Source organism: Amycolatopsis sp. NPDC088138, assembly GCF_044741685.1.
GTDB lineage: Bacteria > Actinomycetota > Actinomycetes > Mycobacteriales > Pseudonocardiaceae > Amycolatopsis.
On the sequence record NZ_JBIUTB010000004.1, the window covers coordinates 96,957 to 322,339 of the forward strand.

At 70.9% G+C, this 225,383-nt stretch carries 217 protein-coding genes, 1 tRNA gene and 1 pseudogene (2 of these 219 cut by a window edge); 119 read left to right on the top strand and 100 right to left on the bottom strand.

Translation table 11 applies throughout. The features are described 5' to 3' along the window. Positions 1-155, bottom strand: partial view of a hypothetical protein gene (locus tag ACIOD2_RS21805; RefSeq protein WP_400540684.1) — the beginning only. 4,198 nt of this gene lie to the left of the window's left edge; 155 of the gene's 4,353 nt are visible here — the first part of the coding sequence; it begins with the start codon at positions 153-155; its stop codon lies beyond the left edge, outside the window. Positions 156-272: 117 nt separating this feature from the next. Between ACIOD2_RS21805 and ACIOD2_RS21810 the strand changes: the two genes are divergently transcribed. Then, positions 273-599 carry a hypothetical protein gene (locus tag ACIOD2_RS21810; protein ID WP_400540687.1) on the top strand — a complete coding sequence of 109 codons (327 nt, stop codon included), beginning with the start codon at positions 273-275 and terminating at the stop codon, positions 597-599. A 52-nt stretch (positions 600-651) separates the two neighbouring features. Here the strand turns inward: ACIOD2_RS21810 and ACIOD2_RS21815 are convergent, their stop codons facing one another. From ACIOD2_RS21815 to ACIOD2_RS21825, 3 genes are all read right to left on the bottom strand, one after another. Then, positions 652-4,350 (bottom strand): DNA topoisomerase (ATP-hydrolyzing), encoded by a 3,699-nt coding sequence (locus ACIOD2_RS21815; RefSeq protein ID WP_400540690.1) that lies wholly within the window; start codon positions 4,348-4,350, stop codon positions 652-654. A 29-nt stretch (positions 4,351-4,379) separates the two neighbouring features. Beyond that, positions 4,380-6,431 carry a type IIA DNA topoisomerase subunit B gene (locus ACIOD2_RS21820; RefSeq protein WP_400540693.1) on the bottom strand — a complete coding sequence of 684 codons (2,052 nt, stop codon included), beginning with the start codon at positions 6,429-6,431 and terminating at the stop codon, positions 4,380-4,382. A gap of 132 nt (positions 6,432-6,563) precedes the next feature. After that, entirely contained in the window at positions 6,564-7,898 is a 1,335-nt protein-coding gene (locus ACIOD2_RS21825) for a hypothetical protein (protein WP_400540696.1), read from the bottom strand. Positions 7,899-8,013: 115 nt separating this feature from the next. On the opposite strand from ACIOD2_RS21825, the gene ACIOD2_RS21830 reads away from it, so the two are divergent. Both ACIOD2_RS21830 and ACIOD2_RS21835 read left to right on the top strand, forming a co-directional pair. Then, positions 8,014-9,102 carry an LLM class flavin-dependent oxidoreductase gene (locus ACIOD2_RS21830; protein ID WP_400540699.1) on the top strand — a complete coding sequence of 363 codons (1,089 nt, stop codon included), beginning with the start codon at positions 8,014-8,016 and terminating at the stop codon, positions 9,100-9,102. After that, complete coding sequence (locus ACIOD2_RS21835) at positions 9,099-9,695, top strand: FMN reductase (protein ID WP_400540702.1); 597 nt, start codon at positions 9,099-9,101, stop codon at positions 9,693-9,695. Before ACIOD2_RS21830 ends, ACIOD2_RS21835 begins: the two co-directional genes overlap by 4 nt. Here the strand turns inward: ACIOD2_RS21835 and ACIOD2_RS21840 are convergent. From ACIOD2_RS21840 to ACIOD2_RS21850, 3 genes are read right to left on the bottom strand one after another with little or no spacing between them, the layout of a single operon-like run. Then, on the bottom strand, positions 9,683-10,282 hold the full coding sequence (locus ACIOD2_RS21840; protein ID WP_400540705.1) for a dihydrofolate reductase family protein: 600 nt from the start codon (positions 10,280-10,282) through the stop codon (positions 9,683-9,685). The genes ACIOD2_RS21835 and ACIOD2_RS21840 overlap by 13 nt on opposite strands. A gap of 1 nt (position 10,283) precedes the next feature. After that, a complete protein-coding gene (locus tag ACIOD2_RS21845) occupies positions 10,284-10,754 on the bottom strand; it encodes an SRPBCC family protein (protein WP_400540708.1) in 471 nt (156 codons plus the stop codon). Further along, positions 10,751-11,086, bottom strand: coding sequence for an ArsR/SmtB family transcription factor (locus ACIOD2_RS21850; RefSeq protein WP_400540711.1), 336 nt, complete (start codon positions 11,084-11,086; stop codon positions 10,751-10,753). The genes ACIOD2_RS21845 and ACIOD2_RS21850 overlap by 4 nt, the downstream gene beginning before the upstream one ends. A gap of 142 nt (positions 11,087-11,228) precedes the next feature. Between ACIOD2_RS21850 and ACIOD2_RS21855 the strand changes: the two genes are divergently transcribed. Continuing rightward, on the top strand, positions 11,229-12,689 hold the full coding sequence (locus ACIOD2_RS21855) for a serine hydrolase domain-containing protein (protein ID WP_400540714.1): 1,461 nt from the start codon (positions 11,229-11,231) through the stop codon (positions 12,687-12,689). Further along, positions 12,656-13,072 carry a PGPGW domain-containing protein gene (locus tag ACIOD2_RS21860; protein ID WP_400540717.1) on the top strand — a complete coding sequence of 139 codons (417 nt, stop codon included), beginning with the start codon at positions 12,656-12,658 and terminating at the stop codon, positions 13,070-13,072. Before ACIOD2_RS21855 ends, ACIOD2_RS21860 begins: the two co-directional genes overlap by 34 nt. Here the strand turns inward: ACIOD2_RS21860 and ACIOD2_RS21865 are convergent. Beyond that, entirely contained in the window at positions 13,065-13,628 is a 564-nt protein-coding gene (locus tag ACIOD2_RS21865; RefSeq protein ID WP_400540720.1) for a TetR family transcriptional regulator, read from the bottom strand. The two genes, ACIOD2_RS21860 and ACIOD2_RS21865, sit on opposite strands and share 8 nt — an antisense overlap. A 61-nt stretch (positions 13,629-13,689) precedes the next feature. Between ACIOD2_RS21865 and ACIOD2_RS21870 the strand changes: the two genes are divergently transcribed. Further along, positions 13,690-14,361, top strand: coding sequence for a TetR family transcriptional regulator (locus tag ACIOD2_RS21870; RefSeq protein WP_400540723.1), 672 nt, complete (start codon positions 13,690-13,692; stop codon positions 14,359-14,361). Positions 14,362-14,365: 4 nt separating this feature from the next. Here the strand turns inward: ACIOD2_RS21870 and ACIOD2_RS21875 are convergent, their stop codons facing one another. From ACIOD2_RS21875 to ACIOD2_RS21910, 8 genes are all read right to left on the bottom strand, one after another. Then, the gene (locus ACIOD2_RS21875; RefSeq protein WP_400540726.1) at positions 14,366-15,010 is read right to left on the bottom strand and encodes an epimerase; all 645 of its coding nucleotides are present in this window, start codon (positions 15,008-15,010) and stop codon (positions 14,366-14,368) included. Between the two features lie 10 nt (positions 15,011-15,020). After that, the gene (locus ACIOD2_RS21880) at positions 15,021-15,416 is read right to left on the bottom strand and encodes a carboxymuconolactone decarboxylase family protein (protein ID WP_400540729.1); all 396 of its coding nucleotides are present in this window, start codon (positions 15,414-15,416) and stop codon (positions 15,021-15,023) included. Positions 15,417-15,524: 108 nt separating this feature from the next. Then, entirely contained in the window at positions 15,525-17,864 is a 2,340-nt protein-coding gene (locus tag ACIOD2_RS21885; RefSeq protein WP_400540732.1) for a hypothetical protein, read from the bottom strand. A 77-nt stretch (positions 17,865-17,941) separates the two neighbouring features. Next, a complete protein-coding gene (locus tag ACIOD2_RS21890; protein ID WP_400540735.1) occupies positions 17,942-20,437 on the bottom strand; it encodes a LamG-like jellyroll fold domain-containing protein in 2,496 nt (831 codons plus the stop codon). Between the two features lie 31 nt (positions 20,438-20,468). After that, complete coding sequence (locus ACIOD2_RS21895) at positions 20,469-21,443, bottom strand: ABC transporter permease (protein WP_400540738.1); 975 nt, start codon at positions 21,441-21,443, stop codon at positions 20,469-20,471. Beyond that, entirely contained in the window at positions 21,440-22,402 is a 963-nt protein-coding gene (locus ACIOD2_RS21900; RefSeq protein ID WP_400540741.1) for an ABC transporter permease, read from the bottom strand. The genes ACIOD2_RS21895 and ACIOD2_RS21900 overlap by 4 nt, the downstream gene beginning before the upstream one ends. Continuing rightward, the gene (locus tag ACIOD2_RS21905) at positions 22,395-23,951 is read right to left on the bottom strand and encodes a sugar ABC transporter ATP-binding protein (protein ID WP_400540744.1); all 1,557 of its coding nucleotides are present in this window, start codon (positions 23,949-23,951) and stop codon (positions 22,395-22,397) included. Before ACIOD2_RS21905 ends, ACIOD2_RS21900 begins: the two co-directional genes overlap by 8 nt. Next, positions 23,951-25,027: an ABC transporter substrate-binding protein gene (locus tag ACIOD2_RS21910; RefSeq protein ID WP_400540747.1), complete on the bottom strand. Its 1,077-nt coding sequence runs from the start codon at positions 25,025-25,027 to the stop codon at positions 23,951-23,953. Before ACIOD2_RS21910 ends, ACIOD2_RS21905 begins: the two co-directional genes overlap by 1 nt. Positions 25,028-25,183: 156 nt before the next feature. Here ACIOD2_RS21910 and ACIOD2_RS21915 point away from each other — a divergent pair, with 156 nt between their 5' ends. Beyond that, positions 25,184-26,188, top strand: a complete 1,005-nt coding sequence (locus ACIOD2_RS21915) for a LacI family DNA-binding transcriptional regulator (RefSeq protein WP_400540750.1) — start codon at positions 25,184-25,186, stop codon at positions 26,186-26,188. A gap of 4 nt (positions 26,189-26,192) precedes the next feature. Here the strand turns inward: ACIOD2_RS21915 and ACIOD2_RS21920 are convergent, their stop codons facing one another. Both ACIOD2_RS21920 and ACIOD2_RS21925 read right to left on the bottom strand, forming a co-directional pair. Continuing rightward, a complete protein-coding gene (locus tag ACIOD2_RS21920) occupies positions 26,193-26,546 on the bottom strand; it encodes a hypothetical protein (RefSeq protein WP_400540753.1) in 354 nt (117 codons plus the stop codon). 256 nt (positions 26,547-26,802) lie between these two features. Next, entirely contained in the window at positions 26,803-27,966 is a 1,164-nt protein-coding gene (locus tag ACIOD2_RS21925) for an AAA family ATPase (RefSeq protein ID WP_400540756.1), read from the bottom strand. 192 nt (positions 27,967-28,158) lie between these two features. On the opposite strand from ACIOD2_RS21925, the gene ACIOD2_RS21930 reads away from it, so the two are divergent. From ACIOD2_RS21930 to ACIOD2_RS21960, 7 genes are read left to right on the top strand one after another with little or no spacing between them, the layout of a single operon-like run. Beyond that, positions 28,159-30,153, top strand: a complete 1,995-nt coding sequence (locus ACIOD2_RS21930) for a fibronectin type III domain-containing protein (RefSeq protein WP_400540759.1) — start codon at positions 28,159-28,161, stop codon at positions 30,151-30,153. Beyond that, the gene (locus ACIOD2_RS21935) at positions 30,128-31,018 is read left to right on the top strand and encodes a carbohydrate ABC transporter permease (protein WP_400540762.1); all 891 of its coding nucleotides are present in this window, start codon (positions 30,128-30,130) and stop codon (positions 31,016-31,018) included. Before ACIOD2_RS21930 ends, ACIOD2_RS21935 begins: the two co-directional genes overlap by 26 nt. Positions 31,019-31,026: 8 nt before the next feature. Continuing rightward, positions 31,027-31,908, top strand: coding sequence for a carbohydrate ABC transporter permease (locus tag ACIOD2_RS21940; RefSeq protein WP_400540765.1), 882 nt, complete (start codon positions 31,027-31,029; stop codon positions 31,906-31,908). Continuing rightward, positions 31,905-34,190, top strand: a complete 2,286-nt coding sequence (locus ACIOD2_RS21945) for a glycosyl hydrolase family 95 catalytic domain-containing protein (RefSeq protein WP_400540768.1) — start codon at positions 31,905-31,907, stop codon at positions 34,188-34,190. Before ACIOD2_RS21940 ends, ACIOD2_RS21945 begins: the two co-directional genes overlap by 4 nt. Next, entirely contained in the window at positions 34,190-35,140 is a 951-nt protein-coding gene (locus ACIOD2_RS21950; RefSeq protein WP_400540771.1) for an acetylxylan esterase, read from the top strand. Before ACIOD2_RS21945 ends, ACIOD2_RS21950 begins: the two co-directional genes overlap by 1 nt. Before the next feature lie 22 nt (positions 35,141-35,162). Continuing rightward, on the top strand, positions 35,163-36,509 hold the full coding sequence (locus ACIOD2_RS21955; protein WP_400540774.1) for an ABC transporter substrate-binding protein: 1,347 nt from the start codon (positions 35,163-35,165) through the stop codon (positions 36,507-36,509). A gap of 30 nt (positions 36,510-36,539) precedes the next feature. Beyond that, the gene (locus ACIOD2_RS21960) at positions 36,540-37,211 is read left to right on the top strand and encodes a GntR family transcriptional regulator (RefSeq protein WP_392763762.1); all 672 of its coding nucleotides are present in this window, start codon (positions 36,540-36,542) and stop codon (positions 37,209-37,211) included. A gap of 60 nt (positions 37,212-37,271) precedes the next feature. On the opposite strand, the gene ACIOD2_RS21965 is transcribed toward ACIOD2_RS21960, so the two are convergent. Together ACIOD2_RS21965 and ACIOD2_RS21970 are read right to left on the bottom strand one after the other, a co-directional pair. Further along, positions 37,272-37,835 (bottom strand): snapalysin family zinc-dependent metalloprotease, encoded by a 564-nt coding sequence (locus tag ACIOD2_RS21965; RefSeq protein WP_400540778.1) that lies wholly within the window; start codon positions 37,833-37,835, stop codon positions 37,272-37,274. A gap of 186 nt (positions 37,836-38,021) precedes the next feature. Continuing rightward, complete coding sequence (locus ACIOD2_RS21970) at positions 38,022-38,513, bottom strand: winged helix-turn-helix transcriptional regulator (protein WP_400540781.1); 492 nt, start codon at positions 38,511-38,513, stop codon at positions 38,022-38,024. Between the two features lie 100 nt (positions 38,514-38,613). Here ACIOD2_RS21970 and ACIOD2_RS21975 point away from each other — a divergent pair, with 100 nt between their 5' ends. The 3 genes from ACIOD2_RS21975 to ACIOD2_RS21985 all read left to right on the top strand — a co-directional run bounded on the left by ACIOD2_RS21975 (position 38,614) and on the right by ACIOD2_RS21985 (position 41,324). Further along, positions 38,614-39,318, top strand: coding sequence for an SDR family oxidoreductase (locus ACIOD2_RS21975; protein WP_400543159.1), 705 nt, complete (start codon positions 38,614-38,616; stop codon positions 39,316-39,318). Positions 39,319-39,462: 144 nt separating this feature from the next. After that, a complete protein-coding gene (locus ACIOD2_RS21980) occupies positions 39,463-40,026 on the top strand; it encodes a TetR/AcrR family transcriptional regulator (RefSeq protein WP_400543162.1) in 564 nt (187 codons plus the stop codon). A gap of 104 nt (positions 40,027-40,130) precedes the next feature. Continuing rightward, on the top strand, positions 40,131-41,324 hold the full coding sequence (locus ACIOD2_RS21985; RefSeq protein ID WP_400540784.1) for a cytochrome P450: 1,194 nt from the start codon (positions 40,131-40,133) through the stop codon (positions 41,322-41,324). A gap of 214 nt (positions 41,325-41,538) precedes the next feature. Here ACIOD2_RS21985 and ACIOD2_RS21990 read toward each other — a convergent pair whose 3' ends face one another. The 3 genes from ACIOD2_RS21990 to ACIOD2_RS22000 all read right to left on the bottom strand — a co-directional run bounded on the left by ACIOD2_RS21990 (position 41,539) and on the right by ACIOD2_RS22000 (position 45,902). Continuing rightward, positions 41,539-42,435 (bottom strand): phosphotransferase, encoded by an 897-nt coding sequence (locus ACIOD2_RS21990; RefSeq protein ID WP_400540787.1) that lies wholly within the window; start codon positions 42,433-42,435, stop codon positions 41,539-41,541. 399 nt (positions 42,436-42,834) lie between these two features. Next, positions 42,835-43,632, bottom strand: coding sequence for a siderophore-interacting protein (locus ACIOD2_RS21995; protein WP_400540790.1), 798 nt, complete (start codon positions 43,630-43,632; stop codon positions 42,835-42,837). Further along, positions 43,629-45,902, bottom strand: coding sequence for an ATP-binding cassette domain-containing protein (locus tag ACIOD2_RS22000; protein WP_400540793.1), 2,274 nt, complete (start codon positions 45,900-45,902; stop codon positions 43,629-43,631). Before ACIOD2_RS22000 ends, ACIOD2_RS21995 begins: the two co-directional genes overlap by 4 nt. A 76-nt stretch (positions 45,903-45,978) precedes the next feature. On the opposite strand from ACIOD2_RS22000, the gene ACIOD2_RS22005 reads away from it, so the two are divergent. Beyond that, positions 45,979-46,764 carry a TetR/AcrR family transcriptional regulator C-terminal domain-containing protein gene (locus ACIOD2_RS22005; protein ID WP_400540796.1) on the top strand — a complete coding sequence of 262 codons (786 nt, stop codon included), beginning with the start codon at positions 45,979-45,981 and terminating at the stop codon, positions 46,762-46,764. On the opposite strand, the gene ACIOD2_RS22010 is transcribed toward ACIOD2_RS22005, so the two are convergent. From ACIOD2_RS22010 to ACIOD2_RS22045, 8 genes are all read right to left on the bottom strand, one after another. After that, complete coding sequence (locus ACIOD2_RS22010; protein ID WP_400540799.1) at positions 46,751-47,506, bottom strand: methyltransferase domain-containing protein; 756 nt, start codon at positions 47,504-47,506, stop codon at positions 46,751-46,753. The genes ACIOD2_RS22005 and ACIOD2_RS22010 overlap by 14 nt on opposite strands. A gap of 10 nt (positions 47,507-47,516) precedes the next feature. After that, the gene (locus ACIOD2_RS22015) at positions 47,517-47,747 is read right to left on the bottom strand and encodes a ferrous iron transport protein A (protein WP_400540802.1); all 231 of its coding nucleotides are present in this window, start codon (positions 47,745-47,747) and stop codon (positions 47,517-47,519) included. Continuing rightward, positions 47,744-47,974, bottom strand: a complete 231-nt coding sequence (locus ACIOD2_RS22020) for a glutaredoxin domain-containing protein (RefSeq protein WP_400540805.1) — start codon at positions 47,972-47,974, stop codon at positions 47,744-47,746. Before ACIOD2_RS22020 ends, ACIOD2_RS22015 begins: the two co-directional genes overlap by 4 nt. Then, positions 47,971-50,091, bottom strand: coding sequence for a phage holin family protein (locus ACIOD2_RS22025; RefSeq protein WP_400540808.1), 2,121 nt, complete (start codon positions 50,089-50,091; stop codon positions 47,971-47,973). The genes ACIOD2_RS22020 and ACIOD2_RS22025 overlap by 4 nt, the downstream gene beginning before the upstream one ends. Next, positions 50,088-50,690, bottom strand: a complete 603-nt coding sequence (locus ACIOD2_RS22030) for a DedA family protein (protein WP_400540811.1) — start codon at positions 50,688-50,690, stop codon at positions 50,088-50,090. The genes ACIOD2_RS22025 and ACIOD2_RS22030 overlap by 4 nt, the downstream gene beginning before the upstream one ends. Next, the gene (locus tag ACIOD2_RS22035; RefSeq protein ID WP_400540814.1) at positions 50,687-51,481 is read right to left on the bottom strand and encodes an MBL fold metallo-hydrolase; all 795 of its coding nucleotides are present in this window, start codon (positions 51,479-51,481) and stop codon (positions 50,687-50,689) included. Before ACIOD2_RS22035 ends, ACIOD2_RS22030 begins: the two co-directional genes overlap by 4 nt. 269 nt (positions 51,482-51,750) lie before the next feature. After that, on the bottom strand, positions 51,751-51,936 hold the full coding sequence (locus tag ACIOD2_RS22040) for a hypothetical protein (RefSeq protein ID WP_400540817.1): 186 nt from the start codon (positions 51,934-51,936) through the stop codon (positions 51,751-51,753). Between the two features lies 1 nt (position 51,937). Beyond that, the gene (locus ACIOD2_RS22045; protein ID WP_400543165.1) at positions 51,938-54,115 is read right to left on the bottom strand and encodes a germacradienol/geosmin synthase; all 2,178 of its coding nucleotides are present in this window, start codon (positions 54,113-54,115) and stop codon (positions 51,938-51,940) included. 258 nt (positions 54,116-54,373) lie between these two features. Between ACIOD2_RS22045 and ACIOD2_RS22050 the strand changes: the two genes are divergently transcribed. Both ACIOD2_RS22050 and ACIOD2_RS22055 read left to right on the top strand, forming a co-directional pair. Further along, on the top strand, positions 54,374-54,664 hold the full coding sequence (locus ACIOD2_RS22050; protein WP_400540820.1) for a GNAT family N-acetyltransferase: 291 nt from the start codon (positions 54,374-54,376) through the stop codon (positions 54,662-54,664). A 311-nt stretch (positions 54,665-54,975) separates the two neighbouring features. Beyond that, complete coding sequence (locus ACIOD2_RS22055) at positions 54,976-55,992, top strand: S1 family peptidase (protein ID WP_400540823.1); 1,017 nt, start codon at positions 54,976-54,978, stop codon at positions 55,990-55,992. Between the two features lie 122 nt (positions 55,993-56,114). On the opposite strand, the gene ACIOD2_RS22060 is transcribed toward ACIOD2_RS22055, so the two are convergent. After that, entirely contained in the window at positions 56,115-56,744 is a 630-nt protein-coding gene (locus ACIOD2_RS22060; protein WP_400540826.1) for an SAM-dependent methyltransferase, read from the bottom strand. Between the two features lie 77 nt (positions 56,745-56,821). Further along, positions 56,822-58,402, bottom strand: a complete 1,581-nt coding sequence (locus tag ACIOD2_RS22065; RefSeq protein ID WP_400540829.1) for a discoidin domain-containing protein — start codon at positions 58,400-58,402, stop codon at positions 56,822-56,824. A 214-nt stretch (positions 58,403-58,616) separates the two neighbouring features. Between ACIOD2_RS22065 and ACIOD2_RS22070 the strand changes: the two genes are divergently transcribed. Both ACIOD2_RS22070 and ACIOD2_RS22075 read left to right on the top strand, forming a co-directional pair. After that, positions 58,617-59,822 (top strand): cytochrome P450, encoded by a 1,206-nt coding sequence (locus tag ACIOD2_RS22070; RefSeq protein WP_400540832.1) that lies wholly within the window; start codon positions 58,617-58,619, stop codon positions 59,820-59,822. A 135-nt stretch (positions 59,823-59,957) separates the two neighbouring features. Beyond that, positions 59,958-61,553 carry a cellulose binding domain-containing protein gene (locus ACIOD2_RS22075; RefSeq protein ID WP_400540835.1) on the top strand — a complete coding sequence of 532 codons (1,596 nt, stop codon included), beginning with the start codon at positions 59,958-59,960 and terminating at the stop codon, positions 61,551-61,553. Here ACIOD2_RS22075 and ACIOD2_RS22080 read toward each other — a convergent pair. Further along, a complete protein-coding gene (locus tag ACIOD2_RS22080) occupies positions 61,550-62,413 on the bottom strand; it encodes an SDR family NAD(P)-dependent oxidoreductase (RefSeq protein ID WP_400540838.1) in 864 nt (287 codons plus the stop codon). The genes ACIOD2_RS22075 and ACIOD2_RS22080 overlap by 4 nt on opposite strands. A 400-nt stretch (positions 62,414-62,813) precedes the next feature. On the opposite strand from ACIOD2_RS22080, the gene aspS reads away from it, so the two are divergent. The 3 genes from aspS to ACIOD2_RS22095 all read left to right on the top strand — a co-directional run bounded on the left by aspS (position 62,814) and on the right by ACIOD2_RS22095 (position 65,713). Next, a complete protein-coding gene (aspS, locus tag ACIOD2_RS22085; RefSeq protein WP_400540841.1) occupies positions 62,814-64,049 on the top strand; it encodes an aspartate--tRNA(Asn) ligase in 1,236 nt (411 codons plus the stop codon). Between the two features lie 10 nt (positions 64,050-64,059). Beyond that, the gene (locus ACIOD2_RS22090) at positions 64,060-64,893 is read left to right on the top strand and encodes a hypothetical protein (RefSeq protein WP_400540844.1); all 834 of its coding nucleotides are present in this window, start codon (positions 64,060-64,062) and stop codon (positions 64,891-64,893) included. Positions 64,894-64,957: 64 nt separating this feature from the next. Beyond that, positions 64,958-65,713 (top strand): SDR family NAD(P)-dependent oxidoreductase, encoded by a 756-nt coding sequence (locus tag ACIOD2_RS22095; RefSeq protein WP_400540847.1) that lies wholly within the window; start codon positions 64,958-64,960, stop codon positions 65,711-65,713. On the opposite strand, the gene ACIOD2_RS22100 is transcribed toward ACIOD2_RS22095, so the two are convergent. Beyond that, entirely contained in the window at positions 65,710-66,117 is a 408-nt protein-coding gene (locus tag ACIOD2_RS22100; RefSeq protein WP_400540850.1) for a VOC family protein, read from the bottom strand. The genes ACIOD2_RS22095 and ACIOD2_RS22100 overlap by 4 nt on opposite strands. Positions 66,118-66,140: 23 nt before the next feature. Then, positions 66,141-66,677, bottom strand: a complete 537-nt coding sequence (locus ACIOD2_RS22105; RefSeq protein WP_400540853.1) for a CGNR zinc finger domain-containing protein — start codon at positions 66,675-66,677, stop codon at positions 66,141-66,143. A 104-nt stretch (positions 66,678-66,781) separates the two neighbouring features. Between ACIOD2_RS22105 and ACIOD2_RS22110 the strand changes: the two genes are divergently transcribed. Next, on the top strand, positions 66,782-67,633 hold the full coding sequence (locus tag ACIOD2_RS22110) for an alpha/beta fold hydrolase (protein ID WP_400540856.1): 852 nt from the start codon (positions 66,782-66,784) through the stop codon (positions 67,631-67,633). A 45-nt stretch (positions 67,634-67,678) separates the two neighbouring features. Here the strand turns inward: ACIOD2_RS22110 and galE are convergent, their stop codons facing one another. From galE to ACIOD2_RS22145, 7 genes are all read right to left on the bottom strand, one after another. After that, the gene (gene galE, locus ACIOD2_RS22115) at positions 67,679-68,638 is read right to left on the bottom strand and encodes a UDP-glucose 4-epimerase GalE (protein ID WP_400540859.1); all 960 of its coding nucleotides are present in this window, start codon (positions 68,636-68,638) and stop codon (positions 67,679-67,681) included. 69 nt (positions 68,639-68,707) lie between these two features. Beyond that, the gene (locus ACIOD2_RS22120; protein WP_400540862.1) at positions 68,708-69,112 is read right to left on the bottom strand and encodes a hypothetical protein; all 405 of its coding nucleotides are present in this window, start codon (positions 69,110-69,112) and stop codon (positions 68,708-68,710) included. After that, positions 69,112-69,930, bottom strand: a complete 819-nt coding sequence (locus ACIOD2_RS22125) for a heavy metal-binding domain-containing protein (protein WP_400540865.1) — start codon at positions 69,928-69,930, stop codon at positions 69,112-69,114. Before ACIOD2_RS22125 ends, ACIOD2_RS22120 begins: the two co-directional genes overlap by 1 nt. Positions 69,931-69,939: 9 nt before the next feature. After that, complete coding sequence (locus ACIOD2_RS22130; RefSeq protein ID WP_400540868.1) at positions 69,940-70,737, bottom strand: heavy metal-binding domain-containing protein; 798 nt, start codon at positions 70,735-70,737, stop codon at positions 69,940-69,942. A gap of 73 nt (positions 70,738-70,810) precedes the next feature. Further along, entirely contained in the window at positions 70,811-71,629 is an 819-nt protein-coding gene (locus tag ACIOD2_RS22135; protein ID WP_400540871.1) for a heavy metal-binding domain-containing protein, read from the bottom strand. Between the two features lie 49 nt (positions 71,630-71,678). Continuing rightward, positions 71,679-72,392 (bottom strand): heavy metal-binding domain-containing protein, encoded by a 714-nt coding sequence (locus ACIOD2_RS22140; RefSeq protein WP_400540874.1) that lies wholly within the window; start codon positions 72,390-72,392, stop codon positions 71,679-71,681. A 2-nt stretch (positions 72,393-72,394) separates the two neighbouring features. Continuing rightward, entirely contained in the window at positions 72,395-73,420 is a 1,026-nt protein-coding gene (locus ACIOD2_RS22145; RefSeq protein WP_400540877.1) for a carbohydrate kinase family protein, read from the bottom strand. Positions 73,421-73,537: 117 nt separating this feature from the next. Between ACIOD2_RS22145 and ACIOD2_RS22150 the strand changes: the two genes are divergently transcribed. Both ACIOD2_RS22150 and ACIOD2_RS22155 read left to right on the top strand, forming a co-directional pair. Beyond that, positions 73,538-74,287 carry a DeoR/GlpR family DNA-binding transcription regulator gene (locus ACIOD2_RS22150; protein ID WP_400540880.1) on the top strand — a complete coding sequence of 250 codons (750 nt, stop codon included), beginning with the start codon at positions 73,538-73,540 and terminating at the stop codon, positions 74,285-74,287. Then, positions 74,284-75,576: a 6-phospho-beta-glucosidase gene (locus tag ACIOD2_RS22155; RefSeq protein WP_400540883.1), complete on the top strand. Its 1,293-nt coding sequence runs from the start codon at positions 74,284-74,286 to the stop codon at positions 75,574-75,576. Before ACIOD2_RS22150 ends, ACIOD2_RS22155 begins: the two co-directional genes overlap by 4 nt. Here ACIOD2_RS22155 and ACIOD2_RS22160 read toward each other — a convergent pair. Both ACIOD2_RS22160 and ACIOD2_RS22165 read right to left on the bottom strand, forming a co-directional pair. Further along, positions 75,556-76,281, bottom strand: coding sequence for a nucleotidyltransferase domain-containing protein (locus ACIOD2_RS22160; RefSeq protein ID WP_400540886.1), 726 nt, complete (start codon positions 76,279-76,281; stop codon positions 75,556-75,558). The two genes, ACIOD2_RS22155 and ACIOD2_RS22160, sit on opposite strands and share 21 nt — an antisense overlap. A gap of 10 nt (positions 76,282-76,291) precedes the next feature. Further along, entirely contained in the window at positions 76,292-76,999 is a 708-nt protein-coding gene (locus ACIOD2_RS22165) for an SDR family NAD(P)-dependent oxidoreductase (RefSeq protein ID WP_400543168.1), read from the bottom strand. 226 nt (positions 77,000-77,225) lie between these two features. Between ACIOD2_RS22165 and kstD the strand changes: the two genes are divergently transcribed. Then, positions 77,226-78,959: a 3-oxosteroid 1-dehydrogenase gene (gene kstD, locus ACIOD2_RS22170; protein WP_400540889.1), complete on the top strand. Its 1,734-nt coding sequence runs from the start codon at positions 77,226-77,228 to the stop codon at positions 78,957-78,959. Here the strand turns inward: kstD and ACIOD2_RS22175 are convergent. The 5 genes from ACIOD2_RS22175 to ACIOD2_RS22195 all read right to left on the bottom strand — a co-directional run bounded on the left by ACIOD2_RS22175 (position 78,956) and on the right by ACIOD2_RS22195 (position 85,384). Beyond that, the gene (locus ACIOD2_RS22175; protein WP_400540892.1) at positions 78,956-79,984 is read right to left on the bottom strand and encodes an LLM class flavin-dependent oxidoreductase; all 1,029 of its coding nucleotides are present in this window, start codon (positions 79,982-79,984) and stop codon (positions 78,956-78,958) included. The genes kstD and ACIOD2_RS22175 overlap by 4 nt on opposite strands. 37 nt (positions 79,985-80,021) lie before the next feature. Next, the gene (locus tag ACIOD2_RS22180; RefSeq protein WP_400540895.1) at positions 80,022-81,191 is read right to left on the bottom strand and encodes a Glu/Leu/Phe/Val dehydrogenase dimerization domain-containing protein; all 1,170 of its coding nucleotides are present in this window, start codon (positions 81,189-81,191) and stop codon (positions 80,022-80,024) included. A gap of 20 nt (positions 81,192-81,211) precedes the next feature. After that, complete coding sequence (locus tag ACIOD2_RS22185) at positions 81,212-81,799, bottom strand: TetR/AcrR family transcriptional regulator (RefSeq protein ID WP_400540898.1); 588 nt, start codon at positions 81,797-81,799, stop codon at positions 81,212-81,214. A gap of 32 nt (positions 81,800-81,831) precedes the next feature. Further along, the gene (locus tag ACIOD2_RS22190) at positions 81,832-82,659 is read right to left on the bottom strand and encodes a hypothetical protein (RefSeq protein WP_400540901.1); all 828 of its coding nucleotides are present in this window, start codon (positions 82,657-82,659) and stop codon (positions 81,832-81,834) included. A 1,024-nt stretch (positions 82,660-83,683) separates the two neighbouring features. Further along, positions 83,684-85,384, bottom strand: coding sequence for a TIGR03086 family metal-binding protein (locus ACIOD2_RS22195; protein WP_400540904.1), 1,701 nt, complete (start codon positions 85,382-85,384; stop codon positions 83,684-83,686). Between the two features lie 87 nt (positions 85,385-85,471). On the opposite strand from ACIOD2_RS22195, the gene ACIOD2_RS22200 reads away from it, so the two are divergent. Next, complete coding sequence (locus ACIOD2_RS22200; protein WP_400540907.1) at positions 85,472-86,101, top strand: TetR/AcrR family transcriptional regulator; 630 nt, start codon at positions 85,472-85,474, stop codon at positions 86,099-86,101. Between the two features lie 149 nt (positions 86,102-86,250). Beyond that, entirely contained in the window at positions 86,251-87,078 is an 828-nt protein-coding gene (locus ACIOD2_RS22205; protein WP_400540910.1) for a hypothetical protein, read from the top strand. A 62-nt stretch (positions 87,079-87,140) separates the two neighbouring features. Here ACIOD2_RS22205 and ACIOD2_RS22210 read toward each other — a convergent pair whose 3' ends face one another. Beyond that, positions 87,141-87,902, bottom strand: coding sequence for a trypsin-like serine peptidase (locus tag ACIOD2_RS22210; protein ID WP_400540913.1), 762 nt, complete (start codon positions 87,900-87,902; stop codon positions 87,141-87,143). A 129-nt stretch (positions 87,903-88,031) separates the two neighbouring features. Beyond that, positions 88,032-90,749 carry an ATP-binding protein gene (locus ACIOD2_RS22215; protein ID WP_400540916.1) on the bottom strand — a complete coding sequence of 906 codons (2,718 nt, stop codon included), beginning with the start codon at positions 90,747-90,749 and terminating at the stop codon, positions 88,032-88,034. 119 nt (positions 90,750-90,868) lie between these two features. Here ACIOD2_RS22215 and ACIOD2_RS22220 point away from each other — a divergent pair, with 119 nt between their 5' ends. Together ACIOD2_RS22220 and ACIOD2_RS22225 are read left to right on the top strand one after the other, a co-directional pair. Then, complete coding sequence (locus tag ACIOD2_RS22220) at positions 90,869-91,414, top strand: hypothetical protein (protein ID WP_400540919.1); 546 nt, start codon at positions 90,869-90,871, stop codon at positions 91,412-91,414. Then, on the top strand, positions 91,411-91,926 hold the full coding sequence (locus ACIOD2_RS22225; RefSeq protein ID WP_400540922.1) for a YceI family protein: 516 nt from the start codon (positions 91,411-91,413) through the stop codon (positions 91,924-91,926). Before ACIOD2_RS22220 ends, ACIOD2_RS22225 begins: the two co-directional genes overlap by 4 nt. Here the strand turns inward: ACIOD2_RS22225 and ACIOD2_RS22230 are convergent. Beyond that, positions 91,919-92,539 (bottom strand): rhomboid family intramembrane serine protease, encoded by a 621-nt coding sequence (locus ACIOD2_RS22230; RefSeq protein ID WP_400543171.1) that lies wholly within the window; start codon positions 92,537-92,539, stop codon positions 91,919-91,921. The genes ACIOD2_RS22225 and ACIOD2_RS22230 overlap by 8 nt on opposite strands. A gap of 137 nt (positions 92,540-92,676) precedes the next feature. Then, positions 92,677-93,747 (bottom strand): methyltransferase, encoded by a 1,071-nt coding sequence (locus ACIOD2_RS22235; RefSeq protein WP_400540925.1) that lies wholly within the window; start codon positions 93,745-93,747, stop codon positions 92,677-92,679. Between the two features lie 202 nt (positions 93,748-93,949). Between ACIOD2_RS22235 and ACIOD2_RS22240 the strand changes: the two genes are divergently transcribed. The 3 genes from ACIOD2_RS22240 to ACIOD2_RS22250 are packed head-to-tail and all read left to right on the top strand — an operon-like array spanning position 93,950 to position 96,827. After that, positions 93,950-95,077 carry a hypothetical protein gene (locus ACIOD2_RS22240; protein WP_400540928.1) on the top strand — a complete coding sequence of 376 codons (1,128 nt, stop codon included), beginning with the start codon at positions 93,950-93,952 and terminating at the stop codon, positions 95,075-95,077. After that, positions 95,074-95,988 (top strand): ABC transporter ATP-binding protein, encoded by a 915-nt coding sequence (locus ACIOD2_RS22245; protein WP_400540931.1) that lies wholly within the window; start codon positions 95,074-95,076, stop codon positions 95,986-95,988. The genes ACIOD2_RS22240 and ACIOD2_RS22245 overlap by 4 nt, the downstream gene beginning before the upstream one ends. Next, entirely contained in the window at positions 95,985-96,827 is an 843-nt protein-coding gene (locus tag ACIOD2_RS22250; protein WP_400540934.1) for an ABC transporter permease, read from the top strand. Before ACIOD2_RS22245 ends, ACIOD2_RS22250 begins: the two co-directional genes overlap by 4 nt. Here the strand turns inward: ACIOD2_RS22250 and ACIOD2_RS22255 are convergent. Further along, positions 96,817-97,623: an esterase/lipase family protein gene (locus tag ACIOD2_RS22255; protein ID WP_400540937.1), complete on the bottom strand. Its 807-nt coding sequence runs from the start codon at positions 97,621-97,623 to the stop codon at positions 96,817-96,819. The genes ACIOD2_RS22250 and ACIOD2_RS22255 overlap by 11 nt on opposite strands. Before the next feature lie 107 nt (positions 97,624-97,730). Between ACIOD2_RS22255 and ACIOD2_RS22260 the strand changes: the two genes are divergently transcribed. The 3 genes from ACIOD2_RS22260 (at position 97,731) to ACIOD2_RS22270 (ending at position 100,757) form a co-directional block, all read left to right on the top strand. Beyond that, positions 97,731-98,075, top strand: coding sequence for a VOC family protein (locus tag ACIOD2_RS22260; RefSeq protein WP_400540940.1), 345 nt, complete (start codon positions 97,731-97,733; stop codon positions 98,073-98,075). 47 nt (positions 98,076-98,122) lie between these two features. Continuing rightward, positions 98,123-100,486, top strand: a complete 2,364-nt coding sequence (locus ACIOD2_RS22265) for an ATP-binding cassette domain-containing protein (protein WP_400540943.1) — start codon at positions 98,123-98,125, stop codon at positions 100,484-100,486. A gap of 70 nt (positions 100,487-100,556) precedes the next feature. After that, on the top strand, positions 100,557-100,757 hold the full coding sequence (locus tag ACIOD2_RS22270; RefSeq protein WP_400540946.1) for a hypothetical protein: 201 nt from the start codon (positions 100,557-100,559) through the stop codon (positions 100,755-100,757). On the opposite strand, the gene ACIOD2_RS22275 is transcribed toward ACIOD2_RS22270, so the two are convergent. The 3 genes from ACIOD2_RS22275 to ACIOD2_RS22285 form a co-directional block, all read right to left on the bottom strand. Continuing rightward, positions 100,750-101,946 (bottom strand): glycoside hydrolase family 64 protein, encoded by a 1,197-nt coding sequence (locus tag ACIOD2_RS22275; protein WP_400540949.1) that lies wholly within the window; start codon positions 101,944-101,946, stop codon positions 100,750-100,752. The genes ACIOD2_RS22270 and ACIOD2_RS22275 overlap by 8 nt on opposite strands. Before the next feature lie 145 nt (positions 101,947-102,091). Then, positions 102,092-103,042 carry an MBL fold metallo-hydrolase gene (locus ACIOD2_RS22280; RefSeq protein ID WP_400540952.1) on the bottom strand — a complete coding sequence of 317 codons (951 nt, stop codon included), beginning with the start codon at positions 103,040-103,042 and terminating at the stop codon, positions 102,092-102,094. Positions 103,043-103,295: 253 nt separating this feature from the next. Continuing rightward, on the bottom strand, positions 103,296-104,561 hold the full coding sequence (locus ACIOD2_RS22285; RefSeq protein WP_400540955.1) for a ricin-type beta-trefoil lectin domain protein: 1,266 nt from the start codon (positions 104,559-104,561) through the stop codon (positions 103,296-103,298). 412 nt (positions 104,562-104,973) lie between these two features. Here ACIOD2_RS22285 and ACIOD2_RS22290 point away from each other — a divergent pair, with 412 nt between their 5' ends. From ACIOD2_RS22290 to ACIOD2_RS22305, 4 genes are read left to right on the top strand one after another with little or no spacing between them, the layout of a single operon-like run. Beyond that, entirely contained in the window at positions 104,974-105,450 is a 477-nt protein-coding gene (locus ACIOD2_RS22290) for a PTS system mannose/fructose/N-acetylgalactosamine-transporter subunit IIB (protein WP_400540958.1), read from the top strand. 7 nt (positions 105,451-105,457) lie between these two features. Beyond that, positions 105,458-107,080 carry a PTS system mannose/fructose/sorbose family transporter subunit IID gene (locus ACIOD2_RS22295; RefSeq protein WP_400540961.1) on the top strand — a complete coding sequence of 541 codons (1,623 nt, stop codon included), beginning with the start codon at positions 105,458-105,460 and terminating at the stop codon, positions 107,078-107,080. A gap of 9 nt (positions 107,081-107,089) precedes the next feature. Further along, on the top strand, positions 107,090-107,482 hold the full coding sequence (locus ACIOD2_RS22300) for a PTS sugar transporter subunit IIA (RefSeq protein ID WP_400540964.1): 393 nt from the start codon (positions 107,090-107,092) through the stop codon (positions 107,480-107,482). Beyond that, a complete protein-coding gene (locus ACIOD2_RS22305; protein ID WP_400540967.1) occupies positions 107,479-108,777 on the top strand; it encodes a hypothetical protein in 1,299 nt (432 codons plus the stop codon). Before ACIOD2_RS22300 ends, ACIOD2_RS22305 begins: the two co-directional genes overlap by 4 nt. On the opposite strand, the gene ACIOD2_RS22310 is transcribed toward ACIOD2_RS22305, so the two are convergent. Then, positions 108,774-109,040: a hypothetical protein gene (locus tag ACIOD2_RS22310; protein ID WP_400540970.1), complete on the bottom strand. Its 267-nt coding sequence runs from the start codon at positions 109,038-109,040 to the stop codon at positions 108,774-108,776. The genes ACIOD2_RS22305 and ACIOD2_RS22310 overlap by 4 nt on opposite strands. Before the next feature lie 5 nt (positions 109,041-109,045). Beyond that, complete coding sequence (locus tag ACIOD2_RS22315; RefSeq protein WP_400540973.1) at positions 109,046-109,813, bottom strand: GntR family transcriptional regulator; 768 nt, start codon at positions 109,811-109,813, stop codon at positions 109,046-109,048. A gap of 321 nt (positions 109,814-110,134) precedes the next feature. On the opposite strand from ACIOD2_RS22315, the gene ACIOD2_RS22320 reads away from it, so the two are divergent. Both ACIOD2_RS22320 and ACIOD2_RS22325 read left to right on the top strand, forming a co-directional pair. Then, entirely contained in the window at positions 110,135-110,482 is a 348-nt protein-coding gene (locus ACIOD2_RS22320; protein WP_400540976.1) for a hypothetical protein, read from the top strand. Positions 110,483-110,494: 12 nt separating this feature from the next. After that, positions 110,495-110,764: a hypothetical protein gene (locus ACIOD2_RS22325; protein WP_400540979.1), complete on the top strand. Its 270-nt coding sequence runs from the start codon at positions 110,495-110,497 to the stop codon at positions 110,762-110,764. Between the two features lies 1 nt (position 110,765). On the opposite strand, the gene ACIOD2_RS22330 is transcribed toward ACIOD2_RS22325, so the two are convergent. The 4 genes from ACIOD2_RS22330 to ACIOD2_RS22345 form a co-directional block, all read right to left on the bottom strand. After that, positions 110,766-111,662, bottom strand: coding sequence for a Kelch repeat-containing protein (locus ACIOD2_RS22330; protein ID WP_400540982.1), 897 nt, complete (start codon positions 111,660-111,662; stop codon positions 110,766-110,768). 62 nt (positions 111,663-111,724) lie between these two features. Continuing rightward, on the bottom strand, positions 111,725-112,951 hold the full coding sequence (locus ACIOD2_RS22335; protein ID WP_400540985.1) for an RNA polymerase sigma factor: 1,227 nt from the start codon (positions 112,949-112,951) through the stop codon (positions 111,725-111,727). After that, the gene (locus ACIOD2_RS22340; protein WP_400540988.1) at positions 112,942-113,256 is read right to left on the bottom strand and encodes a YciI family protein; all 315 of its coding nucleotides are present in this window, start codon (positions 113,254-113,256) and stop codon (positions 112,942-112,944) included. Before ACIOD2_RS22340 ends, ACIOD2_RS22335 begins: the two co-directional genes overlap by 10 nt. Further along, entirely contained in the window at positions 113,253-113,588 is a 336-nt protein-coding gene (locus tag ACIOD2_RS22345; RefSeq protein WP_400543174.1) for a YciI family protein, read from the bottom strand. The genes ACIOD2_RS22340 and ACIOD2_RS22345 overlap by 4 nt, the downstream gene beginning before the upstream one ends. Positions 113,589-113,766: 178 nt before the next feature. Between ACIOD2_RS22345 and ACIOD2_RS22350 the strand changes: the two genes are divergently transcribed. From ACIOD2_RS22350 to ACIOD2_RS22395, 10 genes are all read left to right on the top strand, one after another. Beyond that, on the top strand, positions 113,767-113,898 hold the full coding sequence (locus tag ACIOD2_RS22350; protein ID WP_400540991.1) for a hypothetical protein: 132 nt from the start codon (positions 113,767-113,769) through the stop codon (positions 113,896-113,898). Positions 113,899-114,157: 259 nt separating this feature from the next. After that, a complete protein-coding gene (locus tag ACIOD2_RS22355) occupies positions 114,158-115,135 on the top strand; it encodes an ABC transporter substrate-binding protein (RefSeq protein WP_400540994.1) in 978 nt (325 codons plus the stop codon). Between the two features lie 235 nt (positions 115,136-115,370). After that, positions 115,371-116,162 carry an ABC transporter ATP-binding protein gene (locus tag ACIOD2_RS22360; RefSeq protein WP_323332187.1) on the top strand — a complete coding sequence of 264 codons (792 nt, stop codon included), beginning with the start codon at positions 115,371-115,373 and terminating at the stop codon, positions 116,160-116,162. Positions 116,163-116,178: 16 nt separating this feature from the next. Then, complete coding sequence (locus ACIOD2_RS22365; protein WP_400540997.1) at positions 116,179-116,355, top strand: hypothetical protein; 177 nt, start codon at positions 116,179-116,181, stop codon at positions 116,353-116,355. After that, positions 116,348-117,055 (top strand): ABC transporter ATP-binding protein, encoded by a 708-nt coding sequence (locus ACIOD2_RS22370; RefSeq protein ID WP_400541000.1) that lies wholly within the window; start codon positions 116,348-116,350, stop codon positions 117,053-117,055. Before ACIOD2_RS22365 ends, ACIOD2_RS22370 begins: the two co-directional genes overlap by 8 nt. A 34-nt stretch (positions 117,056-117,089) precedes the next feature. After that, the gene (locus ACIOD2_RS22375) at positions 117,090-117,941 is read left to right on the top strand and encodes a branched-chain amino acid ABC transporter permease (RefSeq protein WP_323332191.1); all 852 of its coding nucleotides are present in this window, start codon (positions 117,090-117,092) and stop codon (positions 117,939-117,941) included. Positions 117,942-117,943: 2 nt separating this feature from the next. Next, complete coding sequence (locus ACIOD2_RS22380) at positions 117,944-119,020, top strand: branched-chain amino acid ABC transporter permease (protein WP_400541003.1); 1,077 nt, start codon at positions 117,944-117,946, stop codon at positions 119,018-119,020. Next, the gene (locus ACIOD2_RS22385) at positions 119,007-120,320 is read left to right on the top strand and encodes an ABC transporter substrate-binding protein (protein ID WP_400541006.1); all 1,314 of its coding nucleotides are present in this window, start codon (positions 119,007-119,009) and stop codon (positions 120,318-120,320) included. The genes ACIOD2_RS22380 and ACIOD2_RS22385 overlap by 14 nt, the downstream gene beginning before the upstream one ends. A 62-nt stretch (positions 120,321-120,382) precedes the next feature. Then, positions 120,383-120,967, top strand: a complete 585-nt coding sequence (locus ACIOD2_RS22390) for a TetR/AcrR family transcriptional regulator (protein WP_400541009.1) — start codon at positions 120,383-120,385, stop codon at positions 120,965-120,967. A gap of 20 nt (positions 120,968-120,987) precedes the next feature. Further along, positions 120,988-121,929: a GlxA family transcriptional regulator gene (locus ACIOD2_RS22395; protein ID WP_400541012.1), complete on the top strand. Its 942-nt coding sequence runs from the start codon at positions 120,988-120,990 to the stop codon at positions 121,927-121,929. 26 nt (positions 121,930-121,955) lie between these two features. On the opposite strand, the gene ACIOD2_RS22400 is transcribed toward ACIOD2_RS22395, so the two are convergent. Continuing rightward, positions 121,956-122,396, bottom strand: a complete 441-nt coding sequence (locus ACIOD2_RS22400; RefSeq protein ID WP_400541015.1) for a hypothetical protein — start codon at positions 122,394-122,396, stop codon at positions 121,956-121,958. 159 nt (positions 122,397-122,555) lie between these two features. On the opposite strand from ACIOD2_RS22400, the gene ACIOD2_RS22405 reads away from it, so the two are divergent. Further along, the gene (locus tag ACIOD2_RS22405; protein ID WP_400541018.1) at positions 122,556-123,635 is read left to right on the top strand and encodes a Cmx/CmrA family chloramphenicol efflux MFS transporter; all 1,080 of its coding nucleotides are present in this window, start codon (positions 122,556-122,558) and stop codon (positions 123,633-123,635) included. Between the two features lie 310 nt (positions 123,636-123,945). Continuing rightward, the gene (locus ACIOD2_RS22410) at positions 123,946-124,122 is read left to right on the top strand and encodes a hypothetical protein (protein WP_400541021.1); all 177 of its coding nucleotides are present in this window, start codon (positions 123,946-123,948) and stop codon (positions 124,120-124,122) included. A gap of 36 nt (positions 124,123-124,158) precedes the next feature. On the opposite strand, the gene ACIOD2_RS22415 is transcribed toward ACIOD2_RS22410, so the two are convergent. Then, positions 124,159-125,274 (bottom strand): erythromycin esterase family protein, encoded by a 1,116-nt coding sequence (locus ACIOD2_RS22415; protein WP_400541024.1) that lies wholly within the window; start codon positions 125,272-125,274, stop codon positions 124,159-124,161. Between the two features lie 71 nt (positions 125,275-125,345). Between ACIOD2_RS22415 and ACIOD2_RS22420 the strand changes: the two genes are divergently transcribed. Further along, positions 125,346-126,020 carry a TioE family transcriptional regulator gene (locus ACIOD2_RS22420; RefSeq protein ID WP_400541026.1) on the top strand — a complete coding sequence of 225 codons (675 nt, stop codon included), beginning with the start codon at positions 125,346-125,348 and terminating at the stop codon, positions 126,018-126,020. Here ACIOD2_RS22420 and ACIOD2_RS22425 read toward each other — a convergent pair. The 3 genes from ACIOD2_RS22425 to ACIOD2_RS22435 all read right to left on the bottom strand — a co-directional run bounded on the left by ACIOD2_RS22425 (position 125,993) and on the right by ACIOD2_RS22435 (position 128,115). Then, on the bottom strand, positions 125,993-126,190 hold the full coding sequence (locus tag ACIOD2_RS22425; RefSeq protein WP_400541029.1) for a hypothetical protein: 198 nt from the start codon (positions 126,188-126,190) through the stop codon (positions 125,993-125,995). The two genes, ACIOD2_RS22420 and ACIOD2_RS22425, sit on opposite strands and share 28 nt — an antisense overlap. Positions 126,191-126,274: 84 nt before the next feature. Then, positions 126,275-126,925 carry a response regulator gene (locus ACIOD2_RS22430; protein ID WP_400541032.1) on the bottom strand — a complete coding sequence of 217 codons (651 nt, stop codon included), beginning with the start codon at positions 126,923-126,925 and terminating at the stop codon, positions 126,275-126,277. Next, the gene (locus tag ACIOD2_RS22435) at positions 126,913-128,115 is read right to left on the bottom strand and encodes a sensor histidine kinase (RefSeq protein ID WP_400541035.1); all 1,203 of its coding nucleotides are present in this window, start codon (positions 128,113-128,115) and stop codon (positions 126,913-126,915) included. Before ACIOD2_RS22435 ends, ACIOD2_RS22430 begins: the two co-directional genes overlap by 13 nt. A gap of 133 nt (positions 128,116-128,248) precedes the next feature. Here ACIOD2_RS22435 and ACIOD2_RS22440 point away from each other — a divergent pair, with 133 nt between their 5' ends. Then, a complete protein-coding gene (locus ACIOD2_RS22440; RefSeq protein WP_400541038.1) occupies positions 128,249-128,983 on the top strand; it encodes an ABC transporter ATP-binding protein in 735 nt (244 codons plus the stop codon). 2 nt (positions 128,984-128,985) lie between these two features. After that, positions 128,986-131,535 carry an ABC transporter permease gene (locus tag ACIOD2_RS22445; protein WP_400541041.1) on the top strand — a complete coding sequence of 850 codons (2,550 nt, stop codon included), beginning with the start codon at positions 128,986-128,988 and terminating at the stop codon, positions 131,533-131,535. A gap of 5 nt (positions 131,536-131,540) precedes the next feature. On the opposite strand, the gene ACIOD2_RS22450 is transcribed toward ACIOD2_RS22445, so the two are convergent. Further along, on the bottom strand, positions 131,541-132,458 hold the full coding sequence (locus ACIOD2_RS22450) for a hypothetical protein (RefSeq protein WP_400541044.1): 918 nt from the start codon (positions 132,456-132,458) through the stop codon (positions 131,541-131,543). A gap of 18 nt (positions 132,459-132,476) precedes the next feature. Here ACIOD2_RS22450 and ACIOD2_RS22455 point away from each other — a divergent pair, with 18 nt between their 5' ends. Both ACIOD2_RS22455 and ACIOD2_RS22460 read left to right on the top strand, forming a co-directional pair. Beyond that, on the top strand, positions 132,477-133,136 hold the full coding sequence (locus tag ACIOD2_RS22455) for a glycoside hydrolase family 11 protein (RefSeq protein ID WP_400541047.1): 660 nt from the start codon (positions 132,477-132,479) through the stop codon (positions 133,134-133,136). A 3-nt stretch (positions 133,137-133,139) separates the two neighbouring features. Further along, entirely contained in the window at positions 133,140-133,799 is a 660-nt protein-coding gene (locus ACIOD2_RS22460) for a polysaccharide deacetylase family protein (protein ID WP_400541050.1), read from the top strand. 27 nt (positions 133,800-133,826) lie between these two features. Here ACIOD2_RS22460 and ACIOD2_RS22465 read toward each other — a convergent pair whose 3' ends face one another. Next, positions 133,827-134,504 carry a hypothetical protein gene (locus ACIOD2_RS22465; protein ID WP_400541053.1) on the bottom strand — a complete coding sequence of 226 codons (678 nt, stop codon included), beginning with the start codon at positions 134,502-134,504 and terminating at the stop codon, positions 133,827-133,829. Between the two features lie 75 nt (positions 134,505-134,579). Here ACIOD2_RS22465 and ACIOD2_RS22470 point away from each other — a divergent pair, with 75 nt between their 5' ends. Further along, positions 134,580-135,428, top strand: coding sequence for an alpha/beta fold hydrolase (locus tag ACIOD2_RS22470; protein ID WP_400541056.1), 849 nt, complete (start codon positions 134,580-134,582; stop codon positions 135,426-135,428). On the opposite strand, the gene ACIOD2_RS22475 is transcribed toward ACIOD2_RS22470, so the two are convergent. Together ACIOD2_RS22475 and ACIOD2_RS22480 are read right to left on the bottom strand one after the other, a co-directional pair. Next, complete coding sequence (locus ACIOD2_RS22475) at positions 135,425-136,027, bottom strand: response regulator (protein ID WP_400541059.1); 603 nt, start codon at positions 136,025-136,027, stop codon at positions 135,425-135,427. The genes ACIOD2_RS22470 and ACIOD2_RS22475 overlap by 4 nt on opposite strands. After that, complete coding sequence (locus tag ACIOD2_RS22480; protein ID WP_400541062.1) at positions 136,024-137,166, bottom strand: sensor histidine kinase; 1,143 nt, start codon at positions 137,164-137,166, stop codon at positions 136,024-136,026. The genes ACIOD2_RS22475 and ACIOD2_RS22480 overlap by 4 nt, the downstream gene beginning before the upstream one ends. Before the next feature lie 108 nt (positions 137,167-137,274). Between ACIOD2_RS22480 and ACIOD2_RS22485 the strand changes: the two genes are divergently transcribed. From ACIOD2_RS22485 to ACIOD2_RS22515, 7 genes are all read left to right on the top strand, one after another. Beyond that, the gene (locus ACIOD2_RS22485) at positions 137,275-138,159 is read left to right on the top strand and encodes an ABC transporter ATP-binding protein (protein WP_400541065.1); all 885 of its coding nucleotides are present in this window, start codon (positions 137,275-137,277) and stop codon (positions 138,157-138,159) included. A gap of 13 nt (positions 138,160-138,172) precedes the next feature. Continuing rightward, positions 138,173-138,892 (top strand): ABC transporter permease, encoded by a 720-nt coding sequence (locus tag ACIOD2_RS22490; protein ID WP_400541068.1) that lies wholly within the window; start codon positions 138,173-138,175, stop codon positions 138,890-138,892. 336 nt (positions 138,893-139,228) lie between these two features. Then, a complete protein-coding gene (locus ACIOD2_RS22495) occupies positions 139,229-140,059 on the top strand; it encodes a hypothetical protein (RefSeq protein WP_400543177.1) in 831 nt (276 codons plus the stop codon). A 51-nt stretch (positions 140,060-140,110) separates the two neighbouring features. Next, positions 140,111-140,272 (top strand): CopG family transcriptional regulator, encoded by a 162-nt coding sequence (locus ACIOD2_RS22500; protein ID WP_400541071.1) that lies wholly within the window; start codon positions 140,111-140,113, stop codon positions 140,270-140,272. Beyond that, complete coding sequence (locus ACIOD2_RS22505; RefSeq protein ID WP_400541074.1) at positions 140,272-140,619, top strand: VOC family protein; 348 nt, start codon at positions 140,272-140,274, stop codon at positions 140,617-140,619. Before ACIOD2_RS22500 ends, ACIOD2_RS22505 begins: the two co-directional genes overlap by 1 nt. After that, entirely contained in the window at positions 140,616-141,899 is a 1,284-nt protein-coding gene (locus ACIOD2_RS22510; protein ID WP_400541077.1) for an MFS transporter, read from the top strand. Before ACIOD2_RS22505 ends, ACIOD2_RS22510 begins: the two co-directional genes overlap by 4 nt. A gap of 13 nt (positions 141,900-141,912) precedes the next feature. Further along, on the top strand, positions 141,913-145,023 hold the full coding sequence (locus ACIOD2_RS22515; RefSeq protein WP_400541080.1) for a BTAD domain-containing putative transcriptional regulator: 3,111 nt from the start codon (positions 141,913-141,915) through the stop codon (positions 145,021-145,023). Here ACIOD2_RS22515 and ACIOD2_RS22520 read toward each other — a convergent pair. The 4 genes from ACIOD2_RS22520 to ACIOD2_RS22535 form a co-directional block, all read right to left on the bottom strand. Further along, the gene (locus tag ACIOD2_RS22520) at positions 145,007-145,750 is read right to left on the bottom strand and encodes an ABC transporter permease (protein WP_400541083.1); all 744 of its coding nucleotides are present in this window, start codon (positions 145,748-145,750) and stop codon (positions 145,007-145,009) included. The genes ACIOD2_RS22515 and ACIOD2_RS22520 overlap by 17 nt on opposite strands. Next, on the bottom strand, positions 145,747-146,670 hold the full coding sequence (locus ACIOD2_RS22525; protein WP_400541086.1) for an ATP-binding cassette domain-containing protein: 924 nt from the start codon (positions 146,668-146,670) through the stop codon (positions 145,747-145,749). The genes ACIOD2_RS22520 and ACIOD2_RS22525 overlap by 4 nt, the downstream gene beginning before the upstream one ends. Next, positions 146,667-147,893, bottom strand: a complete 1,227-nt coding sequence (locus ACIOD2_RS22530) for a cytochrome P450 (RefSeq protein ID WP_400541089.1) — start codon at positions 147,891-147,893, stop codon at positions 146,667-146,669. Before ACIOD2_RS22530 ends, ACIOD2_RS22525 begins: the two co-directional genes overlap by 4 nt. A gap of 82 nt (positions 147,894-147,975) precedes the next feature. Beyond that, entirely contained in the window at positions 147,976-149,412 is a 1,437-nt protein-coding gene (locus tag ACIOD2_RS22535) for an MFS transporter (RefSeq protein ID WP_400541092.1), read from the bottom strand. Between the two features lie 49 nt (positions 149,413-149,461). Between ACIOD2_RS22535 and ACIOD2_RS22540 the strand changes: the two genes are divergently transcribed. Then, positions 149,462-150,070: a TetR/AcrR family transcriptional regulator gene (locus tag ACIOD2_RS22540; protein WP_400541095.1), complete on the top strand. Its 609-nt coding sequence runs from the start codon at positions 149,462-149,464 to the stop codon at positions 150,068-150,070. A gap of 13 nt (positions 150,071-150,083) precedes the next feature. Next, the gene (locus tag ACIOD2_RS22545) at positions 150,084-150,824 is read left to right on the top strand and encodes a dienelactone hydrolase family protein (protein WP_400541098.1); all 741 of its coding nucleotides are present in this window, start codon (positions 150,084-150,086) and stop codon (positions 150,822-150,824) included. 42 nt (positions 150,825-150,866) lie between these two features. Here the strand turns inward: ACIOD2_RS22545 and ACIOD2_RS22550 are convergent, their stop codons facing one another. From ACIOD2_RS22550 to ACIOD2_RS22575, 6 genes are all read right to left on the bottom strand, one after another. Further along, positions 150,867-151,760 (bottom strand): TIGR03619 family F420-dependent LLM class oxidoreductase, encoded by an 894-nt coding sequence (locus ACIOD2_RS22550; RefSeq protein ID WP_400541101.1) that lies wholly within the window; start codon positions 151,758-151,760, stop codon positions 150,867-150,869. Between the two features lie 100 nt (positions 151,761-151,860). Next, entirely contained in the window at positions 151,861-152,547 is a 687-nt protein-coding gene (locus ACIOD2_RS22555; protein ID WP_400541104.1) for an SDR family NAD(P)-dependent oxidoreductase, read from the bottom strand. Next, complete coding sequence (locus ACIOD2_RS22560; protein ID WP_400541107.1) at positions 152,544-152,948, bottom strand: ester cyclase; 405 nt, start codon at positions 152,946-152,948, stop codon at positions 152,544-152,546. The genes ACIOD2_RS22555 and ACIOD2_RS22560 overlap by 4 nt, the downstream gene beginning before the upstream one ends. A gap of 72 nt (positions 152,949-153,020) precedes the next feature. After that, positions 153,021-153,629 carry a TetR/AcrR family transcriptional regulator gene (locus tag ACIOD2_RS22565; protein WP_400541110.1) on the bottom strand — a complete coding sequence of 203 codons (609 nt, stop codon included), beginning with the start codon at positions 153,627-153,629 and terminating at the stop codon, positions 153,021-153,023. A 44-nt stretch (positions 153,630-153,673) separates the two neighbouring features. Continuing rightward, the gene (locus tag ACIOD2_RS22570) at positions 153,674-155,323 is read right to left on the bottom strand and encodes a methyltransferase (RefSeq protein ID WP_400541113.1); all 1,650 of its coding nucleotides are present in this window, start codon (positions 155,321-155,323) and stop codon (positions 153,674-153,676) included. Between the two features lie 15 nt (positions 155,324-155,338). After that, positions 155,339-156,499, bottom strand: coding sequence for a 4-hydroxybenzoate 3-monooxygenase (locus ACIOD2_RS22575; protein WP_400541116.1), 1,161 nt, complete (start codon positions 156,497-156,499; stop codon positions 155,339-155,341). 234 nt (positions 156,500-156,733) lie between these two features. Here ACIOD2_RS22575 and ACIOD2_RS22580 point away from each other — a divergent pair, with 234 nt between their 5' ends. Continuing rightward, positions 156,734-157,642 carry a hypothetical protein gene (locus ACIOD2_RS22580; RefSeq protein ID WP_400541119.1) on the top strand — a complete coding sequence of 303 codons (909 nt, stop codon included), beginning with the start codon at positions 156,734-156,736 and terminating at the stop codon, positions 157,640-157,642. Positions 157,643-157,645: 3 nt separating this feature from the next. Here ACIOD2_RS22580 and ACIOD2_RS22585 read toward each other — a convergent pair whose 3' ends face one another. Further along, entirely contained in the window at positions 157,646-158,863 is a 1,218-nt protein-coding gene (locus tag ACIOD2_RS22585; RefSeq protein ID WP_400541122.1) for an RNA polymerase sigma factor, read from the bottom strand. Further along, positions 158,863-159,237, bottom strand: a complete 375-nt coding sequence (locus ACIOD2_RS22590) for a YciI family protein (protein ID WP_400541125.1) — start codon at positions 159,235-159,237, stop codon at positions 158,863-158,865. The genes ACIOD2_RS22585 and ACIOD2_RS22590 overlap by 1 nt, the downstream gene beginning before the upstream one ends. A 214-nt stretch (positions 159,238-159,451) precedes the next feature. Here ACIOD2_RS22590 and ACIOD2_RS22595 point away from each other — a divergent pair, with 214 nt between their 5' ends. Both ACIOD2_RS22595 and ACIOD2_RS22600 read left to right on the top strand, forming a co-directional pair. Beyond that, positions 159,452-160,300, top strand: coding sequence for a hypothetical protein (locus ACIOD2_RS22595; protein ID WP_400541128.1), 849 nt, complete (start codon positions 159,452-159,454; stop codon positions 160,298-160,300). 170 nt (positions 160,301-160,470) lie between these two features. Next, complete coding sequence (locus ACIOD2_RS22600) at positions 160,471-161,976, top strand: alpha/beta fold hydrolase (protein ID WP_400543180.1); 1,506 nt, start codon at positions 160,471-160,473, stop codon at positions 161,974-161,976. Positions 161,977-161,988: 12 nt separating this feature from the next. Here ACIOD2_RS22600 and ACIOD2_RS22605 read toward each other — a convergent pair whose 3' ends face one another. Then, positions 161,989-162,621: a TetR/AcrR family transcriptional regulator C-terminal domain-containing protein gene (locus ACIOD2_RS22605; RefSeq protein WP_400541130.1), complete on the bottom strand. Its 633-nt coding sequence runs from the start codon at positions 162,619-162,621 to the stop codon at positions 161,989-161,991. A gap of 73 nt (positions 162,622-162,694) precedes the next feature. Here ACIOD2_RS22605 and ACIOD2_RS22610 point away from each other — a divergent pair, with 73 nt between their 5' ends. Together ACIOD2_RS22610 and ACIOD2_RS22615 are read left to right on the top strand one after the other, a co-directional pair. Continuing rightward, positions 162,695-162,886, top strand: a complete 192-nt coding sequence (locus ACIOD2_RS22610) for a hypothetical protein (RefSeq protein WP_400541132.1) — start codon at positions 162,695-162,697, stop codon at positions 162,884-162,886. Further along, positions 162,883-163,842 carry a zinc-binding alcohol dehydrogenase family protein gene (locus ACIOD2_RS22615; protein ID WP_400541135.1) on the top strand — a complete coding sequence of 320 codons (960 nt, stop codon included), beginning with the start codon at positions 162,883-162,885 and terminating at the stop codon, positions 163,840-163,842. The genes ACIOD2_RS22610 and ACIOD2_RS22615 overlap by 4 nt, the downstream gene beginning before the upstream one ends. Positions 163,843-163,872: 30 nt before the next feature. Here the strand turns inward: ACIOD2_RS22615 and ACIOD2_RS22620 are convergent, their stop codons facing one another. Beyond that, complete coding sequence (locus ACIOD2_RS22620; protein WP_400541138.1) at positions 163,873-164,916, bottom strand: hypothetical protein; 1,044 nt, start codon at positions 164,914-164,916, stop codon at positions 163,873-163,875. A gap of 68 nt (positions 164,917-164,984) precedes the next feature. Continuing rightward, entirely contained in the window at positions 164,985-166,406 is a 1,422-nt protein-coding gene (locus ACIOD2_RS22625) for a M1 family metallopeptidase (protein ID WP_400541141.1), read from the bottom strand. A 196-nt stretch (positions 166,407-166,602) separates the two neighbouring features. Here ACIOD2_RS22625 and ACIOD2_RS22630 point away from each other — a divergent pair, with 196 nt between their 5' ends. The 4 genes and pseudogenes from ACIOD2_RS22630 (at position 166,603) to ACIOD2_RS22645 (ending at position 170,812) form a co-directional block, all read left to right on the top strand. After that, positions 166,603-167,649, top strand: coding sequence for an EcsC family protein (locus ACIOD2_RS22630; protein ID WP_400541144.1), 1,047 nt, complete (start codon positions 166,603-166,605; stop codon positions 167,647-167,649). Positions 167,650-167,685: 36 nt separating this feature from the next. Then, entirely contained in the window at positions 167,686-167,979 is a 294-nt protein-coding gene (locus tag ACIOD2_RS22635) for a VOC family protein (protein ID WP_400541147.1), read from the top strand. A 559-nt stretch (positions 167,980-168,538) separates the two neighbouring features. Continuing rightward, positions 168,539-168,760 (top strand): annotated as a pseudogene (locus ACIOD2_RS22640) (site-specific DNA-methyltransferase); the annotation flags it as partial. A 1,212-nt stretch (positions 168,761-169,972) separates the two neighbouring features. Beyond that, positions 169,973-170,812, top strand: a complete 840-nt coding sequence (locus ACIOD2_RS22645; protein ID WP_400541150.1) for a hypothetical protein — start codon at positions 169,973-169,975, stop codon at positions 170,810-170,812. Between the two features lie 250 nt (positions 170,813-171,062). Here ACIOD2_RS22645 and ACIOD2_RS22650 read toward each other — a convergent pair whose 3' ends face one another. Continuing rightward, positions 171,063-171,266 (bottom strand): hypothetical protein, encoded by a 204-nt coding sequence (locus ACIOD2_RS22650; RefSeq protein ID WP_400541153.1) that lies wholly within the window; start codon positions 171,264-171,266, stop codon positions 171,063-171,065. Positions 171,267-171,765: 499 nt separating this feature from the next. Here ACIOD2_RS22650 and ACIOD2_RS22655 point away from each other — a divergent pair, with 499 nt between their 5' ends. Both ACIOD2_RS22655 and ACIOD2_RS22660 read left to right on the top strand, forming a co-directional pair. Next, the gene (locus tag ACIOD2_RS22655; protein WP_400541156.1) at positions 171,766-172,236 is read left to right on the top strand and encodes a hypothetical protein; all 471 of its coding nucleotides are present in this window, start codon (positions 171,766-171,768) and stop codon (positions 172,234-172,236) included. Next, positions 172,226-172,603 (top strand): hypothetical protein, encoded by a 378-nt coding sequence (locus tag ACIOD2_RS22660; protein WP_400541159.1) that lies wholly within the window; start codon positions 172,226-172,228, stop codon positions 172,601-172,603. The genes ACIOD2_RS22655 and ACIOD2_RS22660 overlap by 11 nt, the downstream gene beginning before the upstream one ends. A gap of 982 nt (positions 172,604-173,585) precedes the next feature. Here ACIOD2_RS22660 and ACIOD2_RS22665 read toward each other — a convergent pair. Next, positions 173,586-174,086 (bottom strand): hypothetical protein, encoded by a 501-nt coding sequence (locus ACIOD2_RS22665; protein ID WP_400541162.1) that lies wholly within the window; start codon positions 174,084-174,086, stop codon positions 173,586-173,588. A 571-nt stretch (positions 174,087-174,657) separates the two neighbouring features. Continuing rightward, positions 174,658-174,730 (bottom strand) — tRNA-Ala (locus ACIOD2_RS22670). Between the two features lie 287 nt (positions 174,731-175,017). Between ACIOD2_RS22670 and ACIOD2_RS22675 the strand changes: the two genes are divergently transcribed. From ACIOD2_RS22675 to ACIOD2_RS22740, 14 genes are all read left to right on the top strand, one after another. Further along, on the top strand, positions 175,018-177,219 hold the full coding sequence (locus ACIOD2_RS22675) for an RICIN domain-containing protein (RefSeq protein WP_400541165.1): 2,202 nt from the start codon (positions 175,018-175,020) through the stop codon (positions 177,217-177,219). A 228-nt stretch (positions 177,220-177,447) separates the two neighbouring features. Continuing rightward, positions 177,448-178,581 carry an ABC transporter substrate-binding protein gene (locus ACIOD2_RS22680; protein WP_400541168.1) on the top strand — a complete coding sequence of 378 codons (1,134 nt, stop codon included), beginning with the start codon at positions 177,448-177,450 and terminating at the stop codon, positions 178,579-178,581. A gap of 52 nt (positions 178,582-178,633) precedes the next feature. Further along, a complete protein-coding gene (locus ACIOD2_RS22685) occupies positions 178,634-179,512 on the top strand; it encodes an ABC transporter permease (protein ID WP_400541171.1) in 879 nt (292 codons plus the stop codon). Next, positions 179,509-180,279 (top strand): ABC transporter permease, encoded by a 771-nt coding sequence (locus tag ACIOD2_RS22690; protein ID WP_400541174.1) that lies wholly within the window; start codon positions 179,509-179,511, stop codon positions 180,277-180,279. The genes ACIOD2_RS22685 and ACIOD2_RS22690 overlap by 4 nt, the downstream gene beginning before the upstream one ends. After that, positions 180,279-181,337, top strand: coding sequence for an ABC transporter ATP-binding protein (locus tag ACIOD2_RS22695; protein WP_400541177.1), 1,059 nt, complete (start codon positions 180,279-180,281; stop codon positions 181,335-181,337). The genes ACIOD2_RS22690 and ACIOD2_RS22695 overlap by 1 nt, the downstream gene beginning before the upstream one ends. Positions 181,338-181,440: 103 nt before the next feature. Beyond that, entirely contained in the window at positions 181,441-182,004 is a 564-nt protein-coding gene (locus tag ACIOD2_RS22700; protein ID WP_400541180.1) for an HdeD family acid-resistance protein, read from the top strand. Between the two features lie 15 nt (positions 182,005-182,019). Further along, a complete protein-coding gene (locus ACIOD2_RS22705) occupies positions 182,020-182,946 on the top strand; it encodes a ribonuclease Z (protein ID WP_400541183.1) in 927 nt (308 codons plus the stop codon). Between the two features lie 10 nt (positions 182,947-182,956). Next, positions 182,957-184,609 carry an FAD-dependent oxidoreductase gene (locus ACIOD2_RS22710; RefSeq protein ID WP_400541186.1) on the top strand — a complete coding sequence of 551 codons (1,653 nt, stop codon included), beginning with the start codon at positions 182,957-182,959 and terminating at the stop codon, positions 184,607-184,609. After that, complete coding sequence (locus ACIOD2_RS22715; protein ID WP_400541189.1) at positions 184,606-186,027, top strand: ATP-binding protein; 1,422 nt, start codon at positions 184,606-184,608, stop codon at positions 186,025-186,027. The genes ACIOD2_RS22710 and ACIOD2_RS22715 overlap by 4 nt, the downstream gene beginning before the upstream one ends. Beyond that, positions 186,027-187,520, top strand: a complete 1,494-nt coding sequence (locus tag ACIOD2_RS22720) for a carboxylesterase/lipase family protein (protein ID WP_400541192.1) — start codon at positions 186,027-186,029, stop codon at positions 187,518-187,520. Before ACIOD2_RS22715 ends, ACIOD2_RS22720 begins: the two co-directional genes overlap by 1 nt. 93 nt (positions 187,521-187,613) lie before the next feature. Then, positions 187,614-188,693: a hypothetical protein gene (locus ACIOD2_RS22725; protein WP_400541195.1), complete on the top strand. Its 1,080-nt coding sequence runs from the start codon at positions 187,614-187,616 to the stop codon at positions 188,691-188,693. A gap of 1 nt (position 188,694) precedes the next feature. After that, a complete protein-coding gene (locus ACIOD2_RS22730) occupies positions 188,695-189,828 on the top strand; it encodes a toxic anion resistance protein (protein WP_400541198.1) in 1,134 nt (377 codons plus the stop codon). Next, positions 189,825-191,438, top strand: a complete 1,614-nt coding sequence (locus ACIOD2_RS22735; protein ID WP_400541201.1) for a substrate-binding domain-containing protein — start codon at positions 189,825-189,827, stop codon at positions 191,436-191,438. Before ACIOD2_RS22730 ends, ACIOD2_RS22735 begins: the two co-directional genes overlap by 4 nt. Beyond that, positions 191,435-192,001 carry a hypothetical protein gene (locus tag ACIOD2_RS22740; protein ID WP_400541204.1) on the top strand — a complete coding sequence of 189 codons (567 nt, stop codon included), beginning with the start codon at positions 191,435-191,437 and terminating at the stop codon, positions 191,999-192,001. The genes ACIOD2_RS22735 and ACIOD2_RS22740 overlap by 4 nt, the downstream gene beginning before the upstream one ends. A 106-nt stretch (positions 192,002-192,107) precedes the next feature. Here ACIOD2_RS22740 and ACIOD2_RS22745 read toward each other — a convergent pair whose 3' ends face one another. The 4 genes from ACIOD2_RS22745 to ACIOD2_RS22760 form a co-directional block, all read right to left on the bottom strand. Then, on the bottom strand, positions 192,108-192,908 hold the full coding sequence (locus ACIOD2_RS22745; protein WP_400541207.1) for a hypothetical protein: 801 nt from the start codon (positions 192,906-192,908) through the stop codon (positions 192,108-192,110). Next, a complete protein-coding gene (locus ACIOD2_RS22750) occupies positions 192,905-193,141 on the bottom strand; it encodes a hypothetical protein (protein ID WP_400541210.1) in 237 nt (78 codons plus the stop codon). The genes ACIOD2_RS22745 and ACIOD2_RS22750 overlap by 4 nt, the downstream gene beginning before the upstream one ends. A gap of 249 nt (positions 193,142-193,390) precedes the next feature. After that, positions 193,391-193,645, bottom strand: a complete 255-nt coding sequence (locus ACIOD2_RS22755; RefSeq protein ID WP_247061574.1) for a hypothetical protein — start codon at positions 193,643-193,645, stop codon at positions 193,391-193,393. A 153-nt stretch (positions 193,646-193,798) separates the two neighbouring features. Then, positions 193,799-194,695, bottom strand: coding sequence for an ornithine cyclodeaminase family protein (locus ACIOD2_RS22760; RefSeq protein ID WP_400541213.1), 897 nt, complete (start codon positions 194,693-194,695; stop codon positions 193,799-193,801). Between the two features lie 41 nt (positions 194,696-194,736). Between ACIOD2_RS22760 and ACIOD2_RS22765 the strand changes: the two genes are divergently transcribed. Genes ACIOD2_RS22765 through ACIOD2_RS22775 form a run of 3 tightly spaced genes read left to right on the top strand, consistent with a single transcriptional unit; the run spans position 194,737 to position 196,689 of the window. Beyond that, complete coding sequence (locus ACIOD2_RS22765; protein ID WP_400541216.1) at positions 194,737-195,348, top strand: pentapeptide repeat-containing protein; 612 nt, start codon at positions 194,737-194,739, stop codon at positions 195,346-195,348. A 28-nt stretch (positions 195,349-195,376) separates the two neighbouring features. After that, the gene (locus ACIOD2_RS22770) at positions 195,377-195,976 is read left to right on the top strand and encodes a sulfite oxidase-like oxidoreductase (RefSeq protein WP_400541219.1); all 600 of its coding nucleotides are present in this window, start codon (positions 195,377-195,379) and stop codon (positions 195,974-195,976) included. Further along, positions 195,946-196,689 (top strand): ferredoxin reductase, encoded by a 744-nt coding sequence (locus tag ACIOD2_RS22775; RefSeq protein ID WP_400541222.1) that lies wholly within the window; start codon positions 195,946-195,948, stop codon positions 196,687-196,689. Before ACIOD2_RS22770 ends, ACIOD2_RS22775 begins: the two co-directional genes overlap by 31 nt. Positions 196,690-197,408: 719 nt before the next feature. On the opposite strand, the gene ACIOD2_RS22780 is transcribed toward ACIOD2_RS22775, so the two are convergent. Continuing rightward, complete coding sequence (locus ACIOD2_RS22780; RefSeq protein ID WP_400541225.1) at positions 197,409-199,817, bottom strand: LuxR C-terminal-related transcriptional regulator; 2,409 nt, start codon at positions 199,815-199,817, stop codon at positions 197,409-197,411. Further along, positions 199,814-200,959 (bottom strand): molecular chaperone DnaK, encoded by a 1,146-nt coding sequence (locus tag ACIOD2_RS22785; protein WP_400541228.1) that lies wholly within the window; start codon positions 200,957-200,959, stop codon positions 199,814-199,816. The genes ACIOD2_RS22780 and ACIOD2_RS22785 overlap by 4 nt, the downstream gene beginning before the upstream one ends. A gap of 299 nt (positions 200,960-201,258) precedes the next feature. On the opposite strand from ACIOD2_RS22785, the gene ACIOD2_RS22790 reads away from it, so the two are divergent. From ACIOD2_RS22790 to ACIOD2_RS22810, 5 genes are all read left to right on the top strand, one after another. Next, positions 201,259-202,257 carry an IniB N-terminal domain-containing protein gene (locus tag ACIOD2_RS22790; protein WP_400541231.1) on the top strand — a complete coding sequence of 333 codons (999 nt, stop codon included), beginning with the start codon at positions 201,259-201,261 and terminating at the stop codon, positions 202,255-202,257. 101 nt (positions 202,258-202,358) lie between these two features. Further along, positions 202,359-204,143 (top strand): dynamin family protein, encoded by a 1,785-nt coding sequence (locus ACIOD2_RS22795; RefSeq protein ID WP_400541234.1) that lies wholly within the window; start codon positions 202,359-202,361, stop codon positions 204,141-204,143. Beyond that, positions 204,140-205,342 (top strand): GTPase, encoded by a 1,203-nt coding sequence (locus ACIOD2_RS22800; RefSeq protein ID WP_400541237.1) that lies wholly within the window; start codon positions 204,140-204,142, stop codon positions 205,340-205,342. Before ACIOD2_RS22795 ends, ACIOD2_RS22800 begins: the two co-directional genes overlap by 4 nt. Before the next feature lie 835 nt (positions 205,343-206,177). Then, positions 206,178-207,710 carry a long-chain-fatty-acid--CoA ligase gene (locus ACIOD2_RS22805; protein WP_400541240.1) on the top strand — a complete coding sequence of 511 codons (1,533 nt, stop codon included), beginning with the start codon at positions 206,178-206,180 and terminating at the stop codon, positions 207,708-207,710. Continuing rightward, positions 207,710-208,252 (top strand): TetR/AcrR family transcriptional regulator, encoded by a 543-nt coding sequence (locus ACIOD2_RS22810; protein WP_400541243.1) that lies wholly within the window; start codon positions 207,710-207,712, stop codon positions 208,250-208,252. Before ACIOD2_RS22805 ends, ACIOD2_RS22810 begins: the two co-directional genes overlap by 1 nt. Here ACIOD2_RS22810 and ACIOD2_RS22815 read toward each other — a convergent pair. Next, on the bottom strand, positions 208,249-208,644 hold the full coding sequence (locus tag ACIOD2_RS22815) for a TIGR03618 family F420-dependent PPOX class oxidoreductase (RefSeq protein ID WP_400541246.1): 396 nt from the start codon (positions 208,642-208,644) through the stop codon (positions 208,249-208,251). The genes ACIOD2_RS22810 and ACIOD2_RS22815 overlap by 4 nt on opposite strands. Before the next feature lie 151 nt (positions 208,645-208,795). Between ACIOD2_RS22815 and ACIOD2_RS22820 the strand changes: the two genes are divergently transcribed. Together ACIOD2_RS22820 and ACIOD2_RS22825 are read left to right on the top strand one after the other, a co-directional pair. Then, positions 208,796-210,001: a glycosyl hydrolase family 8 gene (locus ACIOD2_RS22820; RefSeq protein WP_400541249.1), complete on the top strand. Its 1,206-nt coding sequence runs from the start codon at positions 208,796-208,798 to the stop codon at positions 209,999-210,001. Between the two features lie 67 nt (positions 210,002-210,068). After that, complete coding sequence (locus tag ACIOD2_RS22825; protein ID WP_400541252.1) at positions 210,069-210,650, top strand: NADAR family protein; 582 nt, start codon at positions 210,069-210,071, stop codon at positions 210,648-210,650. Here the strand turns inward: ACIOD2_RS22825 and ACIOD2_RS22830 are convergent. Then, the gene (locus ACIOD2_RS22830) at positions 210,611-211,597 is read right to left on the bottom strand and encodes a Gfo/Idh/MocA family protein (protein WP_400541255.1); all 987 of its coding nucleotides are present in this window, start codon (positions 211,595-211,597) and stop codon (positions 210,611-210,613) included. The two genes, ACIOD2_RS22825 and ACIOD2_RS22830, sit on opposite strands and share 40 nt — an antisense overlap. A gap of 734 nt (positions 211,598-212,331) precedes the next feature. Between ACIOD2_RS22830 and ACIOD2_RS22835 the strand changes: the two genes are divergently transcribed. The 6 genes from ACIOD2_RS22835 to ACIOD2_RS22860 are packed head-to-tail and all read left to right on the top strand — an operon-like array spanning position 212,332 to position 218,854. Continuing rightward, positions 212,332-213,282, top strand: coding sequence for an ABC transporter substrate-binding protein (locus ACIOD2_RS22835; protein WP_400541258.1), 951 nt, complete (start codon positions 212,332-212,334; stop codon positions 213,280-213,282). A 1-nt stretch (position 213,283) separates the two neighbouring features. Beyond that, a complete protein-coding gene (locus tag ACIOD2_RS22840) occupies positions 213,284-214,162 on the top strand; it encodes an amino acid ABC transporter permease (protein ID WP_400543183.1) in 879 nt (292 codons plus the stop codon). Next, positions 214,155-214,922: an amino acid ABC transporter ATP-binding protein gene (locus ACIOD2_RS22845; protein ID WP_323332356.1), complete on the top strand. Its 768-nt coding sequence runs from the start codon at positions 214,155-214,157 to the stop codon at positions 214,920-214,922. The genes ACIOD2_RS22840 and ACIOD2_RS22845 overlap by 8 nt, the downstream gene beginning before the upstream one ends. Beyond that, positions 214,919-216,637: an aminotransferase class V-fold PLP-dependent enzyme gene (locus ACIOD2_RS22850; protein ID WP_400541263.1), complete on the top strand. Its 1,719-nt coding sequence runs from the start codon at positions 214,919-214,921 to the stop codon at positions 216,635-216,637. The genes ACIOD2_RS22845 and ACIOD2_RS22850 overlap by 4 nt, the downstream gene beginning before the upstream one ends. 52 nt (positions 216,638-216,689) lie before the next feature. Then, positions 216,690-217,073 (top strand): hypothetical protein, encoded by a 384-nt coding sequence (locus ACIOD2_RS22855; protein WP_400541266.1) that lies wholly within the window; start codon positions 216,690-216,692, stop codon positions 217,071-217,073. 2 nt (positions 217,074-217,075) lie between these two features. Next, positions 217,076-218,854: a caspase family protein gene (locus ACIOD2_RS22860; RefSeq protein WP_400541269.1), complete on the top strand. Its 1,779-nt coding sequence runs from the start codon at positions 217,076-217,078 to the stop codon at positions 218,852-218,854. Here the strand turns inward: ACIOD2_RS22860 and ACIOD2_RS22865 are convergent. Then, a complete protein-coding gene (locus tag ACIOD2_RS22865) occupies positions 218,842-220,014 on the bottom strand; it encodes a macrolide family glycosyltransferase (RefSeq protein ID WP_400541271.1) in 1,173 nt (390 codons plus the stop codon). The two genes, ACIOD2_RS22860 and ACIOD2_RS22865, sit on opposite strands and share 13 nt — an antisense overlap. A gap of 310 nt (positions 220,015-220,324) precedes the next feature. Between ACIOD2_RS22865 and ACIOD2_RS22870 the strand changes: the two genes are divergently transcribed. The 6 genes from ACIOD2_RS22870 to ACIOD2_RS22895 form a co-directional block, all read left to right on the top strand. Then, positions 220,325-221,878, top strand: a complete 1,554-nt coding sequence (locus ACIOD2_RS22870; RefSeq protein ID WP_400543186.1) for an alpha/beta hydrolase — start codon at positions 220,325-220,327, stop codon at positions 221,876-221,878. 158 nt (positions 221,879-222,036) lie between these two features. Next, positions 222,037-222,945 (top strand): ABC transporter ATP-binding protein, encoded by a 909-nt coding sequence (locus tag ACIOD2_RS22875; RefSeq protein WP_400541274.1) that lies wholly within the window; start codon positions 222,037-222,039, stop codon positions 222,943-222,945. After that, entirely contained in the window at positions 222,942-223,673 is a 732-nt protein-coding gene (locus tag ACIOD2_RS22880; RefSeq protein WP_400541277.1) for an ABC transporter permease, read from the top strand. The genes ACIOD2_RS22875 and ACIOD2_RS22880 overlap by 4 nt, the downstream gene beginning before the upstream one ends. Positions 223,674-223,730: 57 nt before the next feature. Continuing rightward, entirely contained in the window at positions 223,731-224,351 is a 621-nt protein-coding gene (locus ACIOD2_RS22885; protein WP_400541280.1) for a hypothetical protein, read from the top strand. Then, positions 224,348-224,662, top strand: a complete 315-nt coding sequence (locus ACIOD2_RS22890; RefSeq protein WP_400541283.1) for a transcriptional regulator — start codon at positions 224,348-224,350, stop codon at positions 224,660-224,662. The genes ACIOD2_RS22885 and ACIOD2_RS22890 overlap by 4 nt, the downstream gene beginning before the upstream one ends. A 1-nt stretch (position 224,663) precedes the next feature. Next, on the top strand, positions 224,664-225,383 hold the 5' portion of the coding sequence (locus ACIOD2_RS22895; protein WP_400541286.1) for a DNA polymerase IV. Its footprint extends 588 nt past the window's final position; 720 of the gene's 1,308 nt are visible here — the first part of the coding sequence; it begins with the start codon at positions 224,664-224,666; its stop codon lies beyond the right edge, outside the window.

Consider the following 225,383-nt stretch of genomic DNA (forward strand, 5'->3'; position numbering starts at 1 on the left):
CGGCCGCCCTCGATCAGGCGGGTGATCTCGATGGTCTCGACCGGCCCCTGCCAGCCCTTTTCGGAGTCGCTGATCCGTTGCAGCGCGTGCCGGACCATACCGTTCCACTCGGGCGGTACTTCACCGTCGCGCGTGAGGATCTCGACGTGGGCCACCTGAACCTCCCCGGCGAGGCGTCCATGCGTAGGCTGACACCCTACCGAGGTCCTGTCACCGGCGGAAACACCGGAGGTCGTATGTCGGACGAGGCGCGCCGTACCAGGTGGACCGGCTTGTGCACCCGGTTGCGGCGTATCGCCGGCGACGCGAACTGGTTCGGGCTGCGCCGGGATTTCGACACGCTGCTCGAGCAGACGCGCGCGGGAAAGGACACCCTCGACGGCTGGCAGGCGTTCGAGGCGGAAGTCGCCCGGCTCACCGCCGCGGAGGAGAACCAGACGATCCGCCACAGCGACATCGACGGCGACCTGCTCGTGGCGTACGGCCTCGCGAAGGCACATCGGTGTCCTCGCGCGCTCTGTGATCGGGTCGTGCGGGCGGCGCCGGGAGAGCAGCCGGGCTGTCAGCTGTTCGGCGTGCCCATGCCGGAGGAGACCTGAGTGGCGACGACCGGCCCCGGCTGCGGAGGGTGCTCCGCAGCCGAGCCGACCGTCAGTCTCGCTCGATGAGGTGACCCACCACGTCCGGGCCCGGGTGGGCGTGGCCTGATCCGTCGCGGCGGACGTCCACCTCCGGTAGCTCCACCGGGTCGCCGTTGCGGGCCGAACCTGCCGGGCGCGGGCCGATCCAGGCGACCCTCAGCTCTGTCTCGCCCTTCAAGAACCGCTGGGCCCTGACCCCGCCTGTTGCTCGGCCCTTGGCCGGGTACTCGCTGAACGGCGTCACCTTCACGCTCACGCCCGTCGCCGTGATGACCATCGGCTCGCCGTGCTCGTCGTCGTCCGTGCGGACCGCTCCGAAGAAGACCGCCGCGCCCGCGCCGACGTTGATGCCCGCCATGCCGCCGCCCTTCAGGCCCTGGGGGCGGACCAGCGACGCCGCGTATTTCAGCAGTGACGCCTCCGACGTCAGGAACGCCAGCGTCTCCGTGCCGTCCCGGAGCCACGTCGCGCCGACTACCTCGTCGCCGTCCTTCAGGCTGATCACTTCGAACTCGTCCGAACGCACCGGCCACTCCGGCGAGCACACCTTCACGACGCCGGCTCGCGTGCCCAGCGCCAGGCCGGGGGAGCCCGCTGCCTGCTCGCCCAGTGGCGCGATGCCGACGACCGTCTCGCCCTTCTCCAGCGGGATCAGCTCGCGCGCTGCCATGCCGCCGCGCAAGGAGACCGTGCCCGCCTGCTCCGGGAGGACCGGCAACGGCAGGACGTCCGTCTTGAACGCCCGGCCGCGGCTCGTCACCAGCAGGATCTGACCGCGGGCCGTGGTGTGGACCACCGCCGACACCGCGTCGTGCTTCACGCGGCCGTTGCGCCGGCGCGTCTCCGTCGACTCCTCGGACTCCGCCGCCGTGCGCGCGACCAGACCGGTCGCCGACAGGATCACCTGGCACGGGTCGTCCTCGACCTCCAGCGGCCCGGACGGCTTCGACGCGGCCAGGACCTCCTTCAGGTCGCCGTCGATCAGGGCGGTCCGGCGCTCGGTCGGGAAGTCCTTCGCGATCTTCGCCAGCTCCGACGAGACGAGCTTCTTCAGCACCGACTCGTCGTCGAGGATCTTGCTCAGCTCCGCGATCTCCTCGCGCAGCCGCTCCTGCTCCGACTCCAGCTCGATCCGGTCGTACTTGGTCAGCCGGCGCAGCGGGGTGTCGAGGATGTAGGTCGCCTGGATCTCCGACAGCTTGAACCGCGTCATCAAGCCGTCCTTCGCGGCCTGCGCGTTCTCGCTTTCGCGGATGAGCTTGATGACCTTGTCGATGTTCAGCAGGGCGATCAGCAGGCCGTCGACCAGGTGCAGCCGCTCTTCACGCTTGCGGCGCCGGTACTTCGTGCGCCGCGTGACGACCTCGTAGCGGTGCCGGAGGAAGACCTCCAGCAGCTCCTTGAGGCCCAGCGTCTGCGGCTGGCCGTCGACGAGGACGAGGTTGTTGATGCCGAACGACTGCTCCAGCGGCGTCAGCCGGTAGAGGTCGGCCAGCAGGGCCTGCGGGTTGACGCCGACCTTGCACTCGATGACCAGCCGCGTGCCGTTCTCGCGGTCGGTGAGGTCCTTGACGTCGGCGATGCCGGTCAGCCGCTTGGACTTGTTGACCTCGTCGGTGATCTTCTCGATCACCTTCTCCGGGCCGACGCCGTAGGGCAGCTCGGTGACGGTGATCGCCTGCCGCCCGCGGCTGCCCTCGAGCGGCCCGGTCGCGACGTTCGCGCGCATCCGGACGACGCCGCGGCCGGTCTCGTACGCGCGGCGGACCTCGTCGAGGCCCAGCAGCTTGCCGCCGGTGGGCAGGTCGGGGCCGGGGACGAACTCCATCAGCTTGTCGAGCGTCGCGGTCGGGTGCGTGATCAGCCACCGCGCCGCGGCGACGACCTCGCCGAGGTTGTGCGGGATCATGTTGGTCGCCATCCCGACCGCGATCCCGGACGTGCCGTTGACCAGCAGGTTCGGGAACGCCGCGGGCAGCACGGTCGGCTCCTCGAGCGAGCCGTCGTAGTTCGGCCGGAAGTCGACGGTGTCCTCGCCGAGCTCACCGACCAGCTGCATGGCCTCGGGGGACATGCGGGCTTCGGTGTATCGCGAAGCGGCCGGGCCGTCGTCCGGGCTACCGAAGTTTCCGTGCCCGTCGATGAGCGGCGCGTTCAGCGAGAAGTCCTGCGCGAGGCGGACCATCGCGTCGTAGATCGCGGTGTCACCGTGCGGGTGGTACTTGCCCATGCAGTTGTGGACGACAAAACCCTCGGCTGTGAACTCGTGATCGTCGGTACCGACCTGGATGTCGTAGGTGACGTCCGGCTCGACCGGCTCGACCGAAACGACTTCGAGGAACGAGAACCCTTTCAGCGCGTCGAGGTTGTCGGCGAGCGGGGAGCCGATCCGGCGCAGCTTGTCGATCCAGCCGTCCTGGCCGGCCTGCGGAAGGGGAAATGCGCGATCGGCCAGAGCGATGCCGCCGCCGGTGTGGGCGGCCGAGAACTCGGCCATGACCGCCTTGGCGGGCAGCCGGTCGTTGCCCTGCTTGCCGCCGTAGCCGTAGGCGATTTCCGTGAGGTTTTCCAGTGCGCTCTTCTTGTAGCCGATCTTGATCCACGGCGTCAGGACGCGGGCCAGCACCGCGGCGTCGGATCCGGTGACGGACAGGCCCAGCAGGGTCTTGTGGCCGTCAGCCTTCGGGTTGCTCCAGTGGTGACCGTGGATGCCCAGATCCGCGAGCATCGCGTAGACCTGCCGGATGAGCGTTTCGCTCGTGCTGACGTAGACGATCTCGCGGTGGTTCTTGCGGATGTAGCCGTCGCCGTCGAAGATTCCGGCGAGGAAAGGCGCCCATGAAGACCGGTCGGTGAGGACTTCCGCCGGAACGGCCTTCGCGTCGCTGAGGGGGCTCCCGGCCGCGAGCAGGCCATCGTGGCGGGAGAAGGTGAGGATGTGCTGGTCGCGCCATTCCGGCTTCGCCGCGGTGCGAGTTCCGCGGGACACGCCGAGCCCGTTGGCCGTTGCCCAGTCGTACACCGCGTCGAGCGGTTCGACGTCGCACATGTGGATCCGGACCCGGCCGTCCGCGTCGCGGTTGCGGTCGACCGCGAAGCCCTCGGCGGTGATCAAGCCGAGGAGGTAGGCGTAGCGGTCGCCGCCCGCCGGCCGCTCGTCCCGGCGGGCGTTCCCGTAGGCGACGGTCAGCCGTCCGGTGAGGTCGCGGGCGTCCGTCCAGGTCAGCGTCGAGTCTTCGGCCACGGTCCGGAACCGCTGTCCCGGCGTCACGAGCATCGTGTGCCCGTTCGACCACTTGACTCGCACGAGTTCGGACACCGGGTTCTCGTAGACCTCGGTGACGGGTACCGCCCGGCCCCGGCTGTCGAGGACCTGCTCGCCGATCCCGATCTCTTCGATCGGCCGTAGTCCGTCCGGGGTCGACACCAGCGCGCCGCGGACGAAGCAGTCACCGACGACGCGGGACGACTTCACATACGCGTGCGTGGGCCGGTAACCCTGCTCGTGCATGGAAAAGAGGATCCGGCGGTGCACCGGCTTCAGGCCGTCCCGCGCGTCCGGGAGGGCGCGTGAGTGGATGACCGAATACGCGTACTCCAGGTACGAGTCCTCGATCTCGGTCTTCAGCGAGTTGTCGAAGACGTTCGCACCGGCGGAGTCGAACGCGCTGGGATCGACCTTGGTGGTGGTGCCCTTGCGGCGTGCCACGGCAGAACTCCTTGGTAGCTACGAAAATATCAAGCGTCGATGGCGTCGCGGTCGATGCGGTCCGAGGAGGCGACCAGCCAGTTGCGCCGGGGCTCGACCTTCTCGCCCATCAGCAGCTCCAGCGCGGTCTCGGCGGCCTCGGCGTCGTCCATCGTGATCCGGCGGACCGAGCGGCTGGCCGGGTTCATCGTGGTGTCCCACAGCTCGTCGGCGTCCATCTCGCCGAGGCCCTTGAACCGCGGCACCGGCGTGACGATGCTCTTGCCCGACCGCTCCAGCTCCGCGTACTTGGACTCCATCTCCTGCTGCGTGTACGTGAAGTGCGTCTCGGGGTTGCGGCCCTTCGTGACGAGCTTGTGCAGCGGCGGCATCGCCGCGTACAGCCGGCCGTCCTCGATCACCGGGCGCATGTACTTGGCGAACAGGGTGATCAGCAGGGTCCGGATGTGCGAGCCGTCGACGTCGGCGTCGGCCATCAGGATCACCCGGCCGTAGCGCATGGTCGTCAGGTCGAACGTGCGGCCGGTGCCCGCGCCGAGGACCTGCACGATCGACGCGATCTCCGCGTTCTTCAGCGTGTCGCCCAGCGACGCCTTCTGGACGTTCAGGATCTTGCCCCGCAGCGGCAGCAGTGCCTGGTACTCCGACACGCGCGCCATGCGCGCCGACCCGAGCGCGCTGTCACCCTCCACCAGGAACAGCTCGCTGCGCGCGACGCCGGTGGTGCGGCAGTCGACCAGCTTCGGCGGCATCGCCGCGCCCTCCAGCGCGGTCTTGCGCCTCGCGGCGTCCTTCTGCTGCTTCTGGGTGAGCCGGACGCGGGAGGCGTCGACCACCTTCTGCAGCACGACCTTCGCTTCGGACTTGGTCCGGCGGTCCTCGGTCCAGGCCTTGACCTGCTTGTCGACGATGCCCTGGATGACGCGGGTGATGCCGGCGGTGGACAGCTCGTCCTTGGTCTGCGACGTGAACTGCGGCTCCGGCAGCCGGACGTGGATCACGGCGGTCATGCCCTCGAGGACGTCCTCGATGGTCGGCATGTCCTCCTTGGGCTTGAGCAGCCCGCGGGTCTTGGAGATGGCGTCCTGCAACGCCTTCGCCATCGCGCGGTCGAAGCCGCGGCGGTGCGTGCCGCCGTGGACGTTGCGGATCGTGTTGGTGAAGTACTCGACCGTGCGCTCGTAGCCGGTGCCCCAGCGCAGCGCCACCTCGATCTCGGCGCGGCGCTCCACATTGGACTGCATGACGCCCGCCGCGTCGGCCGCGTTCTCCTTGTACGTGCCCTCGCCGGTGATCATCAGCGTGCCGCAGACCGGCTTCTCGCCCGAGGGCGTGAGGAAGTCGACCATGTCCACCAGCCCGTTCGGGAAGTGGAAGGTCTCCTCGTTGATCGTGTCCTCGATGGCCGTGCGCAGGACGTACGTAACGCCCGGGACGAGGAACGCGGTGTTGCGCAGCTTCGCGCGCACGCCCTCGACGTCCAGCGCCGCGCCGGACTCGAAGTAGCGGGAGTCGTACCAGTAGCGGATCGAGGTGCCGCTGCGCTCGCCGCGCTTCATCTTGCCGACGAGGTTCAGGCCGGAGTGGCGGGTGAACTTCGCCTTCGGGCCGGGCGCGTCGAAGATGCCGGGGACGCCGTGCTTGAACGACATCTGGTGGACCTTGCCGTCCTGCTTCACGGTGACGTCGAAGCGGTGCGACAGCGCGTTGACCGCCGACGCGCCGACGCCGTGCAGGCCGCCGGAGGTCTTGTAACCGGAGCCGCCGAACTTGCCGCCGGCGTGCAGCCGGGTCAGGACCAGTTCGACGCCGGACAAACCGGACTTGGCGTGGGTTCCGGTGGGGATGCCGCGGCCGTCGTCGTCGACCTGGACGCTGCTGTCGGCGTGCAGCGTGACGACGATGCGCGCGGCGTGGCCGGCCACACCTTCGTCCGTGGAGTTGTCCACCACCTCGGAGAAGAGGTGGTTGATGCCACGGCTGTCGGTGGAGCCGATGTACATCCCGGGGCGTTTGCGGACGGCCTCGAGCCCCTCGAGGTGCGTCAGGTCGTCGGCCCCGTACAAGGTCTCGGCAGTCACAGGGTCGTTCTCCCGGATCGTGGCTCGCGAAGGTTCGGTGAGGTGCGGACTCGGCCTGCACCGTACTGCAGGATATCCGCCTGCCCTGACAACTTCCGCGCGTCCGTCCCCCGGTGTGGCGTGAACCGCCCCCTAGCGAGGGTCGAATTCGAGGTCGGGCCACAGTGCGAGCAGGGCTTCGATCTTCCGCGGGACCTGGAAGCTGTTCCGGAAGTTCGGCTTCTCGCCGATCGTGGCGAGGCCCTTGCGCAGGTCCCCGAACGCCGGTTTCGCCTCGGTCTCGCGCGTCAGGAGGTAGCAGTACGTGCGGCGCGGGTAGGCGAACTCGTCGGTGTAGGCCTGCAGTACGAGACCGGGGGCCTCGGCCCGCGACCCGACCAGCGCCCGCCCCTGCTTCTGGCTGTAGACGCGGATCACGTGCACGCCGCCGCGCAGGGTGCGCGGCGGGTCCTGGCCCTGGCCGTCGTCGGCCCAGAACAGTTCGACACGGAAGGGTGCTTCGCCGTTTTCGCCGGGGTGCGAGTACTCGCGGGACAGCTCTTCCAGCCGGTACTCGGCCTCGGCCGACGGCTCGCCGCCCTCGACGAGGCTGACCAGGTACAGCTCGGCCGGGCGCGGCCACGACGGCCGGGGGACGTCGGTGGCTTCGGCCGGTTCCGTTTCGGCCGCTGCCGCAACCGGTTCCGGGGCCTCGGAAACCGCCGCGGGGACCTCGGCGGGCGCGGGGCTCTCGGTCCGCTCCGGCTCGACCGGGGTCTCGGCGACCGCCGGGCGGACCGGCGACGGGGCGGGCGGGGCCGGGCGCACCGGCGAAGGAGCGGGCGCGGCCGGGCGGACCGGCGACGGCGGCGGGGTCGCGGCCGCGGGCCGGACCGGGGTGGCCGGGCGGGTGGTCACCACGGGCCGCGCGGTCGCGCGGGGCGTCGAGGTGGCCGGGCGCGCCGGGGTGACCAGCTTGCCGGCGCCGTACTGCTCCAGGAGCGGTTCCAGGTCACCGGCGGTCAGGGAGGGCCCGGCGAGGTCGGCCCACTCGAGCCAGGCCTCCTGGGCCTCTTCGACGGTGTGCTTCTCGGTCGAGACGGTGACCGCCTCGAACAGCTGCCGCGGGCCGGCGGCCGTGACGTCGGCCGAGCCGACCACGACGAACGCCGGGTCGTCCTCGGCGATCACCAGCTTCGCGTTCAGCCCGCGCAGCGAGTGCACGGCCACGCCGGCCTTCACCCAGTGCAGCAGGGCGTGCGGGCTCGTCGTGCCGGCCAGCACCGAGTCGAGACCCGCGTCGGTGATCAGCGTGTCGCCCGGCTGCAACGGCAGCAGGGCGGCCGCGCCGGGACCGACGTGACCGAAGGCGGCCACCAGGTTCCGGCGCGGGCTGAGCAGTGGGGTGATCGAGGCCCAGATGTCGCGGCCGGTGAGAAGTCGTACCGAACGTTCTGCCAAACCCAGCCGAGCGAACTCCGCGTCCATGCCTTTGACCTTAGCTGGTGGCCCCTCACGGGTTGACGGCCGGAATATCTCTTGCTTGGAAGTAGTTGAACGCGCATGTAAGATGGGCGGTGCGCCTTCGGAAAGGGAGCAGGTCATGCAGTTCGGAATCTTCACGGTGGGCGACGTCACGGCGGACCCCACGACCGGCACCACGCCGAGCGAGCACGAGCGGATCAAGGCGATGGTCCGCATCGCGCTCAAGGCCGAAGAGGTCGGTCTCGACGTCTTCGCGACGGGTGAGCACCACAACCCGCCTTTCGTGCCTTCGTCGCCCACGACGATGCTCGGCCACATCGCCGCGCAGACGTCGAAGCTGATCCTCTCGACGTCGACGACGCTGATCACCACGAACGACCCGGTGAAGATCGCCGAGGACTTCGCGATGCTGCAGCACCTCGCCGACGGCCGCGTCGACCTCATGATGGGCCGCGGCAACACCGGCCCGGTCTACCCGTGGTTCGGCGAGGACATCCGCCAGGGCATCCCGCTGGCCATCGAGAAGTACGCGCTGCTGCGCCGGCTCTGGCGCGAGGACGTGGTCGACTGGGAGGGCAAGTTCCGCACTCCGCTGCAGGGCTTCACGTCCACGCCGCGCCCGCTCGACGACGTCCCGCCGTTCGTCTGGCACGGTTCCATCCGCAGCCCGGAGATCGCCGAGCAGGCCGCCTTCTACGGTGACGGCTTCTTCGCCAACCACATCTTCTGGCCGAAGGAGCACTTCCAGCAGCTCATCGCCTTCTACCGCCAGCGGTTCGAGCACTACGGCCACGGCCGGGCCGACCAGGCGATCGTCGGTCTCGGCGGCCAGGCGTTCATCCGGCCGAAGTCGCAGGACGCGTGGAACGAGTTCCGGCCGTACTTCGACAACGCGCCGGTCTACGGGCACGGCCCGACGCTGGAGGAGTTCACCGACCAGACGCCGCTGACCGTCGGCAGCCCGCAGGAGGTCATCGACAAGACGCTGACCTTCCGCGAGCACTTCGGCGACTACCAGCGCCAGCTGTTCCTGATGGACCACGCCGGCCTGCCGCTGAAGGTCGTCCTCGAGCAGCTCGACCTGCTCGGTGAGCACGTGGTCCCGGTGCTGCGCAAGGAACTCGACGCGATGCGCCCGGCGCACGTGCCGGACGCGCCGACGCACGAATCCCTGAAGGCCGCGACGTTGGTGGGGAGCCAGGCATGAAGCTCGCGGTGGTGACGGCCGGGCTGTCCATGCCGTCCTCGACCCGGCTGCTGGCCGACCGGCTGGCCGCGGCGACGGTCGCCGCGGCCGGGTCCCCGGTCTCCGTCGAGGTGGTGGAGCTGCGCGACATCGCGCTCGACGTCACGAAGAACCTGCTCACCGGCTTCCCGAGCCCGGACCTGCGCAAGGCCATCGAGACCGTGACCGGTGCGGACGCGCTGATCGTCGTCACGCCGGTGTTCACCGCCGGCTACAGCGGCCTGTTCAAGTCGTTCTTCGACGTCCTGGACGCGGAATCGCTGGTCGGCAAGCCGGTGCTGCTCGGCGCGACCGGCGGCACCGAGCGGCACTCGCTGGTGCTCGACTACCAGCTGCGGCCGCTGTTCGGGTACCTGAAGGCGGACCCGGTCGCGACGGGCGTGTACGCGGCTTCGTCGGACTGGGGCAGTGGTGAAGGTGCGCTGCAACGGCGGATCGAGCGGGCGGGCGCCGAGCTGGCGTCGCTGGCCGCGGGCCGTCCCGCGGTGGCCGCGGCGCCGTCGTTCGTCCCGTTCGACCAGCTGCTGGCGGAGGTGTCCGCTCAGGACCGGTAGTGCACCCGGTAGCTCAGGTGCGTGACGCCGTCGCCCGCGACGACCTCGACCCGCTCCAGCTCGGCTTTGCCGGTGCCGAGGTCTTCGAAGTAGCGGACGCCCTCGCCGAGGAAGACGGGCACGAGGTCGATCTTCAGCTCGTCGAGCAGGCCGAGGTTCAGGCACTGCCGGGCGATGCTGGGCCCGGAGACGCCGACGTTGCCGTCCCCGGCCTCCTTCGCCCGTTCGATCGCGGTCGCGACGTCCGGGCAGAAGGTGAACGGCGCCAGGTGCTCTTCCGGCCAGTCCGCGGGCGGCGGGCGATGCGTCACGACGAACGCCCGGCCGCCGCCGGGCGGGTTGCCGCCCCAGCCGTGCGTGTAGTCGAACACCGTGCGGCCGCAGACGAACGCGCTGTGCGCGGCCTGCGCCAGGTGCCGCCGGAGGTAGCCGGCACTCGCTTCGGAGACGTGGAACGCGATCGGGTAACCGACCATCGGCACTGCGACGTCGCCACCCTCGTACCAGTCGAAGAGCGGCCCGACGCTGTTGTCCGGGCGCGCCACGAAACCGTCGAGGGACATGCAGAAGCTCGCCGTCACCGCCATGTCAGCTCTCCTTTTCGAGGAGGGTGTCGAGCCGCTCGTACGACTCGGTGATGCCCCGGCTCATGTTGTTCGCCAGGGCCGTGTCCCGCGCTTCGACGGACGGGAACACCGACCGGGTCTGCATCCGCGTCCGGCCGTCGCCGAGGCCGGTGAAGGTCGTGGTGTCCAGGCTGACCTCGCCCGGCAGACCTTCGAACTCGAAGGTCTGCACGATCCGGGTGTCGTTCTCGACGCTGTGGAACACGCCGCGGAAGAAGAACTCGCCGCGCTCGGCGCGGTGCGCGTACCGGTAGCTCCCGCCGGACCGGACGTCGTACTCGAAGATCTCCATCTCCAGGTCGGCCGGGCCGAGCCACTGCTTGACCAGGTCCGGCTCCCGGTGCGCGCGGAACACGGCGGCCGGCGGCGCGGCGAACTCGCGGGTGACCTCGATGAACGGGGTGCCGGGCTGCGCGGTGATCGTGGTGCTCATTCGGTTTCCTCCAGGGTCTCCAGGACGGCGTCGAGGCGCCGGTAGGTGCGCTCGGTGGCCAGCCGGTAGGTGTCGATCCAGCCCGTGAGGGCTTCGAGTGCGGACGGCACGAGGTGGCACGGCCGGCGCTGGCCGTCACGGCTTCGCGTGATCAGCCCGGCCTGTTCGAGCACCTGGATGTGCCGGGAGACCGCCTGCTTCGTGATCGCGAAGGGCTCGGCCAGCTCGTTGACCGTCGCCTCGCCGCGGGAGAGCCGGGCGACCAGCGCGCGGCGCACCGGGTCGCCGAGGGCGGTGAACGCCCGGTCCAGCGCCTCCTCGTCAACCGTCATCTTTATCAACCAATCTGTTTATCAACCGATGTGTTGAATGTAAGCCCGGCTCGGAACGGCGTCAAGGAGGTGTCGAAGGTAGGGGGTGGCTCGGGTCGTCCGGCAGCCGACAGTGGGTGGGCCCGCTGCCTACTTTTGCGCCATGACCAGGCTGTTCGCGCTGCTCGGCGCGCTTCTCGTGCTGCTGGTGACCCCGGCTTCCGCCGCTCCCGCGGGTAACGGGATCGACGACTACGTCCGCGCCTACCTCGACCACACCGGCCTGCCCGGGGCCGCGGTCGCCGTCACGCACGGCGCCGACGTCGTGCGTGTCGCCGGGTACGGCCACGACGCGGCGGGCGCGCCGATCACCGCGTCCACCCGGCTGCCGATCGCGTCGCTGAGCAAGTCGATGACGGCGTTCGCCGTGCTCCAGCTCGTCGACGCCGGCCGTGTCGGGCTCGACGAGCCGGTGACGCGGTACCTGCCGGAGTTCCGGCTCGCCGACCCGCGCGGCGCGCGGATCACCGTGCGGATGCTGCTGGACCAGACGTCCGGGATGGCCGACTCGGCGTTCCCCGACCTGAAGCTGCCGCAGCCGCACACCCTCGCCGAAGCCGTCTCGCGGCTGCGGGACGCTGGCCTGGCGGACGAGCCGGGCACGACGTTCCACTACCACAACCCGAACTACGAGGTGGCCGCCCGGATCGTCGAGGTCGTGGCCGGGCAGCCGTTCCCCGAATACCTGCGGACCCGGCTGTTCGTGCCACTCGGCATGACGTCCAGTTCCACTGTGGACAGTCCGCCCGCGGACCTCTCGCCGGGGTACGTGCGGGCGTTCGGCTTCGCCGTCCCGGTGTCCGAGCCGGACTGGTTCACCGGCGGCAGCCACGGTGTGCTGAGCACCGCGACCGACCTGACCCGCTGGCTGATCGCCCAGCGCGACGGCGGCGGGGTGCTGTCGCCGGCGTCGGCCGCGCTGGCGCACACGCCGGCGCCCGGGCACGACTACGCGTTCGGCTGGGGCGCCTACCGGCCCGGGCAGCTGTCGCACAACGGCGAGTGGTTCAGCCACACCGCCGCGCAGATCCTGCTGCCCGGCGGTTACGGCGTCACGGTGCTCGCCACGACCGGGCTGGCCCTGGACAACGACGCCGAGTCGCTGGCGCAGGGCCTTGCGACGCTCGTCCAGGGCGGGGCGCCGGAGCTCGCGCTGCCCGCCGGGGTGGTCGCGGACCGGGTGCTGGCCGGGCTGATCCTGCTCTCGGTGGTGCTCGCTGTGCTCGGCGTCGTCCACGCGCGACGGTGGGCGGCACGCCGGACGTCGTGGTGGCGGGCCGGGCTGCGGTCGGTGCCGTGCCTGCTGCCGGCGCTGGTCCTGGTGCTGCTGCCGGAGCTGATGAGCGCCGTGTTCGCCGGGCGTCAGGGCACGTTCGGGCAGATCCTGTACGTCTGGCCGGGCGTCGTGGTCTGGCTGGGCGTGGCCACGCTCGGCGGGCTCGTGGTGTCCGCGGCGCGGATCCGGGTACTCGCGAGTGGCACGCGGGGGCACAACCGGGAAGAATCGGACGGAACGAGGGGAGTGGCCGAGTGGGGATCGGTAAACAGGCCAAGCGCATCATGATCACGGTGGCGGGCGGGATCCTGCTGGTGGTCGGCGTGCTGCTGCTGGTCCTGCCGGGGCCCGGCCTGCTGCTGGTGCTCGCCGGGCTGCTGCTGCTCGCGTCGGAGTTCCCGAAGCTGGAGCGGTACGTCGACCCGGTCCGCGACCGCGCGATGAAGGCGGCCGAGGAGAGCGTCTCGTCACCCCTGCGGATCGCCGGCTCGGTGCTGGCCGGGCTCGCGCTGCTGGCCGCGGGCATCGTCTGGGGCACGGTGAAGTCGCTGCCGTTCAGCGGCTGGAGCACCGGATCGAGCCTGATCCTGTCGTCGGCGATCCTGTTCGCGCTGTTGATCTGGAGCTACCGCCGGGTCAAGGCCCGCCGGGAGGAGAAGGCGGTCAGCTGACCAGCTTGCGGACCGCTTCGGTGACTGTCGCGCGGCGGTAGGCCTGGTCCTCGGGAGCCACGGCGATCATCTCCACGGTCTGGGCCGACCACATCGACGCCAGGCTGACCACCATCATCAGCAGCTGCTCCGGCTCGAAGCGGTCCGAGACCGTGCCGGCCTCCTGAGCTGCGCGGATGGCGTCGACCTTGCCCTTGGCCGAGTCCGTGATCGCCTGGATCGTGCGGCCGGTGCCGGCGCGTTCGAGCCGGTACCAGGCGGAGATCCGGGGCACCTCGGGGTAGGCGACGTAGCCGTCGAACAGCCGGCCGGCGTACCCGGGCAGGTCGTCGGCGGTGATCGGCGTCTCGGTGAGGGTGCGCTCCACGATCGTGTCGAAGACCGCGTCGAACAGGTCGTCCTTGCTGCCGAAGTACGTGTAGACGAGGCCCGCGCTGCACTGCGCGCGCGTCGCGATCCGGTCCATCCGGGCCCCGGCGATGCCGTGCGCGGCGAACTCCGCCAGCGCGGCGTCGAGCAGCTGGCGGCGCTTCGCGGCGGGATCCCGGGTGGCCATGGCCCCGATTCTAGTTGAACGAACGTTCAGCGCGGTCCGGCCGAGCGGTAACCTCGGCCTCATGAGCGGCGGATTCCAGCGCGCCCGGCGGCCGGAGCAGATCGAGGCACGCCGTGCGGCGATCCTCGCCGCCGCGCGCGAGCTGCTCGCCGAGCGGCCGGTCGCCGAGATCAGCCTGCGGGAGCTCAGCTGCCGGGTCGGGCTGGCGAAGTCGAACGTGCTCCGCTACTTCGACAGCCGCGAGGCGATCTTCCTCGAGGTCCTGGACGTCACCTGGACGGACTGGCTCGACGACCTGGAAGAGACCCTCGCCGACCCCGGGCCGGCCGAACCCGGCTTCGCCCGCGAAGAACGTCTCGCCGGGACGCTCGCGACGTCGCTGGCCGGGCGTCCGCTGCTGTGCGACCTGGTCAGCTCGATGGGCTCGGTGCTGGAGCGCAACATCTCCCTCGAGTTCGCCCGGAGCTTCAAGCGCCGCGCGGCCGCGAACACCGAACGGCTCGGCACGCTGGTCCGCAAGCGGATCCCGGAGCTGTCGGCGGAGGGCGCGGCGCACTTCGCGAGCGCGGTGGTCGTGGTGGTGTCGGGCCTGTGGCCGTACGCCAACCCGACCGAGGCCGTCGCCGCCGCGTCCGCCGAACTGGGCGGCCCGCCGGTGGACGAGCTGTTCACGACGGCGCTGGCCGAGGGGCTGGCGAACCTGCTCGCGGGGTTGGTCGCGCGCGGCCGGTGACGCCTCAGCGCTGCGCGGCCGCCGTGATGTCGGCGTTCTCCAGGATCTGGCGCTCGTAACCGTGCGCCGCGACCTCCAGCATCGCGCGGCCGATCTCCTCCGTGGTCGTCACCGCCCGCGGCGCCAGCCGCCGGAGCACCGGGTACAGCGGCGCGACGACGCGGTAGATCGTCCGGTACAACGGCGTCTTCGACGTGATCCCGTGAAGCGGCTGGATGTAGCCGGGGCGGAAGAAGAACGTCCGCAGCGGCAGCTTCGCCAGCGCGTTCTCCGTCGCGCCCTTGACCCGCGCCCAGCGCACCCGGCCGCGTTCGGTGCTGTCGGTGCTCGCGCCCGAGACGTACAGGAACGTGGTGTTCTCCGGCAGCTTCGCGGCGACCGAAAGCGTGAGCTGGTAGGTGATCCGCTCGTACTCGTCGGCCGCCACCCCGACCGAAGACAGGCCGAGACAGAAGAAACACGTGTCGTACCCGGTGATCGGCTCGAGGGCGAACAGGTCCTCGCGCACCAGCTCGGTCAGCTTCGGGTGGGTGGTGCCGACCGGCGCCCGGCCCACGGCCAGCACCGCCTCGACCCGCTCGTCCAGCAGGCACTCCCGCAGCACGCCTTGCCCGACCATCCCGGTCGCGCCGAACAGGACCACCCGCACGAGCCCACCCCTATTCCGCGGTCACCGGCAGCAAGCCGCGCTCGCCGAAGACCTTCTTGGCCGCGAAGGTCGCGTTCAGCGCCTTCGGAAATCCACAGTAGACGGCCGAGTGCAGGAGCGCTTCGACGATCTCGGCCGGCGTCAGGCCGACGTTGAGCGCCGCGTTGACGTGTACGTCCAGCTGCGGTTCGCACCCACCGAGGGCGGTGAGCATGCCGAGGGTGACGAGCTGCCGGTCGCGCGGCGCCAGCCCGGGCCGCGAGTAGATCTCCCCGAACCCCCACGACACGACGGCCTCGCCCAGCGCGGGGGCGACGTCGGCGAGCGCGTCGAGCACCCGCTGCCCGGCCTCGCCGTCGATCTCGGTCAGGGTCTTCAGGCCACGCTCGAAGCGCTCGTCAGTCATGTCGGTTCCTTTCCCCAGTGGTCGTTGTCCCGATCGACGCTAGGGGCTGGAGCGCGCTCCAGGGCAACCGTGACGGCCACCACGAAAGGGTGGCCGTCACGGGGTGGATCAGACCGCCCGGACCGTCCGGGCGCCCGCGCCGGGGTCGACCGAGAAGCCGGTGCTCAGCTCGTCCGAGGACAGCCCGAGCGCGTTGACGCTCCACACCGACAAGAAGATCTCCGACGTCTGGTCGGCAGGCACGGTGAAGGTCATCGCGCCGTTCGCGGGCACGGTGGCTTCCGGCTGCCCGTCCAGCGAATAGCGGAACGACACCGCGTCCGGCTGCGGGGTCGTGAACGTGCAGTGCACCTCCTGGCCCGGTCGCACGGCACCGGTGGTGTCACAGGACACCTGCGGTGTGATCCGGTTGGCGTAGAAGTCGTACCGCCGCGTCTCCGACTGCGAGCCGTCGCCGAACGTGCCGCTCACCAGCAGCGTCTGCGAGTTGGCGTGCAACGGGGTCAGGGTGACCGCGGCGGTGCCGTCCGCCCCGGCCGGAACCGTGACCGCGGGCTGGTCGTTGAACGTGTACGTGTAGCTCACGGCGCCGGGCGTCGAGAACGTGAAGGAACCCGGGATCGTGGTGCCGCCGCCGAAGCCGTTCTCCGGGTAGACCGCGCTGGTCACCACGGGCTGGTCCGAAGCCGCCTCGACGTAGGTGTCGGTGGTTCCGGACCGCTGCCCGGACGCCGTGGTGCTGAACACGCTCAGGATGTGCCAGCCCGACTCGGCCGGGACGATCGTGGCTTTCCCGACGCCGGCGGTGGACGTGCCGGCCGGCACCGTCACGATCGGGCCCTCGTCCCAGCTGTAGCCGAAGCTCACAGAGCCCGGGAGCACGGCGTGGAACGTGAACTCGGCGGGCTTGCCGACCGCCACGCCGGCGGGCACGTCCACCGTCGGCTCGCCGAGGCGGATGCCCGGGTTGTGGTTCGTGGCCGCGGTGAGGTTGCCGTTCGTGAGCCGCGTCCGGACCGACAGCGTCTGGAACTGGTCCGGCGTGGACGGGGTGATCGTGGCCGTGGCCGTGCCGTCCGCTCCCGCCGCCACCGTGGTTTCGGGATCCTGGTTGAACTTGTAGACGTACGCGGTCGCGCCGCCGTTGCCGCGCGGGCTGAACGTGCACTGCCGGGGGACGCCGACGTAGTCCGACGCCGGGGTGCAGGCGACCGTGGGCTCGTTGGAGGCCACCCAGTACCGGTAGCCGCCCGACGGCGAGGTGTTCCCGGCCGCGTCGACGCTCTGCGCGTAGATGTCCTGCGGCCCGCTGGAGGCCGGCGTGTACCGCACGGTCGCCTTGCCGCCCGGGTGGTCGGCGGCGACGTACCCGCCGCTCCAGGTGAAGCCGATGGCGTCCGGGTCGCCCTGCGCGTCGAAGGTGAACGCGCCGGGGATGCCCGTGCCGCCGTGGCCGGGGAACTCGTAGTCGTAGTCCGCCGACGTGATCACCGGCGCCGCGGCGGGCGCGGTGAAGTCGGTGGTGAACCGGCAGGTCACGCTCCACGGGCTGGTGGCCAGGCTGTCCTTCGCGCGGACCTGCCAGGCGTAGGTAACGCCGTCGGCGAGCCGCGCGTCGGGGTCGTAGTAGGTCTCGAGAGACCCGTAGATGTCATCGGTCCCGGTTGCGCGCTGGTCCGGGTGGTCCACCGGCCACCAGGCGAACTCGGCCGAGATGTTCATGTCGTCCGGGTCGCGTACGGCCGCCGACAGTCCGGCGCCGCCCCGCCGGACCAGGGGATTGTCCGCGCACGGGTGCGCGCCGGTCTTGAGCGCGGTCGGCGTGGCCGGCGGCTGGTTCTCCTCCAGGCTCACCGACAGCGTCGGCCGGTAGGTGCGCGCGAACCGCGGGTTGTACTGCTGGCCCTCGGGCAGGCGCAGGGCCAGGGTCAGTGACGTGCGGCCGGCGTCGATCGCCTGCTGCAGCTCGGGTCCGGCGTCCCAGCCGACGAACTCGGAGGGGCATTCGGCGGGGTCGCTCCGGCCGGACAGCTTGCCCAGCTCCTTGGGCTGGTCGGCCCAGGTCGGCGCCTTCTTCGCGGGCGCGGTCACCCAGAGCTCGGTGCCGCGGGCCGCGGTGCAGTCGGCGACCGTGGTCTCCCCGGTGGTCAGCCGCGCGTAGAGCACCTTGGCGCCACCCAGTCCGGAGAGGTCGAAGGTGAAGTAGGACTTCGAAACGTGCTTCGTCCCGTGGTCGGTCTTCGCGCCGACCGGCGCGTCCCCGGCCGGGTTGACGAAGCTCGTCTTCGGCTTGGCCGAGTCGATGTACGACCACGACGACGACCGGAGCGTCGTGGACGTCGTCGCGCTCGCCGGCAGCGCCGTGCCGGTCATGAGCAGTGCCGCGGTGGTGACGAGGATGCCCGCTCTCGCGGGTAGGGCGGATCTTCTGGAGCCCAACGGGCTCACCCCCTGAAACGTGTCGACCCGGGGACCGCGATCACGGTCCCCGGGCCGAACACGCGCCACTGGCGCTTGCGGTTGCCCTACTTGCCGCTCGAATACAACGCGCTCACGTCCGCGTCGGACAGCGCCCGGTCGTAGACGTGCACCTGGTCGACCGCGCCGTCCAGGTAGTCCACCGGGCCGCCGCCGTACTTGCCGCGGCCGATCACCGTGTGGCCCGTCGACGGGTCGCCGAGGCAGACGCTCTTCGTGGCCGCCAGCTGGCCGTCCACGTACAGCTTCAGCGTGCCCGAAGCCGCGTCGCGGACGCCGACGACGTGGTACCAGCGGTTCGCCTCCGGTGCGGCGGGCGCCAGGGCCCGCGTGCCCACGAAGCTGAACGCCAGCCTGTGGTCGGCGCCCGAGTACTGCAGGAAGAACGCGCTGGTGCTGTCGCCGTCCTGGCTGACCACCGTCTGGAAGCCGTCGCCGACCTGGTTGAACTTGACCCACGCGGCCGCGCTGTAGCTGCCTTCGGTGTTGACGAGTGACGCGCCGGTGTCGGCGTACTGGCCGGAACCGTTGGTGGCCAACGCCGAACCGCTCTTGCCCGCGGTCCAGGACGCGCCGCCGACGAGCGTCGCGTCGTGGTCGCCGACCGCGTCCGCGGCCACCGTGCCGGTGTTCTCGTCGAACGGGTAGGCGGCGATGCCGTCGATCCCCGGGGTGCCCGCGGGCACCGAAGGCCCGGCCACCGGCCTGCCGGTAGCGCCCTTGATGACCGCCTCGTTGGCCGCGCGGACCGCCGCGAAGTCCATCTTCTTCACCTGCCGGTCGTAGGTGAAGAAGCCGTTGACCTCCTTCTCGACGTCGGTGGTCTGCGTGTAGACGCCGGCCGAGACACCGCACCGCTGGGCGACCAGCAGCAGGCGCTGCTGGAGCTCGCCGTAGCGCCGGGTCAGCGTCGCGCTGTCCGGCTCCATCTCGTAGGCGAAGCTGCCGGCCGGGTCGAACTCGTGCCCGGCGACCTTGAGGCCGAGACCGCCGTACTCACCGTCGACCGCGGCGCGGGTGCCGGTCTGCAGCGGCGTTCCCGGTCCGGTGTAGGTGTGGTCGTCGTAGATGTCCCCGGCCCCGCTGTCCGGTTCGGACCGGCAGCAGTTGACGCCGGACTCGGCGTTGACCAGCCGCGAAGGATCCCACGACTTGACCTCGTCGGCGATCCGGCCGACCTCGTAGTCGCCCCAGCCCTCGTTGAACGGCACCCACGTGACGATCGACGGGAAGCTGCGGTGCTGGTCGATCATCCGGTGCATCTCGGACTCGTAGTTGACGCGCGACGCGGGCGTCGGCTCGACGTCGTCCTTCATCGCCGGCATGTCCTGCCACACCATCAGGCCCAGCTTGTCGGCGTAGTAGTACCAGCGGTCCGGCTCGACCTTGATGTGCTTGCGCACCATGTTGAAGCCGAGCGCCTTCTCCTGCTGCAGGTCGAACTTCAGGGCCGCGTCGGTCGGCGCGGTGTAGATGCCGTCCGGCCAGAAACCCTGGTCCAGCGGGCCGACCTGCATGACGAACTTGCCGTTGAGCAGCATCCGCTGCTTGCCGTCGGCGGTCTTGCCGACGCTGATCGTCCGGATGCCGAAGTACGAGCCGACTTCGTCCCCTGTGGACAGTTTGACGCGCAGGTCGTAGAGGAACGGGTCGTCCGGCGTCCACAGGTGCGGCCGGTCCACCTTGAGCTTCAACGGCTTGTTCGCGTCGCCGGTGACGTGCCCGACCGGACGGCCGTGGTCGTAGGCGGTCGCGTCGACCCGCTGCTTGACCGGCCCGCCGACCACGGCGTTGATCGTGACCGTCCCGGTCGCGGCGTCCGGGGTGGTGTCGAGGCGGTCGATGTGCGCCGAGGCGACCGGCTCCATCCAGACGGTCTGCCAGATGCCGGAGGACGGTGTGTAGAAGATGCCGTCGCCGGGCTGGCGCTGCTTGCCGATCGGCTGCCCGCCCTGGTCGTTCGGGTCGGCGACGCCGACGACGATCTCCTGGGTCTTGGCGGTGGTCAGCGCGTCGGTGACGTCGACGGACCACGCGTCGTACCCGCCGGTGTGGCGGCCGACGGTCTTGCCGTTGACGATGACCGTGGCGTCGTAGTCGACGGCCTGGAAGTGCAGCTGCAGCCGCTGTCCCTTGCCGATCTGCCAGTTCTTGGGCACCTCGAACGTGCGGCGGTACCACATGTTCGTTTCGTGGCGCATGATCCCGGACAGCGCGGACTCGACCGGGTACGGCACGAGGATCCGCTCGCCGAGCGTCTTCCCGACCGGCGCGGCCTCACCCGGGGTCGCCTTGGCGAACTCCCAGACGCCGTTGAGGTTCTGCCACTTGTCGCGGGTCAGCTGCGGCCGCGGGTAGTCGGGGAGGGCGTTCGCGGGCGAGACGTCCTTCGTCCACGGGGTCGACAGCGGCGGAGTCAGGCGTTGCCACTGGGGGGTGGCCGCGGCGCTCGCCGCGGGTACGGTGCCGAGGCCGGCGACCGCGACGGCGAACGCGGCGGTGGCGGTGAGCCACCGGCGGGTTCTGCGGGCAGGACGAAACATCGTTGAGACCTCCTGTTGGGGGGAAAGGAGCTCAGCGGGTTCGGGACCGCGCCAGCAGACGCTGGATCACCACGACGATGAGCAGGAAGGCCCCGCTCACCACCGTCTGGTAGTTGGAGTCGAGCGTGCCGACCTGGTTGATGACGTTCTGGATCAGCACCCGCAGCAGCACGCCGACGAGCGTGCCGACGATCGTCCCGGCACCGCCGGTGAGCAGCGTGCCGCCGATGACGACGACCGAGATCGCGTCCAGTTCGGTGCCGACGCCGATCACGGTGACGCCGGACTGCAGGTACGCGGCGGTGAGGATGCCGGCGAAACCGGCGAGCGCGCCGCTCAGCGTGTAGAGCGTGATCTTCGTGCGGACGACCGGCAGGCCCATCAGCAGGGCCGACTGCTCGGCGCCGCCGATGGCGAACACCGACTGGCCGAACCCGGTGCGCCGCAACAGGACGCCGCCGAGCGCGAACAGCACGAGCGTCAGGTACACCGGCACGCCGACGCCGAAGATCGTGCCCTGCCCGAGCCAGAGGATCGCCGAGCCGGGCTCGATCTTGAACGTCGTCGCGCCTTCGGAGGTGATGGCGAGCAGCAGGCCGCGGGCGAACAGCAGCGTCGCCAGCGTCACGATGAACGGCGCCATCCCGGTGCGGGCGATGAGCAGGCCGTTGATCAGCCCGATCGCCGAACAGACGACCAGCGGAAGCAGGATCGCCACGAAGAAGCCGTACTGCGAGCCGTATGCGGCGAGCACGCCGCCGAGCGCGTAGTTCGAGCCGACCGACAGGTCGATGCCGCCGGAGATGATCACGAACGTCATGCCGAGCGCGATCACCGCGAGGAACGAGCCCTGCAACGCGAGGTCGCGCAGGTTGTCCGCGGAGCCGAAGCGCGGGAACGCGAACCACGCGACGATGAGGCCGAGCACGAGCACGACGGCCGCGCCCTGCCGCTGCAGGACCCCGGCGAACGCCGCGTTGCGCGCGGTGGTCTGGGTCGCGGTCATTTGCGGCTCCGCTCACGAGCGACGTACACGGCGACGACGATGATGGCCGCCTGGACCATCTGCGCGGTCGAGTCCGGCAGGTTGTGCTTGATCAGGGTGGCGTGCACCAGCTGCATCAGCAGCGCGCCGAACACGGTGCCGAGCACGCGGACCCGGCCGCCGGTCAGCGGCGTGCCGCCGACGACGACCGCGGTGATCGCGGACAGCTCCATCAGCAGACCCAGGTCGTTCGGGTCGCTGGCGCCCAGCCGTGACGTCGCGAGCACGCCGGCCACCGCGGCCAGCGCCCCGGAGATGACGTAGACGCCGACGAGCACGCGTTTCACCGGGAGCCCGGCCAGCGAGCTGGCGGCCCGGTTGCCGCCGACGGCGACCAGCTGCCGCCCGAACGTCGTGCGCTGCACCACCAGCCCGGCCAGCACCGCGAGCACCCCGGCGACGATGACCATGATCGGCACGCCGAGGACGTCACCCGTGCCCAGCTCCAGGAAGTCCTGGTTGTGCAGCTGGACGAGCTGGCCGTGGGCGATGACGAGCGCGAGCCCGCGGCCGCCGACGAGCAACGCGAGTGTCGCGATGATCGGCTGGATCCCGAGGTAGGCCACCAGGTAGCCGCTGAAGAGGCCGGACAGGATGCCCGCGATCACCGCGACGATGACGGCCGTCATCGGCCCGGCGCCCAGGTAGAGCGGGATGAGCGCGGCGGCGATCGACATCACCGAGCCGACCGACAGGTCGATGCCCTCGGTGCCGATCACCAGCGCCATGCCGAGCGCGACGATGCAGACCGGCGCGGCCTGCACCAGCTGGGTGCGGAAGTTGGCCGCGGACAGGAAGTTCTCGGTGAAGAAGACGTTGAACAGCAGCAAAACCACGACGGCCAGGTAGACGCCGTAGTTCTGCAGCCACGCGGTGACCGTGGCCCGGTCGGGCGATCGGGTCAGGGTGGCGCTAGACATCGTTGTCACCTTCCGCTGCGATCGCGGCCAGGACGTTTTCCTCGGTGATGGCGTCACCCGTCAGCTCGCCGACGGCCGAACCGTCGCGGAGCACGATGACCCGGTCCGAGCCGTCGATCAGCTCCTCCAGCTCGGACGAGATGAGCAGCACGCCGAGGCCTTCCTTCGCGAGTTCGTCGATCAGTGCCTGGACTTCGGCCTTGGCGCCGACGTCGATGCCGCGGGTCGGCTCGTCGAGCAGCAGGATCTTCGGGCCGGTGGCCAGCCAGCGGGCGAGCAGCACCTTCTGCTGGTTGCCGCCGGACAGCTCGGACACCTTCTGCTCGGGGCTCGAGGCCTTGATCCGCAGGCGTTCCATGAAGATCTTCACGACCTTGTCCTGCTTGGCCTTGCTGACCAGGCCGAGCGGCGAGAGCGTCGGCAGCGCGGCGAGCACGATGTTCTCGCGCACCGACAGGTTCGGGATGATCCCGTCGGTTTTGCGGTCCTCGGCCAGCAGCGCGATCCCCGCGCGCATGGCGGCGGCGATCTTGCCCTTCTTCAGCGGTTTTCCGGCCAGCAGCACGGATCCACCGTCGAGCGGGAACGCGCCGACGATGGCCCGCGCGGTCTCACTGCGCCCGGAGCCGAGCAGCCCGGCCAGGCCGACGACCTCGCCGGGCCGGATGCTCACCGAGACGTCGTGCAGCCGCCGCATCCCGGCCAGGTGCTCGGCCTTGAGCAGCGGTTCGCGGTCGACGTCGTGTTCCTCGCCGAACGCCGTGACGCCCTCTTCGCGGATCTGGCGGATCTCACGGCCGAGCATCAGCGACACCAGCTCGATGCGCGGGAGCTTGGCCAGCGGTCCACTGTGGACGACCCGGCCGTCGCGCAGCACGGTGACGCTGTCGCAGACCCGGTACAGCTCGTCCATCCGGTGGCTGACGTAGACGATCGCGATGCCTTCGGCGTGCAACCGGTTCAGCACCTCGAAGAGCGTCTCGACCTCACGCGGCTCGAGCGACGACGTCGGCTCGTCCATGATGACGACCTTCGCGTCGGTCGAGACCGCGCGGGCGAGGGCGACCATCTGCTGCGCGCCGACACCCAGGGTGTGCAGCGGGCGCTTGACGTCGTCGTGGATGCCGTAACCCTTGAGCAGCTCGCGGGCGTCGGCGTACATCTTGGACCAGTCCACGAGTCCCGCGCGGGTGCGCGGCTCGCGGCCGAGGAAGACGTTGCTGGCGATGCTCATCAGCGGGACGAGGTTGACCTCCTGGTAGATCGTGGAGATCCCCGCCCGCTGCGCCTCGATCGGCTGCTTGAACGTCACCGGCTCGCCGAGGTGGCGCACCTCGCCCTCGTCGGGCTGGTAGACGCCGGTGATGACCTTGATCAGCGTCGACTTGCCGGCGCCGTTCTCCCCGACGAGGGCGTGCACCTCGCCGGGGGCGAGCCGGAAGCTGACGTCGTCGAGCGCGAGGGTGCCGGGGAACCGTTTGGTCACCCCGGCCACCTCGAGCACCGGTGCGGTCGTCATCGCGACGTCCTCTTCGGTGGCTGCGGTCATCAGTACGCGTTCCCGACCTTCTGCGCCGCGTTGGTCTCGTCGTACTGGTCGTCGGTGATCACGATGCTGGCCGGGATCGGCTGGCCGTCGGCGAACTTCTGGAGCGTGTCGAAGGCGAGCTGGCCGAAGCGCGGGTTGGACTCGATGACGGCGTTGTAGCTGCCGTCGGCGATCAGCTGCACGGCGTTGCGCGTGCCGTCGACCGAGACGACCTTGACGTCCTTGCCCGGCGTCTTGCCCGCGGTCTTCAGCGCGTTGACCGCGCCGATGCCCATCTCGTCGTTCTCGGCGTAGACGGCGGTGAGGTCGGGGTGGCTCTGGATCAGCTGCTCCATCACGGCCTGGCCCTTGGACCGGTCGAACTCGCCGGTCTGCTCGGCGACCACGGACAGGCCCGGCGTCTTGGCCAGCTCGTCCTTGAAGCCCGAGGTGCGGTCGGTCGTCACGTTGTTGCCGGACGCGCCGAGGAGGATTGCAACCTTGCCGTTACCTCCGGTCGACTTCACCATCGCGTCGGCCGCGCGCTTGCCCTGCTCGATGAAGTTGGAGCCGATGAAGGTCAGGTAGTCGGTGCACGGCGCCGACGTCACCTTGCGGTCGATGGTGACGACCGGGACCTTCTTGGCCTTCGCGGCGTCGAGCGCCGGCTGGAGGCCGTCGGAGTTCAGCGGCGCGACGATCAGCAGCTGGGCACCCCGGTCGAGCAGCGACTTGATGTCGCTGATCTGCCGGTTGAGGTCGCTCTGGGCGTTGGTGACGAGCAGCTTGTCGGCCGGGATGCCGAGCTTCGACGCCTGGTCGCGAATGGACTGCGTCTCGGCGATCCGGAAGGGGTTGGCCTCCTTTTCGGACTGCGAGAAGCCGATCACCGCAGTCTTCGGGTCGATCTTGGGGTAGCCGGTCTTCGCCAGCGTGCAGCCGTCGGCGGACGGCGCGGCGGAGGAGGCGGAAGCGGCCGGTCCACCGCCGCTCGACGGCGCGGCCGGCGTCTCCTCCCGGGCGGTGCAGGAGGTGAGGGTGAGCGCGGCGGCGGCCGCGGTGACCAGGACCAGGCGGGGACGGGTGGACAGCGGCACAGCGACTCCTCGGGCAGCGACGGTGGTGGCCCGCTCACCGGGGTGATCGGAGTCACCGCGGGAGCCTTGAGGTACTTTTTACATCGTTGGAACAACGTTGTAAACCGGCAAATTGTCGCTATGCTTCTGGCTCACGCCGATGTGAAGGGATCGCCCGTGACCGTGACGCTCAAGGACGTCGCCACGCTCGCCGGAGTATCGGTGAAGACGGTGTCGAACGTCGTGAACGGCTATGCCTTCGTCAAGCCGGAAAACCGCCGCCGCGTCGAAGAAGCGCTGGCCGCGACCGGTTACCGCCCGAACGTCGGCGCCCGCAACCTCCGCCGCGGCCGCACCGGTTTCCTGGCGCTGATGGTGCCGGAGCTGTCGATCCCGTACTTCGGCGAGCTGGCCGGCCTGGTCATCACGGCGGCCCAGAAGCGCGGCTGGAGTGTCTTGATCGAACAGACACAGGGGACACGCGAGCGCGAGCGCAAGACGCTGTCCTCGCTGGGCCCCCACCTGGTCGACGGCGCGCTGGTCCACCCGGAAGCGCTGGAGGCCGCGGACTTTCCGGACGAACCGGGCGGAATCCCCCTGGTGATGCTGGGCGAGCACGCGGTCGACGTCCCGATCGATCATGTAGCGATCGACAACGTCCTGGCCGCGCACGTGGCGGTGTCCCACCTGGCGTCCTTGGGCCGCACGCGCATCGCGGCGATCGGCCGCAACCCGGCCCGTGGGACGTCGTCCCAGCGCCTGGCCGGCTACCGCTCGGCCCTGGTGGAGGCCGGTCTGTCCTATTCGGACTCCCTGGTCGCCCCGGCCGAGAAGTGGCACCGCGGTTACGGCGCGGCGGCGATGAAGTCGTTGCTGGCGTTGCCTTCCCCGCCTGATGCGGTCTTTTGTTTCAACGACCTGCTGGCGATCGGCGCTTTGCGTGCCGTCGCCGAGCTGGGCCTGCGGGTGCCGGAGGACGTGGCGATCGTGGGGTTCGACAACAACGAAGAGAGCGCCTTCTCGCTACCGGCGTTGACGACGATCGCCCCGGACAAGACCGCGCTGGCGGAAGCGGCGATCGACCTGGTGAGCCGTCGCATCACGGGGGAGAAGTCGGCTCCGCCGCAGGACGTCCAGACGCCGTTCGCGCTGGAGATCCGCGAAAGCACCAAGGGCCGCTGACGGCTCAGCAGGGCGCGACGGCGCCGGTGGTGCCGACCGCGCACCAGCCGGGGTGCTTCGCGAGCCAGGCGTCGGTTTCTCGTTTGACGTCCGACTGGGACAGGCCGCGGGCCGCGTCCAGGCAGCCGCCGGTCGCACAGTCCTCGGCCTTGGGGCGAGTGGTCGCGGCTTTTCGCGCGGGGGCGGTTGTGGTCACCGTGGTGACGACGGTGGTGGGCGCGGTCTCCGTGACGGTCACCGGCTCGGCGGTGACGGTGGTCGGCACCGGCTGAGGCGGTTGCGCGGCCGGAGTCGGCGAGCAAGCGGCCGCCAGCACGGCGACGGCCAACACTCCGGCGGCGAAAACCAACTGGCGCATGATCAGGATCTTTCGGATACGGCTCACGATCCACCCACACTGCGCGCAGCTCGCCCGGAGGACCAGGGCCATAGGACCCGTACCCTCTGAGTACGCGTGTCGTCCAGCCGGGTACGCGTGTCGTCCAGCCGGGTACGCGTGTCGTCCGGCTGGGTACGCCGCGGCCTGCTGGGCGGATCTCGCGAGCGGACCGCGATGGACGACACGCGTACCTGAACGGACGACACGCGTACCCAGCTGGACGACGCGGCCTCCGTCAGCGGGCGGGCCAGTGCCACGAAGGGCGGTCCAACCTCCCTTGCCCCACCAGCTTGGTCTCCCCGTACTCCTTCTCCAGCTCCACCTCGCCCACCTCCGCGATCTCCGACAGCGCCCTGATCAGCGGCTGCGCGTGTGAGACCACCACCACTTGGGTCTCCTTCGCCGCGACCGCGATCAGCGAAGCCAACGCCGGCAACAGATCCGGGTGCAGGCTGGTCTCCGGCTCGTTCAGCACCAGCAGTTCCGGCGGCCGCGGGGTCAGCAGCGCCGCCACCCACAGGATGAACCGCAGCGTGCCGTCCGACAGCTCCGCGGCTTCCAATGGCCGCAGCAGGCCGTGCTGGTGGAAGCGGACCGTGAAACGGCTTTCCGGGGCCACCACCTCCAGGCGTGACCCGGGAAAGGCCTGGTCGACGATCGACTCCAGTTCCGCGGCCCGGCCGATTTCGATGATCGTGCGCAGGGCCGCCGCCAGGTCGGCGCCGTCGTGGGACAGGACCGGGGTGCGCGTGCCGATCTGGGACTGGCGGGCCGGCGCGCGGGCGTCCGTGCGGAAGTGGTCGTAGAACCGCCAGCCGCGGATGCGCTCGCGGACCAGCAGCAGCTCCGGGCACGCCCTCGGGTCGGCGAACTCGCTCAGCATGCTGTCGGTCAGCCGGATCTTGTGGACGTCGGAACCCCACCCGCCCGACTCGACCCGGGTGCGAACCGCCGGGCCCGAGCGCTCGGCCAGCAGCGCCGACGGACGAAGGACCGGGCCCGACCACACCGCCTCGCGCTTGAACTCCGGGTCGCGGTTGAACATCGTGTCCAGCGGCTGCGGTATGCCCAGGTCCAGCGCGTAGCCGTACTCGTCACCCGCGAACCCCAGCTTCAGCCCGAGCGCCTTCGTCCGGACCGTGCCCTGCACCGGCGTGCGCCCCTCGCGCACCGACCGGCCGATCGTCTCCGGGCCGGCCCACAGCGTCGACGGCAGCCCGCCCTCGTGGGCCAGCGCCGCCACCGCGCCGTTGCGGGACGCGTCCGCCAGCAGCCGCAGCGCCCGGTACAGGCTCGACTTGCCGCTGCCGTTCGGCCCGGTGACGACGGTCAGCCCGGACAGCGGCAGCACCAGGTCGCGCAGGGAGCGGTAGTTCTCGACGGCGAGCGTGGTCAACATCCTTCGAACCTAACCGCCACCCCCGACAGTCCGAGATTCGTCTGATCTTTGTCCGCGTGCAGGCGTTGACACCGGACGGCCTGCGCAGTCAGAATCTCCAGTCGTCGATCCTATAGGATCTATGGTTCGCCGGAATCGGGCCGTGGTCCTCGGATGTCTGACGTAGTCCCCACCGACCTCGAAGGAGTGGTCATGGCAGCCTCCCGTGTCAGACGGGCCCTGGGTGTCCTCGGCGGCTTGACGGTGCTCGCGGGCCTCCTCACAGCGCCCGCGGCGACAGCGGCGCCGGAGGCCCAGCAGAAGCCCGTGGCGCAGAAGCCCTACTTGGGCTGGAGCAGCTGGAGCCTCGAGTCGACGAACTACCCGGGCGTCAACCCGACCGGCTCGGCCAGCTGGCTCACCGAGAAGCACGTCCTGCAGCAGGCGGACGTCCTCGCGGCGAAGTTCAAGCAGCACGGCTACGAGTACGTCAACATCGACGCCGGCTGGTCGAACTCCTTCGACCAGTACGCCCGTCCCGTCGTCAACCCGGCGACCTTCCCGGACGGCATGAAGTACGTCGCCGACTACGTCCACAAGAAGGGCCTCAAACTGGGCTCCTACCTGGCGGTCGGCCTGGACCTCAAGGCCTACAACGACGGCAGTTCCCCGATCGCCGGCAACACGAACTGCCACACCAAGGACCTCGTCTACCCCGACCTGCGCAAGACCAACGGCTGGGACTCCGCCTACAAGATCGACTTCACGAACCCGTGCGCCCAGTCCTACGTGGACTCCGTGGCGCAGCTGCTGGCCGGCTGGGGCGTCGACTTCCTCAAGCTCGACGGCGTCGGCCCCGGCTCCTTCAAGGGCGGCCCGAACTACACCAACACCACCGACGTCGAGGCCTGGCACAAGGCCATCACCAAGACCGGCCGCCCGATGGAGTTCGTCGTCTCCTGGGCGCTGAGCCACCGCCAGTCCGGCGTCTGGAAGGCCAACACGAACGGCTGGCGCGTCGACACGGACGTCGAGTGCTACTGCGACACCCTCGTGACCTGGAACAACTCGGTCAAGCAGCGCTGGAACGACGTCGTGCAGTGGATCCCCGACGCCGGCCCCGGCCACTGGAACAACCTCGACTCGCTCGACGTCGGCAGCGGCAAGATGGACGGCCTCACCGAGGCCGAGCGCCAGAGCTACATGACGCTCTGGGCGATCGAAGCCGCGCCGCTCTACATCGGCGACGACCTGACCCAGCTCGACGACTACGGCGTCAAGCTGCTGACCAACGACGAGGTCATCGCCGTCAACCAGGCCGGCATCCCGGCCAAGCCGGTGAGCCAGACGAGCGACCAGCAGGTCTGGTCGAACCGCAACGCCGACGGCAGCTACACGGTCGCGCTGTTCAACCTCGCCGCGACGCCCGCCCGTGTCACCGCGGACCTCGCGCAGCTCGGCATCACCGGCCCCGCGGAGATCCGCGACCTCTGGTCGCACAAGGAAAGCACCGCGTCCGCGGACCTCCCGGTGCACGGTTCGCGGCTGCTGAAGGTCACCCCGCGCGACCGCAACGCGCTGCCGGCGCCGGGTGTCGTGCACGCCACCGGCGTCACCGGCGCCAGCGTCTCGCTGGCCTGGGACGCGTCGAAGGGCGCGCAGAGCTACGACGTCTTCGCAGGGAACAAGAAAGTCGCCACGACGAACACCGCGAACGTCACGGTCAGCGCCCTCAAGCCGTCGACGTCGTACGACTTCACGGTGGTCGCGAACCAGCGCTACGGGAAACCGTCCGCACCGAGCAAGAAGATCAGCGTGACGACCCCCGCGGCCGGCGGACCCACGGCGTACGAGGCGGAGAACGGCACCCCGCAGGGTGGCGCGACCGTCTACGACTGCGCGTGCTCGGGCGGCAAGAAGGTCGGTTACCTCGGCGGCAGCGGGTACGTCGTCCTGCCGACGGTCACCACGGCCAAGGCCGGGACCTACCTGATGCAGCTGTCCTACGTGGACGGCGACTCGAGCCGCACCGGCATCGTCACGATCAACGGGACCTCGTTCCCGCTCCCGGTGGCCGGGAGCAACGACGACGACTGGAACACCCCGCAGACCGTGACCGTGCCGGTGTACCTGCAGGCCGGAGCCAACACCATCCAGATCGGCAACCAGGCCGGTTATGTCTATGACGTCGACAAGATCACCGTCTAGGGGCCGGGACGCGCCGATCGCGTGGCTGCTCATCAGTCCCGCGCTCGCCGGTTTCGCCGTGTTCTTCGCCTACCCGACCCTGCGCGGTCTCTACCTGAGCTTCACCGAGTTCCACGTCCTGTCCGAACCGCGCTGGATCGGCCTGGGCAACTTCCAGGAGCTCTTCGGGGACGCCACGTTCTGGCACTCGCTGTTCGTCACGATCTACTTCGTGGCGCTCTCGGTGGTGCTCGGCATCCTGGTTTCCCTGGTGACGGCGGTGATCCTGCACCGGCTCGCGGTGTCGGCCACCGTCCGCGGGCTGATGATCCTGCCGTTCCTCATCTCCGGCGTGGTCACCGCGCTGGTCTGGTCGTGGATGCTCGACCCGCAGCTCGGCATCGTCAACGTCCTGATCACGAAGCTCACCGGCGAGCCGGTGCTGTTCTTCGGCTCGGGCGGCTGGGCGGTGCCGACGCTGGCCGGGCTCAACGTCTGGAAGACCATGGGCTACAACGCGGTCCTGATCTTCGCCGGGCTGCAGACGATCCCGGCCACCGTCTACGAGGCCGGCCGGATCGACGGCGCGAGCGAGCTGCAGATGTTCCGCCGGCTCACCGTGCCGCTGCTGCGGCCGATCCTGGTGATGGTCGTGGTGCTGACGGTGATCAGCTCGTTCCAGATCTTCGACATCGTGCAGGTGACGACCAAGGGCGGTCCGGCGGACGCGTCGAAGGTGCTGCAGATGTACATCTACGACAAGGCGTTCGGCCAGTTCGACTTCGGTTACGCCGCGACCATGTCGCTGGCCCTGTTCGTGCTGCTGGCCGCCGTCACCTTCGCCCAGCTCCGGATGGCTCGCGCGGGCGAGTCCGACACCAACTAGGAGGGGTCGTGCGCAGACGGTTCACCCCGGGCCGGGTCGTCGCCTGGGCCTACCTCGTGATCGTGCTCGTGGTGACGATCTTCCCGTTCTACTGGATCGTCCGGACCGCGCTGTCGAACAACTACGCGATGGCGACGGACCCGTCTTCGCTGGTCCCGGTCGACTTCACGGTGGGCGCGTTCAAACGCGCGCTGGGTCTCGCGTCCCCGGCCGAGGCCGCGGCGCAGGGCGGGTCCGCCGCGTCGATCGACCTGCTGTCGGCACTGCGGAACTCGATCGTCTACGCGGTGCTGCTCACCGTCTGCACGGTGTTCTTCTCCGCGCTGGCCGCGTTCGCGTTCTCGCGGCTGCGGTGGAAGGGCCGCGACGCGCTGTTCGCGGTGCTGCTGACCGCGCTGATGGTGCCGCAAGTCCTGACGTTGCTGCCGAACTTCGTGCTGATCAAGGACCTCGGGCTGCTCAACAGCTTCGGCGGGATGATCCTGCCGACGGCGTTCTTCTCGGCGTTCAACATCTTCTTCCTGCGCCAGTTCATGCTCGGCCTCAGCAATGAGATCGAAGAGGCCGCGATCATCGACGGCGCCGGGCCGCTGCGCGTCTGCTTCCGGATCGTGCTGCCGATGAGCGCCGCCCCGATCGCGACGCTCGCCCTGCTGACGTTCATCAACACCTGGAACGACTACCTGTGGCCGTTGCTGGTCACCAACGACGACACCGTCCGCCCGCTGACCCTGGCGCTCGCGGTGTTCAAGCAGTCGTCGCCGCAGGCGGCGCTGGACTGGGCCGGCCTGATGGCCGCCACGCTCGTCGCCGCGCTCCCGATGCTGCTGCTGTTCGTCGCGTTCGGGCGCCGGCTCGTCAATTCCATCGGCTTCACGGGGTTGAAATGACGGATCTCCTGCTCTCCTGGCCGCACCCGGCCGCGGAATGGACCGAGGCCATGCCGATCGGCAACGGCCGGCTCGGCGCGATGGTCTTCGGCGGCGCCGGGCGCACGCGGATACAGGTCAACGACGCCACCGTCTGGTCCGGCGCTCCGAATGGTCCCGCGTCTGCGTTGAAGGACATCGACGCCGGGCCGGAACGGCTCGACCAGGTGCGCGAAGCCGTGTTCGCGAAGGACTTCCGGCGCGCCGAAGACCTGCTGATGGCGTTCGAAGGGCCGTACAGCCAGGAGTTCCTGCCCTATGTGGACCTCTGGCTGACGCTCCCCGAAGGCACCTCGCATGGCCGGACGCTCAACCTCGACAACGGCGTCGCCACCGAACGGCTCACCATCGGCGGTCACGACGTCGAACGCACGACCTGGGTGAGCCGTCCCGCGCAGGTGCTGTGCATCGCGCTGTCCGGCTCGATCGAGGTCGACGTCGACGTGTCGACACCGTTGCGAGAGGTCTCGCGAGACGGTCTCGACCTGGGCATCGAGATCCCGGTCGACGGCGCACCCCGGCACGAACCACAAGTGGAAGAGCCACTGCGGTACGGGACCGTCGAGGGGTACGACCCGTTCGCCGCGGTTGCCGTCCGGGTCGCCCGGACGGCAACCGGCGTCCTGATCGTCCTGGCCAGCTCGACCAGTGCGTACGACGCCTGGATCGGCGACCGCCAGCACACCCGTGACGAACACCGGCGACGCGCGGCCGTGCTGGCCGAGCAGGCGATCGCGACCGGGATGGCGGAGTTGCGTCGCGCGCACGAGGCCGACCTTCGTCCGCTGCTGAGCGCGTCTTCACTGAGGATCGGCGAACGCCGTGGCGGCACCCACGACGTCGCCGAACTGCTGTCCGGAAAGGACGAGCAGCTCGCCGCGACCGTTCTGTTCCAGTACGGCCGCTACCTGCTGGCCAGCGCCTCTCGGCCCGGCGCGCCGCCCGCGAACCTGCAGGGCATCTGGAACGACGACCTCCGCCCGGCCTGGTCGTCCAACTACACGATCAACATCAACACCCAGATGAACTACTGGGCCGCCGAGACGACCGGGCTCGGCGAGTGCCACCTCCCGCTGTTCGAGCTGCTCGGCAAGCTCGCGGTCACCGGCGCCGACGTCGCGCGCGAGCTGTACGGCGCGCGCGGCTGGGTCACCCACCACAACACCGACCCGTGGGGCTGGGCGCTGCCGGCCGGGATGGGGCACGGCAACCCGTCGTGGGCGCTCTGGCAGCTGGGCGGTGCGTGGCTGGTCCAGCACGCCTGGGAGCACTGGGATTTCACCCGCGACCGCGCGTTCCTGGCCTCGACGGCCTGGCCGTTGCTGCGTGGCTGCGCCGAGTTCTGCCTCGACTGGCTCGTCGAAAAGGACGGTTTCCTCGAGACGTGCCCGTCGACGTCCCCGGAGAACCTCTTCCTCTCCGACGCCGGGACGAAGGAGTCGCTGACGTACTCGGTGACGATGGACATCGCGCTGATCCGGGCGGTGTTCGAGCGCAGCCTGGCCGCGGCCGACGCGCTCGGCGTCCACGATCCGCTGTGCGCCGAGATCGCGCTGGCGCTGCCCAGGCTGCGTCCGCTCGCCGTCACCGAAGGCGGCTGGCTGCAGGAGTGGGCCGAGGACCTCCCGGAGGATGATCCGGCGCACCGGCACATGTCGCAGATGGTGGCGCTCTACCCGCTCGGGCAGATCGACGCCGTCGCGACGCCAGGCCTCGCCGAAGCGGCGCGGGTGCTGCTCGAACGTCGTGGACCAGGGGCGATGGGCTGGTCGTGGGCCTGGAAGATCGCCCTGCGCGCGCGGCTCGGCGACGGCGAGACCGCCCGGAAGCTCCTGAGCGAGGCGTCGCAGCCGTTCACCGGCGACCGCCACCGCGACGCCCCGGTCGACGGCTCCGAGTGGGGCGGGCTGCTGCCCAACCTGTTCAGCACGCACCCGCCGTTCCAGATCGACGGCAACTACGGCTTCCCGGCCGGGCTCGCCGAACTGGTGCTGCAGAGCCACAACGACGTCGTGACGCTGCTTCCGGCATTGCCCGCGGAATGGTCGTCCGGCGAGGCCCGCGGGCTGCGGTGCCGCGGTGGGCTCGCGGCCGACCTCGAATGGCGCGAAGGTGAGCTGGCCTACGCCGTGCTGCGGCGGCTGTCCGGCGACCCGGCCGACGTGGTGCGCGTGCGCTACCGCGGCCGGGAGACCGGGGTGCGGCTGCGGACCGGCGAGTCCACCGTCCTGAAAGGACTCTGATGCTCACCGACCTCGGTATCGCCGCGCTGTGGGAGTACCGCAGCGACTACGCCGCCCCCGCCGACTTCGACGAGTTCTGGACGTCGACCCTCGACGACGCCCGCGACCACGACCTGGCCCTGCACGTCACGGCGGTCGAGACGCCGTTGCGGACCCTCGACGTCTTCGACGTGACGTTCGCCGGGTTCGGTGGCCACCCGGTCCGCGCCTGGCTGCGGCTGCCTCGCGGCATCGAAGGACCGCGGCCCGCGATCATCCAGTTCCACGGGTACGGCGGCAGCCGCGGGAGCGCGCTGCAGGAGCTGACCTGGGCGTCCGCCGGGTACGCGCACCTGCAGATCGACGTCCGCGGCCAGGGCGGCGTGACACCCGACCCGGTCGGCAGCGGACCGGCGTACCCCGGTCACCTCACCCGCGGCATCGACAGCCGCGAAACCTACGTCTACCGGCGGATCTTCACCGACGCGGCCCGCGCGGTGGACGCCGTGCGCGCGCTGGAGGCCGTCGATCCGGCGCGGGTCGCGGTGCTCGGCAACAGCCAGGGTGGTGGCATCGCGCTCGCCACAGCGGCCTTGGTCCCGGACGTCGCCGCGCTGCACGCCCAGGCGCCGTTCCTCTGCGACTTCCGGCGCGCCAGCCTGATCGCGGGGGAGCGGCCGTACCTCGAGCTGACGCGGTACCTCGCCGACAAGCGGGACGCCGTGGCCCGGACGTTCGAGGTGCTGTCCTACTTCGACGGCGTCGGGTTCGCGGCCCGCGCCACCGCGCCCGCCTGGTTCTCCGCCGGGCTGATGGACGGGATCGTGCCGCCGTCCACGGTGTTCGGCGCCTACCACGCCTACAAGGGCCCGAAGCAGATCGGCGTCTGGGAATACAACGGCCACGACGCCGGTGGCGCGGACGACGTGCAAGCGGTGCTCGAAGGGTTCCGGCCGATCCTGCGGCCATGACCATCCACAATGGAGTGAAACGATGAGAGTTTTGGCGATCGGCCTGGTGGCGACGCTGGGAGCGCTGGTGGCCGCCTGCGGCGGCGGCTCGGCCAGCGGCAACGGGAACACGGTCAACTGGTGGACCTGGGACGACAAGCAGGCGGCGGCCTACCAGACCTGCGCGTCGGCGTTCGAGAAGGCCAACCCGGGCACCACGGTGAAGATCACGCAGTACAACGTGGACGACTACTTCACCAAGCTGACCGCCGGGTTCGTCGCGGGCACCGCGCCCGACGCGTTCCAGAACAGCGTCCAGTACTTCCAGGCCTACGCCTCGCAGCACCAGCTGCTGCCGCTGGACGACCTCATCACCCGCGACAAGTTCGACCTGAAGCGGTTCTCGGTCGGCGTCGACGCGTGGAAGTTCACCGACGGCAAGCAGTACGCGCTGCCGCTCGACTGGTCCGCCACCGGGCTGTACTACAACGTCGACACCATCACGAAGGCCGGCTACACCCCCGCGGACCTGGCGAACCTGACCTGGAACCCGGACGACGGCGGCACGTTCGAGAAGGTCGCGGCGCACCTGAGCGTCGACCAGAACGGCGTCCGCGGTGACCAGCCCGGCTTCGACAAGGACCACGTCACGACTTTCGGCACCGGCCAGCTCGCCTCGCGGGACTTCATCGGTGAGTCGACGTGGAGCTCGTTCGCCATGACCACCGGCTGGCGCCTGGCCGACAAGCAGTCCTGGCCGACGAAGTTCGGTTACGACGACCCGGTGTTCGCCAAGACGATGCGCTGGGTGCGCTCGCTGACCGACCGCGGGTTCGCGCCGAAGATCGGCACGTTCACCACCGGCGGCCAGGCGACGATCAGCGACACCGACCTGATCGGCTCGGGCAAGGTGGCGATGGAGACGGCGGGCTCGTGGACGGCGGGCACGTTCGCGAAGCTGCCGGGCGTCAAGGTGGGCATCGCGCCGACCGTGCTCGGGCCGTCCGGGAAGCGCGCGCTGCTGTCCAATTCGAACGGGAACAACGTCTGGGCCGGCACCAAGAACCCGGACCTGACCTGGAAGTGGGTCTCGTACATGGGTTCGCCGGACTGCCAGTCGGCCGCCGGCGCGAGCGGCACGTTCTTCCCGTCGATCCCGGCGTCGATGGACGCGGCGACGACTGCGATGAAGGGCCAGGGTGTCGACCTGTCGGTGTTCACCACGATGATGAAGGACGGCTCGCTCGTCCCGGCCGTCGTCTACGGCAACGGCGCGGCCCTGCAGGACGCGGAACGGCCGCTGTTCGAGGCGTACTTCGCGCACCAGCGCGACGACGACGTCTTCGCGGAGATGGCGCGGAAGAGCGCCCAGGTCCTGGGCAAGCAGTAGCCTGTAGTCACCAACGGTGAGGGAGTCATGGTGAGTTCCGGACGACGGCTCGAAGCGCTGCCGAGCAGGCAGGTGCTGGCGGACGGCGTCTACGAGCAGATCCGGGCGCTGATCATGAACGACGGCATCGAGCCGGGCGCGCGGGTGAACATCGACGAGATCGCCCGCGAGCTCGGCGTCTCCGGCACACCGGTGCGTGAAGCACTGGCGCGGCTGGAGTCCGAGGAGCTGGTCAGCCGGCTGCCGTTGCGCGGTTACCGCGTCACGGAGTTGCTGAACCGCAAGGAAGTCGACGACATGTACGCGCTGCGGCTGCTGCTGGAGCCGCCGTCCGCGGCGCTGGCGGCGGCGGCGATGTCGGACGAGAGCGTCGCCGCGCTGGAGGCCGAGCTGGCGACGTGCCCGGCGGCCCCGGTCCACGACGCGTACAGCGACTACAAGGCCCTGACCGCGCACGACGCCCGGTTGCACGAGCTGATCCTGCACCTGGCCGGCAACGTCGCGGTCGAGCAGGCGTTCGCGCGCACCCACTGCCACCTGCACTTCTTCCGGCTGAACTACAACCAGCCGTTCGGCGAGCAGACGATCGCCGAGCACCGGACGATCGTGGACGCCCTGGTGGCGGGCAGCGCGGCGGGCGCCCGCAAGGCGATGACGGCCCACCTGGAAGTGGCCCGGGACCGCCTGGTCTCGAGGCTCTGACGTGCGAAGGCCGCACCGGGCGTACCCGGTGCGGCCTCCCCCGACGACGTCAGATGCGGGTCACTTGACCGGCATGGTCACTTCGTAGATGCGGGTCGGCGTGGTGGCCGCCGCGCGGAAACCACTGGCCCACAGCGATTCCACCTGAGCAGACTCGTCGGCGTTCGGGTTCGCGTTGGTGCACGACGGGCCGGGGCCACCACCCGACATCAGCTCGGAGCACGGGCCTTCGTAGTGGTCCGGCAGGCCCAGCGCGTGCCCGGTCTCGTGGGCCGTGATGCGGGTCTGGTTGTACTGCTCGGCCTGCGTGTAGTCGATGAAGATCGTGCCGCTGCCGTGGCCGTCGGTCTGGGCGTACGAGCCCTGCGGGTCGTTGCCTTCGGTGTAGTGCAGCGTGGCGCCCGAGGAGCTTTCTTCGAGCTTGACGTTCGACACCGCCGCGTTCCAGTTCGCCGCGCCGGCGTTGATCTGGGCGCGGAAGGTGGGGGCGTCCGAGGTGTCGTAGTAGACGACCGTGGCCGCTTCGGCCTGGGCCGGGGCCGCGAAGGCCGGCGCGGCGGTCATCGGGGTGGCGATCATCGCCAGTGCGACAGCGGCTCCGGGCAGCAGGTACTTCCTGGACATCGGGACGGCTCCTCGCGGTAGGGCAGCTGTGGGGAATTTGCCGGGTTTGCGTGTGCTGTGGTCCGAATTTACGGATCCGGACGCGGCTTGTGACCCGACTTTCGTACTGCGTATTTAGTGGTGATTTACCAACCATTTCGCAGTGTTGACATGCGCCACAGTGCATACGAGGATGCGCCGTCCGGGTCAGGCGACCGGGTCGGCCAGCGGGATCTCGCCCTCGGACAGCCACGACCCGCGCCACGCCAGATCGTCCCTGACTAGCGGTTTTCCGCAGTTGTCACAGGTCTGGCCCGGCCGTGTCAGCTGTCCGCAGCCGACGTGGACGAGCTGCATCGGGCCGTACGCGCTCGCCGAATCCGTGTGGGCGTCACCCCAGGCGCCGAGGGCGTGGAGCACCGGCAACGCGTCCGATCCGGCCTGCGTGAGCCGGTATTCGTGCCGGGTGCGGCCGCCGTCGCGGTAGGGGAGCTTCGTCAGCAGCCCGCGGTCGACCAGCTTGCCCAGCCGGGTCGTCAGCACGTTGTCGGCGATGCCGAGCTCGCTGCGGAAGTCCTCGAACCGGGTCGTGCCCGCGGTGGCGTTGCGCAGGATCAGCAGCGTCCACGGCTCGGCCAGGACGTCGGCGGCGCGGGCGATCGGGCAGGAGGCGTCCTCCCAGGTGATGCGGCGGCTCATGTGTGATCCCTTCGAGCTGGCTTGCTTGGAGCAAGTTTACGCCGTACTGTCGGCCGTAGCTAGCTTGCAACGAGCAAGTCAGATGCGAGAGGAGCTCGACATGGAGATCAAGGGTGCGGTGGCACTGGTCACCGGGGCGAACCGCGGGCTCGGCCGTCAGTTCGCGGCCGCCCTCGTCGAACGGGGAGCGGCGAAGGTCTACGCGGCCGCGCGCAACCCGGAGTCGGTGGACCTGCCGGGAGTGATCCCGCTGCGGCTCGACGTCACGGACCCCGAGTCGATCCGCGCCGCCGCCGCGGCCGCCGGGGACGTCACGCTGCTGGTCAACAACGCCGGTTCGTCCACCGGGGCGTCGGCGCTCGGCGGCTCGCTCGAGGACATCCGGCTGGAGATGGACACGCACTACTTCGGCACCCTGGCCGTGACCCGTGAGTTCGCGCCGATCCTGGAGCGCAACGGCGGCGGTGCCGTGCTCAACGTCCTTTCGGTGCTGTCGTGGTTCACCTCGCCGCAGGTCGCGGCCTACTCCGCGGCGAAGTCGGCGGCCTGGTCCCTGACCAACGCGCTGCGCCTGGAACTGGCGCCGCAGAAGACGAACGTGACCGCGCTGCACGTCGGGTACATGGACACCGACATGGCCAAGCACGTCGACGGCCCGAAGGTCGACCCGGCGTTCGCGGCCGGCCTCGGAATCGATGGTGTCGAACAAGGTCTCTTCGAAGTGCTCGTCGACGACCTCAGCCGCAACGTCCGCGCGGGGCTGGCCGGCGACCTGACCGGGCTGTACCCGAGCCTGACCGCCTGAGTCCACTTAGGACGATAATGGGCCGCCATGGTCATTTCGGGACCCCCGGAATACACCCGTGGCGGCCCCGGGCGTATGAATACCCGGGTGGCTGACAATGCCGGTACCGGCCGCACCAGGAATCGTTGGGGTGAAGGCGAACGGCTGCGCGGGGAGATCCTGGCGGCCGCCGCCCGGCTGCTCGCCGAACTCGGCGGCGAAGACGGGCTGACGATCCGCGGCGTCGCGCGCGCGGTCGGCATCGCCCCGGCGAGCATCTACCAGCACTTCGCCGACCGCGCGGAGCTCGTGCAGGGACTGCTGGACCACGAATACGGGCGGCTGCGGGAATCCATGCGCGCCGCGGAGGAGTCGTACGGCGAGGCCGACGTCGTCGGCCGGATCCGGGCGCAGATCCACGCGTACTGCGCGTTCGCCATGGGCAATCCCGGACATTACCGGCTGATGCTCGCGAACGGCGCGTCCAAGCCCGATCCGGACGCGCGGGCGGAGGGGCCGCTGCTGGACGTGATCGACAGCCTGACCGCGGGGTTCGAGCGGTGCGTCGAAGCCGGCCACCCGCTGCGGGTTTCGCCCGGCCGGGCGGCCGCCGTGGTGTTCGTCGGCGCGCACGGGCGGGTCGCCCTGTTCCACAGCGTGCTGCACCGGACCGGTGCCGAGCTGGTCGAACCGTTTGTCGACGAGCTGTTGTCGCTGGTATTCGAGTGATCTTGTGATCGTCGCCTGAACGGAGTGTGGCGGAGTCGCGGCAAGATGCTTAGCATAGCTATGTAATTCCTTGTCGAACTGTGCGGCGACTTCGGGAGGTCCTCATGACGGACGGTGTGCCGGCGTTTCCGATGACCCGGCGGTGTCCCTTCGACCCGCCGGCCGAGCTCGGGGAACTGCAGCGTGACGAGCCGGTTTCCCGCGTCAAGCTGTGGAACGGCAGCACGCCGTGGCTGGTGACGCGCTTCGAAGACGTGCGCACGATCCTGCGCGACCCGCGGGTGAGCGCCGACTCCGACCGGCCCGGTTACCCGCACCAGAGCGCGGCTTCGGCCGCCCGCCGCAACCGCGTGAAGTCGTTCATCAACATGGACGGCGCGGAGCACGCGGCCCAGCGCAAGCTGCTGACCGGCGACTTCCTGGTCAAGAAGATGGAGGCGCTGCGCCCGGCCATCCAGAAGATCGTCGACGACCTGATCGACGACCTGCTGGCGGGCCCCAACCCGGCCGACCTCGTGACGTCGTTCGCGCTGCCGGTGCCGTCACTGGTGATCTGCGAGCTGCTCGGGGTGCCGTACGAGGACCGCGCGTTCTTCCAGGACATCACGAAGGTGATGATCGCGATGGACGCGACGCCCGAGGAAGCGGTGAAGGCCACCGACGAGCTGCTGGCCTACCTTTCTCGCTTGGTAGAGCGGAAGGCGGTCGCGCCGGGTGACGACGTCCTGAGCCGCCTGGCGGTTTCGCAGCTGGGCACGATGACGGCGGAGCAGATCGCCGGGATGGGCCAGCTGCTCCTGGTGGCGGGCCACGAAACGACGGCGAACATGATCGCGCTCGGCACGGTGGCGCTGCTGGAGAACCCTTCGCAGCTGGACTTGGTCCGTCACGGTGACTCCGAGCTGCTGCGCAGTGCGGTCGAAGAGTTGTTGCGGTACTTGAACATCACGCACTCCGGCCGCCGACGGGTCGCCGTCGAAGACTTCGAACTCGCCGGCCAGACCATTCACGCGGGCGACGGCATCATCGGCGCCTCGGACGTCGCGAACCGGGACGACTCGGTGTTCGAGTCGCCGGACGAGCTGGACGTGACGCGCGGAGCCCGCCACCACGTGGCGTTCGGCTACGGCGTGCACCAGTGCCTCGGCCAGACGCTGGCCCGGGTCGAGCTGCAGGTGGTCTACGGCACGCTGTACCGCCGGATCCCCTCGCTGCGGCTGGCGGTTCCGGTGGAGGAGCTGGAGTTCAAGCACGACATGCTGGTCTACGGCGTCCACTCGCTGCCGGTCGCGTGGTGACGATTCCCGGTTTTGTCGGTGCTCACCGGTAGCCTGGAATTCGGGGGCGTCTCGTCGCGCTTGCGCTCCTGATTCGCTTGCGCCGCAACGGAAATCGCGCTTCTCGCGGTGCTTGTGTGGATCACCCGATTTAGCGATGGTGTTCGCACACGTGTTCGGTAACGTGGAATGCGTGACGACAACTCGTGTGTTCCGGTTCCTGCGCCGCGCCTGGTCAGAGCGCTCGCTGCGCCGCGTCGAGGTCCGCGGCCAGGTGGCCGGTGAGGAACTCGGCGCGGCCCGCGTCGGTGTCCTGCCGTGGCACCATTTCCACGAGCATGATCAGGTCCAGGTAGACGCGGTACAACGTGAGCCGTCGCGCGGCGGGTGGATCGAACTTTGCCGGTCCGCCCGCGTTGCTGTAGCCGTCGACCAGTTCTTGGTCCAAGTCGCGGAACAACGTCAGCGAAACGAACTCGGCCACCGGGTCGCCCCAGAACGCGCGCTCGGCGTCGATGATGCCGCTGACGTGCCCGCCGTCGACGAGGATGTTGCCCGGCCACAGGTCGAAGTGCACCAGCACCGGCGTCGTCACCAGGCCCAGGAGCGGCCCGTGGCGGCGGACCAGGTGCGCGATCTCGGCGGCCGGGCGCGGCAACCGGATCTTGTGGTGCAGGGCGTCCGCGAGCATCGCGTCCGTCATGGCCGTGAACGCCGAGGTCCACGTCCGGTGCGGCGGATCCTGCGGGTAGCCGAACGTCTCGCCCGTCGTGTCGTGCAGCCGCGCGACGATCGCGCCCAGCTCGCCTCGCAGCCGCGGCCGGTCGGCGTCGGCGACGTCCCAGGTCGTGCCGGGCAGCTCCGTCATCAGCAGAAACCCCGGCCCGGCACCGGCCACCGACGGCAGCGGCCCCGAGGCGAGGCGGTAGTACTCGGCCTCGGTCGCGAGCAGGTCGTGCTCGTAGGCCAGCCCGGCGGCGCGCGGCGCGATCTTGAGCACGAGCCGTCTGCCGTCGGCGAGCGTCAGCCGCGTGGCGGTGTTGTAGGTACCCCCGCCGACGTCTTCGGCGGACACGACCGACGCCGGGTCGATGCCCGACGAGGCCAGCGCCGCCGCGGTTTCCGTACGCACGAGGTTGAGTCTGCCTCAGCCGTCGGCGAGTTTGCCGCCCCGCGGCTGCTCCGGCTCGGTTCGCCGGTCGATGGCCGAGGATGGCGGGTTCCTGCACGGCGCGGCGGACTTCGATCCGGCGTTCTTCGGCATCAGCCCGCGGGAAGCAGCGCGGAAGGTGCTGGCCGGGTCCCCGTCGATTTCGGTCGCCGGCTGTGGCCACGGCTGTCCGGGTCCGTCGAGCGCAGCTGCCGCCTGGCGGGCAACGCCGCCGCAAGGCGGCTCGGCTCGGGCCGTTTTCCCGTGCAGCGGCCGCGCGGCCACTCGATCGCGGCCGTGGCTACCGGCCGGCGGCCACGGCTGTGCGGGAACTGCGGAGCACCTCTGCCGATCGGTGGGCACTCCGGCACGTGTTCCCGCTCAGCCGCCGCCGAGTTTCTCCGCGGCGTCCGCCAGATCCTCGGGCGTGGGCGCATCGTCCTGGGTGAGCTTGCGCCGCCAGTAGCCGGTGAACTCGATGGCTCCCTTGCCGACGCCGCGCTCGCTCACCAGGTGACGGCGCAGCGCCCGGACCATGCCCGCTTCCCCGGCCAGCCAGGCGGCGACCGAGCCATCGACCTTCGCCGAGCGGACAGCCTCGAGCAGCTTCGTCCCGTGCGGAGCGCCGTCCCGGTGCAGCCAATGAACCTCACCGGGAAGAGGCTGTTCCTCCGCCGCGTCCGGGACCTCGAGGAACACCACGGCATTGTCCACTTCGGACAACAGCGACCAGACCGCGGGGATCGCCGTCTCGTCCCCGGCCAGCAGTACCGTGCCGGCGGCGGGAACCGGGCGGCGGTAGGCGGCGTCCGGCCCGTACCGGGCGATCACCAGACCGGGGGCCGCCGTGCGGGCCCAGCTGGTGGCCGGGCCCGCGGTTTCCCCGTGCAGCACGAAGTCGACGTCGATTTCGGCGAGAGCCGGGCGCCGGTCGCGCACGGTGTAGCTGCGCATCACCGGCCGCTCCTCCGAAGGGATCGCGAGGTACGCCTCGTACCAGCGCATGACGTCGCCGTCGGCGGACGGCAGCCGCACTGGGCGGCCCGGCGGCGGGAACATCAGCTTCAGCTGCTGGTCCGGCCACGCCTCCAAAACTTCCAAGCCCTCGCCGGTGAAGGTGACGCGCACGGTCCGCGGGGTCACCCGACGGACCGCCGTGACCTCGAGCAGGCCGGTCATCGCTTCTCCAGGTACTCGCGCAGGTGGCGGGCGGTCAGGGTGGAGGCGTCGGCGACCAGCGACGCCGGCGTGCCTTCGAAGACCACCCGGCCGCCGTCGTGGCCGGCGCCGGGGCCGAGGTCGATCAGCCAGTCGGCGTGGGCCATCACGGCCTGGTGGTGCTCGATGACGATCACCGTGTTGCCCGCGTCGACGATCCGGTCCAGCAGCGCGAGCAGCTGGTCGACGTCGGCCAGGTGCAGGCCGGTCGTCGGCTCGTCGAGGACGTACGTCGAACCGTGCTCGGCCATCCGGATCGCCAGCTTCAGCCGCTGCCGCTCACCGCCGGACAGGGTGGTCAGCGGCTGCCCGAGCGTCAGGTAGCCGAGGCCGACGTCGGCGAGGCGGTTCAGCACCGCCCGTGCGTTGCCGGACGGGAAGAACTCGCGTGCCTCGGTGACCGGCATCGCCAGGACCTCGCTGATGTTCTTGCCCCGCAAGGTGTACGTCAGGACGTCCGGGGTGAACCGCTTGCCTTCGCACTCCTCGCAGACCGACGCGACGCCGGCCATCATCGCCAGGTCCGTGTAGACGAGGCCGAGGCCCTTGCACTTCGGGCACGCGCCTTCGGAGTTGGCGCTGAACAGGCTCGCCTTGACCCCGTTGGCCTTGGCGAACGCCGTCCGGATCGGGTCGAGCACACCGGTGTAGGTGGCCGGGTTCGAGCGCCGGGAACCGCGGATCGCCGACTGGTCGACCACCACGACACCGTCGCGGTGGGTCAGCGAGCCGTGGATCAGTGACGACTTCCCGGACCCGGCGACACCGGTGACCACGGTCAGCACGCCGAGCGGGACGTCGACACTGACGTCACGCAGGTTGTGCAGGCTGGCGCCGGTGATCCGGAGCTGCCCGGCGGGCGTACGGACCTCCGGGCGCAGCGTGACGCGGTGGTCGAGGTGGCGGCCGGTGAGCGTGCCGGACGCGCGGAGGCCGTCGAGGTCGCCGGTGTAGCAGAGCCGGCCACCGGCCTTGCCGGCGCCGGGGCCGAGGTCGACGACGTGGTCGGCGATCCGGATCGTCTCCGGCTTGTGCTCGACGACCAGGATCGTGTTCCCCTTGTCCCGCAAGCAGAGAAGGAGGTTGTTCATCCGCTCGATGTCGTGCGGGTGCAGGCCGACGGTCGGCTCGTCGAAGACGTACGTGACGTCGGTGAGGCTCGAACCCAGGTGCCGCACCATCTTCACCCGCTGCGCCTCGCCACCGGACAGCGTGCCCGACTCGCGGTCCAGCGAGAGGTAACCGAGGCCGATCTCGACCAGCGAGTCGAGCGTGTCGCGCAGGTTGCCCAGCAGGGGCGCGATCGACGGCTCGTCGAGCTTGCGGACGAACTCGGCGAGGTCGCTGATCTGCATGGCCGAGCAGTCGGCGATGTTGCGCCCGTCGATCTTCGCCGACAGCGCGGCCTGGTTGAGCCGGGCGCCACCGCACGCGGCGCAGGTGCTGAACGTGGCCGCCTTGTCGACGAACGCGCGCAGGCGCGGCTGCAGCGACTCCTTGTCCTTGTGGAGGTAGAGCCGCTTGACCTTCACCGCGAGGCCTTCGTAGGTGACGTTGGTCTTGCCGAGCTTCACCTTGCAGGAGTCCTTGTGGAGCAGGTCGTCGAGCTGCTGCGGGGTGTAGTCGCGGATCTTGGCGTCCGGGTCGAAGAAGCCGGACACGAGGTAGGTCTGCACGTACCAGTTGTCCGGCGTGAAGCCGGGCACGAGGATCGCGCCGTCGTTCAAGGACCTGTCGAAGTCGAGGAGGGCGGTGACGTCGAGGTCGGACACCCGGCCGAGGCCCTCGCAGGCCGGGCACATGCCCTCGGGCAGGTTGAAGCTGAACGCGCCGGACGTGCCGACGTGCGGTTCGCCGAGCCGGGAGAAGGCGATGCGCAGCATCGTGTGCGCGTCCGTCGCGGTGCCGACGGTCGAGCGGGAGTTGGCCCCCATCCGCTCCTGGTCGACGACGATGGCGGCGCTGAGGTTCTCGAGCAGGTCGACGTCCGGGCGCGAGAGGTTCGGCATGAACGATTGGAGGAAGGCGCTGTAGGTCTCGTTGATCATCCGCTGGGACTCGGCCGCGATGGTGCCGAAGACGAGGGACGACTTGCCGGAGCCGGACACGCCCGTGAACACCGTCAGCCGGCGTTTCGGGATGTCCAGGTCGATGCCGGTGAGGTTGTTCTCCCGGGCGCCCCGGACCTCGATCACGTCGTGGGTGTCGGCGGCCCGCCTGGGTGAGGTCATACCGTCCTTCTTGATAGTTTAGGCTGTAAAGTGATTGTCCAGGTTACATTACTTTAGGCTGTAAGGAGTCGGCAAGGTGGTCGTCTTCGCCGGTCAGGGCGACGCCCGGCGGTCCATGGAGCTGCTGTGGGGCCCGCGCGTCGGCGCCCCGCGCACCGGTCCCGGGCCCAAGCCGGGCCTGTCGGTCGAGGCGATCGTCGGCGCGGCGATCGAGATCGCGGACGCCGACGGCATGGGGGCGCTGTCCATGCGCTCGGTCGGCGAACGGCTCGGCCGTACGGCGATGGCGCTCTACACGTACGTGCCGGGCAAGACCGAGCTCGTCGACCTGATGTACGACCGGACGCTCGGCGAGCTGCCCGCCGACCAGGACCTGGCGGCCGGCTGGCGAACGGCGGCACTGGCGCTGGCCGACGAGCTGTGGGACCTGCACCTGCGGCACCCGTGGCTGCTGCAGGTCTCCCCGGCGCGCCCGGTGCTCGGGCCGGGGGAGTTCCACGTGCAGGAGACGCTGCTGCGCGTCCTGGCGGAGACGGGCCTGTCGCTGCCGCGCGTGCGCTGGGTGGTGTCGGCGCTGTTCAACGTCGTCCGCGGCTCGGTCCAGTCGGCGGCGGAGTCCCGGCAGGCGTCGCGCGAGACGGGGCAGTCCGAAGAGGACTGGTGGTACGCCCGGTCGGCTCTGCTCGGCGAGCTGGTCCCGGACCTCCCGGCCCGCTTCCCGACGGTGTCGGCCCTCGGCGCGGACATGGCCGCGGTCCCGGACGGCGAGCCCTACCTGGAACGCGAGGCGCGGCTGTCGTTCGAGGCCGGGCTGGAGCTGCTGCTGGACGGCGTCGAGGCGGCGATCGTCAGGGCTTCCTAGCCTCGATCAGGAACCGGGTGGTGTGGGCGAGGAAGGGGCCGTCGCGCTCGATCAGGTCGTGCAGTTCCCGCAGCCGCGGCCGGTACTGCTCGACCGTGAAGCCCGGGACCATCCAGATCACCTTGCGCAGGAAGTAGACCACCGCGCCGACGTCGCGGAACTCGGTGCGCAGCGACTCCGACCGCAGGTCGACGACCTCGAGACCTGCCTCCTTCGCCGCCGCGACGGCGTGGTCCGGGTGACGGCCTTCGCGTGACGACGCCGGCTGCGGGCCCAGGAAGAACTCGACCAGCTCGAACACGCTCGCCGGGCCGACCTGCTGGGAGAAGTACGACCCGCCCGGGCGCAGGACGCGGGCGATCTCGGCCCACCACGTCCGCACCGGGTGGCGGCTGGAGACGAGGTCGAACAGGCCGTCCGCGAACGGCAGCGGCGGCTCGTCCGCACTCGCCACCACCACGACTCCTCGCGGCCGCAGCAACTCCGACGCGACGGCGACGTTCGGCGGCCAGGACTCCGTCGCGGCCATCAGCGGCGGCAGGGACGGGCAGCCGTTGAGCACCTCGCCGCCGCCGGTTTCCAGGTCGAGGGCCGCGTGGACGCCGCCGAGGCGTTCGCCCAGCAGCCGCTGGTAACCCCACGACGGCCGCTGCTCCGAAGCCCGGCCGTCGAGCCACGAGAAGTCCCAGCCGTCGACCGACACCGCGTCGGCCTCGGCCACCAGGTCGTCGAAGCTCGTCATGGCTTGATCGTCACAAAGCCGGGGGCGCGCCGCCAGCCGATTTCCGGACCGGCGCGGGCGGTACCGGCTTGGCCAGGGCGACCGTGTCGAAGTCCACCACGACCGGGCCGCGCCGGGTCTCCACCGTGCACGTCGATGCGTCGCGCGCGACCAGTGGGCCGAGTGCGTCGGTGAACCCACCTTCGATCCGATACCGGACTACTACGCGCGTCCCGATCGGCAGTTCTCGCAGCAGTTTCATAACCGCGAGCTCAGCTCCGCGTCCGACGGCTCGACCAGGAAGGTGCCGTCGTCCCACACGATCGTGGGAATCCGGCGCTCGCCGTCCTGCAACGCGCGGACCCGCTGTTCGGCCTCCGCGTCCTCTTCGACGTCCACATAGGAGTATTCGACGCCTTCGCTGTCGAGCAGAGCGCGGCTGCGCTTCACGTCCGGGCACCAGCTCGCGCCGTAGACCGTCAACTTCACGAAACAACCTCCGAAACGGCGGATTCCACGGGAGGGGCAGCGGGCGAGGGGTGGCCCAGGTGCGTGAGCCAGCCGCGGAACACCCGGTGCAGGGCTTCCGCGCCGACGACGTCGCCGGGCGGCGGGAACTCCCGCGGGTGCACGACGAACCCGCGCTGCTGCGGGCCGCCGAGACCACCGTGCGAGCCGACGTGCGTCTCGAACGGCGACGACTGGTCCGTCTCCGGGTCGTAGTTGCTGTTGATCATCACGTCGGCGCAGTGCGGGAACGTGTCGACGCGGCGGACCAGGTCCGCGGCGTGCGGGCCGTAGCGCAGCAGCGGGTCCTCGCCGATGACGACGCCGGTGGCGAGCCGGTGCAGGCCGTCGCGGCCCAGCACCACCGGGCCGAACTCGCGGCTGCGCACCAGCAGGAACCCGACGCCCGGGTGGTCCACCAGCGACGGCAGCAGGTCGGGGAACTCGCGCTCGATCGTCTCCAGCTCGACGCGGCCTTCGTGCTCGGTGAACGACACCATCGCGGTGTGCCCGGAGACGACCGCCACCACGCCCGGCGCCACCCGCGTGACCGCACCGGGCGAGCCGGACTCGGTGCGCGGCCGGTCGCCCCCGGACTCGGCGTTCTCGACGCGGCCCCGCAGCCGTCGGGCGATCAGGCCGCCGCCTTGGGTGGCCTCGGCCAGCGCGGCGTTGATCTGCCAGCTTTCGGCCTGCCGGCGCTTGCCACTGGCCGGCGACGGCGAGCCGCCGCACAGCCGGCCGACGTAGGCCTCGATCGTCTCGCCGAACCGCTGCGAGAACGCCTGGCCCTGGGTCTGGCCGTGGTCCGACAGCGCGACGACGTGGTACCGGCGCGGCGCCAGCCGGCTCGCCCGGTGCAGCCGCGCGATCTGCTGGTCGATCGAGCGCAGCACCGACAGCGTGTCGAAGCGCTCGATGCCGGAGTGGTGGGCGACCTCGTCGTAGCCGAGGAAGTCCGCGTAGACGACCGGGCGTCCGGCCAGCATGTCGCCGAGGATGGCGGACACGACGACGTCGCGCGCGATCACCGTCGTGCCCGGCCGGGCCAGGGGGTACCAGCCGCCGCGCGGGATCCGCGGGACGACACCGGCGCGGCGCTGGCGGACCGAGGCGTTGATCTCGCGGAAGACGTCGGCCAGCGCGACGACGAGCGTCCGCAGCGCGTTGACCGGGTTCGCGAAGTAGGCGTAGTAACCCGCGCCGAGGCGGTCGCGGTGGCGGTGGCGCAGGCCCTTCGGCACCAGCACGGGGATCGAGCTCATGGTGAGGCTGACGTGGTCGGCGTCGCCGGAGAAGAGGTTGCCGCGGCTCGCGCCGTCACCCGAGAGGAGGCCTTGCCCGTCGGAGTGGCGGCGTTCGATCTCGGCCGCGTCGGTCGGGTGCGCGCACGCCATCACGTGGTCGCGGTCCTTTTCGTACCAGCGGAACCCGAGGATGTCGTGGTTGGAGCCGTGCAGGATGCCGCAGACGCTCGCGCCGGTCTGGGAGCTCCAGTCGGTGTGCCACTGCGTCAGCGCGTGGCTGTCCTCGGCGAGCCACGCGGCGAACGTGGGCATGTCGCCGTCCCGGATCGCGCGGCGGACGGTGTCGTACCCGAGGCCGTCGATCTGCAGGAACACCACACCGGGCGGCTGTTCGGCGTCGCCGGGCGCGGCGGCGTGCCGGCGGCGACGGCGGTTGGCGCGGCGGAAGAAGATCTCGTCCTCGTCGATCGCGAGCAGGCTGGAGATGAGGGCGCCGACCCCGGCCATGGCGACGGTGACGATCACCGCCGTCCGGAAGCCGACGATCTCGACGCCGGGCACGGTCTTGAACACCGCGAGTGTGCCCGCGCCGAGCAGCAGGAACCCGAAGAGGCCGAAGGTGACGAACGCCAGCGGGTAGGCGATCCGCATGACCAGCGGCCAGACGAACGCCACCAGCAGCCCGAGCAGCAGCGCGCACACCGTCGGCTGCCACCAGTGCGTCATCCGGAACTCCGGCAGCATCATGTCGAGCAGCCGCAGTGCGCCGGTCACCGCCGCCCACACCAGCAGGACGCGGGCGACGACCCGGCCGCCCCGCAGCAGCCGGCCCTTCGGCGCGGTCGTCGTCAAGCCCGGTCTCCCGTCTTTTCTTTCGCTTCGGCCTTGTTACGGCGCCAGCGGGCGATCAGGTTCAGCAGCACGGTGACCAGCAGGACCAGCACCGTCGCCAGCAGCGTCGCGATGAGCGGTGAGTCGAAGATGCCCCCGCTGACGATGCCGAGCAAGCTGTAGGCCACGGCCCAGAGCACACACGCGATGAGGGCAGCGGGCAGCAGCCGCCGCCACGGGTAGCTCAGCGCGGCGGCCGCGAGCAGCACCGGGATCCGGCCGGCCGGGACGAGCCGGCCGATCACCACGATCTGCCAGCCTCGGCGGGTGAACTGGTCGCGCGCCTTCTCGAGGCGTTCGGCGGGCTGGCGCCGGCTGATCCAGCGGAACGCGGCCTCGCTGCCCAGGCGCGGGACGCCGAACGTCACGACGTCGCCGACGTACGCGCCGAGCGTGGCCACGACGATCACCAGCGGCAGCGACAGGTGGTCGGTCGTGGTGGCGACGGCGGCCGCCGCGCCGACCACCGCGCCGGTGGGCACGATCGGGATGATCGAGCCGAGCAGCACGCCGCCGAACAGCACCGGGTACCCGATGGCGGCCGGGTCGGTCCAGTTCACGCCCGGTCCGTGGAGGCGGGGAGCACGACGTCGGCGCCGGGCTCGGTGAACAGGACCTCGGTGGCGATCTTCGCGGCGGCCACGTGGGCGGCGAACTCCCGCGGTGGGTCGGCGAGCAGCCGCCGCATCCGCGCGGTGCGCTTCAGCCCGGGGACGGCGAGCGTGCCCCAGTGCACCGGCACGACCGCGCGGGCCTGCAGCAGCCCGGCGGCCTCGGCGGCGCGAGCCGGGTTCAGGTGGCCGGGCCCGAGGTTCGGGCCCCAGCCCCAGACGGGCAGCAGGGCGACGTCGACCGGGCCGAACGCGGCCATCCCGTCGAAGAGGTCGGTGTCGCCGGCGTTGTAGACGCTCGTGCCGTGGTCGCTCCTGACGAGGTGGCCGATGGCCGGGCTCTGCGGTCCGTGGGTGAGGCGCGGGCCCCACCGGTGTCCGGAGTGGACGGCCTCGGTCGCGGTGATGGTCAGCCCGCCATCGGTGAACGTCTCGCCGGGCGCGATCTCCTCGACGCGCTCGAAGCCCTTCTTCGCGAGCCAGCTCCCGGCCCCGCGCGGCACGACGATCCGGGTGCGCCGGCCGACGAGCTTCAGCGACGGCACGTGCAGGTGGTCACCGTGCAGGTGCGACAGCAGCACCAGATCAACGCCGCCGTAGGCGTGGGGTTCGGGTGGTGGCACGACCCGGGTCAGCCCGCCGACCCGGGCGGTGAGCACCGGATCGGTGAGGACGACCCGGTCACCGAGCTCGAGCCGGACCGTCGAATGGCCGAGGAAACGCAGGTTGAAGCCGCTCACGCCCTTGAGTATCACCTTCTCGCCGGGCAAATGCCCGGCGGAGTGGCACGAACGACGCCACCGGCGTGATCGAGAAGCCGACACCCGTGATCAGGAAGCCGACACGCGTGATCAGAGGGTCGACACGCGTGTCTGGAGGGTCGACACGGCGGCGCGGAGCCTGCGCCGCCGTGTCGACCTTTCAATCACGCGTGTCGACCTTTCAATCACGCGAGTCGACCTTTCAATCACGCGAGTTGACCCGGGAATCACGCGAGTCGGCGGTTCCGTCACACCCGGACTCGGCGCCGGAGTCTTCGGGACGAGCGGATCAGGCGGACTTTGAGGCGGCGGCGGCCGCGGCGCAGGCGGGCCCGGAGGTCCGTGCGCAGCGCCTGTTCGGCTTCGTGGTGCATGCCGACCGCGCGGAGCAGCCGGGCGATTTCGCGTTGTTTGGTCGTCGGGGAGGCCGGCACGTCACCGCCCGGTCGGCAGGAGGTCGGAGATGCGCAGGGACGACGTGCCGATGCCCGTCGGGCCGCGCAGGGCCGTGGCCGCCATCGGGTGGTAGTTCAGCTCGCGCTCGGTGTAGCGGCCGACGTTCTCGTGCCAGTTGACGATGCCCGCCATCCAGTCGCGGAACTCCTCGACGTACTCCAGCAGCATCTCCTGGACGTCCGGGTCGACCCCGTAGTCGCGGAACAGCGCCGGCAGCTCGATCGCCGCCGCGTGCTTGAACTCCGCCAGGCGGGCCTTCATCAGGTCCTCGACCACGCCGAACGCGCGTTCCTCGGAGCAGTCGAGGAAGTTCTGCACGACCAGGACCGCGTTGTGCAGCTCGCCCTCGTACTCGATCTCCTTGCGGTAGGAGAACACGTCGTTGACCAGGCACGCGAAGTCCGTCGCCGCGTGCTCGATCGCCTGCACCGGCCGCGTGCGGTACAGCTCGGGCGGCACCGCGCGGCCGTGCGAGAAGCGGGACAGGCTCATCGTCAGGTCCGAGCCGAACGTCCGGCGCCGCATCTCGACGTAGTCGATCGGGTCCGGGATGCGGTTCTGGGCCTGGTTGACCAGCTCCCACAGCCAGCTCGACGTCATCGTGTCGACGGCTTTCCGCACCGCGCGGCGGTTTTCGGGCGCCATCCCGGCGGTGGTGCGCAGCCAGACGTCGACCAGGCCCACCTCGAGCGCGTTCGTCGGCGCCGGCGTGGGTTCGCCGTCCACCGGCATGAACAGCGACAGCCGCGCGTTGCAGGCCTTCGCCCCGGCGAGGTCGCGGGTCGCGCCGAACACGATCGGGTAGTAGTCGTCGGCGAACGTGCCCCAGGTCAGCCAGTCGCTGGTGACGTCGAGCTGGTCGGGGTCGGCGTCCGGGTGGATGCCGGCCGCGCACAGCGGGAGGTCGGTGGCGCGCAGCTTCCGCTCGTCCCACACGACGCCGTCGAGGAAGCCCATCCGCCGCGCCCAGTCGACGTTGCGGACGCGGCACGCGTCCAGGTGCGGGCTCAGCCGCAGCGGGAACGGCAGCTCGACCGGCGGCCGCTCGACCTGCACCGTGCGGAACGGCGTGCTCGAGTACGACCGCAGCCGCTGCGGCGCGGTCGCGAGCACCGACGAGAAGATGCGCGCGGCCGACGTCCCGAGCCCGGTCGCCGTGCCCAGTTCCGGGCCGCCGCGGGATTCCAAGGCGCCTTCGTTCATGTACCGGCTCGAGCGCAGGTGCCACTCGTGCCCGCCGGACTGCCAGTCCTGCAGGCCCTTGACGTAGGCGAACGTCGCCAGCCGCGCGGCCGGGTCGACGGCGTGCTCGTCGAACAGCCCCGGGACCTCGGTCAGCGCGGTGTGCTCGAACTGGTGCAGCCGGGAGGTGATCAGGTCGTTGACGGCGTCGGCCGCCTCCTGCGTCGTCAGGTCCAGGAACTTCTCGAACACGAGGACGCCGTTGGACAGCTCGCCTTCGTCCTCGACCTCGCGCTGGTAGGAGAACAGGTCGTTGCGCAGGTGGACGCTGTCGGCGAAGCAGTCGCGCAGCACCTCCATCGGCCGGGCCGCGGCGATCTCGTCCGGCACCTCGGCGTGCACCGAGTGCTCGACGAGGTTCGCCGACCACGGCGCGCCGCCGACCTTCCGGCGCATCTCGATGTACTCGATCGGGTTGGAAAGCCGGCCTTCGTTGATGTTGGCGAGCTCCCAGAGCGACTCTTCGAGCAGCGCCTTCGTGCTTTCGATGAAGCGGCGCCGCCAGCCGTCGGAGCGGTGCGGGATCGTGCGGTTCCAGAGGTCGGTCAGGCCGCGTTCGACCGGGTTCTCCGGGGTGCCGGTGATCGCGCCTTCGCGCGGCATGAACAGGTCGAGCCGGTCGAGGTACGTGCGCGCGCTGTCGATGTCGCCGGTGCGCTTGTAGAGCTCGAGGAAGTGGTCGTCGAAGTAGAAGACCCAGACGTACCAGTCGGTGATCAGGTCGAGCTCTTCGGCGCCGGCGTCCGGGTGGGTGTAGGCGCAGAGCAGCGCGTAGTCGTGGGAGTCGAGGTCGTGCTCGTCCCAGATCACCGTGCCGTGCTGCGGGACGTCGATCATGTCCATCGCGTACGCCCAGGCCTTGCTGTGCTCGCGGGCGCCCTCCAGGTGCGGGTTCAGCCGCGCCGGGTAGGGCATGTAGAACTCGGGGAGGACGAACGGCTGCTGCGGCACGCGGGTGAGGCCTTTCCGTTGCGGCTACGGCGGTTTCCGACACGATGAGGCAACCAAAAGCAGCGGGGCGAGCCAAGGGATGCGGCCGGGTTGCACACGAACGAGCAGGGCACGTCCCCCGGGCGGCCCAGTGCGCCTTCACGGCCCGGGTCCGCCCGTCGCTCGATGGGGGAAGGTCCGGCGGCCGTCCGGCGTTCCACCGCACACACAGAAGGAGTGCGCATGACCAAGGTGATCGACAACCCGGCGGAAAGCCGTTACGAAGTGTGGTCGGACGAGAAGCTGGCGGGCTTCGCGGCGTACGACCAGCGCGGTGAGCTGACCGTGTTCACCCACACGGAGATCGACGACGCCTTCGCCGGGCAGGGCCTGGGCAAGGTGCTGGCGGCGGGCGCGCTGGACGACGTCGTCGCGAAGGGCCGGACGATCGTGCCGGTGTGCCCGTTCATCGCCGGGTACCTCCGGAAGCACCCGGACTACGAAGAGCACGTCCGCTGGCCGTCCGGGTCCTGAGCGCCGCGGCGGGGTGCGCCAGAACTGTGCGGAAGTGACAACAGCCCCCGAACGCGACCCCGGGCCGTTCGGGTCCGGTGCCTAAGTCGGCCGCGGCCCGCTGCGCCGAACGCCACAACCCCTCGGACGGCGGCTGACTACACCAGGCGTTTGTTACGCCGAACGCAGCAGTGGCACTGAGCCTTTCGGTCTGGAGTGCGAGGTATGTCCGATTCCGCTGGTTATTAACCAACCTTAGTCGGTGGTGCGTTGGTTGCTCGGCAACGAAAGTGACCGGCGCAGGCTTCGAACCGGCTAACTGGAGGAAGTTGATGACTCCCCGGAAGACCGCCCTCAAGACCTTCGCCGTCTTGTCGGCCGCCGCGCTGACGTCCGGCGTGTGCGCGTCGGCGGCCACTGCGTCCCCACTGGCCTTCGCCGACATGCAGGCCAACGCCGTCAGCAACGCCACCCAGGTGGCGAGCTCCCTCGGTGCCACCTCCGGTGGCATCTACCTGGAGAACGGCAAGGCGATCGTGAACGTCACCGACGACGCGTCGGCGCAGAAGGTCGAGGCCGCCGGCCTCACCGCGAAGAAGGTCAAGCACACCTTCGCCGCGCTCACCGGTGTCAAGAACTCGCTGGACGCCGTGAAGAACGTCCCGCAGACCGCGTGGGGCATCGACACCAAGACCAACCAGGTCGTGGTGAAGGTCTACGACGCGGCCAGCAAGGCCACCTCCGACAAGGTCGCCGCGGCCGCCGCGCAGTACGGCGACAGCGTCCGGGTCGAGCACCGCACCGGCAAGCTGGAGCTCTACATCTCTGACGGCGACGCGATCCAGAACGACCAGGGCCGCTGCTCGCTCGGCTTCAACGTGACGCGCGACGGGTCGCCGTTCCTGCTCACCGCGGGCCACTGCACCAACCTCGGCGGCACCTGGGCCGGCGGCGACGTCTCCGGCGCGCAGGTCGTCGAGAGCGACTGCCCGGGAGCCGACTCCGGCCTGCTGACCCGCCCGAACGGCACCGGCCCGAGCGAGATCAACACCGGCCAGGCGATCACCAGCGCGGCGGCGCCGACGGTCGGTGAGCAGATGGAGAAGCAGGGCTCGACCACCGGTGGCGGCAGCGGCGAGGTCACCTCGGTCGACGAGTCGGTCAACTTCGACGTCGGCGTCCTGAACCACGAGTTCGGCACCACCGCACACACCGACCACGGTGACTCGGGCGGCCCGGCCTACGACGGTTCCAAGGGCCTCGGCACGCTGTCCGGTGGCGACACCGTGACCAGCTACTTCTACCCGCTCACCCTCGAGCTCCAGTCCTACGGCCTCGAGCTCGCCTGATCCAACTCCGGTGGGAAACCCGCGAGGGCCTCTTCACACGCGTCGAGGGCGCGTGAAGAGGCCCTTGCGGCATTTCGGGAAGCGGCACTTTCACGTGAAAGTGCCGCTTTCGGGAGTCGCTGTCAGGATTCGAGCCGCTTCGCGCGGAAGACGGTGTCCGTGTGGTGGCCCTCGCCGCGGGTGGTGGCCGTCTCGACGGCCCACTCCGACGCGTCGCCGAGGTAGGCCGGGATCTCCTCCGGCTCGAAGTACAGCTCCTGCGGCGGCGTCTGGCCGTCGAACTCCCGCATGGCCTTCGGCGAGTGCCCGACGATCAGCAGCGAGCCGCCCGGCCGGATCGCCGCCGCGGCCGCGGTGAACACGTTCTTGCGCAGCTCCGGCGGCAGGTGCATGTACTGCGCGGAGATCAGGTCGTAGGTCTCCTCGGGCTGCCAGCCGAGGATGTCGCGGTGCAGCCAGCGGACCTCGACGCCGCGCTCCTTGGCCGCGGCTTCGGCGCGGGCCAGCGCGAGGGTCGAGATGTCGGCGCCGTCGACCGTCCAGCCCTGCTGGGCCAGCCAGATCGCGTCACCACCCTCGCCGCAGCCGAGGTCGAGGGCGTGCCCGGGTTTCAGCCCGGTCACCTCGTCGCGCAGGTTGCGGTTCACGTTCCCGCTCCAGATCTGGTGCTCGTCACGCTGGTAGAGCGCTTCCCAGAACTCCTGCTTGAGCATGTTCTCGACGGTCATCGGCCCGTCGTGCGTGTGCGCCATGGTTCCTCCTCGGGGACGTCCTCCCACCATGCGGAGAACGTCCCCGGGAAGGCAAATCCAGTTGCCGGTTCAGCAACTCAGGCGGTGCCGTACACCTGCATTTCGTACAGCGAGTAACCGTACGCCGTGCCGCGCGTGACGCCGTTCATCCGCACGTACCGGCCGGTGCCGGACAGGCCGGTCAGGTCGTCCGTGGCGCCGTTGCCGGTGGTCGTGCTGTAGATCGTCGTCCACGTCGTGCCGTCCGGCGAGGTCTGGATGCTGTACGCCTTCCCGTACGCGGCCTCCCAGGTCAGCTTGACGTGCGAGACGGACTTGGCCGCGCCGAGGTCGACACGCAGCCACTCGGACGCGGTCTCCTTGCTGGCCCAGCGGGTGCCGGTCAGGTTGCCGTCGAAGGCCGCGCTCGCCGGGTAGGACGACGACTCGGTCGACGACGCCGTCGCCGTCTTGCCCTGCGAGAGCAACGTCTCGGTGCCGCCACCACCGCCGGTCACGGTGACGCCCACTGAAGCGGTCTTCGTCCCGCCGGTGATGGTGACCGTCGCCGAGCCGGGGGCGGCGTTCGCGGCGGCGGTGACCGTGGCGGTCGAGGTGCCGCCGGCCGGTACCGACGTCGGCGAGAAGGAGACGGTGACGCCCGCGGGAGCGCCGCTCGCGGACAACGTGACCGCGTCCGTGGACGTGACGGTGGCCGTCGCCGCACTACCCGCCGCGACCGAGACCGACGACGGCGTCACGCTGAGGCCGGACGGGGTGCCGGCCGCGGTGAACGTCCAGCGGGCCTGGTCGCCGGAGCAGCTGCCGGCGGTCAGTGTCGTGCTCGAAGCGCGGAAGCACTTCTTGCTCGTCTGGATGTCGGAGATGGTGCCGTCGGGGTTGATCGACCACTGCTGGGCCGGTCCGCCGGTGCAGGTCTGCAGCACGATCGAGCTGCCGGAGATGCCCGCGCACTTGTCGTTGTTCACCAGGAACGCGCCGTGGAAGGTGAACCGCTGCGCGTCACTTCCGGTGCAGGCGGCGACCTTCAGCGTGGTTCCGCTGCTCGGCGCCTCCAGGCACGTGCTGGTGGAGTTGTTGCGGTACTGGCCGACCGTGGTGTTCGGCTGCGCGCCGCCGTAACACGCGCCGGTGCTGGTGTTGAAGATCGGCGTCGAGTCGTACGGCTCGGTCGACGGCGGGTCGACCACCACCGGCTCCAGCACCGGCGTGTTGTCGGCGTTGTAGTGCGTCAGCGCGTCTTCGCAGTCGATCGCGTCGAAGGCGCTGCCGCCCTGGCCGCCGAGCCAGAGGTCGATGTGCCGCAGGTTGGGGCCGCCGTTGGGGCCTTCGCCGTTCCAGTCGTCGGAGCACTCGTCGCAGCCGTCCTCCATGATGAAGTACTTCTTCACCCGGGGGACCCAGACCTTGGTGCCGGCCTTGAGCTCGGACGTGCTGGTGGCGAACGTGATCGGGTCGGTGTAGGTGCCCTTGCCGCCGGCCGTGTCGTGGATCTGCGGGTAGGCGATGTCGCCGCCGGGCGGGGTGTTGTCCCACCAGCCGTAGAAGGTGAGGAAGGTCGGCTGCGTGGTCTCCGCGTTCGCCGGCGTGCCACCGGCGAGAGCGCCGGCCAGGGCGAGGAAAAGGGTCACGACGAGCACAAAAGCGCGCCGGGTCATGCTGCCTCCGGGAGGACTGGACGGACGATGACTGCGGCGTGGGTCCAGGTTCGCGGTGCGGGAGCGGCACGTCAAGACCTATTCGTAAAGTTCTCTAACGAACGCCGTCCGGACTGGGCCATCCGGGTCGGATGTGGGTCGGGCGTCCCACGACGGCGCCGGACGTCTCCATGGTGGAAGTGTCCAGACCACCGGTAGAGAGGCGTGATCCGCTGTGACGGCAGCATCCGAGACCCCGGCCCTCCCGACGACGCGACCGGCCGGATGCCCGTACGACCCACCCGAGAACTACGCGACGTTGCGCGAAACCGAGCCGACGTCGCAGGTGCGCTGCCCGGCGGGCATGGACGCCTGGCTGGTCACGCGCTACAGCGACGTGCGCGCGGTGCTCGCCGACCGCACGATGAGCTCGCGCGGCGCGTCTTCGGTGCACGTGAACGCCGACGCCGACCTCGACCAGGAGGTCAGCCCGGGCTCGATCATCCAGCTCGACGGGCAGGACCACTCGCGGCTGCGCAAGATGGTGCTCGCGGAGTTCACCGTGCGGCGCGTCGAGGCGATGCGCACCTACGTCCAGGACCTGGTCGAGAGCCACCTCGACGCGATGCTCGCGAAGCCCGGCGAGGCCGATCTGGTGCGGGACTTCGCCTTGCCGATCCCGTCGCTGGTGATCTGCGAGCTGCTCGGCGTCCCGTACGCCGACCGCGAGCGGTTCCAGCACCAGAGCTCGACGCTGGTCAGCACCGACACCACCCGTGAACAGGGACAGCAGGCCTACGAGGAGCTTTCCGGGTTCCTGGCCGCGCTCTTCGTCGACAAGCGGGAGAACCCGCGGGACGACCTGTTCAGCCGGCTGATCGCGCGCGGTGCGGCGACCGGTGACGCGCTCGACATGGAAGAGCTGGTCATGCTCGGGCTCAGCCTGCTGGTGGCCGGGCACGAGACGACGGCCAACATGATCGCGCTCAGCACGCTGGTGCTGCTGGACCACCCGCAGCAGCGCGAAGTCGTGCTGGCGGCGCCGGAACGTGCCGTCGAGGAGCTGCTGCGGTACCTGTCGGTCGTGCAGTTCGGGGTACTGCGCTACGCCACCGAAGACGTCCAGGTCGGGGCCCGTGCGGTGAAGGCGGGGGAGTGGCTGGTCGCCGCGCTGAACTCGGCCAACCGCGACGAGGAGCTGTTCCCGGCCGCCGACAAGCTCGACTTCCACCGCGAGTCGCCGCGCACGCACGTCGCCTTCGGGTTCGGCGCGCACCAGTGCATCGGCCAGCAGCTGGCGCGCGTCGAACTGCAGGAGGCGTTGACGCGGTTGTTCCGCCGGGTGCCGGACCTGCGCCTCGCGGTGCCGCGGGAGTCGTTGGCGTACAAGCACAACACGCTCGTCTACGGCGTTCGCGAGCTGCCGGTCGCCTGGGGCTGATTCATATCCCTGAATCCGAAACTTTCGAAATTGCCTCCCCTTTCGAAAGTTTCGCTTTCCTGCCCTTCTTGACGGTGTCCGGGAAACGCGCCTAACGTTTCCCGGGCACCATTCCTCCGGAAGGGAGAAAATTCCGTGCGCCGCTCCCGGATTCGTTCCTCGGTTGTCCTGCTGGTCGCCACCGTGCTCGCGTCGGCGGCCGTGATCACGAACGCGTCCGGGGCCGCCGCCGCGGTCGAGGACGAGGGGGCCGACTGCGCGGTCTCGATACCGAGCTCATGGCCGTCCAGTGCCAAACTTCCCGATCCCTTCAAGCGGATCGACGGCACGCGCATCAGCACCACGAGCGACTGGCGGTGCCGGCGCGAGGAGATCAAGAAGCTCGCCGAGCGCACGGTCTACGGCGAGAAGCCCGCGAAACCGGCGAGTGTCACCGGCACGGTTTCGAGCACGAACATCACCGTGAACGTCACGCAGAACGGCCGGAGCGCGAGTTTCTCCGCGGGCGTCCAGCTGCCCAGTGGCACCGGTCCGTTCCCCGCCGTTTTTGTCGTCGGCGGATTCGGCGCGGACACCGCCACCATCAAAGCCGCCGGGGCCGCCGTCATCACCTACGACCCGCTCGCCGTCGGCAAGGAAGGCACGGCCCGGAACAACAAACAGGGCGCGTTCTACAGCCTCTACGGCGCGACGAGCAGCACCGGGCTGCTGGCGGCCTGGGCGTGGGGCGTGAGCCGGCTCATCGACGTCGTCGAGCAGTCCGGCGGCTCGGTCCTCAAGGCGGACGCGCTCGGTGTCACCGGCTGTTCGCGGTACGGGAAGAGCGCGTTCGCGATCGGCGCGTTCGACCAGCGGATCGCGCTGACCATGCCGATCGAGTCGGGCACCGCCGGTGTGCCGATCCTGCGCGGGATTCCCGGCGAAAGCGGCTCGCAGCCGCTGTCCAACGCCTACGGCGAGCAGCCGTGGTTCGGCGACGCGTTCAGCGCGTACACCGGAAACCCGGCCGCGCTGCCGGTGGACACGCACGAACTCGTCGCGATGGTCGCGCCGCGCGGGCTGTTCGTCATGGAGAACCCGCACATCGACTGGCTGGGCGCACGGTCCGGCAGTGTGGCCGCGCTGGCCGGCGCGGAGGTCTACAAGGCGCTCGGCGCGGGGAGCAACATCAGCTACTGGTCCGACGTCTCGGACGGCACGCACTGCGCGTCCCGGTCCGAGTGGAAGACGCCGCTGCAGCAGAACATCCAGAAGTTCCTGCTCAAGACGGGTAATGCGGCCGGTACGTTCCGGATCTCCAGCCAGAAGGCCGGGAACCTGGCCGACTGGCGCGACTGGACCACGCCCACCCTGACCGACTCGGGGACCACGACGCCGACCACGCCCACCACACCGACGACCCCCACCACGCCCACGACCCCGACGACGCCGACGACGCCCGGGGGTGCCGGGTGCACGGCGACGACGTCGATCAACCAGTGGACGGGCGGGTTCGTCACGACGGTGCGTGTCACGGCCGGCGCCGCCGCGATCACCGGCTGGACGGTCACCGCCGGCCTGCCCGCCGGCGCGGTGATCACGTCCGGGTGGAACGCCGGGCGCAGCGGGAACAGCGGCACGGTCCGGTTCACGAACGTCGACTTCAACGGTGCCGTGGCACCCGGGCAGTCGATCGAGTTCGGCTACCAGGGCACCGGAACCGGGACGGGCACGACCGTGTCCTGCGCCTAGTTGCGCGCGAGGCTGCTGAAGTCCCGCTGCTCGGCGTCGTCGGCGTCGGTGCGGCGGGACGTCTCGGCCCACGCGTCGATCTCGGCGATCTTGGCCTCGTCGGTGGCGCGGATCAGCATGACGGCGTCGGAACCCAGCGGCAGCCGCAGCGGCGGCTCGGCCAGGTCGGCGAGCTCGGTGATCACGCGGCCGGCCTTGGCGGGGTCGCCGGTGGCGAGCTGCTCGGGGCCGCGGATGTGCTCGATCATCGGGTTCAGCACGGGCTGGTAGGCCTCGCTCGGCTCGATGAACGACATCGACGACCCGGCCCAGTCGGTGCGGAACCCGCCCGGTTCGACGATGGTCACCTTGACCCCGAACGGCTTCATTTCGTTGGCCAGCACCCCGGAAAAGCCTTCGACGCCGTGCTTCGCTGCCGAGTACGCGGCCAGGCCGACCCCCGGCGCGATCCGGCCGCCGACGGTGGAGATCTGGATGATGTGCCCGTGGCCCTGCTCGCGCAGCACCGGGATCGCCGCGCGGGTCACCGTCACCACGCCCATCAGGTTCGTCTCGATCTGGGCGCGGAACTGCGCCGCCGGAGTGTCCTCGATGGACCCGAAGTCGGCGTAACCCGCGTTGTTGACCAGGACGTCGATGCGCCCGAACCGTTCGACGGCGGCTTGGACGGCCCGGTCGGCCGCGGCTTCGTCGGTGACGTCGAGCGCGACGGCCAGCGCGCGGTCCGCGGGCAGGTCGCCGAGGCTGCGCGGGTCGCGGGCGGTGGCCACGACGGAGTCACCCCGCTCCAGGGCGGCGTTGACGATCTCCCGGCCGAGGCCACGCGACGAGCCGGTGACGAACCAGACTTTGCCGGTCATGAGAAGTCCTCTCTTAACTGAGTACTCATTCAACAGCGACGGTAGGCCCGCCCTCGGGCACTGTCAACTGAACGTTCATTCAACAGTGGCGTGACGTCGGCCACGCCCGAAAATGCCGCGCGCCCTTCGCCGCGAGCGGGCTAACCTCCCGCCAACGCGCTGATGGAGCCGAGTAGCCCCGGGAGCGCACGGGTCCAGAGAGCCGCCGGCAGCTGGGAAGGCGGTCCCGTGCCCCGCGGTGAAGACCCTCCGGAGTGCGGGGAGGAAATGCCCCGCCGGCCGGCCCCCGTGATCGGGCCGCGAAGAGGCCGCCCCTCAGGACGGTGAAAGTGCGGTGGCACCGCGAGTTCCCTTATCGCCCGCACTCCCAAGGGGTCACGTCGCCTGCGAGGGGCCCACGATGATCTCCCGAACCTTGACCGCCGACCTGCCCCGGCACGTCGGCGCCCACGTCCGCGTCGCCGGCTGGGTACACCGCCGTCGCCGCCTGAAATCCGTCACGTTCCTCGTGCTGCGGGACCGCTCCGGTACCGCGCAGGTCGTGCTGCGCTCCGGCGCCGTGCCACCGCCGGAGGAGACCGTGGTCGAGGTGCACGCGACCGTGACGGCGAACCCGCGCGCGCCCGGCGGCGTCGAGCTGACCTCGGCGTCGCTGGTGGAGCTGTCAGAGCCGGCGTCACCACCGCCGTTCGACCTCTACCGGCCCGCGGTGTCCGCGTCGCTGCCGACGATCCTCGACCACGCCCCGGTCGCGCTGCGGCATCCGCTGCTGAAGGCGCGGTTCGCGGTGTCCGCGGCCGCCGTCGCCGGGTTCCGGTCCACTTTGGACGGCCTGGGGTTCACCGAGACGCACACGCCGAAGATCGTCTCGTCGGCCACCGAGTCCGGTGCGAACGTCTTCGGCATCGACTACTTCGGCCGCCAGGCCTACCTCGCGCAGTCGCCGCAGTTCTACAAGCAGGCACTGGCCGGGGTGTTCGAGCGGGTGTACGAGGTCGGCCCGGTGTTCCGCGCCGAGCCGCACGACACCGCGCGCCACCTGGCGCAGTACACCAGCCTCGACGCCGAGCTCGGGTTCATCGAGGACCACCACGACGTCATGGCCGTGCTGCGGGAGGTGCTCGCCGGGATGGCCGGGGCGGTCGCGACGCTCGGCGTCGCCGTCCCCGAGGTGCCCGCCGCGATCCCGGAGCTGCATTTCGCCGACGCCCAGGAGATGCTGGGGAAGGACGAGCCCGACCTGGCCCCCGCCGACGAGCGGTGGCTGTCGGACTGGGCGGTGCGCGAGCACGGGTCGGAGTTCCTGTTCGTCACCGGCTACCCGATGGCGAAACGGCCGTTCTATACCCACCCGGACCCGGCGCGGCCCGCGTACTCGAACAGCTTCGACCTGCTGTTCCGTGGTCTTGAGCTGGTGACCGGCGGTCAGCGGCTGCACCGGCACGCGGACTACGTCGCGGCGCTGGGTGGCGAGGTCGCCGCTTATGACGACTACCTGGCGGTGTTCGCGCACGGCATGCCGCCCCACGGCGGTTTCGCGCTGGGCCTGGAAAGGTGGACGGCGCGGCTGCTCGGAGTCGCGAACGTCCGGGAGGTCACGCTGTTCCCGCGCGACCTGCACCGGCTGACCCCGTGAGGAGCACACGATGACGTTGCCCCGCCGGCTCTGGGCCGCGGTCGAGCCGCTGCACGCCGTGATGTACTTCGCGCCGGAGACGGCGGCCGCGGCGAAGGCGGTCGGCCTGCGGGGCTACTGGATGGGCTACTTCGCCGGACGTCTCGCGCCGCTGGGCCCGATCGGCCCGGCGGCGGCGACGTCGATGCTGTTCGGCTTCGCCCCCGCGATGGTCGCGCGGGCCCTGCCGGACGCGTGGTCGTTCGCCGCCCCGTCCGACGTCCTCGATACGCGGCTTGCCGCCGTCGAAGAGGCGTTGGGCCGGGTGGCGCCCGACGCCGCGGAGCTGGCTTCGTTGCTGGAGCGGGCGGCGGACGCGTGCCGGTTCGACGGCCGTCCGCTGGCCGCGGCGTGGTCGGCCGTGCCTCGCCCGTCCGGTGTGCTCGGCCGGCTCTGGCTGGCCGCGACGATCCTGCGCGAGCACCGCGGTGACGGCCACGTCCTGGCGGCGGTGCACGCGGGGCTCTCCGGCCTGGAGACCACGCTCACCCATATCGGAGACGGCGTCATCGGCCGCGACGACGTCCAGCCCCACCGTGGCTGGTCCGACGAGGACTGGACGCAGGCGGTCGACGGCCTGCGGGACCGGGGCGTGCTCGACGCCGGCGGCCGGTTGACCGACGCCGGCCTGGCGCTGCGCCGCGGCGTCGAGGACGACACGGATCGCCTGGCCGCGGCCCCGGTCGAGGCCCTCGGCGAGGCGGGGGTGGCGCGGGTAGTGGAGCTGGCGGTCCCGCTGAGCCGCGCGGTCGTCGACACGGGCCTGGTCCCGGTACCGAACCCGATGGGCGTCCCGCGGCCGTGAGCTGTCGAATCCGGCCCGGCTCGTTCGACGCAGGGGTGAACGCACCCGAACCCTGGAGGTACTCATGACCTTGCTCGCCGGCAAGAACGCCATCGTCTACGGCGGAGGCGGCCGGATCGGCAGTGCCGTGGCCAGTGCTTTCGCCGAGGAAGGCGCCCACGTTTTCCTGGCCGGGCGGTCGCTCGGCCGTCTCGAGCCGGTCGCCGAGCGGATCAGGGCGGCCGGTGGGTCGGCCGAGACCGCGTCGGTCGACGCGCTGGACGAGCGGGCCGTCGACGAGCACGCCGACGCCGTCGCCGCCCGGGGCGGGATCGACGTCTCCTTCAACCTCATCAACCACGGTGACGTGCAGGGCACGCCGCTGGTCGACATGTCGCTCGCCGACTACGAGCAGCCCGTGGTGACCGCCGTGCGGACGAACTTCCTCACCGCACGCGCCGCCGCGCGGCACATGATCAAGCAGCGGTCGGGGGTCGTGCTGTTCTTCGGCGGCGCGGGTGATCCCGTGCGCGAGTTCTCCGTCGGCGGGCTGCAGGTCGCCTTCCACGCCCTCGAGGCCATGCGCCGCCAGCTCGCCGCCGAGCTGGGTCCGCACGGCGTGCGCGCGGTGACGCTGCGGACCGGCGGCATCCCGGAGACGCTTCCCGCGGACTTCGACGCCCGCCAGGTGGTCGAAGACAGCATCAACGGCCAGACGATGCTGGGCCGCGCGGCCACACTGGCCGACGTCGGCGCGGTCGCGGCCTTCGTCGCGTCCGACCGGGCCCGCTCGATGACGGCGTCCACGGTCAACATCAGCTGCGGCGCCCTCGTCGACTAGCCGCGCGCGGTGATCTGCTGGATCGTCCAGGTGTTGCCGTCGGGGTCGGCGAAGTGCACAAAACCCACGTTGTTCAAGTCCGCTTCGCCGTCCCAGGTGCCCATGCCGTGGACCTGGATCCCGCTGACCGCGACGCCGCGTTCGGTGAGGATCGCGTGGGCCTTCGGCAGGTCGTTGACCACCAGCTGCAGCCCCTTGAGTGAGCCCGGCGGCATGTCCGGCACCGCGCCTCGGCCGAAGACGATCGAGCAGCCCGAGCCCGGCGGGGTCAGCTGGACGATCCGGACGCCGTCGGCCGGCGCCGTGTCGTGGTCGAGGGCAAAACCCAGCTGGTCGGCGTAGAACGCCTTCGCGCGGTCCACATCGGACACCGGCACGATGACCACTTCGAGCGTCCAGTCCATCGGGCGTCCCTTCGTCGGCGGGCTCACACCGTACGCCGCTCGACCACCAGACGCTGGTGCCGCGCGGCGCGGACCCGGTCGCCGCACGTCGTGGAGCACCAGCGGCGGCGGGCGTGCTCGCGGAGGAAGAACCGGACGCAGCCGTGCGCCTCGCAGGGGTGCACCAGCTGCCCGAGGTCGCCGCCGACGACGTCGATCGCGTCCCGGGCCAGTGCGGCCACGGCCTCGTCGAGGCTGCCCGGCCGGGTGCTGCGCCACCCGCGCCGCGGGCCGCCGTCCCAGGTGAGCTGGGGTGCGGCGGAGTCGGCGCGGGCGGCCGCGTTCACCGTGCCGACGGCGTCCGCCGCCGGGGCCCGGTCCTCGGCCAGGGCGGCCAGCAGCTCGCGGACCGCGGCCCGCAGGTCCGTCAACGACGTGACGTCGTCCACCGCCGTCACCCGGAACCCGTGCGCGTGGAGCCAGGTGCCGGGGTCGTCGAGGTCGTCGGCGTCGCCGACCCGCCGGGTGTTGACCAGTGCCAGCGCGAGTGAGCGTTCCTCGCCGGGTGCCGCAATGACCACGTTCGCCTCCCGAGTCCGGCCTCCAGTTTCCCCGACCCGTTGACAGCGTACCTCGTCTCATGGATAAATAGGAAGGTATCCATGAGACGTTCGAGGGAGTGACCATGGTCGCCGTGCACCACCGCTACGCCACCGTCAACGGGCACCGGCTCTTCTACCGGGAGGCCGGACCCGCCGACGCACCCACGATCGTGCTGCTCCACGGGTTCCCGACGAGCTCGCACATGTACCGGCACCTCATCCCGGCCCTGGCCGACCGCTACCACGTCGTCGCCCCGGACTACCTGGGCGCGGGCGCCTCCGACGCGCCGCCGGTCGGCGAGTTCAGCTACACCTTCGACGCGCTGGCCGAGCTCACCCTCGGCCTGCTCGACCAGCTGGGCCTGACGGAGTTCGCGCTCTACATCCAGGACTTCGGCTCACCGGTGGGCCTGCGGATCGCGACCGCGAACCCCGGCCGCGTCACGGCGATCGTCACCCAGAACGGCAACGCCTACGTCGAGGGTCTCGGCGCCGGCCTGCCGCAGAAGCTCGCCGCCGGCACCCTGACCGAGGACGACCTGCGCGCGATGGTCACCCTCGAGGCCACGAAGGGGCAGTACCTCGACGGCTCGCCCGACCCGGAGCTGGTCAGCCCGGACGTCTGGATCCACGACCAGGCGCTGCTCGACCGGCCGGGCGCGGCGGAGATCCAGATGGCGCTGCTCGCGGACTACCACCACAACATCGGGCTGTACCCGAAGTTCCACGAGTACTTCCGCACCAGCCAGGTGCCGGTGCTGGCGGTCTGGGGCGGCAACGACGGGATCTTCATCGCCGACGGCGCCCGTGCGTACGCCCGCGACCTGCCCGACGCGGAGATCCACCTGCTAGACGCGGGCCACTTCGCGCTGGAGACCCACCTGGACGCCATCGCCGGCTACATCCGCGGCTTCCTGGGCCGGGTGCTGAGCTGACGGAAAGCCTTGGGGGGCAAGGTGTCCGGGCCTTGCCCCTCCACGTCAGTGGTGCTGGGTGTGGAAGGTCCAGGCGTCGGCGACGATGTCGTGCAGCTCGGGACGGGCGGGCTGCCAGCCCAGGTCCTTCCGGGCCTTCTCGCTGCTCGCGACGGTGCTCACCGCGTCGCCTTCGCGCCGCGGGGCGAGCACCACCGGGATGGGGTGCCCGGTGACCTCGCGAGCCGCGTCGACGACCTGCATGTTGGTGTAGCCGTTGCCGTTGCCCAGGTTGTAGATCTCGTGCCGGCCGGGCTCGATCGCTTCCAGCGCGAGAACGTGCGCCGTGGCCAGGTCCGCGACGTGGATGTAGTCCCGCACGCAGGTGCCGTCCGGGGTCGGGTAGTCGTTGCCGTACATCTGCAGCCGCTCGCGCTTGCCGGCCGCGACCTGCAGCACGATGGGGATGAGGTGGCTCTCCGGGTCGTGCCGTTCACCGAGCTCGCCGACCGCGCCCGCCGCGTTGAAATAGCGCAGGCTCGTCGCGCCGAGGCCGAACGCCGCGGCTTCCGCGGACAACATCAGGTCGACCATGAGCTTGCTGGCCGCGTAGGGATTGCGCGGTTCCACCCGGGCGGTCTCGGCGAGCTTCTCGTCGCCCTCACCCCGGTACATCGAACCGGTCGACGAAAAGATCAGGCGCCGGACGCCCGCCGCGCGAGCGGCCTCCAGCAGCGCGAGGGAGCCGCGCACGTTGACGTCCCAGTAGAGGTCCGGCCGGGCCACGGACTCCGCGACCTCGATCCGCCCCGCGAAGTGGAGCACGCCTTCGAAGCCCGCTTCGGGAGTCAGCACCGAAGCCACGTCGTGCACGGACAGCTGGTGGAACACCACGCCGTCCGGCACGCTCGCGCGGTGCCCGGTCGACAGGTCGTCCAGCACCTCCACCTCGTGCCCGGACGCCAGGAGCGCGCGGGTGACGACGCTCCCGATGTAGCCCGCACCGCCCGTGACCAGCAGCTTCACCGTGAGACCCTCCTCGCTGAATGGTCCCGGCAGCCTAGCGACACGGGCGGCCCGGCCAGACGGCGAGGCTCAGCCGCCGAGGAGGCGCGAGAGGGCGTCCCGTGCTTTCGCGTCCTTCTCGGCCAGCGTGGTCAGCTCCTGGGCCAGGGCCGCCAGCCAGTCGTCCACCGCGGCTTCCTTGCGGCTGATCACCACGCCGCGCACGACCTGGCGGATCTCCGCCGTCACACCGCCGTGCTTACCCGCGCTCAGCACCAGAACCCGGTCCGGCGTGCTCACCTGGACCGAAACCACCTGTCCGTCGCGGCCCGCCACCCGGTCGGCGAACGTCTTGTGCCGCGACACCTCGACCATGCCCGGCGGAAGCGCGTCACCCAGGGTTTCCGACAGGACCCGGTGGTACGACTCGACGTCCGCCCGGTCGGTGCGCAGTGCCGCGACCAGCAGGTGGAACTCCAGCTCCGCGCCGGCCATCAGTCGGTGAGCGGCAGCACGAGCTGCGGCTTGGCGATGTGGTGGTCCTCCCGCAACGGTTTCACCGCGGTGCCGATGGCGAAGAACTCCGTCGTGTGCCCGCCCCAGCGGTGCGGCAGCGACAGCAGCTGGACGCCGACGATCCCTTCCGCCTCGAGCTGTTCCGCCTCGGTCTGCATCCGCGACATCGCGAGCTCGCGCGCGTCGTAGAGCGCCTCGGTGTACTGCGGGATCTCGACGTTCTGCCCGATGTTGCCCATCATCTGCCGGAACCGCTGGTGCGCGATGTGGTAGACGCAGGTGCCCATCACCATGCCCAGGGGCGCGTACCCGGCCTGCACGAGCGTCCAGAAGTCCTGCCCGGACAGGTCGGAGGTGAACGGCTTCCCGGTGTTGTTGCGCCATTCCCCGGGTTCGTCGGCCTTCACCGCGGTGCCGATCGCGATGAACTCGGCGAGGTCGCTGCCGAACTCCTTGAACTCGATCTCGAGCCGGACCGCGACGATGCCGTCCGCGCCCAGCACGTCCGCCTCCGCCTCCATCCGGGACATCGCGAGCTCGCGGGCGTGGTACATCGCCTGCGAAAGCCGGTCCAGCTCCTGGTTCTTGTTCCACCGGCCCATCTGGAAACCGACGTGGTAGATGCTCGACCCGAGCACGAGCCCGAGCGGCCGGAACCCGGCTTCGCGCACGAGCAGGAACTCGTTGACGCTCAGGTCCGAGGTGAAGAGGCTGGTCTTCTGGCCGGGGCGCATCTCGGCGAGCCGGCGCATCGCATCCTCGGGGATGTGCTGCTCGGCGGGGTCCGCGGTGGTCACGAAGCCTCCTCAGGAACGGTTCAACGGCAGGATCTTGAGCGCGCTGGTCGGGGCGGCGCGCCCGGTGTGGAAGCGGGCGATCGCGGTGCCGACGACGGACGCGAGCCCGACCACCCCGATCTCCTGGACCGGCCACGCCCGCAGCCGCATGTCCGAGACGATGCCGCCGTCGGCGCCGCTGTCCCGGATCGCGCGCCCGAACTCGGCGCGGGCCGCGGCGCGGACCTCGGTGACGACCCTCGTCGGCGCGTCCACCTCGGTGTTCCCGGCCCAGGTGTTGGTCTGGTTCTGCATGTTGTAGTCGAAGTGCGCGCGCCCGGCGACGCCGACCGCGACGCGCACCGGCACCCAGCCGGCCTGCATCAGCTTGGCGACGTCCTGGCCGGGCAGGTCGGTGGTGAACAGCCGCCGCGGCCGCTGCTTCGTCTCGGCGCGCACGGCGGTGCCGAGGGCGACGAACTCCTGGTTCGACTCGTCGAGCGCGGTGATGGTGACGGTGATGCCGAGCACGCCGTCGGCCCCGATCGCGGTCGCCTCCTGCGCGAGCCGGTCGAGCGCGGTGGCGTACCCCTGCCGCAGCATCCCGGACAGCAGGTTGACCTGGTCGGCGGCCCAGGTGCCGGGCCCGACCCAGCCGGCTTGCTGCACAACGCAGCCCATGACCTCGCCGACGGGCGTGAAGCCGACGACCTCCGCGCCGACGGCTCCGGGCACGCTCAGCAAGGACGTCTTCAGCCCGGAGGCGGCGAACCGGTCGACCCGGGCCTGCGCCACGGGCGGCAGGCCACGACCGTCCCAATCGGGCACTGCGACCTCCTTCGCCGGTCTCTCTCCGCCATCGTGGCACGGATCCGCGCGCGGGGCGGCGGGCTCGGGGTGATCAGTCCGGAAGGTCCCGGTTCAGCGGCAGGAACGTGAGCGCGCCCACCTGAGCGGGGCCTTCGCGGAAGCGGGCGATCGCCGTGCCGGTGACGGTGGCGATGGCCGCCGCCGCGACGTCCTCCACCGGCCACAGGTCGAAGGTCATGCCGGAGACGATGCCGCCGTCGGCACCGCACTCGCCGATCTCGCGGGCGAACTCCGCCCGCGCCGCGGCCCGGACCTTCGTGGCGAGCGCGGTGGGCAGATCGATCTCGGCGTTGTTGTAGATTCCGGCGAGCATGCTCCGCGCGTAGCCGAATCCGAAGTCGGCGTTGGCCATCGCCTGGCCGTCGACGCCGATCGCGACGCGGACCGGCACCCAGCCCGCCTGCATCAGCTTGGCGACGTCCTGGCCGGGCAGGACGGTGGTGAACGGCCGCCGCAGCCGTTGTTTCGTCCCGGCGCGGACCGCGGTGCCGAGGGCGACGTACTCCTGCGCTTCGCCGTCGAACGAGGTGCTCGTGAGCCGGATGTCGAGCACGCCGTCGGCGCCGAGCCCGGCCGCTTCCTCCTCGAGCCGGTCGAGCGCGGTTTCGTACCCCTGGCGCAGCAGATCCGCCAGCACCCGGATCCGGTCGGCGGCCCAGCGGCTCGGGCCGGTCCAGCCGACCTGGTGCACCACGGCACCCATGACGTCGCCGACCGGCGTGAAGCCCGCCGACTCGGCGCCGACCGCACCGGCCACGCTCAGCAGCGACGTCCTGGCCCGGCCCGGGCGGTGGCGAGGCGCCGGGTCGCGGGCGAGCGGCGGCCGGTCGGGACCGTCCCACTCACGCACCTCGGACCTCCTCCGGAAGAGGGCGTCCCATCGTGGCACGGTTCCGGCGTCAGGGACGGCGATCCAGCGGTACGACGGCGAGGGCGTCCCGGGGCGCGGGACCGTCGTGGCAGCGCGCGATCGCCGTGCCGAACACACCGGCCACCGCCCCCGCGCCCGTCGGGCCGAGGGCCCAGGCGCTCAGCGTCGTCGCGGACACCAGGCCGCCGTCGGCCCCGGAAGCACGCACCACCTCCAGGAACTCCGCGCGGGCCGCGGCCCGGACCCGGGTCACCAGTTCCGTCGGGGCCACGAGCTCCCGGGCCGGGTGGGCCGGCATGGCGATGTCGTGCACCGTGCCGCCGTCGACGCCGATCGCCAGCGTCACCGGCACCCAGCCCGCGGGCAGGAGCTTCGCCACGTCCGGCCCGGACAGGCTCGTGGTGAAGACCCGGCCGGCCCGCTTGCCGCCGGTCGCGCGGACGGCCGTGCCCAGCACGACGAACTCCCGCAGCGTCCGGGTGGCGCGGGTCACCGTGCACCGGATGCCGAGGACACCGTCCGCGCCGAGGGCCCGGGCCTCCGCGCGCAGCCGGTCCATCGCGGTGGCGTAACCGCGGCGCAGGGTCGACGCCGGATCGTCGGCGCCGGCGTGCTCGACGACGCAGCCCATCACCTCGCCGATCGGCCGCAGCCCCACCGCCTCGGCCCCGACCGCGCCCGGCACCGAGAGCAGCGACGTCCGCAGCCCGGATGCCGTGTAGCGCGCGGTCCGATCCGTCACGGCTACCCCCAGCCGTCCTCGGTGCCGAAGCCGAGCGTCACGGGGCCGCGGCGGGAGGTGCCGGTCTCGGTGTCGGCGGGCAGGACCTCGTCGAGGAACGCGTAGTCGGGGCGCCGGGTGCGCGCGTGCCACTGGGCGATCTCGTGCCAGCCGGGCGCGGCGAGCGCGCCGCCGAAGTGCTGCACCGACAGGCTCGCGGTCAGGCTGGCGAACCGCAGCCGGTCCGCCAGCGGCCAGCCGGTCAGCGTCGCGGCGACGAACCCGGCGCCGAAGACGTCGCCCGCGCCGGTGGCGTCGAGGACGTCGACCGGCAGCGCGGGCACGTCCGCCGTCTCGCCGGTGGTGCTGTCGACGGCCAGCACACCCGCGCCGCCGCGGGTGATCACGGCGATCGGCACGAGGTCGGCGAGCGTCGACAACGCCGCTTCGGGGGTGTCCGTGCGGGTGTAGCGCATGGCTTCGATCTCGTTCGGCAGGAACGCGTGGCAGCACGCGAGCTGGTCGAGCAGGGCGGGCGACCAGGCTTCCGACGGGTCCCAGCCGACGTCGGCGAACACCAGGCTGCCGGACTGGTGTGCCGTGTGGACCCACTCGGCGGTGTCGAGCCCGATGTGCGCGACGGTCGCGCGGCTCGACGGCGGCGAGCCGGCCAGCTCCGCGACGGGCACCGGCGGCGGGTGGCCGTGGGTGATCATCGCGCGGTCGCCGGCGTAGGCGAGCGAGACGGTGACGGGGGAGTGCCACCGCGGGAACTGCTGTGAGTGCGAAAGGTCGATGTGCTCCTGCCGCGAAAGCACGTCCCAGCAGTAGCGGCCGTAGACGTCGGTGCCGAACGCGGCCGCCAGCGACGTCCGCAGTCCGAGGCGGCTGAGCGCGACGGCGAAGTTCGCGATCCCGCCCGGCCCCGAGCCCATGCCGCCCGTCCACACCTCTTCACCCGGCGCGGGCGGCTTTTCCAGCCCCGTGAAGACGAGGTCGAAGAACAGCAGACCGGACAGGAAGACGTCGACGTCGGGTTCAGCCGGCACGGGCGCCTCCCAGCACTGCGCAAGGTTGCGCACGACACTGCTTGAGTCGCGCAGATTTTGCAAGAGCCGCTCAAACTCGTCCGTGTGATGAGCGAGTTTGACTGCTATCGTCGCCGGATGCTGCCCCAGCGCCGGCACGACCTGATCCTGCGGACCCTGCGTGCGGAGGGGCCGGCGCCGGTCGGCGTGCTGGCCGAGCGGCTCGGCGTCAGCCCGGCGACGGTGCGGCGTGACCTGGGGCAACTCGATCGCGAAGGCCGGCTGACCCGCGTCTACGGCGGCGCGGTCGCGTGCGCGGAGGACGACGAGCCGTTCGCGCAGGTCGCCGCCGAACGCGCCGACGCCAAGGACGCCGTCGCCCGGCGCGCGGCCGAACTGGTCGCCGACGGTGACACCGTCCTGCTCGACATCGGCACCACCGCGCACCGGCTGGCCCGGCACCTGCGCGACCGCGCGCTGACCGTGATCACCAGCAGCCTCGCCGTCTACGAGGAGCTGAAGGACGCCGAAGACGTCCAGCTCGTGCTGCTCGGCGGGGTGGTGCGCCGCAGTTATCACTCGATGGTCGGGTTCCTCACCGAGGACGCGCTGCGCCAGGTGCGCGCCGGCACCGTCTTCCTCGGCACGAGCGGGGTCCGGTGTGACGGCCAGGTGATGGACTCGACCGTGGTCGAGGTGCCGGTGAAGCGGGCGATGGTCGCCGCGGCCGACCGCGTGGTGCTGCTCGCCGACGCGGGCAAGTTCCCCGGCACCGGGCTGGCGAAGGTGTGCGGGCCGGACGCCCTCGACGTCGTCGTGACCAGCGCCGGAGCCGACGAACCCACCTGTGCGGCCCTGGGTGAAGCCGGCGTCGAGGTGCTGCGGTGAGGCTGGCGCTGCTCGGCGGCGGCGGGTTCCGCGTGCCGCTGGTGCACGGCGCCCTGCTGGCCGGGGGCGACGTCACCGAGCTGGTCCTGCACGACGTCGACGCCGGGCGCCTCGCCGCGATCGAACGGGTCCTCGCCGAGCAGGCCCGGGGTGTGGCCGGAGCGCCACGGGTGCGGACGACGGCCGACCTGCGCGACGCACTGTCCGATGTGGACTTCGTGTTCTCCGCGATCCGGGTCGGCGGGCTGCGCGGGCGCCGGTTCGACGAGCAGGTCGCGGCCGCGGAAGGCGTGCTGGGGCAGGAAACCGTGGGCGCGGGCGGAATCGCGTACGGGCTGCGGACGGTCCCCGTCGCCGTCGCGCTCGCCCGGACGATCGCCGAGGTGGCGCCGCGGGCCTGGGTCATCAACTTCACCAACCCGGCCGGGATGGTCACCGAGGCGATGGCCGGGGTGCTCGGCGAGCGCGTGATCGGCATCTGCGACTCGCCGGTCGGGCTCTGCCGCCGGGTGGCGCGCGCCCTCGGCGTCGACCCGGTGGACGCGCGGTTCGATTACGCGGGGCTGAACCACCTCGGCTGGCTGCGGGCCGTGCACGTTGGTGGCGAGGACGTCCTGCCGCGCCTGCTGTCCGATGTGGACGGACTGGAGTCGTTCGAGGAGGGCAAGCTCTTCGGCGCGGACTGGCTGCGCGCGCTGGGCGCCGTGCCGAACGAGTACCTGCACTATTACTACTTCGCGCGGGAGGCCGTCGGCACGGATTCCCGCGGAGCGTTCCTGCTGGAGCAGCAACGCTCGTTCTACGCGGAACCGTCACTGGCGTCGTGGGATCGCACGCGTCTGGAGCGCGAAGCGACGTACATGGCCGAGACGCGCGAAGGCGAGCGCGAGGATCTCGAAGGTGGCGGCTACGAGAAGGTCGCGCTGGCGTTGATGCGGGCTCTCGCCCGCGGCGAGCGGACCACGCTGATCCTCAACGTCCGCAACGGATCCGCGCTCCCGGGCGTCCCGGCGGACGCGGTCGTCGAGGTGCCGTGCGCGGTCGACGCCGGCGGCGCGCGCCCGCTCGGCGCCGGGCCGCTCCCGGACCACGCGCTGGGCCTGGTGACGTCGGTGAAGGCCGTCGAGCGGGCGGCGATCGAAGGGGCGACGACGGGTTCGCGGGAGGCGGCGCTGCGGGCGTTCGCCCTGCACCCGCTGGTCGACTCAGTATCCGTGGCGCGCCGGTTGCTCGACGGGTACGTCGCCGCGCACCCGGAACTCGCGTACCTAGGACGACAACGCGCGTAGCAGTGGCGCCAGCCGTCCGGCCAGTTCGGCGTCGACCTGTTCGGTCTCGGCGATCAGGAGTTCGATGACGGCGCGGAAAGCCTGCGCGAGGTCGTCGAGTCCGCGCGGGAGGGTCGTCTCGAACTCCGCCAGGACCGCCGCGGGCAGCTGGTCGAGGCCGCGTCCCTCGCCCGCGGGCAGGTCGTGCCGCACGCAGGCCAGGGCGAGGGCGTGGTCGCGAACCCGGCCGACCATGTACTCGGCCTGCCAGGCGCGGCCGCGGTGGAGGCTCGACCGCGCGTGCAGTGCGTGCAGCCACGCCAGGTCGACCAGTCGCCGCGCGTCCGCCGGCGGGGACTGTTCGCGCTCGTTCGCGGTGCCGAAGAGCAGCCGGAACTTCGGTGAGGTCGCGCCGAAGTCCGCCGCGGGCCAGAAGGACAGGTCGACCTGGAGGGTGTTCTCCAGCAGGAACACGCGGTACACCGTCCGTTCGAAGACGACGTCCATGTGGTGCCGCGCACCGTGTTCGCGGTACATCAGCGCGGTGAAGTCCGCGAGCACCGGCTCGGGCGCGGTCGTCTTGAAGGCGAGGTCGATGTCCGACCAGGCGTCTTCGGCGTCGAGCGCGGCCGAACCGGTGAGCGCGGCCCCGGTGACACGCTCATCCGCGCGGGCGGCCTCGATCAGGTTGTCCCGCAAGCGGTTCCGTTCCCCAGGTGTGTACATGATCGCCAGATTAGGCGACCAGCGCGTTGAACTCCGCTTCGGCCTCGTCGCGCTTGGCGTACAGGTTCCACGCGCGCTCGGCGATGTCGTCGGGGTCCAGTGTGCCCGGCATGGACTCGGGGGCCTGCTCGGCGAACATGCGGTGGATGTCGCCGCGCTCGATGACGCCGCCGATGGTGAGCGTGCCGGCGTAGACACCCTTGTCGCGCAGGGCCGCGTTGAGCGTCAGGACGTACATGCGCAGCGCCGCGGCCGCCGGGGCGAAGCTGCCGAGCAGCGGGATCGGGTACTTGCCGCTGATGCCGCCGGCGAACAGCAGCGATCCCGTGCCGCGCTCCAGCATCCGCGGCAGCACCGCCTGGGTCAGCTGCGCGGCCGGGAGCACGATCGACTCGAACGGCACACGCAGGTTCTCGGCCCCGGCTTCGGTCAGCGGGGCGATCGCCGCGCCGACGCCGAGATCGGCCGGGCCGAAGTACACGGTGTCGATCTCGCCCGCTTCGGCCGTGATGCGCGCGAGGACGGCGCGGACCTGGGCTTCGTCGGTGACGTCGGCGGTGTACGTGTGCGCGGTGACGCCGGCTTCGGCGAGCGACGCGCGGTAGGCCGCGTGCCGCGTGCCGGAGCGCGAGACCAGCGCCGTCGTGAAGCCTTCGCGGCCGAACCGGTGCGCGATCGACAGGCCGAGCCCGGGACCGGCACCCAGGACGGCGAGCACTTTCGACAAGAGAACCTCCTCGAAGAGAAACTTGAGACTGATCTCAAGTTAGCCAGAAGATGAGGGTGCCGTCAACTTAGGTGTCCGTGCGCCGAATGTCGTCACCGGTTGGCGCCACCGGTCCATTCGAGCGGTTCGAGGCTGCTCCAAGCGGGTAGAACATGTTTCAGTTTTCCGCCGGTGCCGACACCATGACCTTCGCCGTTCCGCGAGCGAGGAGTGCGCCATGGATGCCGACCTGACCCGCCGCCAGATCCTGCGCGGCACCGCGGCGGGCGTGGGCTTCGCCGTCACGTCCGGGCTCGCGGCGACGTCTTCCGCAAGCGCGGCAACGCTGGTGGGGGAGTACGACGTCGTCGTGGTCGGCTCCGGCGCGGCCGGGATGACCGCCGCGCTGACGGCGGCCAAGCGCGGGCTGAGTGTCGTCGTGGTCGAGAAGGCACCGACGTTCGGCGGGTCCGCCGCCCGCTCCGGCGCGGGCATCTGGATCCCGAACAACCCCGTGCTGCTCGCCGCCGGCGTGCCGGACACCCCGGCGAAGGCCGCGCAGTACCTCGCCGCCGTCGTCGGCCCGGACGTCCCGGCCGCGCGCCAGGAAGCGTTCCTGCGTTACGGACCCGCGATGATCGCGTCGGTCATGGCCAACAGCCCGCTGCGGTTCCGCTGGATGGAGGGCTACAGCGACTACTACCCGGAGCTGCCGGGCGGCCTGCCCAACGGGCGGTCCATCGAGCCCGACCAGTTCGACGGGAACCTGCTCGGCGCCGAGCTGGCGAACCTGAACCCGGCGTACCTCGCGACACCGCCGGGGCTCGTCGTGTTCAGTGCGGACTACAAGTGGCTGAACCTCGCCGCGGTGAACGCCAAGGGCGCCGCCGTCGCCGCCACCTGTCTCGCGCGGGGGACGGCCGCCGCGCTCGCCGGGCAGAAGCCGCTCACCATGGGACAGGCGCTCGCCGCCGGGCTCCGGGCGGGGTTGCTCGCCGCGAACGTCCCGGTCCTGCTGAACACCCCGCTCACCGACCTGAACGTCGAAAACGGTGCGGTCACCGGGGTTCTGGTGCCGCAGGGGCTGATCCGGGCGCGCCGCGGCGTGATCGTCGGCTCGGGCGGGTTCGAGCACAACGCGGCCATGCGCGCGCAGTACCAGCGGCAGCCGATCGGGACGGCGTGGACGGTCGGTGCGAAGGAGAACACCGGCGACGGCCACCGCGCGGGGCAGCGCGCCGGCGCCGCGCTCGACCTGATGGACGACGCCTGGTGGGGCCCGGCCATCCCGACCCCGGGCGACCCGTACTTCTGCCTGGCCGAGCGGACCCTGCCGGGCGGCCTGATCGTCAACCAGGCCGGGCAGCGGTTCGTCAACGAGGCCGCGCCCTACAGCGACGTCGTGCACACGATGTACGACAAGAACCCGTCGGCGCCGGACATCCCCGCGTGGCTCGTCGTCGACCAGAGCTACCGGAACAAGTACCTGTTCCGCGACATCCTGCCGCTGCTCCCGTTCCCGGACGCCTGGTACAGCGCGGGTGCGGTCTTCAAGGCGTCGAGCATCCCGGCGCTCGGTTCGGCGATCGGCGTGCCGCCGGCCGCGCTGACGTCCACGGTGAACCGGTTCAACGGCTTCGCGTTCGCCGGGGTCGACCGCGACTTCCGACGCGGCGCCAGCGCGTACGACCACTACTACACGGATCCGCTGGTGCTGCCCAACTCCTGCCTCGCGCCGCTGTGGGCGCCGCCGTTCTACGCGCTCAAGCTCGTCCCCGGCGACCTCGGCACGAAGGGCGGCATGCGCACGGACGCCCGGGCGCGTGTGCTCCGCCCGGACGGCTCGGTCATCCCCGGTCTCTACGCCGCGGGCAACGCCAGCGCGGCCGTGATGGGGCACAGCTACGCGGGCGCGGGCTCGACCATCGGGCCGGCGATGACGTTCGGCTACATCGCCGCGAACGACGTCTAGAACTCCTTTTCCACCAACGGTTTGACTTCGGTGCCGAGCAGTTCGATGGCCTTCATGACGTCCTGGTGCGGCACGCCGGACCAGTCCATCTGCAGGGCGTACCGGTCGGCGCCGGTGAGCAGGCCGACGGAGATCAGCCGATCGGCGATCTCCTGCGGGCTGCCGACGAACAACGCCTGCGCGTCGTGGGTGTAGGAGTCGTACTCGGCGCGGGTCGGGACGGCCCAGCCGCGGGCCTTCGCGCCGTACTTCATCGTCTCGAGCCAGTACGGGTAGAACGTCTCCTTGGCGTCCTGCGAGTTCGGCGCGATGAGGCCGATGGCGCTCATCGTGACGTGCAGGTCTTCGGGCTGGTGCTCGCCCGCTTCGCCGGCCCGGCGGTACAGGTCGACCAGCGGCGCGAACCGCTCCGGGCGGCCGCCGATCACGGCGTAGACCACGGGCAGGCCGAGCAGGCCCGCGCGGATCGACGACTCGGGGTTGCCGCCGGTGCCGACCGAGATCCGCAGCCGCCTGCCGTACGGGCGGGGGAAGATCCGCACGTTGTCGAGCGGCGGCCGGAACTTGCCGGACCAGGTGAGCGGGTCCTCGCGGTCGATCCGCAGGAGCAGCGCGAGCTTTTCCTCGAAGAGGTCGTCGTAGTCGCCGAGGTCGTTGCCGAACAGCGGGAACGACTCGGTGAACGACCCGCGCCCGGCGAGCAGCTCGGCGCGGCCGTGGCTGAGCTGGTCGAGCGTCGTGAACTGCTGGTAGACGCGGACGGGGTCCTCGGTGCTCAGCACGGTGACGGCGGAGCTGAGGGTGATCTGGTCCGTGACGCTCGCGGCCGCGGCCAGCACCGTGCCGGGGCTGGAGATGGCGTACTGCTCGAGGTGGTGTTCGCCGAGGCCGTAGAAGGACAGGCCCAGCTCGTCGGCCAGCTTGATCCGCTCGAGGGTGTTGGCCAGCTGCTGGGCCACGGAGAGCTGCTCACCGGTGCGGGGGTCCGGCGGCCGGTCGCCGAAGCTGTAGATGCCGAGTTTCATAGAGCGTTCAACTATCTTCGGAGCCGATTCGTTCCCGTCACCCGAACCGGGCCTGGATGGCCTCGAGGTTCTTCTCCGACAGGGCCAGCGCGGCGGCACGCAGGCCGAGGTCGTCGAGCGCCGCCCGGTCGAACATGCCGGTCACCAGCTCGCGCATGCGGGTGCGGACCTTCCCGAAGGCCTCGTCGGCGCTCGCGTCGACGTCGCCGAAAAGCGTCCACCACCACCAGGAGTTGGTCGCCGAGTTGGCCACGAAGTCCGGGACGACGCGGATGCCGCGCGCGGCGAGCAGCTCCTCGGCGTCCGCGGTCACCGGCATGTTCGCCGCCTCGACGACGAGCTTCGCGCCGATCCGGACCTGGTTGTCGGCGTCGACGCAGTAGGAGACGGCCGCGGGCACCAGCACCTCGGCCGGCACGTCCAGCCACGCTTCCGGCGGCAGCAGTTCGTCACCCGGTTTCAGGTGGTCGCGGTCAATGCCGCCGAAGCGGTCGCGGTGCCGGAGCAGGTGCTCGACGTCCAGGCCGCCAGGGTTTGTGACGACACCACGGACGTCCGAGACCCCGACCACCCGGAGCCCGGCCTCGGCGAGGAACCGCGCGGTGGCGCCGCCCATCGAGCCGAACCCCTGCACGACGACCCGGTTCGGCCCGTCGAGTCCCAGCAGCTCCAGGGCGGTGAGCGCGGCCTGCGCGACGCCGAGCCCGCCGACCAGCTCGTCGAGCCCCAGGCCGCCGACCTCGATCCGGAACGCGTCGGCGAGCCGCGCGGTCGCCGCCTCCCGGTCTTCGAGCAGCGGGTAGACCGCCTGCACCGAGCTGAGCAGGCCGATCTCGGTGAGCACGCCGTCGATGACGTCCTGCCGCAGCCCCAGGTCTTCGCCCATGGTCCAGTAGCGTTCGATCAGCGGCCGCATGGCGTGCAGGTAGCGCGCGACGACGTCGCGGGCGCGGTCGTCGTACGGGTCGAAGTCGATGCCGCCCTTGGCGCCGCCGAGCGGGACGTACCGGCCGTCCGGGTCGTAGTTCAGGCCCTCCTTGAGGGTCATGCCCCGGGCCAGGCCGCGGACCTCGAAGAGCGTGCAGCCGCGGCGCATCCGCAGCCCGCCGCTGGCCACGCCGCGGACGAGGCGGTCGATCACCAGGTAACCCCGGCACCCGGTGACGGGGTCGGTCCACGCCACCTCGAGCAAGCCCGGCTCGGTCATCGCACCTCCTGATCGGTGGGTCAGTAGCAGCCCAGCTCGTGCGTCATCGCCTGCTCGACCCAGCCGGCGCAGTCCGCCGCGCTGACGGTGCCCTCACGCGCGACTACCTGCACCGCGAGCCCGTCGAGCAGCGCGGTCAGCCGCCAGGCGGCGCCGTGCGGGTCCGGGCACCGGAACTCGCCGGCCCCGACCCCCTCGGCGATCAGCGCGACGACGGCGTCCCGCCACCGCAGGTCCAGCCGCTGCAGGACGGCACGCAACTGGGTGTCGCGCATCGCCGCGGCGCTCGCCTCGATCCACAGTTTCCAGCCGTGGGCGGGTTCGCTGGGGCCGTAAAGCGCCAGGACGGCCCGCAGCCGTTCACCGACCGGGCCGCCACGGTCGAGCTCGCCGCGCAGGACCGCGAGGTTGTTCTCGGCGGCCTGCCGGAACGCCTCGATGATGAGGGTTTCGAGCGTGCCGAAGTGGTAGAAGATCAAGGCCGTGCTGACGTCGAGCGCCTTGGCGACGTCGGCCGCTCGCACCCCGGCGATGCCCCGCGCCCGGACCTGTTCGAGCGCGGCGAGGACGATTTCCTCCCGCCGCACCGACACCGCCTTCCGCGCCATGCGGCTCACCGTACCGCCTGCTGACCCGCCGGTCAGTAGTGCAGTTCGGTGACCAGCGTGCGCAGCCACGACTCGGCCATCGCGGGCTCTCGCGTCATGGTCCGGACGAGCTGCTCCCGCGTCCGGGCCGCCCGCCCGGCGTCGACCAGCGCGAACGCCTCGGCCAGGGCGCTCCGGGTGGCCTTCCCGCGGTCGGGAGTCCGGACGCTCTCGTCGGTCCACCGCTGCCGCGGGAACGACGGCGTGAGCTTCGGCTGGTGGTCGCCGAAGTAGTACCAGACGTCGCGGTCGAGGGAAACGTTCCGGACCGCGGCCGCCGGCAGCTCGGCCGGCCAGCCCGCGTCGTCCCGCCACCGCCAGGACAGCCGGCGGGGTGTGACGCCGAGGAACCGCAGCTTCCGCCGGATCACCGGCCAGGCCTCCCGGTCCTCGACGATCCACCGGCGCAGCTGCCGGTACAGCTCGGTGAAGGTTTCGCCTTCGTGCACAAGGTCGACGAACACGGTGGGCCGCGTCCCCCGAGCCAGCCGGTGCGGCGTGATCCCGGCGGCCGCGAGGTGCTCCCGCAGCAGTGCGGTGTCGTGGGTCGTGAAGTCCCGCCGGGGTTTCAGGGACATCGGCAGCTGGTGGACGCGGTCGTGCCAGGAGGTGCGTTCCAGGGCCCCGCCGAGCAGGTCGTGCATGCTGTCGAGCGAGCGGCCGACGAAGTGCAGCTCGCCGTTTCCGGAGCGGGCCAGGACTTTGGCGGTGGCATCGGTGAGCGCGGGCAGGAACCAGAGGCGGGGTTCTTGGGTGTCGTCGAGGAGCGTCCCGACCTGGTCGGGACGCACGAGGTCCCAACGGAAGGGCCGGTTCGTCATGAATCGAGGTTAGGATCGCGGTTCCTTGCGGGGCAACGGGTTTTCGGCGGTTGCTCGGGGGTGTTGTCTCGGCACGGGGCATCCTGGGTGAGTCCATTGTGGATGGGGCTTGGGTGACGGGCGCGTTTGTCGCGAAATGGTCTGGATTGGTCTCGCCGCCAGGGGAGGTCTCGGCTCGGGGCTGTTTGGCGGGTCGAGGTCGAAATCCGGCGCCGGGGTGAGGTTGGTTCTCGGTGAGGGGGCGGGTCGCACGGTTGTGGAGTTCGTTGCGGTGAGGTGGTTTCGGCTGCGCGCTGCGGTGAGGGGTTGAGGCTGGTTGGACCGGTTGCGGGTTGGTGCCGATCTTGGGTGCATCCGGCGCTGGGTGAGGGCCGGTCGTGGAGTTCGCTGTGGTGAGGCGGTTTCGGCCGCGCGCCGCGGTGAGGGGTGGGCTTGAGGCTGCTTGGGCTGGTCGCCGTTCGGTGTCGACTGCGGGTACCCTCGGCGCCGGGGTGAGGCCGGTTTCTCCGTGAGGGAGCGGGGCCGCGGTTGCGGAGTCGCCGCGGTGAGGTGGTTTCGGCCGCGGGCTACGGCGAGCGGCGGGGTTGAGACGGATCGGTCTGCTCGCGGGGTGGTGCGGATCTCGTGCGTGCCCGGCGCCGGGCTTTTGGCGGTCGAAGTCGAATTCGTGTCAGCCCGGCGTGGGGAGGAGCCGGTCATCGGTGAAGGGAACGCGCCACCTGGGTGGGGAGGTTCACCGCGGTGGGAAGGTTCCCCGGCTTTGCCTCGGTGAGGAGCAGGGTCTCGTTCTGGTGCGGGTCGTGGTGGTGCGGGGATCGAGCTGGTCGGTGGGGGCGAGGTGGGCCTGTTTTGCTAAGCCTTGCAAGGACTCTGGAGGATCGCCGTGGTGGAGGGGTGGGCTTGGGCTGGCTGGTGCGGATTGTGGTCAGGGGTGAGCGGGGAACGACACCGGCCGGAGTGGGAGCATGGTGGGCCGGTTTGCCAAGCCTCACAAGGACTCCGGAGGGTCGGCGGCGTGGTGGGTTCAGGCTGTCCAGTGCGGGTCGCGGCCCAGGTAGCGCAGCAGCGTTGACACCGCGTCGTCGCCCGAGGCGGTGGGCAGTGCTGGGGCGTAGGCGAAGCCTCGCAGTGGTTCCGCCAGTTCCTGGGCCACCGGCAGCAACGCCGCCGCCAGGGCTGGGGTCAGGGGCGACCGCGCGCCCGTGGCCACTGCGATGTCCCATGCGTGGACTGCCGCGTCCAGGGCGGCCGCGCCTACCGCCACCTGGGCCGGCAGTGCGCCCTGGGGGAGGGGGGTCGGGACCGCGGTGGCGTCCGGGGTCACCGTGGCGAACGCGGCCTTGGCCGCCGCCAGCTTGGGTTCCAGGAAGTCGCTCGCCGGGACCGCGAGGGTGCCCGACGGGGCGAACGGGTTGAAGTCCGGGCCCGGCTCGCCCGTGATGGACGCCGCGTAGCCCAGCTGGTCGCCCGCCGCGTGCTGGAAGACCTGTGTGACGTTCCAGTCCGCGCACGGGGTCGGCGCAGACCAGTCGTCGATTCCGGCGACGGCCGTGCGCAGCGCGGCGTGGGCCTGCTCCAGGACGGGCCAGGTGCGGGACAGGCCGGCGAAGAACCGCCGGATGTCGGCCACCAGGACCTCGGGCGCCTCGTGCGCCGCGTAGTGCCCGGCCGCGTCACGCGGGCCGCCGCTGCCACTGCCGGCGTCGTAGGCGTTCCAGCTGACGATGTTCGCGTGGTCGCGCTCGGCGAACCGGCGGATCGACTGGAAGTCGCCCTTGAACATCGCCAGGGCGGTCGGGACCGTGGTCGGCTCCGAGGGGTGCGACGTCGTGTGCGCGTCTTCGTAGTAGAAGCGGATCGACGAGCCGCCCGTGCCCGTCAGCCAGTACAGCGCGACGTTCGCCAGGACGAAGTCCGCGTCGAGGTGTTCGCCGAACAGCTGCGCGTTCCACGCCAGCAGCCCCAGCGGTGAGTCGGCGAGCGCGAACGCCAGGGTGTGCGGCTGCTGGCTGTGCAGCTGGTTGAAGGAGAACATGTTCTCGTAGAACCACTGCAGGTGCGCCAGCCCGGCCTGGTCGGCTTCGCTCAGGTCCGCCATTTCCGCCGGGTCGCCCGACGGGAACGAGAACAGCTGCGTGACGTGCACGCCGACGACCTTCTCCGGCGCGAGCCTGCCGATCTCCGGCGAGATCATCGAGCCCGCGTCGTTGCCCGCCGCGCCGTACGACTCGTAACCCAGGCGCTCCATCAGCTCGGCCCACGCCGCCGCGGTGCGGTTCGTGCCCCAGCCCGCGGACTTGACCGGGCCCGAGAAACCGAAGCCCGGCAGCGACGGGACGACCAGGTGGAACGCCGGCGCCTCGGGTGACTCCGGCTCGGTCAGCGGCCCGATGACGTCGAGGTACTCGGCGACCGATCCCGGCCAGCCGTGGGTCAGCAGCAGCGGGGTCGCGTCCGCGCGGGACGAGCGGACGTGCAGGAAGTGGATCGTTTCGCCGTCGATCTCCGTGACGAACTGCGGGTACGCGTTGAGCCGCGCCTCGAAGGCCCGCCAGTCGAACTTCTCCAGCCAGTACTCGGCCAGTGCGCGGACCCGCTCGTTCGTGACGCCGTACTCGGCGGGCAGGTCGTCCGGCCAGAGGGCGCGCTGGAGCCGCGCCCGCAGGTCCTCCAGGGCGGACTGCGGGACTTCGGCGCGGAACGGGCGAAGGGCGGGGACCGTCATGGCTACTCCTCGAGAACGCTGGAACGGAATGCTTCGTTCCGTACGATAGCAGAGCGGAACGATCCGTTCCAGTGCTATCCTCGGTTCATGCCCGAGACCGCCCTGCCCGGCCGCCGTGGCCAGGCCGCCCGCAACGACGTCGTCATCCTCGACGCCGCCCGTGACGTCTTCCTGCTGGATCCGAAGGCCCCGATCTCGGCCGTCGCCGAGCGGGCCGGCGTCGGGATCAGCGCGCTCTACCGCCGCTACCCGAGCAAGGAGTTCCTGCTCTGCCGGCTCTGCCACGACGGTCTCCGCCGGTTCATCTCGGAAGCCGAGGCGTCGGAGGTGGAACCGGACGGCTGGGCGGCGCTCACCGGTTTCCTCGGCCGGGTCGTCGAGGCCGACGTGCATTCGCTGACCGTCCACCTCGCGGGCACGTTCACCCCGACGGACGAGATGGGGATGGACGCCCGCCGCGCGAACGAGCTCGCCGCGGGGCTCGTCGACCGCGCGCGCGAGAGCGGGCGCCTGCGCCGCGACGCCGTCACCGAGGACGTCGGCATGATCCTCGAGTGCTGCGCGGCGATCCGCGTCGAAGATCCGGTGCGGACCAGCGAGCTGCGGCGGCGGTACCTCGCCATGCTCGTCGAAGGGCTGGAGTCGGGTGACGGCCCGGATCTGCCGGGTCCACCGCCGCGCCCGGGTGAGATGAACGGCCGCTGGCGTCCGTCCTGACGGTGGTGCCGGGGCGCCGCCGGATGGCGGTAACGAATTCCGGGGACGCGACGACTGAACAGCAGCATTGTCAGAGCGGCATTCCCCGACTGAACGGCGAGAACACCACTATGCGAAGAAGCTGGCGACGGACAACGATTCTGTCTTCGGTGGCCGCACTGGCCACCGCGTTCATCGCGATGGCGCCCGCCGCGAACGCGGCCCCGCCCACCAGTTCTGTCGAAGTCAGCCCGACAACGGTGCTGCCGGGACAGACTTTCACTGTCTCGGAAACGGTTTACAACCCCCAAGATTTCACGGTGACATTCGCGAAGGCGGCCATTTACGGCACGCCCACGCCGATCACCGACGTCGCGGACGTCGTGGGCTGCGCCGGCACGACCGAGGTCGGCTGCTTCCGGGAAGGCAGCAGCTACCGCGCGGCGTTCGGCGACCTCGCCGCGGGCGGCACCAAGACCGCGACGTTCACGTTGCGCGTCAAGGACACCGCCGCGCCGGGCTCGTTCACGCTGCAGCACCAGTTCGTCGGCGACAACTACGCGTTCGAGACCCTCGACGGCCCGGTCATCACGATCGGCAACCCGTCGACCATCGCCGACGTCAAGGTCGCGCTCGCCGCGACCGGCCACGGCGGGCTCAACGCGCGCATCGACTACACCCTGACCGTGACGAACACCGGCCCGTCGGCCGCGTCCGGGATCCGGGTCGTCGCAACGTATGCGCCGGGCCTCTCGTACGGCAGCTCGACCGGGTGTGCCCACGTCGGCACCACCCGGACGCTGAACTGTGACGTCGCGTCGCTGGCTTCCGGCGCGTCGGCCACGGCGAAGTTCTCGGTCAACGGCGGCCTGCTCGCCCTCGGCTCGTACACCACGTCGGTGCAGAAGACCACCAGCTCGCCGGCGGATCCGACCAGTGCCAACGACAGCGCGTCGAAGACGTGCTCGGCGCTCACCGGGCTCATCGTGACCTGCTGAGGGTTCACGAGGGGTCGACCCGGGCTCGCGTCCTCCGCCAGGGACGCGGGCCCGGTTCGCGTTCAGCCGTTGGCCGACGCGTAAAGCTTCTGGACGTCGTCGTCGAAATAGGCGCTGTAGGAGACGTCCGGGGTGTCGCCGCCGAGCTGGTAACCGCCGATCACGCCGATGACTACGCCATTCGTGACCCACGGCCCGCCACTGGTGCCGTCCGGGAAACCGGGGCACGCGACGCGTTGCTGATAAGTGTCCGAACGGGTTGTCCGACCGGTGCAGACGACCGGGGAATCGGTCGTGTCGGGGTAGCCCGTAAGAGTGATTTCGTGGTCGAATCCCTGAGCGATTCCCAGGGTGTCGGCGCCGGCCAGGCTTTCCACCGACGCCGTGTTTCCCGGTTGCGAAACGGTGAGGAACGCGAAGTCGAGATCAGGATCGGCGGACGACTTCCAGCCGTCCGCGACGGCCACGTCCGTCACGGTCCACATTCCGAGCGGCGCGACACCGTCGTGGTAACCGGGCGCGAACGTCATCCCGTCCTTGACGCAGTGCGCGGCGGTGAGGACGAGGTCACCGGCGTCGGAGTGCACGACGCTCGCGCTGCAGAAGTGGCTCCCGTTCGCGAACAACGCACCGACCGGCGACACCGCCGGGGCCGGGGCAGGCGCGGCGGCGACCCGCGGCGGCGCGGTGACCGGCGCGGCGATCGGGGCGGCTGCGGCGTAGGCGTCGTCGGCGGTCGAGTTCGCGCCGACGGCCACGCCGGTCCCCAGGACCAGCAACGACGCGGCCGCGAGGACCGCGGTCCGGAGAAACTTGTTCGCCACCGATCCAGATCACCACAGCGGCGCCGGGTCGGCATCTCGCCGGGACCGATCCACAGCGTTCTCACAGCGGTTCACACCGGGGACCCAGGATTCAGGGGTTCCGGATTCAAGAGGTCCACTGTGGACGGTCTACGTCCGCTCGCGGCGGTGCACCCAGGTCGCGATCTCCGTCCGGTTCGCCAGCCCGAGCTTGGCCAGCACGCTGCGGACGTGGCTCTCCACCGTGCGTTCGGACAGCACCAGCCGGTGCGCGATCTGGCGGTTGCTCAGCGCCTCCGCGACCAGCGTGGCGATCTCGCGCTCGCGACCCGTCAGGGGGTCGGCGGCCGGCCGGGTGCGGTCCAGCAACGCCGTGGCGTCCCGCAGCCAGCCGGGCATGCCCAGCCTGCGGGCCTCCTCCGCGGCTTGGCGCGCCAGGGTTTCCGCCCGCTGCACGTCGCCGCCGGTCAGGAGCACCGAAGCCAGCCGGACGCGGTTGTGGACCACGTACGGGCGGGCGCCCAGGCGGGTGTCCCACGCGATCGACTCCTCGAAGAGCCGGACGGCCTCGTCGTGGCGGTCCAGCAGCGCGGCCAGGCGGGCTGACCAGCTGCTGGAGCAGTCGCCGCAGAAGGTGCCCGCGCCGCCCGAGGCGAACGGGGGTTCGCCGTCGAACCGTTCGGCCAGCCACTCCGCCGTTTCGAGGTCGCGGAACTCCTCCAGCAACGGCACCAGGTTGACGCCGACGCCGGGTGTGTGGCCGAGGAAGTCGGGGTCGCGCAGCAGGGGGCGCAGGGCGTCGTACCCGGCCTGGGCCTCGTCGCGCCGGCCGAGGACGAGGGCCGACAGCGGCTGCGAAATGAGCGTGATCGGCAACGGCGGCGCGATCGCCAGCAGCTCCTCGTAGCCCTCGGGCAGCTCACCCGGGTCGCCGACCATCAGGGCGAGCTGGAGCGCGAACGCGAAGGTCAGGCCGACCGTGGACCGGTCTTCGGCGAGCTCGGACCCGGCGAGCTCCGAGGCGAGCCGGTTCAGCTCGCGGGACCGGGCGAACGCGCCGCGGTAGGCCGAGAGGGAGGCCTGCAGCCGCAGGCAGTGCCAGCGGACCAGGGGGAGCCGGGTCGTCGTCGCGAGTGCGGCGATCCCGGCCAGCTCGGCGTCGACGACGGGCATCGTGCCCACCTCGAACGCCGCGTCCACCCGCCACTTGTGCCCCCACAACGCCACCAGCGGCCGCCCGGTGCCACCGAGGGAGACGGCGAGGGCGCCGAGCCGCAGCCGTTCGGTCAGGGGCAGCTCCAGCGGGCGGACCTTCAGCCGGGCGCGGACCGCGTCGATCCGCGCCTCCTCGTCGCCGGCCTGCTCGGCGAGGGCCAGCGCCTCGTCCGCGGTCTTGACCGCTTCGCCGCCCCGCCCGCGGTCGGCCGCGATCGACGCCGACTGGGCCAGCAGCTTCGCCCGGACGACCGGGTACGCGTCGGGACCGGCGTGGGCCAGCGCCGACGCCGTCAGCTCGGCCATCCCGGCCAGCAGATCGGGCGCGGCGACGTCCCGGACGACCAGCGCCGCCGCGACGAGCAGCTCCGGAGCCAGCCCGGCCGCTTCCCGCGCGTGCTCGAAGCTCTGCGCGAACCGCCCGGCCCGGTACTCGGCCGTCGCGAGGTCGACGAGCAACGCCCCGAGCCCGTCCGAGGCACCGGCGCGGCGCCGCGAGTCGACTGCGAGCGCGAGGAACCGGGCCTCCTCCGTGAAGGCGAAGGACCGCTTCGCGTCCTGGGCCGCGACCTCGGCCCAGCGGGCCGCGCGGGCGAGCGCGTCCGGGGTGGCCGCGGACCGCAGCCAGTGCCCCGCCACCACCCCGGCGAGCGCCGGTTCGCGCTCCAGGACGGCCGCCGTCCGGGCGTGCAGGTCCTCGCGGACGCCCTGGTCGAGGTCCGCGTAGATCCCGTCGCGCACCACGGCGTGGGCGAAGCGCCGGGTCCCGGCGATCCCGGGCGCGAGCACCCCGGCACGCGCCGCCCGGTCGAGCGCCGGGACGACGTCGTCGACCGGCCGCCCGGCCACTTCGGCGACGACGTGCGCGTCGACGTCCTCGCCGAGCACCGACGCGATCGCTAGCAGCTCCCGAGCGCCGGCGTCGAGCGCGGCGACGGCGGTGCGGACGAGGTGGCGCAGCTCGGCGCGGCCGCCGTCGGTGGCCGACGACCGCGCGACCGCCTTGAGGTACAGCGGGTTCCCGCCCGAGCGCCGCAGCACGTCCCGGACGTCCTCGCCGGACCGGCCGATCTCGGCCAGGTAGGCGCGGACGTCGGGCTCGGTGAGCGGCTCCAGGTGGAGGCTCTCCGTGCCCGGGCGGCCGAGCAGGTCGGCGTCGAACGAGGTGTCGCGGTAGGTCGCGACGACGGCGAGCCGGGAGCGGCGGATCTCTCCGGCGAGGTGCCGCAGCAGCCGCAGTGACGCCTCGTCGGCCCAGTGCAGGTCCTCGAGGACCACCACGAGACCGCTCGGCTCGGCCGCCGCGACCAGGGCGTCGGCGGCCAGCGCGACGAACCGGAAGCGGGCCGCGACCAGGTCGGCGCCGTCGTGGCCGTCGAGGTCGGCCAGGGCCCGCGCGACCTCGGCCCCGGCCGCGGGGAGCGCCTGCAGCACCCGGCGCCACGGCCACAGCGGCGGCGCGCCGGGGTCGTCGACGCAGCGGCCCCAGACGGCGTCGGCGCCGGTGACGGTCTCGACCAGCCGGGTCTTGCCGATCCCGGCCGGGCCGCCGACGAGCACCAGCGCGCCCGTGCCGCCGGCCGCGGCCGCGAGCCGCGCCCGCAGCTCCGCCACGGCACCGGACCGGCCGACGAACGGCTCACTGCGCGTCACCCGAGCAGTATCCCCTCCGTGCCCGGTTTCAGTGCCGTGCTCCGTACTGGCACTGATGTCCGGCGGCCGGTTCCGGCCGAGAGTCGTACCCAACAGATGACCAGCGGAAAGGAACCGCCATGCACGCCACCGTCCACCAGTTCCGTGGCCCGCTCGGGGAGCTGCTCCCGGGCTCGCTCGGCACCTGCACGCTCACCCAGGTCGGCGGCCTGAACGGCGCCGTCGTCGCCTTCTGGCCCGACGCCGCGGCCGCCGAGGCGGCCCGGCAGCCGGCCGGGACGACCTGGCTCGACGGCGGCGTCTACGAGGTCGCCGACGTCCGGACCACCGCCGCCGAACCGCGGTTCGCCCAGCTCAGCTGGTTCGACGGCCCGCGCACCGCCGAGCGGATGGCCGCCGAGCGGCGGGCGAGCACCGAGCGGATCTGGCCCGCGATCCGGGACGTCGAGGGCATCGGGCCGTCCTACGTCCTGACGGCGCCGGACCGCACGACGGTGATCGTCGGCTTCGCCGCGTCGATCGAGACGATCGAGGCGATCCAGCGGGCGGTCATGAGCACCGAGCTGCTGCCCGGTGAGGACCCCGCGCTGCTGCCCGGCCCGGACCGCATCGACCTGCACCGCGTGCTGCGGGCGGACCTGCCGGAGACGGCGGTCGCACGATGACGCCGCACACCGCGCCCGCGTTGCGCACCGGCACCTGGACCGTCCTGAGCAGCCGGACGACGGCCACGTTCGAGGTCCGCAACTTCGGCTTCAACCGCGTCCGCGGCACGATCCCGGTCACCGCGGGCACCGTCGAGGTGACCGGCGGCGGGGTGACCGCCGTCGCGGCCACGCTGGACCTCGGCGCGCTCGACACGAAGAACCCGCGCCGCGACGCCGACCTGCGGAAGCCGCGGTTCCTGGACAGCGCCACCCACCCCGAGCTGGTCTTCGAGGCCACCGGGATCCGGCGGCACGAAGGCTGGGAGGTGACCGGAACGCTGAAGCTGCGGGGGACGTCCTGCCCGCTGACGCTCACCGTCGCGCCGCCCACCGACGGCGGGCCCGGCGGGGTGCGCGTGCGGGCGACGGGAACGCTGGACCGGGCGCCGCTCGGCGTGCGCGCGCCGCGGCCGATGATCGGCCGGTACGTGCGGATCGTCGTCGACGCCTGGCTCGAGCCGCCTAGCTGAGGTCCTTCGGGAGCAGGACGGTCGCCGGGTCGGTCGCGTCCGGCCCGGCGACGGCCTTGGGACGGCGGTCGCGGAACAGCCAGCCGCCGACGATGCCGCCGACGAAGCCGAACATGTGGCCCTGCCAGCTGACCTGCTCGTCGGTCGGCAGCAGCGACGAGAACTGGTAGGCGAAGCACAACGCCATCACGAGCCCGATCACGATGTCGATCGGGTGCCGGTCGAACAGGCCGCGCACGATGATGTAGCCGAAGTAGCCGAACACCAGGCCGCTGGCGCCGACGGTGACCGAGCTCGACGGCGAGACGAACCAGACGCCGAGCCCGCTCGCGACGATGATCAGCACGCTCACGCCGAGCCACTTCTTCACACCGCGGTAGGCCGCGAGGAAGCCGAAGACGAACAGCGGGCCGGAGTTCGCCTCGATGTGGTCCCAGCCGAGGTGCAGGAACGGCGCGCTGAAGATCTCCGGCAGCGACCCCGGTTCGCGCGCCTCGATGCCGAACTCGTGGCTCAGGCCGTAGTCGTCGAGGGAGTTGACGATCTGCAGCGCCCACAGGACGGCCAGCAGGCCGACCATCACCCACAGGGCCCGTTTGGCCTCGGCGATCATCGCCTCGGCGTTGCTCTGCGGTGTGCCCTCGCTGGTCGTGCTCACGTCGTCCCCCTAGCCGTGTTCGTGGCCAGAGAATAGCCGGGTCACGGCCCGGATCCGGGGTTGTGGACCGAGCCGTGACCGTACGGCCGTGCTCAGGCCGCCCGCAGCCGCCAGAGGGACGTGACCTCCGCGGCGCGGGCCCGGTGCAACGGGTCGCCTTGGTCGGCGGCGCGGGGGTGCTCGGGTGCCGTATCGAGACGGCCGGCGACCTCGAGGCCCGCCGTCGCGATCCAGCCGAGGAGGTCGGCTCGCGTGCGCAGCCCCAGGTGCTCGGCGAGGTCCGACAGCACCAGCCACCCTTCCCCGGCCGGGGTGAGGTGGCGCGGCAGCCGGTCGAGGAAGCCGCGCAGCACGCGGCTGCCCGGGTCGTACACGGCGTGGTCGAGCGCCGTGCGGGCGCGGCCCGGCAGCCACGGCGGGTTGCAGACCACCAGCGGCGCCCGGCCGGGCGGGAACAGGTCCGTCCGCACGACCTCGGTGCGCGCCCCGAATCCCAGCCGGGCCAGGTTTTCCGCCGCGCACGCGACGGCGCGGGGCTCGGCGTCCGTCGCGACCACCCGCGCCACCCCGCGCTGGGCGAGCACGGCGGCGAGCACGCCGGTCCCGGTGCCGACGTCGAACGCGAGGTCCGTGGCGGGCAACGGCGTTTCCGCGACCAGCTGGACGTACTCCTGGCGCACCGGCGCGAAAACGCCGTGGTGCGGGTGGATCCGCGCGCCGAGCGCGGGGACGGCGATCCCGGTCCGGCGCCATTCGGCCGCGCCGAGCGCGCCGAGCAGCTCCCGCAGGGGCACCGCCGCGGGCACGTCGAGCGGGTCGTGGACCGCGGTGCAGGCGGTGCGGACGTCCGGTGCCCGGCGCAGCGGGACGACGTGGCCGGGATCCAGCGGCACGTACAGCAGCGAAAGCAGCCTGGCCCGCTGTGCGCGATGGGCCCGGTAGACGGCGTAGTCCGGCGACGGCGGTGGCGGGAGCCGCCGCGACAGGGCGTCGAGCAGCTGCCGCGCCGCCGGGTAGCCGCCGCGCCAGAGCAGCGCGACGCCGGCCGACATCGTGCGCAGGGCGGCATCGGCCGAGAGCCGTTCGTCGGCGAAGACCGCCTGGCGCGAGGGTGGGGAGAAGAGCGTCCGGCGGGGTTCGCCGGGCATGACGAGATGAGCCATGGGAAGGGGGTTCCGTTCCTGCTGCGGGCACGACTGGGACCCGCGGGGTAGGCGGGTGATCGGGACGGACCGCGGGAACTAGCGCACGGCGGCAGCGTGAACGGGAGTTGTCACGCCCTGACTGTAGCCCCGGATTCACAGCCCTTCGTAAGGACTGAGGCCCGAGTTCATGGCGTAGAAAGGACGACAGAGGTGATGCCGGATGACGCCCTCGGTGGTGCGGCACGAAAAGCGGCGCCGATGGGCGGTGGTCGCCGCGGTGACCCTTGTCCTCGTAACGGTGCCCGCCGTCGTCGCCGCGCTGCCGTCCGCGGGGGTGTCGATCGACCCGGCCCGCCTGCGCGCCCTCGTGCTGGCTTCGGCCGCCCGGCCGTACCAGGGGTACGCCGAAAGCTCCGGCTCGCTCGCCCTGCCGGAGCTGCCGAACCTCGCCGACGTCGCCGCGCTCTTCGCCGGGACGACGCGGATGCGCGCCTGGTACGCGGGCCCGGACCGCTACCGCTTCGACGTCATCGGCACCGCGGGCGAGCACGACGTCTACCGGCTGCCCGACGGTGAATACACCTGGGACTACGGCGCCAACGCGCTGACCGAGCTGATCGGCGAACCGAGCGTGCGGCTGCCGCGGGCCGGGGACCTGCTGCCGCCCGAGCTCGCGCGGCGGGTACTGGCGGCCGCGAAGAACGACCCGGTGACCACGCTGCCCGCGCGGCGCGTCGCCGGGGTCGACGCGTCCGGGCTGCGGCTGGTCCCGGCCGACCAGGACACCACGATCGGCCAGGTGGACCTCTGGGCCGACCCGGCGTCCGGGTTGCCGGTGCGGGTCGAGGTGACCGCGCGGGGGCAGCAGGCGCCGATCCTCAGCACCGCGTTCCAGCAGGTCGAGCAGACGACGCCGGCCGTCGAGGCGCCCCGGCCGGTGCTCGGCTCCGGCTTCTCGGTCGCCAGCGCCCCGGACGTCACGGACGCGCTCGGCGCGCTGGGCCAGGCGGTGCTGCCGGCCACCCTCGGCGGGCGGCCGCTGGCGTCGTCGAGCTTCGGCGGCGTCTCCGGCGCCGCGCTCTACGGCACCGGGCTGGCGGCCTTCGCCGTGATCGCCGTGCCGCGCAACGTCGGGAACGCCGCGAGCGACGCGGCCGGGAAGGCAGGCGGCGTGGAGGCCAAACTGGCGGCGGGGACCGTGGTGCAGCTGTCGATCACGCCGTTGTCGCTGGCGATCGTCCGCTCGACGTTCTCCCGTCGCTCGTACCTGCTGGCCGGCACGGTGACGCCGCAGGTGCTGCGGACGGTCGCGGACGAGCTGTCGCGGCTGCGCCGGAGCGGCCGATGATCGTCACCCGCGGGCTCACCAAGCGCTACGGCCGGGTGCTCGCCGTCGACGCCGTCGACCTGGACGTGCGCGAAGGCGACCGGTACGGCTTCCTCGGTCCCAACGGCTCGGGCAAGACCACGCTGGTCCGGATGCTGCTCGGCCTGGTCTACGCGACCAGTGGCGAGATCGAGGTCCTCGGGAAGCCGGTGCCGAAGCGGGTCTCCGAGGTGCTGCCGGACGTCGGCGCGCTCGTCGAGGGCCCGGCCGCCTACCCGCACCTGTCCGGGCGCCGGAACCTCGCGCTGCTCGACGCCTCCGGGCGCGGCGGCGGCCGGCGCACCCGGCGGCGTCGCATCGACGACGCCCTGGAGCAGGTCGGGCTGGGCGCGGTCGACCAGCGGCCGGTGAAGGCGTACTCGCTGGGCATGCGGCAACGGCTCGGGCTGGCCGGCGCGCTGCTGCGCAAGCCGCGCCTGCTGATCCTCGACGAGCCGACCAACGGGCTCGACCCGCAGGGCATCAAGGAGATCCGCGAGCTGCTGGTCGAGCTGAACGCGGGCGGGACCACGGTGTTCCTGTCCAGCCACCTGCTGGCCGAGGTCGAGCAGCTGTGCACCCGCGTCGGTGTCGTCGACCGCGGCCGGCTGGTGCTGGAGGAGGACCTGACGTCGTTGCGGGCGCTGACCGGCCGGGTGCTCGTCGGCACGCCGGACGCCGCCGCGGCGGCCGCGGTCCTCGACGGGCAGCTCGAGTCCCGCGACGGCGACCGCCTGGTCATCCGGCACGAGGACCCGGCCGCGCTGAACGCGATGCTCGTCGAGGCCGGCGTGCGCGTGGCGTCCATTGACGCCGAGCGGCGGACCCTCGAACAGGTGGTGCTCGAGTTCACCGGCCCCGGTTCGGACCGGTTCGGGGAGGTGGCCGGGTGATCGCCGTCGAACTGCGGAAACTCGTGCTGCGGCCGCGGATCTGGGTCAGCGTGCTGCTGCTGTGCCTGCTCCCCGCGATCGTCGGGATCTTCCTGGCGACGGCCGACTTCGCGCCGCCGCCCGGGCAGGGCGGGGCGTTCCTGTCGGCCGTGGTGAACGACGGCGCGCTCTACCCGGCGGCCGCGCTCGCCCTGGTCCTGCCACTGTTCCTGCCGATCGCGGTCGCCGTGGTCGCGGGGGACTCGGTCGCGGGCGAGGCGTCCGGCGGCACCCTGCGCTACCTGCTGGTGCGCCCGGTCGGCCGGACGCGGCTGCTCGGCGCCAAGATGATCGCCATCGCGGTGTACGTCACCGCCGCGATCGTGATCGTCGTGCTGACGTCGCTGGTGCTCGGCGTGATCCTGTTCGGCACCGGCGGCACCCCCGGCGTCGCGGGCCCGGGCGGGCAGCCCGCCGGGGTGACGTCGCTGTCGGGGCAGTCGCTCAGCTCGTCCGGGCTGGGCCTGCGGCTGCTCGGCGCGGTGACCTACATCGTCGTGTCGATGCTCGGCTTCGCCGCGATCACGGTGTTCCTCTCGACGGTCACCGTCTCCTCGCTCGGCGCCGCACTGGGCGGGCTGGCCGTGCTGATCACCAGCTCGGTGCTGGAGACGCTGGACGCGGCCGCGTCCGTGAAGCCCTACCTGCCGACGCACTACTGGCTCTCGTGGATCGACTTCTTCCGGGACCCGGTGCTGTGGCGCAACATCGACCACGGCCTGCTGCTGCAGGCCGGCTACATCGTGGTGTTCTTCGGCGCGGCCTGGGCGAACTTCGCCACGAAGGACGTCACGAGCTGAGGCATTCCGCCGGTGCCTCGAGCGGCGTGGTGCCCAGCGCCTGCAGCACCAGCTCGGTGACGGCGGGGTCGGTGGGCAGGTCGCCGTGCCCGGCCTGGTTTCCGGGGCACACCTGCTGCAGTGCGACGTTCACCGCGCCGTCGACCCGGGCCGAGTCGGGGGGAGTCACCGTCTCGTCGCGTTCGGTCCACAGCGACAGCCACGGCAGCGTCGACGGGATCGGGTCCTTCGCCATCTCCTGCAGCAGCGCGCTGCCCGGCGCCAGCTGGACGCACGCGGTGGGGCAGGCGCCCGGGACGAGCGCGCCGCCCGCCGTCGCCAGGCCGGTGCCGTGCATCGGGGCGCCGAGCGTGACGACCCGGCGGGCCTGGTGCTCACCACCGTCGCGGCCGACCCACAGCCGGGCCACGACGCCGCCCGCCGAGTAGCCGACGACGTCCACCGAAGGTGCGCCGGCCGCGTACGCGCGTTCGACCGCCGAGGAGAGCACCGCGACCTGTTCCAGCAGGTCACCGGTGCCGTCGCCGGCCAGGGTGAGCACCTCGGTGGTGCGTCCCGTCGTCTGCCGGATCCGCGCCGCCAGCTCGTTCAGCGCGCCCTGGCCACCGCCGTAACCGGGCACGAGCAGCACCGGCCCGGGCTGGTCCTGGTCCGGCGTCCCGGCCTGGGGTGCGGCGCTGGTCCCGGAGGTGACGACGACGGCCACGACGACCGCGAGCACCACGACGACGGCGACCCCGCTCAGCATCAGGCGCCGTCGCGGGCTGATGCCGCGCCACCAGGCCGTGATCCGCATGTCTCCATCATGCCCCGGCGAACCGAGACCGATCAGGAATCGAGAAGCGCAGGTCATCGCCCCGGTCGTAGCGTCGGTGCCACAGAAGACGACAACCAGGAGTGACCATGAGCACCGAAGGCATCAAGACCGTCCTGCACCCCGTCTCCGACCTGGAGAAGGCCAAGGCCGTGTACACGGCCCTGCTGGGCGCCGAGCCGACGGCCGACTCGGCCTACTACGTCGGCTACGACGTCGGCGGCCAGCACATCGGGCTGGTGCCGGGTGGCGCGGCGCCGGGCACCGGGCCGGTCAGCTACTGGCACGTGTCCGACATCGAGGCGAAGCTCGCCGAGGTCACGGCGGCCGGCGGCAGTGTCAAGGACGCGCCGAAGGACGTCGGCGGCGGCCGCCTCGTGGCCACCTTCACCGACGCGGACGGCAACGTTCTGGGTGTGCTGCAGGACAGCTGACCTGGTTGGATCGCTCGCAGGCCCGCCCGGACAAGATGGAGACACCGATGAGCAAGGCGCCGCACGAAGCCGACAGCCACGACCTGATCCGGGTGCACGGCGCGCGGGTGAACAACCTCAAGGACGTCACGGTCGAGCTGCCGAAGCGCCGGCTGACCGTGTTCACCGGGGTCTCCGGTTCGGGAAAGAGCTCGCTGGTGTTCGGCACGATCGCCGCGGAGTCCCAGCGGCTGATCAACGAGACCTACAGCGCGTTCGTGCAGGGGTTCATGCCGACGCTGGCGCGCCCGGACGTCGACGTCCTCGACGGGCTGACGACGGCGATCATCGTCGACCAGGAGCGGATGGGCAGCGACCCGCGCTCGACGGTCGGCACCGCGACCGACGCCAACGCGATGCTGCGGATCCTGTTCAGCCGGCTGGGGAAGCCGCACATCGGCTCGCCCCAGGCGTTCTCCTTCAACGTCGCCTCGATCAGCGGCGCCGGTGCGGTCACCCTCGAGAAGGGCGGCCGCACCACGAAGGAGCGTCGCAGCTTCAACATCCTCGGCGGCATGTGCCCGCGGTGCGAGGGCCGGGGCGCGGTCAACGACATGGACCTCACCCAGCTCTACGACGAGACGAAGTCGATCAACGAGGGCGCGATCACCATCCCGGGGTACAGCATGGAGGGCTGGCACGGCCGCATCTTCCGCGGCTGCGGCTTCTTCGACCCGGACAAGCCGATCAAGAAGTTCACCAAGCGCCAGCTCGACGACCTGCTCTACAAGGAGCCGACCAAGATCAAGGTCGAGGGCATCAACCTGACGTACTCGGGGCTGGTGCCGTCGATCCAGAAGTCCATGCTGTCCAAGGACGTCGACTCGATGCAGCCGCACATCCGCGCGTTCGTCGAGCGGGCGGTCACCTTCACCACCTGCCCCGAATGCGACGGCACGCGGCTCGGCCCGGAGGCCCGGTCGTCGAAGATCGGCAAGGTCAACATCGCCGACGCCTGTGCGATGCAGATCAGCGACCTCGCCCAGTGGGTCGGCGGCCTGAAGGCGCCGTCGGTGGCGCCGCTGCTGGAGGCGCTCAGCCACACCCTCGACTCGTTCGTCGAAATCGGCCTCGGCTACCTGAGCCTCGACCGGCCCTCGGGCACGCTGTCGGGCGGGGAAGCCCAGCGCACCAAGATGATCCGGCACCTCGGGTCGTCGCTCACCGACGTCACCTACGTCTTCGACGAACCGACGATCGGCCTGCACCCGCACGACATCCAGCGGATGAACGAACTGCTGCTGCAGCTGCGGAACAAGGGCAACACGGTGCTCGTCGTGGAGCACAAGCCGGAGGCCATCGCGATCGCCGACCACGTCGTCGACCTCGGCCCGAAGGCCGGTTCCGAAGGCGGCGAGGTCGTTTTCGAGGGCACCGTCGAAGGCCTGCGCAAGAGCGACACGATCACCGGCCGCCACCTCGACGACCGGGCCGCGCTCAAGGACGAGGTCCGGAAGTCCGAGGGTGCACTGGAGGTCCGCGGCGCCGACACGCACAACCTGCGTGACGTCGACGTCGACATCCCGCTCGGCGTGCTCGTCGTCATCACCGGCGTGGCGGGCTCCGGGAAGTCGTCGCTGATCCGCGGTTCGGTCGAGGGCACCGAGGGGGTCGTCTCGATCGACCAGGGCGCGATCCGCGGTTCGCGGCGCAGCAACCCGGCGACCTACACCGGGCTGCTCGAGCCGATCCGCAAGGCCTTCGCCAAGGAGAACGGCGTCAAGCCGGCGTTGTTCAGCGCCAACTCCGAAGGCGCCTGCCCCAACTGCAACGGCGCCGGCGTGATCTACAGCGACCTCGGGATGATGGCCGGCGTCGCGACGCCGTGCGAAGTCTGCGAGGGCAAGCGGTTCCAGGCCGAGGTGCTGGACTACAAGTTCGGCGGCAAGGACATCAGCGAGGTCCTGTCGATGTCGGTGGCCGCGGCGGAGGAGTTCTTCGGCGACGGCGCGGCGAAACTCCCGGCGGCGCACAAGATCCTTGAGCGCCTCGCCGACGTCGGCCTCGGCTACCTCCGGCTCGGCCAGCCGCTCACCACGCTCTCGGGCGGTGAGCGCCAGCGGATCAAGCTGGCCACGCACCTGGGTTCCGCGGGCGACGTCTACGTCCTCGACGAGCCGACGACCGGTCTGCACCTGGCCGACGTCGAGAACCTGCTCGGCCTGCTGGACCGGCTGGTGGACTCGGGGAAGTCGGTGATCGTCATCGAGCACCACCAGGCCGTGATGGCGCACGCGGACTGGATCATCGACCTCGGCCCCGGCGCCGGTCACGACGGCGGCACGGTCGTCTTCGAAGGCACGCCGGCGGAACTGGTGGCCGCGGAGTCGACGCTGACCGGCGAGCACCTGGCGGCCTACGTCGCGAAGTGACGCCTGAACCGCGGTGCTCCGCCCCACGTGTTCTCCATGGGAGTGGTGGAGCAAATCGGGGTGAGCAGTCATGCGAAAGCGGACTACGGCACTCGTCGTGCCGTTGCTGGTGCTGGAACTGGCCGCGTGCGGACGGCCGGTGGTGATCGTCAAGGTGGGCACGGCGGTGCCCGTCCCGGCGTACACCGTCGAAACCCACGGGAACGTCGATCTCGACGTGCTCGGGGAAACGCCGGTGGTGCCGGAGACGGGCTACGTCGAGCTCAGTTGAACGGGTCGAGCGTCAGGTAGGCGGTCGCCGGGTTGCCGTCGTTGACCAGGGATTCGAAGTGGCCGACGTCGTCGAAGGCGAACGCGTACGCCTTGCCGTCGGCCATCTGCGCGTGGATCTTGCGCGCGTAGTGGTTCGTGACGGCGTCCAGGTAGAACCCGGCGGAGCTCGTGTCGGGCTGGTTGGCGTTGGTCAGCAACGTCGAGCGGTTGAAGCCCGCGCAGAGCGTGCGCGAAATCTGGCCGCGGACGTCGTTCGGCGCGTCGAGGTTCTTGTAACAGCCGAAAACGCTGTCGGAGTCGGGTTTCTGGAACGCCGTCACGAACCCGCCGGAGGTGTTGGTGAAGTTCATGACGTTGCCCGAGACCCGGCCGGAGTACTTCACGCTCGGCTGGTCGGCGACCGGGGTCACCGTCAGCGTCGACGAGCTGTACTTCGTCCAGACGCGGTTGATGTAGTCCTGCAGCACGTTCGCGGGCAGCACGCCCATCTCGATGCCGTGGCCCGGGGCGAGCGCGCGCAGGACCGTGCCGTCCGAGCGCGTCCGGATCAGGTTGGCCCAGCCGCCCGGCTGGCCGCGCAGCGCGGTGTAGAAACCGTTGTAGCCGCCCGCTTTCAGGTGCCCGGTGCTCTTCGTCGTGCCGCCGACGGGCTGCACGCCGACCGCGTACGGCGCGGAGAACATGTCCACCTGCGTGCTGTTGAGCCAGAGCCCGCCGTCGTTGAGCGTGTACTCGGACCAGTTGAAGAGGATGTTGACGTTCGGGTCGGACGGGTTCTGGATCGCGGGCTGCACCAGGCCGCCGGTCGTCAGCTTGAACACCAGCTTCTGCCCGTAGGAGAAGTAGATCCGGCCGGAGAACTTCGGGATCCGGATGGTGATCGAGCCGCCGTTGGCGGGCCCGGGGATCGAGGCGTCCGGCGCCGGGGTCGGCGGGTTCCCGCCGGCCGGCCAGGCGTGGAACGTGCCGTTCGCGTCGGCCCAGCCCTGCTGCCCGGTCGCCAGGTACGTGCCGAGGTCGTAGAGGTAGATCGGGTCGGAGCGCCCGGAGTTGTTGGTGATCTTCAACGGGATGGTGGCCGGCACCGCGTCGGCGGCGGGGGCGAGGGCGGTCGCGAGCCCGGCGGCGACGGCGAGCGCCGCGGCCATGGCTCCGAACCGCCGTCGGAAGGGAAGTCTCGTACGCACGGGGCGCCTCCTCGTCGAGGGCCGGTGATCACAAGTTGTTCAGACCACTTCAGAGTCGGCGAGGCGAGGAGAGGTTGTCAAAGGCTGATGGTTATTAGCCGCCGTCCGGCCCAGCGTCCGTCGCCGAGCGGTTCGTCACAGGGCTTCAGGAGATCTGGCGGGCCGGTTCGGCGCCCAGCAGGTAGTCCAGGTCGATGCGCCCGCCCGCGGCCGCGATCACCGCGTCGATCGCCAGGTCCACGTGCAGCTTGCGGCCGTGCTGGTCGGCGTAGGCGCGCATCAGGTTGCCGATGTGGCGCTCCGGGTTGCTCCACGTCGGCCAGCGCAGCGACGCCTGGGTCGCGAGCTTCGAGAAGTCACGGCTGCGCGCGGTCGCCTCGAGCAGCCACTCCAGGTAGACGCGCATCGTGTGCACGGCGGTGTGGCCCGGGTTCGCGACCGGGCCGTGGCCCGGCACCAGCGTCCGCGGGCGGAACGTGTCCTGCAGCCAGTCGAGCGCGTCGAGCCAGCCGGGGATCGAACCGTGCACCGCCATCGGCGTGCTGCCGATGAACACCAGGTCGCCGGTGAACAGCGTGCCCGAACGCGGTTCGTGCACCACGAGGTCACCCGCGGTGTGCGCGGTGCCCGGCACGGCGACGACGTCGGCGACGGCGTCACCGAGGTCGAGCCGCCGCCAGCCGACGACCGGGCGGACCGCCGCCGGCTCCGGCGGCTCCAGCACGCCCCACTGGGTGCAGGTGAAGACGTTGCCGTAGGTCTGCGGCCCGGCCTTGACGACCTCGACGCTCGCGGGCGCGGCGAGCACCGTGCCGCCGTCGCGCAGCGCGACCCCGACCCCGTTGTGGTGCTCACCGTGCGCGTGCGTGACGACCACGGTGAGTTGCTTCGCGCTCTCGGGCGCGTACTTGCGGACGTCCCGCACCAGCTCCAGCGTGGCCTGCTCGGTGCCGCACGTGTCGATCAGCGCGACGCCTTCACTGCCCTGGATCCACCCGCTGTTGGCGACGAACCATTCGTCCGGGCTCTTCACGTACGCCACGACCCCCGGGCGCGCGTGCCGGAGCGGGACGATGTTCGCGGTGACGGCCGGCATTGCTTTCCCTCCCTGGGCGAAGCCGTAACGGCCCGGCTTCGCAGCGTGCCGGCCACCCCGCCTGAGCGGGAAGGACCGGCGTTGCGCTTAACGACGTGGGCGCGGCCAGGTTGCGCGCTTTCTGCCGGGATTTCGCCGGGTTCCCGGCGAGTGCTGGATCGGTTCTGGATGCGGAGGGAAACCGGCAGGTCATCGGGCATTCTGCCAGTTTCCCTCCGAATGGGAACCTCTTTCGGAGAAAATCACCTTCGCGTCAGGCCGGCACCTGCCATCGCTGGTTCGCCGTGCCCGCGCACGTCCAGATCTCCAGCCGGGTGCCATCGGCCGACGCATTGCCCGTCGCGTCGAGGCACTTGCCCGACTGCGGGTTGAGCAGCGAGCCGTCGGACCGCGCCTGCCAGGTCTGGGCGCCGGTGCTGTTGCAGTCCCACAGCTGCACGAGCGTGCCGTCCGCGGTGCCGCTGGAGGCGACGTCCAGGCACTTGCCGAGCGCGCGCAGCGTCCCGCTCTGCACGGTCCACCGCTGCGCGCCGGTGTTGTTGCAGGTCCACAGCTGGATCGCGGTGCCGTTGGCGGTGCCGGACGCGCTGACGTCGACGCACTTGCCGCCGATCCCGGTGATCGCGCCCGAGGGGTTCGCGGTCCCGGTCGTGATCAGGTACGCGCTGTTCGCGACGTTCCAGTGCGTCGCCAGGTAGCTGCCGGACGGCGGGTTGGTGTTGAAGTAGTCGTCGCCCAGGCAGTCGATCTGGTTCTCCGGCGCGCCCGGGCAGACCTTCACCAGGCCGCCCGGCGGGTTCGGGATGCCGCCGTCGTCGTAACACATGATGTCCTCGTCGTCCCAGCAATGGCCGTACGGCGTCGAGTGCGGCGCGCTGCCCTGGACGGCGCCGAGGGTGTGCAGCAACTCGTGGCCGGTCGCCTGCCAGGACCAGCAGCCGGTGCCGACCGTGGCGTAGTGCGGGCCGGCGTTGTACGGGTTGCTCGCGCCCGGGCTGTCGTTGCCGCCGTTGCCGAACGCCAGGCCACAGCCGTCCTTGTCGTACCAGACGATGTACTTGCGGTCGGCCCGGTTGTAGCCCTGCGCCTTGATGGCGTTGGTGATCGTGTCGACGGTCGCCATGTCGCCCTGCGCGATCGTCACGTTCGCGACGGTGGCGCGGCAACTGGAATCCGTGACGTACCGGAGGTGCCGGACGCCGCCGCCGAGCCGGCTCGCGGCTTCGACGAAGGCGTCGTCGATCTGGCTCGTGAAGGTCTGGAACTGGGCGACGAACTGGGAGTACCGGTCGGCCTGCCCGTTCCCGCGGACGTACAGCGCCTGAACGCGCTTACCGCTGGTGCCGTCGCCGTCACAGACGGTCGACTTCGGGGCGGCGATCGTGGTGGACGGTGTCCGGAGGTGGCCGGGGAGCTGTTCGGTGCCATCGTTGTCGGCGGCCCCGGCGGACGGGAGCAACGCGGTGGCGAACACGAGGGCGGTGCTGAGCGCGGCGAGGCGCCAGGTTCTTGCGGTCACGACGATTCCGCCTTCCCGATGCGGCAGTGGACGAGAAGTACGCAGGCGGTCTAGACCACTCGGAATGATAGGAGCGGGCGCCGATGGCTGTCACTGACAAGAACGGACAGCTTGGGGTGAACCACCCACGGGCCGCGGCCCGGCCAGGACCCCCGTGGTCCGCTGAGCGGTACGGGTCTTGACAGTCGATCTAGACGGTCCATACTGGTATATACCTTTATGGGAGGGTCCGGGAATTTCCATCCGGGGTACCAAGAGGAGCTTCGCGCGCACGGGGCCGACGGGAGGTCTGAGGGGTCCTGCCGTCGGCCCGCGCGGAGCTGTCTTGTCGGTACATGCGTTTGGTCACACGCAGTATTGACACCGCTACTGGCACGAACCAGGATGTCTCCTGCCACTGGGGAGGAGAATCATGGCGGGGGTACACGTCCGGATCGACAACCGGCTGGTTCACGGGCAGGTCACCGTCGCCTGGACCCGCCGCCTCGGCGTACGCCGGCTGCTCGTCTGCAACGACGAGGTCGCCGCCGACGACCTGCAGCGGATCCTGCTCCCGCAAGCCGCCCGCGGGCTGCCCACCGACGTGCTGTCGGTGGCCGACACGCTGCTCGCGCCCGCCGGCGACGGCGTCATGATCATCACCAAGCACCCCGAGGACCTGTTCCGCCTGGTCGAGGGCGGGCTGCGCCCGGAGGTCGTCAACGTCGGCAACGCCGCGCCCCGGCCGGGCGATGACTACACCATGGTCACCCGCTCGATCGCGGTCACCGCGGACGAGGCCGCCGGCTACCGGAAGCTGGCCGCGGCCGGCGTCCCGGTCGTCACCCAGCTCATGCCCCAGGACAAGGCCGCCGACTTCGTCGCGCTGCTCGATCGAAAGGGGCTCTGAGCCCGGAATGCTCGTCGCTCTGGCCCTGACCGTCTGGGCCGTCTACTGCACCTACGACGGGCTCGGCCCGTTCCTCATCTACGCCCAGCGCCCGCTCATCGCCGGTTCGGTCGCCGGCCTGATCACCGGCAACCCGCTGCTCGGCCTGCTGATCGGCGCGACGCTGGAGCTGGCCGCGCTCGGCGTCTACACCTACGGCGGGGCGACGATCCCGGACTACCAGACCGGCGCGATCGTCGGCACCGCGCTGGCCGCGAGCGCCGCCGGGGGCACGTCCGCGCAGGTCGCGGTCGGGCTCGGGGTCGGGCTGCCGGCGGCGGTCCTGCTGTCCGCGCTGGACCCGGTCGGCAAGATGGTGACGACCGGCCTGGTGCACCGGGCAGACGCCTACGCCGCCGACGGCAACGCGCGCGGGATGGCGATGATCCACTGGGTCAGTCTCATCCCCTGGGTCGCGGTGCGCGCGATCCCGACGTTCCTCGCCGCGCTCGCCGCGTCCGGCGGGCTGGTCAAGGACATCACGGAGGACATCCCCACCGGGTTCGTGAACGGCATGACGCTGGCCGGGTCGCTGCTGCCCGCGGTCGGCTTCGCGCTGCTGCTCGGCATGATGGAGCTGCGAAAGTACTGGTACCTGCTGCTCATCGGGTTCGTCGGGTTCGCCTACCTGCACCTGCCGGTGCTCGGCGTCGCGCTGGTCGGTGTCGCGATGGCGATGCTGTTCGTGACGTTCAAGCGCGAGGAGCCGGCGGTCGTGCCGGCCGCGGCGGAAACCGCCGAAGAGTCCACTGTGGACCCCCGGCTGACGAAGCAGGACCTGCGCCGCGCCTACCGCCGGTACTTCTGGTCGAGCCAGATCTCGTGGAACTACGAGCGGATGCAGGCGCTCGGCTTCGCCTACTCGATGGAACCGGTGCTGCGCCGGCTCTACCCCGACAAGGCCGACTACACCGCCGGGCTGCAGCGGCACATGCAGTTCTTCAACACCTCGGTGCTCGTCGGCGGGCCGCTGATCCTCGGCTCCACCGTGGCGCTGGAAGAGGCGGGTACCCCGACGTCGGCGGCCAGCACGAAGGTCGCCCTGATGGGCCCGCTCGCGGGCATCGGCGACACCCTCGTTTTCGCGCTGTACAACAGCATCATCTTCACCATGGGCGCGTCGTGGGCGCTGCAGGGCAACTGGCTCGGCCCGGTGTTCGCCGCCGTCATGGTGCTGGTGCCCTACGCGCTCATCCGGCGGTGGCAGTTCGGGTTCGCGTACCGTGAAGGGAAACGGCTGGCCGGGCACCTCGCGGCCGGCGCGCTGGCCCGCGTCGCGCAGGGTGCGACGGTGCTCGGGTTCGTGGTGCTCGGCGGCTTCATCCCGTCGATCGTCAAGGTCGTCACCACGCTGACCTACCGGCAGACCACCACCGTCCAGGGACAGGCGGTGACGCAGGCGGTGGCGATCCAGGACCGGCTCGACGAGCTGGTGCCGTTCCTGCTGCCGGTGCTGGTCACGGCGGGGGTGTACCTGCTCGCGGCGAAGGCGCGGATGCGGCCGATCTGGATCATCGCGGTCGTCATGGTCGTCGGCGTCGCACTGGGGTGGCTCGGCTGGTTCGCACCCGCCGGGCCTGCGAAGAGTTAGGAGCCCGTCATGTCGATCCCGATCATTCTCGCGGGGCACGGCAGCCTGCCTTCGGGCGTCGGCGAAGCGGCCGAGATGATCCTCGGCCCGCAGTCGCGGCTGAAGGTCTGCGAGCTGAACCCGAGCGACCGGCCGGAGGACTTCGGCGCCCGGCTGGGCGAGCTGGCCGGCGACGCCGCCGAGCTGCTCGTGCTGGCCGACCTGCACGGCGGCTCGCCGTTCAACGCCGTCCGCGCGCTCGCTGCCCGCGGACCGGCCCGCATCGAGCTGGTGTCCGGGCTGAACCTGCCGATGCTGCTGGAGGTCCTGCTGCACACCACCGGCGACGTGACCGCGCTGGCCGGGGTGGCACGCGCCGCCGGCCGCGACGGCGTCGTCGACGTCCTGGAGTCCACCTGGTGACCGCCTCGCTCCTGCTCGCCGCGCAGGACGTGCGGATCACGCCGGGCCCCGGGCACCCGCTCGGCGGCTACCTGGCCCGCCACGGCGTCGCGACCGGCACCCACGACGACCTCGAGGCGTCGCTGATCTGGCTGTCCACCGAAGACGACCCCGGGGTGCTGTGGGTGGCGCTGGACGCGCTGGCCGTGGACGCCGGGCTCACCCGCACCCTGGCCGGCGCCGTCGCCGAGGCCGTCGGCATCGCCCCGCAGCGCGTGCTCGTCTGCGCGTCGCACACCCATTCCGGGCCCGAAGGCTGGACCGGCCCGCTGCACCCCGGGCTGCCGGGGGAGCGGGACAACGGCCTGGTCGACCGCATGACGGAGAAGATCACCGGCGCCGCGGCCCTGCTGCGCGCCTGCCGAAGACGCGTCCGGGCCCGGTGGCACGCGGGGGAGACCGAGGCCGTCGGCAGCAACCGCTACGACCCCGACGGCCCGCACGACACGTCGTTCGGCGTGCTCGAGCTCCGGCGGGACGACGACACCCCGGCCGCGCTGCTGTTCGACTACGCCAGCCACCCCACGGTGCTGGGCCCGGACAACCTGGCCTGGTCCGCGGACTGGCCGGGCGCGACCCGCCGTGAGCTGGCGGCGCTGATCGGCCGTCCGGTCGCGGCGTTCCTCCAGGGCGCGGCGGGCGACGCGAGCTCCCGGTTCGTCCGGCGTGGCCGCGGCCACGACGAGGTCGCCACCCTGGGCGGCCACCTCGCGACGTCGATCGCCCGCACGCTGGAGGCGGCGTCCTCGTCGGCGGCCACCGGCCCGGTCCGGCTGACCCGGTCGTCGCTGCACCTGCCCTACCGCGACGTACCGTCCATTGAGGACAGTCTGGAACTGCGCCAGGCGGCCGAAGGCGAGTGGCAGCGCGAACTCGCCCGCCACGGCTCGGACCACCCGGCGGTCCGGATCGCGCAGACCCGCTACGAAGGGTGCGCGATGCTCGCCACGATGGCGGCCAACCACCGGCCCACGGGCTGCGCGGAGGTGCCGGTCAGTGTGGTGTCACTGGGCGAGATCGCCTGGCTGCACACGCCGTTCGAGCTGTTCGCGTCCCTGGGCCTGCGCATCCGCCGTGGCAGCCCGTTCCGCCACACCCGGGTGATCGGCTACACGGACGGTTACCTGGGCTACCTGCCGGACGCGGCCGGGCACCGGGACGGGATCTACGAGTCGTACGTGACGCTCTTCGCCCCGGACGCGGCCGATGTCCTGGTGGAACACTGCCTGAAGCTGCTCCGGAGCCACTACGCCTAGCTGAGCCGAAGGGCCAGGCCGAGCAGGAGGCCGGAGACCACGACGAAGACCAACGTGGCCACGCCGAGCAGGACGGTTTCGCCGCGACGGCCGGAGCCGCGAATCCGCTGGTTGGCGATCAAGGCGAGAGCCGCGGCGCCGATCGGGGTCACCCAGAACCAGTGCGGGTGGCGGACGAAACCCCAGATCGCGAGAGCGGCGAAGCAAAGGCCGAGGAGCCAGACGCCGTAGTAGGCCTTGCGCGCGATGGCGTCGAACTGCACTGCCGTCAGCTGCCGTTGCGCCGGGCCTGGGTGAAGACCGTGTAGCGGTCCGCGCGGTACAGCGAGCGGCCCGCTTCGATCACGCCGCCGCTCTGGTCGTGCAGCGTGCCCTGGATGATCAGGCACGGCTGGGTGGGCTCGATGCCCAGCAACCCGGCGTCGTGGCTGGTGGGCAGGGCCGCGGAGATCGCCGTGTCGTTCCAGTCCGCCCGGACGCCCCAGCGCTCCTCGAGCGTGCGGTGCAGGGACTGGGTCTCCCAGTCGAACAGTTCGATGTCCGGGAACCGGTCGACCGACAGGTTGGTGCGCTCGACCGCGAACGGCTCGTCATCCACATAGCGCAGCCGCTCCAGCCGGAACACCCGCGCACCCGGCGGCACGTTGAGCCGGCCGGCGATGCGCGGGCCCGCGCTCTCCACCTCGGCGTGCAGCACCTTCGTCTTGGGGACGACGCCCCGGGCCTGCATGTCCTCGGTGAACGACGTCAGCATGTCGATGTGCGCGGCCTGCCGCTGCGCGGTGAAGGTCGCGGTGCCGTGCTGGCGGTAGAGCACACCGTCGGCGACCAGACGATTGATCTCCTGGCGCACGGTGCCGCGGGCGACCTGGAAGTGCTCGGCGAGAAACCGCTCGGACGGCATCAGCCGCCCCGGCCCGGCCTCGGTGGCGACACCTTCGATGATCTCGCGGAGCTGGTCGCCTTTCGGCCGCCCCGGCTCCAGTGCGTCCGGGAGCCGGAGATCGCTCGCGGGGACGTGCTTCGGACGGGGCATGGCTTCAGTATGTCGCGCCACCCCGGGTGACGTAACACCCACGCTCGGCTTCAGCCGGTGGGGTGGGTGGCTTTGCCGACGATGGTCGTGGCCGGCCGGGTCGCGTCGGGTTCGGTTCGGCGGTGGCGCGGCCGCTCAGCCCTCGCCGCGAAGCCGCCGAGCCGGAGGCCACGCGGCCATCGAGAAAAGACGGTGGCCGACCTGCGCCGCTGCACACGCGGACACGAACCGTGCACGCCTGGTCACGACATGCACTTCCGCCGTTCACCGAAACTCGGTACTCCTTTTCCAGGAAGCGGAGAAACCGCTGAGGAAAGGACCATGATGACGTTGACCAGCGTCAAACGCGCCTGCGCGGTCGCGGTGTTGGCCGTCGCGGCGGGAGGGCTCACCGTCGCTCCCGCCGGGGCCGCGACCGTCCAAAGTGGATCGGGCACGATCAACGACCCGTGGGTGCCGACCCGGGCCGCGCACATCACCTGCTCGACCGCCACGCTCTTCGGCAACTACACCGCCGGGCAGGGGCACTCCGACCCGATCGACACGCTCGTGCAGGGCAACTACATCGGCGTCCGGTACATCACGTCGGACCACAACTCGGCCGACGTCTTCTGGCACGGCGCGAGCAAGTGGGGCTTCCTGCTCCGCAGCTGCTTCTCACTGGACTGACCGGAGGAAGACATGACCACAGCACGCATCGCCGCCGCCGCGGCGCTCGCCGTGTCCGCGGCGATCACGCTCGCCCCCGCCGCCTCGGCGGGGACCGTCCACGAAATCTGCGCCACGGACCTCTACGTCCGGACGCAGCCCGCCGGCGTCATCGTCGGCACGCTCTACCGCGGCGACCACTTCGAGCTGTCGCGGTACTCGCCCAGCGGCGACTGGGCCGAGGGGTACGCCATGGGGAACGTCAACAAGAGAGGCTGGGTCCAGTCCGGCTGGTTCTGCTGAGTCACGGCACTTTCAGCGAAAGCACGCCGGACACCGTGGCCTGACGGCCGAAGAGGTTCGCGCGGCCGCCGATCGCCAGGATCCGGTGTGCCGGGCCGGCGACGCAGACCACCGACGACCGGCCGTGGGGGAGCAGGGTGCCGAGCAGGTGCCACGCTCCCGTGCCCAGGTCGAGGACCTCGGTCGTGCGGTCGCGCGCGCCGGGGTCCTCGGCCGCCGGCGCGCCGCCGACGACCACGATCCGGTCGCCGAGCAGCGCCACGCCGGGGAGCGCGCGCCGCTTGTGCATCGGGGCCACGGTTTCCCAGCTGTCCGTCTCGGGGGAGTACCGCTCCACCGAGTCGAGCACGTCCCGCGGCCCGCCGGCCAGCCCGCCGATGGCGTACAGGTGGGTTTCCGTCGCCAGCAGCCGGAACCGGGCGCGCGGGGTGTGCATCGGGGCCACCGGGTCCCAGCGCTTTTCCTCCGGGTCGTAGCCGAGCACCGCGTCCGTGGCGTACCGCTCGCCGGGGCCGCTGCCGCCCGCGACGTAGAGCTTGCCGCCGAGACCGGCGGCCGAAGCCGAGGCGAGCGGGGCCGGCAGGGGCGGGGCCGGGCTCCACTCGTCGAGCAGCGGGTCGTAGCGGTCGACGACGTCGGTGGCGGTCTCACCGACGGTGCCGCCGGCGGCGTAGACCTGGCCACCGGCCACGCCGACGGCGAGGTCGGTGCGCGGGACCGGCATCGGGCCGGCGTGGTGCCATTCGCCGCTGCCCGTCACCTTGCGGGTCTCCACCGAGCCGTGGGCGGTGTTCCCGTCGGTGCCGCCGATGACGAAGAGGTCGTCGCCGACGCTCGCCACCTCGTGGGCGAACCGGGGTGACCGCAGCGGCGGCCGGTACGTCCAGGAATCGGTCATCGTTCCCACCCTCTATCCCGCGTCGCGATTCGCGGCCAGAGTCTCCACGGCGGGGTGGTTTGTTACTGGAGTTCGCCGATTCGCCGTGACAGATAACGGCGCTCCGCGTCGGTCGGCGCGAGTTCCAGCGCTTCCCGGTACGCCGCCACCGCCTCGTCGGCCCGTTCGAGGCGGCGCAGGAAGTCGGCCCGGGTGGCCGGCAGCAGGTGGTAGCCCGCCAGATCGCCGCTCTCCGCGAGCGCGTCGGCCAGCGCCAGGCCGGCCGAAGGGCCTCCGGTCATCGCCACCGCGACGGCGCGGTTCAGCTCGACCACCGGTGACGGGTTCAGGCGCGCGACCAGCTCGTACAGCCGGGCGATCCGCGCCCAGTCCGTCTCTTCGGCGCGGGACGCCGTCGCGTGGCACGCGGCGATCGCCGCCTGGAGCTGGTACGGGCCGGGCCTGCCGAGCGCCAGCGCGGAATCCAGGACGCTGACACCCTCGTCGATCGACGCGCGGTCCCAGCGGGTGCGGTCCTGGTCGGCGAGCGTGACGAGGTCACCGGCGTCGTCGGTGCGGGTCGCGCGGCGGGCGTCGTGGAACAGCATCAGGGCCAGCAGGCCGCCCGCTTCAGGCGCGTCGGGCAGCAGCCCGACGACGACGCGCGTGAGCCGGATCGCCTCGGCCGTCAGGGCCTGGCGGACCAGGTCGGCGCCCGCGCTGGCCGAATAGCCCTCGTTGAACAGCAGGTAGAGCACGCCGAGCACCCCCGACGTCCGCTCGGGCAGCAGCTCGGCGGGCGGGACGCGGTAGGGGATGCGCGCGTTGCGGATCTTGCGCTTGGCGCGCACGATCCGCTGCGCCATCGTCGGTTCGGGCACCAGGAACGCGCGGGCGATCTCCGGGGTGCTCAGCCCGGCGAGCGTCCGCAGCGTCAGCGCCACCTGCGCCTCCAGCGGCAGCGCCGGGTGGCAGCAGGTGAACATCAGGCGCAGCCGGTCGTCGGGGACGTCGTCGGGTTCCGGTGCCGGCTCGCCGGCCGGCGTCGTGACGGCCAGGTCACGCAGCCGGCCGGCCTCCGCGGCGCCGCGCCGCAGCTTGTCCAGGGCGCGGTTGCGGGCGGTGGTCGTCAGCCACGCCCCGGGACGGCGCGGCACGCCGTCCCGGGGCCAGGTGGCCAGCGCCTTGGCGAACGCCTCCTGGGCGCACTCCTCGGCCAGGTCCCAGTCACCGGTGACCCGGATCAGGGTGGCGACGACGCGGCCCCACTCGGTGCGGAACGCCTCGTCGACCGCTTCGGCTACTCCCACACGGGCCGCAGCTCGATCGCCCCGAACTTCGCGACCGGGTGCGCCGCGGCGACGTCGATCGCTTCGGCCAGGTCGGCGCAGTCGAGGATGTCGTACCCGGCGATCTGCTCCTTCGTCTCGGCGAACGGGCCGTCCGAGACGAACGTGCCGCCGTCACGCGGCCACAACGTCGTCGCGTCGCTGACCGGCCGCAGCTGGTTGCCTTCCAGACGGCGGCTTCCGGCCAGGGCGACCCAGTCGTCCGGGGCGTCTTCGGCGGTGCCGACGAGTTCGGGGTCGACGCACACCCACATCAGGAACTTCACGACTCCTCCTCCCAGAACGGCCGGATCTCGATGGGGAACCGCCCGGCGGACGGGTGCGCGGACGCGATCGCGATGGCCTCGTCGAGGTCCTCGCACTCGACGACCTCGCAGCCGGCGACCCATTCCTTCGTCTCGGCGAACGGGCCGTCCGACGTCAGCCGCTGCCCGTCCCGCACCCGCACGGTGACGGCTTCGGCGGGCGGCCGCAGCAGTGTCCCGGCGTGGGTGGCGCCGCGGGCTTCGACGTCGCGCAGCCAGGCGACGAACTCGGGCATGGCATCGATCTCGGGCGGGCTGAACAGCTCCGCGCCGTCGTCGCAGATCATCAGCATGTACCGCAAGGCTCCTCCTGGTCGTCCGGTGCAGCTTCTCACCCACCCGACGCCGCCGCGGGCCGGAATCGACAGGGGCTCGGAAGAAACTCCGGAAAGTTTTTTCGGCGCTCCTGTCGATCCGGGCGCACCGCGGCGTCGACCTGCCGGAAGCACCACCCCGGCGAGAGGAGCCGTCATGATCCCGGTCAGCCAGCTGTCCACCGTCACCTGCCAGAGCGAGCGGGACCGCCGCGTGGCCGAGGAGCGCCTCGGCCGGCTGGTCGCCCGGTGGGCGCGCCGACTGCGTCAGCCGCGAGTTCGGCGATGACGGACCGTGCGCACAGCACGATCATTCTCGACGGGGAAACCCTTTCTGCAATTTGCCGTTGCTCATTTCCAGGGCGGTGCACCGGTGGGTTGCTTGCATCCCCCGTCCTGAACGGTGTCCGGTGAATCTTTTCCTGAAATAACGTGTTCTCCTTTGTGGGCAACACATTTGCGACTCCGGAAAGCGTCATCTACAGTCCCGCAGATCACGGCCATACCGGCCGGTTTCCCTGATCTGTCCAGTGTTTTCCGGGAGTGTCATGTTCCGACGCGCCTTGCTACGGCGATCCGCCGTGCTCTTTTCCGCCGCGCTGTTGCTGGCCGGGTGCAACCAGGCCGGGGGAAGCGTTTCCGCGGGTGGAAACGTCGAGAAGCCGGCCATCCGGGTCGCCATCTTCACCGCCGTCGACCTCGCGACCCTGTGGCTCGCCCAGCAGGGCGGCTACTTCAAGGCCGAGGGTCTCGACGTGCAGACCGACGTCGCGTCCAGCGGCCAGGAATCGCTGAACCGCATGACCAAGGGCCAGGACGACATCGCACTGTCGACGTACACGCTGTACTTCCTGGCCAAGAGCAGTGGTACCGACGTCCAGCTGGTGGCCGACGCGACCTCGGCGAGCCCGCTCAGCAACGAGGTCGTCACCGTGCCGAACTCGCCGGTGAAGACGGTGAACGACCTGGGGGGCAAGCGGATCGCGATCAGCTCGAAGAACGCCGCGTCGGACATCCTGACCCGGTCGGTGATGCGCGACCACGGCGTCGACTTCAGCAAGGTGCAGTGGGTCCCGATGCCGTTGCCGGAGATGGGGGCCGCCCTGGCGCAGGGCAAGGTCGACGCCGCGTACCAGCCGGAGCCCTACCTCACCCAGGCCGCCAAGGTGTCCGGCGCGTACCCGGTCGTCGACGCCGCCAGCGGGAGCACGCAGTCGTTCCCGCTGACCGGGTTCGGCGCCACCGGCAAGTGGGTCCAGGAGCACCCCAAGACGATGGCGGCGTTCCAGCGCGCCATGCTCGCCGCCACCCGCGACTCGGTGGACCGCGGCCGGATCGAGCCGCTGGTCGTCAAGAACGCCCGCGTCGACCAGGACATCGCGAGCCTGATGGTGATGCCCGCGTTCGGGTCCACGCTGGACGCCCGCCGCATCCAGCGCGTGCCGGACCTGCTGCAGCAGCTGGGCATCATCCAGACGAAGATCGACGCCTCGGAGATGATCGCGCCGCAGGCCAGTAGCGGCTGATCCCGGGAGTTTCGGCCGCCGAAGGCGGGTGCGCACTCTGCGCACCCGCCTTCGGTCGTTTTGCGGACGTCGAAGCTTCCCGTCGAGGCCGTGCTTCGCGAAATTTTCGGACCGGCCCGGAAGATCCGGATGTTGCCGGTTCGCACCTTGACACGGCTCGCGCCGCGCACCACCCTCTTCATACCGACCGCGCGGTACGGACTGGTCCACATGGTGAGAACTAGAGGGGTCATCGATGACACTTCCCGGCGAAGGCCTGCTCGTGGTCGACGGCCTCACCGTGCGGTTCGGTGGTCTCACCGCGTTGCGCGACGTCCGGATGAGCGTCGACGAGGGCACGGTCGTCGGCGTGATCGGCCCGAACGGCGCCGGGAAGACGACGCTGTTCAACGTCGTCTGCGGGTTCGTCCGCCCCCAGTCCGGGCGCGTCCTCTGGCGCGGCACGCCGCTGGTCCGCCACCGCCCCGAGCACCTCGCCGGGCTCGGGATCGTCCGGACGCTGCAGGGGCTCGGCCTCTTCGCCGGGCTGACCGTGCTGGAGAACGTGATGGCCGGCGCGGGCCGCCACGCTCGCTCCGGCGTGCTCCCGGCGCTCGCCGGAGCCGGCCGCTCGGCCCGCGACGAGGCCGATCTCGCCCACCGGGCCCGGGCGACCCTGGCGGAGCTGGGCATCGCCGACCTCGCCGACCGCCTGCCCGGCGTGCTGCCCTACGGCGTCCGCAAGCGTGTCGCGCTGGCCAGGGCGCTGGTCGCCGAGCCCGACCTGCTGCTGCTCGACGAACCCGCGAGCGGGCTCTCGGCCGCCGAGCTGATCGAGCTCTCGACGCTGATCCTGTCGCTGCGGCGGCACATGGCGGTGGTGCTCGTCGAGCACCACATGGACCTGGTGATGCAGGTCTGCGACCGCGTCGTCGTGCTGAACTTCGGCGAGGTGATCGCCGCGGGCACCCCGGCCGAGATCCAGGCCGACCCCCGCGTGGCCGAGGCCTACCTCGGCGACCCCGCCGAGGAGGCGCCCGGTGCTTGAGGTGAAGGACTTTTCCTTGGTGCACAACGTAGTCCGGCCGAGGCGCCGCCCGGTGCGCTGCCGCGTGCTGGACGGCCTGGTGACCGGCCTGGCCGACCCCGGGTGGCCGGGGCGGGCTCCCGCGATCCGGCCGAGGCGCCGCCCGGTGCCCGACGTCGGCGCACTCCCCGCCGAGGAGGCGCCCGGTGCTTGAGATCGAAGGGCTTTCCGTGGCCTACGGGGCCGTCCGCGCGCTCGACGGGGTCGACCTGACCGTCGACCGCGGGGGCATCACCGCCGTGCTCGGGGCGAACGGCGCCGGCAAGACCACCCTGCTGCGCACGATCAGCGGTCTGCACCCGGCGCGCGAAGGCCGGATCACCTGGGACGGCACGGAACTGACCGGCCGGGCACCCGACCGCATCGCGCGCGGCGGGGTCGCGCACGTGCCCGAAGGCGGCGGGGTGATCACCGAGCTGACCGTCGAGGAGAACCTCCGCCTCGGCGCGCTGTGGCGGCGTGACCGCGCCGATCGCGCCGCCGCGAAGCGTGAGGTGTACGAGCTTTTCCCACCGCTGGAAGAACGTTCGGCCAAACTCGCCGCGACGCTCTCCGGCGGCGAGCGGCAGATGCTCGCCATCGGCCGGGCGCTGATGAGCCGTCCCGAGCTGCTGCTGCTGGACGAGCCGTCGCTCGGGCTCGCGCCGCTGATCACCGCGCGGATCATGCGGATCCTGCGTGACCTGCGGGCCTCGACCGGGCTCACCGTGGTGCTCGTCGAGCAGAACGCCCACAGCGCACTGTCCATCGCGGACAACGGGTACGTCCTCGCGCTCGGCAGCGTGGTGGCGGTCGACACCGCGGCGGAGCTGCTGGCCGACGACGGCCTCCGCCACGCCTATCTCGGCTTCTGACGCTGACCAACAAACGGGAGGTGAACGGTCCGGTATGCAGGAATTCCTCGACCTGACCCTCGGCGGGATCTCCGCCGGTGCGGTCTACGCGGCCCTCGGGCTCGCGCTGGTCATCATCTACCGGGCCACCCGGGTGGTGAACTTCGCGCAGCCCGCGCTCGCCCTGATCTCGACCTACCTCGCGTACTCGGTGACCAAGGGGACGGGCAGCTACTGGCTCGGCTTCGCCGTCGCGATCGTGGCCGGGACGCTGCTGGGCGTCGTGACCGAACGGCTGCTGATCCGCCCGCTGCGCCACCGCTCCGAGCTCAGCTCGATCATCGTCACCCTCGGGCTGCTGCTGGTGCTGCAGGCGGTCGCCGGGATGATCTGGTCCAACGAGCCGCTGGCGTACCCGTACGCCTTCGACTTCGTCGGCCGGTTCTCCGCCAACGACCTGTTCGTGGTGCTGGTGGTGCTCGCGATCGCCGCGCTCGTGCTGGTGGTGTTCAAGTACACCCCGCTCGGCCTGCGGATGCGGGCGGCGGCGTTCGCGCCGGACGTCGCCCGTACCCTCGGCGTCCGGGTCGGGCTGATGCTCACCGTCGGCTGGGGGATGGCGGCGGCCGTCGGCTCGCTGGCCGGACTCCTGGCCACCCCGCCGTTCCTCTTCCCGAACGTGCTGGACGGCGTCTTCGTCTACGCGCTCACCGCGGCCGTGCTCGGCGGGCTCGACAACCCGCTGGGCACCATCGCCGGCGGGTTCGTGCTCGGTGTCGGACTGTCCTATGTGTCCGGCTACTTCGGACCGGAGACGGTGACGATCGCCGCGCTGGCGATCCTGGTGATCGTGCTGACGCTGCGGCCCGCCGGGTTGTTCGGCCGGGCGAAGGCGAGGCGGGTGTGAGCGTGCGCACGAGTCTCCCGGAGGCCCCGGCCGGTTCGCCCGCCGCCGCGGGCAAGCGCCGGCTGCCGCCCCTGGTCCTGCACATCCTCGCCGCGCTGGGCGCACTCGCCGTCGTCGTGGCGCTCACCCTGGTCACCGACGAGTTCACCAACCTGCGGATCGCGACCGTCGGCTACTACCTCGTCGCGGTGGCCGGGCTGACCCTGCTGACCGGCCTCACCGGGCAGGTTTCCCTGGGCCACGGCGCGTTCATGTTCATCGGCGCGTACACCGTCGCGCTGCTGGTGCGCCGCGTCCCGACGTTCCCGCTGTGGGCCGACCTGCTGCTCGCCGCGGCCGCCGGTGGCCTGGGCGGGTTGCTGGCCGGGGCCGCCGCCGCCCGGCTGCGCGGGCCGTACCTGGCCGGGGCGACGCTCGCGCTGGCCGTCGGCCTGCCCGCGCTGACCCGCCGGTTCCAGGACTTCCTGGGCGGCAGCAACGGGTTGAACTTCACCGTCCACAGCAGACCGGCCGGCCTGGTCGGCGTGGTCCCGGAGCTGCGCTGGCAGACCTGGATCGTCTGGCTCAGCGTGCTCATCGCGCTGGTGTTCGTGGTGAACATCGTGCGTGGCAAGCTCGGCCGCACCTTCCGCGCCGTCCGCGACGACGAGGTCGCCGCTTCGCTGAGCGGGATCCACGTCGGCCGCACGAAGATCCTGGCCTTCCTCGTCAGCGCGGTGTGCGGCGGGCTCGCCGGCGGCCTGCAGGCGTTCCTGCTCGGCACCGCCGCGCCCGGCTCGTTCACCCCCGCGCTGTCGCTGAGCCTGCTGGCCGCCGTGGTGCTCGGCGGGCTCGGGTCGCTCTGGGGCGCGCTGTGGGGCGCGATCGCGCTCGTCTACTTCCAGGCGTGGTCGGAAGACCTCGCCGATGCCCTGCACCTGAACACCGACGTGGCCAACAACCTCCCGCTCGCGGTGTACGGCGTGATCCTCATCGTCGTCGTACTCGCCTTCCCGCGCGGCATCCAGGGCGGCTTCCAGCGGCTGCGAGGACTTCTCCGTCGATCCGCCGAGCAAAAGGAGACCCATGAGAAGCACTAGAACCGTCGCGGGAATCGCGGTCCTGGCCTTGGCGCTCAGCGCGTGCGGCGGTGCGGGGGAGTCCGACACCAGTGGCACGCAGGCCGCGGACTCGGCGGTCGGCGTCACCAAGGACTCCGTCGTGATCGGCACCCACCAGCCGCTCACCGGCCCGGCCGCACCCGGGTACAGCAAGATCTCCGTCGGCGCCCGCGCGGTGTACCAGGCGATCAACGACGGCGGCGGGATCAACGGCCGCAAGATCGACTACAAGGTCGAGGACGACGGCTACAACCCGACCAAGACCGTCGAGGTCGTCAAGAAGCTCGTGCTGCAGGACAAGGTGTTCGCGATCGTCGGCGGGCTCGGCACGCCGACGCACTCGAAGGTCGTCGACTACCTGAACACCGAAGGCGTGCCGGACCTGCTCGTGTCCTCGGGCGCGCTCGCGTGGGACAACCCGCAGAAGGCGCCGATGACCTTCGGGTACCAGGTGGACTACACGCGTGAGGGCAAGATCCAGGGCAAGTACATCAAGGACAACTTCGCGGGCAAGAAGGTCGGGTACTTCACCCAGAACGACGACGTCGGCCGCGACACCCAGGCCGGGCTCGACCAGTTCATCAAGGACCAGACGGTGGCCAAGCAGGGCTACGACAGCGCGAACACCGACGTCACGCCGCAGCTGTCCGCGCTCAAGGCGGCCGGCGCGGAGATCGTCGTGTGCGAGTGCATCCCCGCGTTCACCGCACTGTCCATCCTGGCCGCGGCGAAGATCGGCTACAAGCCGCAGTTCGTCGTCAGCAGCATCGGTGCCGACCCGGCGACGCTTTCCGGGCTGCTGCAGGACTTCGCCAAACGCGGCGGCGCGAGCGTCTCGAGCGCGCAGCTGCTCAACGGCCTGATCGGCACCGGCTACCTGCCCGACGTCGCGCAGACGTCCGACCCGTGGGTCGCCTACTTCAAGGGCATCCACGACAAGTACATCCCGAAGGAGCCGCTCACCAACACGCTGTTCTACGGCATGGTGCAGGCCTACACGTTCGGCGAGGCGCTGAAGGCCGCCGGGCCGGACCCGACGCGCAAGAAGATCGTCGACGCGATGAGCTCCGGCGCGCTCAAGGGGCCGGGCCTGACCCCGTTCGGGTTCTCGAAGGACTCGCACTCGGGCTACACCGGCGCGTACGTGTTCAAGATCAACCCGGACACGACCACGACGGTGATCCAGCCACCGGCCGTCACCGACCGGGGCACCGGTGCGATCACGCCGTACAGCGGCGAACGCGCCACCCCCGACCAGGTGAACCTGCTGGGGAAGTGAGGAACGTGGGCCGGCTCGCGGCGCCGCGCGGGCCGGCCCACCCCCTCGCTTAAGGTGAAGACATGGCGGTCAGGGAAAAGGTCGTGCGGGCCGCGGTGCGGTTGTTCGCCGAGAAGGGGTTCGAGGCCACGACGGTCCGCGAGATCGTCGAGACGGCCGGGGTGACGAAAGGTGGCCTGTACCACTACTTCGAGTCCAAGGACGACCTGCTCTTCGAGATCTACGCCGCGATGCTGCGGATGCAGACCCAGCGGATGCGGACCATCGCCGAATCGGACATGTCGCTGCCGGAACGGTTGCACGCCATCATCGCCGACGTCGTCGTCACGTCCATTGCGGACCTCGACGCGGCAATCGTGTTCTTCCAGTCGTTCGCGCTGCTCGAAAAGTCCAAACAGGTCCAGGTGCGCGCCGAACGCCGTCGTTACCACGAGCGGGTGCGGGACCTCGTCGAAGAAGGCCAGCGAGCGGGGCTCTTCCGCGACGACGTCCCCGCCGACCTGGTCATCAACTACCACTACGGCGCGATCCACCGTCTCGGCATGTGGTACCACGCCGAGGGTGAGCTGTCGGGCGAGCAGGTGGGGGAGCACTTCGCCAACCTGATGCTGCGCAGCCTCCGCCCGGAGCCGCCGCCAGCCGGGTAGGCCGGGCCTATCGTGGTGGCATGCACATCGTGGCCGTCCTCGCGCTGGACCGGGTCGTGCCCTTCGACCTGGCGACCCCGATCGAGGTGTTCTCCCGGACGCTGCTGCCGAGCGGCCGTCCCGGGTACGAGGTCCGGATCTGCGGCGCGAGCCCCGAGGTCGACAGCGGTGCGTTCACGCTGCGGCCGCCGTTCGGCCTCGGCGGTCTCGACGACGCCGACACGATCATCGTGCCGGGCCGCGACGCGAACCCGCCGGTGCCCGCCGAGGTCCTCGACGCGCTGCGCCGAGCCGCCGCCCGCGGCACGCGGATCGCGTCGATCTGCTCGGGCGCGTTCATCCTCGCCGAGACCGGGCTGCTCGACGGCCTCCGCGCGACCACGCACTGGGTCGGCGCGGCCGAGCTGGCCCGGCGGCACCCCGCGATCGACGTCGACCCGGACGTCCTCTACGTCGACAACGGCCAGTTCCTGACGTCGGCGGGCGCGGCGGCCGGCCTCGACCTGTGCCTGTACCTGATCCGCCGCGACCACGGTTCCGCGGTGGCGGCCGACGCGGCCCGGCTGTCGGTCATGCCGCTGGAGCGCGAAGGCGGCCAGGCCCAGTTCATCGTCCACGACCAGCCCCCGACCCCGCGCGGCTCGGCGCTGGAGCCGGTGCTGACGTGGATGGAGGAGAACTGCGCGAAGGAGCTGACCCTCGAAGACGTCGCCGGATACGCCGGGATGAGCACCCGGACGCTCAACCGCCGCTTCCGCGAGCAGACCGGGACGACGCCGCTGCAGTGGCTGCTGCGGGTCCGGGTCCGGCGGGCCCAGCACCTGCTGGAGGCGACGGCGTACCCGGTGGATCGGATCGCCGGCGAGGCCGGGTTCGGCTCACCGACGGCGTTCCGGGAGCGGTTCAAGCGGGTCGTCGGGACCAGCCCGCACGCTTACCGGGCGAGTTTCCGCGCCGGCTGAGGTTCAGTTCCGGAGCCGACTCGGTCCTAGTAGCCCGCACTGCGTAACAGGAAATCGCGCGTCGAGCCCATGCCGTACTTGTCCACCGGGCTCGACAGAGCCGCTACCTCCCGCAGCACCGGCCGGATGTCGACGCCGTCGGCGCGGGCCGCAGCGCAGAGGGCGTTGAGCGCCAAGAGCTCGTCCCGCGGGTCGGCGCCCTGGTCGCAGGCCGAGAAGTGCAGCAGCCGGGTGCGGAAGTCCGCGTCGGGCAGGGACACCGCCCAGCGGAACGACGGGTACCGCTCGAACAGCGCGCGGACCTCGGCCCGTGCGGCGTCGTCGCCGGTCGCGTAGTGGTCCAGCAGGGCGCGCAGAACCTCCCGTGCGCCGGGCGGAAGGACCACCTCGAACGGCTCCCCGTCGTACGGGGCGTTCGCGATCGGTCCCAGGACGGCGTCCACGCGTGCGACTTCCTGCTCGAACATGGGCCCACGGTATCGTCGAACCCATGTCGAGCCCCGAAGCGTCCAGGACCGGGCTGCCGGTCGTCCCGGCAGCCCGGTAGCTCGCTCTTCCCTGGGCCGCGCCCGGGTTCCCGGGTGACCACGAAGTCGTTGCCGATCTCGTGATCCCTGGAGCTTTCTGTGCCCGTTCCCGTCTTTTTCCTCGCCCTGGCGGTGTTCGCCATGGGTACGTCCGAGTTCATGCTCGCCGGGCTGGTGCCCGAAATCGCCGATGCGCTGGGGGTTTCCCTGGCGCAGGCCGGACTTCTGACGTCCGCGTTCGCGGCCGGTCTGGTCGTCGGCGCGCCGCTGATGGCCGCCGTGGCCCGTTCTTGGCGGCGTCGCACGGCCTTGTTGTGCTTTCTCTCCGTCTTCGTCGTGACGCACGTCGTCGGCGGCCTCACCGGATCGTTCGCCGTGCTGCTCGTGACGCGGGCGGCAGCCGCGGTGGCCTATGCGGGCTTTCTCGCCGTCGCCCTCACCGCGGCAGCGGGCCTGGTGCCGCCGGACCGGACGGGCCGTGCCCTGGCGGTGCTGCTCGGCGGCACGACCATCGCCTGCGTCGTCGGCATTCCCGGTGGCGCGCTGCTCAGCGCCGCGTTCGGCTGGCGGGCGGCGTTCTGGGCGGTCGCGCTGCTGTGTGTGCCCGCCGTCGCGCGGATTCCCGACCCTCCGGTGACCGCGAAGCCGTCCGGGCTGCGCAAGGAACTCGCCGAGCTGCGACGACCGGTGCTCGCCGGGACGCTCCTGCTCGGCGCCCTGGTCAACGCGGCCACGTTCGGCGTTTTCACCTACCTGGCGCCGCTGGCCACCGGGCTCGCGCCGGTGCCGCTGGTCCTCGCGCTCTTCGGCGTCGGCTGCTTCGCCGGGGTGACCGCGGCGGGCCGGCTCGCGGATCGGTGGCCCGGCCGGGTCGTCGTGATCGGCGGGCTCCTGTTGCTCGCGGGCTGGGTCGTGCTGGCGCTGGTCCCGGCCGCGCTGCCCGTCCTGGCCTTCCCGCAGGGCGCGTTGTCGTTCGCCGTCGGGGGCACGGTGATCGCCCGGATCCTGCGGCTGGCCTCGGGCGCGCCGATGATGGCGGGTTCGTACGCGACGGCAGCGCTGAACGTCGGTGCCGCCGTCGGGCCGGTGCTGGGTGGGGTGGTGGCGCCGGTGTGGATGGCTGCGGCTCTGGTGGCGGTGGCCCTCGTTCTGGCTGTGGGACTCGGGTCGCGTTCGTGAGTCGGCGTCGGTCTGGGCGGCTGCGCCTCGGTGGTGATGGCTCTCGTTGTCGCCGTGAGGCTCGGGTCGCGACGGCGGCGCTGAACGTCGGCGCCGCCGTCGGGCCGGTGCTGGGTGCGGTGGTGGTGCCGGTGTGGATGGCTGCTGCTCTGGTGGCGACGGCTCTCGTTCTGGCTGTGGGGCTCAGGTCGCGTTCGTGAGTCGGCGTCGGTCTGGATGGCTGCGGCCTTGGTGGCGATGGCCCTCGTTCTGGCCGTGGGACTCGGGTCGCGTTCGTGAGTCGGCGTCGGTCTGGGCGGCTGCGGTCTTGGTGGCGATCGGCTCTCGTTGTCGCCGTGGGGCTCGGGTCGCGGCGGCGGCGCTGAACGTCGGCGCCGCCGTCGGGCCGGTGCTGGGCGCGGTGGTGGCGCCGGTGTGGATGGCTGCTGCTCTGGTGGCGATGGCCCTCGTCGTCGCCGTGGGACTCGGGCCGCGGCGGCGCCGCTGAACGTCACCGCCGCCGCTCCGCCGGGCCGGTGGCGGCTCAGGTCGTCGCGCTGATGTGCAGGACCGCGTCGGCTCCCTCGAGAATCTCGGGGGTGAGCGGGAAGTAGCCCGTCTCCGGGATGGCGTCGGTGCGGGTGCGGGCGGGCTCGACCGCCCGCACCAGGCCCCAGCCGTCGACGCGCTTCTGCAGCGCGGCCTCGTAGGTCTCCGGCTCGGGCTCCCCGAGCCGGAGCGCCTCGCTGCGCCCGACGCTCCCGGCGACGAACACGTACTGCTCACCCAGCAGCGACCCCACGATGGCACCGGCGCCGGACCACACCAGGTTCGCCACCGCCGAGTTCCAGATGCTCGTGCTCCGCTGCAGGTGGCTGTTGTGCGCGAAGACCATCGTCGGCCCGCGCCGGGCCTCGAGGTCGCGGATGTCGAGGAGGTTGAGCGCCATGATCGCGTCCCGGGTGCCGCTCAGGCGCGAATACCTTTCGGGGCCGTCGATCGCCGCCTGCTTGTGGTAGCGCAGCAAGCCGAGCCCGGCGGTGAGGTGCGTCCGGGCGCGGACCCACTCGGCGCGCGACGTCGCCGCGATCCGCTCCGGCGCGCGGCTGTACAGCGTGGTCAGCAGGTCGTCGGCGATCGCGAGCAGCGTGTCGGCCTCCGGGGTGGCGCCGGGGGACGCCGCCGGGTCCATGACGGCCTCCGTGCGGCTCCACCGCTCGTCGTCCCCGGCCGGGATTGCCACGTCGAGGCCCAGGTAGTCGCGGGCGTGTTCGAGGTAGCGCCGCGGGCTGGGCGCGCTCATCATCTCGGTGGACGCGTCGAAACCGTGGAACGCCAGGCGATCCGCGGCCGGGAGATCCTCGTTGTGGTCCCGCATCCAGGCGACCAGGCGGCGGTTGGCGTCCAGCTCCCCGAAGCCGTGCGAGAAGCCTTCCTTCATCGCGGTGTCGAGGGTGCCGACGCCGTCGCGGACGAAGCCGTCCACGGCGAGCGCGGCCACGCGGTCGGTCTCGAGGGCGATCGACCGGAAGCCGTGTCCGGCCAGCCGGGCGAAGAGTGCGTTGCGCCGCAAGGGAAACGCCGGTTCCTGGTGCGACGGCTCGCCGTAGCCCAGCAGGGTGCACGACGCGGGGGCGAGGTCTCGGATGTCCTGACTCATGAGACTCAACCGTATCGTTGAAAGAACGGTTGAGACTTGCCCGAAGTCAGACCGGGTAAAGTCTCAAGTCGATGAGACCCGCCGACCTCGCCCGGGAGCACGGGCTCTCCACGCAGGCGGTCCGCAACTACGAGGCGGACGGCTTCCTCCCGCCCGCGGACCGCACCCCGAGCGGCTACCGGATCTACACCGGGACGCACGCGGCCGCGCTGCGCGCCTACCTGGCCCTGACCAGGGGATACGGCCACCCGACGGCGGGCCGCGTCATGCTGGCGGTCCACGAGGACAACCTCGACGACGCCCTGCTCGTCATCGACCGCGGCCACGGGCAGCTGCTGCGTGACCGCGAAACCCTCGACTCGGTGCGGCGGGCGGTCGGCGACCTGACCGGGGAGCCCGCGCCGGACCCCGGCACCCGGACGATCGGCGAGCTCGCGCACCGGCTGCGCGTCACGCCGGCGACCCTGCGGAACTGGGAGGAGGCCGGCATCCTGACGCCCTCGCGCGACGCCGCGGGTTACCGCGTCTACCGCGCGGAGGACGTCCGCGACGCCGAGCTCGCCCACCTGCTCCGGCGCGGCGGTTACCTGCTGGAGCACATCGCCACGGTGGTCGAGCAGATCCGGACGGCCGGCGGCACGGAGGAGCTGGCCGGCTGGCAGGCGAGGATCACGGACCGGGGCGTCGCGATGCTCGACGCGTCGGCCCGGCTCGGCGACTACCTGGCCTTGCGGCGACGCACGTAGTAGGTGATCAGCAGGACGGTGCAGACCAGGGCGACCGAGCCGGCGATCATGCGGAGGGTGAAGTCCAGTCCCGTCGCGGAACCGATGCCGTTGACTCCGGCGCTGATGACGAGGACCACCCAGAGGATCGGGGCGATCGAGCGGGCGGGGGTGAGGGTGTTGTTTTCCATGCCCAGAACGCTAGAACGGCGCGGCGGCCGCTTCGATGGCCTGCGCACCCGGAAACGGGGTAGCGCCAGCACTACCCGAGGGCGTCAGCTGTCGCGGCCGAGGTAGGCGAGCACGGCCAGCACCCGCCGGTGGCCGCCCTCGTCCGAGGGCAGGTCGAGCTTCTGGAAGATGTTGCGGATGTGCTTGAGCACCGCGCCGTCGCTGACGACCAGCAGCTCGGCGATCGTGCCGTTGTTGTAGCCCTCGGCCATCAGCGCCAGCACCTCGCGCTCGCGCGCGGTGAGCGCGGCCAGCGGGTCGGCGGCGCGGCTGCGGGACATCAGCTGGCCGATCACCTCGGGGTCCATCGCGGTGCCGCCCTTGGCGACCCGCTCCAGCGCGTCGAGGAACCGCTCGACCTTCCCGACGCGCTCCTTGAGCAGGTACCCGACCGCGCCGACGCCGTCGGCCAGCAGCTCGACCGCGTAGCTCGTCTCGACGTGGGCCGAGAGCACCAGCACCGGCAGGCCCGGGTGGATCTCACGGGCCCGGACGGCGGCGCGCAGGCCCTCGTCCCGGTGCGTCGGCGGCATGCGGACGTCCATCACGACGGCGTCCGGCCGGTCCTTCTCGACGAACTCGAGGAAGTCCTCGGCGTTGTCGAACGTCGCGGCCACCTCGATGCCCGACGTCTTCAGCAGCAGCGACAGCCCTTCGCGCAACAGGGCGTCGTCCTCGGCGATCACGACCCGCATGGCAGCTCCACTCGCAGCTCGGTCGGCCCACCGGGTGGGCTGGTCAGGGTGAGGGTCCCATCGAAGGCCTCGGCGCGCCGCCGGATCCCGGCGAGCCCGCTGCCGCCGGTCTCCTCGGCGCCGCCGCGGCCGTCGTCGCGGATGTCGATGGACAGCAGGCCCGCGGTGCCGCCGAGGGTGATCTCGACCTTCGACGCGTCGGCGTGCTTGGTCACGTTGGCCAGCGCCTCGGCCACGACGAAGTACGCGGCGGCCTCGACCGCGGCCGGGCGTCCGCTGTCGTCCTCGACGGTGAGCGCGACCGGCACCGGGCTGCGTTCGCCGAGGGCGCGCACCGCGCCGGCCAGCCCGCGTTCGCTCAGCAGCGGCGGGTAGATGCTGCGCACGACCGTCCGCAGCTCGGCCAGCGCGTCGGTCGCGGTGTCCTGCGCCTTGACCAGCAGGTCCCGCACGGTGTCCGGGTCACGCTCGTACAGCTGCCCGGCGATCCCCAGCTGCAGCACGACCGCGGCGATCCGCGCCTGCGTCCCGTCGTGCAGGTCACGCTCGATGCGGCGCAGCTCGGCACCGTGCGCCTCCAGCGCGGCGGCCCGGGTCGCGGTCAGTTCGGCGACGCGGTCGGCGAGCACGACACCCGGCCCGGGTTTGAGCAGCGACCGCGCGGTGCGCGCCTGCCAGCGTGCGACCACCGGCGCGAGGAACAGCGTCACCGCGGCCATCGCGACGCCGCTGAGCACGGCCAGCCCGGCGGTCGGCCACGACGTCACGACGATGCCCATGGACCCCTCGAGCCCGCCGGGCACCGCCGGCCAGACGACGGCCGTGACGACCTGCTGGACCGCGCCCAGCGGCAGGCCGAAGGCCAGCGCGCCGAGGAGCAGCCCGGTCGCCGCGTGGATCGCCAGCCACGCGACGTCGCGGCGCGTCGCGGGGTCGGTCACGGGAATGCCGTCGCGGTAGGGCTCGGGGATCGGCTCGCCGAGCGCGCGGGCGGCGCGACGGCGGTCGAACCCGACCACCTTGCGCGACAACCGGATCGCGGGCGCGACCGACGGGATCCCGATGCCGAACGGGCACAGCACGAGCACCACGAGCAGCCCGACGAGGGCGAAGATCGACAACATCGACGTCGCCGCCCCGACCACCAGGTAGCGCACCGCCGACCAGCAAGCGCGCAAGCGGGTCGTCACTGGACAAGTCTCCCACCAGGGCACACCCCACCGGCGTGGTGGTGCTGGCGCTACCCCCGATCCACCTCCCCACGGGATCGATCGGACACCGCCGCGATCCTAGTTTTGGTGGTACAGAACGAAAGGGATCGTGATGACCACAGGGTATGCGCTGGAGCTGGCCGAGGTGCGGAAGGTGTACGGCCGCGGCGACGGCGCCGTCACCGCGCTCGACGGGGTGTCCGTGGGGGTGCCGCGCGGGACGTTCACCGCCGTGATGGGGCCGTCCGGCTCGGGGAAGAGCACGTTCCTGCACTGCGCGGCCGGCCTCGACCGGCCGACGTCGGGCCGGGTGCTGCTGGGCGACACCGAGATCGGCAAGCTGAAGGAAACCGCGCTCACGCAGCTGCGGCGCACCCGCGTCGGGTTCGTCTTCCAGGCCTACAACCTGCTGCCGTCGCTGAACGTGCTGCAGAACATCACGCTGCCGATGCGCCTGGCCGGCCGGAAGCCCGACCCGCAGTGGCTGCGGGAGATCGTCGAAGGCGTCGGCATCGCGAAGAAGCTGGAAGCCCGGCCGTCGGAGCTGTCCGGCGGGCAGCAGCAGCGCGTCGCGATCGCGCGGGCGCTCGTCACCCGGCCCGAGGTCGTGCTGGCCGACGAGCCGACCGGCGCCCTCGACACCCGCACCGGACGGCAGGTGCTCGACCTGCTCCGCGCGATCGTCGAGGGCATGGGGCAGACCGTCCTGATGGTGACGCACGACCCGGTCGCGGCCTCGGCCGCGCACAGCATCCTGTTCCTCGCCGACGGCAAGCTCGCCGGCCACCTCACGCACCCCACGCCCGAGCGCGTGGCGGAGCGGATGACACACCTCGGGGAGTGGTGAGCGTGCTTACCCTGGCTTGGCAGACGATCCGGACGCGGCTCGGCGGGTTCGCCGGCGCGTTCATCGCGATCCTGTGCGGCACGGCCCTGGTGGCCGCGTGCGGGGTCCTCATGGAGTCCGGCCTGCGGGCCGGAGTGCCGACGCAGCGGTACGCCGACACGGCCGTCGTCGTCGGCGGCACCCAGTCGGTGCACCCGCCCGGCGCCGACGCACTGTCGGCCGAGCAGGTCGGCGAGCAGGCCACGGTGCCCGCGGACCTGGCCGGCCGGCTCGCCGCGGTCCCCGGCGTCCGCGCCGCCGTGGCGGAGGAGAGCTTCCCGGCGCAGGTGGTGACCGGTGACGGGCAGGTGCTGACCGGCGTCCCGTCGCTGGGGCACAACTGGGACGCGGCCGTGCTGGCGCCGTTCACGCTGAGCGCCGGCCGGGCGCCCGCGGCGAACGGCGAAGTGGTGCTCGACGCCGACCTGGCCCACCGCGCCGGGATCGGCGTCGGCGGGCAGGTGCGGGTGATGACCCGCTCGGTGCCGTCGCCGTTCCAGGTCGTCGGCATCGCGACCGCGGCCAACCTGTCCCGGCAGTCGGCGTTGTTCTTCACGCCGTCCCAGGCCGCCTTGCTGGCCGGCCGTCCCGGCCAGGTGCACGCGATCGGCGTCCTGGCCGACCCCGGGGTGTCCCCGGACGCGCTCGCCGACCGCGTCCGCGCCGCGACGGCCGGGGCGCCGGTCGAGGTCACCAGCGGCATCGAGCGCAGCACCGTCGAGTTTCTCGACGTCAGCCAGACCCGCACGCTGCTGCTCGCGATCGCCGGCTCCTTCGGCGGGTTCGCGCTGATGGTGGCGGTCTTCGTGGTGGCCAGCACCCTCGCGCTCACGATCAACCAGCGGCGGCGCGAGTTCGCGCTGCTGCGTGCCGTCGCGGCGACACCGAAGCAGATCCGCAAGCTGATCGGCGTCGAGACGACCCTTATCGCCTTGGTGGCCGGGGTGCTCGGCAGCTTCTTGGGGCTGGCGGTCGCCGGCGGGATGCGTGACGCGTTCGCCGCGATCGGCGTCGTCCCGGCGGACTTCGGCCTGGCGATCGGCCCGCTGCCGCTGGTGGCCGCGGTGGTTCTCGGCCTGGGCGCGGCGAGGCTGGCGGCCTGGACGGCGTCGCGGCGGCCGTCGACGATCCGGCCGGTCGAGGCGCTCGGCGAAGCGGCGGTGGAGCGGCGTGAGCTCGGCAAGGTCCGCCTGATCACGGGCTGGGCGCTGGTCCTGGTCGGGCTGGGCGGCGCGGCGGTCCCGCTGTTCGTGCACGGCGACGCGGGCCTGGCGGCGTCGTCGATGGCGACGCTCGTGGCGGTCATCGGGCTTTCGGTCGTGGGGCCGCAGGTGGTCGGGCTGATGGTGCGGGTGCTGGCGCCGGTGGTGTCGCGGGTGTCGCGGATCAGCGGCTACCTGGCCGCGGCGAACAGCCAGGCCAACACCCGGCGCCTCGCGGCAGCGGTGACGCCGCTGATGCTGGCGGTCGCGTTCGCCCTGTCGATGTTCTACAGCCAGACGTCGAGCGCCGCGGCTTCCGCGCAGCAGACGGCGCGTTCGACGACGGCGGACTACGTCCTCACCAGCCCGTCGGGCGGCATCTCACCGGAGGTCGCCGAAGCCGCCCGCCGGGTGCCGGGCGTGGTGGCCGCGAACCCGGTGGTCCGCACCCAGGTGATCGTCTCGACCCCCATGGGCGACGACGTCGACGTCCAGCGACTGCCGGCCCAGGGCCTGGCCGCCGAGCAGACCGGCGCGACGCTGGACCTGGGCGTTTCGGCCGGGCGTCTGGAGGACCTGACGGGCGACACGGTGGCGCTGAGCAGTTCGGAAGCGAGCTGGCTGGGCAAGAAGATCGGCGACAAGGTCGAGTTTTATTACGGCGACGGGACTCCGGCTTCGCTCCGCCTGGTCGCGACGTACACGCACGACATGGCGTTCGGCGACTTCGTCCTGCCGGTTTCCCTGGCCCGCCTGCACACGGCCGACCAGCTGGACGACTCCGTGCTGGTCCGCCGTTCCCCCGGCGCCGACGCATCGGCGGTGTCCGCTGCTCTGCGCAACGCCGTCTCGGGCTACCCGGGTTTGGAGGTGGGTGCCGTCTCACCGGCCCCGGACAGCGGCGGCGAGCGGCAGGCACAGTTCTACCTGAACCTGGTGGCGGTCGGCGTCCTGATCGGATACGTGGCGATTTCGGTGGCCAACACGCTGGTGATGAGCACGGCCCAGCGCGGTCGCGAGTTCGCGCTGCTGCGCCTGATCGGCACGACCCGCAGGCAGGTGATCCGGATGATGCGCCTGGAGGCCCTGGCGACGGTCTTCGTCGCGGTGCTGGTCGGGACGCTGGTTCCGTTGGTGCCGTTGGCTTTGCTGAACCTGGGACTGCGTGGGACGCCGTTGCCTTCTGGTTCGCCGACCGTCTACTTGGGAATCATCGCGGGTGCGGTGTTGCTGGGGGTGCTTTCGATGGGCCTGTCGACCCGAGTTGCGCTGCGGGCCCGGCCGATCGATGCCATCGGACTGCGCGAGTAGCCGGTTCAGCTGTCCTTGTCCCGGTTGACGATGTCGGCACTCCCGTCGAAGTAGATCATCGCCAAGGTCGCGTGCTCGGCCAGGACCCGCGCGGTCTTGCGGCCGAGGGACAGAACCTGAGTGGTTCCCCCGGCGGTGACCGTGGCCGACGTCGCAACGGCCATGGTCACGGATCCGCCCTGCTGCAGGTGTTCCTGCAGCAGGGCGTTGATCCGCAGGCTGGTCTGCTGGGTGGGCCCCGGCCGCCGGTAGTGGCCGGTACGTCTCCGCAAATCCTCGGATTCGCCGACGTACACCTGGGGCCGCGCCTGACCCGGAGCGTCGGCCAGGATGAGCCGGTAGATGCCGGGCGAGTGCGGCAGGAGCGGGAACAACAGCCGCCCGCCGTCGTCGAGGATGACGGTGGCGGGGAGATACCACCGCATCCGCACCTGGACGTCCAAGTCGACCGGCTCGAACTCGGTGAGCGGCGCCGCCTTTTCGGTGGCGGGTCGGCGGCCGCGTGCGAGGTAGCTGCCACCGACCTTGCCGCGAGCGAAGCGCACCCGCTGCCGTTCGAAGTGCACCTTGTCCACGTGCCAGTCCGCCTGTCGCCAGGCGTGCGCCTGAGTCAGGCTGCTGTTGGCCCACCACTGGCGATTTTCGAAGGCCGAGGCGGGGAGACCGTCCACCAGTGCGGCGACCTCCGCGAAGGTGAGTTCCACCGACGCCCGGCCGAGTGCCGCGAGGTCGGCCAGATGTTGCCGCAGAGGTTCGTACTTTCCCGTCACAGGTGAGAAGTCGGCACGATGGTCTCTGTCGTTTCCAGGCACCCGAAAGTTTCGGAAACTCCGAAACTTTCGCCGCCGAAACGCATGTCGAAAGGTTTCGAGAATCGTTGACACTTCGGCGAAATCGGACCAATACTCGCCGTGTCGGATCATCCTCAGCGAGGAGGAAACATGCGCAGGACGAGTCGGGTCAGGGTGCTTGTCGGCGGGTTGGCCGTCGCGCTGGCCGCGGCGCTCACTCCGGGCGTCGCCCACGCCGATACCGTCATCACGACCAATCAGACCGGTACCAACAACGGCTACTACTACTCCTTCTGGACCGATGGCGGCGGCTCGGTTTCCATGACGCTCGGGTCCGGTGGGAACTACCGCACCCAGTGGAGCAACACCGGGAACTTCGTCGCCGGCAAGGGGTGGAGCAACGGGAGCCGCCGGAACGTCAACTACTCCGGGAGCTTCAACCCCTCCGGCAACGGTTATCTTGCCCTCTACGGCTGGACGTCCAATCCGCTCGTCGAGTACTACATCGTCGACAACTGGGGCACCTACCGGCCGACCGGCACGTACAAGGGCACCGTCACCAGCGACGGCGGCACCTACGACGTCTACCAGACCACGCGGTACAACGCGCCGTCCGTCGAGGGGACCAAGACCTTCAACCAGTACTGGAGCGTCCGGCAGCAGAAGCGGACCGGCGGCACCATCACCACCGGCAACCACTTCGACGCCTGGGCCCGCTACGGCATGCGGCTCGGGAGCTTCAGCTACTACATGATCCTCGCGACCGAGGGTTACCAGAGCAGCGGCAACTCCAACCTGACGGTGGGCTGAGCGATGCGCAAATCACTGGTGGCCGCCGCCTTGCTGGCCGCGGCGAGCACGATCTCCGTCGCGGGACCGGCCCAGGCGGCCGCCTGTTCCGGGTACGTCGGCCTCACCTTCGACGACGGTCCGTCCAACGGGAACACCCCGGCCCTGCTGAACGCGTTGCGGCAGAGCGGGTTGCGGGCGACGGTGTTCAACGAGGGCCAGTACGCCGCCGCGTACCCGGCCCAGGTGCGCGCCGAGGTGAGTGCCGGGATGTGGGTCGGCAACCACAGTTACACGCACCCGCACCTGATCCAGCAGAGCCAGTCCCAAGTGGACTCGGAGGTTTCGCGGACGCAGCAGGCGATCGCCAACGCCGGCGGCGGCACGCCGCGGCTGTTCCGGCCGCCGTACGGCGAGACCAACGCGACACTCCGGACGGTGGAGGCGAAGTACGGCCTCACCCAGATCATCTGGGACGTCGATTCGCAGGACTGGAACGGCGCGAGCGTGGACGCGATCGTCGCGGCCAACGCCCGGCTCCAGAACGGGCAGATCATCCTCATGCACGAGTGGCCGGCGAACACCCGGACGGCGATCCCGCGCATCGCGCAGGGCCTCGCCTCCCGCGGGCTGTGCGCCGGGATGATCTCACCACAGACCGGCCGCGCGGTGGCCCCGGCCTGACCGCACCGCGGACGCTCCGGCCGCCGCCTACCGGTTCACGTACCACTCGACCCGGACGGTGGTCGCCGAGAGCGTCCGCAGCTCGGCGCACACCTCGTGCGTCACGAGCACGCCCGTCCGCCGGCAGAGCCGCGGCACCCCGCTGATCTCGCGCGCGGGCGTGAAGCCGTGGGGCACGAGGTACTCGCGCATGACGTCCGGGGCGCGGTCGCCGGTGGCCTCCAGGACACCCCAGCAGTTGCCGGACCCGCAGGCGTAGTCCCGGGCGACCGTCAGCTGCGACGGCCCCGGCGCGACGCCTTCGTCCCCGGGCGGTGCGTCCCAGTGCAGGGCCAGGACGCCGCCGGCCGCCACGAAACCGGCGACCACCAGCGTGGGCAGCAGGGCACTGGGACGCTCCCGTTCCACCAGCATCCCGACGGCGCACACCACTGCCGCGAGCGTCGTGTGGAACCAGTAGACCTCGATCGAGGCGGGCACCCACGGCCCGGTCAGCCCGAGCCCGCGCGGCACGGTGAACCAGGCCAGCAGCACCAGGAGGACCAGTCCGACGGCCAGTCCGGTCCGCGCCGTCTTCGCCAGCACGCACCAGACGAGGATCGGGAGCACACCGAACAGGGCCACGAAGGGCTGCTCCCAGGCGAACGCGGAGACGCCCACCGCGGCGGCAGCCAGGGCGAAGCGCCACCAAGGTACGTCGGACACGAGCCGATTATCCCGGGAAGGGGGTGGAACCTTCACGCCGCGTGGGGCAGGGTGGACGGTGGCGAGGAGGCGACGATGCCCGATGAGACGTTCACCCTGCCCGGAGCCGTGACGGCCTACCGCTGGGACCCGGCGGGGCCGCCGGTCGCCGTGCTGCAGCTGACCCACGGCATGGGGGAGCACGTGCTCCGCTACGGGCGCGTCGCCCGCGCGTTCACCGCTCGCGGGTTCGCCGTCTACGGACAGGACCACCGCGGTCACGGTGCGTCCATCCGGGACGTGCCCGGCGACCTCGGCCCGGACGGCTGGCCGTCGCTGGTGGCCGACATCGGCGTGCTGACGTCCAGGATCCGCGAAGAGCGGCCGAGCCTGCCGGTCGTGCTGCTCGCGCACAGCATGGGCTCGTTCGCGGCCCAGCAGTACCTGCTCGACCACTCCGCGGACGTGGACGCGGTGATCCTGACCGGCACCGCCGCGCTCGACGTCCTGGAGCCGGCGCTGGACCTCGACCAGCCGCTGGACCTGGCGATGTTCAACGCGCCGTTCCAGCCGCAGCGCACGGACTACGACTGGCTCAGCCGCGACGAGTCCGAAGTGGACGCCTACGTCGCGGACCCGTTGTGCGGCTTCGGGATCGACCCGCCGAACACGAAGGCCATGTTCGCGGGCGCGCGGCGGCTCGCCGATCCCGCCGCGGTGGGCGGGATGCGCGAGGACCTGCCGATGTACCTGGCCGTCGGCGACCAGGACCCGGTGAACGGCAACCTCGCGCTGTTCGACGTCCTCGTGCAGCGGTACCGGGACGCGGGCATCAAGGACCTGACCGTCAAGGTCTACCCGGGCGCCCGGCACGAGATCCTCAACGAGACGAACCGCGCCGAGGTCGTCGCGGACCTCCTGGCCTGGGCCGGAAAGGTGCTCTAGAGCCAGTCGTGCTCGCGGGCGTAACGAGCGGCTTCGTGGCGGGTGCGGGTCTGGGTCTTCTGCATCGCGTTCGAGAGGTAGTTGCGGACCGTGCCCTCCGCGAGGTGCAGCTGGAGCGCGATGTCGGCGACCGCGAACCCCTCACGGGTCGCGCGCAGGACGTCGACCTCGCGGTCGGTGAGCGGGCAGTCGTCGACGACGGCCAACGCCGAGACGTCCGGGTCGATCCAGCGCTTGCCCTCGTGCAGGGTCTTGATCACCGACGTGATGTGCGCCGGTTCCGCCGACTTGCTGACGAACCCCTGGACGCCGAGTTTCAGGGCCTTGCGCAGGACGCCGGGCCGGGCGTGCCGGGTGAGCATGAGGATCACCTGGTCCGGCCGCGTGCGGCGGATCTCGGCGACGGCGCCCAGCCCGTCCACGTTGGGCATTTCGAGGTCGATCACCAGCACGTCGGGCCGGTGCTCCAGGGTGGCTTTCACGGCTTGCTCGCCGTCTTCGGCCTCGGCGAGCACGGTGATCTCGCCCTCGAGGGGCAGCAACGCGGCCAACGCCTTGCGCAACAACGCTTCGTCGTCGGCGAGCACCACGGTCGTCATCGGACGTCCTCCCGTCGCGGGAAGGCGGCCGCCGTCAGGAACCGGCCGTCCCGCTGTTCCACCTTCAGTTCGCCCCCGCCCTCCGCCAGCCGCTGCCGCAGCGTGGCGAGCCCGTTGAGCTCGGGCAGTTCGTCGTCCTGCGCGCCGTCGTTGACGATGGCGATCCCGGACTCCGTGAGCGTGATCCGCACCTGCTTGGCCTGGGCGTGGCGCAGGATGTTCGTCGTCGTCTCGCGCAGGACCTGGCCGAGCAGCTCGCCCGCCCGCGCGTCGACCTCGGCCTCGCGGTCGACGCGCACGTGGATGCCCGCGGCCTCGAAGAGGTTCTTCGCGTTCTCCAGCTCCGCGGACAGGTTGAGCCGCCGCTGGGCGTAGGCCAGCTCCTTGGTCTGGTCGATGGTGTCGCCGACCAGGGTGTGCACTTCCTTCAGCTCCTCCTGGGCCCGGTCGACGTCGCTGCGCAGCAGCTTCTCGGCCAGCGCGACCTTCAGCTTGACGACGTGCAGCGTGTGGCCCTGGATGTCGTGCAGGTCGCTGGCGAACCGCATGCGTTCGCGGATGACGGCCAGCTCCGCCTCGCGGTCGCGGGACTGCTCCAGCTCGGCCACCAGGTCGTAGAACCGCTGGCTGGCGAACGTGAACGCGGTCGACACCACGACGGAGACGGCCGGGACGACGACGAACTGCAGCAGCCGCCCGATGCCGTGGCCGGGGTCGGAGTACACGAGGAGGTTCGTCGAGCCCAGCGCCGCGACCAGCACGCCCAGCCCCAGCAGGGCCGCGATGCGGTGGCGGGGCAGCGGCGGGATGGTGAACGAGCCGACGACGCACAGGCCGTAGAACGAGGAGGAGTCGTCGTTCATCGCCCCGGCGAGCCAGACCGCCGCGGTGATGGCCACGCAGGGCCGCGCGACGCGGATGAAGTCGCCCGCGGTCCACCGCTCCGCGGTCGCCAGCGCGGCGGCCAGGCCGATGACCTGCAGGACGACGTGCCACCAGGTGCGGGCGGTGAGCACCACCAGCAGCACCCCGACGAACGCCAGCGGCGGCACCGTCGTGATGAGGTTGAGCCGCCGTAGCCGCTCCTGCACCGCCCCGCCGGTCCAGGTCGCCCGGCGCGCGAGCGTGGTCACCTCCATGAACCCGAGCGTAACGGGCACAGCGGACACCACCAGTGACACCACGTCATGTCCCGTGGTGACGTGGCCACACTGCCACCGGGGCGCGAACGAGGCTGGAATCGGAGCATGTCCACGACACCAGTCATCGACGTCGACCACCTGAACCTCACCTACGGCGACTTCCACGCCGTCCGGGACCTCTCGTTCCAGGTCGAGCGCGGGGAGCTGTACGCGCTGCTCGGCACCAACGGCGCCGGCAAGACCTCGACCCTCGAGACCGTCGAGGGCCACCGCGCACCCACCTCGGGCGCCGTGCGGGTGTTCGGGAAGAGCCCGCGCGACCGCGCCGCGGTGCGGCCCCGGATGGGGATCATGCTGCAGGAGAGCGGGTTCTCCCCGGACCTGACCGTGCGGGAGTCCGTCCGGCTGATCGGGAGCCTCACCGAGCGGACCGACAGCGTCGAGCGGGTGCTCGGCATCGTCGACCTCACCCGCAAGGCCGGGACGAAGGTGTCCCAGCTTTCCGGCGGCGAGAAGCGGCGGCTGGACTTCGCCACCGCCGTCTACGGGACGCCCGAGCTGATCTTCCTCGACGAGCCCACCACCGGCCTGGACATCCAGTCCCGCGACGCGCTCTGGGACGCCGTCGACCGGCTGCGCGAGGACGGCTCGACCATCGTGCTCACCACGCACTACCTCGAAGAGGCGCAGCAGCGCGCCGATCGCATCGGGCTGATGCACGAGGGCACCTTCCACCGGGAGGGCACCGTCGCCGAGCTGACGCGGACGCTCCCGTCGACCATCCACTTCGCCCTCCCGCCGCACGCGCCGGCGCCGCCGCTGCAGGCCACGCGCGAGCACGACGGCCGGTTCCTCATCGAGACCTTCGGCCTGCAGAAGGACCTCCACACCGTGCTCGCCTGGGCGCAGGACCACGCGGTCGAGCTGCACGGGCTCGAAGCCGGCCCGACCCGCCTCGACGACGTCTTCCGCGCCATCAGCAACTCCTGAAAGGACCTTCCTCATGCTTTCGATCGCTCGCGGCGAGCTGATCCAGATCTTCCGCAACCGGCTGGTCCTGGTCACCGCCCTGCTCCTGCCGGTCGCGTTCAGCGTGTTCCTCATCAGCAAGCACGAGCTGTTCACCGAGGTGGGCAGCCTGGGCTACATCGCGGCGCTCGCCCTGTTCTTCGTGGTGAGCATCGGGCTGTACACGACCTCGGTGACGACGCTCGCGTCCCGCCGCCAGAACCTCTTCCTCAAGCGCCTGCGCTCCACCGCGGCGGGTGACGTCGGCATCCTCACCGGGCTGCTGGTGCCGATCACCGTGCTCACGCTCGTCCAGGTCGGCGTGATCCTGGGCGTGCTGGCCGCGGTCACCGACCGGCCCGACAACCCGCTCCTGCTGGTGGCGGCGGTCGTCTCGACGATCGTCATGATGCTCGCGCTGGGCCTGGCCACGGCCGGCCTGACCAACTCCCCGGAGCACGCCCAGGTCACCACGCTGCCGGTCACCGTCGGTGTGGTCGCGGTGGCCGGCTGGGTCGGCGCCACCGGCACCGAGAAGCTCACGCTGCTCAAGCGCCTGCTCCCCGGCGGCTCGGCCACCGAACTGATCCTCAACGCCTGGAACGGCGGGGTCGCCCTGGGTGACTCCCTGATCCTGCTCGCGCCCACGCTGGCCTGGGTGGTCGTCGCAGTCACGCTGGCCAGCCGGCTCTTCCGCTGGGAACCGCGCCGCTGACCCGCCGGGCCGGCTCCGCCCGCTCGCGGGGGAGGGGCGGACCCCGGTCCCGGTTTCCCGGCCGGTGCCGCCACGACGACGCTCGTGGCGGCACCGGCCTTTCGTAGCAGAGTCGCCGTTGTGCTGGTGCCGAGATCACCTAGGTGAACCCGCTGAGCTGCTGTTCCGGCGGGGCGGTTCTCGGCTGGCGGAGGGTCGCGAGGTCCCTGCTGAAGGCCCGTCCCGGCGACGTTCGTGGCGGCACCGGCCCTTCGTGGCAGAGTCGGCACCGTGCTGGAGGACTGGTGCCGCGATCACCTGGGCGAACCCGCCGAGGTGCTGTTCCGCATCCAGCGGATGTCCACCGTCCTCGGCCTCCGGCTGGCCGACGGTCGCGAGGTCGTCCTGAAGGCCCGCCCCGACGACGACGGCCGGGCGGCGCCGTGCGTCGAAGCGCAGGCCCGGCTGGCCGAGCGCGGGTTCCCGTGCCCCCGGCCGCTCACCCCGGCGGTCGCCGTCGGCTCGCTGGCCGTGCACGCCGAGGAGTTCCGGCCCGGCGGTGAGCTGCTGCCCGGGGACTCGCCGGACGTCGCCGTGCGGTACGCCGACGTCTTCGCCCGGCTGATGGCCGGACTGGACGGCGTGCGTGTCCAGCCGCCGCTGCCGAACCCGCGCTGGGCACGCTGGGACCACGACGATCCCGGCTTGTGGCCGTCGATCGGCTTCCTCGACGACCGCGACCAGGGCTTGGTGCCCGGGTACGTCGTCGAGACGGCCACCCGGGCCCGCAAGCGACTGCTCGCCGCGGACCTGCCGTGCGTGCTCGGTCACGCCGATTTCGAGGCGCAGAACCTCCGCTGGCACGACAGCGACGTGTGGACGGTGCACGACTGGGACAGCCTCGCGTGGCAACCGGAGGCGGCCCTGGCGGGCGCGGCGAGCGGGTCGTTCGCCGGTGCCGGACCTCCGACGCTGGCGGCGATCGAGAGTTCCGAAGCGTTTCTGGAGTCCTATCAGGACATTCGCGGACGGGCTTTCTCTTCCGAAGAGCGGGAAATCGCCTGGGCGGGCAGTCTGTGGCCGGCCGCGCACAACGCTCGCTGGGAAGCGCTGCACGGCGACCCTCCGGTGTCCGGCGACGCGGTCCGGGCGCAAGCGGCCGAACGGCTCCGCCGGGCGAACGCCTGACCCATTGCCAGCGGCATGCATGCGGGCATGCCTGTTTGCTAGCATATGGGCATGACCCAGCCCGCCAAGCGGCAGTTCAGCGTCTACCTGCCGGTCGAGCTCATCAGGCGGGTCAAGCACGCGTCCGTCGACGCCGACGAGTCGCTCTCGTCGTACGTCGAGCACGCGCTCGAGGACCACCTGCGCCGCAGCGACAGTGAGGAACGACCGTGATGCGCGTGATGCCGATCCGCTACAGCTCGGACGTCGAGGCCGTGACGCGGTTCTACCGGGTGCTCGGCCTGCGGGAAGGGCCGGTGTCCCGGCCGGGCGGCTGGGTCGAGCTGCCCGCCGACGGTGGTGTGCTGGCCGTCCACCGCGGGTCCGCCGGGGACGTCGGCCGGTGCGAGCTGGCGTTCGAAACCGACGAGCCGCTGGAAGACGTCGCGACGCGCCTGCGGGAGGCCGGGTTCGAGCCGGGGCCGCCGACCGACGAGGGCTTCGGGTACTCGCTGCGCGTCCGCGACCCGGACGGCGTGTGGGTGCAGATCAACCAGCACGACCGAGAGCTGTACACGTGAGCGGTGGCCGGCCCCTGGTCCTCGCGACCGGGATCGTCGCGCTCGAGTTCGCGGCCGCCGTCACCGGCTTCGTCGCTTCCACCCTGCTGCCGATCGTCGCCGGTGACCTGGACGCGCGCGGCGAGCTGGGGCTCCTGATCGCCGGTTCGACGCTCGGGTTGTTCGTCGCGCTGCCGCTCGCGAGCCGGGTCGTGGACCGGCTGGGCGCGCGGGGCACGCTGGCCGCCGGGATGGCCGCCTACCTCGGCGGGCTGGCGCTGGCCGCCTCCGCGCGGACGGCGTGGATGTTCGCGCTGGGGCAGTTCGCCACCGGGCTCGCCGGTGGCCTGCTCGCCGTTTTCGGGATCAGCTCGGCGATCCGGCACCTCGACGAGCGGCTGCGCATCCGGGTCGTCGCGGCGTCGTCCGCGATGTGGATCGTGCCGGCCCTGGTGGGCCCGGCCGCGACGCTCGGCCTGGCGCACCTCGTAGGGTGGCGCTGGGCCCTGCTGGTGCCGGTGCCGTTCGTCCTTTTCGGACGGTTCCTGGTCGTGCGCGCCGCCGGTGACGACCCGGCCGGCCGGGAAGCACCACGGCCGCTGGGCCGGACGCTGCTGGTGCCGCTGGGTGCGGCGGGTGTCGTGCTGAGCGCCGGGTTCTGGCCGCTCGCGGTGGCCGGAGCGGTACTCACCGTGGCGGGCACGATCTCGATCCTGCCCGCGGGAACCGCGCGCCTGCGGCGGGGCACCCCCGCGGCGCTCGGGGCGATGGTGCTGTTCGCGGTGGGCTACTTCGGCGCGGACAGTCTCATCACCGTGCTGCTGACGAGCGGGTTCCGGCTGGGACTCGGGCAGGCGGCGATCGTGCTGAGCGCCGCCCCGCTGGGGTGGGCCGTCACGAGCCTGGTGGCCACGCGGCTCACCTCGAAGCGCTTTCCCGTGACCGGGCTGGGGATGACGGCCCTGAGCACGGCCGTACTGGCGGTCGAACTCGTAGTGGACGGGCCGTTCGCCGTGGTGCTCGTCGCGTGGGCCGTGGCCGGGATCGGTGTCGGGCTCGCGTATCCCGGCCTGTACATCAGCGCCACCACCGCGGGTTCTAGCGGTTTCAGCGCCGCGGAGCTGGCCACCGCGGTCATCACGGCCGAGTGCGTCGGGCAGCTGCTGGGCCGCGCCGTCGGCGGCGCGCTGAGTTCGGCCGGCGGGCTGTTCGCGTCCTACGTGCTGTTCGCCGTCGCGCTGCTCGCGGCGGCGGGCGCGGCGAGCCGGGTAAACACCAGGACGCCCGCTGATCACCCGTGACAGAATCGGCCGCGTGCAGATCGGGATACTGGGGCCGTTCGAGGTGCGCACCGACGACGGTGCCCTCGCCGACGTGCCGGGCGCGCGATTGCGCGGGCTGCTGGCCGCCCTCGCGCTCGAACCGGGGAACGTCGTCGCGAAGGCGACGCTCGTCGACTGGATCTGGGGTGAGAACCCGCCCGCGGAGGCGGCGAACGCCTTGCAGCGCCTGGTTTCCCGGCTGCGGAAGGCGCTGCCGGACGGCGTGGTCGAGGGCCAGCCGGACGGCTACCGGCTGCGGGTGGCGCCCGAGGACGTCGACGCCGTGCGGTTCGAACGCCTCGTCGCCCGCGCCCGCGAGGATCCGCGGCTGCTGCGCGAGGCACTCGGCCTGTGGCGCGGTACGGCCCTGCAGGACGTCGGGCTGCCGGACAGCATGGCCCTCGACGCGGCGGTCACCCGGCTCGAAGGCCTGCGCGTGGCCGCGTTGGAGGACCGGTTCGACACGGAGACCGGCGGCGCGGAGCTGGTCACCGAACTGACCGACCTGGTGGCCGCGCACCCGCTGCGCGAACGGCTCGTCGCCGCGCTGATGCGCGCCCTCGTCGCGGCCGGGCGCGACTCCGAGGCGCTGCTCGCCTACCAGCGCACGCGGGAAGCCCTGGCCGACACGCTGGGCGTCGACCCGTCGCCGGAGCTGGCCGCGGTGCACGTCGCGCTGCTGCGGGGCGAGCTGGGCGGGCGGGAGGAGACCCGCAAGACCAACCTGCGCGCCGAGCTGAGCAGTTACGTCGGCAAGGACGCCGACGTCGCCGCGGTCCGCGAGCTCGTCACGGCGAACCGGCTCACCACGCTGATCGGCCCGGGCGGTTCGGGGAAGACCCGGCTGGCCACGGAAACCGCGCGCACCCTGCTCGGCGACGTGCCGGACGGCGTCTGGCTCGTGGAGCTGGCGGCGATCGGCGCCGAAGGGGACGTCGCGCAGGCGGCGTTCGCGGCGCTGCGGCTGCGGGACGCGCTGCTCAGCGAGTCGCCGGACGCGGAGCCGGTGGACCGGGTCATCGCGGCCGTCCGCGAGCGGGAACTGGTGCTGGTCCTGGACAACTGCGAGCACGTGATCGAGTCGGCGGCGGCGTTCGCCCACCGGGTGCTCGGGGAGTGCCGCCGGCTCCGGATCCTCGCGACGAGCCGCGAACCCCTCGGCATCACCGGCGAGGAACTGTGGCCGGTCGCGCCGCTGGTCCTGCCCGCGGCCGACGCCGGGCCCGGCGAGATCGAGTCCGCGCCGGCCGTCCGGCTGCTGCGCGACCGGGCCGGCGCGATGCGCAAGGACCTCGGCACTGACCCCCGCACGTCGTCGACCCTGGCGCGCGTCTGCCGGGCGCTGGACGGGATGCCGCTGGCCATCGAGCTCGCGGCCGCCCGGTTGCGCACGATGTCCCTCGACCAGCTCGCCGACCGGCTCGACGACCGGTTCCGCCTGCTGACCGGCGGCAGCCGCACCGCGCTGCCGCGGCACAAGACCCTGCGGGCGGTGGTCGACTGGAGCTGGGAGCTGCTGAGCGACGCCGAACGGACGGTCCTGCGCCGGCTCTCGGTCTTCGCGGGCGGGGCGAGCCTGGACGCGGCCGAGCGGGTCTGCGCGGGCGACCCCGTCGAGCCGTACGAAGTGCTCGAGCTGCTGACCGCGCTGACCGAGAAGTCCTTGGTGGTCACCGAAGACAGCGGTGCCCCGCGCTACCGGATGCTCGGCACGATCAAGGAGTACGCCGGCGACAGGCTCGCCGAGGCGGGGGAGACGGAACAGGCGCGTCATGCGCACCTCGCGTACTTCACCGAGCTGGCCGAAACCGCGGACCCGCACCTCCGCCGCGCCGAGCAGCTCGACTGGCTCGCCACGCTTTCGGCCGAGCACGACAACATCACCGCCGCCATGCGCGGCGCGATCGCGGCGGGTGAGGCGCATGGCGCGATGCGGCTCGCGGCGGGCGCCGCCTGGTACTGGTGGTTCGGCGGGCACAAGGCCGAGAGCAACGAGCTGATCATGGCGGCCGTCGCGCTGCCCGGCGACGTCGCCGACGACGTCAAGGCCACGGTGTACGGCTACGCCACGATGTTCCTGAGCTCCGGGCGCAGCGGTGACCAGTACCGGGCGGAGGAGTGGATCCACCAGGCGTACGAGTTCACGCTGCGCGGCCGGCACCGGCATCCGGTGTGGGGTGTCGTCGCCGCGCTGGAACGCCTGCTTCGGGACCCTTCGGCGCCGGTGTGGGAACCGCTGCTGGACGACGAGGACCCCTGGGTGCGCGCCCTGGCCCGCCTGCACATCGGCAAGCGGGCGATCGAGCTCGGCCGCGACGGTCGGGAGGCGGACGCGGACCTCGAGAAGGCGCTCGCGGAGTTCCGCGCGCTCGGCGAACGGTGGGGGATCTCGTTCGCCCTGATGGAGCTGGCGAACCGGATCGCCGTGCGCGGCGAGTTCACCGTCGCGTGCGAGCACTACGAACGGGCGATCGCGGTCGTCACCGAGGCCGGGGCCCTCGACGACGTCGTGCCGATGCGGTCGCGGCAGGCCCAGCTGTACTGGCTGTCGGGCGACGAAGAGGCGAGCGCGGCCGCCATGGCGGAGGCCCAGCGGCACGCGGAACGGGTCGCCTGGCCGAGCGCGCTGGCCGAGCTGGCGCTGTCCAAGATGGAGTTGGCCCGCTGGCGCGGCGACATCGAGCAGGCGTCCCGGCAGCTCGGCGTCACGACGGCGATGCTGGGGGAGGACGCCGCGCTGCCAAGCTTCCGCGCGATGACGCAGAGCCTGCTCGGTTACCTCGCCGAGGATCTCGGCGAGTCCCGCGACCACCGCCTCGCCGCCTTCCGGGCGGCGTCCGAAGTGGGACACCCGCCGACGATCGCCCAGGCCCTCGTCGGGCTCGCGGATCTGGCGCTGCGGCGCGGAGAGCACGACCAGGCCGCGCGCCTGCTGGCCGCGAGCGCCGGGGTACGCGGGCTGCGCGACCGCTCCGACCCGGACGTCGCCCGGATCGAACGGGAAGCCCGGAGCCACCTCGGCGACGAGGGGTACGCCGAGGCGGTCCGGGCAGGCGAGGCGGCCGACTGGACCGAGCTGGCCGAGGTCACGCTCGCTTCTTGAACGTGGACCGCGCCCACAGGTACCCGACCAGTGCGATCCCGGCGCACCACGCGACCGCGGCGATCGCGGTGCCGGTCGAGGGCGCCCCGCGCAGCAGGCCGCGCATCGTCTCGATGATCGGGGTGAACGGCTGGTACTCCGCGAACTGCCGGAGCCCCGGCCCCATCTTCTCCGCCGGGACGATCGCGCTGCTGAAGAACGGCAGCATCACCAGCGGCACGGACGCGAGCCCCGCCGTCTCCGGCGATTTCGCCGCCAGACCCAAGGCGATCGTGAGCCAGCCGGCCGCGAACCCGAGCAGCACCACCATCCCCGCGACGCCGAGCCAGTCGAGGAACCCCGCCGACGGGCTGAAGCCCAGCAGGAACGCCACCCCGACGAGGGCCGCGATGGCGACGACGTTGGTCAGCAGGCTCGCGACGACGTGCCCGGACAGGATCGCGCCGCGGGAGACGTCCATGACCTTGAACCGGTTGATGATGCCCTTGGTCATGTCGGAGTTCACCGACGTCGCGGTGGCCCCCAGCCCGTAGCAGACGGCCAGCAGGATCAACCCCGGTGTCGCGTAGTCGATGTAGTCGACTCCGACGTCGAAGGCGTCTCCCATCATGTACACGAACATCAGCATGATGATGATCGGCATCAGGACCGCGTTGAACACCGAAGTCGGGTTCCGCGCGATGTGCTTGAAGTTGCGGCGCAGCATGACCAGCGCGGGGGCGTTCATACCGTGGTCACCTCCGTGGTGTGGCCCGTCAGGGCGAGGAAGACGTCGTCGAGGTCGGGGGTGTGGACGGAGAACTCGTCGGCGGCGAGCGAGTACTCGTCGAGCCGGTCGAGCAGGGCCCGCAGGGATTTCGTCCCGCCGTCGCCGGGCACCCGCAGGGCCAGCGCCTCGTCGATCCGCGTGGCCTCGGGGAGGATCCGCGCGGCGGCGTCGAGCTCGGCGGCGGTGGTGAACCGCAGGCGGACGTGCGTGCCGGGCAGCCGGCGCTTGAGCTCGTCCGGCGTGCCCTCGGCGACCAGCCGGCCGTGGTCGAGCACGGCGACGCGGTCGGCGAGCTGATCGGCCTCCTCGAGGTACTGGGTGGTGAGGAAGACGGTCACGCCGTCGGCCACCAGCTCGCGGATGATCGTCCACATCGTGCGGCGGCTGCGCGGGTCCAGTCCGGTCGTCGGCTCGTCCAGGAAGATGATGCGCGGGCCGCCGACCAGCGTCATCGCCAGGTCCAGCTTCCGGCGCATGCCCCCGGAGTACGTCGACGCCGGTTTCCGCGCCGACTCCACCAGGTCGAACCGCTCGAGCAGCTCCGGGACGACCCGCCGGTTCGCGCGGTTGAGGTCGGCCATCAACTGCAGGTTCTCCTGCCCGGTCAGCAGTTCGTCCACCGCCGCGAACTGGCCGGTGACGCCGATCGCCGCGCGCACCGCCTTCTCCTCGGCCCCGACGTCGTGCCCGGCGACCCGGACCGTCCCGGCGTCGGCCTTCGTCAACGTGGTCAGCACGTTCACCGTCGTCGTCTTGCCCGCGCCGTTCGGGCCGAGCAGGGAGAAGACCGTGCCCTCGGGGACGTCGAGGTCGACGCCGTCGAGCACGACCTTGTCCCCGAAAGCCTTGCGCAGTCCGGAAACCTCGATGGCCGTCACTGGTCCGCCGCCGTCCAGGTCACCGGCAGCTCGTGGACGCCGTAGATGTTCATGTCGGTCCGCAGCTTCACTTCGCTCGCGGGGACGGCGAGTTCCAGCGTCGGGAACCGGCGCAGCAGGGCCTCGAAACCGGCGCGCATCTCGATGCGGGCCAGCTGCTGGCCGAGGCACTGGTGGACACCGTGGCCGAAGGACAGGTGCCCGCGGGCCGTGCGGCGGACGTCGAGGGTGTCCGGGTTCTCGAACTTCTTCGGGTCGCGGTTGGCGGCCAGCAGCGAGATGACGACGGTCGACCCCTCGGGGATGGTCTCCCCGCCGAGCTCGATGTCCTCGGTGGCGTAACGGAAGAAGATGTCGGCGACGGACAGGTAGCGCAGCAGCTCCTCGACGGCCCCGGGCAGCAGCTCCGGGTCGGCGGCCAGCTCGGCCCGCTGTCCGGGGTGCTCCAGCAGCGCGAAAGCGCCCAGCGACAGCATGTTGGCCGTGGTCTCGTGGCCCGCGAGCAGCAGCAGGAAGGCGACGCCGGTCAGCTCCTCGATGGAGAGGTCCTCCTGGACGGCCAGGTCGGACAGGATGTCGTCGTCGGGTTCGGCGCGCTTGCGCGTCACCAGCTCGGCGAGGTAGGTGTTCAGCGCGATGTAGGCGCCCATCTTCTCTTCGAGCGTCTGGTCCTTGACCATGAACTGGGCCGAGTTCGCCTGGAACTCCGCGCGGTCGGCGTAGGGGACGCCGAGCAGTTCGCAGATCACCAGCGACGGCACCGGCAGCGCGAACTCCGCGACCAGGTCGAGCGGCGGTGTCAGCTTCGCCATCGCGTCCAGCTGCCGCTCGACGACGTCGACGATGTGCGCTTCGAGCTGCTTCATGCGCTTGACGGTGAAGGCGCCGGTGAGGCGCTTGCGCAGCCGGCCGTGGTCCGGCGGGTCCATGGCGATGAACAGGCCCGGCAGCTGCGGGGACGGCTCGGTCGCGACGGGCATGCCGGGCGTCTCGTACGGCACGTGCAGCACGCCGATGTCCTGGCGGGAGCTGAACCGGGTGTCGGCCAGCAGCTGCCGGACGGCGTCGTAGCCGGTGACGAGCCAGCCCTCGTGCCCGTCGGGGAAGACCATCGGGCTGACCGGGCGGGCCTCGCGCAGCCGGGTGATCTCACGGGGCGGGTCGAACGGGCCGGCGTCGCGCTCCATCGGCAGGCCCTGCGGAACGGGAACGGTCTGGGTCATCGGAGGTCCTTTCGCGGTGGATGTCACCACCTTCGGGGGCGGACCTGACACGCACCTGACACGGCCCTGACACCGGCGGACCTCACGCGGCGCGTCGTGTCCGGACGATCCCGAAGGCGACGAGGGCCGCGGCCACGACGGTGAGCGTGACACCCGCGATCGTGACGGCGTCCCGGAACTGCGCGGTCTGCAGCGCGCTCCAGTGCGTGGTGGCGACGTCGCCGGTGAACAGCGCCGCGAGGATCGTGCCGGTGACCGCGATGCCGGCGCCGGAGGTGACCTCGGTGGCGGTGTCGACCAGCGCCGCGCCGATCGTGGTCCGGTTCTCGGGCAGGCCGCGCAGCACGTTGACGCCGGCGACGGCGCCGACCACGCGCATCCCCGCGGCCACGAGCACGAGGGCGAGCGCGACCCAGACGTAGCCGAACCGGCTCAGCAGGCCGTAGACGGCGAGGCCGGACACGACGGCCGCGGCGCTGAGCCACGCGGCCCGGTCGAGGCCGACCCGGCGGACGAACGGGCTGACGAGCGAGCCGCCCGCGACGAGGACGACGACCTGCGGCAGCATCCCGACGGCGGCGAGCGCGGGCGGCCACCCCCAGTCGAGCTGCAGCTGCAGCGTCACCAGGTAACCGAGGCCGGCCGTGGCCAGCCCGGCGGCGGCCTTGTAGGCCAGCCCGCTGGAGACGAGCGGGCGGGCGAGGAGCTTGAGGTCGAGCAGCGGGTAGGTGGCCGAGCGCTCGCGCAGGACGAACGCGATCGCCGCACCGACGGCCGCGGCGGTGGCCGCCCAGGGCGTCCACGAGCCGGTGCCTTCGTGCACGAACAGCGTCGGCGCGACGAGGGCGAGCACGATCGTCGCCGTGCCCAGCACCGCGCCGAGGACGTCGACCGGGTCGCGGTGCAGGTCGGCCGGGTCGTCGGCGGCGATGCCGGCCCGCACCCCGGCGAAGGCGAGCGCGGCGATCGGCACGTTCACCAGCAGCAGGAGCTGCCACGGCGCGACCGCGAGCACGAACCCGCCCGCGGTCGGGCCGACCGCGAGCCCGACCAGGCCGACGGTCGAGATGAGGGTGGTGGCCCGGACTCGCAGGCCGTCGTCGTCGAAGAGCCGGAAGGCCAGGGCCATCGAGCCGGGGGTGGTCATCGCGGCCGCGACGCCCATCGCCACCCGGACGGCGATGAGCTCCGTCGCGGTGCCGACGAAGGCGGTGGCCAGGCTCGCGGCGCCGAGCAGGACGAGCCCGACGAGCATGACCCGCCGCCGGCCGAACCGGTCGGCGACGGCGCCGAAGGCCAGCATCAGGCCGCCGAACACGACGGCGTACGCGCCGGTGACCCACTGCAGCGCGGTCGTCGAGGCGTGCAGTTCGCGGCCGATCGTGGGCAGCGCGACGTTGAGGATCGAGTTGTCCAGCATCTCGAAGAGGAACACGGCGGACAGGCCGGCGAGGGCGACCCACGCCTCCCGCAGCGATCGGGGAGACCGGACAATGGGGATGGTCTGAGTGAGGGGCATGGGACTAGGTTAACTGACTAAGTTTAGTTAGACAAGGAAGTGAGGGTGGATGCCCAGGACGAGTGAGCGCGGCGGGCCGCAGACGCGGGCGCGGATCGCGGAGGTCGCGGGCGGGCTGTTCCTCGAGCGCGGGTTCGAGAACGTCACGGTCGCCGAGATCGCGCGGGAGGCGGGAGTCTCGAGCGTGACGGTCTTCAAGCACTTCCCGCGCAAGGAGGACCTCTTCCTGGACCGCGCGGACGACGCCGCCGAGCTGCTGCGCTCGTCGGTGCGTGAGCGTGAAGCCGGCGTCGACGTACTGGCGTCGCTGCACGAGGCGACGCGCCGTCTCGTCGAGGTCCGGCACCCGCTGTCGGGCGTCGAGGACCGGTCGGTCCCGTTCTTCCGGACCGTCGCCGGCTCACCCGCGCTGATCGCGCGCGCCCGGGAGATCGCCGCCGAGCTTCAGGGCGTTCTCGCCGGGGAGCTGGACCGCGACCCGGCCTTCGACGGCGACGGGACGTTGCTCGCCGCGTTCTTCATCGCGGGGTACACCACGGTGCTGGTGGAGACCGCGCGCCGCCTCATCGCCGAAGATCCGCGCGACGCCGTGGTGGACGACCACAGCGCGCGTCTGGAGCGGCTGTTCACCGCCCTGCGCGACGGCGTCGTCCCCTAGGCTGGGCGGCATCATGCCCGCCGAAACCCTGCAGATCCCGACCGCCGACGGCCAAGCCGATGCCTTCGCAGCTTTCCCCGACGACGACCGGAAGCACCCGGGGGTGCTGCTGTACCCGGACGCGTTCGGCCTGCGTCCCGAACTGGAGAAGAAAGCCCGGGAACTGGCCGGGCACGGGTACTACGTGCTCGTCCCGAACCTCTACTACCGCCACGGCCCGGCCCCGGTGATCACCCTGCCCGAGCACATCGGGGAGGACGTCCGGCCCGCGGTCATCGCCCGGCTGATGCCGTTGCTGGAGCAGCACACCACCGAGCGCATCCTGCGCGACGCCGACGCCTACCTCGGTTTTCTCACCGAGGTCGGCACCGGACCGGTCGCGGTGACCGGTTACTGCATCGGCGGCGCACTGGCGCTGCGCACCGCGGCGGCCAACCCCGGCCGGGTGGCCGCGGTCGCCGGGTTCCACCCGGGCTTCCTGGTCACCGACGCGCCCGACAGCCCGCACCGCCTGGTGGCCGGGCTCACCGCCGAGGTCCATCTGGGCCTGTCGGAGAACGACATGTCGGCCGAGGCGCTGGGTGAGCTGACCCGGGCTTTGGACGCCGCGGGAGTCAGCCACACCACGGAGATCTACCCGGGCACGGTCCACGGCTTCACGATGTCCGACACGGACGCGTTCGATGCCGCGGGTGAGCGGCGCCATCGGGATCGCTTGCTGGCGCTGCTCGACCGGACTCTGGTCGCCGGCTGACGAACCGGACGCCCGGCCGTGCGGCCGGGCGTCCGGACCGCGTCAGCCCTTGGCGGTCAGCTCGAGCACCCGGCCGGTGAGGTCGAGGAGCTCGTCGACACTGCTCGCCAGGTAACTGAGGTCCACGAAGGTGTGGTCCGGCTCCAGCGCCGCGACGATCTTCACGATCGACTCGGCCAGGACCTCCAGCTTGGTGCCCGGGTTGGCGTTCACCCGCAGGGCCACGCCCAGTGCCTGCGGGTCGCGGCCGGCCTTCTCGGCGTCGGCGCGGATCTTGGCGAGGGTCGTGGTGAGGACGTCCGCCGGGAACGCCTCGGGGACCGACCAGGCCGGCAGCCAGCCGTCGGCGCGCTCGGACACCCGGCGCTGGGACTTCTCGCCGAAGCCGGCCAGGTACACCGGTGGCTTGCGGACCGGCTTGAGGTCGACGTGGGACTCCGCAATCGTGTAGCCGACGCCCTCGTGCGAGACGATGTCCTTGCCCCACCAGGTGTCCAGCAGGTCGAGCAGGTCGTCGAGGCGCTTGCCGCGCTCGGACATCGGGATGCCGACCGCCGTGTACTCGTCCGGCGACCAGCCGATGCCGAGACCCGGCAGGAACCGGCCGTTGCTCGCGACGTCGATGCTGGTCAGCATCCTGGCCAGGTTGGCGGGCTGGTACTGGGTCGCGTTGATGGTGCTGGAGCCGAGGACCGCGGTCTCGGTCACCGCGGCGGCGACGGCCAGCGCGGCGAACGGGTCGTAGGCGGTCCAGAACTCCTCGGGCATGGTTTCGTAACCCGGGTAGGGCACGACCGGGGCGACCGGCGAGAGCAGCCGGTCGCCGACCCACAGACCGGCTGCCCCGGCCCGTTCGGCCTCGCGCGCGAACCGCGCGACCCCGCCTGGTGTGGCCGCCGCCTTGCCGAACACCGGAAGGCTGAAACCAAGACGCATGGAGTACTCCCCTGAGAGTGGACGGACCGTACCGGTCCTGTCACCACTAGTACCCGCATCTGGTTGTGCGTTCAAGCACTGCCGGAAAGCGCTGTCAGCCCTACCAGGGCAGCTCACCGGTTTCGTCGCGGAAGGTCCCGGTCGGGCCGTCCGCGCCGAGGGTGGCCAGCTCCACGACGGTCCGGGCGCTCTCCTCCGGTGAGCGGCCGATGCCGAAGGCCGCCGTCATGTCGGTGGCGGTGGTGCCGGGCTCGACGGCGTTGAACTTGATGCCCGGGTGGGCCTTGGCGTACTGGACCGTCAGCATGGTGGCCGCGGCCTTGGACGCGGAGTAGAGCGCGAGCGGCAGCTGGAACTCCGGCCGGTCGGGGTTGGTCACCGCCCAGAACGAACCGGCGCTGCTGGACACCGTGACCACGGTCGGGTTGGAAGACTTGCGCAGCAAGGGAAGCGCCGCCTCCGTGACGCGCACGAACCCCACCGCGTTGGTGTCGAACACCCGCAGGGCCGTCGGCCCGTCGAGCGCTTCGCTGCCGAGGACGCCCGCGTTGTGCACCAGCACGTCGAGATGTCCTTCGGCCGAGCCGATCGTGGCCAGCGCGTCGCGCGCCGAGGTGTCGTCGGTCACGTCGAGCCGCACGAACCGCGCGCCGAGGTCCGCGGCGGCCTTCTCGCCCCGCTCGGCGTCCCGCGCTCCGATGTAGACGGTGTGCCCCTGTGCCAGGAGTTGTTTGGCGGTCTCGAATCCGATGCCCTTGTTGGCGCCGGTGACCAGGGTGACGGTCATGCGTTTCCCTTCGAAGTGAGCTGCCGGAGCAGTTCCCCGGCGTCGTGCAGCGCGGTCATGTGGACAAACCGTCCATTGTGGACCTGATAGATGGCGAACTCGACGATCTCGAACGACGCCCCGGTCGGCGCCACGCCGAGCCAGTCCTTCGCCGGCGTGCCCGTGTTGACCAGGCGCGCGGCCAGGCGGTCGCCGTCGAAGAGCAGCTCCTTGAGCTCCCAGTGCAGGTCCGGCACCGCGTCGACGTCGGCCTTCTGGACGGCGAGGAGGTCGTCCCGGGTGGCCGGCTCCCCGTTCAGCGTGGTCCGGTCGTTGATGAACTCGTCCATCCGGTCGAACCGGTGGGCGTTGAGCTCCTCGAGGTAGCGCCGGTAGAACTCGCGCAGATCGCCGTCGGACACCGGATCCCCTTTCTGAAGTGATCGATGCAGAATTCGACTGTAGCACGTTCTGCATCGATCACTTCAGAAGTGTCAGACGGGCGGCCAGGCGCGCAGGGCGGCGTCGGCCATGTCCTGCAGCTCGTCGCGCCCGACCCCGCTGGCGGCCTGCACGGCGATGCCGTAACCCAGGGCCGTGACGTACCGGGCGACCAGCGCCGGGTCGGCCTCCGGGGGCAGGTCGCCATCGTCGACGGCTCGCTCGAACCGGGCCCGGATGGTGGTGTAGCCGTCGTCGCGCCACGCGACGAGGAGGTCGCGGGCTTCCGAACCGGTGTCGCCGGTGGCCAGGGCACCCTGGACACCCAGGCACCCGTTCGGGCCGGTCGGGCGGGTGGTGGTCCGGATGGTGCCGGCCAGGATCGCGGTGGCGACGCCGAGGGCGGTGGGCTCGTCCAGCGCGCGGGCCAGGTACGCGCTCGGGCCCTCGGTGTAGCGCTCGAGGGCCTTGCGGAACAGCTCTTCCTTGTTGCCGAACGTGGCGTACATGCTGGCCGTCGAGATGCCCATCGCGCCGGTCAGGGTGGCCAGGCTGGCGCCCTCGTACCCCTGCTCCCAGAACACCAGCAGGGCGCGCTCGAGCGCCTCGTCGACGTCGAACCCCCGTGGCCGCCCGGCCGGACGGCGCTGCCTGGTCTCCATCTGCGCACTGTACCTCTTCTGCATCGATCGATGCAGAAATGTGGTCAGCGCCGGACCGCCCGCAGCACGAAGGCGTCCAGCGCCAGCGGGCGCACGTCGGTCAGCTCGAACCCCGCACCGGCCAGCAGCGCGCGGTAGTGGGACTCGGTGCGTTCGCGGCCGCCGACGTTGCACAACATGTGGATGTCCCACGGCACGGCCAGCGACGCGGTCCCGCTCTCCTCGGGCAGCAGGCGCTCGATGATCAGGAGCTCCGCGCCGCCGGGCATGCCCGCCGCGCAGGTCGTGAGGATCGTGTGGCACCGCGCGTCGTCCCAGTCGTGCAGGACGCGGGACAGCAGGTAGACGTCACCGTCGCCGGGGACACCCTGGGTGAAGTCACCGGGCACGAGGCTGCAGCGCGTCGCGTGCTTCGCCAGCGCCGGCCCGGCGACCGCCAGGGCTTCCGGGCGGTCCATGAGCACCCCGGTGACCGCCGGGTGCGCGTCGAGCACGCGGGACAGCAGCGCGCCGTTGCCGCCGGCCACGTCGACGACGACCCGGGCGGCCGAGAGATCGGCGACGCGGGTGAGCTCGGCGAACATCGCGTTGCTGGCCGCCATCGAGCGGTGGAACAGGTCCGCCAGCTCGGGGTTCGCGGCCAGGTGGGCGAAGTGGTGCGCGCCGAAGACCTTGGCGAACGACTCCTCACCCGTGCGGACGGCCTCGGTGAGCGCGGAGAACGAACGGTAGAACGGGCCGCCGTACATCAGGGCGAGCGCGCCCATGGCGCCTTCGACGTCCGAACGCAGCAGCGCACCCACGTCGGTGAGCACGTGCCCCGCGGCCGTCTCGCGGACGACGCCCAGGGTGGCCAGGTACCGCAGGAGCCGGCCCAGGCTCTCGCGGTCGGTGCCGGTCGCCGCGGCCAGCGCGCCGAGGTCGGCGGTCGTGGCCAGGTGGTCCGGCAGCCGCAGTTCGACGGCCGTGGCGACGGCTTGGGTGGCCCACGCGCCGGTCAGCAGCCCGAGCAGTTCCGTGCCGGGCTCGGACGCGCGCTGGTGCGCGGCGAGCACCTGCGGGAACTCGCCCGCGCAGAGCAGCTCCAGCCGCCGGTAGGCCGGGGCGGCGTGCGCGTCGCGGAAGTACAGCACGGTGGCGTTTTCGTGGTTGTTGTACCCGCCGCCGTCCGGGCGCAGCCGCCCGGCGACCGCGCCGCGCAGTCCATTGAGGACGATCGGGTCGGCCCGGGGCACCGCGAGCGCGAAGTGGTCCTCCCGGCCGTGCTCACGTTCGTCGGCGGCGATGTGGGCCAGCTCCGGCGGGGTGAGCAGGACGAAGATCTCCAGCGCGCACGGACGGCCGGCGCGGTCGGTCACCGGGGCGCGCAGGATGCCGGCCGTCAGGTCCTCGGCGGGCACGCCGTAGCGGCGGGCGAGCCGCGCCCGGACGACCACGCTGGGGCTCATCAGCCCGGTTTCGAGGCCGTGGCGGGAAAGTTCCTCACCGAGCCCCTCGAGGGTGTTCGGGAAGATGAGCAGGGCGAAGTGCGAGAAGGGCGCGTGCGCCGCCAGCGCCGCGCGTTCGGCGGCGGGCAGGGACGGCAGGGCCGCCGCGAGCACCGACGCGGTGTCGTTGCTGCGGACGAGATCCCTCGCCGTGGTGAGACGGTCGAGGTCCTCCGGCGCGAGCGCGGGGGCGATCGTCGCGGTCATGAGCACTCCAGCTGATCAGATGCCGACGTAGTTTTCGGCGAAGAAGTCTTGGTGCGCGCGGGATTCGCGCAGGTTGCCGAGCCGGGTGCGGCGCAGCGCGGACCCGAACGGCCCGGCGCCGGCCTGGTCGTGCAGCAGGCCGATCATCCAGTGGGAGAACTCCTGCGCCCGCCAGATCCGGGGGAGGCAGGTGCGGGAGTACGCGGCGAGACCACGCTCGTCGTCCCGCCGCAGCGCGTCGACGAGCGCGGCGGCCAGCACCTCGGCCGCCATGATCGCCAGGTTGGCGCCCTTGGCGGCCGACGGGCTGATCAGGCTGGCGGCGTCGCCGACGAGGAACAACCGGCCGTGCCGCAGGGGATCGACGACGTCGGAGCGCAGGCGCACGATCCGGCGTTCGGTGACCGGACCCTGGTGCAGCGCGCCGAACTCCCCGGTGCGCATCCGGACGGCCAGCTCCGTCCAGATCCGCTCGTCGGTCCAGGCGCCGGCGTCGTCGCCGGGCGGGACCTGCAGGTAGTAGCGGGTCACCTGCGGGCTGCGGGCCATGTGGCCGGCGAACCCGCGCTCGTGCAGGGCGTAGGTGACCGCCGGCATGCTCGGCGGCGCCTCGGCGAGCACGGCCAGCCAGGAGATGCCGTGGTCGCGGGCGCAGCGGGCCGGCGCCGGGACGGCCCGCCGGGTGACGCCGTTGCTGCCGTCGCACCCCGCGAGGAACCGGGCGTTCACCTGGCCGGTGCGCCCCTGGTCGTCGCGATATCCGACGGTCGCCGTGCCGGCGTCGACGTCCGTGACCGTCACCCCGAACCGCAGGTCCCCGCCGCGGGCGAGGTATTCGGCGACGAGATCACCGACGAGCCGCTGCTGCGGATAGACGGTGTGCTGCTCGCCGCGGCCGAGCCGGTCGTAGTGCAGGGTGAACTCGCCGTCCTCGTCGCGGAAGGCGCAGGTGCCGTGCGTGCTGCCGTCACGCAGCATCCCGGCGCCGAGGCCGTGCTCGGTCAGCACCCGCGCGCTGTTCGCGCCGAGGAAGCCCGCCCGCGCCCTGGCCTGCACCTGTTCCCGGCTGCCGCGTTCGAGGACGAGCGTGTCGATCCCGGCGGCGCGCAGCAGGTTCCCCAGCACCAGCCCTGCGGGCCCCGCGCCGGCGATGAGCACCGATGTCCGATCGGCCATGAGTTCCCGGCCCGTTCCCTTCCCGACGAAGGGCGGCCCACCCGGGCCGCCCAAGGGCCAGACCTAACCAGGCGCGCGTCCGCGCGGCCCGCAGGTCGGCGTCGTGGCGCGGTGGGATCACCCATACGGGGATCAGCCGTCCGAAGTGGACCGCCGGTCGTCGCTGTCGCTGGATTGTCGACGGCCCGTGTCACGGTGGGCCTCCTGTCCCGGCAGCTGGTGAGGAGTACGAGAATGGGAACTGCACGGAGGAACGGGTTCGGCTCGCGGAGCCTGCGGGTGGTCATGACCCTGGCGGTGGCCGCGGGAGCCTATGTGGGGCTGGCGGCGCCCGCGGCGGCGGTGGGCACGGTCCAGGTGGTCGTCGGGCCGCTTTCGGTGAGCAACTCGCAGTCGCCGAAGTTCGCGCCGTCGGCGGTGTGCCCGGCCGGCACCAAGGTGCTCGGCGGGGGTGGCTGGGCCCAGGTCCAGGCGAGAACACCGGAGTCGGAACGGGTGGTGCTGTCGGAGCTGCGGCCGGCCCCCTCGACGACCGGTGGCCGCGACAGCTACGAGGCGGGCGCGTTCGAGCTGTCGCCGGGCACGACCGCCGACTGGTCGGTGCAGGCGTTCGCGATCTGCGCGCCGCCGATCGCGGGTATGCACCTGGTCACCGGACGGTCGATTTCGTCGAATGCGACGCAGATCGCCCGGGCCGACTGCGGGTCGGACAACGAGGCGGTGCTCGGCCTCGGCGCGCAGATCCTGGGCGCCGACGGGCAGACCACGCTCGTCTACGAGTTCGCCGAGACCTTCCGGGTGGCCCAGGTGAAGGCGCTCGAGGACGCCGACGGCTTCAGCGGCACCTGGGAGCTCGACGCGTTCGCGGTCTGCGCGCCCTTCCCGCGGAACTACGGGACCAGCTTCGGGATCTCGTCACCCACGACCCCGAACTCCGACGCGGTGCAGGTCGCGTTTTCCCGCTGTGGCAGCGGAAACGGCAGCAAGACGCTGGGTGTGGGTGCCGCGATCAACAGCCCCCTTCCCGGCACCGGCCTGCAGGTGGTGTTCCCGGGCAGCCAGCTGGAGTCGGCGGCCGTCGAGGCGACACCCACCACCGCCACCTGGGGACCGACTGTGGTGCAAGGCATCTGCGGCGACTGAGTGTCAGCTCAGCGCGGCCGCCTTGCGCAGCAGGACCGAGCGTTCGCGCTGGTTGGTGCACAGCCGGGCGGCCAGCTCCAGCTCGGCGCGCGCCTCCGGGTGCCGTCCGAGCCGGGCCAGCAGCTCGCCGCGCACGGTGGGGACCAGGTGCGAACCGGGGAGCCGGTCCGTCGCGACCAGTTCGTCCACCATGGCCAGTGCCGGCTCCGGACCGGAGGCCATGGCCACCGCGACGGCCCGGTTGAGCTCGACCACCGGTGACGGCGCGACCCGGCCCAAAGCCTCGTAGAGCACCACGATCCGGTCCCAGTCGGTCTCTTCGACCGAGGGCGCCGCCGCGTGGGTGGCGGCGATCGCGGCCTGCAGGCCGTAGGGGCCGAGGCCGCGGGCCGACGCCTTGGCCAGCGCGTCCAGCCCGCGGCGGATCGCCGAGACGTCCCAGCGGCGCCGGTCCTGGTCTTCGAGCAGGACCGGCTCACCGTCCGGGCCGGTACGGGCCGGGAAGCGCGCGGCCGTCAGCTCGCACAACGCGAGCAGGCCGTGCACCTCCGGCTCGTCCGGCAGCAGCGCGGCCAGCGTGCGGGCCAGCCGGATCGCCTCGTACGCGACGTCGGAACGCACCAGCCGATCGCCCGACGTGGCCGTCGACCCCTCGGTGAAGATCACGTAGAGAACGCTGAGCACACCGCCGAGCCGCTCCCGGCGCTCGCCGGCCGGCGGCAGCTCGAACGGCACCCCGGCCGCCGCGATCGTCTTCTTGCCCCGGGTGATGCGGGCCTGCACGGTCGGCACGGACACGAGGAACGCGCGGGCGATCTCCTCGCTGGTCAGGCCGCCGACGACCCGCAGGGTCAGCGCCACCCGGGACTCGCGGGAGAGCACCGGGTGGCAGCTGACGAACATCAGCGCGAGCACGTCGTCGTCGATCCGGTCGGGGTCGGCGTCCTCCGGGGCGACCACCTCGTCGGCCGCCATCAGGGCGTACCGGTCCTTGAGGGCCGCGCGGCGGCGGATCGCGTCGATCGCCCGCCGCCGCGCCGTGGTCATCAGCCAGCCGGCCGGATCGGCCGGAGGGGTGACCGCCCAGGAGACCAGCGCCTCGGCCACCGCCTCCTGGGCGGCGTCCTCGGCCAGCCCGAAGTCGCCGGTGAACCGGGTCAGCGCGGCCACGATCCGCGCCGACTCGATCCGCCAGACGGCCTCGACGTCGGCCGCACCCATCAGTTGCTCCCGCCGGACGGCGGGGCCTCTTCTTCACCGGGCACGCGCCGGACCTCGACCTTGGCCCCGCGAGCCGCCGGGACCCGCTTGGCCCACTCGACCGCCTCTTCCTTCGAGGCGACGTCGACCAGGAAGAAGCCCCCGAAGAGCTCCTTGGTCTCGCCGTAGGGCCCGTCGGTGACCACCGGCGTCTCACCGCTGAAGTCGACGACGACGCCGGTGCTCGGGTCGTCCAGCCCTTCGGCCGCGACGTAGACGCCGGCCTTGAAGAGGTCCTCGATGAACTGGCGGCTGGTGACCATCATCGCGTCGATGTCGGCCATCATGGCGGCGTTCGACTCGTCGGTGCCCCGCATGATCAGCATGTACTTCATGGTGTTCTCCTCGTCCGCCGAGGCCGTCTTCCGGCCTGTTGCGCCCTCAGGTCGAACGGCCGGCCCGCGGATCGACACGGCCCCGGAGAAATTTTCGCCGAGATCCCGCCGACCCCTCCGACCGCCGTATCGTCGCACGTCAAGAGCCCACTCGGCCTCCTGCCGCCCGCCGTTAATGAGCCCCTCCGTACCGACTGGGTGGTATGTTGCGCCGGTGATCGAAGAGGCGCACCGAACCTGGCGATTCCTTGAGCCGTACCACGGAATGATCTACTTCGCGCCGGAGGCCGCCGCCGCGTACGCGGAGCTCGGTCTCACCGGCCGCGCCGGCTACTTCGCGTCGAGGTCGGCCGCGCTCGGCGCGGTCCCGGCACCGGTCGTGGTCGCGACCTTCTACAACTTCAACCCGGTGCTCGTCCGGGCGTCGATCACCACCGCGTGGTCCACGACCGAGCCGGCCGCTGTCGTCGCCGCCCGCTACGCCGCGGCCGACCAGGCCCTGCGCGGCATCCTGGGCGACGCTATCGACTCACCCGAGATGCGCCGGGCCGCCGATCTCCTGCGCGCGGCCGCCGAGACGGTCGCCGACGACGTCACCGGCCGTCCGCTCTTCGCCGCCCACGCGGCCCTCCCGTGGCCTGCCGAGCCCCACCTGGTGCTGTGGCACGCGCAGACCCTGCTGCGCGAGTACCGCGGCGACGCCCACGTCGCCGCCCTGCTGACGGCCGGCCTGAGCGGCATCGAAGCCCTCGTCACCCACGCCGCTTCCGGCGCCGTCCCCGCCGAAACCCTGCGCACGTCCCGGGCCTGGCCCGAGGACGACTGGAACGCGGCCGTCACCGGCCTCCGCGAGCGAGACTGGCTCACCGCCGACGCGGCCCCGACGTTCACCCCGGCCGGCGCGGCCCGCCGGGCGGAGATCGAGAAGGCGACCGACGAGAACGCCGTCACCCCCTACGCCCACATCGGCGAGGCCGCCTGCACCGAGCTGCAGGCACTGGTGCGCCCGTACAGCCGGGCGCTCGCCGAGAAGCTCATGCCCTGGGCGCTCGCGAGGCAGTAGGCCCGGCACCGGACCTTTCGTTCGACGGTGAAAGGTCCGGGTTTGCCGCCCCGGCCGGTCAACCTCGCGTCCGCTGATCCGTCTTGACTGGTGTGAAAAGGGATAAGTCCGGCTCGCCGATGACGCGGGCGCGGCAAGATCACGTGCATCCTGTTCTCAAGCCGGGGTTCCTGCGCGGCCTGGTGGTCGCGCTGGGGGTCTCGACGGCCGTCGTGGCGGCACCGGCGGTGGCTTCGGCTTCCGTCGACAGTGTTCCCACACCGAACCTGAGCTGGACCGACTGCGCGGACGAGTTCCAGTGCTCCACCGCTTCGGTGCCACTGGACTACGACCGGCCCGCCGGCGCGAAGATCGACCTCGCCCTGATCAAGGAGCCCGCCACCGATCCCGCGCACAAGATCGGCACGCTGTTCGTCAACTTCGGCGGCCCGGGCGCCTCCGGCCTGCAACGCCTGCGGGAGCGCGGAAAGTGGCCGTGGTTGTTCTCCGACCAGCTGCGCGCCCGGTTCGACGTCGTGTCGTGGGACCCGCGCGGGATCGGGAACAGCACCGCCGTCCGGTGCTTCGGCACGCTGGCCGAGCAGGAGTCGTTCTTCGGCTCGTTCCCGGAGATGCCCGGCGACCCGAGCGGGAACGCGGCCTTCTACGCCAAGTCCAAGGAGCTCGCGGACCGCTGCTCGGCGAACGCCGGCCCGATCCTCGAGCACGTCTCGACGGCGAACACCGCACGGGACCTCGAGCTGCTGCGCCGCGCGGTCGGTGACCCGAAACTGACCTACCACGGCATTTCCTACGGGACCCAGCTCGGCGCCACCTACGCCAACCTGTTCCCGAACCGCATCCGCGCCATGGTGTTCGACGGCACGATGGACTTCGCCGGCAACGCCACCGGCCACGACGGCAGCGGCAAGAGCGTTCCGCTGGACACCCGGCAGGACGTCGCCACCGGCATCTCGCAGACGTTCGACCAGTTCCTGCGCCTGTGCACCGAAGCCGGCCCGAAGTGCGCGTTCTCTTCGGGCGATCCGAAGGCGAAGTGGGCCGCGCTGACGGCCCGCGCCAAGCAGGCGCCGATCACCGTGGACGGCGAAACCTGGACGTACTCCGGGATCATCAACGCGGCGGCCGACCTCTCGGACTCCCGCGGCTGGCCGGACATCGCGTCCCTGCTGCAGCGCCTGTACGACGCTCCCGCAACGGTTTCCGCGTTCAAGGCAGGCGAGCCGTACACGTCCAACCGGACCGAGGCCTTCAACGCGATCCAGTGCAGCGACAGTGATGTCCCCACCGATCCGGCGACTTACAGCCGGTACGCGGAATCCGAAGATCAGCGCGTCCCGTACTTCGGCCGGATCGCGGTGCTGGACATGATGAGCTGCGCGTTCTGGAAGGCGAAGGACACCGACCGGTTCACCGGCCCGTGGAACCGCCCGACGTCGGCGGAGATCCTGGTGCTGAACAACCACTACGACCCGTCGACGCCGCTGCCCGGCGCCCGGGACGGCGCCGCGGAACTGGCGCGGGCCCGGGTGTTCGTGACCGAGGGGTACGGGCACTCGTCGATGTACGTGCCGAGCACGTGCACCGAGCAGGTCAAGCGGGACTACCTGATCTCGGGGGCGTTCCCGGCCGCGGGCAAGACCTGCGCGATCGACGCGAGCCCGTTCGCGGGCTGACCACGGAGGCGCTCACGGCGGCGGCCCGACCGTCGCCGTGGCGCCTTCGATGACCACTTCCAGGCACTCGCGGAACAGGTCGTCGACGGTGCGGCCGGGCTGGAAGTACTCGGTCACGGCGGCCACCACGGTCGGGTGCTGCTCGGTGAACGTGGCCATGTCGAAGTCCTTGAGCGCGTCCCCCGCCGGGCGGGGGGCCTGCTCTTCGAGGGCGTGGCCGACCGTGAAGCGCTCCACCGTCAAGACGATCACTCGGGCGTGCCGCAACGAGACGCCGCGCGCCACCAGGCTGCTCATCGCCAGTTCGGAGATCGCCGCCATTTTCCGGGAGAGCTGGGCGGTCGAGACGATCCGGGCGCCGTCCGGGTGGGCGAGCAGCGCGCGGCGCAGCCGTTCGGCGAGGCCGATCAGCCAGTCCTGCCAGCGTTCCGCCGGCCCGGGCGGCGACATCTCGCCGAACTCCTCACCCAGGATCGCCTCGGCGATCGCGGTGACCAGGGCCGCCTTGTTGGGCAGGTGCCAGTAGAGCGTCGGCGACTGCACGCCCAGCCGTGCGGCCAGTTTGCGCGTGGTCACGCCGTCGAGCCCTTCGGCGTCCAGCAGCGCGACGGCCTCGGCGATGATCCGCTCCCGGTCCAACGACAAATTCGGCACCTCCCGGTCTCACTCTATCAGTGCTAGGGTCTCCCTATCAGTGATAGAGAGACGGAGGGTGAAGATGATCGACTCGTTCCACGGCTTGCTGCATCGCATTCCCGGGGTCCCGGCCCACGCCGAGCGGCCGGCCGGGCACCAGGGCACGGCCCACCACGGCCGCACCTCGCGGCACCACCCGCCCGCCCGGCCGCCGCGGGTGCTGGTGGCCTGGCAGCGCCGGATCGCCGCCTTCTTCGGCCAGGACCAGTCATGAAGGCCGCGGTGCTGCACGAGGTCGGCGGCATCCCTCGCTTCGAGGACTTCCCGGACCCGGTACCCGGCCCGGACGAAGTGCTCATCGACGTCAAGGCGGTCGCCGTCGAGAACGTCGACAAGCTGATCGCGGCCGGCACGCACTACGCGAGCAAGAAGTACCTCGCGCAGCTGCCGGCGATTCCCGCCTTCGACGGCATCGGCACCCTGCCGGACGGCACCCTCGTCGGGTTCGGCGACCCCCGCCCGCCCTACGGCGCGCTCGCCGAGAAGACCGTGGTGGCGAAGGGCGCGTACGCCCCGATCGCGGAAGGCATCGATCCGGCCGTCGCGACCGTGCTGGGCACGGCCATCACCGGCATGTCCATCACGACCGGCGCGGGTTTCGCGCCCGGCGAGACGGTGCTGATCCAGGGCGCCACCGGGGTCGCCGGGCGGCTCGCGGTCAAGGTGGCCCGGCTGCTCGGCGCCGGCCGGATCGTCGCGACCGGCCGGGACGACGACCAGCTGCGGGAGGTGCAGGCCCTCGGCGCCGACACGGTGATCAACACCGCCGTCCCGGACGACGAACTGGCGCAGGCGTTCACCGACGCCAGGGGAGAGGGCTACGACGTCGTCCTGGACTATCTCTGGGGCCGCCCCACCGAGATCCTGTTGCGCTCACTGGTCCCGGAGTCGTTCGCGTTCCCGAAGCCGACCCGGGTGATCCAGGTCGGCGAGTCGGCGGGCGGCACGCTCACCGTCGCCGCGGAGAGCCTGCGCACGTCCGGGGTCGAGCTCTGCGGCGCGGCCAAGGGACTCGGCCCGGAAACCATGGGCCAGGTCTACGGCCAGGTCGTCACGTGGGCGCAATCCGGCGAGCTCACCTTCGACGTGGCCAGGGTCCCGCTGAGCGACATCGAGACCGCCTGGCAACGCACCGATCTGCGAGGTACCCGGCTGGTCGTGATGCCTTAGTAGCTCACCCGCCTGGCGAGGTGAATGCCTTCAGCCGACGCACGTCCAGGTGGCCGGCACCAGTGTCTGGCCGTCCGCGGACTTGCGCTGCCCCGCGAGCTCACCGGACTCCGTCACCACCCGAACCCATCGTTCGGCGGTGATGTTGCCGGTGAACTCGGCGTCGCGCCACACACCCAGCTCCCGCGCGGTGCCACCGACGGGGGTGTACGAGGCAACCATCAGCCCGTGGGAATTGATCCCGCGCGGGGAGGGACGATCCTGCGCCTCGTACCGGTACACCAGGTTTCCAGCGGCGTCCCACTTGTGCAGGCTGGTGTAGTCGCCGAAGGCCTGGCCGAGGGCGTAACCGCCTTGGAACACCTGGATCTGGAGGTCGGGGGAGCCGGCGAGCTGGTGGGTGGTGCCGTCCGGCGACCACACCGATCCCTTCTCCGTCACCACGTTGCCCGCGTTGTCGATGCCGATGGCCACGTCGTCGGCGACGATCCGGTAGGTGCCCGGCTGGTCCCGTTTCCACACGATGCTGTGGTAGGGACCCGGGAAAACGTAGGAGGTACCGACGATGTCGCCGGAATCGTTGATGCCCTGGGCGAACACGCTGCTCCCGGCGGGGCCGGAAAGCGTCTGGAAAGTGCCGTCGCGGTACACGAAGGCCGAGTCCGAACGCCCGTCGTAGCCCACGATTTCGCCGCTGCCGTTGACCCCGGAAACACTGATGGACGTGCTGGCCGGAGCGTTCACGTCGACGAGTGAGCCGTGGTGCCAGAGCAGCAACCTCCCGTCAGGCGCTTGACCGGCCAGGTAGCCGTCCGAACCCGTGGCCCACACCGCTCCGCTCGTCGCGCCCGCCGGCAACGGCAGGTACGACGGCGTCCAGGTGCACAGATCTTGGGTTCGTGCCTGAGCGGGAACGGCCCCCGCGAAGAGTGTCAACAACACAGCACAAACAACCGTCATACGACGCATTTGTCCCCCCAGGGTCGCCGAAACCGTACCACGCCGGTAAGGATGTTCACCCAAGATCGACTGGCGAATTTCGCCGCGAGCCCTCGGCTTCAGGCGTGGTCTCACTGTCCGATTTGGACACTCTCGCGGATCGGGCGAGGGCGGAGTTCGGTCGGGTGGACGCTCTGCTCTGGTCAGAGCGCCGGCTTGCCCGGCTGGTAGAGCCAGGTGCGGAAGAACGAGTTGAGGTTGCGGTCGGTCACCCGCTCGACGAACTGGATGAACTGCCGCGTCGAGACGTTGCCGTACCGGTGAGCCGTCGGCCACTGCGTGAGCACCTTGAAGAAGGCGCGGTCGCCGATCTTCATCCGCAGCGCCTGCAGTGCCATGGCGCCGCGGTTGTAGACCAGGTCGTCGAAGATGTGATCACGTCCGGGGTCGGCGACTTGGCCGCTCCAGTCCTTTTCGTCGGCGTAGGCCTTCGCGAACGTCTGCTGCACGGGGACGTGGTTGAACTTCTCCTGGTAGAGCCACTCCGAGTAGGTCGCGAAGCCTTCGTTGAGCCAGATGTCCGACCAGTGCACCGGAGTGAGGCTGTCGCCGAACCACTGGTGGCCGAGTTCGTGGGCGAGCAGGTCGCCGTCGACGTCGCTGGTGCTCTGGTCGTAGACCGGCCGGCTCTGCGTCTCGAGGGCGTAGTCGACCCCGACGTCGGCGAGGATGCCGCCGGTCGAGTCGAACGGGTACTGTCCGTACATCGAGGATTCCCACTGGATGACCTGTGCCGTGGTCTGGTTGAACACCTTGCCCTGACCGGGCTTGGTGTCGATCGACTTGCCGATCGCGGTGATGTTCGGCAGGCCGCCGGCCGTCACGCCGCGGGTGACGTCGTAGTCGCCGATCGCGAGCATGCTCAGCTCGCTGGACATCGGCCGGTTCATGGTCCAGCGGAAGGTGGTCTGGTGATCGCGGGTGGTGGTGGGCCCGGGTTCGCCGTTGGCCAGCACGGTGAGCCCGGTCGGCACGGTGATGGTCTGGGTGTAGGTCGCCTTGTCGTCGGTGGTGTCGTTCACCGGGTAGTAGGTCGCCGCGCCGATCGGCTGGTTGAGCGCGACGGCGCCGTCCTTGGTGGCGACCCAGCCGGAGACTCCCAGCGCGGGGTCGTCGATCTTCTGCGGCACGCCGGCGTAGGTCACCGAGACGACGAACGCGCTGCCCTTCCGCAGCCCGTACGGCGGGGTGATCACCAGCTCCTGGGCACCGCTGCGGGTGAAGCCGGCCTTCAGGCCGTTCACCGAGAGCTTGCTGATCGTCAGCGGCCCCTGGAAGTCCAGGTCGAAGCGGGAGAGATCCTGGGTGGCCGCGGCGAAAATCGTCGTGGTCGCGCTGATCGCCTGGGTCCCGGGGCTGTACGCCAGCCGGATGTCGTAGTGGCCGACGTCGTAGCCGCCGTTGCCCATGTCGGGAAAGTACGGATCCCCGGCACCCGGCGCCCCGGGCGAGTACCGCGGCGCTTGTGCTGCCTCCGCTGCCGGGCTGGTCGCGGCCAGCAGACCGGCGGACAGCGCAAAGGAGATGACCAGCAAGCGGCCACGGCTACGGTTGACGCCTCGCATGGGTCCTCCTCGGCAATCATCGACGGTGAAGAGTAGGACCGAACCAAACGCGGATCAAGCCTGGTGAGACGCCCTGGACGTCCGGTTCGGGCGGTTACCGTCACAACGACGATCTCGTCCCGGCGCCGTGACGGCCTACCATGCCCCATGAGTTCGCCGAAGCGGGCGGAGCGGTCTTCGCGTCGAGGGGGTGGCCGTGGGTGTCGAGCAGATGAACCCGTACGAGCGTGATGCGTGGCAGGACATCGAGCGCTGGCGTGAGGAGCGGTTGGCGGTCAACGAGCGCCGTCTGGTGCCGCAGCGCGTTCGTGATGGCCTGACGAAGGGTGGTCAGGTCGCCAAGGGGCGGCTGGAGCACGTGCCTGGCGCGGAACAGCTGACCTCGGTCGTCCACAACTCGATCGACGGATTGCTGACGTTGGTGAACAAGGCCAGCGAAGCGACGCTGCGCCGCAAGGCGGTCGTCGCGGCCTACGCCAAGCGCGGACATGCGGTCAGCGAGCTGAGTGACATCCACCAGCTGGACCTGGCCGACATCGACAAGGCCAAGCCTCGTCTGGGGCTGCGCTACACGGCCTTCAGCGCGGTCGAGGGTGCGGGCGCCGGCCTGGCGGTTTCCGGCGGCGAACTGCTCACGACAGCAGGTGGCGTCGTCGGCGTGGGCGCCGGTGCGGCACCCGGTGCGGGCACGGTCGCCGCGGCGATCGCGGCCGACGCCGTGCTGGTACTGGGTGCGATGACGAGGGCGATCGCCCACACCGCGGCGTACTACGGCTACGACACCGAGTTGCCCCAGGAGCGGGTCTTCGCGCTCGGCATCCTCAGCTTCGGGATGGCCCAGCAGAGCAGCAAGAGCATCGCCTACGTCCAGTTGAACAAGCTCGTGAACGACCTCGCCCGCAGGGCGACGTGGGATCAGCTGAACAAGAACGGCGTCACGCAGATCGTCAAAGCGTTCTATCAGCGATCCGCAACGGAGCTGACGAAGAAGAAGCTCGCACAGGCCGTGCCGGTCCTCGGCATCGCGATCGGCGCCGGACTCAACGCGCGGATGCTGCACAACCTCACCGAGGACGCCGAGCACCTTTACCGCGAGCGGTTCCTGCGCGACAAACACCACCTGGAGACGGTCGACGTCACCGTGAGCAAGAAGGCCGCCGACCTCGATCCGGGCGACGACACGATCCTCATCGCGGAGATCGTCGAGGAAGCGACCACCGACGAGCAGGACACCGACAGCTGACCCGCACGCGGCGCCAATTGCCTTGCCGCACCAGTGATGCGTTCGCGACTGCCGACGGTGGCCGACGAGGCGGACAACCCGGCCGCACCGGCACGCTTCTGGGCGGGCCTGCTCGGCCGGGAGGCCGTCGAGGACGCCGGCGGTGTGCTGCTACCGGGCGGGGAAGACCCACCTCGGCCTGCGGTTCGTACCGGGCCGCGCCGGCCGGCTGGCTGGGCGCGAACCGGGATGCACCTGCACCTGACCAGCACCGACCTGGACGACCAGCGGCACACGGTGGCCGCCACGTCGACGTCGGACAGCGCCCCGAGGAGACGCACGTCGTCCTGACCGACCCGGCAGGTCACCGCGCGGCGGCACGAAACTCGCATGGGACACATAGGACAGCACACCGGCGGCGCCGAACCTGCAACGCTTCGAGCTACTCCCGGCGAACGGCGACCAGCGCGAGGCGGTCGACGAGCTGATCTCCCTCGGCGCCGCCCGGCTCAACACCCGCGACGACGGCACCGTCGTACTGACAAGATCCGGACGGCAACGAGTTCTGCGTGCGGCCGCCGGGTCGCCACCCCAGCCGAGGTGACCACCGCCGGCCCAGAACCCGAGCGTCGCGTCAGGCCCACTGCGCCCGGCGGCGCGCGCACTCCCGCAGTAGGCCAGCACATCGGCCGCCACCGTGCGCGGCATCCAACACCGCAGCGGCCTCGACCGCGTCGGTCGTCAGGCGCTTGGGAACCTCGCGGTGTACGAAAAAACCGCCCAACCTGGAACCGATGTCCCGGTGAGCGGTCTTCGTGAGAAGTGGAGCTAAGGGGACTCGAACCCCTGACCCCTCACTGCCAGTGAGAGCCGGTCATGGTCCTGACCGGCGGCTTTAGTGAATCCGCAGGTCGCCCGAGTCGAGGAGGCCGAGCTCGTGGTGCGCGGCAGCTTCTTCCAACGCGACTTTATTCGCAAGCAGCGCGAGGCCGGTCTCCCGCTACACCTGATCGCACATGAGGACGTAATCGTCATGCGGATTCAGCGAAGGCTCGGGGCAGCGCGACTCTGGTATTCCTGTCGGTTGCACTCGACGCCGCTGCACGATCATGCGCTGATGCCGAGGTACTGACTGCTACTCGGTGCCCGTTCCATCCGCTCGCAGCTCCGACTAACCGTAGGCGTCCTGTGCCTACACCGGTTCTAGGTGCGTCGAGTACGAACGAAATGCAGACGCATTAGCACGTGCATTGGCGCGTGAAGGGAAGAGATCTCCATCACACCATCTGGTGACGGGGTGCATCAAGGTCGCCCAGTTACGCTACGTAGCGTTAGTAAAAGGTGTGATTACTGAGCGGAAGCTTAGGGTATGCAGCTGACGTGAATGACGCGAGCTGAGGTAAATATAACGACGTTGTAGCTGTTCAGGGCGTATTCGACCCCGCTTTCCTATCGGATCTTGATGCATGACCTGCGGCGTAGCTTGTTTGACGTGAGTCATGAGATGGGCTGGCGCACAACACTATGGGGCGTGGCGCTGTGCACAGTCTGTCGGTGTGCCCCTGTAGGGTGCTTGTTTAGCGGATCTCCCGAAGGGCAACTTTCGGTCCTCGCGTGCCACGGCTTACTACTGCGGCACAGGCCTTGCCGGGTCGAGGTCGACTGTAGCTGCAGGGCGATGCGTGAACCCTCTGAGTGGATGCGCCACCTGGCGCTAACACTTTTAGGGTGAAGTCGTAGGTGACCGTGATCCGTCGTCGCCTGATGCGTCGCAACAAGCGCGGAGCGTTGGGGTGGTCTTGCAACAGTGAGGCCCTGACGTGGATGTCAGGGCCTCACGGCTGTACAACGCTTGGCTCGCTGAGGCAACGTTCGTGGTCCGTGTGTCAGCACATGTCAAGTGGCTTCAAGTGAAAACCGAGGAGTCCGTCGTGGCGTACGTGCCGGTACGTCACGACGGATTTCTTGTGTTCAACGCGTGATACCGGCAAGTATCTTAAGTCGAACACCTCATCCAGCGCTGATCGACGAGTCGATCTTCACCTAATCGGTTGTGGCTGGCTGTTCGGCGCAATCATGCTCCATTGACCTGAAGTCGAGTAAGTGACTTGTGTCACGTTATGTCAACGTGATCTTAGCTCCTTGTGTGCAACCATGTACTTTGGGTGAACTTGTCCAGAAGTTGTCACTTGCATCGACGCGTTTCCCGCTGGTACGCGGGTCATCTTTGCTTCTGCGAGTGGTACTAGATTGCTTGGGTGATTGGCGCTGTTTGGATCAACATGCCGAGGTGTCAACAGACTATTGACGTACTGTGTCAATGAAACGTTGACGCTAAGACGGGTTGTTCATGAAATATTCGGCGGCTGAGCTGCAGAAGCTTGCGGGGCGTGCGAGTAGTCTGGCTCGCCGGATCGGCGCGCGCCGCTTCGTGATGCGTCCCGGCAAGCTAACCCAGTTGCTCAACCAGGTTGGCGATCGTAATGCACCACAGGCTGGCCGAGTTGGTGTAGGCGAGGTCGGAGACGCCTTGGAGCTTCTTCCGCTGGCTCAACATCAACTGGAGCAGATTGAACTTCGCCTGATCGCCGAAGCTCGTGATCGAAGGATGAGCTGGGCGGAGATTGCCGAGCGCCTTTCAATGCGTAGCCGGCAAGCTGCTGAGCAGCGGTACTTGCGCCTGAAATCTGCTCACAGCATCTCAGGTGGTGGGCGCGACGTCGTACCAGCTCGAGCTCAGCGGCGGCGGCGCAACGAGCTTCTCGAGCTCGTAGAGGCAAAGCGAACTACGCTCCGTCGTTTGGCAAGGCTGCTGCCGACCGCTCTAGAAGAAGATCTCTACGCAACAGCTACTGGTCCGACTCCGAAGAACGCTGGCCCGACTTGGGATCGACTGCCTGTAGACGAGCGTGCAACGCGACGCGATCACCTCATGGGCCAGCTTGCGCCGCATCTTCGGACGCTTCGGACATCCATCGCGGAGGAAGTTGCAGAGCCATTGGATCTGTTTCTTGCCCTTGGGTACCTGATCGTCCAGCTAGATCGAAATGGCTACCAGTTCGGCAACTTGCCGTCAGAGCTCACGGGATCAATCGACGAGGTTCGGGACGTCATGGCGAAGTTTGGCGCGCGCACCTTTGCCGCTCCGCCGACCACGTCTACCAGGGCGGCAGATAGTCGGTAGCGCGAGAGTGGGTCTGTTAGTCGGGATCGCGCCGTCACGCCAGCCTGGCGCGAACGCGACTCTTTGTAACAGGACGACGTACGCCTCGGCGAAGCCCGCATATCTCTTCTGTGCTGCCTGCCCTACGGCTGCTGAGTTGCTAGCGTCCGCGGAGTTGACTACGAGGAGGCCCTCGGGGGTGTCGTACGGCGACGCCCCCGAGGGCCTGGATTACGCCCCGTCGACAAGTCGGGTGTCATCGTTGTCGGAGCTACCTTGGGATGAGAACTTGCTGTGTCTCGTCGCCCTTGCGCAGGAGCAGGTCCCTGCCCTCATCCACGACCTTCTGGTGAATCAAGAACCCCAAACTGACTAGCCGTCGGAGCGCTTCGGTGATCGTCAGGTTTTCTGAGTCAACCATGTGCTGCAGGGCCTCGGCAGTCGCAGGACCGATATTCACCGTCAGCCGCGTCACGGACCTAGCGTCGGTGGCTAACTTGGCCCGAGCCTTTCGTGGAGGATTCGCAGCTTGTGCTTGCTGGGTCGAATCGGCCATGCGGAACTCCCGTGGTCGCAGTCTTACGCTGGCGGGTGCCGCCGCCAGTCGTCTGTCTTACTTCTGGGATGTTGGTGGCTATAGCCATCGACATCCCAGGGTTGAGTCGGACGCGCGCGGTTGCCGCCACCCGCGTCCGATTGCCAGGTCAGCAGTTGCCGCTGCTAGCACCTGGCGGTCTCGGTGTCAACCTTACCCCGTTGGCTGCGTCAGTATGACACGCCGGTGTATGCAAGTCACCACACTTCCGCACAGTTGCTGCCTGTGAGTCGTGCTATAAGCGCCCCGTGTTACACATGGATACGACTTCTATGCGCATCTAAGGCGCCCTCCCGTGAGGTACGTCGGAAGGCTGGCGTATCCTCGCGTCTCAAAGCTTGGGCATCCGGCTCAAGCCTGACGCCTGAGGGGCTCACGGATGGCGTACCACGGTGGAGAGCAGGACGCGGAGCCGGCAAAGCGGGCGGTGCAGCCACCCATCGTCGATATGCGGTCTGAGTTCGAGACTCCCGCTGACGCTGCGCCGAACCGCGATCTGCCCAAGAACCCTCTGGTGGTTCGTTCGGCTCAGCTCGCCCCCTTGTCAGCTTCGTGCGGGCACGTCGAAGAGCTGGAACGCGCCCACAAGGAGATGGACAGGCTGCGGGATCAGAACCGCCGACTGCACGAGAAGTACGAATCGGTGCGGGCTGAGCGGGATAGTGCTGAGCAGTTCATTGACGACCTGCGGAGCGCTGTCATCGAGGCGCTCGCGAAGGCGCGGGAAGTCTCGCAACGGAAGCTCCCGGGAGTTGACCTTCGAGGCATGATGTCGGAGCTTCCTGCGCTGCCCGCCCGGACGTCCGACAACCCGCCGTTCGACAAACAGGGTGGTCAGCGTGGCAACTAGTGAAGAGACGGCACCCCAAGCCGGCGCACCAACAGATACTGAGACGCAGGCCCGTGCTGACGAAGCGGAGCGAGCCCTTGTGGCGTACGACGCCGAGAACGACGTGCCTGTCGATGCGCAGGGCGGGGGAGTCAGCCTGCAGGTCGTCCCGGTCAAGCCGGACGACCAGCTCCGCAAGTTGCTCGTCTACCTCTTGTTTGGTTTGATTGCGCTCTCCCTAGCCGTAGTTTGCCTTGGTCTTGCGTTTCACTGGTTTGACTCGGAGTTTGGCAAGACGATCATTCAGGTGATCATTGGTCCCGTCGTCGGAGCGCTGACTGCTGTGATCGGTTATCTGTTCGGAGAGCGCAAGCGCGATAGTCGGTGACGGTGAGCCTGTGACTTGAACAGACTGTCCTCTGCGGTGCGTTTTGGCAACGGCGTGCGCTGCGTCGATACGTCTGCGCGTTCCAAGTCGGAGCCGGCTCGATCTCGATAGTGCAACGCTGGGTCCAAAGTCGTCGTGAACGAAACAAACAGCGCAGTCGCGACGACTCTGACTTCGTAGAGTTGTAGCTATGGCTAGGGAAGCGACGGTTTGCCATCTAATCGTGTAGATTCAAGATGACGCGGCGGTAGGCGTGTCGTCGGGAGTGGTAAATGAGTGTCAGCTGGAATTGGATCCGCTGGAAGTGTTCGGCAAGATATGCAGTGCCAGTCGGATAGCGGTTCCGTATTGCAGGACTGGTTGTGGTACTGAACGTCAAGCCAGCAACTGCCTGCTTGTCGCAGGAGGCTCCAGTCCAAGACCCGTCTACGACGGCTGATTTCTGTGAGTCCCTGTCGCGGTTGTCCGAGCTGAAGGATCTTGATCGGACGTTTGCTGATCTAGCTGACTCGGCTACGGCAGATTCTGCAAAGTCGAAAGTTAGTCGAGCCGCTTCGGAACTGTGAAAAATTGTTCGGCTGCTGATGTGTCACTTTTGTCGAAGTCTGACGCAGCAGTCACAGTATTGGGTGACCTGGCGGCGAAGGGCATCATGGATGATGCTGGGCTCTGGCGTCCAGTTCAGCTCTAGTGAATCTGGGCGGTGAGGTCGAATTAGCATGCCATTTCCAATAGGCTGACCCGACTGCTGATAGTATCTCTTGATGCAGTCGTGGCTGCTGGGATGGTGTGCACCCCCGCAGTGGCTGGGCCGGCGCCAGGTCTGCGTGCCACGGATACCGCCCGGGCAGTGCGCCTGGCGTCTGTCCTGTTGACGCGTGTATTTACGAGAATGTAATCTCGCTTCGGAATACGCAGGCTGTTCCGATTAATATGACGCTGGTGGGGAAAGTGGGCCAGATCGCGCGCGAGTGGAGATCAATCACGCAATGCCTGTGGAGATAACACAGTTCAAATATGGCGACCCGCTGATCCTGACGCCTGGTGATGTTCTGCGTGTTCCGGTGGGTGACAACTTCTCCGGTGCGGCGTCGGAGAGCAGAAGCGAGAGGCATTTGATGATGCTGTCCACGGTGGTCTTCGCCAGACCAGAGGCGCGGAGCTTCTTCTCCCAGGTGCGGATGCCGAGGTTGGTGAGTTCGGTGAAGGCGGTGTTGTCCAATTGGGGGAAGCTGCGGTAGTTCTCTTCGGTACGTTGGTCGATGTCGAGGGAGTCGAACCAGGCGGGGGCGAATTCGGCGATGGTGGTGCGGCTGTCTTCGGGGTCGATCCAGGTGCCGGTGCGTTGTTCGTGGAGCATGGTGCTGCTGTGATTCTCGGCGGCGGTGGCGTTGGGGAAGCCGGAGATGGCGCCTTTGGTGCCGTCTGTGCGGCGGTAGCGGACTCGCCAGGTGTCGTCGCCGACGGGTTCGGTCCAGGGCACGGTGAACTCCTGCGTTGTGGTGAGGGGTCGCGTTGTGGTGCGTGTCCAGGACCGCTCCATAGGCGACAGAGGGGAAGCTGATTCGGCGAAGAACCTCGGTGTGTGACCGGATCGGGTGCTAGCGACGAGTTCGACGGCGTCGGCCTGGCCGGCTCGGAGCCTGGTTCCGGTGACTCGGTCCGCGGCGGCCGGCGGCGACGATGGCGCGGAGGTCTTCGTCGGTGAAGCGCAGGTGCTTGCCGACGAAGGTGCACGGGATGAGGTGCGACGGAGCCACGACTCGCCAATGGCCAACCGCTCAGCCGCGGCGGCCGCATCGAGGCTGGTTCGAGGCAGGTGCCGGAAGTTACGGTTGATGCTGCGGAGGTGCGCGTCAGAGAACCTTTGGTGATTCACCTGTTCGGGGGGCGCTGTTGGGGCACTTTTCGTGACCCCATTTCGCCGCTGCCAGCGCGGTGCCCCAGCTACTCGCCGGTAGCTGAACTTCTTCTTGACGAAACTCAAAGTTCGCTGGAACGAAAAAACCGCCCAACCTGGAACCGATGTCCCGGTGAGCGGTCTTCGTGAGAAGTGGAGCTAAGGGGACTCGAACCCCTGACCCCCTCACTGCCAGTGAGGTGCGCTACCAGCTGCGCCATAGCCCCGAGGCGAAGGTGAACTCCGCATCTCGTATGGCCATACAGTACACGCCGCCTCGGCGCCTCCAACGCGGGGGTGCCTGCAAGGTCACCAACTAGAGCCCAGCCTCGTGACCTGCAGTTTTAGGACTTATTTTTAGGCGTGTATTGACTCCCGGTGTGTCCGCCGTTACATTTTCGGCGGTTGTGACGCCGAGGTCCCCGCCCGTTACGCCGCGTCTACCCCTAGACCGGGCACGCCTCTGCCGTTTCCTGCTCGAAGGTTGCCGCGTGTGCGGCGGAGGAGGTTTCGCATGAAGACGAGACGGCGGGTGATGACGCTGCTTTCCGCGGCGTTCGTCCTGGTCGGGAGCGCGATCGCCGTGGCGGCGCCGGCGGCTCAGGCCGCGATCACCCCGGACGGGTGGTACACGGTCGCCGCAGTGAACAGTGGGAAGTGCGTTGACGCGCGGGCCGCGGCCAGTGCCAACGGGACCGTCGTGCAGCAGTACTCCTGTAACTCCTCAGCTTCTCAGGAGTGGCAGTTCCAGTCGACCGGTGACGGCTACTTCCGGGTCAACACCCGCAACAACCCGGCCGCGGCCTGGGACATCACCAACGTCTCGACCGCCGACGGCGGGCTCGTGCAGCTCTGGACCTACTCGAGCGGCCTCAACCAGCAGTGGCAGGCCGTCGACGAAGGGAGCGGGCGGTACCACTTCGTGAACCGCAACAGCGGGAAGTGCCTCGACGTCCCGAGCGCCTCCGTGGCGGACTCCGTCCAGCTTCAGCAGTACTCGTGTAACAGCACCACCGCGCAGTCGTTCACACTTACCCCCGTGGGTGGCACGACTCCTCCGACCTCCGGGCAGCCGGACCTCGGCCCGAACGTGGTGATCTTCGACCCGTCGATGTCGAGCTCCAGCATCCAGAGCCGGCTCAACAGCATCTTCAGCCAGCAGGAACGCAACCAGTTCGGCAGCCAGCGCTACGCCGTGATGTTCAAGCCGGGCACGTACTCCAACGACGTGAACGTCGGCTTCTACACGCAGGTCCTCGGCCTCGGGCTCAGCCCGGACGCCGTGACGATCAACGGCGCCGTGCACGTCGAGGCCGACTGGTTCCCGCCGCAGAACGCGACGCAGAACTTCTGGCGCGGCGCCGAGAACCTTTCGGTGAACCCGACCGGCGGCGCCGACCGCTGGGCCGTCAGCCAGGCCGCGCCGTACCGCCGCATGCATGTCCGCGGTGACCTGCAGCTCGACGACGGCGGGTGGGCCAGCGGCGGCTGGATCTCCGACTCGAAGATCGACGGCCAGGTCCGCTCCGGCTCGCAGCAGCAGTGGATCTCGCGCAACTCGCAGTTCGGCAGCTGGAACGGCTCGAACTGGAACATGGTCTTCGCCGGCGTCCAGGGTGCTCCTTCGAACACCTTCCCGTCGCCGCCGTACACGACCGTCGCCCAGACGCCGGTCACGCGCGAGAAGCCGTTCCTCTACATCGACAACGCCGGGAACTACCAGGTGTTCGTCCCGAGCGTGAAGACCAACGCGTCCGGCACGAGCTGGGCCAACGGCACCGCGCCCGGCAGCTCGATCCCGATCGACCAGTTCTACATCGCCAAGCCCGGCGCGTCCGCCGCGGACATGAACGCCGCGCTGGCCGCCGGGAAGAACCTGCTGGTCACGCCCGGTGTCTACCACCTCAACCAGGCGCTGCACGTGACCCGGCCCGACACCGTCGTGCTCGGCCTCGGCATCGCCACCGTGGTGCCGGACAACGGCGTCACGGCGATGAACGTCGACGACGTCAACGGCGTGAAGGTGGCCGGCCTGCTCATCGACGCGGGCACGACCAACTCGAACACGCTCATGCAGGTCGGTGCGGCCGGCTCGACCGCCGACCACTCGGCCGACCCGACGTCGCTGCACGACGTGTTCTTCCGGATCGGCGGCCCGGCCGTCGGCAAGGCGACCAACAGCCTGGTGGTGAACAGCAACAACGTGATCGGCGACCACATGTGGATCTGGCGCGCCGACCACGCCGACAACGGCAACAACGTCGGCTGGGGCACCAACACGGCCGACACCGGGCTGACGGTCAACGGCAACAACGTGACGATGTACGGCCTGTTCGTCGAGCACTACCAGAAGACGCAGGTCGTCTGGAACGGCAACGGCGGCCGGACGTACTTCTTCCAGAACGAGATGCCGTACGACGTGCCGAACCAGGCGGGCTGGATGAACGGGTCCACGAAGGGCTACTCCGCCTACAAGGTGGGCCCGAACGTGACCAGTCACGAGGCGTGGGGGCTGGGCAGCTACTGCTTCTTCAGCACCAACCCCTCGGTCGCCAGCGCGCACGCCTTCGAGGCGCCGAACACGCCTGGTGTCAAGTTCCACGACATGGTGACCGTCTCCCTCAACTACCAGGGGACGATCACCCACGTGATCAACACCACCGGTGACACCACCCCGCAGGGGACGAAGCCGGTCAACCTGGTCAGTTACCCCTGATCAACCGGCGTGCGCCGTGGTGGCGGCCGCGGCGCACGCCGGTCCTCACGCTTCGTGAATTCCTCCGCAAGAACCCGCTGGTCAAGATAGCTGGCAACCGCCAAAAGTGTGATTACGCGACGTGCATGCGTACGGATGTACGTATTCACGCTCAGGACCAAGATCGTTCACCTTGCTCAGGGAGCGTTGCCCTCCGCACAGCCACCCGGGCAACGGAGGACGTAGCAAGTGAACAGACGTTTCGCGGCTCTCACCGCGGCGGTCGCCGCGGCCGCCCTCGTATCGGCCGCCTGCGGCGGCGCTTCCGGTGACACCAAGGACGCCGCGAGCGGGGCCGCCACGGCGAAGTCCGCCGCCGACCTCGGCGGCCTGGACAAGCTCGTCGAGGCCGCCAAGAAGGAAGGCACGCTCAACGTCATCGCCCTCCCGCACGACTGGGCGAACTACGGCGAGCTCCTCGACGCCTTCAAGAAGAAGTACGGCCTCAAGGTCACCGAGGCGAACCCCGAGGGTTCGAGCCAGGACGAGGTCAACGCCGTCAAGCAGCTCAAGGGCCAGGACCGCGCCCCCGACGTGCTCGACCTCGGCAGTGCCTTCGCGCTGACCGCGGCCCAGGACGACCTGCTCGCGCCCTACAAGGTCGCGACCTTCGCCGACGTCCCGGACGCGCAGAAGGACGCCGACGGCCAGTGGGTCAACGACTACGGCGGCTACATCTCCATCGGCTACGACGCCAAGAAGGTGCCGAACCCGCCGAAGTCCTTCGCGGACCTCAAGAAGCCGGAGTACGCAGGCAAGATCGCGCTCAACGGCGACCCGACGAAGGCGGGTGCGGCGTTCGCCGGCGTCTACGCCGCGGCGCTGGGCAACGGCGGTTCGTTCGCCGACATCAAGCCCGGCATCAGCTACTTCGGCGACCTCAAGAAGTCCGGCAACTTCATCCCGGTGCAGGCCAGCGCGGCCACCGTGGAGAGCGGCCAGACCCCGATCACGCTGGACTGGGACTACCTGCAGGCCGGCTACGCGAAGAAGCTCGAGGGCAAGGTCGACTGGAAGGTCGCGGTCCCGGCCGACGGCGTCTACTCGAACTTCTACTGCCAGGCGATCAGCAAGACCGCCCCGCACCCGGCCGCCGCGCGGCTGTGGCAGGAGTTCCTGTTCTCCGACGAGGGCCAGAACCTCTTCCTGAAGGGCCTTTCGCGCCCGGCGCGGCTGCCCAAGATGGAGACGGCGGGCACCGCGGACAAGGCGTCGCTCGCGGCCCTGCCGCAGATCCCCGGCGACACGAAGTTCCCGACCAACGACCAGATCGACGCGGCCAAGAAGGTCGTCGCGGACGAGTGGGCGAAGGCCGTCGGCTGACGTGACGGCCGAAACGCTGACCACGGCGGCAGGCGCGTCATCGCCTGCCGCCGTGCCCGTGCGCCCCGGGTTCGCGCGGCGCGTGCTCACATGGGTGACCGGCCACCTCGGCCTGGTCCCCTTCCTCGCCTACACCGGCGTCTTCCTCGGCGCGCCGGTGGTGATGGTCGCGGTCGGTGCTTTCCAGGACAACGACGGCGCGTTCACCACCGGCAACCTCGGCGCGGCCTTCAAGGACCAGTTCGGCCGCTCGTTCGTGACGTCCATCGAGCTGTCCGCGCTGACCGCCGTCCTGGGCGCCGTGCTCGGCGCGCTGCTCGCGCACGCCGTGCTCGGGTCCAAGCCGGACGGCCTGCTGCGCAAGATCGTCTCCAGCGCGGCCGGGGTGCTCGCCAACTTCGGTGGCGTGCCGCTGGCGTTCGCGTTCATCGCGACGCTCGGCAGCATCGGCATCGTCACCAAGGCGCTGACCGGCCTGGGCCTCGACCTCTACGCGTCCGGGTTCAGCCTGTTCAGCTTCAGCGGCATCGCCATCGTCTACGTCTACTTCCAGATCCCGCTGATGGTCATCGTGTTCACCCCGGCTCTGGAGGGCATGCGCGCGCAGTGGCGCGAGGCGGCGGAGAACCTCGGCGCGACGCGTGCGCAGTACTTCCGGCTCATCGCCGTCCCGGTGCTGCTGCCGCCGTTCCTGGCTTCGACGTTGTTGTTGTTCGCCAACGCGTTCAGCGCCTACGCCACCGCGTACGCGCTGACCACCGGCATCATCCCGCTGGTGCCGATCCAGATCGGCTCGCTGGTCTCCGGCAACGTCGTGGCCGACCAGCAGAACCTCGGGAAGGCGCTTGGCCTCGGCATGATCGTCGTGGTCGCGGTCGTGATGGCGTTCTACTCGTGGATGCAGCGGCGCGCGTCGAGGTGGCTCGGATGACGAACAAGTGGGGCCGCTGGAGCATTCTCACCCTGTTCGGGCTGTACTTCCTGGTGCCGATGGCGGCGTCGGTCGAGTTCAGCCTCCGCGACGTCAACGACACGCACAGCTTCGCCTCCTGGGGCAAGCTGCTCGACGAGCCGAGCCTGTTCGAGACGCTCGGGACGTCGCTCTGGGTCGCCGCCGGCACGGTCGCGCTGACGCTGCTGATCATGGTCCCGACGGTCAGCTGGGTGCACCTGCGCAAGCCGAAGCTGCGCCGGCTGATGGAGGGGATCAGCCTGCTGCCGCTGGTCATCCCGCCGATCGTGCTGGTCAACGGCGTCCTCGTGGTGTTCGCCGACGCACCCGAGGTGATCAACGGGACGCCGGTGATCCTCGTGCTCGAGTACGTCGTCCTGGCGCTGCCGTTCACCTACCGCACGCTCGACGCGGGCCTGCAGGCGATCGCGCTGCTGACGCTCGTCGAGGCCGCGCGCAGCCTCGGCGCCGGCTGGGGAACCGTGCTGCTGCGGGTGATCGTGCCCAACATCCGCAGCGCGGTGTTCGGCGCCGCGTTCCTCAACCTGGCGCTGGTACTCGGCGAATACACCCTGGCCAGCATCCTGCTGATGGACACCTTTCCCGTGTGGACGGTCCAAACCGGACAGTCCGAGGCCGGGGTGTCGGTCGCGGTGTCGCTGTTCAGCCTGTTCGTCGCCTTCCTGTTGCTGTTCGTCCTGTCCGTGGTGGCGGGTCGCCGCCGTCTCGAGCGAGGAATCGCCTGATGATCGAAACCAAGACCGGCGCCTCCGTCGAGTTCCGCGGCCTGCGCCGCGAGTTCGGCGAGGTCAAGGCCCTCGACGGCCTGAACCTGCTGATCGAGCCCGGCGAGCTGGTCGCCCTGCTCGGCCCGTCCGGCTGCGGCAAGACGACGGCGTTGCGCGTGCTCGCCGGGCTGGAGCAGGCCGACGCGGGCGAGGTGCTCGTCGACGGCTCCGACGTCGTCGGCGTGCCGGCGAACAAGCGCGACATGGGCATGGTGTTCCAGGCCTACAGCCTGTTCCCGAACCTGACCGTGCTCGACAACGTCGCGTTCGGCCTGCGGTTGCGCGGCCAGGGCACGGCTACGCGGCAGAAGCGCGCGCAGGAGCTGCTGGAGCTGGTCGGGCTCGACACCCACGCCAAGCGCTACCCGCACCAGCTCTCCGGCGGCCAGCAGCAGCGCGTCGCGCTCGCCAGGGCACTGGCCATCGAGCCGCGCGTGCTGCTGCTCGACGAGCCGCTGTCCGCGCTCGACGCCCAGGTCCGCACCCAGCTGCGCGACGAGATCCGGCGGCTGCAGCTGCGGGTCGGCATCACCACGCTGTTCGTCACGCACGACCAGGAGGAAGCGCTGTCCATCGCGGACCGCGTCGGGGTGATGAAGTCGGGACGCCTGGAGCAGTGCGACACCCCGGCCGCGTTGTACGCGCGCCCGGCGACGGCGTTCGTCGCGGAGTTCGTCGGCACGATGAACCACCTCGCGGGCACGGTCACCGGCAGCGGCGCCGAGGTCGACGTCGCCGGGCAGCGGCTGAAGCTGGCCGAGCCGGGGGAGCGGCCGGACGGCGCGGCCGTGCGCGTGCTGGTCCGGCCCGAATCGGTGACACTCGAAGCCGGCGGTCCGGCCCGGATCACCGACCACAGCTTCCGCGGCGCGGTCACCCGCCTCACCGCGGTGCTCCCGGACGGCACGACGGTGCTGGCGGACCTGCCCAGCGTGACGGCCGCGGAGCTGCTGCCGGGCACGACGGCGGACGTCGGCTTCGGCAGCCGTCCGGTCCTGCTCGCCTCGGAAGGGTAGGGCCACCGGCCACTGTGGACCCGTGGCCCGAACGGGTGGTGAACCGCGCCAGGCGCCCGAACTGCCGCGATACTGGGCGTCCCGGAGTGCAAAGGAGCGGGACATGACCGCCTTCGGAATCGTCGTCGAACCTCGCCAGGCCTGGCCGCTCACCGCCGTGCGCGGGGTGTTCGCCGTGCTGTTCGGGATCTTCGCGCTCGTCTGGCCGGGCGCGACCGTGCTGGTGCTCGCGATCCTCTACGGCGTCTACGCGATCGTGGACGGCATCGGCGGGCTGATGCAGGCGTTCCGGCCGGGCGACGGCGCGCACCGCGCCGCGTACGGCGTGCTGGGGGTGCTCGGCATCCTCGCCGGGATCCTGGTGCTGGTGTGGCCGGGCATCACGGTGCTGCTGCTGGCGCTGCTGGTCGGCCTGTGGGCGATCGTCACGGGCATCGCCGAGATCGCCGCGGCGATCCGCCTGCGCAAGCAGATCCAGGGCGAGGCGTTCCTCATCCTGGCCGGCGTGATCTCCGTGCTCGCGGGCATCCTCATCGTGATCAACCCGATCGCGGGCGCGTACGGCGTCGCGCTGCTGGTCGGCATCTACGCGCTGATCTACGGCATCGTGCTGCTCGTGCTGGCCTTCCGGCTGCGCAAGATCGCGAACACGCCCGCCGCGGCCTGAGTACCGTGCGGGGATGTGACCCGCGAACTGGTGGTGCTGGGCACCGCGAGCCAGGTGCCCACGCGCCACCGCAACCAGAACGGCTACCTCCTCCGCTGGGACGGCGATGGTCTCCTCTTCGACCCCGGCGAGGGAACCCAGCGGCAGATGGTGCACGCCGGCGTCGCGGCCACGGACGTCACGCGGATCTGCGTCACGCACTTCCACGGCGACCACAGCCTCGGCCTGTCCGGGGTGATCCAGCGGCTGTCGCTGGACAAGGTGCAGCACACCGTGCACGCCCACTTCCCGGCGTCCGGCGCGCACTACTTCGAACGGCTGCGGCACGCGACGTCGTTCTACGAGACCGCCGACCTGCGGGAGCAGCCGGTCGAGGCCGACGGCCCGATCGCGTCGGGCCGGTTCGGCGTCCTCGAAGCGCGGCTGCTGAGTCACCCGGTCGAGGCCTTCGGCTATCGGCTCATCGAGCCGGACGGCCGGACCATGCTGCCCGAGCGGCTGCGCGAACACGGCATCAAGGGCCCCGACGTCGGCAAGCTCATGCGGGACGGGCAGCTCGGGACCGTGCGCCTCGACGACGTCAGCGTGCCCCGGCGCGGCCAGCGGTTCGCGTTCGTCATGGACACCCGGCTCTGCGACGGCGTCTACGCCCTCGCCGAGGACGCGGACATGCTCGTGATCGAGTCGACCTTCCTCGCCGAGGACACCCGGCTGGCCCGTGACTTCGGCCACCTGACCGCGCAGCAGGCGGCCCGCGTCGCCGCCGAGTCCGGCGTCCGGCAGCTCGTGCTGACCCACTTTTCGCAGCGCTACCCCGAGCCGCGGCGGTTCTTCGACGAAGCGCGGGCCGAGTTCGACGGCGAGATCGTGGTGGCCCAGGACCTGGAGCGGGTCCAGGTGCCGAAACGCCGGTCCTCCCCAGCGAGCCGCCTCGCGCCGTAGGCTGCAAGACGTGAGCCAGCCGATCCTGATGACCGTCGACGACGATCCCGCCGTGTCCCGCTCGGTCGCCCGCGACCTGCGGCGGCGCTACGGCAAGGACTACCGCGTCATCCGCGCCGACTCGGGCGCCGACGCCCTCGACGCGCTGCGCGAGATCAAGCTGCGCGGCGACGCCGTCGCGGCGATCCTCGCCGACTACCGGATGCCGCAGATGGACGGCATCGCCTTCCTCGAGAAGGCGATGGACCTGTTCCCGCACGCCCGCCGTGCCCTGCTGACCGCCTACGCCGACACCGACGCCGCGATCCAGGCGATCAACGTCGTCGACGTCGACCACTACCTGCTCAAGCCGTGGGACCCGCCGGAGGAGAAGCTCTACCCGGTGATCGACGCGCTCGTCGAGACCTGGAAGGCCGTCGGCGACAAGCCGGTCGAAGAGGTCAAGCTCATCGGCCACCGCTACAACTCGCCGTCGTTCGACCTGCGCGAGTTCCTCGCGCGCAACGCCGTCCCGTACCGCTGGTACTCCGTCGACGACGACGAGGGCAGGCGCTTGCTCGAGGCCGCCGACGCCGCCGCGTCGGACATCCCGGTGATCGTCACGCCCGACGGCACCGTGCTCAAGCACCCCTCCGGCAGCGAGATCGCGGACGCGGTCGGTTTGTCGACCCGCCCCGCGCAGGAGTTCTACGACCTCGTCGTCATCGGCGGCGGCCCGGCCGGGCTCGGCGCCGCGGTGTACGGCGCGTCCGAGGGCCTGCGCACAGTGCTCGTCGAGAAGAAGGCCACCGGCGGCCAGGCCGGCACGAGTTCGCGCATCGAGAACTACCTCGGCTTCCCCGACGGCGTCTCCGGCGCGCAGCTGACCGACCGGGCGCGGCGCCAGGCGCAGAAGTTCGGCGCCGAGGTGCTGACCGCCCGCGACGTCGTCGGCCTGGAGGCCCGCGGCTCGTCCCGGGTCATCACCTTCGGCGACGGCAGCGAGATCGCCGCGCACTCGGTGATCCTCGCCAGCGGCGTCACCTACCGCGCGCTCGACGCCGAGGGCATCAGCGAGCTGAGCGGCCGCGGCGTCTACTACGGCTCGGCCGCCACCGAGGCGCCCGAGTGCAAGGGCGAGCACGTCTACATCGTCGGCGGCGCGAACTCCGCCGGGCAGGCCGCGGTGTTCTTCTCCCGGCACGCCAGCGACGTCAGCATCCTGGTGCGCGGCGAGTCGCTCGAGTCGTCGATGTCGCACTACCTGATCGAGCAGATCGCCGGCATCGAGAACATCCACGTCCGCACGCACACGACGGTCAAGCAGGCTCACGGCGACGAGCACCTCGAGCGGCTCACGCTCTGCGAGAACGGCGTCACCGAGGAGGTCGACACCGGCCACCTGTTCATCTTCATCGGCGCGGCCCCGCGCACGGAGTGGCTGGGCGACGACCTCCACCGCGACGACCACGGCTTCGTCTGCACGGGCCCGGACCTCCTGGCCGGTGGGCAGCGCCCACGAGGCTGGACGCTGGACCGTGACCCGCATTACCTCGAGTCGTCGATCCCGGGCGTCTTCGTAGCGGGCGACGTGCGGTCCCAGTCGGTCAAGCGGGTGGCCTCCGCGGTCGGCGAAGGCGCGATGGCCGTGACGCTGGTACACCGGTACCTGGAGGAACAATGAGCGCATTGCCGTGGGAAGAGCTTCGCGGCCTCTTCCTGTTCGAACACCTTTCCGAGGACCAGCTCGACTGGATCGCCGACAACGCCGTGCTCGAGGAGTACGAGGGCGACACCGTCGTCATCCGCGAAGGCGACGAAGCGACCTGCTTCTACGTGCTGCTGGGCGGCGCGATCCGGATGACGCGGATGGTCAGCGGCACCGAGGTGGAGACCAACCGGTCCGACCAGCGCGGCGCCTACTTCGGCGCGACGCAGTTCTTCGTGCACCAGGAGAGCGAGCACCGCTACAACGCGACGGTGCGCGCGCTGTCCGACGTCACGTTCCTGACGCTGCCGTCGCGGGAGTTCTCCTTCGAGTTCCGCCGGTGGTTCCCGATGGCGACGCACCTGCTCGAAGGCATGTACCTCGGCTGGCGCAACAGCGACACCGTGATCGGCTCGCGCCGCCGTCTGCTGGCGCTGGGCGAGCTGTCGGCGGGCCTGACGCACGAGCTGAACAACCCGGCCGCGGCCGCCGTGCGGGCGACGTCCGCGCTGCGCGAGCGCGTCGCCGGGATGCGGCACAAGCTGGCCTTCCTGGCGAAGAAGGACATCGATCCCGAGCTGCTCTACCAGCTCATCGACGTCCAGGAGACGCTGGTCAAGCAGGTCGCGCAGGCGGAGAAGCTGACCGCGATGCAGCAGTCCGACCGCGAGGACGAGATCGGCGACTGGTTCGACGAGCACGGCATCGACGGCGGCTGGGACCTCGCCGACATCTACGTCCGCGCCGGGCTGACCACGGCCGACCTGGACCACGTCCTGGAGCAGGTCGGCGACACCTTCATGGACGGCGCCGCCCGCTGGCTCGCCTACGCGCTCGAGACCGAGATGCTGATGGGCGAGATCGAGGACTCGACCACCCGGATCTCGGCGCTGGTCGGCAAGGCCAAGCAGTACTCGCAGATGGACCGGTCGCCGCACCAGTGGGTCGACGTCCACGACGGCCTCGACTCCACGCTCGTGATGCTCGCGGGCAAGATCGGCGACGGCGTCCGCGTCGTCAAGGAGTACGACCGGAGCCTGCCGAAGATCCCGGCGTACGCGGCCGAGCTCAACCAGGTCTGGACGAACGTCATCGACAACGCGCTGGGCGCGATGGGCGGCGAAGGCACGCTCACGCTGCGCACGTGGGGCGTCAACGACCAGGTGCGCGTCGAGATCGGCGACACCGGCCCGGGCATCCCGGAGGACATCAAGGGACGGATCTTCGAGCCGTTCTTCACGACCAAGGCGGTCGGCGAGGGCACCGGGCTGGGCCTGGACATCTCGTGGAAGATCGTCGTCGAGCGGCACCAGGGCGACCTGCGTGTCGAGTCCGAGCCGGGGAACACACGGTTCGAGGTGTGCCTCCCGACCGAAGAGCAGGCCTCCCTCTGATGGCCACCGTCCCGACGGTCACGACCGAGCTCGGGGCGCTGGTGGGGCTGGCGGGTGACGGCGTCCGCAGGTGGCGCGGGATCCCGTACGCCCGGCCGCCGGTCGGCGAGCTGCGGTGGAAGGCGCCGCAGCCGCCTTCGCTCTCGGGTGGCGTGCACGTCGCGGCCGACTACGGGCCGCACGCGATGCAGTCGCCGGACCCGATGAACCCGCAGGCGGTCTGCGACGAGGACTGCCTGTACCTCAACGTTTGCACGCCGGAAGAGCCCGCGCCCGAGGGCGGCTACCCGGTGCTGTTCTGGCTGCACGGCGGCGGTTACCGCGTCGGTCACGGTGAACAGCTCGGTGACGGCGAAGAGTTCGCGCGTGCCGGGATCGTGGTCGTCACGATCAACTACCGCCTCGGCTCGCTCGGGTTCCTGCACCTCGCCGGGATCTTCGGCGAGTCCGAGGCGGACGCCGGCGTGGGCGGCCTGCTCGACCAGATCGCCGCGCTGAAGTGGGTGCGCCGCAACATTTCCGCGTTCGGGGGCGACCCGTCGCGGATCACCGTCTACGGCGTCTCGGCGGGCGCGAAGAGCGTCGGGAACCTGATGGGCAGCCCGCTCGGCGCGGGGCTGTTCGCGCAGGCGATCAGCAGCAGCGGCGGCGCGGACCACGTGGCGACGCCGGAAACCGGCACCGTGCTGGCCCGTCGGCTGCTCGACGAGGTCGGCTGCCACGACGCCGAATCGCTGCGGGCGTTGCCCGCCAAGGAGTTCGTCGAGGCGCAGGAACGGATCCTCACCGGTTTCCAGGCCCTGTGGCTGTGGCGCCCGACGCTGCACCCCCGCGTGCTGCCCGAGGTGCCGGTCGGGCCGATCCGCCGCGGCAGCGCGGCCGGCGTCCCGCTGCTGGTCGGCTGCAACAGCAACGAAGGCAGCACGTACGCGATGATGCTGGGTGACGACATCGCGACGGCGCCCGCGGAGGACGTGCTCACGCAAATCCTTGGGGTAGAAGGAACTTCACAGCTGCTGGAGACCTACCTCCACCGCGTCCCCGACCTCAAGTCCGCGAAGATCGCCGCGATGGGCGACGAACGTTACGGCGTTCCGACGCAGCGCCTCGCCGACGCACAGTCTGCGCACGCCCCCGTTTACCGCTACCGCATCGACATCGCGGCACCCGGGGTGCCCGAACAACTCGACGGCGGGCACGGCACCGAGACGACGATGGCGTGGAAGACCCCGTTGCCGCTGTTCGCGCAGGCGTCCGACGTGAACCCGGCCCGCGAGCGCGCGGCGTTGCTCATTCACCGGTGCTGGGTGCGGTTCGTGCACGACGGCGTCGCGTCCGCCGACGGCCCCGACTGGCCGCGCTACGGTCCGGAACTGCGTCCGGTGATGGTTTTCCGGGAAGACACGGACTTGGTGCTCGATCCACGTGCCGAAGAGCGAAAGGCTTGGGGCGACACCGAATGGGCGTCCGGGACGTGGTTCCCCGCGGTGTGACACTGTTCATCTTTCGTTCACTTCGAACTGGCTCGTCCGCGCGTCAAACGAGTCGAAGGCCCTGAAGGATCGGGCCGTCGAGGGGAGTGGCTCGTGAAACGCCGGGTATCGATCGGACTGGCCGTGGTGCTGCTGCTCGCGGTCGTGGCGGTGATCGTCTGGGGACGCGGGGACGACAGCGCGCAGGGTGGTGACCTGACCACCGTGCGCGGCGTGATCGGCTCGGAGAAGCAGGCCTTCTTCACCGACCAGCGGGTTGTCGACGCCTTCGCCCGGCACGGCTTGAAGGTCGAGGTCGACACGGCCGGGTCGCGCCAGATCGCGACCACCGTCGACCTCGGGAAGTACGCGTTCGCGTTCCCGTCGTCCTCGCCCGCGGCGCAGAAGATCCAGCGTGACCGCAAGGTGACCACGGTCTACACACCGTTCCAGTCGCCGATGGCGATCGCCACCTTCGAGCCGATCGTCGCGCTGCTGAAGGCGAACGGCGTGGTGCACAAGGGCGCCGGCGACTACGACGTCCTGGACGTCGCGAAGTACCTGGACGTCGCGAAGGCGGGCACGCGCTGGGACCAGCTGCCCGGCAACACCGCGTACCCGGCCCGCAAGAACGTCCTGGTCACGACCACCGACCCGCGCGAGTCGAACTCCGCGGCGATGTACCTGTCGATCGTCTCCTTCGTGGCCAACGGCAACACCGTCGTCAGCACGCCGGACCAGGAGGCGAAGGTGCTGCCGTCGGTGTCGAAGCTGTTCCTGGACCAGGGGTACACGCAGAACAGCACCGAAGGGCCGTTCGAGGACTACCTGTCCGCGGGCATGGGCAAGACGCCGCTCGCGCTGATCTACGAGTCGCAGTACGTGGACCGCGTCGTCCGCGGCGACGGCTCGATCCGGCCGGACATGCGGATGATCTACACGGCGCCGACGGTGTACTCGAAGCACACGCTGGTCCCGTTCAGCGGCGACGGCGACAAGGTCGGGCAGCTGCTCGCGACCGACCCGGAGCTGGGCAAGCTCGCCGCGACGTTCGGGTTCCGCACCACCGACCCGAAGCTGTTCGCCGACGTCGGTGCCAAGGCGCACGCGCCCGCCGACCTGGTGGACGCCGTCGAGCCGCCGTCGTTCGAGACCCTGGAGCGTCTCCTCGACGCCGTCGGCAAGCAGTACTGACATGGACGAATTCACCCTCACCCCGCCGGAGCCGGTGACGGCGATCCCGGCCGAGCGGGCCGCCGGACTCATCACGCTCGGCGAGGACACCCGGGCGGAAATCACCGTTCGCGCCGGGGAGTTCACCGAGCGGCTCGAAGCGCTGGACGTCAAGTCGCCGGAGTTCACCGACCTCCTGGACGAGCTGCTGGCCGTCGGCGAGGCCGACATGCGGGCCGCGGCCGGCGTCGCGGGGGCGATGCTGGACCGCACGAGCCGGGCGCTCACGGCCTCACCCCAGGAACACGTGACGACCAGCCTGACGAGCCTGCGCCGCACGGTCGCCGAGCTGGACCCGGCGAAGCTGCCGCTCACCGGGCGCAAGCTGCTCGGGATGTTCCCGGTCGCGGCGGGCGCGAAGCGCGCGCTGGACCGCTACCGCGCGGCGAACGAGCCGGTCAACGCGCTGGTCGTCGACCTCCGCGGCCGTCAGGACGTCCTGCGCCGCGACAACGCCGCGATCAAGGGCGAGCGCCAGCGGCTGTGGAAGGTGATGGGGAAGCTGGCCGAAGCGGCCGCCTTCGCCGAGGCCGTCGACGGGGCGATCGAGACGCAGGCCGGGGTCTTCGACTTCACGGATCCCGCGCGTGCCAACGCGTTGCGTGGTGACGTGCTGTACCCGATCCGGCAACGGCACCAGGACCTGCTGACCCAGCTCGCGGTCAGCGCGCAGGGCTACCTCGCGCTGGACCTGGTGCGCAAGAACAACGACGAGCTGATCCGCGGTGTCGAGCGGGCGGTGTCGACGACGGTGTCCGCGCTGCGCGTCGCGCTGCTGGTCAGCGGTGCGCTGGCGAGCCAGCGCGACGTCCTGGACGAGGTCGCGGCGCTCCAGGCGACCACTGACGGGCTGATCCGGGCCAACACCGAGCTGCTGGACCTACAGTCCGCGGAGATCCGCAAGGCGAGCAGCGACCCGGCGGTCGCGACCGAGACGATCCGCGCGTCCTTCGACCGGATCTACGCCTCGATCGACGCGATCGACGGGTTCCGCGCCGACGCCGTCCGCACCATGGCGACCACGGTCGAGTCCCTGTCCGGCGAGATCCGCCGGGCCGAGGACCACCTGCGCCGCTCGCACGAGGGGGAAGTATGAAGAAGCTCTTTCTGGTGGCCCTGAGCGCGGTCTTGCTGGCGGGGTGCTCCGACGCCTCTCCGTCGGCGCCGCTGGGGGATCCCGAGCCGGGCACGCTCAGGATTCTCGCGGGCAGCGAGCTGGCGGACATGCAACCGGTGCTCGACGAGGCCGAAAAGGCCACCGGCGTCAAGGTCAAGTTCACCTTCACCGGCACGCTGGAAGGCGCCGAGTCGCTGGCGAACGGCAGTGTCGACGGCAAGTACGACGCCGTCTGGTTCTCGTCGAACCGGTACCCGGCGGGGATTCCCGAAGCGGCGAAGCGGCTGGGGAACCAGGTCAAGATCATGAGCTCGCCGGTGGTGCTGGGGCTCTCGGCGTCGTCCGCGCAACGGCTCGGCTGGACCGGGAAGCCGGTCGGCTGGGGCGAGATCGCCGCGCAGGCCGGCAAGAAGGCGTTCACGTACGGGATGACCGACCCGTCGGCGTCGAACTCCGGGTTCTCGGCGCTGGTCGGCGTCGCGTCGGCGCTGGCGGGCGCGGGCAACGCGATCGACGCCCAGCAGATCGCCGCGGTGACCCCGCAGCTGACGCAGTTCTTCAGCGCGCAGGCCCTTTCCGCCGGGTCGTCCGGCTGGCTGTCGGACGCGTACACGCGGCGCGCGACCGGCCAAGACCCCGGCCAGAAGGTCGACGGGCTGATCAACTACGAGTCCGTGCTGCTGTCGGCGAACGCGTCCGGGAAGCTGCCGGAACCGCTCAAGGTGATTTACCCCAGCGACGGTGTCATCACCGCGGACTACCCGCTGACGCTGCTCGCTTCCGCGGGGGACGACGCCCGGTCCGCGCACCAGCGGCTCTCCGACTACCTGCGCACCCCGGACGTCCAGAAGAAGATCATGGACACGACGCAGCGGCGGCCGGTCGTGCCCGGCGTCGCGCTGGGGCCGCAGTTCGCGCAGCGCGACCTCGTCGAACTGCCGTTCCCGGCGACGCAGCAGGCGGTGGACGCCCTGCTCCAGGCCTACTTCGACAAGATCCGCCGCCCGTCGCGGACCTTGTACGTGCTCGACACGTCGGGTTCGATGGAGGGCGACCGGATCGACGCGCTGCGCACCGCGCTGGCCGGGCTGACGGGCGCGGACAACTCGCTCACCGGGCGGTACCGGCGGTTCCGGAGCCGGGAGGAGGTGACGATGCTGCCGTTCAACACCGGCCCTCAGGCGCCGCGGACGTTCACCGTGCCGGAGCAGGATCCCGCGGCCGAGCTGGCCCGGATCAAGGCGTTCGCCGAAGGCCTGAACGCCCGAGGGGGCACGGCGATCTACGACTCCCTTTCCCAGGCCTACCGCGTGCTCGAACCGTTGGCGGCGCGCGATCCCGACCGGTTCACCTCGATCGTCCTGATGACCGACGGGGAGAACGCGAACGGCTCGTCACTGCCGGACTTCCAGGCGTCGTTCGGCTCGCTGGCGCCCGCGATGAAGGGGGTGCCGGTGTTCACGGTCCTGTTCGGCGAGGGTTCGAGCGACGAGCTGACGCAGGTCGCGACCATGACCGGCGGCAAGGTGTTCGACGCGCGGAAGGTCCAGCTTTCCGAAGTCTTCCAGGAGATCCGCGGGTACCAATGATGCTGCGTTATCTGGGCTCGACCAAGAACCTCGCCGGCTGCGTCGGCGGGCTCGTCGGCCTGGGGTTGTACCTGACCGGCGTGGTCGGTTCGATCTGGCCGGTGGTCGTGATCGCGCTGTACGCGGTGGGTGCGCTGCTCGCGCCGCCGGAGAAGGTCCGGCTGCTGCCCGACACCTCGGGGGAGCTGCGCGCGTCGTTGGAAACGCTGGTTTCCTCGGTGTCCTCCCAGACGTCGCGCATGCCCGCGTCCACTGTGGACACCGTGCGGCGGATCGCGGAGGTGCTGCACGACCTGCTCGCGCAGCCCGCGCGGCTGTCGGCCGATCCGGACCTGCAGCACTCCGTGGTCCGGCTGGTGCGGACCGATCTGCCGCTGTCGGTCGAGACTTTCCTGAACCTGCCGTGGTGGTTCGCGTCCCGGCGGGCCGGCGCGTCGGACGAACTGGTGGCGCAGCTGGGCTTGCTCGAGGCGGAGGCGCACCGGATCGCCGAGCGGTTCTATTCGGCGGACGTCGACCGGCAGGCGGACCACACGCGTTACCTGCGGGACCGGGACGCTTGATTGCCTTGCTGTGTCAGGGTTTCCCGGTTGTACCCGTGTGAGTGATGTGTTCGAACGGACGTTCGAGTAGCTTCGTTGGAGTAGGTCGTCTCCGATGAAGGGAAAGCTATGGACGCGTACCGAGTTTCGGCAGGGTCAGGGTCATCGCCGCGGTGGTCAGCCAGCTCAGCAAGTCGGTCAGGGGAATGCGGGAAAGCCGTTCCGGCCATTCCTCCGCCACGGTGTGGAGCACGAGTTCGTCCTGCCGTGGTTCCACCTTCGTCAGCGTTATGCCGGGCGGGAGTTCCGGCAGCGGAAGCACGATCGGGCGGAAGCGCGCCGGTGGTTTCAGCTGACGGCGTCCGATGTGGAGGGTTCGCGGCACGAGCACCACGGCGTCGTCCTCCACCCGGGCCTCCAGGGTCAGGTGGCCCCACTGCGGGCGCTTGGCCCAGTGGATCTGGAGCAGGCCGCTTTCGGCCGGCGCGGCGACGATCCCGGGGCGGACTGCCGCCACCCGTTCGCGCAGCACGTCCGCGGACACGGCGATCCGCAGCTCGACCCGCGCGGGAATGGCGGCCGGAGTGGGCAGCGAGCGGAGGCGGACGTCCTCGGCGAGCACGGTGACCCGCTTGAGGAGGATGCTGCGCTGCTCGCCGGTCTCGTTCGCCTGCTCGGGCCAGTCGACGTCCTCGGCGACGATGCGTACGTCGCCGACACGTCCGGTGGCCAGCCTGAGGGTATCGGCCGGGTAGTGGAGCTCGGTGAGCGTGAGGCCGACTTCGCGGCCGTCCACCTTGGTGGTCAGCCGCCGGCCGACGAGCTGTTCGGTGACACTCCGCAGAACGGCGGCGGGCGTGACGGGAACGTTCGGAAAAAGCGAACGCCCGGCCGCAGCCCAGCCGTCGAACCATCTGCCGTCACTCATCCGACCAGTGTCGCCGAAACCTGCACCGGCTGCTGAAGCCGGGGCGTGGCAGAAAGGAGGGAGAGGAGGCCGACGCCGAGATCATCGGCGCGAAGGGCCTTGGTGACCAGCTCGAACGCTCCGGCTGGGGTGTCGTCGCGACGTACGCTGCGGTCCCGGATTCGCCACTCCGTTGGTGGTGCGATGACGCGTTCCCGGACCTGCCCGTCTGCGGATCGGTAGTTCACCGTCACCCGGAAGTCTCAAGGTGAGACAGATCGCGGATTCCGTTGGGACACAGCCTGCTGCTGATGCCCGCCGCGGAACAGTGCCGTCCCAAGGTGAGTCGTGAGGCGAAGCCAGATCGCGAGTCACACGACCTGGCCACCCATACCGCCGCCGTTCGCCGTCAGGCAGTCACCCGAGTGGGGTGCCACCTGCCGTCACCGGAGGGGGCGGTGACGGCAGGTGGCCGTTCAGGGGTGTCGGCAGGCGACCGCCCATTACCGGCCGGCGAAGCGGGCGATGATGCCCGTGACGACCAGCCAGAACACCGCGGCCAAGCCGAAGTCCAGGATCACGGCGAGGCTGGGGTTGCTCACCGGGAACAGGCCGGGCCAGAACAACGCGAGAGGAACCGCCAGTGACTTGATGAAGACGAAGAAGGAGTTACCGGCATTGGCGCCGGCGAGCACCATGATCATGTAGAGAACTTCGATCCCCGCGAAGATCGCGCCGATCGCCGTGATGACCCGCACGGCCGTGTTCCGTCGAGTGGTGGTTCGCCAAGGAGACATGCCGCGGAAATTCCCGGATTGGGTGGTCCGTCAAACGCTTCAAGGCCCAGATTGCGCCGTTTGGCCGCTGTTATTGCTCTCCGCTCGGTAACGAGCACGCTCAGTGAACCGGGTTCAGTGCGGCCCTTTTTCGCCGAGCAACCGCGCGATCGCCCAGTCCTGCACCGCGACCCCGACGGACTTGAACACCGTCCGCCCGCCGACCACTGGAGGCTCCTGAAGCGCCGTTCCCAGTTCCACCAGCGAATCCCGCGAAAGCAGGCCGTTGTCCACCGCGTGGATCACCTCGCCGGCCTCCTCGAGGACGGCGTCGATCTGGTCCACCACAACGCAGCCGGCCGTCGCGAGCAGCTCGGCGGGAAGCTCCCGCATGGACGGCAGGTACGAACCGATGGCGTTGACGTGGACGCGCTCCGGCAGGGCGTCGACGTCGAAGAGAGGAGTGGCCGATGAAGTAGCACAGCAAACGATCTCCGCGTCGGAGACCGCGTCCTCGACGCTCGGCGCCACGCGCACGCCGGGGAACTCCTCCCGCAACCCGTCGGCGAACTCGGTCGCCCGAAGCCGGGAGCGTCCGAACACCGTCACCTGCCGCACCGGGCGCACTGCCGCCACCGCGCGGACCTGGTCCGCGGCCTGGGCGCCGGTGCCGATGACGGCCAGCCGGCTCGCATCCGGTGGTGCCAGCAGATCGGTGGCGACACCCGACACCGCGCCGGTGCGCAAGGTGGTCACCGCGATCGCGTCGGCGACCAGTTGCGTCTCGGGGGTGTTCCACACCAGGGTCCCGAGGATCATCGGGTCGCGGCCGGCGACGAGGCTGAGGGTCTTCACCGCCGTCCGGCCGGTGGGGGTGTGGCAGGCGCTCATGACGAGCGTCGTGCCGCCGTCGAACGACAGGCGTTGCGGCACCTCGAAGCGGCCGGCGGCGAGGTCGAGGAAGGCCTCCCGCACCGCGTCGACGGCGGCCGGCATCGGCACGGCCGCCCGGACGTCGTCGGCGTCCAGCATGCTTCGGCACCCCCTCGTGGTCGTGGCGCTAGCCTGGCCGAGTGTCCGATGCCACGCAAGATCCACCCGTCGAAGACCAGCGGTTCTTCCGTGACGACTGGTACGGCGAGGAGATCACCGGGCGGCACTACACGCGGTGCGAGTTCCACGAGGTCGACCTCTCCGAGGCCGTCACCCGGAACTCGACGTTCACCGACTGCGTGTTCGGCAACGTGCGCTTCAACGCGTCGCGGCACACCGACTCGGCCTTCACCGGCTGCGCCTTCAAGCGGTGCAACTTCTTCGACGCCGAGTTCACCGGGTGCAAGCTCGTCGGGGCCACGTTCAGCGAATGCGAGTTGCGGCCGCTGCGGGTGACGGGCGGCGACTGGTCGTTCGCCGGACTGGCGGGCGCCGACCTCCGGTCGGCCGCCTTCCACGGCGTGCGGATGCGCGAGGCCGACCTCACCGGGGCGAACTGCGCCGACGCGGTGTTCGCCGACGTCGACCTGTCCGGGGCGATGCTGCACGCCGTCAAGCTGTCGTGCGCCGACCTGCGGGGCAGCGACCTCTCGGCGCTCGATCCGGTGAACGCCGAGCTGGCCGCGGCGATCGTTTCGCCGGAGCAGGCTGCGGTGCTCGTCACGTCGCTGGGGCTGCGGGTCCGGGCGTAGGCTCGCCTCCAGCAGGAGGGAGTGCCGGATGGGTGTCGTGACACCGGGGTTCCAGGGTCGTGCCCGCAGCGGCAACCCGCGCCTGCCGCCCGGCCAGTACCTGGCCGAGGACTTCCCGGTGCTGTCGGCGGGCCCGACGCCGCGCGTGCGCACCGAGACGTGGGAGTTCACGGTCACCACCGAGACCGGCGAGAAGCACGCCTGGAGCTGGGCCGAGCTGATGGCCCTGCCGAGCGAGAAGTTCACTGTGGACATCCACTGCGTCACCCAGTGGTCCAAACTGGACACGCGGTGGCGCGGCGTCCCGGTGGACACCCTGATCGGCGGCCTCGACACCGCGGCGTACTACGTGATGGTGCACTCCTACGGCGGGTACACCACCAACCTGCCGCTGGCCGACCTGCTCGACGGCCAGGCCTGGGTCGCCTACGAGTACGGCGGCAAGCCGCTCACCCCCGAGCACGGTGGCCCGGCGCGGCTGGTCGTGCCGCACCTGTACTTCTGGAAGTCGGCGAAGTGGGTGCGCGGGCTGGAGCTGAAGACCCGGGACGAGCCGGGCTTCTGGGAGAACGTCGGTTACCACGACTACGGGGATCCATGGCGCGAACAGCGGTATCAGGGCGACTAGCCTGGCGGGTCGCCCGCCTGGCCGAGTTCCGCGACGAAACCCCCACGGCCCGCACGCTGGTGTTCGACCTGCCCGGCTGGCCGGGACACCTCGCGGGACAGCACGTCGACGTCCGGCTGACCGCCGCCGACGGCTACCGCGCGCAGCGCAGCTACTCGCTCGCCGCCCCCGCCGACGCCGACCGCGTCGAGCTGACCGTGCAGCGCGTCCCCGACGGGGAGGTGTCCGAGCACCTCGCCGGCCCGTACGCGATCGGCGACCCGGTCGAGATCCGCGGCCCGGTCGGCGGCTGGTTCGTCTGGCGCCCGGCCGACCCCGAGCCGGTGCTGCTCGTCGCCGGCGGTTCGGGCATCGTGCCGTTGATGGCGATGGTCCGCGCCCGCAGGGCCGCGGGCGTCCGCACGCCGTTCAAGCTGATCTACTCGCTGCGCACCCCGGCCGAGCTGTACTACGCCGACGAACTGCGCAAGCCGACCGCGGGCCTGGACGTCACCTACGTCTACACGCGCGAACTACCGGACGGCCGCGAGGGAATCCCGCGCCGCATCAACGTGGCAACGCTCAACACGGCAGCCTGGCCCGCCGAGTTCGGCGCGACATCCTTCGTCTGCGGCCCGACGGCCTTCGTGGAGACGGTGGCGGACATCCTGGTGGCCTTGGGCCACGACCCCCACCGCATCCGCACGGAACGCTTCGGCCCCAGCCGCGACTGACCCACACCACCAACCGGCGACGGCGAGCAACCTGACGGCGCCGCCCTCTGCCGCGATCGACCCACGCCGTCGGCGCCGCGGCGCCGGGACGCTCGAGTAACGCGGCCGCACCGGGTCCAGCCGCGACTGGGCACCCGGCCGGCGCCGTGAGTCGAGGACTCCGAGACCGAGCCAGTCCGCCACCCGGCTGCGACGGATGGCGCCTCCAGTACCAGGTGCGGAGGCAGGCCGGCGCCGCCGGCCGGCCGCGACTGAACCGGCCCGCCCACGCGGGAGTGTCGGGTCTGCTGTTTTCCTCGGCCGCGCCGGGCCATGGCCGCGGCTGAGCGATCCGCCGTCGCCAAGGATGCGGGCCTGCGGTGCCCAGCCGCGACTGAGCCACTCGCCAGCGCCAGGCGTGCGGGCCAGCGGTGCTCAGCCGCGATTGAGTCACCTGCCAGCGCCAGGCGTGCTGGGCCTGCGGTGCTCAGCCGCGATTGTCACCTGCCTGTGCCAGGCGTGCGGGCCTGCGGTGCTCAGCCGCGACGGAGCTACTCGCCAGTGCCAGGCGTGCGGGCCTGCGGTGCTCAGCCGCGACGGAGCTACTCGCCAGTGCCAGGCGTGCGGGCCTGCGGTGCCCAGCCGCGATTGTCACCTGCCAGCGCCAGGCGTGCTGGGCCAGCGGTTCCCAGCCGCGCCCAGCCCCGGCAACTACCAACCAAGCCGCGCAGCCAACTCCCCTAGGGACTGTCGGGGCGAGAAAGCAGTTCGCGAAGCGTGGCCAGCAGCTCCCGGCGGTCCGCCGCGCCCAGCTTCCCGCGGATGCGGGCCATGTGGTGCTCCACCGTCTTGCCCGAGATGAACAGCTTGCTGCCCGCCTGCTTGTACGTCAGGCCCTCGACCACCAGGCGGGCCACCTCGAGCTCGCGCTCGCTCAGCGCCGCGAGGCCGGTGCCCGAAGACGCGGGTTCCGCGGCACCCGCCTCGCGGCGGATGCCCGTTCCCTGGAACTGGCGGGCCGCCTCCAGCAGCTGGACCATCGCCTTGCGGTCGGACGTGCGGATCGCCGCCTGGCCGGCCAGGCGGGAGGCGTCCCAGCACAGCCCCAGGTCGTGCAGCTCCGCCGCGGCCGCCGAGATCTCGTCCGGGTCGAACGTGCCACCCAGGACGGTCAGCCAGCCCTTCGCCGCCGCGGCCAGGGCGCTGGGGTGACGGCCGCAATGCGCGTGCGAGGTCAACGTCGCCAAGTGCGCCTTCGCGGCTTCGGCGTCCTCCAGCGTGATCGCCGCGTGCAGCTCGTGCCAGACCAGCGAGACCGTCCACAGTGGAGGTTCGCCGAGCCGGGTCAGCAGGCTGTGGGCGCGTTCGAGCTGGCCGGCCAGCTTCGCGTGGGTACCCGTGCGGGCCGCCGCGATCGCCAGCTCGCCCAGCGGCAGCAAGGTGAACAGGTCCGTCTGCTGCCGCATCGACGCCTGGTACGCGCGGGCCCACGACCGCTGCAGCCCGACCAGGTCGCTGGCCCGCCGGGCCAGGCCGAGCTCGAGCGTCGCGAAGAACAGCTCGTCACGCGCTTCCAGCGTGTGGCCCGAGACGGCGTCGCGGTGTTCCGCGGCGGCTGCCAGGTCGCCCGCGGTCATCGCCACCCAGCCCAGCAGCAGCCGGTGCCGCACGGCGAGGAGGTCGCCGCCGATGCGGCCCTGCAGGGCGCGGCTGAGCACCGACTCGGCCAGCGCCAGCTCACCGGTGTGCAGGGCGGCGAGCGCGGCCAGCGCCGCGGGGCTGTCCGGCAGCAGCGTGCCGCCCAGCGCCGGTTCCAGCATCGCCGCCGCGCCGAGCAGGGTGGACAACGTCTCGTTCGCGCAGCCGGACACCGAATCGACGAGGCCGCGGGCCATCCGCGTGGCCGCGCCGGCGAACAGCGTCGGGGCGAGGCCGGGAGCGGGGGAGTCGAGCAACCGCCGGGCGCCCTCGATGTCGCCGGTGCCGACCAGCGCCGTCGCCGCGAACGCGTCGGTGCCGCCACGGCCCGCCGCGAGGTGCACGCCGGCGCTGGCGGCCCACTGGTAGAGCTCCGCGCCGCGGGCCAGTTCACCGCGGTGGGCCAGCACGGTGGCCGCGATCTCCGCGCCGGCCGCTCGGCTTTCGGGGTCGGCCGCGCCGAGCATCCCGTCGCCGAGGCGCAACGCCGTGTCGAGGTCGCCGGACAGCCCCGCCGCGCGGGCCCAGCCCGCCGTGACGGCCGGGCCGCGGTCGCCCGCTTCGGCGGCGGCTTCGAAGAGCTGCGTGGCCAGGCGGGCGTCCGTCGGCAGGGCTTCGGCGGCCGCCGCGGCGAACGCGGCCGCCGCGGACGCGCCCGTGCTGCCGGTGCCGAGCAGGGAACGCGCCAGGTCGAGCACCGGGAGGCCGTTCGCCAGCTGCAGTTCGACCAGCCGCTGCACCGTGGTCAGGCGCCGGGCGGGCGGCCCGAAGTCGCGGACGGCACCCGAGGCCAGCGGCAGCAGCGTGTCGTCCGGGGCGAGCAGACCGGTCGCGCGGGCGCCGTCGACGATCCCGGGCAGCTGGTCGGGCGTGCGGTCCAGCAGCGCGCACAGCAGGTCGAGGTTGCGCCCCGCGCCGGCTTCGGCGGCGATCAGGTAGCGCAGGACGTCGTCGTCGAGCTCGTCGAGCTCGGGCCGGAACTCCTCCAGCCGCCCGAGCAGCGCGCGCTCGGCCAGCCGCGGCACGCCGCCGCTCGCGGCGTGCAGCTCGGCCGCGGCGGCCGGGTCGGCGGGCTTGCCGGTCACCGTCTCGATCAGCCGCGCGACGTCTTCGACGCCGAGCGGGCCGAGCTGCACCAGCGTCCAGCCGGGCGCGATCGCGGCCGGCCGGTGCGCGACGACGATCGGGCCTTCGGCGCCGGCCAGGAGCTCTTCGAGCTGGTCGGCGCCGAGCCGGTCGGCGTCGTCGACGAGCAGGGCGTTGGCACCGGCCTGCTGGTAGACGCGGGCGAGCGCGGCGAGCAGCACGCTCTTGCCGTAGCCGCCGGGGGCGACGACGGCGACCCGCAGCGGCGCGGCCGGGTCGGCGGCGACCTGGTCGAGCAGCTGCCGGGCCGCCGGGTGCACGGGGACGGGGTGAAGCGGGGCGGCCTGCGTGAGCAGAGTGTTCAACAGTGACCTTCACCGGAGGGGGCGCCGGGAGCGGCGCAGTGGCTCGGGGTGGACTGGCTGGGGGCATGGGACTGGTCGGGGCCGGCGTTGGCTTCGCGGGCGGTGAGGGTGATCAGCACGGCCGAGACACCCGCGGCGAGCACGAGGATCGCGGCGGCGAGCGGGCGCCGACGCCGGAACAGGTCCATCGGGCCGCTGCGCTCGGGCAGCTCGAACGGCGTGATCTCGACCGGCGGCCGGGGTGGCCGCTCGCCGAGCTCACCGAGCGTGTCCATCCGGGGGAGCAGGGTGGTCTCGACGGCCGGGGGTTCCTGGGGGGTGGCCCGGTGGTCCGCGCGCAGCCCGGCGAGGGCGGCCGCGCCGAGCGCGGTGGTGGCCGGCGGAACCGGTCCCGCGAACATCGGGCACGGCGGCCGGGAGGGCAGCGCGTGCGGCGGGACGTCGCCGCAGAACACCACGCCGGCGAGCCCCTTCGGGGACATCGAGGCAGTGCCGGTTAGCGCGAACAGTGTGCTCAACGCGGCCGCCGGGGACACGCCTTCGGCGCTCGCCGCGATCTGCCAGCCGTTCGCGCCGGTCGGCGTCGCCAGGCTGACGTTCACGCCGTCGGCGCCGAACTCGCACACGCCGGCGGCGGTCACGCCCGGGCCCGGCACGGGCAGGTGCGCGCCGAGCGCCGCGATCGAGCCGGGGACCAGCGTCACCGCCGTGAACCCGGCGTCGGCCAGCGCCCTCCGCAGCACGTCACGGCGGTAGCCGCCCCAGTCGCCGGGGTGGGTCAGCACCAGGTGCCGCGGGGAACCGCCGAACTGGTTCGCCGCGTGCTCGGCGATGCCTTCGACGAGCACGGTGGTCAGCGTCTCGGGCGGGAAGGACTCGCCTTCGACGACCATCGGCACGTCGTCGCCGATCCGCCGGTGGAAGCCGGTGAGCAGCCGGGACGGGACCCGGGCGCCCGCCTGGGCCGCCGCGTCGCCGGTGAGCAGGTACCCCTCGTCGTCCAGGAACAGCGCGGACGCCGCGGCGGGGGACCGTTCACCCAGCCAGAGGAGCTCGGGGTCACTCCAGCCGGGGCCGTGACGGTGGCAGATCGCGGCGTGGGTCCGGCCCTGTGCCACATCGATCCCGAGGACGTAGGGCAACGGCGCTTCCTCCTCACCTCGCGGGGCCGATCGGGGGTTCGAAATCCCCCTAGGGCTCGGGGCATCCTCACCCAAACGGGTTAGTCAATCAAGGGTCTGGAGGGATTTAACCCAACTGAGTGCGTCTCGGATGAGCCCCTAACTCCCTAACGATGACATATCGATCCCCTATCGGCTGAGCCGGTCGCAACTCGGAGTGATCCCCGATGTGGGGTGGGGGTCCGGCTCCCTAACTTGGCCATGGACACCGGTCCCAGCGGCCGATGCCGTCCCCCGAACACCGGATCAGGAGAACCCCCATGGACTCCGTGCAGACGTTGCACGACTTCGCCCTCAACCTGCTCAACGACCCGACCGCCCTCGCGGCCTTCGGGACGGACCCGCAGCAGGCTCTCGCCCTCGCCGGCCTCGGTGACGTCAGCGCCGCCGACGTGCACGAGGTCATCCCGCTGGTGCTCGACTACGTGCCGGTCGACAGCCTCCCGGCCGTCGGCGGCCTCCCGCTGGTCGGCGACCTGACCTCGGTGGGTACCGACACCACCGGCATCCAGGGCGCGATCGACCAGCTCACCGCCCTCACCGCGGGCCTCGGCCTGCCGACCACCTCGGCACTGCCGGGTGTCGGCGACCTCGGCGTCGGCGAGCTGCCGGGCCTGGGCGACCTGCCCGTCGGCGAGCTGCCCGTCGCGAACGAGATCACCAACGCGGGCAACGTCACCGCGCTGGCCGGCAACGTGACCAGCGTCATCATCGGCGGCGACCTGGCGGGCGGCCTCGACTCGGCCGTGCTGACCAACCTGACCGCGGCCCCGGCCTACCTGACCGACAACGAGTCCGGCGTCGTCGCCGGCGCGGTCGACCAGGGCTACCAGGCCGTGGGCGGCGTCATCGACCAGGCCCACCAGGCCGTCGGGACCGTCAACGCCGAGGTGAGCACGGCCACCGGCCAGGTCCACGACGTGACCAGCGGCCTCGGCCTCAGCGACACCGTGAGCGGCCTCACCGGCCACATCGGCGACTTCTCCGGCATCCTCCAGGGCGCCGGCGACGTCGCGTCCTCGCACGGTGGCCACGGCGTCGGCCACGGGCTCGGCGACGTCACCAGCGTCGTGACGAACGCCACCGGCATCAACGTCGAGCACGACGTGGCCGGTGCGGTCGGCGACATCGCCAGCGGGAACAGCGCCGGCACCGCCGTCCACGACGTGGTCTCCGATGTGGCGGACGTCAGCCACAACGCGCTGGGCAACCTGCACATCGGCGACATCGCGTCGAACGACATCCACCTCGGGCACTGATCCCCGAACCGGTCACCGGTGCCCGTCCCGCGGTCTGGGTGCAGCCGCGGGACGGGCACCCGGTGTGCGTACGGGGAGTAAACCGGGGACACTCGTCCGCTGTGACCGCACCGGCTTGGCTCGAAGTGCTCAACGAGACGTTGGACGCGTGCCGCACGCACGGCCGCGCCGATCTCGCCGAGCGCCTCCGCAGACGTCGTGACGCCCCCGAAGGGCAGATCCGTCTCGGCGTGCTCGGCTTCCCCAAACAGGGCAAGGGATACCTGCTCAACGCCATCCTGAACGCGCCGGTGTGCGCGGTCGGCGACGCCGCCACCTCGGCCGTGCCGACCGAGATCGCCTACGCCCCGGAACCCGCCGCGACCCTGGTCGGCCGGTCCCTCGAACGGATCCCCGTCGCGGTCGACCGGCTCACCGGTGAGCTCGGCGCCCGGCCGGCCGGCACGCTCAGCCGCGTCGAGGTCGGCGTGCCCCGCGAGCTCCTCGCGGCCGGGCTCGTCCTGGTCGACACCCCGCCGATCGGCGACCCCCGGTCGCCGCGCACCGCCGCCGCGCTCGACCTGCTGGCCGAAGCGGACGCGGTGATCATCGTCTCCGACGCGACCGCGCCGCTGAGCGCCGCCGAACTCGCGCTGGCCCGGCACGTGCGCACGTGGTGCCCGCACGTCGTGCTGGCGCTGACCAAGATCGACGCCAGCCCGGGCTGGCGCGCCGTCGCCGAAGCCGACCGCAAGATGCTCGCCGAGGCGGGGATCGACTCGCCGGTCCTGCCGGTGTCCGCGGTCGTGCGCCAGGCCGCGGCCAAGGCCGGTGACGCGGATCTCAACACCCGCTCGGGTTTCCCCGAGCTGCTCACCTGGATCACCGAGCAGGCCGCCCGGCCGCCGGAGCAGTCCCGCGCGCTGCTCGCCGCGGTGGGTGTGCGCGCCGCCGCGGCGGAGCTGGTGGAGTCGCTGCGCGACCGCGCCGACGCCGCGGGCCAGGACGCCGGGCTCGGCCAGGCGGCGCTGCTGCAGCGGGCGCAACGCCGGGCCGACGACCTGCGCCGGCAGAACACCCGGTGGCAGAACCTGCTTTCCGACGAGATCACCGACCTGCTGGCCGACGCCGAGTACGACCTGCGCGAGCGGACACGCAAGATCGTCAACACCATCGACCAGACCTTCGACGAAGGCGACCCGGCGAAGGTGTGGGACGACTTCGCGCCGTGGCTGGACGACGCGCTCGCCGACGCGGTCGAAACCAACTACGCGTGGCTGACCGACCGGTCACAGTGGCTCGCGCAGGCGGTCGCGACCTGTTTCGGCACGCAGTACGACCAAGCGCTGCCGGATCTGCCGCTCGACGGTTCGGGCATCGAAAACCTCGACGACGTCCGGCGGCCGAAGATCGAGAAGTTCAAGATCGGCCAGCAGGCCTTCACCGGCCTGCGCGGGTCGTACGGCGGTGTCCTGATGTTCGGCCTGGTCACCAGCCTGCCCTGGCTGGGGCTGCCGTTGATCAACCCGGTCTCGATCACCGCCGGCGCGGCGTTCGCCGTGAAGACGATCCGCGACGAGGGCGGGATGCGGCTGCAGCGCCGCCAGGCCGTCGCCAAGCAGGCCGCCCAGCGGCACGTCGACGACGTCTTCCTGCGCTTCGGCAAGGAATGCCGGGACGCGGTCCGCATGGTGCAGCGGCGCCTGCGGGACCACTTCACCGGGCTCGCCGAGGAGCTCGCGGACGAGCTGACGCACGAGCGCGAGACGATCCTGGCCGGCTCGGCCGAGCGCGAACGGCGGACGGTGCACATCCGCCGTGAGATCGACCGGCTCGCCGGCCTGCACCAGCGCGCGGGCGAGCTCGGCACGATCGCCGGCCGGCAGCGGCGGGAGCTTTCGGCGTGACCCAGGACGTCCGCGACCTGCTGGCCGCCGCGGCCGGGCTCTACCGCGACGACCCGCGCGCGTCGGCGATGCTGCTCGACTGCCAGCACCGGCTGGAGCAACCGCTGCGCGTCGCGTTCGCCGGGGCGCCGTCGTCCGGGAAGACGACGCTCGCCGCGGCGCTGGGGGAGTGGCCGACGCGGGCGCTGCGCGACGTCGTGCTGCTCGACGACCCGGGCCCGGCCGACGACTTCCCGGACGCGACGGTCCGCCTGGTGCGCCACCTCGAGCCGGACGAGCTCGCCGCCGCACACCAACCCGGCGGCTCGGCCTTCGCGCGGCAGAGCGCGGTCAACTCGGTGCTGGTGCTGGCCCGGGCCGACGAGGTCGGCGCGGGCCGGATCGACGCGCTGCTGACCGCGAAGCAGCTCGCGCGGCGGGCGTGGCGCGAAGACCCGCTGTGCACCGGGTTCCTGGGCGTGATCGCCGTCGCCGGGCAGCTGGCCTACGGCGGCCGCTCCCTGCGCGACGACGAGTTCGACCTCCTGGCCGCCTTCGCCGCGGTACCGCGTGAGGAATTGGAACGGCACGTGCTTTCGGTGGATTCCTTCACCGACCCGGCGTTCCCCGGCCCGATCCCGGTGGAGACGCGCCGGTCGCTGGTGGTGCGGTTCGGGATGTTCGGCGTCCGCCTGGCGCTGACGCTGATCCGCACCGGCTGCGACGACCGCGTCAAGCTCTCGGCGGAACTCGTCCGCCGCAGCGGCCTCGGCGAACTGCGGGACACCCTGGCGGGGTGTTTCGTCGCGCGGGCCGAAGCGTTGAAGGCGCGCACGGCGGTGATCCGCCTGGAAGCGTTGCTGGCGGCGCAACCCCGCCCGGGCGGCGACCGCTTGGTGTCGCGAGTGGAGCGCTTCGCGGCGGCCGCGCACGATTTCCGCGAGCTGCGCCTGATCGCCGACATCCGCGGCGGCCGCACGGCGCTGTCCGGCGACCCGGCGGAGGAAGCGGTCCGGCTGCTCGGCGCCCAGGGCACCGCCCCGGCCGACCGCCTCGGCCTGGAGCCGGACGCGGACCCGGGCGAGATCTACGACTCAGGCCTCGACGCGCTGCGCCGCTGGCGCCACGAGGCCGAGCGCCCGGACCGCCCGCACGCAGAACGCACCGCGGCGCACGTCGTGGTGCGGTCGACCGAAGGCCTGCTGGCCCTGTTCGGCTGAGCAAGTTCGTCGGCAGGCTTTCGGACGACCGGCTGTGCATTGTCGGCTTGGCGAGCCCACTAGCGCGCTTCGGGCGACCGCCTGCGCATATTCCCGCTTGAGCAGTCCACCGGAGAGTTTCGGGCGACCGGCTGGCGCTTTGCCGAGCCAGCCCGTCGGTAACCTTTCGAGCGAATCCGGCTGGCGCGGTTTCGGCTGAGCAAGTTGGCAAGCTCTTCGGGCGACCGGCCGCGCATCGTCGGTTGAGCAAGTCCGTCGGCAAGCTTTCGGGCGAGCGGCGGGCGTATCTTTCGGCTGAGCGAGCCCGTCGGCAGGCTTTCGGGCGAACGGCCGCGCATCGTCGGTTGAGCGGGCCCATTGGCAGGCTTTCGGGCGACTGGCGGGCCTATCGCTCGGCTGAGCGAGCCCGTCGGCAGCCTTCCGGGCGAACCGGTCGACGTATCTTTCGGCCGAGCCAGCCCGTCGGCAAAGCTTTTTGAGCGAATCCGGGCGGTGCAGTTTCGGCCGAGCAAATCCGCCGGCAAGCCTTCGGGCGACCGGCCGCACATTGCCTGCACGGCCCCAACTCCCGGTACGCGCGCCCCCACCCACCTCGGGGGGGGCGTGCCCTTGTCCAGTCTATCGGTGCGAGGGGCGCTCAGCGGGGGCTCGGGAAATCTGTGGACAACTCAGGTCGATGTGGACAACTCCGCCGCCTGGGCCGGTTCGCGCTTGACAGACGCGTGCCGGGCATTCACCCGGTGGCCGCTCGGCTCGGTGGTCCTTGTCCGGCCTTGACGCCCCGTCCGGCAGCGACGCACCATAGAGCGGTCTACGGCCCGAAGGGATACCCGCCATGCCCGAAGACCACCGCCCCCGGGTCCGGCTGTTCGGCGAGGTTCTCGCGCACTGGGCGCGGGAACGTCCCGCGGACACCGCGCTCGTCTACGGCGACCGTTCGTGGACCTGGGCGGAGTTCGACGAACGCGTCCGGCGGCTGTCGGGCGCGCTGGCGGTGGCCGGGGTCGGCCGGGGTGATCGCGTCGCGTTCGTCGACAAGAACCACCCGGCCTGCCTGGAGACGACCTTCGCGGCGGCCGGGATCGGCGCCGCGAACGCCGTGGTCAACTGGCGGCTCTCCGGCGACGAACTCGCCTACGTGCTCGCGGACGCCGGCGCCAAGGTCGTTTTCGTGGGTGCCGAGCTGCTGCCCGCCGTCGAGGCGGTCCGGGACCGGCTGCCCGCGGTGGAGCGCGTGGTGGTCGTCGGAGATGAATACGAGTCCCTCCTTACCGCGGAACCCTTGGGGCCACAGGAACTCGACGAGAACGACGGCGTCCTGGTCATGTACACCAGCGGTACCACCGGCTTCCCCAAGGGCGCCGTGCTGACCCATCGCAGCATCCTTGCCCACGGCATCGCCGCGGGCACCGCGTTCCCGATCGGCCCGGGTGACGTCAACCTCGTCGCGATGCCGCTGTTCCACGTCGGCGGCAGCTGCTACGCGGTTTCCGGCTTCCTGTACGGCGAACCGTCCTACCTGACGCGCGAGCCGGACGCCGCCTCGCTGTTCGCCGCGCTCTCGGCCGGGATCACGCACGCCTTCCTCGTGCCCGCCGTCGTCGCCGGGATCGCGCAGGCCGGTGAGCAGGCGATGCAGGCGTTCTCGAAGATGAAGTACCTCTGTTACGGCGCTTCGCCGATGCCGCTTCCCTTGCTGCGCAAGGCGTTGGCCGCCTGGCCGGACGTCAGGTTCGCCCAGGTCTACGGCATGACCGAGCTGTCCGGCGCGGTCACCGCGCTCGACCCGGAGGCGCACCGCGACGAGTCCCACCCGGAACGGCTGGCCTCGGCGGGCACCGCACTGTCCGGTGTGGACATCCGCATCGTCGACCCGGTCACGCTTGAAGACACCGAGTCCGGCGAGGTGTGGATCCGGACCGACCAGCGGATGGCGGGCTACCTCGGCAATCCCGAGGCGACCGCGGAGACCATTGTGGACGGCTGGGTGCGCACCGGCGACGTCGGCCGTCTCGACGACGGCGGGTTCCTGTTCCTCGAGGACCGCGTCAAGGACATGATCATCACCGGCGGCGAGAACGTGTACTCACCCGAGGTCGAGCGGGTGGTCGCCGAGTTCCCCGGCGTCACGGAGGTCGCCGTGATCGGCGTCCCGGACGAGCGCTGGGGCGAGCAGGTCAAGGCCGTCGTCGCCGGCGACCAGCTCGACGCCGACAAGCTCATGGAGTTCTGCCGCGAGCGCTTGGCGCACTACAAGTGCCCGCGCAGCGTGGACGTCGTGGAAGCGTTGCCGCGCAACGCGACCGGCAAGATCCTGAAGCGATCACTGCGCGAGCCGTACTGGCGGGACCGGAGCCGGAACGTCTGATGCCGCCGGTCACGCGGCAGGCCTACTTCGAGGCCGCGCTGGAAGTGCTGGCGGAGCACGGGTTCACCGAGCTGAACGTCGGACGGCTCTGCCGCGACCTCGGCGTCACGAGCGGGTCGTTCTACCACCACTTCGGCGGCTGGCCGGGGTTCGTCGAGCAGCTCCTGGACCACTGGGAGCACCGGCAGGTGCGGATCCTGCGCGAGCAGGATTTCGGCACCGGCGGGCCGTCGGCGGACTTCGCCGCGTTGATGGACCTCACGCTGGGGCTGCACCACGAGGCCGAGGCGGCGATCCGGGCGTGGGCGATGAACGACGAAGGCGTTCGGGCGGCCCAGAAACGCGTCGACGAGGCCCGGCTGCGGACGGTCGGCAAGGCGGTCAAGGGCATCGTCGGCGAGCGTGAGCTGGCCCGGACGTTGACGTCGCTGGGCATGGCGATGCTCGTCGGGCACCAGCAGCTGACGTCGGCGGGGGAGCACAGCGAGCTGGCGGCGCTGCTGGCCGAGTACACCCGGCTGGTGCACTCGCGCGCGGGTTAGGCGTTGCCGAGCACCCGGTTCACGGTGATTTCCAGGACCACGCGCTGCGGGTTCGGCTTCGGCTGGCGATAGCGCGCGGCGTAACGGTTTTCCGCGTCACGCACCGATTCCGGGTCGTCGCGCAGCACCGCACGTCCCTCCAAAGTGGACCACTTCGGGCCTTCGAGCTGGCAGACCGCGGCCGGGATGCCGTCGGCACCCGTGGCCCGGACCAGCCGGGCCTTGACCGACGAGTCGAACGTGATCACGCGGGCGATCCCGGCTTCGAAGTCGACGGTCACGCCGACCGCGACGACGTGCGGGGTGCCGTCCGGGCGGACGGTCGTCAGGGACGCCAGGCGCCGTTCGGTCCAGAACGCGCGGAAGTCCGGCCCGCGGCCGTCGAGGTTCATGGCTCCCACGCTAGTCCGTCCGGGCGATCGGCGGAGGGTGAAACCACTCACGGTAATTGTAAGGAAAGTTTCCTAACAGTCTTGACCAGGTCTTGAACCTTCTGTCACGCTCTGAACCGCCATCGCCGCAGCCAACGATGTCGGAGGATTCATGAAGAAGATCGTCCGGGCGGTGGTGGCCACGGCCGCCTTGGCCGCCGGGCTGCTGAGCGTGCCGACGACCGCGAACGCGGCCGGCACGCCGTACGTGCCGGGAACCCTGCGGCCCTCGGTCTCGCAGGCCACCCAGGACCAGGTGCTCCAGAAGTACTACGACTTCTGGAAGAAGAACTTCCTGACGACCAAGTGCGGCAGCGGTACCTACGCCGTGCTGTCCAAGGACGCCGACCACTCCTTCGTCGCCGAAGGCGAGGGTTACGGCGTGACGATCTCCGCGATGATGGCCGACAAGGACCCGCAGGCCCGCGCGATCGTCGACGGGATCGTGAAGTTCGTGAAGGCGCACCCGTCGGTCAACAACAAGGACCTGCACGCGGCCGAGCAGGATGCGAACTGCAAGAGCGTCAACGGCAGCGACTCGGCGACCGACGGCGACCTCGAAATCGCGTACGGCCTCCTGATCGCGGACACGAAGTGGGGCAGCACCGGCTCGGTCAACTACAAGGCCGAGGCCGTCCGGATCATCAACGCGATCAAGAAGAGCGAAGTCAACAACAGCACCAAGTTCACGCTGCTCGGCGACTGGGGCAACGACGCGGAGTACAAGAACAGCTCGCGTTCGTCGGACTGGATGCCCGGGCACCTGCGGGCGTTCGCGAAGGCCACCGGCGACAGCTTCTGGGACTCGGTGCGCACCCGCTCGGAGACCGCGGTGAGCCAGCTGCAGTCGCAGTACGCGCCGAACACCGGGCTGCTGCCGGACTTCGTGGTGAACACGAACTCGACGCCGAAGCCGGCGCCGGCGGACTTCCTCGAGGGCCCGTACGACGGCAAGTACAGCTGGAACGCCTGCCGCGACCCGTGGCGCCTCGGCGCGGACGCGATCACGGCGTCGGGCAGCGCGGCCAAGGCGCAGGTCGCCAAGATGAACACGTGGATCAAGTCCGCGACGGGCGGGGACCCGTCGAAGATCCAGAGTGGCTACTCGCTGTCGGGCACCAAGACCGAGAGCGGTCAGCACCCGTGCTTCACGGCGCCGTTCGCGGTGGCGGCGATGACGGACCCGGGCAGCCAGGCGTGGCTCGACAAGCTGTGGACGTCGATCGCGTCGTTCTCCCCGGACTCGACGGACTACTACGGCACGGGCATCACGGTCCAGGTGCTGCTCATCCTGACCGGTAATTACGTGGCTGCTTGATCGCGCCGGCCGTCTCGCACCGGTATTTCGGGTGCGGGGCGGCCGGTTCGTGCGTGAAACTGGGGCCATGACCGGTCACCCGCGCAGTGTCGAGGAGCTGACCCGTGCGCTCGACGCGGGGAAGCGGTTCAAGTACGTGTACTTCTGGGGCAATCAGCCGCCGCGCGGAGGCGGTGTCGGCTCGGGGTGTCTCAGCCAGTGGTGGCCGTCGCCGTTCGTGGTCGACGACGTCCGGTTCGCCACGGCCGAGCACTACATGATGTGGCGCAAGGCGAAGCTCTTCGGCGACGACGAGGTGGCCGCCCAGGTCCTGACCGCGGTGCATCCCAAGCGGGCCAAGGACTTCGGCCGTCGCGTCCGGCGTTTTGACGAAGCGACGTGGGCCGCTTGCCGCCGCGAGATCGTCGTCGACGGCAACGTCGCGAAGTTCGCCCAGCACCCCGATCTCGGCCGCTACCTGACCGGCACCGGCGATCGTGTGCTGGTCGAGGCGAGCCCCGTCGACCGGGTGTGGGGAGTCGGCCTGGCCTCGGACCACCCAGAGGTGGGGAAGCCGCGCAGCTGGCGTGGGCTGAACCTGCTCGGCTTCGCCCTCGCCGACGTCCGGGCTCAGCTCGGTTCGCGCAGCGGGAGCCCGGCCGCGCGGTAGATCGCGTCGATCACGCTCATCGTCTTCACGGCGTCCTCGGCCGACGTCTTCACCGGCGCGCCTTCCAGGACCGCCGCCGCGAAGGCGTCCAGCTGGTAGGCGTACGACGCCCGCCGCGGGAGCCGCTCGACGCGGCGGGCGCCGCCGGTCCGGACCGTCAGGCGGTGGTACACCTGCGGGGACGCGGGGTTGAGCACGCTCAGCGACCCCTGCGAGCCGGTCACCTTCGCGCTGATCTTCAGCACGGCCGACGACCACATCGAGCACTGGACCCGGCCCGTGTGACCCGACGGGTAGCGCAGCTCGGCCGTCATCGCGCGGTCGATCTTCGCGTCACGCAGTTTCGCCTGTGCCGAAACGACTTCCGGGGTCTCGCCGCCGCCGAAGGTGCGGGCCATGTGGACGGCGTAGCAGCCGGCGTCCATCGTCGCGCCGCCCGCGAGGTCGTAGTTGTAGCGGATGTCGGAGAACTTGGGCAGCGGGAAGCACAACGCGGTCTCGACGCGCTGGAGCTCACCCAGCTCGCCCGACGCGACGATCTCCTCCACCCGCAGGGCGAGCGGGTGGTAGCGGTAGTGGAAGGCCTCCATCACGACGCGGTCCGAGGTGGCGGCCAGATCGGCGATCTCGCGGGCCTCGGCCGCGTTGGCGGTGAAGGGCTTCTCGCACAGGACGTGCTTGCCGGCTGCCATCGCCGCCTTGGTCCACCGGCCGTGGAGGCCGTTCGGCAACGGGTTGTAGACGGCGTCGACGTCGGGGTCATCGAGCAGGGCCTCGTAGGACGAGTGCGTCCGCGGGATGCCGTGCTTGGTGGCAAACGCTTGCGCCCGGCCGGCGTCGCGGGCGGCCACCGCGACGACCTCGACGCCGGCGTTGGCCGAGGCGGGTTTGACCAGGGCGGTGGGTGCGATCCGGGCCGCACCCAGGATGCCGATCCGCAGGCTCATGGCGCGAAGCTAGCACCGGTGGGGATGGGCTTGGTTGTCAGCTGGGCGAACGGTCCGTTCGTGCTGTTTTGGGTGCGAACGGGCCGTTTGTGCTTGGTTGCTCGTTGGGGTTCGGGTGCGCGAACGGTCCGTTGGTGCGCTTTGGGGCGCGAGCGGTCCGTGCGTGCCTTGCCGGTGGTTCGCCGGTGGCCCGTTCGTGCTCGGCGGTGGTCGCGAACGGGCCGCTCGTGCTTTTCGCCCAACTCTGCTGGGCGTGAATGGTCCGCTCGCGCCGCGGCGGCGGTCACCAGTGGACCGCTCGTGCCCCGGGTGGTGGTTGCGAACGGGCCGTTCGTGCGCCCCCGGCCGTCACCAGCGGCCCGTTCGTGTCTCGCGGTGGTCGCCAGTGGACCGTTCGTGCACGCCCGGGGTCGGCAGTGGGTGGGTTGCCAGCGGCCCGTTCGCGCACCCAGGCCGTCACCAGCGGCCCGTTCGCGTCTCGCGGCGGTTGCCAACGGACCGTTCGCGCACCCTCGGCGGGGGACGAGTGGACCGTTCGTGCCTCGCCGTTGTCACCAAAGGGCCGTTCGGCACCTCGGTGGTCGTCACCAACTGGCCGTTCAGCGCACCCCCAGCTGGGCACGAGCGGCCCGTTCGTGCCAGGCGTGAACCGACCCAGTCAGATTTCAACAGCCAGTTGACCTCTTCAACAACGAGTTGTACCGTTCCGCCCAGCCGAACAGTGGAGGTCCGCTATGTCCCGTTCCCGTGCAGTTCAGGCGGTGTTGCTCGCGAGCCTGGCCGCTCTGGTGACCGCCTGCGGTGGTGGCCCCGACGGTGCGGGCGGGACCTCGCAGGCTCCCGGCGCGCCCGCGTCCGGCATCCCCGACACCGCCGCCATCGTCCAGGGTGTGCAGAAGGATGCCCAGCTCAACGCCGCTCTCCCCGCGAACGTCAAGCAGGCCGGGGTGCTGCACCTGGCGTCGAACCTGCAGTCCGCGCCCAACAACTTCTACGCCGCCGATGGCAAGACGCCGATCGGCTACGAGGTTGATCTCGCCAAGGCCATCGCGGCCAAGCTCGGCCTGACCGTGACGCACCAGGACATGGCCTTCGGCTCGCTCATCACCAGCCTCCAGTCCGGCCGCATCGACCTCACCATGGCCGGGATGAACGACACCAAGGCCCGCCAGGCGCAGATCGACTTCGTCGACTACTTCACCTCCGGCATCACGATCATGACCCGCAAGGGCAACCCGGACGGCATCACCGGGCCGGACGCCCTTTGTGGCAAGAACGTCGCCGTCGTGCAGGGGACCAGTCACCAGAAGTTCGCCGCGACGCAGAGCACCAAGTGCACGTCGGCCGGGAAGCCCGCGGTGAACGTGACCGCGACCGACAGTGACAACCAGAACCAGAACCAGCTGCGCACCGGGCGCGTCGCGGCGATCCTCAACGACCTGCCCAGCGCCGTCTACATCTCGCGGACCGCGGGCGAGGGCAAGTTCTTCGAGGTCGTCCCCGGTGAGCCGATCGAAGGCGGGCCCTACGGCATCGGCGTCAACAAGCAGAACAAGCCGCTGACGGACTCCGTGCAGAAGGCTCTTCAGGCCCTCATCGCCGACGGCACCTACGGCAAGATCCTGCAGGCCTGGGGTGTCGACCAGGGCGCCATCAAGGAGGCCGCGGTCAATGGTGGATCGTGAGGTGGCGGCGGCTGAACCACTCCCGATCGTCCGGCTCCGCCACTGGGGCCGGTGGGTTGCCGCCGTCGTGATCGTGGCGTTGCTCGTGCTGCTGGGCATCGCGCTCGGCAACGCGCAGATCGAGTGGAACCAGGTCCCGGACTTCGTCTTCTTCAAGGTGATGGCGACCGGGCTGCTCAACACCGTCGTCCTCGCCGTGCTGTCGCAGGCCGTCGCGATCGTGCTCGGCATCGTCATCGCCCTGCTGCGCCGCAGCGCCAACCCGGTCGCCCGGTGGTTCGCCGCCGGCTACATCTGGATCTTCCGCGGCCTTCCGGTGCTGCTGCAGATCCTGCTCTGGTACAACCTGGCGCTCGTCTTCCCGGTGATCCACATCCCGTTCCTGGTCAACGAGCCGACGAACGTGCTGATCAGCGCGTTCACCGCGGCGTTCCTCGGCCTGGCGCTCAACGAAAGCGCGTACATGGCCGAGATCGTGCGGGCCGGGCTGAACAGTGTCGACAGTGGACAGACTGAAGCGGCGAAGTCGATCGGCATGACGCCCGCCGCGACGCTGCGCCGAGTCGTGCTGCCGCAGGCGATGCGCGTGATCATCCCGCCGACCGGCAACGACTTCATCAACATGCTCAAGGGCACGTCGATGGCGTCGGTGATCGGGGTGACCGAGCTGATCCACGCGGCCAACAACATCTCGTCGAACAACCTGCTGGTGATGGAGACGCTGCTGGCCGCGGCCGTCTGGTACATGGTCGTGGTGACCGTCGCCGGGGTCGGGCAGCACTACCTGGAACGCGCTTTCGGCCAGGCTGACCGAGGTCCGCTTTCCCGTGCGGGCAAGGCGTTGCGCGGCGTGCCACTGGTGAGGAGTGCCCGTGTCTGAACCACTGTTGCGCGCCGTCGGCGTCCGCAAGTCCTACGGCCACACCGAAGTCCTCGGCGGCATCGACCTCGAAGTCCACAAGGGACAGGTCGTCTGCCTGCTCGGGCCGTCCGGCGCCGGGAAGAGCACGTTCCTGCGCTGCATCAACCACCTCGAGACGATCGACGCCGGCCAGATCTGGGTCGACGGCGAGCCGATCGGCTACCGGCAGCGCGGCGGCAAGCTGTACGAGCTGCGCGAACGCGACGTCGCCCGCCAGCGCCGGGACATCGGCATGGTGTTCCAGCGGTTCAACCTGTTCGCGCACCGGACGGCGCTGGAGAACGTCGTCGAGGGGCCGATCCGGGTACTGGGCCTCAAATCGGACGAGGCCCGTAAGCAGGGCCTCGAGCTGCTCGACCGCGTCGGCCTCGCGCACCGCGGCGACGCCTACCCGGCGCAGCTGTCCGGCGGGCAGCAGCAACGGGTCGCGATCGCGCGGTCGCTGGCGATGAAACCCAAGCTGATGCTGTTCGACGAGCCGACGTCGGCGCTGGACCCGGAGCTGGTCGGGGAGGTGCTCGAGGTGATGAGTACGTTGGCGGGGGAGGGGATGACGATGGTCGTCGTGACGCACGAGATGAGCTTCGCCGCGGAGGCCGCCGACGAGGTGGTGTTCCTGGCCGACGGCGCTGTCGTCGAGACCGGGCCGCCTGATCAGGTACTGAGCGCGCCGAAGCACGAACGCACCCGGCAGTTCCTGGCGAGGATCCTCGCGTGACGCGGATTTCGCCCCGGTACCTGCTCCAGTTCGACGAGCCCGCCGGCTACCTCGACTTCGCCCGGTTCGGCCCGCCGTCCCACGCGGTGCTCGACACGACGGCCGCGCTGCTCGACCAGGCCACCACCGCTGGTCCGTCCACTGTGGACGAGCTGATGCGGCAGGAGATCCGGGCCAAGGCGGCGGCCGCGCGGCTGTCCGGTTCGGACACCGACCACACGGTCCTGCTGCCGCACACCAGCTTGGGGCTGTTCCAGGCCGCGTTCAACAGCAGCGGTGACGTCCTGGTGTCGGTCGCGGAGTTCCCGGCCAACACCTACCCGTGGGCCCGCGCCGAACAAGCGGGCCGGCTCAAGCTGAGGCGCCTGACCGGCGGTTACGTGACGCCTGAACGGGTCGCCGAGGCGTTGACGCCCGAGATCACCACCGTCAGCGTGAGCGCGGTCGACTTCCGCACCGGGTTCCGCGCCGACCTCGCCGCCCTGCGCGACGTCGTCGGCGACCGGCTCCTGGTCGTCGACGGCATTCAGGGCTTCGGGGTCGTCGAGGCGCCGTGGGAAGTCGCGGACGTCCTGGTCGTCGGCGGCCAGAAGTGGCTGCGCGCGGGCTGGGGCACCGGCTTCGCGGTGCTGTCGGACCGGGCGCTGGAACGGATGGACCCGGTGCTGTCGGGCTGGACCGGCGCCCGCGACCCCGGCCTGTTCGACGACGAGATCCACCCACCGGACGTGACCGCCCAGGCCTGGTCGATCTCGAACCTCAGCCCGATCACGTCCGGCGCGTTCGCCGAGGCCCTGGAGCTGGTCGAAGACGCCGGAGTCGGGGCCATCGCCGCCCGGATCGCGGAGCGGATCGGGTCCTTCGAGGACGTGCTGGCTTCCTGCGGCGCGGAGGTCGTCTCGGCCACCGAACGGCGGGCCGGGATCCTGGCGTTCACGCTGCCCGGCCACCCGGCCGAGCAAGTCGGCGCGGCGCTGGCCAACGCCGGGATCGCCGCGACCGTGCGGCCCGAGCACGTCCGGCTCTCGCCGCACGCGTCCACTCCGGCCGCCGCCGCGGATCTGCTGCGGGAGGCGTTGGAGACGCTGACCAAACCACGGGAACCCCTGGCCGTCCCGGCCGCGGGCGCGACGACGCACGAGGTGCTGACCGCGCTGGTGCCGGCGATCCCGGGGCTCGCGGCGATGCTCGGCCCGGGCAACGAGGTGCTGCTGCACGACCTGAGCCGGCTGCCCGACTCGATCGTCGCGATCGCGGGCGACCTGACCGGCCGCAGCGTCGGCGGCCCGATGACCGACCTGCTGCTCGGCCTGGTCCGCCGCGGCACCACCCAGGACCTGACGAACTACCGCACCCACGGCCCGGACGGCCGCGCGATCCGCTCGTCGACCCTGTTCCTGCGCGACGCCGACGGTGTGGCGGTCGGGTGCCTGTGCGTCAACAGCGTCGACACGGCCGCTTCGGCGGGGGGCAACGGCGAGCCGGAGACTTTCCCACCGGACGTCGACAGCCTGCAGCGGTTCCTGGTGGACCGGTCGATCGGCAAGGCGGGGATTCCGGTGGACCTGATGAAGAAGCGGCACAAGGCCGCGGTGGTGCGGGAACTCGACGAGGCGGGTTATTTTCTGATCAAGGACGCGGTCGACCACCTGGCCGGGCGGCTCGACGTCACCCGCTACACGATCTACAACTACCTCAACGAGATCCGCGGCTGAGGCTGCCCGATCGGACCTTGTCCGGGCCCGCGGCGTGGCGGACGATGTGCCGATGACCGAACCGGACACGCGGCGGGCGTTGCTGCGGCTGGAGACCGGCGACGACGCCGACGCCGAGGAGCTGGACCGGCTCGCCCGGCGGTTGCGGGCCGAGCTGGGCGAGCTGGACGTCGATGTGCTCGCCGTCCCCGCCGGGGAGCTGCCCGAAGGGGCGAAGGCCGCCGACCCGGTGACGATCGGCTCGCTCGTGGTGGCCTTCAGCGCGGCCGGTGGCGTCTTCCCGGGGCTGGTCGAGACGTTGCGCGAGTGGCTCGGCCGCCAGTCGGGCAAGCACCGGATCAAGGTGACGGTCGACGGCGACACCGTCGAGCTCGAACGCGCCACGGCGGCCGAGCGGCAGCAGCTGATCGACGCCTTCGTCCGCCGGCACGGCTGACCGTGCCGGGGCGGCACGCGCTGCTGATCGCGACCGAGACGTACGCCGACCCGGCACTGCGGCGGCTGACCGCTCCCGGCGGCGACGCCCGCGCGCTGGCGGAGGTGCTGAGCGACCCGGCGATCGCCGGGTTCGAGGTGACGACGCTGGTTGACCAGCCGCACCACGTCGTCGGCGAGGCCATCGGCGAGTTCTACCGCGGCCGCCGCCGCGACGAGCTGACGTTGCTGTACTTCACCGGCCACGGCGTGAAGGACGACGACGGCAGCCTCTACCTGGCGATGGCCAACACCCGCCGCGACAGCCTGATGTTCACCGCGCTGGCGGCCGACCAGGTCGAGCGCGCGCTGGCCGGCTGTGCGTCGCGGCAGAAGGTGCTGGTGCTCGACTGCTGTTACAGCGGCGCCTTCCCGGCCGGGAAGCTGGCGAAGGCGGGCACGGACGTGCACACGCTGGAGCGGTTCCAGGGCCGCGGCCGCGCGGTGCTCACCGCGTCCGACGCGACGCAGTACTCGTTCGAGGGTGACGCGGTGGTGGGTACGGCGGCCCGCTCGGTGTTCACCCGGCACCTGGTGGCGGGCCTGCGCGACGGGAGCGCGGACCTCGACCACGACGGCGACGTCACGGTCGACGAGCTGTACAGCTACGTCCACGAGCACGTGGTGGCGGAGATGCCGCGGCAGCGGCCGAAGCACCAGTCCGATGTGGAGGGTCGCATCGTGCTGGCGCGCAACCCGCGGTGGACGTTGCCGGAGTACCTGCGGCACGGCCTGGCGAGCCCGATCGCCTCGGACCGCTTGACGGCGCTGGAGGGGTTGCGGCGGCTCAACCGGGTGGGGAACGAGGTGGTCCGGGAGCGCACGGAAGTGGAGATCCGGCGGCTCGTCGATGACGACAGCCGGAGGGTCTCGGCGGCGGCCCAGGCATGGGTGGCTGCGGCTGCTGCGGCGGCATCGGTGGCTGAAATGTCAGTGAGTGATGTGCCGGTCGCTGAAATGTCAGTGGCTGAGCTGCCGGCGGTCGGGGTTGGGGAGGTGGAGAGCGGGCAGCCGGTGGTGGAAGTGTCGCCGGAGGAAGGTGGGCCGCAGGGGGAGGCTGCGCCGGTGGGGGAAAAGGTGCCGGTGGGGAAAGAGGCGCCGGTGGGGGAAGCTGCGCGGGTGCGGGAGAAGGTGCCGGTGGTGGAAGTACCGGCGGAAGTCGCACCGGTGGGGGAGGCTGCGCCGGTGGGGGAGGTTGCGCCGCTGGTGGGAGCTGCGCCGCCGGGGGAAGAGGCGCCGCTGATGGAGACGGCGCCGGCGCCGGTGGAGGAAGTCTCGCCGGTGGAATCTGTGGTGGAAGAGGCGCCGCCGATTGCCCCGGTTGCCGAGCCGCCGACGGCGGTGGTGAAACCGGATGTGGTTGTGCCGGGGACGATGGCGAAGCCGGATCCGGTCGTACCGGCAGTGGCGGCGGGTGGGGTTTCGACACCGGTGGCGAAACGGGGCTCACCCATTCCGCCGGTGCGGAGGGTGGGCTCGGCGGCAAAGGCGGCACCGGTACCAGCCCAGCCGAAACCGGCGGGACCGTCCGTGAAACGAACAGCCCCGCCGGCCCCGGACGTGCCCGGCAGCTCGGCTCGCGACGCCCGGTTCTACCTGGGGACCGCCGCGGTGATCGCCGTTCTGGCGACCGGGGTCCTGCTGACCGTGGGTGGGTTCAGCTGGGTCGTCCTGCTGCTCCTGCTCCTTTTCGCGATCTTCCTCGGACTGGGTCTCGGCGGCCTCAGACGTCAGTCCAAATAGGACTCCACCGCGTCCGCCGCCGCGGGGACTCCGCCGTGGCCGCGGACCTCTGCCTTCAACGACGCCAGCCGCGCGGCCACCGAGGGCGATGACGACACCTCGTCGACCGCCTTCCTCAGCGATGCGGCCGTCACCGAGGAGGCCGGCAGGTGCCGTCCAACACCTAGGGCTTCCAGCTGTGCCGCATTGCCGAACTGGTCCGCGGCCTGGGGGATCGCCACCGTCGGGACGCCGAACCACAGGGACTCCGTCGCGCCGCCCATGCCGGCGTGCGTGATGAACGCCGACGCCGCTTCCAGCACCGCCAGCTGCGGCACCGAAGTGAACACCTCCACCGAATCCGGTAAGGGTCCGAGCGCAGCAGGCGAAACGTGCTTCCCGAGTGACATCACGACGTGCCAGTCCGCGGCGAACGCCTCGACGCACGCGCGGTAGACGTCGAGCTGGTCGTTGTACGCCGTCCCGAACGAGACCAGCAGGACCGGCCTGCCGGACGACGGCGGTGTCCACGAACGGTCGGCCAGGCGCGCCGGGTCCAGGCAGGGCCCGACGAACCGGACGTGCGGGCCGACGCGGTCCGCGTACGGCTGCATCGCCCGGGGGATCAGCGACAGGACCCGCGACGGGTGCCCGAGCCACTCCCAAGCGTCCGCGAAGATGCCGTTCGCCCGCAGCCAAGAGGTGTACGTCGCGGCGTAGTCCACACCGGACGGTGACGCCTTGATCGGGGTCATCACCTCGGTCATGTCCTCGTCGTAGCCCTCCCAGGCGACCAGCGTCGGCGACAGCTGCACGGCGGGGACGCCGTACCGCTGCCCGAGCACCGGCGCGCCCAGCCCGCCGATGTCGTACAGCAGCAGGTCGGGCCGGTCTTGGTCGAAGACCGACGTCAGCCGCGGGTGGATGGCGATCGCCTCGTCGAGGAAGACGCGCATCGCGTCGGCCGGGTCGTCCGGCCAGACGGCGGACTCGCCGAGCGGGAAGAGCGTCGGGTGCTCGACGACATCAGCGCCGGTCGGTGACACCAGCCCGGTCAGCGGCGAGCCGACGACGTAGGACACGCGGTGCCCACGGCGCACCAGCTCGGTGATGACCCCCAGCGACGGGTAGACGTGGCTCGGCGCGCTGCAGCCGACCATGACGATGTGCTTGCGCAGCATGAGTCTCCTTCAAGAGGAAGAAGGGCAGACGGCGCGCAGATGAGGGGACCGGTCGGTACGCGGGCGGTCCTGCGGTCACGCCGTCTCAGACGCGGCGGAGGCGAACGAAGTAGATCATGACCGGCACGGTACGGGATGTCCGTTTCGGCGCGCCACCCGATTTCCTCCTTTCGTAGGGCATTCGGGGACGGGCAACCGTTCGCGGTACCTCCCGCCCAGGCGCGGGTCTAGGGTTCACCCGCTTCCGTCGGAGCCGAAAAGGGAGAAAACAGTGAGACGTGCCCGTTTTTCCAAGGTGGCCGTCGCCGCGGTGGCCGCCGCCGCGCTGGCGTCCGCGCTCGTGGCCGCGCCGGCCGCGACCGCCGCGCCCGCGAGCCCGGCCCAGGCGACGATCGCCTGGGGGCCGTGTACCGATCCGACGCTGGTGGCCGCCGGCGCCGAATGCGGGTACCTGGCGGTCCCGCTCGACTACTCCAAGCCGAACGGCGAGCAGGTCCAGCTCGCCGTCAGCCGGGTCAAGCACAAGGTCGCGGACGCCCAGTACCAGGGCGTCATGCTGACCAACCCGGGTGGCCCCGGCGGGTCCGGCCTGCTGCTGGCCACCCGCGGCCCGAAGGTGCCGAACCACGCGGGCGACGCCTACGACTGGATCGGCTTCGACCCGCGCGGGGTCGGCTCGAGCAAGCCCGCGCTCTCGTGCGACCCGAACTACATGACCTACGACCGGCCGGAGTACGTGCCGGTGACGCCGCAGCTCGAGCGGACCTGGCTCAACCGGGCCAAGGGCTACGCCGACGCGTGCGCCAAGAACAACTCGCGCGCGCTGCTGCAGAACATGAAGACGACCGACACGGTCAAGGACATGGACTCCATCCGGAAGGCGCTCGGCCAGAAGCAGCTGAACTTCTACGGCTACTCCTACGGCACCTACCTCGGCCAGGTCTACGGCACGCTGTTCCCGCAGAACGTGCGGCGGATGGTCCTCGACTCGACCGTCGACCCGCGCGGTGTCTGGTACGGCGACAACCTCAACCAGGACGTCGCCTTCGACGTCAACATCCGGATCTGGTTCGGCTGGCTGGCCCAGCACGACGACGTCTACCACCTGGGCAAGACGCAGTCGGCGGTGCAGCACCTGGTGAACGAGCAGCTGCTGAAGCTGGCGCTGCACCCCGCGGGCGGGGTCATCGGCTCGGACGAGCTGATCGACGTCATCCAGCAGGCCTCCTACTACCAGCTGCGCTGGACGCTGCTCGGCGACGCGCTGTCGAAGTTCGTCAACAACGGTGACGTGGCGACGATGAAGTCGCTGTTCGAGTCGTTCGGCGGCCTCGGCGACGACAACGGCTACGCGGTGTACCTCGCCGTCCAGTGCTCGGACGTCCAGTGGCCGAAGAGCTGGAACCAGTGGCAGGCCGACAACTGGAAGACCTTCACCAAGGCGCCGTACTTCACCTGGCAGAACGCCTGGTACAACGCGCCGTGCCTGTACTGGCCGGCGAAGCCGGGCGCGCCGACGAAGGTCGACGGCCACGGTGTGCAGAGCGTGCTGATGATCGACGAGACGCTGGACGCGGCGACGCCGTTCCCGGGCAGCCTCGAGGTCCGCAGCCGCTTCCCGGGCGCGTCGCTGATCTCGGAGCCGGGCGGCACGAGCCACGCGATCACCCCGCGCGGCAACGCCTGCGTCGACAACAAGATCGCGGACTACCTGGCGACGGGCGCGCTCCCGGCCCGCAAGCCGGGCCGCACGGCCGACGTCGAGTGCGCGCCGCTGCCCCAGCCGACGCCCCCGGCGCCGGCTCCGGCCGCATCCGCGAAGGCGGACACCCAGGGTCTGGTTTCGGGCCGGTTCGCCGGCTGACCTGCGATAACCGCTGAAAGCGGGGTGTCGGGCATCGAGCCCGGCACCCCGCTTTTTTGCGCTCTCCCGCACCGGGGGCTTTGAACTGACGCGGGGTTTGTGTTACAAAGTGCGTACCGACTTTGCGATGCAAAGTCCACGAACGAAGGGAGAGCGCCATGACCGGGGGACCGGCGTTCACACTCCACGGCCTGACCAAGCGGTTCGGTCGGGTCACGGCCGTCGACGGGGTGACGGTCGAGGTCACGCACGGGGAGGTCGTCGCGCTGCTCGGGCCGAACGGCGCGGGCAAGTCGACCACCGTCGACATGCTGCTGGGCCTGACCAAGCCGGACGCGGGGGAGGTCACCGTCGCCGGGGGCACCCCGCGCGAGGCCGTCGACCGGGGACTGCTCGGCGCGATGATGCAGAACGGCGCGCTGCTGCCGGACGCCACGGTCGGCGAAATCGTCGACCTGGTCGTCTCGACGCACACGAAGCCGCTGCCCGCGGCCGAGGTGATCGCCCGCGCCGGGCTCGAGAACCTCGTGAAGCGCCGCTGCGGCAAGCTGTCCGGCGGTGAACGGCAGCGCGTCCGGTTCGCCCTCGCCCTGGCCGGCGACCCGCAGCTGCTCGTGCTCGACGAGCCCACCGCCGCGATGGACGTCGACGGCAGGCGGGCCTTCTGGCAAGCCATCCGCGAGTTCACCGCCACCGGCCGCACCGTGCTCTTCGCGACCCACTACCTCGCCGAGGCCGAGGACTACGCCGACCGCGTGGTGCTGATGCGCCACGGCGCCGTCGTCGCCGACGGGCCGGTCGCCGAGGTCCGGGCCGCGGTGTCCGGGCGGGTGCTCAAGGCCGCCGTGCCCGGCGCGACCGAAGCCGATCTCGCCGCCCTGCCGGGTGTCACGACCGTGCAGCTGCGCGCCGGCCGCGCCGAGCTGGCCTGCGCCGACTCCGACGCCGCGATCCGCGCCCTGCTGGCCGCGCACCCGCAGGCCGCCGACATCGAAATCACCGCGCTGGGCCTCGAAGAGGCCTTCCTGGCGCTGACCGCCGACGAGACCGAAGGGGCAGCCGCGTGAACACCACCTACCTGAGCCTGGAGATCAAGCGGATCGTCCGGAGCCCGCAGTTCACGATCTTCACCATCGGCATGCCGGTGGCCATGTTCCTGCTGTTCGGCTCGATCTTCGGCAAGCTCGTCACGCCGAACGGCCTCGCGTCGAACGTCCAGACGATGATCAACCTCGCCGCGTACGGCGCGAGCGGCGGCGCGCTGTTCACCGGCACCCGCGTGGCGCAGGAACGCACCGACGGCTGGCAGCGGCAGCTGCGGCTGACACCGATGCGCGGGCCCGGCTACCTGGTCGTCAAGGTCATCTCGGCGATGGCCGTGGCGCTGCCGGTGCTCGTCGTGGTGTTCGCCGCCGGGCTGGCGACGGGCGTGCAGATGTCCGCCGGGCAGTGGGCGCTGACGCTGGTGTCGCTGTGGATCGGCGTGCTCCCGTTCGCCGTGCTGGGCCTGGCCATCGGCCTCTTCGGCAAGGGGGACACGGTCGGCGCCGTCACCGGCGCGCTGATGATGCCGCTCGGCATGCTCGGCGGCCTGTGGATCCCGCTCTACTTCCTCCCGGAGTGGATGGGCACCCTCGCGCACTTCTTCCCGACGTACTGGCTCGGGCGGGTCGGTGTCGAGCCGCTCGCGCACGCCGGCGGAATGGGTCTCGCGGCGCTCGTGCTCGTGGGCTGGCTGGTCATCCCGGGGCTGGTCGTGGTGCGCCGGTTCCGGCTGGACACGGCCAGGCTGTGAATGCGTGTTAACTTCCGTGCAGTACTGAGGGGTCTGCGCGGGCGGAGGGTGAGACAGGTGGACGACGAACCGTTGTCGGCGGAGGAGTCGCTGAACCTGATCGCCCAGCAGAACCGGCAGCTGCGCCGGGAACTGGGCGGGGGCCCCGCGCGGATGCTCGCGGCGTGGGCCTTCGCCTGGATCGTCGGCTGGGGGTTCACGTACTTCGCGACGCAGACCGAGGCCGTGCCCGGCTGGGTCGGCGGGGTGGTCGTCACGGTGCTGTTCCTCGCCGCGATGGTCTACACCGGCGTCGTCAGCGCCCGGGCCGGGCGGGGGATCCGCGGCCCGTCCAAGACGGTCGGAGCGATGTACGGCTACAGCTGGGCGCTCTCCTCGATCGGGCTGAGCGTGATCGACATCCGGATCACGAGCTTCGGCTCGCTGTCCTCCGATCAGGTGTCGCTCCTGTGGTCCGGTACCTGGCTGCTGCTGACCGGCGTCCAGTACCTCGCCGGCGGCATGCTCTGGCAGGACAAGCTGATGTACGGGCTCGGCGGCTGGATGATCGTCTCCGCCGGGCTCAGCGTGCTGGTCGGGTTCCCGGCCAACTTCCTCGTGCTCACGGTCTGCGGTGGCGGTGGGTTCCTGCTCGCCGCGATCGTCTACTTCGTCCGCGAGAAGTCCGGCCGCCGATGAGCGATCCGCTGCCCCAGCTCGACCCCGTCATCCACGCCCAGGCGCGGCTGCGGGTCACGGTCGCGCTCGCCGGCCTGCACGCGAGCGACCAGATCACCTTCCCGCGGTTGCAGCAGCTGCTCGACATGACGGCCGGCAACCTCTCGACGCACCTGCGCAAGCTCGAGGACGCCGAGTACGTCGAGATCACCAAGGCCTACGAACACCGCACGCCCGTCACCCTGGTCCGGCTGACCGCCGCCGGGCGGGCCGCGTTCGAGAGCTACACCAAGGCGCTGCACCAGCTGCTGGACGCCACCGGCGGGGACTGACGTGGGCCGCTGGGTGATCCACCTCGACCTGGACGCCTTCTACGCCTCGGCCGAGCAGCTCACCCGGCCGACGCTGGCCGGGCGGCCCGTCCTCGTCGGCGGCGCGGGGCCACGCGGCGTCGTCGCGGGCGCGAGCTACGAGTCCCGCGCGTTCGGCATCCACTCGGCCATGCCGATGGCGCAGGCGCGGCGGCTGCTCCCGGCCAACGGCGTGATCGTGCCGCCGCGGTTCCGCGTCTACGAGCGGCTCAGCCAGGAGGTCTTCGCCGTCGTCACGGCGGCGGCGCCGCTGCTGGAGAAGATCTCCCTGGACGAGGCGTTCGCCGAGCCGCCTTCGCTGGTCGGGGCGTCACTGGCGGAGGTGACGTCGTTCTGCGCTTCACTGCGCGCCCGGATTCGTGAGGAGACCGGGCTGGTGGCGTCGATCGGCGCGGGCAACGGCAAGCAGATCGCGAAGATCGCCTCCGACGAGGCCAAGCCGGACGGCCTGCTGGTCGTGCCGCAGGGCATCGAACGCGAGTTCCTGGCGCCGCTGCCGGTGCGCGCGCTGTGGGGGATCGGCCCGGTCGCCGAGGGGAAGCTGCGGTTCATCGGCGTCCAGACGCTCGGGCAGCTGGCGGCACTGTCCGAAAAGGACGCCGTCGCGACGCTCGGCGGCGTGGTCGGGCGCGACCTGCGCCGGCTGGCCACCGGTTTCGACGACCGTCCGGTGGCCGACCGC

Coding starts and splice junctions, on each gene's coding strand:
- ACIOD2_RS21825 (WP_400540696.1), bottom strand. CDS start 7,898: ATGGACGCGGAGTTCGCTCGGCTGGGTTTGGCAGAACGTTCGGTACGA.
- ACIOD2_RS21830 (WP_400540699.1), top strand. CDS start 8,014: ATGCAGTTCGGAATCTTCACGGTGGGCGACGTCACGGCGGACCCCACG.
- ACIOD2_RS21835 (WP_400540702.1), top strand. CDS start 9,099: ATGAAGCTCGCGGTGGTGACGGCCGGGCTGTCCATGCCGTCCTCGACC.
- ACIOD2_RS21840 (WP_400540705.1), bottom strand. CDS start 10,282: ATGGCGGTGACGGCGAGCTTCTGCATGTCCCTCGACGGTTTCGTGGCG.
- ACIOD2_RS21845 (WP_400540708.1), bottom strand. CDS start 10,754: ATGAGCACCACGATCACCGCGCAGCCCGGCACCCCGTTCATCGAGGTC.
- ACIOD2_RS21850 (WP_400540711.1), bottom strand. CDS start 11,086: ATGACGGTTGACGAGGAGGCGCTGGACCGGGCGTTCACCGCCCTCGGC.
- ACIOD2_RS21855 (WP_400540714.1), top strand. CDS start 11,229: ATGACCAGGCTGTTCGCGCTGCTCGGCGCGCTTCTCGTGCTGCTGGTG.
- ACIOD2_RS21865 (WP_400540720.1), bottom strand. CDS start 13,628: ATGGCCACCCGGGATCCCGCCGCGAAGCGCCGCCAGCTGCTCGACGCC.
- ACIOD2_RS21870 (WP_400540723.1), top strand. CDS start 13,690: ATGAGCGGCGGATTCCAGCGCGCCCGGCGGCCGGAGCAGATCGAGGCA.
- ACIOD2_RS21880 (WP_400540729.1), bottom strand. CDS start 15,416: ATGACTGACGAGCGCTTCGAGCGTGGCCTGAAGACCCTGACCGAGATC.
- ACIOD2_RS21890 (WP_400540735.1), bottom strand. CDS start 20,437: ATGTTTCGTCCTGCCCGCAGAACCCGCCGGTGGCTCACCGCCACCGCC.
- ACIOD2_RS21895 (WP_400540738.1), bottom strand. CDS start 21,443: ATGACCGCGACCCAGACCACCGCGCGCAACGCGGCGTTCGCCGGGGTC.
- ACIOD2_RS21900 (WP_400540741.1), bottom strand. CDS start 22,402: ATGTCTAGCGCCACCCTGACCCGATCGCCCGACCGGGCCACGGTCACC.
- ACIOD2_RS21905 (WP_400540744.1), bottom strand. CDS start 23,951: ATGACCGCAGCCACCGAAGAGGACGTCGCGATGACGACCGCACCGGTG.
- ACIOD2_RS21920 (WP_400540753.1), bottom strand. CDS start 26,546: ATGCGCCAGTTGGTTTTCGCCGCCGGAGTGTTGGCCGTCGCCGTGCTG.
- ACIOD2_RS21925 (WP_400540756.1), bottom strand. CDS start 27,966: ATGTTGACCACGCTCGCCGTCGAGAACTACCGCTCCCTGCGCGACCTG.
- ACIOD2_RS21930 (WP_400540759.1), top strand. CDS start 28,159: ATGGCAGCCTCCCGTGTCAGACGGGCCCTGGGTGTCCTCGGCGGCTTG.
- ACIOD2_RS21935 (WP_400540762.1), top strand. CDS start 30,128: ATGACGTCGACAAGATCACCGTCTAGGGGCCGGGACGCGCCGATCGCG.
- ACIOD2_RS21945 (WP_400540768.1), top strand. CDS start 31,905: ATGACGGATCTCCTGCTCTCCTGGCCGCACCCGGCCGCGGAATGGACC.
- ACIOD2_RS21950 (WP_400540771.1), top strand. CDS start 34,190: ATGCTCACCGACCTCGGTATCGCCGCGCTGTGGGAGTACCGCAGCGAC.
- ACIOD2_RS21955 (WP_400540774.1), top strand. CDS start 35,163: ATGAGAGTTTTGGCGATCGGCCTGGTGGCGACGCTGGGAGCGCTGGTG.
- ACIOD2_RS21965 (WP_400540778.1), bottom strand. CDS start 37,835: ATGTCCAGGAAGTACCTGCTGCCCGGAGCCGCTGTCGCACTGGCGATG.
- ACIOD2_RS21970 (WP_400540781.1), bottom strand. CDS start 38,513: ATGAGCCGCCGCATCACCTGGGAGGACGCCTCCTGCCCGATCGCCCGC.
- ACIOD2_RS21975 (WP_400543159.1), top strand. CDS start 38,614: ATGGAGATCAAGGGTGCGGTGGCACTGGTCACCGGGGCGAACCGCGGG.
- ACIOD2_RS21985 (WP_400540784.1), top strand. CDS start 40,131: ATGACGGACGGTGTGCCGGCGTTTCCGATGACCCGGCGGTGTCCCTTC.
- ACIOD2_RS21995 (WP_400540790.1), bottom strand. CDS start 43,632: ATGACCGGCCTGCTCGAGGTCACGGCGGTCCGTCGGGTGACCCCGCGG.
- ACIOD2_RS22000 (WP_400540793.1), bottom strand. CDS start 45,902: ATGACCTCACCCAGGCGGGCCGCCGACACCCACGACGTGATCGAGGTC.
- ACIOD2_RS22010 (WP_400540799.1), bottom strand. CDS start 47,506: ATGACGAGCTTCGACGACCTGGTGGCCGAGGCCGACGCGGTGTCGGTC.
- ACIOD2_RS22015 (WP_400540802.1), bottom strand. CDS start 47,747: ATGAAACTGCTGCGAGAACTGCCGATCGGGACGCGCGTAGTAGTCCGG.
- ACIOD2_RS22045 (WP_400543165.1), bottom strand. CDS start 54,115: ATGCCCTACCCGGCGCGGCTGAACCCGCACCTGGAGGGCGCCCGCGAG.
- ACIOD2_RS22050 (WP_400540820.1), top strand. CDS start 54,374: ATGACCAAGGTGATCGACAACCCGGCGGAAAGCCGTTACGAAGTGTGG.
- ACIOD2_RS22055 (WP_400540823.1), top strand. CDS start 54,976: ATGACTCCCCGGAAGACCGCCCTCAAGACCTTCGCCGTCTTGTCGGCC.
- ACIOD2_RS22060 (WP_400540826.1), bottom strand. CDS start 56,744: ATGGCGCACACGCACGACGGGCCGATGACCGTCGAGAACATGCTCAAG.
- ACIOD2_RS22065 (WP_400540829.1), bottom strand. CDS start 58,402: ATGACCCGGCGCGCTTTTGTGCTCGTCGTGACCCTTTTCCTCGCCCTG.
- ACIOD2_RS22080 (WP_400540838.1), bottom strand. CDS start 62,413: ATGACCGGCAAAGTCTGGTTCGTCACCGGCTCGTCGCGTGGCCTCGGC.
- aspS (WP_400540841.1), top strand. CDS start 62,814: ATGATCTCCCGAACCTTGACCGCCGACCTGCCCCGGCACGTCGGCGCC.
- ACIOD2_RS22090 (WP_400540844.1), top strand. CDS start 64,060: ATGACGTTGCCCCGCCGGCTCTGGGCCGCGGTCGAGCCGCTGCACGCC.
- ACIOD2_RS22095 (WP_400540847.1), top strand. CDS start 64,958: ATGACCTTGCTCGCCGGCAAGAACGCCATCGTCTACGGCGGAGGCGGC.
- ACIOD2_RS22100 (WP_400540850.1), bottom strand. CDS start 66,117: ATGGACTGGACGCTCGAAGTGGTCATCGTGCCGGTGTCCGATGTGGAC.
- ACIOD2_RS22110 (WP_400540856.1), top strand. CDS start 66,782: ATGGTCGCCGTGCACCACCGCTACGCCACCGTCAACGGGCACCGGCTC.
- ACIOD2_RS22120 (WP_400540862.1), bottom strand. CDS start 69,112: ATGGCCGGCGCGGAGCTGGAGTTCCACCTGCTGGTCGCGGCACTGCGC.
- ACIOD2_RS22150 (WP_400540880.1), top strand. CDS start 73,538: ATGCTGCCCCAGCGCCGGCACGACCTGATCCTGCGGACCCTGCGTGCG.
- ACIOD2_RS22160 (WP_400540886.1), bottom strand. CDS start 76,281: ATGTACACACCTGGGGAACGGAACCGCTTGCGGGACAACCTGATCGAG.
- kstD (WP_400540889.1), top strand. CDS start 77,226: ATGGATGCCGACCTGACCCGCCGCCAGATCCTGCGCGGCACCGCGGCG.
- ACIOD2_RS22175 (WP_400540892.1), bottom strand. CDS start 79,984: ATGAAACTCGGCATCTACAGCTTCGGCGACCGGCCGCCGGACCCCCGC.
- ACIOD2_RS22180 (WP_400540895.1), bottom strand. CDS start 81,191: ATGACCGAGCCGGGCTTGCTCGAGGTGGCGTGGACCGACCCCGTCACC.
- ACIOD2_RS22185 (WP_400540898.1), bottom strand. CDS start 81,799: ATGGCGCGGAAGGCGGTGTCGGTGCGGCGGGAGGAAATCGTCCTCGCC.
- ACIOD2_RS22190 (WP_400540901.1), bottom strand. CDS start 82,659: ATGACGAACCGGCCCTTCCGTTGGGACCTCGTGCGTCCCGACCAGGTC.
- ACIOD2_RS22195 (WP_400540904.1), bottom strand. CDS start 85,384: ATGACGGTCCCCGCCCTTCGCCCGTTCCGCGCCGAAGTCCCGCAGTCC.
- ACIOD2_RS22200 (WP_400540907.1), top strand. CDS start 85,472: ATGCCCGAGACCGCCCTGCCCGGCCGCCGTGGCCAGGCCGCCCGCAAC.
- ACIOD2_RS22220 (WP_400540919.1), top strand. CDS start 90,869: ATGCACGCCACCGTCCACCAGTTCCGTGGCCCGCTCGGGGAGCTGCTC.
- ACIOD2_RS22225 (WP_400540922.1), top strand. CDS start 91,411: ATGACGCCGCACACCGCGCCCGCGTTGCGCACCGGCACCTGGACCGTC.
- ACIOD2_RS22230 (WP_400543171.1), bottom strand. CDS start 92,539: ATGATCGCCGAGGCCAAACGGGCCCTGTGGGTGATGGTCGGCCTGCTG.
- ACIOD2_RS22235 (WP_400540925.1), bottom strand. CDS start 93,747: ATGGCTCATCTCGTCATGCCCGGCGAACCCCGCCGGACGCTCTTCTCC.
- ACIOD2_RS22240 (WP_400540928.1), top strand. CDS start 93,950: ATGACGCCCTCGGTGGTGCGGCACGAAAAGCGGCGCCGATGGGCGGTG.
- ACIOD2_RS22245 (WP_400540931.1), top strand. CDS start 95,074: ATGATCGTCACCCGCGGGCTCACCAAGCGCTACGGCCGGGTGCTCGCC.
- ACIOD2_RS22255 (WP_400540937.1), bottom strand. CDS start 97,623: ATGCGGATCACGGCCTGGTGGCGCGGCATCAGCCCGCGACGGCGCCTG.
- ACIOD2_RS22260 (WP_400540940.1), top strand. CDS start 97,731: ATGAGCACCGAAGGCATCAAGACCGTCCTGCACCCCGTCTCCGACCTG.
- ACIOD2_RS22265 (WP_400540943.1), top strand. CDS start 98,123: ATGAGCAAGGCGCCGCACGAAGCCGACAGCCACGACCTGATCCGGGTG.
- ACIOD2_RS22270 (WP_400540946.1), top strand. CDS start 100,557: ATGCGAAAGCGGACTACGGCACTCGTCGTGCCGTTGCTGGTGCTGGAA.
- ACIOD2_RS22280 (WP_400540952.1), bottom strand. CDS start 103,042: ATGCCGGCCGTCACCGCGAACATCGTCCCGCTCCGGCACGCGCGCCCG.
- ACIOD2_RS22290 (WP_400540958.1), top strand. CDS start 104,974: ATGGCGGGGGTACACGTCCGGATCGACAACCGGCTGGTTCACGGGCAG.
- ACIOD2_RS22295 (WP_400540961.1), top strand. CDS start 105,458: ATGCTCGTCGCTCTGGCCCTGACCGTCTGGGCCGTCTACTGCACCTAC.
- ACIOD2_RS22300 (WP_400540964.1), top strand. CDS start 107,090: ATGTCGATCCCGATCATTCTCGCGGGGCACGGCAGCCTGCCTTCGGGC.
- ACIOD2_RS22315 (WP_400540973.1), bottom strand. CDS start 109,813: ATGCCCCGTCCGAAGCACGTCCCCGCGAGCGATCTCCGGCTCCCGGAC.
- ACIOD2_RS22320 (WP_400540976.1), top strand. CDS start 110,135: ATGATGACGTTGACCAGCGTCAAACGCGCCTGCGCGGTCGCGGTGTTG.
- ACIOD2_RS22325 (WP_400540979.1), top strand. CDS start 110,495: ATGACCACAGCACGCATCGCCGCCGCCGCGGCGCTCGCCGTGTCCGCG.
- ACIOD2_RS22330 (WP_400540982.1), bottom strand. CDS start 111,662: ATGACCGATTCCTGGACGTACCGGCCGCCGCTGCGGTCACCCCGGTTC.
- ACIOD2_RS22345 (WP_400543174.1), bottom strand. CDS start 113,588: ATGCTGATGATCTGCGACGACGGCGCGGAGCTGTTCAGCCCGCCCGAG.
- ACIOD2_RS22350 (WP_400540991.1), top strand. CDS start 113,767: ATGATCCCGGTCAGCCAGCTGTCCACCGTCACCTGCCAGAGCGAGCGG.
- ACIOD2_RS22355 (WP_400540994.1), top strand. CDS start 114,158: ATGTTCCGACGCGCCTTGCTACGGCGATCCGCCGTGCTCTTTTCCGCC.
- ACIOD2_RS22360 (WP_323332187.1), top strand. CDS start 115,371: ATGACACTTCCCGGCGAAGGCCTGCTCGTGGTCGACGGCCTCACCGTG.
- ACIOD2_RS22375 (WP_323332191.1), top strand. CDS start 117,090: ATGCAGGAATTCCTCGACCTGACCCTCGGCGGGATCTCCGCCGGTGCG.
- ACIOD2_RS22385 (WP_400541006.1), top strand. CDS start 119,007: ATGAGAAGCACTAGAACCGTCGCGGGAATCGCGGTCCTGGCCTTGGCG.
- ACIOD2_RS22390 (WP_400541009.1), top strand. CDS start 120,383: ATGGCGGTCAGGGAAAAGGTCGTGCGGGCCGCGGTGCGGTTGTTCGCC.
- ACIOD2_RS22395 (WP_400541012.1), top strand. CDS start 120,988: ATGCACATCGTGGCCGTCCTCGCGCTGGACCGGGTCGTGCCCTTCGAC.
- ACIOD2_RS22400 (WP_400541015.1), bottom strand. CDS start 122,396: ATGTTCGAGCAGGAAGTCGCACGCGTGGACGCCGTCCTGGGACCGATC.
- ACIOD2_RS22415 (WP_400541024.1), bottom strand. CDS start 125,274: ATGAGTCAGGACATCCGAGACCTCGCCCCCGCGTCGTGCACCCTGCTG.
- ACIOD2_RS22420 (WP_400541026.1), top strand. CDS start 125,346: ATGAGACCCGCCGACCTCGCCCGGGAGCACGGGCTCTCCACGCAGGCG.
- ACIOD2_RS22425 (WP_400541029.1), bottom strand. CDS start 126,190: ATGGAAAACAACACCCTCACCCCCGCCCGCTCGATCGCCCCGATCCTC.
- ACIOD2_RS22430 (WP_400541032.1), bottom strand. CDS start 126,925: ATGCGGGTCGTGATCGCCGAGGACGACGCCCTGTTGCGCGAAGGGCTG.
- ACIOD2_RS22440 (WP_400541038.1), top strand. CDS start 128,249: ATGACCACAGGGTATGCGCTGGAGCTGGCCGAGGTGCGGAAGGTGTAC.
- ACIOD2_RS22450 (WP_400541044.1), bottom strand. CDS start 132,458: ATGATCCGACACGGCGAGTATTGGTCCGATTTCGCCGAAGTGTCAACG.
- ACIOD2_RS22455 (WP_400541047.1), top strand. CDS start 132,477: ATGCGCAGGACGAGTCGGGTCAGGGTGCTTGTCGGCGGGTTGGCCGTC.
- ACIOD2_RS22460 (WP_400541050.1), top strand. CDS start 133,140: ATGCGCAAATCACTGGTGGCCGCCGCCTTGCTGGCCGCGGCGAGCACG.
- ACIOD2_RS22470 (WP_400541056.1), top strand. CDS start 134,580: ATGCCCGATGAGACGTTCACCCTGCCCGGAGCCGTGACGGCCTACCGC.
- ACIOD2_RS22475 (WP_400541059.1), bottom strand. CDS start 136,027: ATGACGACCGTGGTGCTCGCCGACGACGAAGCGTTGTTGCGCAAGGCG.
- ACIOD2_RS22480 (WP_400541062.1), bottom strand. CDS start 137,166: ATGGAGGTGACCACGCTCGCGCGCCGGGCGACCTGGACCGGCGGGGCG.
- ACIOD2_RS22485 (WP_400541065.1), top strand. CDS start 137,275: ATGTCCACGACACCAGTCATCGACGTCGACCACCTGAACCTCACCTAC.
- ACIOD2_RS22490 (WP_400541068.1), top strand. CDS start 138,173: ATGCTTTCGATCGCTCGCGGCGAGCTGATCCAGATCTTCCGCAACCGG.
- ACIOD2_RS22495 (WP_400543177.1), top strand. CDS start 139,229: ATGTCCACCGTCCTCGGCCTCCGGCTGGCCGACGGTCGCGAGGTCGTC.
- ACIOD2_RS22500 (WP_400541071.1), top strand. CDS start 140,111: ATGACCCAGCCCGCCAAGCGGCAGTTCAGCGTCTACCTGCCGGTCGAG.
- ACIOD2_RS22505 (WP_400541074.1), top strand. CDS start 140,272: ATGCGCGTGATGCCGATCCGCTACAGCTCGGACGTCGAGGCCGTGACG.
- ACIOD2_RS22520 (WP_400541083.1), bottom strand. CDS start 145,750: ATGAACGCCCCCGCGCTGGTCATGCTGCGCCGCAACTTCAAGCACATC.
- ACIOD2_RS22530 (WP_400541089.1), bottom strand. CDS start 147,893: ATGACCCAGACCGTTCCCGTTCCGCAGGGCCTGCCGATGGAGCGCGAC.
- ACIOD2_RS22535 (WP_400541092.1), bottom strand. CDS start 149,412: ATGCCCCTCACTCAGACCATCCCCATTGTCCGGTCTCCCCGATCGCTG.
- ACIOD2_RS22540 (WP_400541095.1), top strand. CDS start 149,462: ATGCCCAGGACGAGTGAGCGCGGCGGGCCGCAGACGCGGGCGCGGATC.
- ACIOD2_RS22545 (WP_400541098.1), top strand. CDS start 150,084: ATGCCCGCCGAAACCCTGCAGATCCCGACCGCCGACGGCCAAGCCGAT.
- ACIOD2_RS22550 (WP_400541101.1), bottom strand. CDS start 151,760: ATGCGTCTTGGTTTCAGCCTTCCGGTGTTCGGCAAGGCGGCGGCCACA.
- ACIOD2_RS22555 (WP_400541104.1), bottom strand. CDS start 152,547: ATGACCGTCACCCTGGTCACCGGCGCCAACAAGGGCATCGGATTCGAG.
- ACIOD2_RS22565 (WP_400541110.1), bottom strand. CDS start 153,629: ATGGAGACCAGGCAGCGCCGTCCGGCCGGGCGGCCACGGGGGTTCGAC.
- ACIOD2_RS22570 (WP_400541113.1), bottom strand. CDS start 155,323: ATGACCGCGACGATCGCCCCCGCGCTCGCGCCGGAGGACCTCGACCGT.
- ACIOD2_RS22575 (WP_400541116.1), bottom strand. CDS start 156,499: ATGGCCGATCGGACATCGGTGCTCATCGCCGGCGCGGGGCCCGCAGGG.
- ACIOD2_RS22580 (WP_400541119.1), top strand. CDS start 156,734: ATGGGAACTGCACGGAGGAACGGGTTCGGCTCGCGGAGCCTGCGGGTG.
- ACIOD2_RS22585 (WP_400541122.1), bottom strand. CDS start 158,863: ATGGGTGCGGCCGACGTCGAGGCCGTCTGGCGGATCGAGTCGGCGCGG.
- ACIOD2_RS22590 (WP_400541125.1), bottom strand. CDS start 159,237: ATGAAGTACATGCTGATCATGCGGGGCACCGACGAGTCGAACGCCGCC.
- ACIOD2_RS22610 (WP_400541132.1), top strand. CDS start 162,695: ATGATCGACTCGTTCCACGGCTTGCTGCATCGCATTCCCGGGGTCCCG.
- ACIOD2_RS22615 (WP_400541135.1), top strand. CDS start 162,883: ATGAAGGCCGCGGTGCTGCACGAGGTCGGCGGCATCCCTCGCTTCGAG.
- ACIOD2_RS22625 (WP_400541141.1), bottom strand. CDS start 166,406: ATGCGAGGCGTCAACCGTAGCCGTGGCCGCTTGCTGGTCATCTCCTTT.
- ACIOD2_RS22635 (WP_400541147.1), top strand. CDS start 167,686: ATGCGTTCGCGACTGCCGACGGTGGCCGACGAGGCGGACAACCCGGCC.
- ACIOD2_RS22655 (WP_400541156.1), top strand. CDS start 171,766: ATGGCGTACCACGGTGGAGAGCAGGACGCGGAGCCGGCAAAGCGGGCG.
- ACIOD2_RS22675 (WP_400541165.1), top strand. CDS start 175,018: ATGAAGACGAGACGGCGGGTGATGACGCTGCTTTCCGCGGCGTTCGTC.
- ACIOD2_RS22690 (WP_400541174.1), top strand. CDS start 179,509: ATGACGAACAAGTGGGGCCGCTGGAGCATTCTCACCCTGTTCGGGCTG.
- ACIOD2_RS22695 (WP_400541177.1), top strand. CDS start 180,279: ATGATCGAAACCAAGACCGGCGCCTCCGTCGAGTTCCGCGGCCTGCGC.
- ACIOD2_RS22700 (WP_400541180.1), top strand. CDS start 181,441: ATGACCGCCTTCGGAATCGTCGTCGAACCTCGCCAGGCCTGGCCGCTC.
- ACIOD2_RS22715 (WP_400541189.1), top strand. CDS start 184,606: ATGAGCGCATTGCCGTGGGAAGAGCTTCGCGGCCTCTTCCTGTTCGAA.
- ACIOD2_RS22720 (WP_400541192.1), top strand. CDS start 186,027: ATGGCCACCGTCCCGACGGTCACGACCGAGCTCGGGGCGCTGGTGGGG.
- ACIOD2_RS22730 (WP_400541198.1), top strand. CDS start 188,695: ATGGACGAATTCACCCTCACCCCGCCGGAGCCGGTGACGGCGATCCCG.
- ACIOD2_RS22735 (WP_400541201.1), top strand. CDS start 189,825: ATGAAGAAGCTCTTTCTGGTGGCCCTGAGCGCGGTCTTGCTGGCGGGG.
- ACIOD2_RS22740 (WP_400541204.1), top strand. CDS start 191,435: ATGATGCTGCGTTATCTGGGCTCGACCAAGAACCTCGCCGGCTGCGTC.
- ACIOD2_RS22745 (WP_400541207.1), bottom strand. CDS start 192,908: ATGAGTGACGGCAGATGGTTCGACGGCTGGGCTGCGGCCGGGCGTTCG.
- ACIOD2_RS22760 (WP_400541213.1), bottom strand. CDS start 194,695: ATGCTGGACGCCGACGACGTCCGGGCGGCCGTGCCGATGCCGGCCGCC.
- ACIOD2_RS22770 (WP_400541219.1), top strand. CDS start 195,377: ATGGGTGTCGTGACACCGGGGTTCCAGGGTCGTGCCCGCAGCGGCAAC.
- ACIOD2_RS22775 (WP_400541222.1), top strand. CDS start 195,946: ATGGCGCGAACAGCGGTATCAGGGCGACTAGCCTGGCGGGTCGCCCGC.
- ACIOD2_RS22790 (WP_400541231.1), top strand. CDS start 201,259: ATGGACTCCGTGCAGACGTTGCACGACTTCGCCCTCAACCTGCTCAAC.
- ACIOD2_RS22805 (WP_400541240.1), top strand. CDS start 206,178: ATGCCCGAAGACCACCGCCCCCGGGTCCGGCTGTTCGGCGAGGTTCTC.
- ACIOD2_RS22810 (WP_400541243.1), top strand. CDS start 207,710: ATGCCGCCGGTCACGCGGCAGGCCTACTTCGAGGCCGCGCTGGAAGTG.
- ACIOD2_RS22815 (WP_400541246.1), bottom strand. CDS start 208,644: ATGAACCTCGACGGCCGCGGGCCGGACTTCCGCGCGTTCTGGACCGAA.
- ACIOD2_RS22820 (WP_400541249.1), top strand. CDS start 208,796: ATGAAGAAGATCGTCCGGGCGGTGGTGGCCACGGCCGCCTTGGCCGCC.
- ACIOD2_RS22825 (WP_400541252.1), top strand. CDS start 210,069: ATGACCGGTCACCCGCGCAGTGTCGAGGAGCTGACCCGTGCGCTCGAC.
- ACIOD2_RS22830 (WP_400541255.1), bottom strand. CDS start 211,597: ATGAGCCTGCGGATCGGCATCCTGGGTGCGGCCCGGATCGCACCCACC.
- ACIOD2_RS22835 (WP_400541258.1), top strand. CDS start 212,332: ATGTCCCGTTCCCGTGCAGTTCAGGCGGTGTTGCTCGCGAGCCTGGCC.
- ACIOD2_RS22855 (WP_400541266.1), top strand. CDS start 216,690: ATGACCGAACCGGACACGCGGCGGGCGTTGCTGCGGCTGGAGACCGGC.
- ACIOD2_RS22865 (WP_400541271.1), bottom strand. CDS start 220,014: ATGCTGCGCAAGCACATCGTCATGGTCGGCTGCAGCGCGCCGAGCCAC.
- ACIOD2_RS22875 (WP_400541274.1), top strand. CDS start 222,037: ATGACCGGGGGACCGGCGTTCACACTCCACGGCCTGACCAAGCGGTTC.
- ACIOD2_RS22890 (WP_400541283.1), top strand. CDS start 224,348: ATGAGCGATCCGCTGCCCCAGCTCGACCCCGTCATCCACGCCCAGGCG.